Annotated in this window: 205 protein-coding genes, 1 tRNA gene and 6 pseudogenes (1 of these 212 cut by a window edge); 139 read left to right on the forward strand and 73 right to left on the reverse strand. The window is 56.5% G+C overall.

What is annotated here, in order from left to right:
- Positions 1–1,564: SNF2-related protein (locus KZ498_RS17910; protein WP_312620592.1), on the reverse strand; the 1,564-nt coding region annotated here is incomplete at its 3' end.
- 102 nt (positions 1,565–1,666) lie between these two features.
- Between KZ498_RS17910 and KZ498_RS17915 the strand changes: the two genes are divergently transcribed.
- The gene (locus KZ498_RS17915) at positions 1,667–2,233 is read left to right on the forward strand and encodes a hypothetical protein (RefSeq protein ID WP_312620594.1); all 567 of its coding nucleotides are present in this window, start codon (positions 1,667–1,669) and stop codon (positions 2,231–2,233) included.
- Between the two features lie 197 nt (positions 2,234–2,430).
- Here KZ498_RS17915 and KZ498_RS17920 read toward each other — a convergent pair whose 3' ends face one another.
- From KZ498_RS17920 to pglX, 4 genes are all read right to left on the reverse strand, one after another.
- On the reverse strand, positions 2,431–2,973 hold the full coding sequence (locus KZ498_RS17920; RefSeq protein ID WP_312620595.1) for a hypothetical protein: 543 nt from the start codon (positions 2,971–2,973) through the stop codon (positions 2,431–2,433).
- Positions 2,974–3,099: 126 nt separating this feature from the next.
- Positions 3,100–3,288 carry a hypothetical protein gene (locus tag KZ498_RS17925; protein ID WP_312620596.1) on the reverse strand — a complete coding sequence of 63 codons (189 nt, stop codon included), beginning with the start codon at positions 3,286–3,288 and terminating at the stop codon, positions 3,100–3,102.
- A 32-nt stretch (positions 3,289–3,320) separates the two neighbouring features.
- On the reverse strand, positions 3,321–5,486 hold the full coding sequence (pglZ, locus tag KZ498_RS17930; RefSeq protein WP_312620597.1) for a BREX-5 system phosphatase PglZ: 2,166 nt from the start codon (positions 5,484–5,486) through the stop codon (positions 3,321–3,323).
- A gap of 2 nt (positions 5,487–5,488) precedes the next feature.
- Positions 5,489–9,697 (reverse strand): BREX-5 system adenine-specific DNA-methyltransferase PglX, encoded by a 4,209-nt coding sequence (gene pglX / locus KZ498_RS17935; RefSeq protein ID WP_312620598.1) that lies wholly within the window; start codon positions 9,695–9,697, stop codon positions 5,489–5,491.
- Positions 9,698–9,820: 123 nt separating this feature from the next.
- On the opposite strand from pglX, the gene KZ498_RS17940 reads away from it, so the two are divergent.
- Positions 9,821–10,366, forward strand: a complete 546-nt coding sequence (locus KZ498_RS17940) for a TATA-box-binding protein C (RefSeq protein ID WP_312620599.1) — start codon at positions 9,821–9,823, stop codon at positions 10,364–10,366.
- Positions 10,367–10,448: 82 nt separating this feature from the next.
- Here KZ498_RS17940 and KZ498_RS17945 read toward each other — a convergent pair whose 3' ends face one another.
- The 5 genes from KZ498_RS17945 to KZ498_RS17965 all read right to left on the reverse strand — a co-directional run bounded on the left by KZ498_RS17945 (position 10,449) and on the right by KZ498_RS17965 (position 20,278).
- The gene (locus KZ498_RS17945; RefSeq protein ID WP_312620600.1) at positions 10,449–11,171 is read right to left on the reverse strand and encodes a hypothetical protein; all 723 of its coding nucleotides are present in this window, start codon (positions 11,169–11,171) and stop codon (positions 10,449–10,451) included.
- An 86-nt stretch (positions 11,172–11,257) separates the two neighbouring features.
- Entirely contained in the window at positions 11,258–15,082 is a 3,825-nt protein-coding gene (locus KZ498_RS17950; protein ID WP_312620601.1) for a hypothetical protein, read from the reverse strand.
- Positions 15,079–15,699 (reverse strand): BREX protein BrxB domain-containing protein, encoded by a 621-nt coding sequence (locus KZ498_RS17955; protein WP_312620603.1) that lies wholly within the window; start codon positions 15,697–15,699, stop codon positions 15,079–15,081. Before KZ498_RS17955 ends, KZ498_RS17950 begins: the two co-directional genes overlap by 4 nt.
- Positions 15,696–19,442, reverse strand: coding sequence for a hypothetical protein (locus tag KZ498_RS17960; protein ID WP_312620605.1), 3,747 nt, complete (start codon positions 19,440–19,442; stop codon positions 15,696–15,698). The genes KZ498_RS17955 and KZ498_RS17960 overlap by 4 nt, the downstream gene beginning before the upstream one ends.
- Positions 19,442–20,278, reverse strand: coding sequence for a BrxA family protein (locus tag KZ498_RS17965; RefSeq protein WP_312620606.1), 837 nt, complete (start codon positions 20,276–20,278; stop codon positions 19,442–19,444). Before KZ498_RS17965 ends, KZ498_RS17960 begins: the two co-directional genes overlap by 1 nt.
- A gap of 101 nt (positions 20,279–20,379) precedes the next feature.
- On the opposite strand from KZ498_RS17965, the gene KZ498_RS17970 reads away from it, so the two are divergent.
- Positions 20,380–22,515 (forward strand): Piwi domain-containing protein, encoded by a 2,136-nt coding sequence (locus KZ498_RS17970; RefSeq protein WP_312620608.1) that lies wholly within the window; start codon positions 20,380–20,382, stop codon positions 22,513–22,515.
- On the opposite strand, the gene KZ498_RS17975 is transcribed toward KZ498_RS17970, so the two are convergent.
- Positions 22,512–23,588 carry a hypothetical protein gene (locus KZ498_RS17975; protein ID WP_312620610.1) on the reverse strand — a complete coding sequence of 359 codons (1,077 nt, stop codon included), beginning with the start codon at positions 23,586–23,588 and terminating at the stop codon, positions 22,512–22,514. The genes KZ498_RS17970 and KZ498_RS17975 overlap by 4 nt on opposite strands.
- Positions 23,581–24,048, reverse strand: coding sequence for a hypothetical protein (locus KZ498_RS17980; protein ID WP_312620611.1), 468 nt, complete (start codon positions 24,046–24,048; stop codon positions 23,581–23,583). Before KZ498_RS17980 ends, KZ498_RS17975 begins: the two co-directional genes overlap by 8 nt.
- 247 nt (positions 24,049–24,295) lie before the next feature.
- On the opposite strand from KZ498_RS17980, the gene KZ498_RS17985 reads away from it, so the two are divergent.
- The gene (locus tag KZ498_RS17985; protein WP_312620612.1) at positions 24,296–26,881 is read left to right on the forward strand and encodes a PD-(D/E)XK nuclease family protein; all 2,586 of its coding nucleotides are present in this window, start codon (positions 24,296–24,298) and stop codon (positions 26,879–26,881) included.
- Entirely contained in the window at positions 26,878–29,727 is a 2,850-nt protein-coding gene (locus KZ498_RS17990) for an ATP-dependent DNA helicase (RefSeq protein ID WP_312620614.1), read from the forward strand. The genes KZ498_RS17985 and KZ498_RS17990 overlap by 4 nt, the downstream gene beginning before the upstream one ends.
- A gap of 151 nt (positions 29,728–29,878) precedes the next feature.
- Here KZ498_RS17990 and KZ498_RS17995 read toward each other — a convergent pair.
- A pseudogene (locus KZ498_RS17995) lies at positions 29,879–30,517 on the reverse strand (IS6 family transposase).
- A gap of 149 nt (positions 30,518–30,666) precedes the next feature.
- On the opposite strand from KZ498_RS17995, the gene KZ498_RS18000 reads away from it, so the two are divergent.
- The 12 genes from KZ498_RS18000 to KZ498_RS18055 all read left to right on the forward strand — a co-directional run bounded on the left by KZ498_RS18000 (position 30,667) and on the right by KZ498_RS18055 (position 37,048).
- Complete coding sequence (locus KZ498_RS18000; RefSeq protein ID WP_312620616.1) at positions 30,667–31,146, forward strand: hypothetical protein; 480 nt, start codon at positions 30,667–30,669, stop codon at positions 31,144–31,146.
- Between the two features lie 156 nt (positions 31,147–31,302).
- Complete coding sequence (locus KZ498_RS18005) at positions 31,303–31,659, forward strand: hypothetical protein (protein WP_312620618.1); 357 nt, start codon at positions 31,303–31,305, stop codon at positions 31,657–31,659.
- Positions 31,660–31,774: 115 nt separating this feature from the next.
- On the forward strand, positions 31,775–32,311 hold the full coding sequence (locus tag KZ498_RS18010; protein WP_312620620.1) for an SWIM zinc finger family protein: 537 nt from the start codon (positions 31,775–31,777) through the stop codon (positions 32,309–32,311).
- A 22-nt stretch (positions 32,312–32,333) separates the two neighbouring features.
- Positions 32,334–32,585 (forward strand): hypothetical protein, encoded by a 252-nt coding sequence (locus tag KZ498_RS18015; RefSeq protein WP_311173314.1) that lies wholly within the window; start codon positions 32,334–32,336, stop codon positions 32,583–32,585.
- A 60-nt stretch (positions 32,586–32,645) separates the two neighbouring features.
- Positions 32,646–33,110, forward strand: a complete 465-nt coding sequence (locus tag KZ498_RS18020; RefSeq protein WP_123622907.1) for a hypothetical protein — start codon at positions 32,646–32,648, stop codon at positions 33,108–33,110.
- Positions 33,107–33,376: a hypothetical protein gene (locus tag KZ498_RS18025; RefSeq protein WP_311173313.1), complete on the forward strand. Its 270-nt coding sequence runs from the start codon at positions 33,107–33,109 to the stop codon at positions 33,374–33,376. The genes KZ498_RS18020 and KZ498_RS18025 overlap by 4 nt, the downstream gene beginning before the upstream one ends.
- 79 nt (positions 33,377–33,455) lie before the next feature.
- Positions 33,456–33,998, forward strand: coding sequence for a hypothetical protein (locus KZ498_RS18030; protein WP_311173312.1), 543 nt, complete (start codon positions 33,456–33,458; stop codon positions 33,996–33,998).
- 144 nt (positions 33,999–34,142) lie between these two features.
- Positions 34,143–34,532, forward strand: a complete 390-nt coding sequence (locus KZ498_RS18035; protein WP_312620623.1) for a hypothetical protein — start codon at positions 34,143–34,145, stop codon at positions 34,530–34,532.
- Between the two features lie 12 nt (positions 34,533–34,544).
- Positions 34,545–34,931 (forward strand): hypothetical protein, encoded by a 387-nt coding sequence (locus tag KZ498_RS18040; RefSeq protein WP_123622915.1) that lies wholly within the window; start codon positions 34,545–34,547, stop codon positions 34,929–34,931.
- Between the two features lie 70 nt (positions 34,932–35,001).
- On the forward strand, positions 35,002–35,400 hold the full coding sequence (locus tag KZ498_RS18045) for a hypothetical protein (protein ID WP_312620624.1): 399 nt from the start codon (positions 35,002–35,004) through the stop codon (positions 35,398–35,400).
- A 3-nt stretch (positions 35,401–35,403) separates the two neighbouring features.
- Positions 35,404–35,826, forward strand: coding sequence for a GNAT family N-acetyltransferase (locus tag KZ498_RS18050; protein WP_311173310.1), 423 nt, complete (start codon positions 35,404–35,406; stop codon positions 35,824–35,826).
- A 481-nt stretch (positions 35,827–36,307) separates the two neighbouring features.
- The gene (locus KZ498_RS18055) at positions 36,308–37,048 is read left to right on the forward strand and encodes a DNA methyltransferase (RefSeq protein WP_311173309.1); all 741 of its coding nucleotides are present in this window, start codon (positions 36,308–36,310) and stop codon (positions 37,046–37,048) included.
- 7 nt (positions 37,049–37,055) lie between these two features.
- Here KZ498_RS18055 and KZ498_RS18060 read toward each other — a convergent pair whose 3' ends face one another.
- Together KZ498_RS18060 and KZ498_RS18065 are read right to left on the reverse strand one after the other, a co-directional pair.
- Complete coding sequence (locus tag KZ498_RS18060; protein WP_311173308.1) at positions 37,056–38,651, reverse strand: AAA domain-containing protein; 1,596 nt, start codon at positions 38,649–38,651, stop codon at positions 37,056–37,058.
- Positions 38,648–41,470, reverse strand: a complete 2,823-nt coding sequence (locus KZ498_RS18065) for a hypothetical protein (protein ID WP_312620625.1) — start codon at positions 41,468–41,470, stop codon at positions 38,648–38,650. The genes KZ498_RS18060 and KZ498_RS18065 overlap by 4 nt, the downstream gene beginning before the upstream one ends.
- 299 nt (positions 41,471–41,769) lie before the next feature.
- On the opposite strand from KZ498_RS18065, the gene KZ498_RS18070 reads away from it, so the two are divergent.
- The 3 genes from KZ498_RS18070 to KZ498_RS18080 all read left to right on the forward strand — a co-directional run bounded on the left by KZ498_RS18070 (position 41,770) and on the right by KZ498_RS18080 (position 44,274).
- Positions 41,770–42,852, forward strand: a complete 1,083-nt coding sequence (locus KZ498_RS18070) for a hypothetical protein (protein WP_123622927.1) — start codon at positions 41,770–41,772, stop codon at positions 42,850–42,852.
- Between the two features lie 57 nt (positions 42,853–42,909).
- Positions 42,910–43,674, forward strand: a complete 765-nt coding sequence (locus KZ498_RS18075) for a type II CAAX endopeptidase family protein (RefSeq protein WP_312620629.1) — start codon at positions 42,910–42,912, stop codon at positions 43,672–43,674.
- 87 nt (positions 43,675–43,761) lie between these two features.
- Entirely contained in the window at positions 43,762–44,274 is a 513-nt protein-coding gene (locus KZ498_RS18080) for a hypothetical protein (RefSeq protein WP_312620631.1), read from the forward strand.
- Between the two features lie 9 nt (positions 44,275–44,283).
- Here the strand turns inward: KZ498_RS18080 and KZ498_RS18085 are convergent, their stop codons facing one another.
- Positions 44,284–44,658 (reverse strand): hypothetical protein, encoded by a 375-nt coding sequence (locus KZ498_RS18085; RefSeq protein WP_312620633.1) that lies wholly within the window; start codon positions 44,656–44,658, stop codon positions 44,284–44,286.
- 104 nt (positions 44,659–44,762) lie between these two features.
- Between KZ498_RS18085 and KZ498_RS18090 the strand changes: the two genes are divergently transcribed.
- The 9 genes from KZ498_RS18090 (at position 44,763) to KZ498_RS18130 (ending at position 51,699) form a co-directional block, all read left to right on the forward strand.
- Complete coding sequence (locus tag KZ498_RS18090; protein ID WP_123622934.1) at positions 44,763–45,644, forward strand: hypothetical protein; 882 nt, start codon at positions 44,763–44,765, stop codon at positions 45,642–45,644.
- A gap of 5 nt (positions 45,645–45,649) precedes the next feature.
- Positions 45,650–46,003 (forward strand): hypothetical protein, encoded by a 354-nt coding sequence (locus tag KZ498_RS18095; RefSeq protein WP_312620634.1) that lies wholly within the window; start codon positions 45,650–45,652, stop codon positions 46,001–46,003.
- 67 nt (positions 46,004–46,070) lie between these two features.
- Complete coding sequence (locus KZ498_RS18100) at positions 46,071–46,742, forward strand: hypothetical protein (RefSeq protein WP_312620636.1); 672 nt, start codon at positions 46,071–46,073, stop codon at positions 46,740–46,742.
- Between the two features lie 239 nt (positions 46,743–46,981).
- A complete protein-coding gene (locus KZ498_RS18105) occupies positions 46,982–47,464 on the forward strand; it encodes a hypothetical protein (protein ID WP_312620638.1) in 483 nt (160 codons plus the stop codon).
- Positions 47,465–47,570: 106 nt separating this feature from the next.
- Positions 47,571–49,118 (forward strand): rhomboid family intramembrane serine protease, encoded by a 1,548-nt coding sequence (locus KZ498_RS18110; RefSeq protein ID WP_312620639.1) that lies wholly within the window; start codon positions 47,571–47,573, stop codon positions 49,116–49,118.
- The gene (locus KZ498_RS18115) at positions 49,091–49,753 is read left to right on the forward strand and encodes a hypothetical protein (RefSeq protein WP_312620640.1); all 663 of its coding nucleotides are present in this window, start codon (positions 49,091–49,093) and stop codon (positions 49,751–49,753) included. Before KZ498_RS18110 ends, KZ498_RS18115 begins: the two co-directional genes overlap by 28 nt.
- Positions 49,754–49,833: 80 nt before the next feature.
- Positions 49,834–50,433 carry a hypothetical protein gene (locus KZ498_RS18120; RefSeq protein ID WP_312620641.1) on the forward strand — a complete coding sequence of 200 codons (600 nt, stop codon included), beginning with the start codon at positions 49,834–49,836 and terminating at the stop codon, positions 50,431–50,433.
- Positions 50,434–50,439: 6 nt separating this feature from the next.
- Positions 50,440–50,745 (forward strand): hypothetical protein, encoded by a 306-nt coding sequence (locus KZ498_RS18125; protein ID WP_312620642.1) that lies wholly within the window; start codon positions 50,440–50,442, stop codon positions 50,743–50,745.
- Between the two features lie 27 nt (positions 50,746–50,772).
- Positions 50,773–51,699: a hypothetical protein gene (locus KZ498_RS18130; RefSeq protein WP_312620643.1), complete on the forward strand. Its 927-nt coding sequence runs from the start codon at positions 50,773–50,775 to the stop codon at positions 51,697–51,699.
- An 11-nt stretch (positions 51,700–51,710) separates the two neighbouring features.
- On the opposite strand, the gene KZ498_RS18135 is transcribed toward KZ498_RS18130, so the two are convergent.
- Positions 51,711–53,108, reverse strand: coding sequence for an orc1/cdc6 family replication initiation protein (locus KZ498_RS18135; RefSeq protein WP_312620645.1), 1,398 nt, complete (start codon positions 53,106–53,108; stop codon positions 51,711–51,713).
- A gap of 928 nt (positions 53,109–54,036) precedes the next feature.
- Between KZ498_RS18135 and KZ498_RS18140 the strand changes: the two genes are divergently transcribed.
- The 8 genes from KZ498_RS18140 (at position 54,037) to KZ498_RS18175 (ending at position 59,371) form a co-directional block, all read left to right on the forward strand.
- Complete coding sequence (locus tag KZ498_RS18140; protein WP_312620646.1) at positions 54,037–54,924, forward strand: N-6 DNA methylase; 888 nt, start codon at positions 54,037–54,039, stop codon at positions 54,922–54,924.
- A 654-nt stretch (positions 54,925–55,578) separates the two neighbouring features.
- Entirely contained in the window at positions 55,579–56,586 is a 1,008-nt protein-coding gene (locus KZ498_RS18145) for a hypothetical protein (protein ID WP_254841551.1), read from the forward strand.
- A 70-nt stretch (positions 56,587–56,656) separates the two neighbouring features.
- Positions 56,657–57,193, forward strand: coding sequence for a metal-dependent hydrolase (locus tag KZ498_RS18150; protein ID WP_164471887.1), 537 nt, complete (start codon positions 56,657–56,659; stop codon positions 57,191–57,193).
- A gap of 141 nt (positions 57,194–57,334) precedes the next feature.
- Positions 57,335–57,544 (forward strand): hypothetical protein, encoded by a 210-nt coding sequence (locus tag KZ498_RS18155; protein WP_312620648.1) that lies wholly within the window; start codon positions 57,335–57,337, stop codon positions 57,542–57,544.
- 10 nt (positions 57,545–57,554) lie between these two features.
- Positions 57,555–58,046 (forward strand): hypothetical protein, encoded by a 492-nt coding sequence (locus tag KZ498_RS18160; RefSeq protein ID WP_312620649.1) that lies wholly within the window; start codon positions 57,555–57,557, stop codon positions 58,044–58,046.
- A 19-nt stretch (positions 58,047–58,065) separates the two neighbouring features.
- Positions 58,066–58,287 carry a hypothetical protein gene (locus tag KZ498_RS18165; RefSeq protein ID WP_312620650.1) on the forward strand — a complete coding sequence of 74 codons (222 nt, stop codon included), beginning with the start codon at positions 58,066–58,068 and terminating at the stop codon, positions 58,285–58,287.
- A gap of 79 nt (positions 58,288–58,366) precedes the next feature.
- Positions 58,367–58,834, forward strand: a complete 468-nt coding sequence (locus KZ498_RS18170; RefSeq protein ID WP_312620651.1) for a hypothetical protein — start codon at positions 58,367–58,369, stop codon at positions 58,832–58,834.
- A gap of 159 nt (positions 58,835–58,993) precedes the next feature.
- Positions 58,994–59,371 carry a hypothetical protein gene (locus tag KZ498_RS18175; protein ID WP_049987742.1) on the forward strand — a complete coding sequence of 126 codons (378 nt, stop codon included), beginning with the start codon at positions 58,994–58,996 and terminating at the stop codon, positions 59,369–59,371.
- 73 nt (positions 59,372–59,444) lie between these two features.
- On the opposite strand, the gene KZ498_RS18180 is transcribed toward KZ498_RS18175, so the two are convergent.
- The gene (locus KZ498_RS18180; protein ID WP_311173287.1) at positions 59,445–59,612 is read right to left on the reverse strand and encodes a DUF1931 domain-containing protein; all 168 of its coding nucleotides are present in this window, start codon (positions 59,610–59,612) and stop codon (positions 59,445–59,447) included.
- 252 nt (positions 59,613–59,864) lie between these two features.
- Here KZ498_RS18180 and KZ498_RS18185 point away from each other — a divergent pair, with 252 nt between their 5' ends.
- The 7 genes from KZ498_RS18185 (at position 59,865) to KZ498_RS18210 (ending at position 65,669) form a co-directional block, all read left to right on the forward strand.
- Positions 59,865–61,331 (forward strand): hypothetical protein, encoded by a 1,467-nt coding sequence (locus KZ498_RS18185; protein ID WP_312620656.1) that lies wholly within the window; start codon positions 59,865–59,867, stop codon positions 61,329–61,331.
- A gap of 23 nt (positions 61,332–61,354) precedes the next feature.
- Positions 61,355–61,636 (forward strand): hypothetical protein, encoded by a 282-nt coding sequence (locus tag KZ498_RS18190; protein ID WP_311173285.1) that lies wholly within the window; start codon positions 61,355–61,357, stop codon positions 61,634–61,636.
- A gap of 713 nt (positions 61,637–62,349) precedes the next feature.
- Positions 62,350–62,595, forward strand: coding sequence for a HalOD1 output domain-containing protein (locus KZ498_RS24720; protein ID WP_396276144.1), 246 nt, complete (start codon positions 62,350–62,352; stop codon positions 62,593–62,595).
- 262 nt (positions 62,596–62,857) lie between these two features.
- Positions 62,858–63,916, forward strand: a complete 1,059-nt coding sequence (locus tag KZ498_RS18195) for a DUF6610 family protein (protein ID WP_312620659.1) — start codon at positions 62,858–62,860, stop codon at positions 63,914–63,916.
- 138 nt (positions 63,917–64,054) lie between these two features.
- A complete protein-coding gene (locus KZ498_RS18200) occupies positions 64,055–64,330 on the forward strand; it encodes a hypothetical protein (protein WP_311173283.1) in 276 nt (91 codons plus the stop codon).
- A gap of 28 nt (positions 64,331–64,358) precedes the next feature.
- Entirely contained in the window at positions 64,359–64,577 is a 219-nt protein-coding gene (locus tag KZ498_RS18205) for a hypothetical protein (protein ID WP_254841473.1), read from the forward strand.
- 111 nt (positions 64,578–64,688) lie between these two features.
- Entirely contained in the window at positions 64,689–65,669 is a 981-nt protein-coding gene (locus tag KZ498_RS18210) for a hypothetical protein (protein WP_312620664.1), read from the forward strand.
- 20 nt (positions 65,670–65,689) lie between these two features.
- Here KZ498_RS18210 and KZ498_RS18215 read toward each other — a convergent pair whose 3' ends face one another.
- Positions 65,690–66,772, reverse strand: a complete 1,083-nt coding sequence (locus tag KZ498_RS18215) for a transcriptional regulator FilR1 domain-containing protein (protein ID WP_254841475.1) — start codon at positions 66,770–66,772, stop codon at positions 65,690–65,692.
- Positions 66,773–66,934: 162 nt separating this feature from the next.
- On the opposite strand from KZ498_RS18215, the gene KZ498_RS18220 reads away from it, so the two are divergent.
- The 7 genes from KZ498_RS18220 (at position 66,935) to KZ498_RS18250 (ending at position 77,780) form a co-directional block, all read left to right on the forward strand.
- Positions 66,935–68,320, forward strand: a complete 1,386-nt coding sequence (locus tag KZ498_RS18220) for a cytochrome P450 (RefSeq protein ID WP_254841476.1) — start codon at positions 66,935–66,937, stop codon at positions 68,318–68,320.
- Positions 68,321–68,651: 331 nt separating this feature from the next.
- Entirely contained in the window at positions 68,652–69,053 is a 402-nt protein-coding gene (locus tag KZ498_RS18225) for a hypothetical protein (protein ID WP_254841477.1), read from the forward strand.
- A 184-nt stretch (positions 69,054–69,237) separates the two neighbouring features.
- On the forward strand, positions 69,238–70,068 hold the full coding sequence (gene rdfA / locus KZ498_RS18230) for a rod-determining factor RdfA (protein WP_254841478.1): 831 nt from the start codon (positions 69,238–69,240) through the stop codon (positions 70,066–70,068).
- Between the two features lie 2 nt (positions 70,069–70,070).
- The gene (locus tag KZ498_RS18235) at positions 70,071–71,861 is read left to right on the forward strand and encodes an archaea-specific SMC-related protein (RefSeq protein WP_254841479.1); all 1,791 of its coding nucleotides are present in this window, start codon (positions 70,071–70,073) and stop codon (positions 71,859–71,861) included.
- 276 nt (positions 71,862–72,137) lie between these two features.
- Positions 72,138–74,258, forward strand: coding sequence for a hypothetical protein (locus tag KZ498_RS18240; protein ID WP_312620666.1), 2,121 nt, complete (start codon positions 72,138–72,140; stop codon positions 74,256–74,258).
- Positions 74,259–74,642: 384 nt separating this feature from the next.
- On the forward strand, positions 74,643–76,448 hold the full coding sequence (locus tag KZ498_RS18245) for a hypothetical protein (RefSeq protein ID WP_312620667.1): 1,806 nt from the start codon (positions 74,643–74,645) through the stop codon (positions 76,446–76,448).
- Between the two features lie 183 nt (positions 76,449–76,631).
- Positions 76,632–77,780, forward strand: coding sequence for a hypothetical protein (locus KZ498_RS18250; protein ID WP_312620669.1), 1,149 nt, complete (start codon positions 76,632–76,634; stop codon positions 77,778–77,780).
- 116 nt (positions 77,781–77,896) lie between these two features.
- Here the strand turns inward: KZ498_RS18250 and KZ498_RS18255 are convergent, their stop codons facing one another.
- Together KZ498_RS18255 and KZ498_RS18260 are read right to left on the reverse strand one after the other, a co-directional pair.
- Entirely contained in the window at positions 77,897–78,238 is a 342-nt protein-coding gene (locus KZ498_RS18255) for a type II toxin-antitoxin system PemK/MazF family toxin (RefSeq protein WP_081927557.1), read from the reverse strand.
- 3 nt (positions 78,239–78,241) lie between these two features.
- The gene (locus KZ498_RS18260; RefSeq protein WP_049987726.1) at positions 78,242–78,700 is read right to left on the reverse strand and encodes a helix-turn-helix domain-containing protein; all 459 of its coding nucleotides are present in this window, start codon (positions 78,698–78,700) and stop codon (positions 78,242–78,244) included.
- A 139-nt stretch (positions 78,701–78,839) separates the two neighbouring features.
- Here KZ498_RS18260 and KZ498_RS18265 point away from each other — a divergent pair, with 139 nt between their 5' ends.
- The 3 genes from KZ498_RS18265 (at position 78,840) to KZ498_RS18275 (ending at position 83,596) form a co-directional block, all read left to right on the forward strand.
- A complete protein-coding gene (locus KZ498_RS18265; protein WP_311173276.1) occupies positions 78,840–80,117 on the forward strand; it encodes a hypothetical protein in 1,278 nt (425 codons plus the stop codon).
- A 442-nt stretch (positions 80,118–80,559) separates the two neighbouring features.
- A complete protein-coding gene (locus tag KZ498_RS18270) occupies positions 80,560–82,977 on the forward strand; it encodes a hypothetical protein (protein WP_312620670.1) in 2,418 nt (805 codons plus the stop codon).
- A gap of 133 nt (positions 82,978–83,110) precedes the next feature.
- Positions 83,111–83,596: a hypothetical protein gene (locus tag KZ498_RS18275; protein ID WP_049987561.1), complete on the forward strand. Its 486-nt coding sequence runs from the start codon at positions 83,111–83,113 to the stop codon at positions 83,594–83,596.
- A 96-nt stretch (positions 83,597–83,692) separates the two neighbouring features.
- Here KZ498_RS18275 and KZ498_RS18280 read toward each other — a convergent pair whose 3' ends face one another.
- On the reverse strand, positions 83,693–85,021 hold the full coding sequence (locus tag KZ498_RS18280) for a M48 family metalloprotease (protein ID WP_312620671.1): 1,329 nt from the start codon (positions 85,019–85,021) through the stop codon (positions 83,693–83,695).
- A 1,231-nt stretch (positions 85,022–86,252) separates the two neighbouring features.
- Here KZ498_RS18280 and KZ498_RS18285 point away from each other — a divergent pair.
- From KZ498_RS18285 to KZ498_RS18375, 20 genes and pseudogenes are all read left to right on the forward strand, one after another.
- The gene (locus KZ498_RS18285) at positions 86,253–93,371 is read left to right on the forward strand and encodes a hypothetical protein (protein WP_312620673.1); all 7,119 of its coding nucleotides are present in this window, start codon (positions 86,253–86,255) and stop codon (positions 93,369–93,371) included.
- 803 nt (positions 93,372–94,174) lie between these two features.
- Positions 94,175–94,399: a hypothetical protein gene (locus KZ498_RS18290; protein ID WP_312620675.1), complete on the forward strand. Its 225-nt coding sequence runs from the start codon at positions 94,175–94,177 to the stop codon at positions 94,397–94,399.
- 2,112 nt (positions 94,400–96,511) lie between these two features.
- Positions 96,512–97,870 (forward strand): hypothetical protein, encoded by a 1,359-nt coding sequence (locus tag KZ498_RS18295; protein WP_312620677.1) that lies wholly within the window; start codon positions 96,512–96,514, stop codon positions 97,868–97,870.
- 408 nt (positions 97,871–98,278) lie between these two features.
- Complete coding sequence (locus tag KZ498_RS18300; protein WP_312620678.1) at positions 98,279–98,920, forward strand: hypothetical protein; 642 nt, start codon at positions 98,279–98,281, stop codon at positions 98,918–98,920.
- 247 nt (positions 98,921–99,167) lie between these two features.
- Positions 99,168–100,079 (forward strand): annotated as a pseudogene (locus KZ498_RS18305) (replication factor A); the annotation flags it as partial.
- 54 nt (positions 100,080–100,133) lie between these two features.
- A pseudogene (locus KZ498_RS24725) lies at positions 100,134–100,733 on the forward strand (RPA family protein); the annotation flags it as partial.
- 332 nt (positions 100,734–101,065) lie between these two features.
- Positions 101,066–101,440, forward strand: a complete 375-nt coding sequence (locus tag KZ498_RS18310) for a hypothetical protein (protein WP_312620680.1) — start codon at positions 101,066–101,068, stop codon at positions 101,438–101,440.
- Between the two features lie 403 nt (positions 101,441–101,843).
- Positions 101,844–102,575: a DNA polymerase sliding clamp gene (locus KZ498_RS18315; protein ID WP_312620781.1), complete on the forward strand. Its 732-nt coding sequence runs from the start codon at positions 101,844–101,846 to the stop codon at positions 102,573–102,575.
- Between the two features lie 14 nt (positions 102,576–102,589).
- Positions 102,590–102,781: a hypothetical protein gene (locus KZ498_RS18320; RefSeq protein WP_255152957.1), complete on the forward strand. Its 192-nt coding sequence runs from the start codon at positions 102,590–102,592 to the stop codon at positions 102,779–102,781.
- 79 nt (positions 102,782–102,860) lie between these two features.
- Positions 102,861–103,193, forward strand: coding sequence for a hypothetical protein (locus KZ498_RS18325; RefSeq protein ID WP_312620681.1), 333 nt, complete (start codon positions 102,861–102,863; stop codon positions 103,191–103,193).
- 104 nt (positions 103,194–103,297) lie between these two features.
- On the forward strand, positions 103,298–105,916 hold the full coding sequence (locus tag KZ498_RS18330) for a DEAD/DEAH box helicase (RefSeq protein ID WP_312620682.1): 2,619 nt from the start codon (positions 103,298–103,300) through the stop codon (positions 105,914–105,916).
- A 139-nt stretch (positions 105,917–106,055) separates the two neighbouring features.
- A complete protein-coding gene (locus KZ498_RS18335; protein WP_312620683.1) occupies positions 106,056–107,546 on the forward strand; it encodes a hypothetical protein in 1,491 nt (496 codons plus the stop codon).
- A 141-nt stretch (positions 107,547–107,687) separates the two neighbouring features.
- Positions 107,688–108,719, forward strand: coding sequence for a TFIIB-type zinc ribbon-containing protein (locus KZ498_RS18340; RefSeq protein WP_312620685.1), 1,032 nt, complete (start codon positions 107,688–107,690; stop codon positions 108,717–108,719).
- A gap of 102 nt (positions 108,720–108,821) precedes the next feature.
- The gene (locus KZ498_RS18345) at positions 108,822–109,460 is read left to right on the forward strand and encodes a hypothetical protein (protein WP_254841493.1); all 639 of its coding nucleotides are present in this window, start codon (positions 108,822–108,824) and stop codon (positions 109,458–109,460) included.
- A gap of 270 nt (positions 109,461–109,730) precedes the next feature.
- Positions 109,731–110,957, forward strand: coding sequence for a hypothetical protein (locus KZ498_RS18350; RefSeq protein WP_312620687.1), 1,227 nt, complete (start codon positions 109,731–109,733; stop codon positions 110,955–110,957).
- A gap of 97 nt (positions 110,958–111,054) precedes the next feature.
- A complete protein-coding gene (locus tag KZ498_RS18355; protein ID WP_312620689.1) occupies positions 111,055–111,522 on the forward strand; it encodes a hypothetical protein in 468 nt (155 codons plus the stop codon).
- Between the two features lie 107 nt (positions 111,523–111,629).
- Positions 111,630–111,926, forward strand: a complete 297-nt coding sequence (locus KZ498_RS18360) for a hypothetical protein (RefSeq protein WP_312620690.1) — start codon at positions 111,630–111,632, stop codon at positions 111,924–111,926.
- Between the two features lie 167 nt (positions 111,927–112,093).
- On the forward strand, positions 112,094–113,617 hold the full coding sequence (locus KZ498_RS18365; protein ID WP_312620692.1) for a hypothetical protein: 1,524 nt from the start codon (positions 112,094–112,096) through the stop codon (positions 113,615–113,617).
- Between the two features lie 179 nt (positions 113,618–113,796).
- On the forward strand, positions 113,797–114,636 hold the full coding sequence (locus tag KZ498_RS18370; RefSeq protein WP_312620694.1) for a hypothetical protein: 840 nt from the start codon (positions 113,797–113,799) through the stop codon (positions 114,634–114,636).
- A gap of 242 nt (positions 114,637–114,878) precedes the next feature.
- Positions 114,879–116,381, forward strand: a complete 1,503-nt coding sequence (locus KZ498_RS18375; RefSeq protein WP_312620696.1) for an AAA family ATPase — start codon at positions 114,879–114,881, stop codon at positions 116,379–116,381.
- Positions 116,382–116,864: 483 nt separating this feature from the next.
- Here the strand turns inward: KZ498_RS18375 and KZ498_RS18380 are convergent, their stop codons facing one another.
- Positions 116,865–117,071, reverse strand: a complete 207-nt coding sequence (locus tag KZ498_RS18380) for a hypothetical protein (protein ID WP_156105561.1) — start codon at positions 117,069–117,071, stop codon at positions 116,865–116,867.
- A gap of 69 nt (positions 117,072–117,140) precedes the next feature.
- A complete protein-coding gene (locus KZ498_RS18385; protein ID WP_049984715.1) occupies positions 117,141–117,968 on the reverse strand; it encodes an IS5 family transposase in 828 nt (275 codons plus the stop codon).
- 250 nt (positions 117,969–118,218) lie between these two features.
- On the opposite strand from KZ498_RS18385, the gene KZ498_RS18390 reads away from it, so the two are divergent.
- The 3 genes from KZ498_RS18390 to KZ498_RS18400 all read left to right on the forward strand — a co-directional run bounded on the left by KZ498_RS18390 (position 118,219) and on the right by KZ498_RS18400 (position 123,496).
- Positions 118,219–118,782, forward strand: coding sequence for a hypothetical protein (locus tag KZ498_RS18390; protein WP_312620701.1), 564 nt, complete (start codon positions 118,219–118,221; stop codon positions 118,780–118,782).
- Positions 118,783–118,900: 118 nt separating this feature from the next.
- Positions 118,901–120,346, forward strand: coding sequence for a ribonuclease H-like domain-containing protein (locus KZ498_RS18395; protein WP_312620703.1), 1,446 nt, complete (start codon positions 118,901–118,903; stop codon positions 120,344–120,346).
- Between the two features lie 66 nt (positions 120,347–120,412).
- Positions 120,413–123,496, forward strand: coding sequence for a VWA domain-containing protein (locus KZ498_RS18400; protein WP_312620704.1), 3,084 nt, complete (start codon positions 120,413–120,415; stop codon positions 123,494–123,496).
- Positions 123,497–123,584: 88 nt separating this feature from the next.
- Here the strand turns inward: KZ498_RS18400 and KZ498_RS18405 are convergent, their stop codons facing one another.
- The 3 genes from KZ498_RS18405 to KZ498_RS18415 form a co-directional block, all read right to left on the reverse strand.
- The gene (locus KZ498_RS18405) at positions 123,585–127,286 is read right to left on the reverse strand and encodes a hypothetical protein (protein WP_312620705.1); all 3,702 of its coding nucleotides are present in this window, start codon (positions 127,284–127,286) and stop codon (positions 123,585–123,587) included.
- 285 nt (positions 127,287–127,571) lie between these two features.
- Complete coding sequence (locus tag KZ498_RS18410; RefSeq protein ID WP_312620706.1) at positions 127,572–128,558, reverse strand: zinc ribbon domain-containing protein; 987 nt, start codon at positions 128,556–128,558, stop codon at positions 127,572–127,574.
- A 260-nt stretch (positions 128,559–128,818) separates the two neighbouring features.
- The gene (locus KZ498_RS18415; RefSeq protein WP_311173255.1) at positions 128,819–129,286 is read right to left on the reverse strand and encodes a hypothetical protein; all 468 of its coding nucleotides are present in this window, start codon (positions 129,284–129,286) and stop codon (positions 128,819–128,821) included.
- 144 nt (positions 129,287–129,430) lie between these two features.
- On the opposite strand from KZ498_RS18415, the gene KZ498_RS18420 reads away from it, so the two are divergent.
- The 3 genes from KZ498_RS18420 (at position 129,431) to KZ498_RS18430 (ending at position 131,207) form a co-directional block, all read left to right on the forward strand.
- Positions 129,431–130,207: a hypothetical protein gene (locus tag KZ498_RS18420; RefSeq protein ID WP_312620709.1), complete on the forward strand. Its 777-nt coding sequence runs from the start codon at positions 129,431–129,433 to the stop codon at positions 130,205–130,207.
- 257 nt (positions 130,208–130,464) lie between these two features.
- The gene (locus KZ498_RS18425) at positions 130,465–130,836 is read left to right on the forward strand and encodes a hypothetical protein (protein WP_311173253.1); all 372 of its coding nucleotides are present in this window, start codon (positions 130,465–130,467) and stop codon (positions 130,834–130,836) included.
- A gap of 14 nt (positions 130,837–130,850) precedes the next feature.
- A complete protein-coding gene (locus KZ498_RS18430) occupies positions 130,851–131,207 on the forward strand; it encodes a hypothetical protein (RefSeq protein ID WP_311173252.1) in 357 nt (118 codons plus the stop codon).
- Positions 131,208–131,792: 585 nt separating this feature from the next.
- Here the strand turns inward: KZ498_RS18430 and KZ498_RS18435 are convergent.
- Positions 131,793–132,311 carry a winged helix-turn-helix domain-containing protein gene (locus tag KZ498_RS18435; RefSeq protein ID WP_312620712.1) on the reverse strand — a complete coding sequence of 173 codons (519 nt, stop codon included), beginning with the start codon at positions 132,309–132,311 and terminating at the stop codon, positions 131,793–131,795.
- Between the two features lie 138 nt (positions 132,312–132,449).
- On the opposite strand from KZ498_RS18435, the gene KZ498_RS18440 reads away from it, so the two are divergent.
- Positions 132,450–133,259 (forward strand): PD-(D/E)XK nuclease family protein, encoded by an 810-nt coding sequence (locus KZ498_RS18440; RefSeq protein WP_311173250.1) that lies wholly within the window; start codon positions 132,450–132,452, stop codon positions 133,257–133,259.
- A gap of 74 nt (positions 133,260–133,333) precedes the next feature.
- On the opposite strand, the gene KZ498_RS18445 is transcribed toward KZ498_RS18440, so the two are convergent.
- Together KZ498_RS18445 and KZ498_RS18450 are read right to left on the reverse strand one after the other, a co-directional pair.
- Positions 133,334–133,894, reverse strand: coding sequence for a TATA-box-binding protein (locus KZ498_RS18445; RefSeq protein ID WP_049984638.1), 561 nt, complete (start codon positions 133,892–133,894; stop codon positions 133,334–133,336).
- 78 nt (positions 133,895–133,972) lie between these two features.
- Positions 133,973–134,140: a DNA-binding protein gene (locus KZ498_RS18450; RefSeq protein WP_049984639.1), complete on the reverse strand. Its 168-nt coding sequence runs from the start codon at positions 134,138–134,140 to the stop codon at positions 133,973–133,975.
- Positions 134,141–134,269: 129 nt separating this feature from the next.
- Here KZ498_RS18450 and KZ498_RS18455 point away from each other — a divergent pair, with 129 nt between their 5' ends.
- On the forward strand, positions 134,270–134,563 hold the full coding sequence (locus KZ498_RS18455; protein WP_049984640.1) for a PadR family transcriptional regulator: 294 nt from the start codon (positions 134,270–134,272) through the stop codon (positions 134,561–134,563).
- A gap of 66 nt (positions 134,564–134,629) precedes the next feature.
- Positions 134,630–135,532, forward strand: a complete 903-nt coding sequence (locus KZ498_RS18460) for a hypothetical protein (RefSeq protein ID WP_049984641.1) — start codon at positions 134,630–134,632, stop codon at positions 135,530–135,532.
- 195 nt (positions 135,533–135,727) lie between these two features.
- Here the strand turns inward: KZ498_RS18460 and KZ498_RS18465 are convergent, their stop codons facing one another.
- Positions 135,728–136,888, reverse strand: coding sequence for a restriction endonuclease (locus KZ498_RS18465; protein WP_049984642.1), 1,161 nt, complete (start codon positions 136,886–136,888; stop codon positions 135,728–135,730).
- 639 nt (positions 136,889–137,527) lie between these two features.
- Between KZ498_RS18465 and KZ498_RS18470 the strand changes: the two genes are divergently transcribed.
- Together KZ498_RS18470 and KZ498_RS18475 are read left to right on the forward strand one after the other, a co-directional pair.
- Positions 137,528–138,328, forward strand: coding sequence for a ParA family protein (locus tag KZ498_RS18470; protein ID WP_049984643.1), 801 nt, complete (start codon positions 137,528–137,530; stop codon positions 138,326–138,328).
- Positions 138,325–138,906: a hypothetical protein gene (locus KZ498_RS18475; RefSeq protein ID WP_049984644.1), complete on the forward strand. Its 582-nt coding sequence runs from the start codon at positions 138,325–138,327 to the stop codon at positions 138,904–138,906. Before KZ498_RS18470 ends, KZ498_RS18475 begins: the two co-directional genes overlap by 4 nt.
- An 84-nt stretch (positions 138,907–138,990) precedes the next feature.
- On the opposite strand, the gene KZ498_RS18480 is transcribed toward KZ498_RS18475, so the two are convergent.
- The 7 genes and pseudogenes from KZ498_RS18480 to KZ498_RS18510 all read right to left on the reverse strand — a co-directional run bounded on the left by KZ498_RS18480 (position 138,991) and on the right by KZ498_RS18510 (position 143,929).
- Positions 138,991–140,274 (reverse strand): tyrosine-type recombinase/integrase, encoded by a 1,284-nt coding sequence (locus KZ498_RS18480; protein WP_049984645.1) that lies wholly within the window; start codon positions 140,272–140,274, stop codon positions 138,991–138,993.
- A gap of 452 nt (positions 140,275–140,726) precedes the next feature.
- A complete protein-coding gene (locus KZ498_RS18485) occupies positions 140,727–141,365 on the reverse strand; it encodes a transposase (protein ID WP_312620714.1) in 639 nt (212 codons plus the stop codon).
- A 205-nt stretch (positions 141,366–141,570) separates the two neighbouring features.
- Positions 141,571–142,578 (reverse strand): arsenic resistance protein, encoded by a 1,008-nt coding sequence (locus tag KZ498_RS18490; protein WP_049984646.1) that lies wholly within the window; start codon positions 142,576–142,578, stop codon positions 141,571–141,573.
- 231 nt (positions 142,579–142,809) lie between these two features.
- A complete protein-coding gene (locus tag KZ498_RS18495) occupies positions 142,810–143,184 on the reverse strand; it encodes a DoxX family protein (RefSeq protein WP_049984647.1) in 375 nt (124 codons plus the stop codon).
- A gap of 3 nt (positions 143,185–143,187) precedes the next feature.
- Positions 143,188–143,397, reverse strand: coding sequence for a hypothetical protein (locus tag KZ498_RS18500; protein ID WP_156105555.1), 210 nt, complete (start codon positions 143,395–143,397; stop codon positions 143,188–143,190).
- Positions 143,394–143,647: pseudogene (locus tag KZ498_RS18505) on the reverse strand (glutathione S-transferase N-terminal domain-containing protein). Before KZ498_RS18505 ends, KZ498_RS18500 begins: the two are co-directional and overlap by 4 nt.
- A gap of 33 nt (positions 143,648–143,680) precedes the next feature.
- Positions 143,681–143,929: a SelT/SelW/SelH family protein gene (locus tag KZ498_RS18510; protein ID WP_049984649.1), complete on the reverse strand. Its 249-nt coding sequence runs from the start codon at positions 143,927–143,929 to the stop codon at positions 143,681–143,683.
- A 142-nt stretch (positions 143,930–144,071) separates the two neighbouring features.
- Here KZ498_RS18510 and KZ498_RS18515 point away from each other — a divergent pair, with 142 nt between their 5' ends.
- The 5 genes from KZ498_RS18515 (at position 144,072) to KZ498_RS18535 (ending at position 148,407) form a co-directional block, all read left to right on the forward strand.
- Entirely contained in the window at positions 144,072–144,461 is a 390-nt protein-coding gene (locus KZ498_RS18515) for a helix-turn-helix domain-containing protein (protein WP_049984650.1), read from the forward strand.
- 181 nt (positions 144,462–144,642) lie between these two features.
- Entirely contained in the window at positions 144,643–145,320 is a 678-nt protein-coding gene (locus KZ498_RS18520) for a metal-dependent transcriptional regulator (protein WP_049984651.1), read from the forward strand.
- A gap of 128 nt (positions 145,321–145,448) precedes the next feature.
- On the forward strand, positions 145,449–146,708 hold the full coding sequence (locus KZ498_RS18525) for a multicopper oxidase domain-containing protein (protein ID WP_049984652.1): 1,260 nt from the start codon (positions 145,449–145,451) through the stop codon (positions 146,706–146,708).
- A gap of 1 nt (position 146,709) precedes the next feature.
- A complete protein-coding gene (locus KZ498_RS18530) occupies positions 146,710–147,960 on the forward strand; it encodes a ZIP family metal transporter (protein WP_049984653.1) in 1,251 nt (416 codons plus the stop codon).
- A gap of 57 nt (positions 147,961–148,017) precedes the next feature.
- Entirely contained in the window at positions 148,018–148,407 is a 390-nt protein-coding gene (locus KZ498_RS18535) for a plastocyanin/azurin family copper-binding protein (protein ID WP_312620724.1), read from the forward strand.
- 52 nt (positions 148,408–148,459) lie between these two features.
- On the opposite strand, the gene KZ498_RS18540 is transcribed toward KZ498_RS18535, so the two are convergent.
- The 3 genes from KZ498_RS18540 to KZ498_RS18550 form a co-directional block, all read right to left on the reverse strand.
- Positions 148,460–148,972 carry a winged helix-turn-helix transcriptional regulator gene (locus KZ498_RS18540; RefSeq protein ID WP_049984655.1) on the reverse strand — a complete coding sequence of 171 codons (513 nt, stop codon included), beginning with the start codon at positions 148,970–148,972 and terminating at the stop codon, positions 148,460–148,462.
- On the reverse strand, positions 148,969–149,307 hold the full coding sequence (locus tag KZ498_RS18545; RefSeq protein WP_049984656.1) for a hypothetical protein: 339 nt from the start codon (positions 149,305–149,307) through the stop codon (positions 148,969–148,971). The genes KZ498_RS18540 and KZ498_RS18545 overlap by 4 nt, the downstream gene beginning before the upstream one ends.
- A gap of 84 nt (positions 149,308–149,391) precedes the next feature.
- Complete coding sequence (locus KZ498_RS18550) at positions 149,392–150,564, reverse strand: hypothetical protein (RefSeq protein ID WP_312620782.1); 1,173 nt, start codon at positions 150,562–150,564, stop codon at positions 149,392–149,394.
- A gap of 345 nt (positions 150,565–150,909) precedes the next feature.
- Here KZ498_RS18550 and KZ498_RS18555 point away from each other — a divergent pair, with 345 nt between their 5' ends.
- Positions 150,910–152,157: a PQQ-binding-like beta-propeller repeat protein gene (locus tag KZ498_RS18555; RefSeq protein WP_049984658.1), complete on the forward strand. Its 1,248-nt coding sequence runs from the start codon at positions 150,910–150,912 to the stop codon at positions 152,155–152,157.
- 50 nt (positions 152,158–152,207) lie between these two features.
- Here KZ498_RS18555 and KZ498_RS18560 read toward each other — a convergent pair whose 3' ends face one another.
- From KZ498_RS18560 to KZ498_RS24730, 4 genes and pseudogenes are all read right to left on the reverse strand, one after another.
- Positions 152,208–152,684, reverse strand: a complete 477-nt coding sequence (locus tag KZ498_RS18560) for a hypothetical protein (RefSeq protein ID WP_231554183.1) — start codon at positions 152,682–152,684, stop codon at positions 152,208–152,210.
- A 36-nt stretch (positions 152,685–152,720) separates the two neighbouring features.
- A complete protein-coding gene (locus KZ498_RS18565; protein ID WP_312620727.1) occupies positions 152,721–153,053 on the reverse strand; it encodes a hypothetical protein in 333 nt (110 codons plus the stop codon).
- 194 nt (positions 153,054–153,247) lie between these two features.
- On the reverse strand, positions 153,248–153,613 hold the full coding sequence (locus KZ498_RS18570) for a high-potential iron-sulfur protein (protein ID WP_081926964.1): 366 nt from the start codon (positions 153,611–153,613) through the stop codon (positions 153,248–153,250).
- A gap of 172 nt (positions 153,614–153,785) precedes the next feature.
- A pseudogene (locus KZ498_RS24730) lies at positions 153,786–155,005 on the reverse strand (RNA-guided endonuclease InsQ/TnpB family protein).
- Positions 155,006–155,297: 292 nt separating this feature from the next.
- Between KZ498_RS24730 and KZ498_RS18585 the strand changes: the two are divergent.
- The 6 genes from KZ498_RS18585 to KZ498_RS18610 all read left to right on the forward strand — a co-directional run bounded on the left by KZ498_RS18585 (position 155,298) and on the right by KZ498_RS18610 (position 161,436).
- Positions 155,298–156,602 carry a Dyp-type peroxidase domain-containing protein gene (locus tag KZ498_RS18585; protein WP_049984660.1) on the forward strand — a complete coding sequence of 435 codons (1,305 nt, stop codon included), beginning with the start codon at positions 155,298–155,300 and terminating at the stop codon, positions 156,600–156,602.
- The gene (locus KZ498_RS18590) at positions 156,589–157,650 is read left to right on the forward strand and encodes an iron transporter (RefSeq protein ID WP_049984661.1); all 1,062 of its coding nucleotides are present in this window, start codon (positions 156,589–156,591) and stop codon (positions 157,648–157,650) included. The genes KZ498_RS18585 and KZ498_RS18590 overlap by 14 nt, the downstream gene beginning before the upstream one ends.
- Before the next feature lie 15 nt (positions 157,651–157,665).
- On the forward strand, positions 157,666–158,196 hold the full coding sequence (locus KZ498_RS18595) for a COX15/CtaA family protein (protein WP_049984662.1): 531 nt from the start codon (positions 157,666–157,668) through the stop codon (positions 158,194–158,196).
- A 117-nt stretch (positions 158,197–158,313) separates the two neighbouring features.
- On the forward strand, positions 158,314–159,693 hold the full coding sequence (locus KZ498_RS18600) for a hypothetical protein (protein WP_049984663.1): 1,380 nt from the start codon (positions 158,314–158,316) through the stop codon (positions 159,691–159,693).
- Positions 159,690–159,971: a hypothetical protein gene (locus KZ498_RS18605; protein WP_049984664.1), complete on the forward strand. Its 282-nt coding sequence runs from the start codon at positions 159,690–159,692 to the stop codon at positions 159,969–159,971. The genes KZ498_RS18600 and KZ498_RS18605 overlap by 4 nt, the downstream gene beginning before the upstream one ends.
- Positions 159,972–160,368: 397 nt before the next feature.
- The gene (locus tag KZ498_RS18610) at positions 160,369–161,436 is read left to right on the forward strand and encodes an iron transporter (protein WP_049984665.1); all 1,068 of its coding nucleotides are present in this window, start codon (positions 160,369–160,371) and stop codon (positions 161,434–161,436) included.
- Positions 161,437–161,520: 84 nt separating this feature from the next.
- Here the strand turns inward: KZ498_RS18610 and KZ498_RS18615 are convergent, their stop codons facing one another.
- From KZ498_RS18615 to KZ498_RS18625, 3 genes are all read right to left on the reverse strand, one after another.
- Positions 161,521–162,900, reverse strand: a complete 1,380-nt coding sequence (locus KZ498_RS18615; RefSeq protein WP_049984745.1) for a hypothetical protein — start codon at positions 162,898–162,900, stop codon at positions 161,521–161,523.
- A gap of 115 nt (positions 162,901–163,015) precedes the next feature.
- Positions 163,016–163,255, reverse strand: coding sequence for a DNA-binding protein (locus tag KZ498_RS18620; protein ID WP_197052305.1), 240 nt, complete (start codon positions 163,253–163,255; stop codon positions 163,016–163,018).
- Between the two features lie 364 nt (positions 163,256–163,619).
- Positions 163,620–163,880 carry a hypothetical protein gene (locus tag KZ498_RS18625; protein ID WP_049984667.1) on the reverse strand — a complete coding sequence of 87 codons (261 nt, stop codon included), beginning with the start codon at positions 163,878–163,880 and terminating at the stop codon, positions 163,620–163,622.
- Positions 163,881–164,189: 309 nt separating this feature from the next.
- On the opposite strand from KZ498_RS18625, the gene KZ498_RS18630 reads away from it, so the two are divergent.
- The 6 genes from KZ498_RS18630 (at position 164,190) to KZ498_RS18660 (ending at position 169,783) form a co-directional block, all read left to right on the forward strand.
- Positions 164,190–164,594, forward strand: a complete 405-nt coding sequence (locus KZ498_RS18630) for a hypothetical protein (RefSeq protein ID WP_049984668.1) — start codon at positions 164,190–164,192, stop codon at positions 164,592–164,594.
- Between the two features lie 18 nt (positions 164,595–164,612).
- Positions 164,613–164,804, forward strand: coding sequence for a hypothetical protein (locus KZ498_RS18635; protein WP_049984669.1), 192 nt, complete (start codon positions 164,613–164,615; stop codon positions 164,802–164,804).
- Positions 164,801–165,070, forward strand: a complete 270-nt coding sequence (locus tag KZ498_RS18640) for a hypothetical protein (protein WP_049984670.1) — start codon at positions 164,801–164,803, stop codon at positions 165,068–165,070. The genes KZ498_RS18635 and KZ498_RS18640 overlap by 4 nt, the downstream gene beginning before the upstream one ends.
- Positions 165,071–165,243: 173 nt before the next feature.
- Positions 165,244–167,880: a heavy metal translocating P-type ATPase gene (locus tag KZ498_RS18645; RefSeq protein ID WP_049984671.1), complete on the forward strand. Its 2,637-nt coding sequence runs from the start codon at positions 165,244–165,246 to the stop codon at positions 167,878–167,880.
- 202 nt (positions 167,881–168,082) lie between these two features.
- Complete coding sequence (locus KZ498_RS18650; protein ID WP_081926966.1) at positions 168,083–168,673, forward strand: plastocyanin/azurin family copper-binding protein; 591 nt, start codon at positions 168,083–168,085, stop codon at positions 168,671–168,673.
- Between the two features lie 186 nt (positions 168,674–168,859).
- Positions 168,860–169,783 carry a rhomboid family intramembrane serine protease gene (locus KZ498_RS18660; protein WP_049984672.1) on the forward strand — a complete coding sequence of 308 codons (924 nt, stop codon included), beginning with the start codon at positions 168,860–168,862 and terminating at the stop codon, positions 169,781–169,783.
- Between the two features lie 65 nt (positions 169,784–169,848).
- Here the strand turns inward: KZ498_RS18660 and KZ498_RS18665 are convergent, their stop codons facing one another.
- Positions 169,849–170,043 (reverse strand): hypothetical protein, encoded by a 195-nt coding sequence (locus KZ498_RS18665; RefSeq protein WP_049984673.1) that lies wholly within the window; start codon positions 170,041–170,043, stop codon positions 169,849–169,851.
- A gap of 83 nt (positions 170,044–170,126) precedes the next feature.
- Between KZ498_RS18665 and KZ498_RS18670 the strand changes: the two genes are divergently transcribed.
- Positions 170,127–170,525, forward strand: coding sequence for a type IV pilin N-terminal domain-containing protein (locus tag KZ498_RS18670; protein ID WP_081926968.1), 399 nt, complete (start codon positions 170,127–170,129; stop codon positions 170,523–170,525).
- A 393-nt stretch (positions 170,526–170,918) separates the two neighbouring features.
- Here KZ498_RS18670 and KZ498_RS18675 read toward each other — a convergent pair whose 3' ends face one another.
- From KZ498_RS18675 to KZ498_RS18700, 6 genes are all read right to left on the reverse strand, one after another.
- Positions 170,919–171,479: a DUF420 domain-containing protein gene (locus KZ498_RS18675; protein WP_049984675.1), complete on the reverse strand. Its 561-nt coding sequence runs from the start codon at positions 171,477–171,479 to the stop codon at positions 170,919–170,921.
- A gap of 292 nt (positions 171,480–171,771) precedes the next feature.
- A complete protein-coding gene (locus KZ498_RS18680; RefSeq protein ID WP_049984676.1) occupies positions 171,772–172,470 on the reverse strand; it encodes a DUF1405 domain-containing protein in 699 nt (232 codons plus the stop codon).
- Positions 172,471–172,482: 12 nt separating this feature from the next.
- Positions 172,483–172,953 carry a hypothetical protein gene (locus KZ498_RS18685; RefSeq protein WP_081926977.1) on the reverse strand — a complete coding sequence of 157 codons (471 nt, stop codon included), beginning with the start codon at positions 172,951–172,953 and terminating at the stop codon, positions 172,483–172,485.
- 2 nt (positions 172,954–172,955) lie between these two features.
- Complete coding sequence (locus tag KZ498_RS18690) at positions 172,956–173,960, reverse strand: DUF63 family protein (RefSeq protein ID WP_049984677.1); 1,005 nt, start codon at positions 173,958–173,960, stop codon at positions 172,956–172,958.
- A gap of 81 nt (positions 173,961–174,041) precedes the next feature.
- Positions 174,042–175,271, reverse strand: a complete 1,230-nt coding sequence (locus KZ498_RS18695; protein WP_049984678.1) for an RNA-guided endonuclease TnpB family protein — start codon at positions 175,269–175,271, stop codon at positions 174,042–174,044.
- Positions 175,272–175,274: 3 nt separating this feature from the next.
- Positions 175,275–175,421 (reverse strand): DUF2080 family transposase-associated protein, encoded by a 147-nt coding sequence (locus KZ498_RS18700; protein WP_139246813.1) that lies wholly within the window; start codon positions 175,419–175,421, stop codon positions 175,275–175,277.
- 444 nt (positions 175,422–175,865) lie between these two features.
- Here KZ498_RS18700 and KZ498_RS18705 point away from each other — a divergent pair, with 444 nt between their 5' ends.
- Together KZ498_RS18705 and KZ498_RS18710 are read left to right on the forward strand one after the other, a co-directional pair.
- On the forward strand, positions 175,866–176,714 hold the full coding sequence (locus KZ498_RS18705; protein WP_197052306.1) for a cation diffusion facilitator family transporter: 849 nt from the start codon (positions 175,866–175,868) through the stop codon (positions 176,712–176,714).
- 167 nt (positions 176,715–176,881) lie between these two features.
- Entirely contained in the window at positions 176,882–177,706 is an 825-nt protein-coding gene (locus tag KZ498_RS18710) for a M48 family metalloprotease (RefSeq protein WP_049984680.1), read from the forward strand.
- Between the two features lie 400 nt (positions 177,707–178,106).
- On the opposite strand, the gene KZ498_RS24735 is transcribed toward KZ498_RS18710, so the two are convergent.
- Positions 178,107–178,436, reverse strand: a complete 330-nt coding sequence (locus KZ498_RS24735; RefSeq protein ID WP_081926978.1) for a DUF1405 domain-containing protein — start codon at positions 178,434–178,436, stop codon at positions 178,107–178,109.
- Between the two features lie 174 nt (positions 178,437–178,610).
- Between KZ498_RS24735 and KZ498_RS18715 the strand changes: the two genes are divergently transcribed.
- Together KZ498_RS18715 and KZ498_RS24740 are read left to right on the forward strand one after the other, a co-directional pair.
- Positions 178,611–179,279, forward strand: a complete 669-nt coding sequence (locus tag KZ498_RS18715) for a hypothetical protein (protein ID WP_081926979.1) — start codon at positions 178,611–178,613, stop codon at positions 179,277–179,279.
- A 428-nt stretch (positions 179,280–179,707) separates the two neighbouring features.
- On the forward strand, positions 179,708–179,977 hold the full coding sequence (locus KZ498_RS24740) for a hypothetical protein (protein WP_049984683.1): 270 nt from the start codon (positions 179,708–179,710) through the stop codon (positions 179,975–179,977).
- An 80-nt stretch (positions 179,978–180,057) separates the two neighbouring features.
- Here the strand turns inward: KZ498_RS24740 and KZ498_RS18725 are convergent, their stop codons facing one another.
- Complete coding sequence (locus KZ498_RS18725; protein WP_049984684.1) at positions 180,058–180,780, reverse strand: CPBP family intramembrane glutamic endopeptidase; 723 nt, start codon at positions 180,778–180,780, stop codon at positions 180,058–180,060.
- 216 nt (positions 180,781–180,996) lie between these two features.
- Here KZ498_RS18725 and KZ498_RS18730 point away from each other — a divergent pair, with 216 nt between their 5' ends.
- The 4 genes from KZ498_RS18730 to KZ498_RS18745 all read left to right on the forward strand — a co-directional run bounded on the left by KZ498_RS18730 (position 180,997) and on the right by KZ498_RS18745 (position 184,722).
- Positions 180,997–181,629, forward strand: a complete 633-nt coding sequence (locus KZ498_RS18730) for a DUF420 domain-containing protein (RefSeq protein ID WP_049984747.1) — start codon at positions 180,997–180,999, stop codon at positions 181,627–181,629.
- A 132-nt stretch (positions 181,630–181,761) separates the two neighbouring features.
- A complete protein-coding gene (locus KZ498_RS18735) occupies positions 181,762–181,965 on the forward strand; it encodes a hypothetical protein (RefSeq protein WP_049984685.1) in 204 nt (67 codons plus the stop codon).
- Positions 181,966–182,180: 215 nt separating this feature from the next.
- A complete protein-coding gene (locus tag KZ498_RS18740; protein WP_156105557.1) occupies positions 182,181–184,049 on the forward strand; it encodes a flippase activity-associated protein Agl23 in 1,869 nt (622 codons plus the stop codon).
- Positions 184,030–184,722 (forward strand): S26 family signal peptidase, encoded by a 693-nt coding sequence (locus KZ498_RS18745; protein WP_197052308.1) that lies wholly within the window; start codon positions 184,030–184,032, stop codon positions 184,720–184,722. The genes KZ498_RS18740 and KZ498_RS18745 overlap by 20 nt, the downstream gene beginning before the upstream one ends.
- A gap of 122 nt (positions 184,723–184,844) precedes the next feature.
- Here the strand turns inward: KZ498_RS18745 and KZ498_RS18750 are convergent, their stop codons facing one another.
- On the reverse strand, positions 184,845–185,849 hold the full coding sequence (locus KZ498_RS18750; RefSeq protein ID WP_312620749.1) for a PrsW family intramembrane metalloprotease: 1,005 nt from the start codon (positions 185,847–185,849) through the stop codon (positions 184,845–184,847).
- Between the two features lie 705 nt (positions 185,850–186,554).
- Between KZ498_RS18750 and KZ498_RS18755 the strand changes: the two genes are divergently transcribed.
- Positions 186,555–187,604, forward strand: coding sequence for a sodium:calcium antiporter (locus tag KZ498_RS18755; RefSeq protein ID WP_049984687.1), 1,050 nt, complete (start codon positions 186,555–186,557; stop codon positions 187,602–187,604).
- Between the two features lie 613 nt (positions 187,605–188,217).
- Here the strand turns inward: KZ498_RS18755 and KZ498_RS18760 are convergent.
- The gene (locus tag KZ498_RS18760) at positions 188,218–189,453 is read right to left on the reverse strand and encodes an Nramp family divalent metal transporter (RefSeq protein WP_156105567.1); all 1,236 of its coding nucleotides are present in this window, start codon (positions 189,451–189,453) and stop codon (positions 188,218–188,220) included.
- Between the two features lie 140 nt (positions 189,454–189,593).
- Positions 189,594–190,283 (reverse strand): metal-dependent transcriptional regulator, encoded by a 690-nt coding sequence (locus tag KZ498_RS18765; protein ID WP_049984689.1) that lies wholly within the window; start codon positions 190,281–190,283, stop codon positions 189,594–189,596.
- Positions 190,284–190,474: 191 nt separating this feature from the next.
- On the opposite strand from KZ498_RS18765, the gene KZ498_RS18770 reads away from it, so the two are divergent.
- Positions 190,475–191,002 carry a hypothetical protein gene (locus tag KZ498_RS18770; protein WP_156105558.1) on the forward strand — a complete coding sequence of 176 codons (528 nt, stop codon included), beginning with the start codon at positions 190,475–190,477 and terminating at the stop codon, positions 191,000–191,002.
- 530 nt (positions 191,003–191,532) lie between these two features.
- Here KZ498_RS18770 and KZ498_RS18775 read toward each other — a convergent pair.
- The 4 genes from KZ498_RS18775 to KZ498_RS18790 all read right to left on the reverse strand — a co-directional run bounded on the left by KZ498_RS18775 (position 191,533) and on the right by KZ498_RS18790 (position 194,890).
- Positions 191,533–192,858 (reverse strand): arylsulfotransferase family protein, encoded by a 1,326-nt coding sequence (locus KZ498_RS18775; RefSeq protein ID WP_049984691.1) that lies wholly within the window; start codon positions 192,856–192,858, stop codon positions 191,533–191,535.
- Positions 192,855–193,121 carry a hypothetical protein gene (locus tag KZ498_RS18780; RefSeq protein ID WP_081926983.1) on the reverse strand — a complete coding sequence of 89 codons (267 nt, stop codon included), beginning with the start codon at positions 193,119–193,121 and terminating at the stop codon, positions 192,855–192,857. The genes KZ498_RS18775 and KZ498_RS18780 overlap by 4 nt, the downstream gene beginning before the upstream one ends.
- 8 nt (positions 193,122–193,129) lie before the next feature.
- Positions 193,130–193,507 carry a helix-turn-helix domain-containing protein gene (locus tag KZ498_RS18785; RefSeq protein WP_049984693.1) on the reverse strand — a complete coding sequence of 126 codons (378 nt, stop codon included), beginning with the start codon at positions 193,505–193,507 and terminating at the stop codon, positions 193,130–193,132.
- A gap of 408 nt (positions 193,508–193,915) precedes the next feature.
- Positions 193,916–194,890, reverse strand: coding sequence for a transcription initiation factor IIB family protein (locus KZ498_RS18790; RefSeq protein ID WP_049984695.1), 975 nt, complete (start codon positions 194,888–194,890; stop codon positions 193,916–193,918).
- Positions 194,891–195,092: 202 nt separating this feature from the next.
- Here KZ498_RS18790 and KZ498_RS18795 point away from each other — a divergent pair, with 202 nt between their 5' ends.
- The 5 genes from KZ498_RS18795 (at position 195,093) to KZ498_RS18815 (ending at position 199,413) form a co-directional block, all read left to right on the forward strand.
- Complete coding sequence (locus KZ498_RS18795) at positions 195,093–196,886, forward strand: cbb3-type cytochrome c oxidase subunit I (protein WP_049984696.1); 1,794 nt, start codon at positions 195,093–195,095, stop codon at positions 196,884–196,886.
- Positions 196,883–197,605, forward strand: coding sequence for a cytochrome c oxidase subunit II (coxB, locus tag KZ498_RS18800; RefSeq protein ID WP_049984697.1), 723 nt, complete (start codon positions 196,883–196,885; stop codon positions 197,603–197,605). Before KZ498_RS18795 ends, coxB begins: the two co-directional genes overlap by 4 nt.
- A 2-nt stretch (positions 197,606–197,607) precedes the next feature.
- Positions 197,608–198,465 carry a heme-copper oxidase subunit III gene (locus tag KZ498_RS18805; protein ID WP_049984698.1) on the forward strand — a complete coding sequence of 286 codons (858 nt, stop codon included), beginning with the start codon at positions 197,608–197,610 and terminating at the stop codon, positions 198,463–198,465.
- Positions 198,466–198,528: 63 nt separating this feature from the next.
- Complete coding sequence (locus tag KZ498_RS18810; RefSeq protein WP_049984699.1) at positions 198,529–199,089, forward strand: TATA-box-binding protein; 561 nt, start codon at positions 198,529–198,531, stop codon at positions 199,087–199,089.
- A 105-nt stretch (positions 199,090–199,194) separates the two neighbouring features.
- On the forward strand, positions 199,195–199,413 hold the full coding sequence (locus KZ498_RS18815; protein ID WP_049984700.1) for a DUF6684 family protein: 219 nt from the start codon (positions 199,195–199,197) through the stop codon (positions 199,411–199,413).
- A 338-nt stretch (positions 199,414–199,751) separates the two neighbouring features.
- Here the strand turns inward: KZ498_RS18815 and KZ498_RS18820 are convergent, their stop codons facing one another.
- A complete protein-coding gene (locus tag KZ498_RS18820) occupies positions 199,752–199,970 on the reverse strand; it encodes a hypothetical protein (protein ID WP_081926985.1) in 219 nt (72 codons plus the stop codon).
- Between the two features lie 1,635 nt (positions 199,971–201,605).
- Between KZ498_RS18820 and KZ498_RS18825 the strand changes: the two genes are divergently transcribed.
- From KZ498_RS18825 to KZ498_RS18845, 5 genes are all read left to right on the forward strand, one after another.
- Positions 201,606–202,139, forward strand: a complete 534-nt coding sequence (locus tag KZ498_RS18825; protein ID WP_312620760.1) for a DsbA family protein — start codon at positions 201,606–201,608, stop codon at positions 202,137–202,139.
- Entirely contained in the window at positions 202,120–202,563 is a 444-nt protein-coding gene (locus tag KZ498_RS18830) for a disulfide bond formation protein B (RefSeq protein WP_049984702.1), read from the forward strand. The genes KZ498_RS18825 and KZ498_RS18830 overlap by 20 nt, the downstream gene beginning before the upstream one ends.
- 98 nt (positions 202,564–202,661) lie before the next feature.
- Positions 202,662–203,387 (forward strand): CPBP family intramembrane glutamic endopeptidase, encoded by a 726-nt coding sequence (locus KZ498_RS18835; RefSeq protein ID WP_049984703.1) that lies wholly within the window; start codon positions 202,662–202,664, stop codon positions 203,385–203,387.
- Positions 203,388–203,555: 168 nt separating this feature from the next.
- Positions 203,556–204,710: a multicopper oxidase domain-containing protein gene (locus tag KZ498_RS18840; protein ID WP_049984704.1), complete on the forward strand. Its 1,155-nt coding sequence runs from the start codon at positions 203,556–203,558 to the stop codon at positions 204,708–204,710.
- 47 nt (positions 204,711–204,757) lie between these two features.
- Entirely contained in the window at positions 204,758–207,055 is a 2,298-nt protein-coding gene (locus KZ498_RS18845; RefSeq protein ID WP_049984705.1) for a nitric-oxide reductase large subunit, read from the forward strand.
- Here the strand turns inward: KZ498_RS18845 and KZ498_RS18850 are convergent.
- Positions 207,052–207,828, reverse strand: a complete 777-nt coding sequence (locus tag KZ498_RS18850) for a hypothetical protein (RefSeq protein WP_081926986.1) — start codon at positions 207,826–207,828, stop codon at positions 207,052–207,054. The two genes, KZ498_RS18845 and KZ498_RS18850, sit on opposite strands and share 4 nt — an antisense overlap.
- A gap of 103 nt (positions 207,829–207,931) precedes the next feature.
- On the reverse strand, positions 207,932–208,522 hold the full coding sequence (locus KZ498_RS18855) for a plastocyanin/azurin family copper-binding protein (protein WP_049984707.1): 591 nt from the start codon (positions 208,520–208,522) through the stop codon (positions 207,932–207,934).
- Between the two features lie 187 nt (positions 208,523–208,709).
- Here KZ498_RS18855 and KZ498_RS18860 point away from each other — a divergent pair, with 187 nt between their 5' ends.
- The 12 genes and pseudogenes from KZ498_RS18860 to KZ498_RS18915 all read left to right on the forward strand — a co-directional run bounded on the left by KZ498_RS18860 (position 208,710) and on the right by KZ498_RS18915 (position 220,277).
- Entirely contained in the window at positions 208,710–210,134 is a 1,425-nt protein-coding gene (locus tag KZ498_RS18860; RefSeq protein WP_049984708.1) for a cytochrome ubiquinol oxidase subunit I, read from the forward strand.
- A complete protein-coding gene (gene cydB / locus KZ498_RS18865; RefSeq protein WP_312620763.1) occupies positions 210,127–211,131 on the forward strand; it encodes a cytochrome d ubiquinol oxidase subunit II in 1,005 nt (334 codons plus the stop codon). The genes KZ498_RS18860 and cydB overlap by 8 nt, the downstream gene beginning before the upstream one ends.
- Positions 211,132–211,556: 425 nt before the next feature.
- Positions 211,557–213,314, forward strand: a complete 1,758-nt coding sequence (locus KZ498_RS18870) for a Na(+)/H(+) antiporter subunit D (RefSeq protein ID WP_049984709.1) — start codon at positions 211,557–211,559, stop codon at positions 213,312–213,314.
- Positions 213,315–213,434: 120 nt separating this feature from the next.
- Positions 213,435–213,509 (forward strand) — tRNA-Glu (locus KZ498_RS18875).
- Positions 213,510–213,733: 224 nt separating this feature from the next.
- Positions 213,734–214,368: pseudogene (locus KZ498_RS18880) on the forward strand (IS6 family transposase).
- Positions 214,369–214,595: 227 nt separating this feature from the next.
- A complete protein-coding gene (locus tag KZ498_RS18885; RefSeq protein ID WP_197052311.1) occupies positions 214,596–214,823 on the forward strand; it encodes a hypothetical protein in 228 nt (75 codons plus the stop codon).
- Between the two features lie 305 nt (positions 214,824–215,128).
- A complete protein-coding gene (rdfA, locus tag KZ498_RS18890) occupies positions 215,129–215,728 on the forward strand; it encodes a rod-determining factor RdfA (RefSeq protein WP_049984710.1) in 600 nt (199 codons plus the stop codon).
- A 149-nt stretch (positions 215,729–215,877) separates the two neighbouring features.
- Positions 215,878–217,761 (forward strand): archaea-specific SMC-related protein, encoded by a 1,884-nt coding sequence (locus KZ498_RS18895; protein ID WP_396276146.1) that lies wholly within the window; start codon positions 215,878–215,880, stop codon positions 217,759–217,761.
- 85 nt (positions 217,762–217,846) lie between these two features.
- Complete coding sequence (locus KZ498_RS18900) at positions 217,847–218,149, forward strand: hypothetical protein (RefSeq protein ID WP_156105560.1); 303 nt, start codon at positions 217,847–217,849, stop codon at positions 218,147–218,149.
- Between the two features lie 711 nt (positions 218,150–218,860).
- Positions 218,861–219,169, forward strand: a complete 309-nt coding sequence (locus KZ498_RS18905; protein ID WP_049984748.1) for a hypothetical protein — start codon at positions 218,861–218,863, stop codon at positions 219,167–219,169.
- 413 nt (positions 219,170–219,582) lie between these two features.
- On the forward strand, positions 219,583–219,897 hold the full coding sequence (locus tag KZ498_RS18910; protein WP_312620767.1) for a hypothetical protein: 315 nt from the start codon (positions 219,583–219,585) through the stop codon (positions 219,895–219,897).
- Complete coding sequence (locus KZ498_RS18915) at positions 219,849–220,277, forward strand: ZIP family metal transporter (RefSeq protein WP_312620768.1); 429 nt, start codon at positions 219,849–219,851, stop codon at positions 220,275–220,277. The genes KZ498_RS18910 and KZ498_RS18915 overlap by 49 nt, the downstream gene beginning before the upstream one ends.
- Positions 220,278–220,380: 103 nt before the next feature.
- Here the strand turns inward: KZ498_RS18915 and KZ498_RS18920 are convergent, their stop codons facing one another.
- Complete coding sequence (locus tag KZ498_RS18920; protein WP_197052317.1) at positions 220,381–221,454, reverse strand: sodium:calcium antiporter; 1,074 nt, start codon at positions 221,452–221,454, stop codon at positions 220,381–220,383.
- A gap of 392 nt (positions 221,455–221,846) precedes the next feature.
- On the opposite strand from KZ498_RS18920, the gene KZ498_RS18925 reads away from it, so the two are divergent.
- Entirely contained in the window at positions 221,847–222,878 is a 1,032-nt protein-coding gene (locus KZ498_RS18925) for a hypothetical protein (protein WP_197052312.1), read from the forward strand.
- Positions 222,879–223,170: 292 nt separating this feature from the next.
- Here the strand turns inward: KZ498_RS18925 and KZ498_RS18930 are convergent, their stop codons facing one another.
- The gene (locus tag KZ498_RS18930) at positions 223,171–225,705 is read right to left on the reverse strand and encodes a cation-translocating P-type ATPase (protein ID WP_049984714.1); all 2,535 of its coding nucleotides are present in this window, start codon (positions 225,703–225,705) and stop codon (positions 223,171–223,173) included.
- Positions 225,706–226,031: 326 nt separating this feature from the next.
- On the opposite strand from KZ498_RS18930, the gene KZ498_RS18935 reads away from it, so the two are divergent.
- Complete coding sequence (locus tag KZ498_RS18935) at positions 226,032–226,940, forward strand: cation diffusion facilitator family transporter (RefSeq protein ID WP_312620769.1); 909 nt, start codon at positions 226,032–226,034, stop codon at positions 226,938–226,940.
- 98 nt (positions 226,941–227,038) lie between these two features.
- Here KZ498_RS18935 and KZ498_RS18940 read toward each other — a convergent pair whose 3' ends face one another.
- On the reverse strand, positions 227,039–228,295 hold the full coding sequence (locus KZ498_RS18940; RefSeq protein WP_312620770.1) for a transposase: 1,257 nt from the start codon (positions 228,293–228,295) through the stop codon (positions 227,039–227,041).
- 413 nt (positions 228,296–228,708) lie between these two features.
- Entirely contained in the window at positions 228,709–229,110 is a 402-nt protein-coding gene (locus tag KZ498_RS18945) for a CopG family ribbon-helix-helix protein (RefSeq protein WP_312620771.1), read from the reverse strand.
- 101 nt (positions 229,111–229,211) lie between these two features.
- On the opposite strand from KZ498_RS18945, the gene KZ498_RS18950 reads away from it, so the two are divergent.
- On the forward strand, positions 229,212–229,982 hold the full coding sequence (locus KZ498_RS18950; protein WP_312620773.1) for a hypothetical protein: 771 nt from the start codon (positions 229,212–229,214) through the stop codon (positions 229,980–229,982).
- 39 nt (positions 229,983–230,021) lie between these two features.
- On the opposite strand, the gene crcB is transcribed toward KZ498_RS18950, so the two are convergent.
- Both crcB and KZ498_RS18960 read right to left on the reverse strand, forming a co-directional pair.
- The gene (crcB, locus tag KZ498_RS18955) at positions 230,022–230,399 is read right to left on the reverse strand and encodes a fluoride efflux transporter CrcB (RefSeq protein ID WP_312620775.1); all 378 of its coding nucleotides are present in this window, start codon (positions 230,397–230,399) and stop codon (positions 230,022–230,024) included.
- On the reverse strand, positions 230,399–230,686 hold the 3' portion of the coding sequence (locus KZ498_RS18960) for a CrcB family protein (RefSeq protein ID WP_312620776.1). It continues 144 nt past the right edge of the window; the window shows 288 of its 432 coding nt (coding positions 145–432); its start codon lies off the right edge, out of view; it ends in the stop codon at positions 230,399–230,401. The genes crcB and KZ498_RS18960 overlap by 1 nt, the downstream gene beginning before the upstream one ends.

Genomic DNA, 230,686 nt, shown 5'->3' on the forward strand with positions numbered 1-230,686 from the left:
CCTTGTCGACGTCACCGTGGATGACGAGGATCTCGTCGGCCCAGGGTTCGTCTTTCACGAGGTCGAGGAGGTAGTCCAGCGTGTCCCGATACTCGGTGAACAGCAGGAGTTTCTCGTCGGGTTGCTCTTCCAGCAGCTGCTGGATGTAGCGGCGGACCTTCTGGGCCTTCGAGTCGACGGAGATGCCCTCGGCGAGGGAGACGAGGTCGCGGAGCGTTTCGATCTCCTCTTCGAGTTGCGCATCGCTCTCGGTGACGGTCAGCGCGGAGAGTTCCTCCTCGGCTCGTTGTTTGTCCTCTTCGTCGAGATCTTCGCCGTCGAGATACGCGGAGGCTTCTTCAGAGAGACTGGTGGAGGTCGACTGCTCATCGACGAGGTCGCCCAAACGACGACTCAGCGTCGCTTGGATGGCGCCGATGCTGCTGACAAGGCGTTTCTGCATCAGTGCCATCGCGAACCCGACCGCTGGCTCATTCAGCTTCTCGGAGCGGTTGTAGACGTTCTGGACGTAGTCAGTAACGGCCCGATAGAACTGCCGTTCGTCGTGGGTCATCTCCACGGGAACGGTGTTGACCTCACGGTCGGGGAAGATGCGCTCGCCGTCATCGTCGTACAGCGTTTGCTTCCCGCGACGAATCATCACGCGGTCGACGGCCTCTTTCGAGAGATCCTGATCCTCGGCGACGAGGAACGGGTCGATGTACTCGACGAGCGAACGGAACGCCTCTCCCTTGCCGTCGTGTGGCGTCGCGCTGAGCAGCAGCAAGGAGTCGGAGTTACCGGCGACCCGTTCGACCATCTTCGACGTCTCACTGGGCGACTCGCCTCGTTTGGCGGCCTTGTGCACCTCGTCGACCACCACGACGTCCCAGAACGCTTCCTCGAGGGCCGGCTGGAACTCGTCCTGTCGGAGGAAGGCCTGACTGGTGACCATCTGCTGGTGGTCTTGGTCCCAGATGTTGGCCTCCTCGCCGAGTCGCCGGCGTTCACCCTCGACCCACTGTCGGTCGGCCGGCGTGAGGTCGATGTCGAAGAATCGGTCCATGTCCCGAATCCACTTCTTCTGGAGGTGGGCAGGGACGACGAACAGGACACGGTCAGCACGGTTGCGAGCGGTGAGCTCTTTGAGGATGAGCCCCGCTTCGATGGTCTTCCCGAGGCCGACGTCGTCGGCGATGAGCGCACGTTGGCGCAGCTTCTGCATCACCCAGTTGACTGCGGCGAGCTGATACGGTTCGAGACGGACCAGCGAATTCGAAATGCTCAGCAGCTGCCCCTGCTCGTGGGCGATTTGTAGCTGGAGCGCCTGCGAACGCAGATCGAACCACTCGGCCGAGACAGCCTCGTGGTCGGGATGTAGCTGTTCGGCTGACGCCGAGCGCAGTTCCCCAAGCTGATCGCGTTTGGGTTCGACCTCGACGTCGTCGATACAGACGGTCTTCACGCCGGCGTCTTCGACGTAGGCCCGGAGATAGTCGAGATCGCCGACGGAGTAGGTCTTAATGACCTCGGCAGCAGTACCGTTGAGAAAGATCGAGTCACCGGAAGCGAGGTCAATAGACATTAATGCTTAGTCTTGATAGACATAGTTACAAATGCTTCGCGGTCACCGAGTACGGATCCAGTTCCCCTTACTGGAAGTAATTCTATTCCCAACGCTATTCTGATGGTTTCTTTCAATCTAAACGAGGACGAGTTGTCGTCCGCTGGTGTTGCGATTAAGAATATAGTCGCAAAACTTGATCTTGATGAAGAGTTTGACCTATCTTATCTGTCATCAATGATACCCAATTCCAGTTATGAACCCGAACAGTACCCAAGCCTAGTTTTCAGACCGCCCGGGCTTTCAACCGTATTAGTTACTCGAACGGGAAAACTTCTGTTTACTGGCGGGGACTCGATTGAAAGTTTGCGAGATACCTACCGATGCATCTCTGGCGAATTAGAGAATATCGGAGTAGATGATGTCGGGAGGGTAGAAGAGATCGAGATCGTGAATGTTGTTTCAACGTTTGAATTGGATTCGAATGTTGACTTAAACTATTTATCGATCAATCTTGGGCTGGAAAACACGGAGTACGAGCCAGAACAATTCCCTGGCCTCGTTTATAGGATTGAAAACGGGCCCGTAGTGTTGATTTTCTCTTCGGGCAAGGTCGTGGTTACTGGTGCGGAATCTTCATCAGGAATATTAGATGCAGTAAATACGATCCGCGAATTAATTTTGGACTGAAATTCTATTCTTGGGTAATCGTCACGAAGTTCAACACAAACTCTTGTGGGAGGACACCACTGTGTTCTCGACGACATCTTGCAGGGTGCCACAGTCGTCCCACCAGAGCACGACCGGATTCTCGTCGGCCGTCTCACCGACCGTTGTCCCGATGGCGTCTTCAACACACTGTGGAATGGTTTCGTCGCAGACAGGGATTATTGGGCAGATTTGCGTTTTACGGCTTCCAGTAGTTCCTCGCGCGTTTCTGTACCAAGTCGAGCGACCCCGACACGCTGGTAGGTTAGGACATTACAGCCCTTTGACTCTAGCTCTTCAAAATCAAGTCCCTCGAGCGAACTTCGAGCGGCGCCGAGACACCAGATCGACTCCGGCTTGGCTGCTTCGACAAGCTCGGCCCATATCTCCACAACTGTTTGTTGGAAGACATCATTCGATAGAAGAATGATCATCACGTCTGCATCGGCCACGGCATCGAAGAGTTCGGCTCTCACTTGATCGACCATCACATCGTTTCCGACAGAATTCTGCTCGCTTGTATGAACCGCAGACATCGTCTCTTCTCCACTGGCGACGCCATATTCTTCGGATAGAACGTGCAAATGAGTATTTGCCAACTCTGCAAGCTCTTCCTCTAGGCCCGCGACCATGTCGAAGAGCCCTTCGTAGTAGTTCTTGACTAGCTGATCACGATCTTCCCCTGTCGTATTCGATCCTTCTGCGAAGATGTGTGCCTGCATCAAATCACCTAATTGTCGACTGTTTCCGGGACAATTTTAGCTTCGTGGGTGGGGTGATGAGGTTGATCTCGACAACGTATTTTGGGGCTGGCTGATAACCATCGTGCCAGAAGTAATAGGTCATAATTAGCCGACGAGCGGCTGGGTGTCCTTTTCCATCGAGTCCGTAGGGTGGTCGTCGAGACTTTTCTGCGTGAACTGGAGTTCAACGTAATCCTCGATGCACTCGCACATCTCGGTGACAGCGTCTTCAAGATGTTCACGTTCTTCTTCACCGAGTTGGTCCTTCCGTTCTAATAGAGGATCTTCAGACATAGATAGGTTGATATGTAGGTACAACTCGAAATTTACTCTTGTGTTATCGTGACGAAGTTCAGGATGAATTCCTGAGGAAGGACACCACCATGGTAGAAGCGCGCGTCCGGGAGTCCTTGATTGCGGAAGCGCTGAATCGGGTCAGCGAGGGCGCTGATCTTCGTGTCGTCGTCGAGATAACCCAGATGAGCGTTCTCGTCGAGTAGGACGCCAGGCGCGTCCTCGTCGAGATCCGCACCGGCAACCCACCGACGGGTCACTTTCTCGGCTTCGTCTGGCGGGTGGATGTCGTCGATGTCGACGCTCTGTGGGAGTGAGACGAACCCGTGGTCGGCCAGAATGTACGCGCGGTCCCACTCCCCTTGGTCGAGCTTCTCACAGATGATGTCCGAGATTTTCTCGATGCGGTCGCTGAACAGCGCCTCGAAGTCGGTCAGTTCCTCTTCACCGGCCTTGTCGAGGTCGTTCCAGTAGTACGCGACACGGGTGTTACTCCAGCCCGATGCGTCGTCCTCGCTCTGCATGATGTAACTCCAGCCATCGTCCTTCAGCATCTTCTCGCGCTGGTAGTTAGTGATCTCGCGGCCGTTTCGTTCCGGAACGAGTTCCCCGTCGTCGAGTTCGATGTTGAAGCTGAACTTACTGCCGGGCGTGAGCGCTGCCTTCCCAAACTCAGTATCCGAGGGGAGTGTTCCGACCCAAGCAGTCTCGTCGACTTCAAGGCCGGGGAGTTCACGACGGACAGATTCCGCCAGTTCGTGAGCGAGGTCGAAACGCAGCGCGTCGACGATGAACAATGCGACGCTCTGCCCACTCTGGAGATGTTTTTGCTCCTGGTCGAAGAACTGGTGGGCGTAGTTTTCGCCGACGAACGGTGAGCCTGCCTCGATCTGGTCGACGACCAGGTCGCCGAGGTCGCTGAGGTAGTCGAGGTAGCGTGACTCAGTCAGCGACGTGCGCAGGTCGTCGAGACTCGCCGTCGCGGGATGTTCCTCGGGGAGGCCGTGCTCGGGCTCGCCCGAGATGATGAGATTGAACACGGCGTTGTCGATCTGCCAGGTCCCATCGTCGACGTCACCGTAGAGGTCGACGACGTCAGTCGTATCGCCGCGCTCTTCCCACGTTTCGAGTTCGTGCGCGAGTTTGGCGACCTCGACAGCCTGGTTCCAGACGCTCGTCCACGGGACGTCGCCGTAGGTCGTTTCGAGGCGCTGGTAGCGTGTGGCCGCTCGGGTCGTACACGTCTCGTACTCCCCGTCGTGGAACGCTTGCAGCCACTCGTTCCACAGCTCGTGTTCGAGCGAGGCGTCGACCGGACAGTCGGCCAGTTCCCACGGATCGTCGTAGGATCGAAGAATATCGTGCCAGAACTGGGCGTCGGGATCGAGATACACGTGCGCCAGCTCTTCGGCACGTTCTGGGTCGACTTTGCTCAGTAGCGACTGGAGTTCAGGTCGGGAGATCCCGAGTCCCGAACTGGACTCGGGTTGGTATTCGGCGTCGAGGAGCGACTTGTCGAGTCCTTCTTCGACGAGCCATTCGGCGACGGCCCAGCGTCGCGTACGTGTCACGAGTACGTCCTCATCGGTGACGCCGTCGACGGCGGCGACGCCGTTGTCGACTAACAGATCGCGAATCTGTAGCAGTTCGCCGGTCTCGTCGGGAAGGTTCTCGGCGCCGTGTTCGAGAACGAACTGAACCGGGTCCTCGTGGCCATCGAGGACGATCTTTGTCTGGAGGCCCTGGAGCGTTGGGAGGCCACCCTCGCCGTTGAGCTCCTGGAAGAGCGTCTTGGCGACCTGTTCGCGGTCACCTTCGTCGACGTCCTCGTAGGCCGTGCGGATCGAAGCCGCTTGGATGCGGTCGTTCTCGAAGCAGCGTGCGGCGAGCTTACCGATGTGCGCTTCAACGACCCCGCCGGTGTTCTCGACATCCTTGAACCAGTCTACGTCGTCGCTGTGAGCCTGTGGAACGTACCAAACAGTTCGGTTACGGGGCGCGTCGGCACGCAACTCGAGTGGCGTCTGCTCGGCCGCATGGAACTCACAGCCCAGCGAGTTGCTGACTCCTTGGACGATATCGCGGAGGTAGCCACCGTCGTCCCACCAGAGTACGACCGGGTCCTCATCGGCTGCCTCGTCGATGGCAGTCTCGATGGCGTCTTCAGCGCACTGAGGGAGGGTTTTGGTTGCAGGCATGGTTACAGGACGTCATCGTCGACGGTTTTCGGGACAATCTCGGCGTCAGCGAGCGGTTTGATGTTGATTTCGACGCCGTGCTTGTGGTTGGGCTGATAGCCAGCAGTCGTGATCTCTGAGAGCGCGCGGTCAGACCAATCAGACGAGATTTCGGTGGAGAGATCCTCACAGTCCTCAGAAATGGACTCGCCAAGTTCGATGTACTCATCCAGATCACTCGCGAGCTGCGAGATCAGTCGCTGCCGTCGGGAGATGCCAGCGTCGTCAAGCCGGGCCTGATCGGCCTGTTCGAAGTTATTGAAGTAGTACGTCATGTATAGGATACCGTTGCTCGCGAAGTGCGAACTCCCGAGGAGGTCGTCAGTGTAGTAGGCGAACAGGTCATACAGGTGCGCTTCCACGGGTTGCTCTGGGTCCCCCGCGTATGCTTCGAATGCGGCCTCAAGGTCGTCCAGCGCGTCAATCCATTCCTCTCGCTGGTTCTCGACCTTCTCGTAGAAATTGTCGGTGAACAGTTCATCCATATCCACATCCTCCATCGCAGCGAGTTTGTCAACAATTTCGAGACGGTCTTCGGTCCGTCGTCGGAACTTGGAAACACGCTCGGCGGCTGCGTCAGCGGCCTCTTGTTCGTCGGTCGACCACTGACGGGGCTCGGGCTGTGCCAACTCCGCAAGTCGATCTTCGAACACCGCGATCTGCTCAAGCCCACTCTCACATCGGGCGTACTCCTCAGCAGACTCGGCCTGCTCGCTTGCTGAGAGCGAATCGTCGTTTCGGTGTCGATTCGCAGCGTTGCGGCGCTCCCGCAGAAGGTTTTTCCGTGGTTCGAGATAGCGGTTCTGGAGCCGGTCGAACACGCCTCCGTCCAGTTGGTGGTAGTCCACGAGACAGGCAAACCCTTCGCCTTCTGGGTCTGAGACTAATCGTTCAGTGGTGAACCGCCAGAGGATTGGTTTGTGGTCGAACTTCTCTACATGGTAGTCGAAAAGATCCTCCTCAAGCCATGCCCGGAGGTTTGGGTAGGCTTCCTCGGCCGCGCTCTGGTTTCCGAGTATGTTGTCGACTTCCACCAGACGGGCTTCTGCGTGCTCGCCCCACACACGCTCGAACTCGGACTCGATATGGGCAAGCAGCTCGTCCTCTCCCTCAATATCAGACAGAGGGATGATGCCGTCCTCTGCCTTATGGACGCTGTGAAGAGTGAAATGCAACAAAAGGTCTTTGACCATAGTCTCGGGATCTGTATTCCCCGATTTTTTCAACGGCTGACGCGGGTTCTTGTCCCCAGTTCGTAGCTCAATCTCTCGATATAACTCCGAAACTGCTTCAACACCGATTTCTTCAAAGATTTCATCATCAATACGCCCGAAGAGTTCAGACGCATCGGTGCGACGCTTCTGTATTTGATCGGTTGCCGCTGAAGCTACGTCTAGAATTGGCGTCGATTCGTCGACTGAATCATCAGATGTTTTTATGCTGACATCCTTAAGGAGCTGCCGGTAGGGGTGTGTATGCCAGTAAAGCTGTTCTCGCTTGCCCATCGTACTCAGGAGGCGAGGACCGCAATAATATGGAGATGTGATATCATCACTCTTGAGTTCAAGCAGAGCTGCGACTATCCGTTTGGAGCCAGATTGGATTGACTCAACATCATCAAGACCGTCGAGCCATGGTAGTTTCGCGACATTACCAACCTCCCAATGACGTTCCGGTGTCTGACTTAGCATCAGATACGTGACCAGCGAACTGTTCGCATACGCCAAGAGCGGCCAGACATTCTCATCAGGGATGAAAATTTTCCCGGCGTGGCCGAATACGGAACCTTTATTCAAATATCCGAATCGGCGACCTCCCTCTTTCAGGTACGTGTATGTCAACGCCTCATCAAAATAGTACTGCTCGTTTCTCACGTAAGAACCTGAATATCGCTTTACCACTTCGCCAGACCCTCGCCAATCGATGACCAAATCTAAATCGGGAAGAGTCCAGGCATCTTCACCCCCTTTCGCGAATGGACGCCACTGATCGGTAGTCGATTCCCAAAACTTCCGTAGGAACCGTGCGTTGTTCCCCGACGTGAGACCCTCTTTCACAACCCCGACGGAATTTTTGTCGAGTCCAGCATTATCCGCGTCAAATACAGTATTGGACTCGTACAACGATCTGAGGTTCTCCGGAACCCAGTACGAGAGAGGCGACCCCGGGATTATTGAGAACTCGGAAAGGTTCTTGACGAATTTCCGAGCAACACCATCCATCTTTTCCTCTTGAAATGCCGCGAGGAGGAACCCTTCCTCTTTTTCACTGGCATCGAGATCGTGGAGTCTGAAGAACACTCCTCGTTTGTCATCCTTTGTGCGATTCCCAGAGGATCTGTCTGTGCCAGTTACCCGAACAATCGTTCCCGCGGTACGCACCGTGGCGTTATCTAATACATCATTGCCAAACTCAGCAAGGAAGTCAAATCCTCCCTCGTCGCCGATGAAATCTCCTCGGAAATCTTCGAACGATTTCTTGTACATGAACGACCGTTGAACAATCATCCCGACCCGGCCGTTCGGTTTGGCGATACGATTACAGACTTCCAAGAAGTTGATGTAGTATTCCGGAGTGTATTTGTATCGTTGTTCGACGTATGCTTGAACATTGTCCGGCATCCGCCCACTCGATCCGTATGGCGGGTTCATCAGTGCCGTATCGTACTTCTGCGTCAGCACCACCATCAGGTTCAGAAAACTCCGGAGATTTTGCTCACCGAAGGAATCACCCGTCCTATCCTCGACAGCCCGGCGAAGCGCCTTCAGGAACGAATTGAGCGACTGGTGGGCACCCCCGTTGTAGTCACTGAGTTCCGCTTGCGTCTTACTAGAGTCGAACGCCTCTTCCAGCGTCCCACTCACGTCCAGTAGGCTCCCGAGCGCCTCGGTGTGCTGGAACGTCTCGATGACGTCGTCCAGAGCCTCCCGTAGGTCGCTTCCCTCACCAGTGATCTCGTCCAGAACATCGGTAGCCTCCTCGACCTCAGCAACGCGGGCATCCGCGCAGACGATTCCGACGTTCGGCATCTCGAACTGTCCGTCTTCCGCCTCGGCGCGAGTCCTGGCCTTGAGATAGAGATTAAATGCCGAAAGCTGGCAGGAACGGAGGTCGATGTCGACGCCGTAGAGGTTGTGCTCCAGCACCTTTGCGGGGATCTCGGCGCGGTCAAGGTCCGTCTCCTCCCACCAGATACGCTCTAGAATGTCGAACGCATAGAGGAGGAAGTGCCCGCTCCCGCAGGCGGGATCGATGACGCGCAACTCTCGTGGGTGGTCGAAGTCTGGGGCGTGGCCAGACTCTTCGTCCGGAATGAGGTACGTACAGAGTTCTGTAACGCTGGGGGCGTCCTCTGGCGTGACCAGACGGTTTTTACGCTCCTCGGGAGAAAGTGATTCGGGCTCTGGGATGGCCTCCGCTTGATCGGTCGCTTCGAGATAGAGCTTCCCGAGAGAGTTGTCCGCGAGCATACGAACGACCCAGTGGGGCGTATAGAATTGGTTTGCCGGCCCGACGTCCTCCGGCTCGAGAGTATTCTTAGCGTCCAATGCCTCGACGACGGGGCGGTTGTAGTATTCATACACCCAGCCAAGTACGTCGTCGGCCCGCCAAACTTCGTCCTTGACGGAATCCAGCATTTCGCAGAGCTCTTCGAAGGTGTCGTCGTCGGGGTCGATCAGACTGTACGCAGATGAGCGGTTGAAGAGAATCTCAATCTCCTCGGCGAGATCGTCGCAAGCGTTGTGGTAGGCCTCCAGAATCGCTTCGTCCTCCAGCAGGAACTCCTCGTGGACGAGCGTCTCGGCGGCAGGTGTCAGACCGTTGTCCTTGAAGACGGTGACCTCCTCGTCAATGAAATCTCGCACCTCCATGCAGCGCAGCGCGGCGAGGCGATTGACGATCGTATAGCCCACGCCGGTAACGTACTGCTCAAACGCCTCTGGCCAGGATTCGTCGTCTGGGGCTTCGAGTTCGATGGCTTCGACGAGTTGTTGCGTGTCCTCGTCTAGAGCGTCGATGTCCTCAGGTTGCTCATCGAGTCCTTTCTGTGCGAGCTGGAACTCGACGTTATCCTCGACGCGTTCCCGCATCTTGGTGACGACGTCTTCGAGGTGTTCACGTTCTTCCTTATCCAATTGGGCCTTCCGCTGGGAGAGAGAATCGCTTTCCATAGGAGGTAATGTGTATGCTATGTCCGAATCACACGACCACCTTTAATGTTGCTGGGATGGTCGCTTAGTCAGTACCTCATCTTTCCACCAGAGTAATCTTCACCGCATCTGTCTATTCGAGTAATGGATGAACTGGCGGTTGATGTGGTGAATATCGCGGCAGTGGGCGATTTAGGGGTTGAAGTCGACATTGAGCAGCTTGCTAGTGACTCAGAACTGCCCGTTGCCAACTACGATCCCGAATACAACGCTGCATTTCTTCGTTTCGAAGAAGATGGCGAACTCGTAATTCTGTATACGTCTGGGAAATACATCCTCCGCGGTGGTGATGACTTCGACAAGATGCACCAGGTCAACGATCGGTTCTTGTCCTATCTCACAGAGATGGGACTGGACTTCAGCAACCCATCGCTCGAGGTCAAGAACGTGGTCTCGGTTGGGAACCTGGAGAAGGATATTGAACTCAATGCATTGATGATCGCACTAGGGTTAGAAGATACAGAATACGAGCCAGAACAATTCCCTGGCCTGATTTACCGCCCTGATTCTACTCGCTGTGTCTTGTTGATCTTCGCAAGCGGAAAAGTAGTCGTCACAGGTGGACGTACAGCAAATGAAGACGAAGAGGCCTTTCTCCATCTCCAAAGTAAGGTCGATGAACTCTTGTGACGGGTGATTCTGACGGCTGAGGCTTCTGTGAGTGAACAGTCTGGAGGACTTTCACCAAGTTGAGTGTCGATCTATACAGGCTTCACTCACTTTCCAGCTTATAGAAAGCGTACAGGGCCTCGTCCAGCAATTTCGTGGGAGGCATTTCTTTCTCCTGAACTACAGGGCACGGTCTGATCTCTTCCAACATCTGTTTACAGTACCTGAGGAAGATGACATAGTCTTCGGCAGTCTTTCCGAAATCCATACTGTTGCTGTTCAATGAGTACCCAGTCTCTTTCAAGTGGAAGTAGACGCCACGATCCGAGCGCTTAGTCCCCTTTGGGTCATCCTGCTTTCGCCGCCGACGTGTGCGGATATCTTCGTCCCACATGACGAAGAGATCGGGATTCAGCAGACTGAGAATCTTCGATGCACCCGTTTGACCGAAATGGTCCTTCAGGTCCCCCCATACCTGCCGAATGACCTGCCGAGTGTCCCCGTTCTCGGATAGGTCTGCGTCGTCTAAGGATCGGTCCTGAACACTTTCGATAGCTTCGTGATGCCTTTCGAGAATGCGTTTCACCTCTTCGCCATCCATCGCTTTGGTTTCTCGTGCCGCGAAATTCCATGTGTACATCAGGAGCATCAACCCTCCAAAGACGAGATCGTCAGAATGGTACCAATCGGGACGTTTAGACTCTCTTTGTACCGTCTCCAGCGCTTTGTGATAGTAGTAATTGCGCTGCTCTTCGTCCTCGAACAGCTCAATTAGTTCTTGGAATCGATCACAGTCTTCGATACCACCAGGATATGTTGACGTCACAGATGAACCACTGACAGCAGTTAGTTAGGTCGGATAAATCAAACCCCGGCCACTAAGCGAGGGTGGAAGGCTACCCAGTGCTCAGTTCAGTCCTCGAGCAGCACGATACTCCCGTCCTCCAACCCGTCAAGTCGCTCGTTAACACTCTGTATACGCTCCAGCACCTTCTTCGCCTCTGAAAGTAGCTCGTTCACACGTTCTTCACTCGGTCGCTCATCAGCATCAACAGTTGCCGTAACGTCACCGGTCACCTCGGCGTTCGGAAGCTCCTGGCGAAGCTCTTCAGCGACCATCTGAAGTTCGGCCCACGCATCCCCGCCCGTAATCGGGTCTTTTGCACGCTCGATGAGTTGGCACACACGTCGCTTCGAGGGTGGCCGTGAAGCCGCGAGCGTAGTCTCGACGGACTCTGTCGTCGGTGACTCTGGGTGGTCCTCGCGCAGCTCTTCGCCTGCTGCCCGTAGCTGCGACCAGAGAGCCGAACCGTCAGAGTCGTCGAGGAGGTCGCGAACCCGCTCGTACGTCTCGGCCTGTTGGACGACAGCAGAGTCGACGACATCACCTTCAGACAGATCCTCACCGGCCCACACAGCTTCGAGCACGTCCTCCAGGTCGCCAAGCACGACGTCGTCGAACTCATCAGTAGCACCATCGACGATTCCTCGAACGTCGTCCTCGTTCGACCGTAGCCACGCGCTCAGATCGGCACAGATGGCTTCCGGGTCAGAGTCAGCGACGGTCTTACCTGTGATCCGCCGGTACTGCGCCGACGTTTCGTCGGCGCGATGCCCCTTCGTGTCCTCAAGCCGTGACTCGACCGTCGAAACGCTGGGGATAGTCTCACCTTCCGCTGTCGCTCGCATACTGGCAGTGATCGACGCGTTCGGATAGAGCGAGGTCATCGTGTCGAGCTCGTCGCTGAAGCGTTCCCAGAGTGTCGTCCCGTCTTCGCTGACGCCGAAGAGTTCACGAGCGTTCGCGAAGGTCTTCGCCTCCTCGAGTATCGTTTCGAGGTCATCCTCACTTCCAAGGTCGGACGTGGAAAGCTCGTCCCCGCCGAGGGCTGGGTCGACCGTTGCCTCGAAAGCGCTGAGCGGCACATCGAACTCACGGCTGGCGCCTTTCAGCGTCCGCTTGACAGTCGCACTGTTCTCGTTGACCCATTGGCCGAGCTCGCCCAGCCACTCGTCTGGTCCGTCACCCGACGGCTGTTCTTCGAGTACCGTCGTAACGAGCTCTCCCACCGTCTTCGGATCGATAATCTCGACGCCGAAGCGGACCTGGAGTGAGGTCAGTCCCCCTTTGGTCCGCACTTGTCGGCCGATGGCGGCGGGATCAGACACGTACTCCGTATCCTGCTTGAGCGCGACTGACTCGTTGGAGGTCGCAAGTGTGATGAGCAGCGCCGCGATCGACTCCTGTGGCGTCCCGCGGTAGTCCCCGTTGGCAGTCTGAGTCTGCTGGAGGAGTGTCTCGACGTCGACGGATTTCTGTGCCTCGTACGTCTCGATGAACTCGCGACACCAGCCCGTATCTGCAACTTCTGCGGTGGCGGTGTCGACACCAAGCATCGCGGCGTCCGCGTCCGAAAGAGGCCACTCACCGCTCCCGCGGAAGAACCTCGCCATCGCCTTTGCGTCGTCGACCTCGACGAGCGGCCGCGAGAGCGTCTTCCGAGACGATCCGAAGACAGCGTTGACCTGGTCTTCGACGACGCTGTCAAGCACGCTCGAGCGCGCACCACGGTGTTCGTGTACCGTGTACACCGACGCGTCTTCGAGTATCTCCGTCACCGAGGATTCGAGGCGGCGTTTGTCGGCACGGTGTTCGCGTTCGAGTTCCTCGTGAGATTCGGTCTCCTCGTCTAACACCTGCCCCATCCCGATGACGTTCCGAATCCGCTCCAGCATCGTCTCCGGAACGTCGACGGTGATCAGGATGTGTTCGCCACCATCGCGACCGTTGTTCACGTCCTGCCACGTCTCGATCTGCTCCGAGACAGTATCGTGATCATCGGCCAGCACACGAACACGAAGCGCGTCGTACTCGGGTGACGGTGCTCGGTCAACTGGTTCGAGGATGGAGTACTCGTACCGTAGTGGGACGAGGCGCTCGTCGCCGACATCGACCTCGTGGCGGCTGCCGTCACTCCTGAAGAACGCGTCGTTCTCCCGCAGCCGCGTTTCCACCCACGCCGACAGCTGATGCGGCGAGATCTTTGCGGCCTTGTCCTGGGCGCGACTGAGGATGCTCTCCTGTTCCTCGGAGACGAGCGTGTACACCTCGTCGCCTTGGTCGTTCGTCTCGGTGAGGGCCTTCTGCTTGTCGACGAGCGTCTCCAGTCCCGATTCGGTTCGCTCGACGACGTCGTCAACGGATGCCGTGACGTCGTCGACCATCAACCGGCCGAGGTTCTCTGGGGTCGACGGGACAGCGGGCGTCTGGTTCAGAAGGTAGAGTCCTTTCGCGAGGCGGACTTCCCACGCATCCTCGTCACCGTCGAACGTCGGGACGAGCGTGTTGTCGATCATCTCCTGGACCCAGAGCGGGAGGTACGTGGTCTCCTCGACCAACAGGTCGAACAGAACGTCCCACGTCACGAGTGCCCCCTCCGCTTTCGACGCCCATCCGAACTTCGTGAACAGCGACCGAACGAGGACGAGCAGTGCTCGACCCTGAATGTAGTCGCGATCGGTCGACCGTCCCTGTGTGATGAGTTCCTGCATCACCGCCCGCAGGAGCGACAGGTCGTACTCGCGGAACGGATAGGACTCGACTGGGTCCGGATCCGCGCTCGTCACCGACGAATACGTGTCGAGTGAGAGATCGGGCATCGACGCCACCAGTGACTCGACACGTTCGCGTCCCTTGGGGTCCGACTTCTGGAGCCATCGCTTCCGGACGATGATCTCAGTGTCCGCTCCTTCAAGCCGTACCTGTTGATGCGTCCAGTGATCTTCGGGCGGCTCACCGATGAGACTCTCCCGTGTATCCGGGAGGGAGTACTGTCCGGTGGTGACCACGACCGGGTTGGGCCCACGCTGCAGTGCCTCCATTGTGTCCTCAAACTCACGATAGCGATGGCGACTGTCGCCGACGAAGAGCGCCACCTCGTCTAAGCCGAGCAGCAATTCGGTCCGTTTGCTGCCGTCGTTGAGAGCCTCCGTTGCAGTCTCGACCCGTGAAACGAGGTCTTCGGGATCGAATTCTTCTGGATCGACATCCGCTTCTGCGGTCTCGATGGAGGCTTTCACGCCCGAACGACTGTTGAGTTCCGTCCCGGATGTCTCTTCCATCGCCGGCAACGCCTCGTAGAGCCAGCTGCGGAGGGACGCCCGTTCGGCGAGAACGTCGTCGAATGTTTTCCCGTCATGCTCGAACGCTTGAAGGGCCTCCCAGACCCCATCGTACTCCATATCCAGGGTCCAGGCCCACTCGAGCAGCCAGTTCGGGTCGGTCGGATATCCGAGATCCCGACCAATCGCCTCGAAGATGAGGAACGGCAGCGGCGGCTCTTTCGACGCATCGCGGTCAAGCAGGTTGAGGAAAACTGGCTTGAGGCGGTCGGCGTGAGAGTTTGTGATTGACTGCTGGAGTTCGTCGAACCCTGGCCACTGTTCGGCCAGTCGATCACCTAGGTAGGCGAACTCGGATTCGTCGTCGGCGAGGAGGCCGACCAGCTTCAGGAGGTGGGTCTTCCCGGAACCGAACGTCGCGTGGATGTAGAGGAACCGCGCGGCCTCACCGGGATGCGTCTGGATAGCTTCGCCGAGCGTTTCGAGGACCTGCTCGGCACTGTCGGTTTCGTAGAACTCTCTCACGTCGGTCTCGGCTCGTTCGCGAGCGTTGACTTTCTGTACTTCTTCGAGCTGTCGCGTCGGATCGCTGTGGAAGAGGTCGTCGATAGTCATTGGAGATGCACCCCCTGGATCTGGCCGTCAATCTGGTGGGCGGGGTAGTAATGGCGTGATTCACCGCCGAAGAAGCTCAGCTTCCCGCCGACGACGCCCCCCGGGAACGGGATTCCGATGGTGGACTTTACGTTCCGACGGTCAAGCTCGTCCAGCAGTTCCGATGCACGCGTGAACGGATACAGACTGCCGAGATTGAGCAAGAGCACCACATGGCTCTGGGTCTCCAGCTGGGCTTCACTGAGCTCGTGTTCGATCATTTGCTGAACGAGCTCTTCAGCAAGCCGGTCTTGCATCGTTTCCTCGATACGCTCACCTGGCGACGTATCGCCCTCGAGTTCAGCCAGGGGTTCGCCCAGGTCGACGAGGAGTTTGTACACATCGGTCCGTGGCAGGAGTTCGTCAAGCCGGATCGGCTGGACGGTTACGTTGTCTGGAATCTCTGGGGCTTCCTTTCGACCGTCGGACCAGGTCGCGAGCCTATCTGCGACCCGATGCTCGACTGCTGGGTCGACAGCAGCGATGACGAACGGGTTACGAATCCCGTGTTGCCCCTGAGCGAACGTCCGTAGTTTCTCCTTGAATTCACGATACGGCGACGAACTCGTCTGGCTCATCGAATAATCACCCCTTCGTCAGTCTCCTCGATCTCAAGATCTTGCTGTTCCACGAGACGCTCCAACCGCCGATTCAGTTTCTGCCGATCGTCAGGAACGATGCCGATTTGATCGACGTCGTCCGGCGTTCGATCCCCAACGATCGACGACAGTTCATCGAGCCGGCCATCCAGTTCACTCGGGCTGTACTCGATAGTTTCAGCGAGCGGCTCTAACTGCGCCACGTCGTCAGTGATCTCGACGATATCGTCTGAATCAGCATCGGTAGACAACACCGTGATCGCGCTCTCGATGGTTTCGTACCACTGCTGGAGGTGGCGCATCGGAGTGATGTATTCGCCTTCGAAGGCGACGTGGACGCCTGCGGGGAGATCAGTAGCTGGGAGAATCCATGGATGTTCCTCAATACGACTGACTAGTTCACGCAGGCCTCGTTCGTCAACGAACGCGTTCCACGACCTCTCAAGTTCGGGTGCTAGGTCGGGAACTAATGCTCCGGAGAGTGTACTCCACCCATCGGTCGTCCACCACTCCCCATCGAACGATGAGACCGCAGATGAGCGGGAATCGATGGAAGCTTGAGCGTCCTCGTCAATCCAGTCGAACTGGCGGTTTCGAATCGTTAGTACCGCGTCGAGCTGGTGTAGTGTCGAAAGACGCCGGTTCCAGACGTCGGTTACCTCTTCGACCCACTCTTGGGCCTCGTTGGTCTCGTCGATGACACCCTCGATACCGTCATCTTGTGACTTGACGGTTGAGATGCGATTTTCGGTAGTATTGATTCGTTCTGCCAGCTCATCAGCAAACGCATTGAGTAAGCCAGCGACTTCGTCGGTTCGCACGTCGGTGTCGACGACTAGCGTGACGTCTTCGCGAAGTCCGGTCAGCTTCGAGCGAATCTGCTGATTAGCTTCTTGGAGGTGGATGAGACCATCCGCGACCGTTTCAGTCGTCTCCTTGAATCCACCCTCTTCCAGCAGCTTGCTCAAGTTTGTGCGTGGAAGGAGTTTCAACCTCGTCGTCGAGAGGCTGTCGAGGTCAAGGACGGATTCGTCCTCCAGCGTGTTTCCGTCTTCGTCGATTGGCAGTAGTCTTCCCTCCCGACAGAACCCCCAGATGATCGCACAGAGAGCAGGCCGGGCCTCGTCGTAGAATGGCTTCTCCTCGACGATTCCGTCGAGAACGGTGTTCATATTGAGTCCTTCGTCGCGGCCTTTCAGCTGCCGGCCGGTGAGGGACATTACGTTTCGTTGAATCGTCTGTTTACCCTGCCCACCATTCTGGTTCGACGAGGGGACTTGGATTGTTCGTGCCCACGGCGGGAGCGGTGCATCGCTGTCGAGTTCGCGTAGTTCTCGTAGCCGACTTCCGTCGACCTGGAGCATCATCGGGTGGAAGTCGTCGGGATAGGCGATGTCGACAGTGGCTTGGATCGCCTTCGAGAGACCACCGATGTCCGTCCGATCTTTCACGCTATAGGAGCCACTCATCATTGCGCTCGTCAGCTTACTTCGGACGGCGTTGGCACGCTGTTCGAGGTCACGCTCGACGGCTGGTGGGGCGTCACGCGTCGCAATTGCGTCGCGAAGCGCCCACCACTCAATCATTCGTTTGCGAAGATCTTGGAGGCCATCCGTGTCGATCTCCCAGTAGAGCGTGTCCTCGTCAGTTTGCTCTGGTTCTATGTCTGGGCGGACGCCCTGCACATCGACGTCGATGTCTAGCCCACCTTCGGCTTCAATACTGCTCTCGAATGTTGTCCCGTCGAGTCCGAAGTGATACGAAACGGGGTACTCGTCACTGGATTCTCCGTATGGGACTGACTCTGGTAGCGATAGGTCCTGGGTGATGCGATTCCAGAGATGTTCGTCCAAGGTGTCGACGACGTCGTCCCAGTCGGGGTCGGCTTCATTCTCCTCGGTCTCGTCGTAGATGAGGCGTTCTTCCTGTGTCGCGAACCGATAGCGAGGCCCACTTTCGTCTTGCGTCGGTCGAATGAACTTCTGCAGTCGATCCAGTGATTCCTCGACCCGATTGGTCGTGCTAATCCACGATTGGCCGTTCAGGTCGTCCATGACGGCGACCGCGATATTCCCCTCGTTCAGGGGAACGATTTCGTGGACGTGCTGGAGCAGGAGTACGGCCTTCGCAACGTCGAGATCGAACTCTTGAAGCTCACTTTCGTCGTCAGCTACCTCGTCAGCGATGCCGGTCGTCTCTTCGGCGCCCTCGACAACCCGCATATCCTGCGGTAAGATCTCACGGAGTTCAGGCTCGATCAACTCGAAAAAGTCGACCAGCGAGACGATCTGGTCTTCCTTGCCCTCGTCGACCCAGTCGTCCAGCAACCCGTGCATAAGCGCGAGGATGGCACGGGCAGTCCCCGAGAAGATCGATTTGGCCGGGTCGTTCGCCTCCCGACGGAGATTGAACAGGATTTCGAGGAACAGCGGCGCGTGATACGGCAGGAAGGGGTAGAACTCCACGAGTTCCTCATCATCAATCGCATCGAGTGGCGGCTTCGTGTTCTGTTTGATTTCGTTGTACACGAGCGACTCAGCCGGTTTCACGTCGGCGCCGTCAAGGACTCGCCGAACCGCGTCATCGCCCGTCTCCGACTTCTGGAAGAGCCGGCGTTTGGCGATGTCCCCGACGTGCTTGCTCGGGAGCTGATACCGGTGCGGGAACCGGTCTTTGACGATGCTGAAATCGGCCCCGTGGGCCGCGAACTTGGGTTGGACGTCTTCGATTTTTGCCTGCGCCGTCGCGACGAGCTGAATGTCGCCGTCTCCGATGTTGTCGACGTTTTCCGCGAGTGTCTGTAGTTCGGTGAGCCGCTCGAAGTCGGTTCCAATGAAGAGGCTCACCTCGTCGAGCAGGAGGACGAGCTTGACCGGTTGCTCAAGCTCCGCTTCACGTTCCTGGCGCAGCGTTTCCAGTCGACTGACAACCTCCTCTGGGTCAATATCAGAGGGTTGGAGGTCGGTGTAGCCATCGCGTGTCCCCGTGACGCCCTCGAACAGCTTCGGAAGCACAACATCGGATAGCGCACTGTACTCCTGGACGTCGGTCCAGAGGCCGTCAGTTCCCCACTCGTATCGCGGTTGATCCGGTGTCACTCCCTCGACGACAGATGCAGCTCGATCCTCTCGTTCCGGCCAGGCGTCGGTCGTTTGATACCAATCTTCGAAGTATGCGACGTCAAGCTGGGAGGACAATCCAGTCGAGACCCCGTTATTGACGCCCGTGAGAATCGGATTCTGGTGGGCGTGCCGGAGAACGATTTCACTAAAGCTGCGTTGCTTCTGACCCTGATACTTCAGCAGGTTCACTGAGACAGGGATGACGTGATATTCGGAATGAACCGATTCCCACTGGGTTCGGAGCGTATCGAGGTCTGCACTCGCCGACGCATCCGGGACGAGGTTTCTCCAAACCTCGTCGGAGCGGTCTTGGAGCCACTGAGTATCCATCAGCCCATCCAGAACTGTGAGGAGGTGGCTCTTTCCGCTCCCGTAGTAACCGTAGAGCCAGTAGTTCGACCCCGTACGCATATCCTCTGCTTCGCCGAGCAGTCGTTTGACGAAGTCTTCGAGGAACCGCTGGGAGTCAGCCGTAACGTGATATGACTCGATGGCTTGTTTCCGGTGACGTTTCTCGTCTGCAGATTGGTCCTCGCGGTCGATGCGTACCGATTCCTCGAAGTCCTCCGGTAAGTCTTCAAACCATGTTGCGTCGACCATTATTCAGCTCCCCCACTCGTAATCGATGAGTACGGCTCGTCGGTCGGCCGCAGTTGGAGACTTCCATGGAGCTCGACAAACTCCCACGCTTCCGTCTCTGCTGCCCGATTGTAGAGTTCCTCCCAACGGGCGCTCGGCTGGAATAGGTACTGGAGCCCAGTTGGTGATTCGAACCACTCTTTGTCGCCTTCCTCATACGAGTAGCCCATTGCGACGAGGAGTGGCGTATCTCCTAGTGATGGTGGATCACCGACGACCGTTTGCTGATTCTCCAGGACGCCGATTTCGCGCATAACTGACCGCAGTCCTTCGCACCATCTCTCTGTCGTTGAGTCCGCATAGTCGAACGGTGTCTCGTCAGTGTATTCGAACTGGGTCAGAATAGATGTGAGTGTCGCGTTAGAGAAGTCAAGAGGCTCGGGAAAGTCCTCCGCAAGGCGTCGGGCATATTCGTGGACGGCATATCGAACGAGCGCGTCATCGGCGACCAGATAGAGGTAGAGCACTTGGGCTTTGTCTCGCGATGACGAACAGGTATCCAAAACGGCGGGAAGTTCACTTGGATTAGGGAGGGTGGCAGGTGCGTTTTTGAATCGTGATGAGAGAACGCGGTATATTTTCTGGGAACTCCCTTCCGTACTGCGGTTCGCACGTCGTTCCTCAAACCAGATATCCTTGACCTGGTTCCAGTTCCCGTGTTCACGGTACAACCGAGCGATCTCTTCTGCTCGATCAGGTAGGAGGCCGCACATGGTCAAATCCATGTTGACCTCTTCGGGAGAGAATGTGCGGGAAAGAGACGGCGGTCCGTTATCGCCGTCCGGGAGAGTGTTCATACGATGATGGAGTCAACCAACCCACTTTACTATTTGTCATTGAGATACATTCGGGCTACGCGACCGGTATGATTTTGACAATGGGCGGACAGTCTCGAACTATGGCTAGCCATCTGAATGCATTCCCCATCGATGTCTCCCAGATTGACGTCGCTATCTATGAAATCTCTCCCCAACCGACAACACCGGCCTGGAATCGTCTCGACCAATTGGAGGACGACGTAACGTCCAGTACCGGTGGGATCGGTGTCCGGTACCATGTCGGCGACTCTTGGAAGATTGTGGCCTGCGGTGTGACCGATCCTCCGTCACAGGTCACTGACAGCGATAGCCAACTCACCCTTACCGAATCCACGGTTTGGGACCCAGATACGGACGGCGATCCTGACGTGATTGCAGAAGCCCTCGAAACAGGGCTCAAAGACTTTCTCGCTACGCATCGTGGGTACTGGAGTGAAAAATACAACCGGGTATTCCAGTACGCCCCCTACTCGTCTGAAGGCAGTTACAACATGCACCTCGGCTACAAGATATCCGTAGAATACGCGGATGGGTTCCAGCTCTTTCTCGATCCGACATTCAAGTTCCTCTCCCAAAAATCGTTGAAGGACTGGATCGACCAAGTCGGGATCGAGACGGTACAGGAGCAGTTCACCGGCGAGCGGTTCATCATGTTCAGCTCCCGGACGAGCTATGTCACGCTGGAATCAATCTACGAAGACCGGACAGTGATGGACGACACCGTGTACGGCTCGACAATTTACGAGCTCAATACTGAGTCACCGGCACCGCAGGCAGACGACGTCGAAGAGACGGACCCGCTGTGCGGGGTCACGTATTCGAATAATCCGAAGGAGTACACCGTGTCACCGGCCCTACTCTACGGCACCCCCGGGAGCAATGACGTGTTGAACGAGTCTGCGATCATCACGCCGTCTCAGCGGCGAGACGAGATCCGGGCGCTTGCCAGGGACGTATCGTTCATTCAGGTCGGCGGCCAACAGTTCAGTCTTGGAGACACCGAACTGGCCGGGGATATTGAACGGTTCCAATATCCACCCCTCGAATTTGGTGGTGGCCATGTGTTCGACCCACAGTCACTCGGCGACCTGCCGGACAAGTGGGAGTGGGAGAACGAGATGCAGCGGTTGCTGGACGAACACGGTCCAGTCTCACGGGTACGTGGCGAACGTCATATCGCGTTTGCACATCCGGACAGCTATCCGGAAGTTCCTGAGGAGACGTATCGAGATATCCAAGAGCATTTGCAGCAGTATGCGAAGATCACGGCTCCTGGCCCGGTCGGCCCGATCGAATACACGGACCGCCGGATCTGGAATGACTGGGTTGCCCAGCAAGGCGACCAGATCGACGGTCTACTGGCCGCCTTGGCAGAGGAGTCTGACGATCGGTATTATTCGCTGGTCAATGATGTGGACGGGAAACCGGTCCAACACTTCACTCCATCTGCGTTGGACGAACACCGGGATAGCAGCCTGTTCAACGTCGCGATGGGACTTGCGGCCAAGATGGGTGTCAGGCCGTTCGTCCTCGCCGACCCCCTGCACACGGATATCGTGATCGGGTTCGACGTGAACGGGTTAGAGCAGACCTCAATTGGGGCAGTCACCCTTGACGGGGAATCCGGGGATGTGATCACGCAGACGACAAGCGGGTTCAGCGCGGGTCAGAGTACTGCCGCGCCGGAATTCGAGACGAAGTCGGCACTCCGAAGCCAGATCACGGAAGCCGTTCAAGAAAAAGGAACCATATCCTCGGTCGTGATCCATCGGGGTGGGATTCTGAAAAACAGCGAGGAATCAGCGATCCGAGAGTTGATCCCGGAACTCGTCGAAGAGGGCACGCTGCCGGAAGACGTGCGATGGGGTGTGGTTGAGGTGAATGCCGATACGCCGCACCGAATCTTTGACCAGGCGTATGATCTACAGGCACCGACCGGTGCCTATACGACGATCGGTGGCAGGACCGGGATAGTGGTGAATGGAGGGTATCCGTATGTGTGGCAGGGTACGCCGCGCGCCACGAGCTGTACGTTGGCGGCTGCGAATTGTGACTGGGATATCACCGCGTTGACGCAGGACGTATTCCGCTTATCCTTCTTGAATTGGGGGTCGCCGGGTAGTGTGAATATGCGGCCACCAATCTCGACGGATCTGGCGACAGAGCTGGCGAAGATGTTCGAGAAATGTAACGAGATCCGGTATCTTCCGTTCTAGTCTGTATTGAGGAGATCCTGGTTGATGCGGGTACGCTTGGTAACGGTCTCAGATATGTCTGTGTCCGGATGGGTCAATGCTGTGGAGAGCTGCTCGGTATCGGGGGTGAAGAACTGTTTGGCGTCGTCGATTATCGCGTTAAGGAACTGGTCGTTCCACCAGTCTGTGTAGGTCGGGGTGCGCTTGGAAGAGAGCTGGTTTAGGTGGTCCCGGAATGTGGCGGTGTGTTCGTGGGCGAGGCAGTGGAGTTCATCCGGGTAGTCGTCAGCCAGAATGTTCATGACGTGGTGGTAGCGGAGGGCGTCCGGCGGGTGCTGATGTTCTCTATGAATAGAGGGAGTTAGTTTATACGGATTATCGGAGAACAGGCGCCGGGTGAGGCTGACCGCGTATGCGGGGCCGAACATAAGTGTTCCAACGGTGTCGCAGTAGAGTTCTTCGTACCAGTCTCTGAGAGCATCGGCAACGGTTTGTTCGCGATTATCGAATTCGCCAGCGATCCGCCTTCGTTCCTGATTGACGGCATCTGGTAGAGTGTAGCTGTCCCGGTAATCCATGGTGACGTGCCCGATCTCGTGCCCGATCAATGGGGCAAACTCGGTGAACGACGCTGTGGAGACGTTGCGGGGGAGCCAGAGGCCGTATACGGCTGTCGGAACAATTCGGACGAGAGCGGTCTGGTTCCAGTGGATGGGAATGATGTCGAAGTCGATTCCGAGCGGGTGGCAGAGTTCATCGACGACTGTGCGGACGTTGTCGAAGACTGCCGTGCTGTCCGTTACCTGGGTGGTGTGGAGTTCGTAGTAGGAGATGATCTTCTCGATTTTCTGGAGTTTGCTGTGGGCGTCCCAGAGGTCGTTACAGATCTCCTCGTAGAAGTCGTCAGTGTTGTCGGAGAGTTCGGAAAGGGTTTCGATGTCGTACTGGATTTCGTCAAGTAGGTCGTCGAAATCGGCGAGCAACGGGTTGAAGACGTTGTCTGGGGTGGGAACGCCGTCGTCAGCGAGACGGGTGGATATGTAGTCTCGGCGGTGTTCGAGGTCGGTGAATTCCTGGTCGACCGTGTTAGGCAAAGTTTCCTCGCAGTGCCTGTTTGTTCTCTTCGACGGTTTCGTTGGCGACGTCGCGGATGTCCTCTAACTTGTCTTTGAGGATGTCGAATTCAGTGTCCGACAGTGCCTGGGAGGGTTGAGAACTTTCCTGAAGATCTTGGAGATGAGTGTTGATCTGATCGAGGTGGGGGCGGATAGTGTCGTCGGAGTCGAGCCAGGCGTCTTTCACGCCGGAGTAGAGCGGCTGGAGTTCTTCGTCCGTATAGTAGGGATCGTGGGAAATTTCGAGCAGGCGGTCGATAATGTCCTGGGTGTCCTCAAGTTGTTGTTGGAGCCTGTCCCAGCCATAGCGGTCGATGGCGTTGAGCCGGATGATGGAGATGGCTTTGAGGGTTTGGTTGAGACTACGGCTGAGGTCCGTATATGTCTCTTTTTCCCGCTGAACCCTCCAAAGACTCATTAGTAAAATGTTCCCTTCCATTTCACTTATAGCTTGTGAGGGCCCCTAATCCCCTATTTTTCGGGGTTCTACGGTCTAAAACGGGGGTTCGAAGGGCTTTCTTCTCCAGGTGACGGAGAACATTCATTCCGTCTTCTTAGGGAGGGATGAAGGAGGCAGGGAGCAACAGAGCGGAGATATCTTTGATTCGGCTGTACGGTGGACCTCAACGCAAAGCGAAGAGAGATGCTGACAAAGATTTAACCGACATCGCTGACCTTCTACGTGCGTGCCATTTCCCCGCGCCAAATCGCCACTCCAACTCTACGACGAAGTCAAATCGTACGACCGGGTAATCACCCCGGACGGACCGCTTGCGAGTGCTCTCAACCGCCACCTCGATCGTTCGCATCTTGGTCCGTTCGCGATCCCACCACGCCGACTTGCAGTCGGTCGACGCCAAGAATCCGAGGACCGTCTCGCTTTCCTCGGTATGCTTGATCACGAGGACTTCTCCTGGAAGCGCTGTGCATACGCGGTTGGGAATATCCTCCAGTGTTGGGAACACCGGGGGTCACACGACGCCATCTTCGAGTATGACGGCTACGTCGATGACGCCACCGAACGAGCTGTGGAGCGAATCGCGGAACTCGAGACCGCCTCAATGAAGCTCACAAACGAGACCATCGATCCGAATCTCGACGTGGTCGTCGTCGAACCGGCGATGCTCACCCAACTCGAACGAGCGTATCTGCCTGCCGAGTACGACACGGTCGACCTCTTCGCTGATACCGAGTTCGAGCTCCCGCCGTTCCGTATACACGATTCGCCGACGGCGATCGTCGAGACCATCGTCGATTCCGTCGATGACGAGAACGTTGATAACGTCGGGATTGTTCTCGACCAGGAAAGCGAGTACTCACCGCTTATCGAGTCCGCGCTCGAAGCGGCCGATATCCCGTTTTTCGGCGGGCCGGGATTCACAGATCGCAGCGAACATCGGTTGTTCCTCCACCTCCTCCGGACCGCCCACCGGGGGATTGATACCCGAATAAGCGAGATCCGGTCGCTGTTGACGGTCTTCGATTGTGACGTCGTCGACGCTGACACAGACAAGCGACTGCACGAGCTTGACGATGGAGATCTCAAGTGGCTGATCGACTTCTGCCACGATGTCCAAGAGTACACGTTCTCGGACGCCCTTTCAGTGTTTGAACGCCACGCCGACGACACGTTGGATGCCTTCCGGGAGGAACTGGAGACACTCACCATCGCGGACGAATCCATCACGGAAGCGCGCCTTGACGATTTGTCGTTCTATCTCCAGACCTACGAGGTGCCGGTCGATCGAGAGAACGAGGGCGTCTTGCTCGCCGACGCGAAATCGGCGTCGTACGTGGGTCGTGAGGTTGTCTTCTACCTAGGGCTTGACGACCGCTGGACCCACTCGGCACCACGTCGTCCGTGGGTCGACCAGGACGCCCAGTTTACACGGAATCTTAAGAGCTTCCAGCTGCTGTTACAGAGCGGCAGCCAGCAACACTATCTCGTCCAAGATGCGACCGGCGGATCACCCGTGACGCCGTGCCTGTACTTTGAAGAGCTCCTCGAACCGGAGTACGACCGTTTCTCCGATCTACCTTCGACAAGTCATCAGATCGAAACCGCAGCACGAGCTGGTGACGGATTCGAGAACGAACCTGTCGGTGTGACATCCGACCCGGTCGAGACGATCAGCAAGTCGAGTCTCAACACCTACGTGAACTCACCGCGAGACTACTACTTCAGCCGGATCGTCGACGGTCCGGAGAAGGCGTATCTTACCGAAGGCAACCTGCTCCACGACTTCGCGGAGTTCTACGTCAACCATCCGGACGCAGTTGGCGAGGAGACACTCTCGGAGGTCGTCGAACTTATGCTCGAGGACGTCCGTCCGCTGGTTCGCTCCGTCGACGAACGGACCCGGCGCACTGAATATCGTGCGAGCCTCGAAACGATCGTCTCATATCTTGACGCGAACCAGCCGACCGAGGGCGCGTTTCTGACGCCGTCCAGTGGCGGTGATAATGCCGTCGCTGCTCACTTCAATCGGGATGTCGACTCCCCCGTGACTGAACGCCGGTTTACTGACGAAGAACTGGGCATCAACGGAATGATCGATCTCGTTCAGTCGGAGCGAGACCTGCTCGACTACAAGAGCGGTAGCGAGAGCAGCGCCACCTCGATCGTCAAACACGCAGCGATTGACGAGCCGACAGACGAGCCTGACTTTCAGGCTGCACTCTATCTCACCTATTGGCGATCACAACGTCCGGGTGACCAACTCTCGTTCACCTTCTTCTACGTCACCGAACTCGTCGACGACGTGATCGCCGGCGACGCCGACATCGACGACGCGTTGACGTCTGTAACATACTACCCTGAATCGCTCACCGAGCACGTGCAACGTGAGGAGTTCTTCGAGTATCTCCGTGAGGAGGGGGCACAGAAGTGCCAGAAGATCCTCTCGAAGATCGACTATCAGACATACGCCGCGCTCTTCGATGCTGCGCCGCTTGTCGAGACCACCGACAGCGACGAACTCATCGAATCGGAGTTCGGAGAGACGATGATTGACCGGCTCGAAGCCGAGATTGGCGAGTACAAGTACGTGACAACAGGGAGCAAGCAGGTGATGCGAGCAATCGTCGACCGACAGAAGGGTGCATTCTTCAAACGTGATCTCGATGCGTTCGAATCGTTTGTCGACGAGCGACTGACGGAACTCAATCGACGCCGCACTGGCGACGAGGCGTTCCCAATCGAGGGGCTCGCCGGTGAGCCGAACTACCGACGGGTGGACAATCGTGACCTTCTGTTAGAGGGTGAAAAATGAGCGGCGTCGACCCGAACCCGGAGCAACGCGACCTCATCGAGGCGACTGATGGCCTCTATCTCGTCGACGCGGGTGCTGGCACCGGGAAGACGTTCACCGTTACCCGGCGATACGCAAACATTGTCGCCCAAGATGGCGTCGATCCCGAAGACGTGCTGTTGGTGACCTTTACGAACAACGCGGCCGAGGAGATGCGAGAGCGGATTGTGCGTCACAGCGAGTACGGGATGCGGGAACTCGCGAACGCGCCTATCCAAACGTTCCACTCGCTGTCACACGACTTGCTCGACGAATACGGACACGACGCACCGATGTCCCTCGGGATTGATGAGACGATCACTGGCTCGACACGGATTATCGAAGACGAAATCATCGAACAGGCGCTGTTTCGTGAGTTCATCGGCCAGTTCATCGATAATCGCCCGGAGTATGACGAGTTCTTCACGGCACTGTCGGAGACGTCGGAGCTACTCGATCTGATCAAGGAACTGTCCGCAAAGGGTGTGTTCCCCACTGCGGATGGCTGGTACCGGAACAGCGAGTCACACCTCGATGGAGATTTTGAGTCGTTCGAGACACTGTTCACCGACCGGAATGAACCACGGAACGGCGGGAGCAAGCAATCGAAGCTTCGAAAGAAGCTCTATCAGTATGGTGAAGATAAGACGTATCTCCCGAAGGCGCCCGCAAAGTGGGACATCCGCGGCGATGGCAAGCAAGTCCCGGCGGACCTCGCTAAACGTGTCTTCGAGGAGGACCGAACGGCTCTCAAGCGGTTCGTCCACGACGTATATCACGCCTATCTTGAGTTCGCGCTTCGGCGGAACTACCTGAACTTCGGGTTCCTTCAGCTGTTCGCGTTCGTGCTTCTGTGTGAGGATCACGACCTCCGAGAGCAACTGGGGTACGAGTACGTGATGGTCGACGAGTTCCAGGACTCCAGTGAGATCCAGTTTAAACTCACGCTGCTGCTCGCCGGCACGAACAACATCTGTGTGGTCGGCGACTGGAAACAGAGCATCTACAGCTTCCAGTACGCGGACGTCGACAACATCCGCGAGTTCGACGATCGCCTCGAACGATTTACCGCGGAGCTGAATCGGGACGTAGATCGAGTCACGTTCCCGACGACGCCGGTTGACGACAAGCAGCTGACGCGGAATTACCGGTCGACGCAGTCCATCTTGGACTTCTCTACCCACGCGCTGACTGCCCGTGCGACAAAGAACGAATCTCTGGATGCGGAGGCTATCTCCGAGCAGGTTACACCGCTGACTGCCGATACAGATCGAGCTGATAGCTACATCGAGGCGCTCACGAGTGGGGACGAACACGAGGCCATCCTTGCGAAGATCGACGCGATCGTCGACAACGACGCCTACGCCGTCGAAGGAGACGACGGCACGTATCGTGCTCCGGAGTACGGCGACATCGCCGTGTTGACGCGAACCCGTGATTTCGGCCGGGAGCTGCTCGATACGGCGAGTACGTTCGGTCTGCCGATGGCCTACGAGGGTGGGATCGAGGTCTTCCGGACCGACGCCGCGAAGCTGGTGTTAGCGTGGTTGCGTATCCTCGAACGTGACGCTGAACGCGGGTGGGCACTCGTCCTCGAAGAGGCTGGCTACACGATTGACGAGGCGAAGACGATCATCGAGCGTGAGGCGTACCCTGAAGCAATGGTCGCATTCCGAGAGGATCTACAGGATTTGGAGACGTTCGGCGGCGTCGCCCGACGCGTGTTCGAACAGTACGGCCGTTCCGGCCCGACCGCAGACGTCGTCCTCGACACTATTCAGTCGGTCCACGGGACGACGACGTTCACCCGTGGAGAGCTGATCCGATTCATTGAGGAGGCGATTGCTGATGGGAGTACACACGACGTCGACGCCGGGGCTGGGACGAACGCGGTGACTGTCCAAACGATCCACGCGACGAAAGGGCTCGAATACCCGATCGTCATCCTCGCAAATATGAACGCTAACAAATTCCCGTCCTCCGGTGGCAGCGGAAGCGATATTGCCTATACCGACCCGATTGGCCTCCGTCAGCGGAAGGTGTACTCAGAGGACGCACACGACGTCCCACACGTCTACGACAACTGGAAGACAGACGTTCTCAATCGCTGCCTCCCACAGAACTACGACGAGGAGCGTCGGCTCCTCTATGTGGCTGTCACGCGCGCTGAGAGCCACCTCGTCTTGACCGGTGGCGTTGACTCGAATTCGTTTCTCGATGCACTCCCCGTTGATATCGAAGATGTCGAGCCCGACCTATCTGCGTTCGACCCCGAAGACGGCGAGCATTCGACGTACACGGTCGATATTCCAGAGCCTGATGGACCGGCAAGCTACTCACCGCACACCTTCATCGATGACGCAGTCTTCGAAGGGAATACCGGCGGCCGGGGAATGGAGTTCGGGTCAGACGTCCACGAGTTTGCGGAACGGTATGTTCTCGGTGAAGCAGTCGAAACCGGCGATAACCCTGACAAGGAGCACGTGAAGGCGTTAATTGACTCACTCGATGGTGAGACGAGAGCCGAGATCGATGCGTTCCTTCCGCTTACCGTCGACGGCGAGAAGGTAACGATCGGCGGCATCATCGACTTGCTCCACGTGACATCTGACTGTGTTGAGATTATCGACTACAAAACAGACCTTACAACCCACGCTGAGGCCGAATACCAGAAACAACTCAGTATCTACTACCACGTCGTTGCCGATCAATATCCGGAGCGGTCGGTCACTGCGTCGATTTTCTACACCGACGACGGTGACCGAAAGGAGATTGATCCCCTCAGTAAGGTGGATCTTCAAGATCTGGTGTTAACATACAGAATGTGAGCTTTTCCGGCATCTAGAAATTGGAGTAAGTCAGGTGGTACTGGCTGTTCTGTGCCTGTTATAACGTATGAAGCCCGCATATTCTATTCAGCAGGGCCCCTAACATTCGATCTCTATTTGAGAATATTTAGGGTGTGAGAAAGCGGTCGCGTTAACTTTGGCGTGAATTGTGCCGGACGGCGAGAGCTTGGAGCCACGATTCAGCTGTCTTCCGCTCGACATGGCTGAAACTATTTGCAAACGATGAGGTTCGTCGTTCTATTTCTCAGAAGATACGTTCGATAGCGTTCCGATTCCCATGTAAAATCATCTGGAATCGATAGCCCTCTTCGACGAGGACGTTCACCAAGTAATCGGCGTCATCAACGAGAAACTCGACGTTGTCCAGCTGATAGCGACGGTGAAGATCCGACAGAAACCATCGCGTCGTCTGTTTCGTTGTCGTCGAAAAGAGCCTTACGTGGAGGATTTCGTTCGTTTCCGGATCGACCGCGCCGTACAGCCAGTAATCGTCGCCGTTGACGCGGATCACTTTCTCGTCAACCGCAATCTGATCCGCACTTACCGCCGAAATCGGCTGTAGTTCTGCCTTCTGCATCCACTTGTGAATAGCGACGTGGCCACGCTTGACTCCCAACTCATCAAGAAACTGACTGTCATCCCTCATTGACATTCCGGCGAGAAGACACCGGATGCCAACTTGAATCGCCCACTCGGGAGTCCGCTTACGCTCCACAAACGACAAGTCGATCCACTGGATACACACGGTGAGGCGTTCGATTTTGGACATAGAGCACTCGAACATCGAACGCCTCATCCTCTAACTTAACGCGACCACACGTCGGGCAATAGTTTTCTTCACGCGGGCCATCAACTACGACCCAGTAATTACTAACAAGTTTCCAGCACTATACGAAATTGATGACGGACTGGCGATGGATGACTGACACTGGCGCGGTGGGCGAAATGCCCGTCAGAGTCCTTCCAAATCAACAGGCCAAATTCCTTGATCTTGATTTCTTAGAGGCCGTTCAAGAGGACCAAATCAGATATGAACAGGCGGTCGAGACACAAATTGCTCCAGGCGACGTGTGTATCTTTACCGCCAGTATTAGCGATGTCAACACCAAGACGGAGCCAACGATAATCACGGTCGAAGTGCTGGACGTCGGGTTCATCCAGCAAGCGGGAGAGAATCGCACCGAGATTGATGAAATGATGGAGCATCTTGATGAAGCACGTCAGCGACGGCAGGAACAACGGGTCAACGAGACCTGTGCCAATTGTGCTTCTATTGAGAGCGACACCCGATTGTCTGTAGAGCGAAAGCAGGGGGGACGAGATCTACATTACTGCGCGCAGTGTGGTCGGTTGCTCTCTACCGAAGAGTATCAAGAGTGGATAGAGATTCACGATTAGCTCGAATTGAGAAACCAGTTAGTGACAACGGCGACTCATCCGCGGTCAGATTGATCCCGAGACCCTTCTCGGCTTCGAGCACGTAGTCAACATCTTCTTCCAGCATCTCTACCAGCGTTTTTTCGACCCCTCGAGAAGTAGAGGATAGAACAACCGATGACCGACACGGATAGCCCACATTCGTTCGAGCAGCTCCGCGACCAATTCGAAGACGAGTGCGTCCTCACCGCGCTTGATCGAGCAGACCGCTCTTCAGAGGGCGAGACCTTGGAGGTTCTCTTCCTCGATGATGAGTCTGGCCGGATCTACCGCGTCCTCAACGCAACTCGTGGCGCACCTGACTCAGGCTGGTTCGTCATCGCCCTCGCAGGACCGAACCCTCAAGACGGTTTCGAGCGCCAGCGTCGTATCCACGACTCCGACACCCACCGAGTCCTCACCATCCAGGTCAAGGAGAACGACCAAGAAACGGGAGCTCGATCTGCAGAACCTTGCTCCGAAACAACCGAATAGCGATCTCGACTTACAGAACGCCCACAACGGCATCGCAAGCCATCACGTGCATAGATGAGCGATCTGTGAAGTGGGTGTTTTTCACTCCCCTGCCAGCAGGTGGAGGAATCATATCGTGAGTTCACACTCCACCGCAGCGACCGGAGACGCATCCGACTCGTCCCCAACGCTGCCCCAGAGTACTGACCGACGTGACGAACGCGCTCGTAACGAAACGATGGATGTCGCACTCCTCAAGCAGGGCGGCATCTACTCAGTCACTGGCGAGTCCGGGGAGACCTACACTGTCGACCTCATCGACGAAACGTGTACTTGTCCGGATTACCAAGACCGCGATCCAGAGGGCGGCTGTAAGCACGTCCGACGTGTCGCTATCGAAGTTGAAGAAGAGACGGTCCCCCGCCCCGACGGGAAACTCCCGACATCGGCACTCACCACATCAATCCAAGAGGACGACGACAACGACGTCCGTGAGGACGCTGACTACCAGCAGGCAGAAGCCGCCATCATCGACGTCATCCAAGACCGCGAGGAAGAAATCGCCCGGCTTCAGTCAGAGATTGAGGCGCTCGAATTCGTCACCGACACGCTCGAGGCCATCCGCAACCCTGACGAGGACTTTAGTCTCGACGCGATTCGTGACCAGCGATAAATAACTTACAGCTCCACACGCTATGAATTCGTCCACTCACCACGATCGAACAGTAACCATCGACATACAGATTCCCCTTGGTGCAACAGAGGACCTCGACGAATCAATTCCAGCCGACATCTACGCCGACTGGCTTCAAGAACGCCTCAATGAGGGACTTTCCGATCTCTCTGCCACCCCTGACCATCCCGGTGTTCTCGAGGTCGACGTCGACGCCATCACGGTAACCGAAGTCACGAGGCACGAATCGGGCCCCGCTTACCGCCCCAAGTAACTACTATTTCGAGCCCAATTTTTCTTCTCCGTTACAGGCGCGAAGAGGTTTCAATAACAAATGACAGACAGCACTCGAGACGAGGACTCCGTTGCCTCACTCCTCGTCCCTGACGACACCTCACAAGCCGCACTCATCGAACTTTTCGACACGCTGGAACGTGCCGGCTTTGGTATCGCCCTCCGCGATGGCTACGACTCCCAAGACGCCATCGCGTACGACCTCACCAAGACCAGCTCGCTCAACGATATTGTTCCGTCTCCCGGCTCGCCCGAAGACTACGACGCGGCCTATCGAGAGATGCAAACAGGCATCCTCAGTGGCCCAGCCTTTGAAGCCGCTATCGCCGTTCTCGCAGCCCATACGGCAGTCGCAACGCAACACCTCATCGACGGCGAGCGCGCAGATCCAGACATCGACGATCTAGATGAACGCTCACTCGAGTCGGCAATCTCTGAAACCGAGACGCAGATCACTGATGCCCTGTACGAACGGGCCCTAGAGAACGTGGAGGTCGACGTATGACGTCTGAAAAGAACACGCCGGTTCCGATGACCTGCCCGGAGTGCGGCGGCCGGTCGTTCTCTTGGATCATCGAAGAAGTCCAGTTCGGCGACATCCAGAAGTACGAGGACGGTACTTTCGAAGAGGTCGGTATGAAGCGCGGTGAGGTTGTCGGAAGTGACGTTGAAAATGAGGGCGTCTACTGTACGAACTGCGATGAGCGCCGCGATCGCGACGAGCTCGTTCCGGACGACGAGGTGACCGCCATCAACCAAGAGAGCGCGTGATTATCCCTTTCATCCCGTCGCCGGAGTAGTCCTGACTCACCAACACCCCCGGACTTCCGTCGTAACCTGATCTGATACTATGTCCAACGCATCCACCACGCCATCCGACGACACCGATTCGGCCGCACCGTTCGCCACTCTCAGCCGGCTTGCGTACGCCCACGTAACGCACGCCCCACTCCACGAACGCTATATGCCCTCGGGCAACTTCGAGGCTGTCGGCAAGCCCGGCGAATTCGGTCCGGTAGACCCCGAGACTGGGGCTGAATATCGCGCTCTCGGTGGCCTCAATCATCAGTACAACCGCGACTACAAGGTCGGTAGCTCATATCCAAAGACTGTCTTCGTTTACGCCGAGGATGCCTCCGGTGAATCCCTCTCCCATAATGCACTCGAAGCCATCCTTGATGATCGGAATCTCTGGTCGGATGCACTCACAACCGTCCTCCTCCCGAAAGGTATCGAAGAAGACCAAGCAACCTGGTACTCCGCGTTCCAATTCCGTCCCCCGGAGCGCGCACCGAGCCTCCGCCGGGTCAAGCGCCAGCTCGACCGCGTCTTCGACGACGCAGAGATCTATCGCGAAGGCCCGTTCCTCGATGCTCGAATCTGGCACGAGTAGTCGCACCACCTGTTGTTTTTCGCCCCCATCAGAAGTGAGGTGCACAAAATGCGATCGTTCCTTCCACCGTCAGAATTCGATCTCTCGGATCTCCCCGAGAGGCTCGATGTCGAACAGCAACTCAAAAACCGACAGGGAGTCCATATGGCGTTTGCGACGACAGCCCTCACGGTCGACATACTCGGTCGTGATCAAGGCGAACGCCACGATGCCCTGAAGGGACTCATCCAAGCGTGGGACTACATCGCCCGCCAACACGGCGAGGACGTCCACGTCGAGTACACCGGGAAGCCGTGGCAGTCACTCAACATCGACGTCGTCAACCGCACCGACGAGCCCGCAGCAGGAGGCGAGATCAAGCAATACGGTGTGCTCAACACGGAACGAGACGTCCTCCTCAAGCTTGGTCAGTTCGGCCCGACACTCACAACGAACCGTGAGAAGGCGGCCAAGCAGGCACGGGCGGACAGCCACCTCGAACTCGTCGAGGTCAAGAGTATTCCGTTCGATCAAAAGAACCCACTCTCGCACTAACCAAAGGAGAATATGACCTCAGAACCCCAGCGCCAGCTTCCCACCGAAACGTCCGACGCCGTCTCCGCACACATCGCCGCTAGTGAAGAGGCCAGTGACCTCACCTTCCAAGACGCCATCGAGGCGCTCCGAGAAGGGATCGATGGCTACGGGGACCGGGTTCACGCAACGGCCGAAGTCCTCCGTGCCGTCGACGACCTCGGAGTCCCGAACAACATTCTAACCCACCCCCGTGTCGAACAAGGTATCTGGCGATACAGCCACGACGCAGACACCGTCCGCCGCGAGATCGAGATCACCATCGAGCGCGAGGCAGACGACGACGTCACCGTCGACGAGATTGTCGCCGCTTATCGCGTCGCCGCCGCCCGTCTCGACACGCCTATCGACGTGGACTAACCCACCACGTCCTAATCCGCTAGTAGCCCCGCGGGGTGTCAAACCCAGCAGCTCCCTTCTCAAGCCTTCCATGACAGTCATCGTCATCAACATCAAAGAAGAGCGAATCGACTCCGAAGATCAATCTCCCTCAGACGTTCTTGAGTCACTCCTCATCCCCACCAAATCGCCGGACTATGATACTGTCGGTTCCGAATACGTCCAGAAACTCCTCCGACAGCTTCCGTCCGACGCACTCAAAATCCGGCAATCAATTCATGAACCGGACTGGGGATTCGGAGAGCCCTGTCCCGTCTGTGGGACCGAAGCCCTGAGCGCTATGACGGTCAGCGAAGACATTTACAACTCGAGTCACGGCGAGTTCGAGTTCGTCGAGACTGGCGACGCGAACGGTCCCGTCCTCTCGGTTATCTGCCCCGAGTGCCGGACGTACCTCTCGCACGTCCCATACCAAAATCTGACCACTTGACCGATGGCATCCATCGACACCGATCCCGATATTACCGTCGGATACTCACGGCTCTCGCCAAACGCCGTGTGGTGCTTCTTCGACGAGATCGACGATGTCCCGAATCTGACCGCCGCCGAAGAACAGGGAGAGGCGTGGGAGGCCCTTCTCGACGGCGACCGCATCGGAACGGCAGTCGTCGGTACCGTCGGAACGTCGTTCCTGAGTCGAATCATCATCACACCGAACGCGCGACGGATGAGCGTCGCGACCGCAATCTTCGACCGCCTCCAAGACGTGTATTGGTGCCTCCGCTGCCGCGTTCACAAGGATAATCAAGCTGGCATCAGGCTCGTCGAATCCACCGGATTCCACCGGAAACGGAAGGGTCGCTACGGCGAACTTTGGTGGTACGATACACAACTCGACAACGTCGACGACAAGTAACCCCTGGGTGGCTTTCTCCCGTCCCAGGACCGTGCAGACGTATGAATCCAGAACTCGTCCATCCATGTGGGAACATCACGGCCGTACTCCCGCTGCTTGACCCAGCCCAGCAGCGCCGCTATCAAGACGCCCTCAAGCGACGGGCCCGCGGCCACCTTCCACAGCGGTTCGACGCTTGCGCCGGCCGCGACGAGGCTCGCACATACTACGAGGGAAAGCCGACACCCCCATCCGGACGGCTAAGTGTGCCTCACCGTTACGGATGCCGATGAAACCCCCGTTGGGCTGGTACTCCCCACTTCCGCTCGAGACGCGTTTAGGGTACACTCTGAGGCGTTACAGAGGTCCCAGTCACTTATCCAGGGGGGGTGACCATCACCTAGTTGGGGTTACCAACGTCTGTCCCGATTCCGTGTTTGCGCTGGGACCAACGAAGGAGACCACCAACGACTATAACTCGTCGCGATGTTTCGACAAGTAAATGCCGAACAATCTTGAAAATGAGTCAGCGGAAGAGTCATCCGCAGACTCAGAGGATATCGTACTCTCCTCGTATGTTGCGTATAATCGGAAGGTCTTTCCAAAAATAGTTGACCTCCACGTTGAGGACGGGGCAACTATTGCTGACGTGACTTATGGACGCGGGAACTTCTGGACCGACGTGCCGGACGAGAAGTACAAAGTATACAAGACAGATATCGACCCTGAAAAATCACCAGATAGTGAAGAGGGAGTCGATTGCCGTGACCTCCCCTACGAAGATGGTGAAATCGACTGTGTAGTGCTAGACCCTCCCTATGCAGAAGGATTCTTCCGGCGAAATAAAGACCACCTTGCAGGGAATGGCTCACATTCCAATTTCCGATCGAATTACTCTACAGGTGATGTGCATACCGGGGGGTCGAAGTATCACCAAGCAGTCTTAGACCTCTACTTTGAAGCGGGGAAGGAAGCCAAACGAGTACTTAATGATGACGGTGTTTTTGTGGTGAAAGTTGGAGATGAGGTGAGCTCAAACACCCAATACTTGACACACATCCAGATAACAAACTTTTACGAGAGAGAGCTGAGGTTCTACACGAAGGATTTGTTCGTCGTAGAACGTCACAACAAACCCTCTGTTTCCGGAATGCACAATCAAGTTCACGCACGCAAGAACCACTCTTTCTTTATGGTCTATAAAATGGATGGAGAGCCACAGAATATCCTCGAAACAAGTTGAAGACAGTTCAGCGGACCGTGAAGATCTCCATCCCGGTATCGAGGGGCATCGGGCTTACCGGGATCTGGAGTAAGTCGGTCACGTCCCCTCGTAGTGTTGCTTCCCCGTCGCTGGAATTACTCACTTCAGAGAACAACATCTTCCAAAGACGCGCATTGTCGTAGTCGTCAGAGTGCGATGGGATAAACTCAATCAGTCGTTCGCTCACGATAACGATGAGCTTCTTTTTCATTCGGCTCAACGCGACATTGAGTCGGTTCGGACTGAGAATGAACTCCGCTTCTCTTCGGATGTAGTCAGGGTCGCTTACTGTACTCGATAAGATGATCACGTCGCGTTCACTCCCCTGAAATCTATCGACTGTATCAACCACACCTTCGCTAACTTTGCTTCCCAACGAGTCAATCAGACGACCCCGTTGGGCGTTGTGAGGAGTGATTATCCCGATATTTTCCTTTGAACGGTCAATCGGGGTGATTAGGCTATTTACAATACCCGCCTCAAGTGCGTTAGATTGCTGACTCTCGCTGTCTTGATGGACGACAATCGAAATTGGACAATCTGGATTGAGTACTGTGTCGATCGCCTCATTTCCCGTCTTGTTGACCGCAAGAGGGTCCCGGTGGGCTCGAAGATGAGGATCATCCTCGGTGAAGGAACGATATCTCACCTCATCACGTTCGTACACCAGCTTTCGCAAAATGCGAGCTACTTCCTCATCACATCGGTAGGTGATCTCCAGCCGATCTATCGGATACTCTACCGAAGTCGGCACCTCAACCTCGTCGAACTGCTCATCATCGCCAAACTGGTTCTCCCCACTCAGCAGCCGAAATAGGTCCATTACCGAAAGATACGGAACCAACTCTCGAATGGTTCGGCGGTCTTCTCGTTCCCAATCGTGCTTCTGGATGGGCGATAGTTGTCTGTGATCGCCTACGACTAGAGTCCTTGCTCCGTCTTTGGTAGATGACCCTGACATCAAGAAGTCAGTGACGGTCATCATACTGGCTTCATCAACCGCAAATAGGTCGAAGGTGGGTCGTATCGTCTCGTCAAATGCTTTCTTGATTATTCGATTTCCACCGCTCGGAGTTCCAAAAATGACGAAGCTGTCTGACCCTGCCCCCCAGTTGCTCAGTTGTTGTTGCCCCTCTAAGTCCCTTTTCAGGTCCTCAACCTTCGACTTCTCCGTATTGTAGTTGACCCGTTCAACATCAGTTTTAGTGGGGACAGAGTAGCCACGGTCACGCGATAAAGCGCGAATCAGGCGGAGCGAGTCTAGCTCGTCACACCCCTCTTCAGCCATAAGCGTATACTTGAAATCATCAACCTTCTTCAATATCGCGTTAACTGCTCGATGTGAGGGGGCTACAACTAACGCGCGAATGCTTCCTCCATCGTTCATCTGGTCATATGAGGCACGCAGGAGCCCATGGGCAAGCGCCAAGGATTTTCCTGTTCCCGGGGGACCCTGAAGGATAGCAAAGTCATCCTCTTGGCGAGTGATGAATCTTTCTTGGCGGTCGTTTGGATAATCAAGTGAAGAACTACTCTCGACAAAGTCGAGGTATCCACGGTTTGGCTCTCCGTCATTGCTCATACATCATCACCCCGAATGAGGCCGTCCAAGAGGTGATAATAATGGTATCTCGGATTTTGACTGGGGCGATTTGATTGCAGTTCTTCTAGCACGTCGTGGGCGTGTGTTGAGGTCCAGTCGTCGGTCTGTCTATCCAAAATGTACCTATCTCCGGGTTTGAGGTGAACACAGCGGACGCCATAGCTATAGCCCGCATCTGCTTCGTTTTGTACCCACACGTCGTGCCTGTGAACGTACTCAAACGTGTCTGGATTCGTGTTTGGTATGAAATTGCCATCTGTGTTGAATTCACTACAGCGGAGTGTGATGCTGCGGTCACCCGTATTCACGCTCTGGACTTCAACGGGGAGCCCCGACTCGATATCCGCTGGCTTCTTCTTATCATCCTTATGGACTTGTTGAGAGACGTCCCACGTGACAGGATTTGCAACACGATGAGACCCCGAAGATTCGTTTTCAGCCCCCTTCAAACGGCAAGTATACGCAACTTTTGAGGGGTCACTGAATTCATCAGGTTCGTACACAAGTCGTCCTGTTACAACAAGGTCGTCGCCATCTATTTCAGTCTCTTCCACTTCCACGATTGCCGCATGGCCCTTCTGTACACGCTCACGTGGTGCTTTTGCGTATTCTCGATACTTTTCTTGACGGTCAGCGTAGTGCTCTAGGTCGAGATAGTCGTTGAGAGACCGAGCCAAGTCGATGTCTCCCAAATTAAACTCAGGAAGTTCTGGGAGGTCGATTTGTTCTTTGCCGAGGAAGGGATTCTGATGGGACGCAGTACACGACTCCAGATGGTGAAGTGCGTGGGACATTTTTTCTCCCAAGAGACCCACATCTTCCGGTGTGATTCTCTCGTCTTGCTTGTCAGCATCGTGGTATCTGTACTTCTGAATTTCCCACCTATCACGCCCTGAATCTGCCCAGTCTAGGTTTAGCTTCCCTTTTGCGGCCCAGATATACTCCAGAGGGATTTGATTGTCGAAACGTGCTTTGAGCGGGTAGAAATCGTCTGGATTCTGGATATCCGATTTACTGTGTAGTCTACCATTGCTGTCGGCTTCTACTGGCAGTTTGAAATTGAACAGGTTGTACTTGAATGCATCATAGCAGTTGAAGGTCAATCCCCCACCGGACCGTGTCACCTCCCAGTTTGACTTCTTGAATAGACCGTCACAGCCGCAGTCACAATACTGCGAAGTCGCTTGGTCAAGAATCGGTAGAATACCACTTCCGGGATACCGGAGAGCGAATCGATCCTGAAGTTCGTCCTGTACTATACTGACCATCGGTTGGTCGATCGCCTTTCGATACCCTAGGAGGTCCCGAACCGCATCGAACGAGTCCTTGTCATATCGAGGCATCTGACGGAGAATGCCATCTACCAGAGCATCCCGCTCCATCCGGCTGAAGAAATATACATGCAACGCTGACCGTGTATCTCCTTCAGCCACGTGTTCTATGGCCGGGAATAGTTTGGAGAAGAAGTCCTCGAGCAAGTCGCCTTCAACCTCTAGAACCTCTTCTCGCTGGTCGTTATCTGGTAATCGGTCTACTACGGAACTAAATGAAAGTGCTCCAATGGCTGAATTGTTTCTGACAACTCGCCCAGCAAGCATAGCCAAGGAGTCGCGCATGAAGTCCTCCCGTACATAGAGATACACTCTGATGAGTTCGTCGGGATCGTAGTCCATCTTCTCTCGGGCATTTGGTGACGCGCTGGTTGATGGAAGGGTACTGTCACCTGACCCCTGAATCGGCGTGGCGTATAACGGCCCAGTTCGTGCCTGAGAGTCGTTCTGTGCTGCTTGTCTGGTTTGTATCCCACCCAACATAGCCTGTGCCCTCTGAACCATCCGGTCGACTTTCCCGCCAATTGTAGGTTCACTCAAAAGCTGCTTGACGGTATTCTCGTCGCGTGAAGGAAGTTCGTCGTAGACGTAGGGTTTCGGGTCTTCAATTTTCTCTTTCAGACCCGCGAGGTCCTCAATATCCTCGATATCATGTTTGTTGAGGATTCGCTGTTCACCCTCCGTGAGACCGAGTAGCGCCAAGTCCAGATTGTCCAGCGCATATTTGAAACAATCCTCATTATACAGACAGGTGTTGCACTTACCAGTCAGAGAGAAGTTAACTTCGGCCTGTTTGTAAACAGAGTCTATCGTGCCATCCTCACGCAGAAGCCTTCGCACGTCTTCTCTGACGACTTCGGGTTCGGCAATAGTTTGAATTGATTCTGGGTCAGTGAAGTCTAATGAATCGCTTTCCCGATGGACTATGCTGATTCGAACCTCTAACTCCTCTACGAGCGGCTGTAGGATGTCTTCAAAAATTAGTGCGTAGATACCCGCCTGAATCTGGTGATATGGCTGTACATCACTAGAAGCCTTGATTTCGAAGATATGCGCGATTATACCGCTATCGGGCGATTCCCAGAGAGCCAGCATATCCCCGCGTCCCTTGATTCCCCATACGTCGATGTAACCGCGGGCAGGTGGTTGCTCAATAACAACAGGGTTCTGGACAGTCGCCTTGTCAACAAGACTGTCTAATTCTGTACGTACTTCCTGTTTTCCTATGTCTGGTTTATCGCTTACGTCCCAGTCAGAACCATCGTAAAGGCCGACTGAGTCTTGTTTGATATTTTCGGTAATATCATCCTCGAACCGGTTGCCAATTTCACTAAGGAACACGCCCAATTCGTCCTCATTCCCGGTGATTTTGCCGAGACTTTGTTGGAGGTAGCGAGGGCACTGTTCAAACCCAATAAAGAGGCCAATATCCCCCGGACTGAGAACAGGACGTGAAGATCCAGACATCAATAGTCGATTGGTAGCATACCCGGTATGATAATATTACCCCTGTCTATCATATTCACCAATTCCATCTCTCTTGGCAAGCCAATGGACTAGTCATAGAGATGTTCTCGCTCTAAAAGCTCAGAACTCCCAGTTTTCGTCTGTCCAATTACGGAATAGAAATCCTATGAAATGCCCCACGTCAACCAAAGAGATCACGCCTCAGCTTGGACAAAAAGTAGCTCAAGGCATATACGCGGAAGTGTGTCGCACCACCAGAAGTAGATTTCTTCGTCGCCGATAGACAGCGAGCGCCTCTTATGACCGACTCGACCAGAACTCCTCAAGCGCAGCTCACCGAGCTCGACTACAAGGGACACGTCCTCGAACAACCTCATACGGAACGAGTAACGGCTTCCGTAGAGACAGCCGAAGACCTCTACGCGACAGACGAAGGCGACCTTCTCTGGATCGATGGCACCGAATACGCGGTTGTCAAGCGAAACTTCGGGATCTTCCACAGACCGCTCTCAGTCGTCGCCGAAGACGGCACACAAGGGCGGCTCATCGGAGGCACCATCAACCAGCAGTCGTCGATAGCCGGCATCGCATGGATACACGACCTCCCCGGAGACGACGAGTGCGCCCCGCAGCCGAGTGACTTGCTTGCGCGGTTCGACCGGGTCTACCGCCTCGAGGAAGACCGCCTCGACTGTCTCCACGCCTGGACGCCCGATAGCGACCATCGCGTCTGTCCAGCGTGTGAAGAACGCAGTGGCGAACCGATACGTATCGAACAGCAGGCCGGCAAGACTGTCGAACTCCGACAGTGTACGAACACCGACTGCCAACACATCTATCGGTACGTTCGACCCTTCCCGGAACCGGATACCGCAGCCCTCCTCATTTCGACGGGCACAGTGGACTCTCCCGTGCTCGGATCGGGATACACCACGAGTGAAACTGTCGACGAGTATGAACTCTCAGGAGTCTTCCGCTGTACCGAGCAGGACGATTTCAAGTTCCCCGTCGAGACGAACCGTGGTCGCGACGACGGCTTTTACTCAGCCTCTGAAGTCGCCGCGTTCTGCAACCCAAAGCTCGATCACGACGATCCCGACAACCGTTTCGGTACCGTCACCGTCGACACCAACGACCACACTGGGGGAACAGTCATTCGATGGTGCGACGCACCAGGAAGTCAAGCGAAGATGACCGTCGAGTTTCAGGAGCTCGTCGGCGGAACGAGCTCGCCCACGCCGGACTACGACCGCGCTCTCGACTGGAACCTCAACCGAGACGCGTTCACCGCAATTGTCGATCAGACTGGTCCAAGCTATACCGACACGTATCCTGACATTTCCTCTCAACAGAGCGCATCCAACGATTACACAACCGCTTGAATCACCCGACCGTTAATACCAGCGAGCCTGCAACCGATACACACGACGCGAACAGCGATGGCCACAGATAGTACATTCGAGGAGGACATCATCTACCTCTGGCGAACGCTCCGCTCTATCGTCCTCGTACTCGTCTTCATCTTCGGCGCGATCGTTACCAGTCTCATCATCGGCTATGTGGGTATCGTCGTTCTCGATCAGGCCTACCCAATTCCCCAGCAGTCAGAGACGGCACGCTTCCTCGCCTCCGCCGCGTTTAATGAACTCGGATACGCGATCTTTGTCGCTGGTCTCCTCTACTGGAAAACAGACCTCCTCCCCGAAGGCCTTCGCTTCCGTCATCCGACCCATCGCGACGCCCGCTGGATACTCGGCGGCATTCTCGTGATGATTGTCACAGAATACGTACTCACGTCCCTCTTCGCGTTTTTCAACGCTCCAACTGCACAGAACGCGGCTGCGATCGAGGCCACCAAACACGCCTCCCTTTCGATGTTCGGCGGACTCATCGTCGTATCCCTTCTCATCACTGGACCCTGTGAGGAAATCCTGTTTCGCGGCCTCATTCAAGAGTATCTCCGCAGGCACTTCTCTGCCATCGGAGCAATACTTCTCGCCAGCCTCTTTTTTGCGAGTGTACATCTCTTCGCCCTGCAGGGTTCTTTGAGCGGCCTCCGAAACGTCCTCCTCTCACTCTTTGTGCTATCACTCATCCTCAGCTTCGCCTACGAGCGTACCGACTCACTCTTCGTCCCGATCCTCATTCACGGTAGCTATAACGCTATCCTCTTCGCCAGTCTCGGTCTCACTAGCCTCTACTAACGGCCGTCCCGATCTCACCCAAGCCATCCCTCTGCTCACACCTATTCTACCGGTATTTTTTAATATCGGATATACGACGAGTGGGCTATGCGTTTCGCATTAGCAGAAGCGAACTGGGGAGACGACGACGGCACCACGTCGCTCGCAATCGTGACACCAACAGACCTCGATCGGCCCTCAGAGTACGGCCGGGCCGCAACGGGCTATCAAACCGCTGAAATCGGCTACGAATTCGACTCCACATACGATCCAACCGTCGACGACCATCCCGATCCGACTCCCGTCGTCTTCTACCCCAACGAACTCCGCGACATCATTACGGAAGTCCGGAATACGCTCCCCGTTGATCCATTCTCACCCGCGAACTTCGATGTTCTCGTCGACTGGGCTGACGACCAGGAGGGTGGAGAAGGACTTCTCGCGGAGATCGGTACAAACGAAAAGGGAAAATGGTGTAAGCAGCTCAAGATGCTCCGAAACGACGGCGGCCACCCCTATCTCAAAGTCCAGCGCGGCGCCCACCACACCTGGCTCCGCGGATCGCCAACCCTCGGTCGCAAAGAGTTCGAGGGCGTCTTCGGAAACGCCACCGTCATCTAACCACTAGGATCAGTCCCCCTTCGGATTGACAGGCGCGATATACTCGTTCTTCCAAGTATCACCGTCCCGCCATTGCCAATAATAATACCTGTATCCCTGTTTCGGCTCCTTCACCGTGATGTAGGCCCCTGTAGCGGGGACATCATCGTAGTCGTCGGGATCCATCGAGACACCCTGCTCCTCGAGGTCTTCGACGACATCATCGTCGACAGCATCCTCGGGAGCAGTATCTGGAGACGCAGGTGGTTGCTCCCGCTTCCAATCGGCGAGAGCCTGTGCGTAGTCAGCCAAATCCTCCAGGTCCTTGATCGATAATTCGTCTACCGTGTCTCGAACGTGTACCGGAAGGTCAGGTCCAGAAGGTCGCTCAGTGTCGTCCGTCATTAGTTACCCCACAGAGGGGCACATACATAACTATTGTGGGGTAACTCGTGGTGAGCACTCTCCGGTTGGTTTCTCGCCCCCACAGATGGTGGAGGTAACTACGCATGTCTACCCACCAGATCACCCCGACGGACGAGCACCTCCCACCCCTCGAACTTCCCCCAGGCGCGCTCGACGCATCGCACCCTGACTATGAGAACACCACGGGTAGTGACCCACCGGAGATCGAGCCTATCGAGCACCGCATTCGTCTCGACATCATCGAAGCTGGCGGGCTCTTGTCTCACGACACCCACGCCCCCACCCCGCTCGCCCGGCAGTACATCCAGAAAACACTTGTCGATACTTACGAAAGCGAACACCGGTTCTTCCCCTCCTACGACCGCCTCGATGACTTCCTGGACGAGGCTCCTGCCTTCCTCACAGGTGAGCTCGAACCCCATTACCGTGAGCTCGAACAGATTCGTGCCGATCGCCGAAAGTGGTACACGGAGCTCATTCCGAAAAACCTCGACACTATTCAAGGAACAGCCGACTCCCTTCTTCCCCTCCACGCAAACACTTTCCACGGAGTCGTCATCGTCGACGGAAACACCGATCCAATCGGGTATGCCGACGGACACGATCTCGATGTAGACGATGTCATTCGGGAAGCCCAGCTCGATAACCACATCCTGCCCTCCGAATACGGGATCACTCTCCCGGCGCCGCTCCTCGTCGGGGAATTCGCCAGCGGGTCCACTTACGCGTTCCTTCCCTGGTCGGACGCCGTCGTCTGTGGCTGTCCCTATAAGCAGACGAACAAGTGGGCGGTGATGTGCAAACACGAACTGGCGGCTGCATCCTGTCTCGCCACCGCTCACGAAGGAGACGTCGATGCCAAGTACGTTCTCCCGATCGACGTCGGTGTTGACATCCCGCAGCGCGCCCGCCGGTTCGTCAGCCCGACCGTCGCAGCCACTCACACGCCCCGGAAGCAACGGTAATCACGATGACGCCTTCCATCACAGACCCGGGGAGCCACCCCCAGCTGCAGTGGCTCATTCGCGGGTCGCCCGCGATTACGCTCACTGAAGCTCTCCACAACGCGATCCCTGTCGAGGTCCTCGACAACACCGTTGTCGACGCTGACGCCTACTATCACGTCGCGACAGACACCATCATCGTCGTCCAATTCGATACGGTCCAAACCGTCCTCGAACGGGACGGTGCTCCTCTCCGCTGCCCACACGACAACGACCCGGCTTCTTGTCCGTCGTGTGCTACTCAAGGAGACACGACCGATTGCGATTCACTCGATAGCACCGACCACCATCCACACGATCCGTCACCAGCCTGTTCGTGAGTTCCGATGTCCTGCGGACTTCACACGTTCGACGAGAGTCTACCCAAGCACTCTACTCCTCCTGACTATGCAGATTGACACAGCCACCCTCACACAGATCCAGAAGTATCGCGTCACCGCCGACCCGGTCGTCGCGAGTAACCACGCCGCCGGCGCCGCCAACCTCGAGGACGGTATCCACGAGGAACGCCGCGCACTCGTTGAGGACACTCCAACAGGTGAGCGTGTACCCGTCGCAACGTGGGGCGAGCTCGCGGCACTCTGTTCGACGGCCTCCCTCACGCACGCCGCATTCACGAACGCGAAGTTCGTCAGCCTCTACCAGTACGCCTTCCGCCAGTACCTCGACGGGATCGCCGGCAATGACCAGGAAGTGGACGCGATGCTTCCCTCGAACTTCCCGATCCTCCCCGCAGACGACGAAATTCGCGATAGAGCCCGTGACCTCCGCGAAGCGCTCAAGCGCGACCGCGACCGCTGGTTCACCGAGCACGTCAATGAACTCGACATCGAAACCGACGGTGTCCCGACGGCATTCTGGCTCCACGATTCCACGACGACGGCAGCAGAACTTCTCGCCGAGTGGTTCGCGGCCGGTGAGGTCTCCGAACGGCTTCTCCAAAGCCTCCCCAGTCTCCCCGGACAGACACTCGGTGTCGAAGTCGAGACGTCCGAGAGTACGTCCACTGGGACAGCAGGTCCAACCGACCCCGTGCAGGCCGGTCTCGATATGTTCTAATGGGGATTGTAAAAAGAATCCAGAGGTTCATTTGGTACAACTCTAAGGACTGATAGGATAGGTGTGCGATATACACAGTGTTTTAGTAAAAACGCCTCTCGAGAGATTTTAGAGGTGCTCGAGATCTACGTAACGTTCATTCAGGAGAACAGAGATATTGACAACTTGGGCTAGGTGAGATCGAGAACTAAGCACCTTCACCCAGCCAATTTATTGTCATCCCAGTGGCTGAATCTCATATGGCTGACGAAAAATACGGTCGAATGAGTGAGGAGGCACGTTCATCCTTAGACCACCTAATCGAAAATCAGAATCAATTCAGTGATCATTCGATTGAGGTAATTAAAATTAACCTCTTAGTAGGGAGCCTGGTTCTTACAGCAGGTTCGTTCTTAGCAAACAGTGTCGGTATAACTCCAATCCCGACGAAGGCGTACATATCTGGAGGTGTCGCGGTCTTAGCGTGGTTGGGTTCAATTCTGATGGCTGAACTCACCTATTTTGGAATCCGGACGCACATCGGCGTTAGTCACTCGGCTATTGAGTACTTTCCCGATGTAGAAATTGAAGATATAGAAGAAGTATTATTGAGGAGTTATTCAGATATGCTCCAATATAGCGCTGAAGAGAACCGATCCACCGCTAGGCACATTATGCTTTCATTCGCACTCACGACGCTCTCGATAGTTGCGTTCTGTTTGACCGGAATCTTCCTAACCTGATACGTTGGGGCGGATCTCAGTCGAAGCTGAGGGTCAAATTCCGACTCAACGGGTATGAGACATTTTATTTTGTTGCTGTTTGAATTCAAGCACTATGAGTCGTGTGATGACTTTCCTCTCAAATAAGAGGCTGACTCTCTCGTTCATAGTGATCCTCCTCATTACCTATCTACTAGAACTTCTCACCATCCCCCAGTTGGGAATAGAGACGTTCGAGTTCTGGTTTCTCTTTACTCCAGGATTCGATCCCACACCGGCATGGATACTCTCCCTGTTTGCTCACGGAACAGTCCGACACCTGGGCGTGAATATCGTGGGAATTCTGGTGTACGGACTGGTGCTGGAGCGATATGTGGCGCGGAAGACGTATCTTGGTGTCTACGTCTCAACTGGTCTCCTCGCAGGACTCATCCACACGAACCTGACTGACAACATCGGAGCTGGGGCGAGTGGTGCGATTATGGGAATCGTCGGCTTCTATGCCATCGTGTATCTGGCGTTGTACCGGCCGAATGGTTGGAACGATCCATTGGAGAATGTCCGCTATGTCCTTGCCATCCTCGGGCCATTCGTAATTGGTGCACAGTACGTTGTTGACATCTACGTCAACAATGGTGGATATGCCCATGTCGCCGGTGGAATCATAGGAATTCTTCTGGGACTCGTCTACGCGAGATCTCAGGTGGAGAGTTCTTTCTCCAGAACAATCGAGGCAGCCAGAGAGTCTCCGTTCCCAACGGCGCTCTTGGTACTGATCTTGGCCGAGACAGCAGTGATAGTCTACCTCCTGATAGTGACTCCAGAGAACCCAGCAACCTCAACGGCAGTCCAGGCTGGAGCCACAATCATCCTGGTTCTCATCACGATCTGGTACGCAGACCACACGAGACGGAGCGCCGACCTCTTCCGACGTGAACTGGAATTGGAGACCCAACGGAACCATGCCGATACCCTCCAGATTCGTACTGACAAGTGGTTAGAAGAATTCCCATCCGTTCGTGAGACTGATGTCCCGCTATTCGTAGATAGAGATTCGATGCACGCAGTTCCGGAGAGTCTCCGAGGGGATCCGTACTTCGAAGATCTCACAACGAATCACGCCTCATACCTCCAAGATTCTGTAGACCATATAGACAACCTCTACTCTGAATTTCTGGATATTCGCGATGATTTCATAGATACCCTAAGTATCGACGAGTATCCTGATATGAGGCAGGTCGACGTTCTTGAGGAGAACTACGCCAAATGGCTGTTCGAGCGAGTGCTACTGATGGAGCGGACGGGCAAGGACAAAGAGGATCTCAAATCAGCAGTCGGTGACGCCTTCGAAACCAGCGCAGAGGAGGAAGACGACCACTTCCGATTGCTTGGAGATACGGACCAATTTCGGAGGAAACCGATTATGCTCTATCACTACAAGCGGTCCTTTGCGAACAGCCGAAAGGAACCGTACATGTTCCGTATGTACGCCAGAGCTCCGCAGATGCATATTGACGATATTGAGTCGGTACCAGGATACTCTGATGCAGTCGACGCTGCTGAACTGCTTGACGACATCGAAATGGAACTCGGGGAGTCAGAAAAGAAACTGATTGAGTACAATGAAGCTCCTAGGTTCGAGGGTGAGTGCGGTCTGATACTGGACATCGAATAGGTACTGGATTCTTTCACGTCTGGACAGCTCCCGATGCCCCTCGATCAGTCGCCGTCTTCGACCACTTCGACAAGGTAGCTGTCAAAGCCATCGACGACCGCGTACAAGGCTTCCACAACCGTGCTCCGGTCGCGACCGTCGACGCCGTAGAGGACGACCGTTCGGGTAGTGTTGTCCGAGCTATCGACAAAACCGTTGATTGGATGGAAGCTATCTCTCCCGGCGCTTGGAAACACCCTGCTGTCAACGAGGCTGAGTTCGACCCTCTACCCGGTTATGAACTCACGCACTACTACATCGAGAGCAGAGAGGTAATCGTCTACTACCATCGAGAAGGTACTCACGAAGGTCAGCGACCTACGGGGAGCACGACCACAGTCGGTCTCGAAGTGACCACTGAAACATATCCATACCTTGTCGTCAAAGCGTGGCGAGACAGCGGGAACGCTACCGTCGCGCTCGCCCCGTGGGACTATGCACACGAAACTGAGATGGTCGACGTCCGAAATCCACCCGACGGGTGCGGACTCGACATCGCATTGACGATCGCTCGAAACTATGCTGCCGCCGTAATCGGCGATGACACCGATCCGCCTGCCGTCGGACAAGCAAACCTTACAGCGTGGACACAGTAGTTTACCATCCATACACTGTACAACACACCCCTCTTCGAGAATTTCTCACCCTCCACAAAGAGTGGAGGTTCTATCGATAGATGCACCAACTTATCCGCGTACTTGTTCCCGGTACCACTCAAGACGACGCCCTCGCCCGCGCTCACAGTGCCCTCGACAAACTCGTCGGTGTCGGCATCGATACTGCCAGTGTCTACGACTACTACGGGACGTTCGATCAGGCGGACTCGCGTTACAAGCCGCACGTCGCGAACGTCATCAGTGATGGCAGCTCTGAGACTGTCGACGAGACAACGGTCGCTCCAACGTTCCCACTCGACAGCGAAGAGGGACAAGCACTCCTCGATGATGCGCTCGAGGAACAAACGGAGGAGTTCGGAGATACATTGTCAAAATTCCAATCGAAAGTCGACGATCTCTCCGTTGAGGACGTGATGAACAACGTCGACGGAGTACGGTTCCACCTGGGACAGCTCGCCGAATGTCGAGGACCGTCAGTGTACATCTATAACGAATACGGAGGTGGTCTCGTATCACCGAAGGCCGTCGACGAATACGTCGATCGCCTACACAACGCCTCGTCCGGTACTTCTGGCGGCAACGGTGACACCGCAGCGGCCACAAAAGGAGATGAGCAGATGTCCCGGGGATGGCTCGTCCCCGCCGACGTCCATTTCTAGCGCGTTATGCCGAGTGAGTCACAGCTCTTCGAGACGCTTAACGACCCGAATCGGATAGCCTTCCGGGTAGAGCTCCCTGACGGGAAATCAACAGCGTTCGCGACGACTGGACGGACCGACGTTGCAGTCGGCGAGCGGTACTGGAATTCCTACGACGGCGAACTATATCGCGTCACGATCGTCGACGACACGACGGTTGAAGCAGTTCTGGAATTCGGCTGTGGGGATATCCCCGGATCAGTCTCCTTCGACTGTGAGTGGTTTTCTCCGGACGGTGACTCCCTCCACCACATCGCTCCGGAGACCGAGTAACCGCCATCACTCTGTCGACTCTTCAGTATGTCAACACTTTCTTTCCCCGTTCGTGACGGGTCAGAACCAGCACCTCTTGACCATTCCTCGCTGGCCAGCAACAAACCAACCGAGCTCGCATCGACGATCCGCGCCGGCGATCACATCTTCGAGCGAACCGTCATCGACTCTCGAAATCGGTTCCCCATTCCCGAAGTGAAGGCTGTTTACCGACGTCGCGTAATTACTAACGTTGAGCTCACTCAGGAAGGACGTTCATTGGCCGTTCACTTCCAAGAACGGCTCCCTGCCGATGAGTCGATGGTCGCAGCGCTCCATTCGAGTGATCCCGAGTGGCGTACATACCCGCCAGCGGGAATGCCGGATTTCCCACGACTGGACGTCGAACCTGGTGAAAAACCGGACTGGAGAGTATCATATTGGGAACCCGAGTGTATCACACCACCGCCTCTCGAAGATGTCACCGACCTCACAGTCCACCGCGTTAGCGGACGAGGAAGTCGGCGACTCGTCAATCACCTTCTTATCGGTGGTCCGGACGGCCGCATCGACCACCGCCTCGGCGGTGTCGCGAAATGGAAGGCCGGATTCATCGCTACCCAGGATGGGCATCCGTACTCAGTGGCGGTGCTCTCACAGCCGTACACATACAGTTACGACGGGGCTCGTGAAGAGCTGTACGTTACACGGCTTGCGAATCACCCGAATCGCCCACCGAATACGTCGAGTTGGATGCTTGCGCGTCTTCGGGACTGGGTACGTGAGAATAACGACCGAAAACGGCTCGTCGCGATCGCCGGCGTCGACGACAACACTGGAGTCTGCTACCGAGCCGCTGGGTTCGAACTCGATCGGATCAAACCCGTCTCGAGTACTGATTGGGAGAACCGTGAAGGACGTACTGTGCCCCGTCGCGACGAGTGGACGAAACGAAGGTACGTCTCATCAGTATAACATCTAATTTGTCAGGCGAACCGTTTCAGCGAGGATTTAGAGATATCTCCGAATCGAGTATCCTCCATTACGATATCAAGGATAGCCTCAGGATTGTGGAGTAACCGATGAGAGTTGTGGCGGCCACCGCCTTTTCCCATATTCACTTCTTTAGTTTCGATTACCTGGCTGAGTTGCATCTCATCGAGAATATCCCGGAACCGCCGTATCCCGATCGTGTCCATATCTATCGCGTTAGTGATCTGCTGGTACGCATCGTAGAGTTCACCTGTGATGATGTAATCGTCACGCGAGAAAAGTGACTTAGCAGCGATCGAGAGACAAGCTGCTTTCATTTGAGTGGGGGTTCCCTGGAGGAAGTCGCGGAATCGATCCTTTTCAAGTGCGTCTTGGGCTCTTCGCACGTGGTCTTCTTCGACCATGTCAGCTCCCTCACGATCGGCTAGTTCTCCTGCGGTCCTGAATAACCGCATTGCTTTCCGTGCATCTCCGTGTTCCTGGGCTGAGAAAGCCGCGACAAGAGGAATAACCTCATCAGTTAGAACACCATCACGGAATGCGTCATCACGCCCTCGAAGAATCTCTTGAATCTGATTTGCGTTATATGGGTCGAAGTTGAGTTCTTGGGTCTGGAAGGCACTCTTGGTGCGTGGGTTCAGCTCGTCGAAGAAGTTGATTTGATTGCTTATTGCTATAATTCCGATTTGACACGACGTATCATTCGATTCGACGGCCTTCGCGAGACTCATCAGAACGTGGTCGCTCTTGAGAAGGTCGACTTCGTCAAGAATAATGATAGCCGAGTCGTAGTGATCGAGAATCTGCCAGAGCCGTTTGTAGAACTTGTCTTTCGGTAGCCCGGTATCGGGCATTTTTACGATGTCCTCATCCTCGTCATAGATATCCTCGTCGTTCAGCTGTTGTCCGATTGTCGAGATGACTTGGACTTCAGTTGAGGATTTCGAGCAGTCTAGATACGTATGACCTATTCGGATATCATCAACTGCCGCATTGACAGCTCGCCGAGTGACGTATCGGGAGACGAGAGATTTTCCCGTTCCTGTTTTCCCGGTAATTGAGATATGATTTGGGGCACCACCATAGACAGCGTCGTTCAGACAGCTACTGATAGTGGAAATATAATCGTCACGTCCGACAATTCGATCGCCATCAGGTACCCAACCGACACGGACCATCTCCTTATTTTGGAAAACCCCCTTCCGTTGAGAAAAGAGCGGGTCGTCAACCTTGAATTGTTGACCGTCCCCTTCGCTTGATGGCGGTTTTCCATTCTCGTTTGGACTCCCCTCCGGTTCCGATGTTTGGCCTCGAGATCCGTCGTCTTGACCGTCTGAAGACGTAGAATCCCTATCTCGACTTTCATCGGAAGTCGAGGTGCCGTTTGACATAGAGGCACCGACGAAACCCGATTACTTAAAAGTATTCCCACCTCGACTTCCGACGTAAATCTACCACGACGGAAAGTCTACTGGAAGGACTACCTCGATCTTCGAACAATCACAGAACCCAACACACACACACACACCCCTTCGGTTCCGTCGTTACCGATGAACGTGTACCCCCCACGGGAAGGATAGGTACAATCACGGTTTAGAGGATAGAACGCGTCTCTACGGTGTTTCTGGACGTTCCAACCCGTTACCGAGCTTCGTCTCGAACGTTCCAGTCGCTCCGCTTCTTTATTTCTAGTATTTCGTCCCGCGGAGTTGTTCAAGCTGTATTGTAATAAACCTATGGGTGAAATAACTCAACTTTTACATATTCTTATCGTGGGACAGAATCCAGGCGACTCTTGCTATTCTCAGTCTTGTTACCGCTTTTCGCGGCCGCTAACGTCGGAACTGGTGGGGTGTGTCTGGTCATCGTGATCTTGAGCTGCGTTGCCCTTGTCTATCTAACGACGGAACCGAAGGGGTGTGGGTCCGTCATCAAGTAGTGGTAGGATTTCCCCGAGACCAATTCTCGCCTCTAACCTTCGTTTATAGACCTGTTCTGCCCGTGGTATCCTGAAGTATTCATTCTTGACGAGAGTTATGAGGCTTTTCTTCCGTTTTTTTCGTTCCACTCATCCTGCTCTTACTCTCATCTAAAGAGAGTAAATTCGCACGCTAACGTCGGAACTGGTGGGGTGTCCCCACCCGAGATCTGGAGACTTCATACGATTTGTCCCTCGTTTACGACGGAAGTCCAGGGGTGTCCTCATTGCGATAACGCCGGAACCAGTGGGGTGTTTTCCGCCTCGCCTTACGACGGAACTGGTGGGGTGTCCCCCCTCTGGATTTTTCTCTCCCTACGTTGAACTGAGGCGATTCGTCGATGGCTTCCATCACCGACCCGAGTACATACGAACCAATCACCGAGAATCTCGATGAAGTCCACAAGAAAACGGGCTTTCGTACATACGACGTCTTCACGAACTGGCTCAATTTCACCGTCACCGCTCTTAGTCGGAACGACGACGACTACCTTGACCTCGTTCACGATCTCACAGATCGTCTCCACGATGATGACGATCTCATCAGAGATGTTCTCGAGACCTATGAGACTGCACTCGGAGCCCTCGTCAATACAATGGAAAAAACGACCGTTCCGGGATATCCGCACTCGGCGGAACTCCTCGGCGGGATTTACGAACACTACGGAGCTAACAGAGATGCCTTCGGCCAGCACTTCACACCTCAGAATGTCGCCATCGCGAAGGCCCAGATGCTCTTCAGCGCCCCCGAGGGCATTCGTGACGCCACTCAGAAGGACCCTATCACGATCAGCGATCCGGCGTGCGGGAGTGGTCGACTCCCGTTCCACGCTGTCCAGCAGCTCCGTCACATCTCTCCTAACACGCCCACTGTCGTCGTTGGACGCGACATCGACAAGACGTGCGCTCATATGGCCGTCATCAACTTTGCACTCCACGCCATCCCCGCGTATGTCGTCCACGGAAACTCCCTCACCTACGAGACGTGGCACGTTTGGCGAGTAAACCATCCCACGCGAATCCTTACCGACTCAACCGTCAACGGGGCTATCACTGAACTCGACCCTGACAACGCACCCATCATAACGAGCTTTGAGGAGGCCAATGGCTCCGCTCAGGACGACACCAACAACGATAGCGACCTCTCCGAAGGAAACGTTGAGGACGCCGTCACGATCGATGATCCCGATACCATCGAGAACGTCACGCTTGACGCCTTCAGCGAATAACTATCTGTATTCCACACTCCACAATGTCCGTTGTTCTCCAATCCGAGGCGAACCGGCGTCAAGCCCTTCGAGAACTTTTCCAGGCCCTTGAGGACCATACGCCGCCTCCACGAGGTCTCGCACAAACCGAGTCTGGCGTCGTAGCTGCAATCGGGCCCGCACCGATGACCACCCGTGCGTGGTTCCTCGAGCGAAACCCTCATCTCAAGGCCAGCGAAGAAACCACCGAAGCGCAGGTCTACCGAGCGTACTGTTTCGGCCCGACTCACATCCGAAAACCAACTACGGATCCCCGCGATCACGTCCAAGGGAACTTCGTAGACGATCAGCTGGTCACCTGTCAAGTGTTCGTCCTCGACCTTCCTGCTACCCACTTCGAAAATTGCACGAGATTGGACGCCATCCTCCGGATCGCCAGCGAACAATTCTCTCCTATCATCCGTGACGGGCGACGTGTCCTTGAGAAGACGATTGTTGGCTCCGCTCGAGACGTCCACACACTCTATCAGCGCACTCGATATCAACCAGCTTGCGACCCATCGACGAATATGTGAACAACACTGCTACCTCGATAGGAACGACGACTACACGCTCACTCGCGTCGACGACCAGCCCGATCCCGCTGCTCGCTCGTAACATCACGGAGTTCACACGATGCCATCGAATTCCCAATCCCAGCTTGATGCGTTCACGACGACCGAGGAATCGACACCCGATCGCTCAGCAAGTACTCCCGCAGCCGCGTCGACGACTGACAAGTCTGATACGACCCAATCCACGGTGGAAACGCCGCTGGACGACTTCTACGAGGTGGTCCGCGCGTCCTTCGAGGAGACATCCCCCTCGGCGCTCTTGGATGTCGACCAGGTCATGGCACTCACCCCCGACCGTGACGTCTTCAGTACGTCCGATCTTCCCGACGGCCTCGAGGTCACCCCGACTCGTGTCGGCCAGTGGGAACTCGACTATCACGACGACACAACCGTCACCTACCGAGCCTCGGGACGCGTCTTCGACGAACGATGGGGAGAAGGCGGGTCGATCGTCCGTCACCGCGTCTACTTGAACGACTCCGGAGCGAACCGCGACGGGATGTGGCACTATATGACCGAACTCGTGACCGGCTACGGGAACCCCTCACAGGTTCGGAAGGCAGACACCAGCGATAAGGCGCGACTCTCCGGGATACGCGGCCACAGCGTCCAGAACAACGACGGCGACTACGGCGTCTCCGGAGGGACGAACGCACGCTTTGAAGACATCAAGACCGCAGTCGCGACGGTCGTTGCCCAACTCCATACAGAGCCCTCCACAATCCGAACGCACCTCCCCGACACCGACGAACAGGAATGGACGCTCACCAAATACGGCCTCAGAACGGCTACTTACGAGCGGCTGGCACCAAACGAGACAGATTACGACTACTTGCGTCTCACCGCGACGCAGGATCGCGTCTACCTTAAGGGGGCCAAGGAGAATGAGCCATCAGCTCACCACGACCGCGTGCCTGTCCCCATACCTGATTCGATCCCGCCCGCCTGTGCGACTCAGACCGAGCGAGCGACCACCGTTGTTGCCTCCTCACTTTCCCCGCTGCTCATCGAGCCTATCCTCAAACAGCCAGTCGAGGAGGTTCTTGAAGCCATCGCGCTTCCACAGTGAGGATGAGACATTATCACCCCCCGGAATAGTCTTTTTGTCGGACGAAGAAGATGGAGCTACGGCTCCAGAGATGCATCGACGTGGTCATTACGGACTCGCTCTTCTCGTCTTCTCACCGCTAGCGTTTTTCCTTACCGTTAGTCACGCATCTGGAGAAGCCCTCGTAGGAATTCTCATCGTCGCCGGCGTGGCACCGATCCCTGATATCGACCAACGTATCCCCTTCGTCTCGCACCGGGGCATCACGCACACCGTCTGGTTCATTATCGTCGCGTCCACGATCGCTACGGCCGTGACGTGGGCCGCGGCGCTTCAGGGAACACATACAGTAAACGGGACGCTGTCAACAGCAAGCGCTCCATCTCTCGTTCTTCCTGCGCTGGGCGTCGGCTTTCTCGTCGCGCTGGGGCTCACGACGCACCTCCTTGGTGACGTAATCACGCCGATGGGGATCAAACCGTTCGCCCCCGTGGACGACACGGAGTACACGTGGAAGCTTACGACGTCAGCGAACAGCACGGCAAACAACGCCCTCTTCGTCGCTGGACTCGGTGCCACAGGAGCGGCCATCTATATCCCGCAGGTCCTCGCGACGATTGGCGCGTAACCGTGGCTCTAACGCGCTTATCGAGCAGTCTGTCTCTAATAGTTACCCCACGAGAAGGGGAGAACCGCCCCAACGTGGGGTAACTCGGATAGATCATCGAGCGAATTTCTATCTCCCCTCTGTTGATGGAGGAATTCACGTATGGGTAGTCTTTCCCGACACCGCGCAGAGCAACGCTTCCGCAAGGCTCTCGACCAGCGACTTCCAGATACGTCGAATCCGACCGGGACGCGTTCCGCCTACGAAGAAGCCACCGAGGTACTCCTTGGGATCGCCGTCTACACCAACGAACTCAACAAGGCAGCTTGCCACCTCGCGACGGATCCCGACGCGATCGACTTCCCCGACTGACAGCACACATATGTCTGAATCCGACCTGACCGACGACCGATGGATCGACGCTCACAGTGTAACCTGCGCCATCTGTGGTGGGATCGCTGACGAACGCGAAACGAAGAACCTCTATGAAGATGACGACACCCACCTCGAGGGCGAGACACACTGGGATTGCTGGGAAACCCACGAATGCCTCGAGGGTGGCTGGCTGATTCGCGACCCCTCCCCCGACATTGAGGCAGACATCGATCCGCAGTCTGAAACTGTCTCACTTCCCGTCGTCTGCAAAGTCTGCGGGAAGGCCTACCGGATGTGCTACGACTTCGCTGCTCTCTACGATCCAGAAGCCGATACCTTTGAAGAACAGATGCAGATCAACGCGCACATCCAAGCCCTCCACAATACCCTCAACAGCCTGGTCAACAACGGACAGATCGACCCCCAAGAAGCCCAGTACCTTCGGGACAACATCATCGCGGTCAAGGACCGACTCGAACAGCATCGCTCACACGAGTAGTATAAGCCGTAATTCAGTAATGACGATCGAAACCGCACACGACGCTCCCGAGACAGTCATCGCCCCGGCCGAAAAGATCCACGATTTCCTCGCGACTCGATTCGGTCGCGACGACGTCCTCGTTGAGGTTGAGTCATCCGGCGCCGTCCAGACCACAATCCACCAGGACGCCGGCATCGAGTACCCCGGCGAATGGGACACTTTTCAAGATTTCACACCCTCATCAACCGACACCGCCTAACCCTATTGGTCCCCTCGATCACTTCAGCAGTCCCTCGGCTCCTAGCGTCTTTGTTTGCGGCCACGGGCCTGAACCGCTTATGGCAACCCTGCAAGCAACCACCGCATCGAATCATCCGACCGTCGACCCCGATGCGGTCGAGACTATCGAAGCAATCATCGACGATTACGACTTCTACGGGAGTTTCCACTCCCTGACCATCGGCGTCGTCGAACCCGACCAGGAGGACGCCGACCCGTACCTCGAACTCTACGGGTACGTCGCCTTCGAGGTCACAAAGCCAATTTTCGACGAAGACGGGAGTGTCGTCGATCGAACAGAATACTGCACCGAGGAGTTCCTTGAACGTCTCGCTCCCCATCTTGAGGAGCAACTCGTCGTGGAGACCGTCGGATTCGGGAAGTGCCGTTTCCCGCTGCTTGCCGGCCAGTGGGTCGCTTGGCCTGATGGGACTCTTACCTACAATTCGTTCGACCACGCTCCTGAGAACCCGTCCGAGGAGTCGGCTACGGAAACTTCCGACGCACCGTCTGAATCGTCTGCGTAATCCCACACCCAGCTCATCATTATGGAACCACCAGATACAACGTCCGAGAATCAAGATACTGACGAGGACGCAGACCCAGCCGCTGAGCCGACATACATCAGTATACAGCCAGCGTGTCCAGTCTGTCAGAACTCCAAGTTCGAATCTACCGAAGAAGGGGTGCCGAACAATTTCGACACCCACTACGTCCACGTCAGATGTGCGAGATGCAAGACCCAGCTCACCATCGAGTATCGTGCCATCGATGTCTTCTGGCACGGCGGATTCGACGGCCAACATAGCGCCGTTTCGCAGGACCTCCTCAACCCTATCCAAAACGAGTACGTCGACGAAGCATCGTATGGGATTCTTCCAGATAGCGACCTCCTCTCATCCCTCGACTGGCCGCTCACCTGTGACTGCGGCGAGAACCTCACGGGAAACGAGCTCGTCTCCGATCCGACCGTCCTCCCCGATCACGATGTCGACTACGATGATCCCGACTGCGAAACCATTCTCTTTCGATGCGTGAACTGCGACACCATCGTTACTGTGTAGTGTCTCAGAACGGCGGCTACAGAAAGTGCAGATAACAACAGTGAATCAAACGAAATAGGATGACGAAATGGGCTTAGAGATCTCGAGTTTGAACGGTCTTCCTGTCGTTCGCGTCTGCACGACGCGCAGCATCGTCAAGGAGGTCAGCGACTTCCTCGTCAAGCGTGTCGAAGATGTCTGCCGAGACGTTCATTCCATCGAGATGCTCTCGAACCTTCGATTGGACAATCAGGTCTGCCATACGATTTCCCGATTATCAGACTCCGGCTTAATTATTAACGCCTCTATCTCCTGGTTTCTCTCGTCCGAGCGGTTTCGAGGACTCCGTATGCTTGAAACTCAATCAACTCCGTTGAATAACTCATATACCTCACTAACATCAGATACGTCAGATACAATCTCGGCCGAACCGGCCAAGCCCCCGGCGTAACCCATCAGTAGCACTCAACCCCCCTATAGCGCCCGCTTCGCGAACCATCCTCCACTCACCAGTATGCCCACCTCGCTCTCCTACTGGACGATCCAGCCCGACCGCTGGACGTTCAACGCACAGAAGCTTCGTGACTGGGTCGAATCGCACCTCGACGGTCGCGTCCTCAACGCGTGTGCTGGACGGACCCAGCTCACCCATAATGGGCGGATCGTCCGGAACGACATCAATCCCGAGATCGATGCCGATTATCACGTTGACGTCCGCGACCTTCCTCACATCCTCCAGGCTGAATCGTTCGACACGATCGTCCTCGACCCGCCATTCTCGAAACGACAGAGCACGACCACCTACGACCGCGAGGAGGACACACTACCCACGGTCACCGAACTCGCTCGCGTCGTCGACGCCCTCCTGAAACCCCGTGGTCGCGTCATCCGGCTCGGTTATACGACGTCGCTTATGCCGCCTGAAGAGGAGTACACGCTCGAAGAAGTCGCCGTCTGGAATACCCTTGGCCGCCAGCACGACTGGCTCGGTGTCGTCGCTCAGAAACCCACAAACGAGATCACGTCGGCACGACGCCCAGTACACGTGACCGACGCCGCAGTTCCGAACGCAGGAGCCACCGCATCAGGTGGCGCCGCGACCAGCGGAAACGGGAACACGCCCCTCACCCTCGAGTACATCCGCCTCAGCCCTGAGATTATGCCTCAAGCCGGCGTCGCCGACTACCTTGCCACCCACCTCTCCGGACGTGTCCTCAACGTCTCGACGCGTGAACGGTCTCTCCCCCACGACGGCCACCTGGTGCAGATGAGCGTTGACGAATCCGTCGACGCCGCGTACCACTTCGACGAGCGCGAACTCGCAGCCGAATTCGCTGCCGGCATCTTCAACACCGTCCTCGTGGACCTCCCGAGTGAGGCGTTCCAGCAGACCACCGATTACGCTGGCCGCACTACTGGCCGGGATACAGCACTCAAACAGGAACTCCATCCACTCATCGCCGCAGGCGGTGACATCATTCAAGTTGGCCACACCGCGACCTGTATGCCGAAGCGCCTCGACTATCGTCGCTCCCACGTCGCCATCATCGAGCATCCCGACGCTGAGCAAGACTGTCTCATCAGTATCGATACGAAACAGACCACGGGACTCGATGTCCACGCGACCGACCGCTCACCCCAGGATATCCACGTGACCGACTCAGATGCCGAGGCACAGCACTCGTGTATTCGGTGTGGTGAGGGCTGGTATCTCCATCCCTCCTGGTACGTCGACTGTCCTACCTGCGGCGCACGACCCGAGAATTACTGCGTCACCGACGACGGTTCTATCCTTCACCAGTCACATCCCGAGCGCCTTGCCTACCTCGAAGAGCATCACGACCGACACGAATGCGACCCCGGCGTCACTTCCAGAACGCCAGTCACCCGCTCGAATAACCAAGAGAACGGCTCTACGACTACCTCGACAGCACCAACTGAACAGGAAACGCTCGAACAGTTCGCTTCCCAGCCGAACTAACTACTGCTCCCCTTCCCCGCACTATGTCCTCTCGTGCTCACTCCACGACGGATCGCCGCCAGCATCATCAGCGCGCCTCGGCCCACGCCTGTCCCGAATGCGGAGCTGATCCGCTCATCATCATCTTCACTGACCCCGCCCCGAACGAGGACGCGACCTACTGGTTCGACTGTCCACACTGCACCTTCACTTCGGCGCTTCGTGCGATACCAACAACTGACGACGAACCCACTCCTCAGGCCCCGTTAGCACAGGAGAATATCAACGAGTACGTCGCAGCGATCGACGTCGAACCACCGTTCTAACAGCACCCTCCTCGCTCGGTGTGTTTTTCTCACTCTTCGAGCCTGAAAGCCCGTCGAACGGGCTGTGTGATCCATATGACTGAGACAGGTTCCACTACGTCGACCGACGCCCGCAGCGAGACTCCCTACACGTTCACAGGTCCTCATCCCAGCGACGAACCATACTCCGTCAAAGCTATCGAACGCGATGACTGGGAGCCAGGACAGCCCTGCCCTAACTGTGGGACGACTCATCTCCACGAGTTGCATCTGAACGAGGAATGTGCGATACATCACGAGGGGTCGAGCGCGTTTAGCGCCGCCATCGATCGACTGGGTACAGTCGAGTATTGCTGTCCCGACTGCGAGACCGTCCTCTACCGCCATGCCGCATACGCTCTTTGGCTCGCCCTCTCCAACAATTTCGACTATGACGACTCAGAATGAGTTCTACAGGTGGAGCAGGCCGAGTGCCTCGGGGCTTGACCCCGAGGCGGTTCACTGTCGCTGTCTCGTCGATATCGACTTTCCGCCTCGATTTCACTGACGACGTCGAGGCCGCGAACACCGCCCGTCAGGCGATCGTAGCCGCCCCGGAAACAGACGGTGTCTACGCACGCAGCGTAATCAGTGCAATAGATCCCAACAATAGCTGTTAAGCTCGCTTTTCATTCTATTGAATGATTTGCATGAAATTGTATGGGTGTTTTGGGGTTTCGTGATTTCTCTAGGGTATGGAGCGCGAGGTACAACATACGGAATCGGTCGAAACTGCAGTCAAGCGGGTCATTGCAGAGGTAGAGGAATGCCGACCGACCCAACTTGGAACTCTTCAAGACGTAATTGATATAGAGGAACTAGAGGAACTCGTTGACTCGCCGCCACAAGAGTCTGAAGAACACACGCAATCCTTTTCGTTTCGGTACTGTGGACATCCAGTTACAGTTCACAGCGATCGGACAATCGTCATCAAGCGTTAAGAAGGCAATTTAACGAGCTCTAATCTCAATTCCGGGATCACGGCTGAATAAAGAAACCTGAACGCCTACAACTACTAGCCAATCGACGCCACAGAGACGCTGAACAGTCCATCCGAACACGGAAAGTGGCCGACTCTCACTCTCGCTTCCTTACGCTCTTCGCAAGTCTTTCTTCGCGGCAGCTGGCCTGACCCGCTGCACAGCACGGTATCCGTATCGTCCGTCAAGACTCCTCGCAACCAGCTGTTCACACGTCCCGCGTATGGCTTCCAGTTCCCTTCAGACAGCCTCGGCACCGGCCGAGTTACAGCGTCCGTTCGCACCACCGCATGCGACACCCGAACCGGACACCCTCGACGCGGCTCGCCGCCCTGAATATATCGGCTTCCTCTTCAGAGCGCCGTTCGCGACAGACGCCTACAAACTTGGCTTCACCACGGGCATCCGAGAGGACTATCGCCTTCAGATTGATTCCTACCGGAACGTCGACCTCCCGGTGGTTATGCTCGACAACGAGTTCCACGACCCCGATCCCGACCGATACGTTGACCGGTTCCGCGAGTACGAGCCCGATGTAGCCGTCATCGGTGACGCTGACACGCCGCAGGACGCTCGCGAGTACACCCAACTCGCTCGCAACCTCCGCGAAGAGTACCCGTCGACAACGTACATTATCGTCCCGAAGTGCCACGAGGCAATCGAGATCATCGACGACGACCAGGTCCTCGGGTATCCGCTCGGCTACTCGTCCCTCCACGCAGACGACTACAGTGACACTGCGGACTGGCGTGGCCGCCATATTCACCTCCTCGGTGGGAGTCCTTCCGTCCAGTACGAGGCGCTCCAGGACCTCACGCAGCCAACGCTCACAGGTGCGCCGCCGGCGAACATCGTCGGGATGGACTGGAACGGGCCGGCGAAGGTCGCCTACCTCGGAGAGTACTGGAGTCGCGATGGCTGGCAATCCGCTGACCATCTCGGGATTCGCGAGACTGTCCGTCAGAGTCTCCGTGAGATGCGTGCCTTCTGGCAGGAACACGACCTCTGGCCGGAGACGACCCCCTGTGACGTCTACGGAGAAGCGGTTCAGGAGCCTCAGGACCCCGTCTGGGCAGCGAACGGGCGAAACATCTACGAAGACCCGAGTCCCCTCGCTCCTGATGATGCACCGGTCTACGAACCGGAGAATCCCGACTACGATCCACTCGAGGATGCGATCGTTGTCGAGTACGAGAACGGATGGACGCTTGCGTACCGCAACGAGTCGGAACGGCAGCGTATCGAGTACCAGGAGGGACTCACGCCCGTCAACGGTGATTAGTCTCTCTCAAGTTACCCCACAACGAGGCATCCACAACGTTCCTCGTGGGGTAACTACGGAGACCGCTATCACCTCTGAACGGGAATTCACCCAGACACGCGGGTTTCTCGCCACCGCCAAGCAGGTGAAGTGTTTCATATGTCAACAGCTGCCTCTACCGTCGACCCGGACACGATCGCACAAGCCGGTGACTCGCCTGAAACCATCCGCGACAAGGTTCTCTACACGCTTTATTACACCGTCCCGGGAATCGAACTCGAGGATGTCCTCGAACTCCGGGTGCTCATTGACCTGCCGACGAACGAAGATTCACATTCGAGGCAAGCGCAAGCCGTCCTCACAGCCGTCCAGGAGGAAGTAGAGTCGTGGTCTGACCCGCCGGCGATCCACACCTCACCCCCTGCCTATGAGTAAGGCGTCATCCAACGGAGGTGAAGACATCGTGACTGACTCAGACGACAAGATCCTCGAGGAACTCCCACCGGACCGATTTCTTGACACGTCCAACGCATGCCTCATCAAGGCGGGCCTGCACTGTATGCACTCCCGAGAAACAGTCCAGCAGTACCTCGCTTACGAGAACCAGCACGAAAACCGAACTTGGATACAACGCCTCCTCGCGAGACGAGCTCGCGAACTCGCCGACGAACAGTCGGAGTAGTCCCGAACACACCACTGCTTCAAGTGGTCACTCAGAACACAAAAAAGAGTTCCATCAACTCCGTCCCAAAGAACTACTACACAATCGGACATCAAGGGTATACAACTACAAATGTCGGCTGAACCATTCAGCGAGTTCTCTACTCAGGCCGTGAGAATTCTGGAAGACGAATTGACGGATATTGGTGGTACCAAGCTCCAAGTCTCTCCAGAACTCCGATTATCCTACTTCAACCCGTTCCTCTTTGACTCCGGTGAGAAATTCACCAAGCATCCATTCGACGCCATAGTATACCGCGAAGTAAGCTGGGAACCGACTGGGTTAGATCAGATTGACGATCTCGAAAGATGGTTCCTCGAAGGAACCGACTCCGTTGAGATACCGATCGCAGTCGTCGAATTCACCGAAGAACAACCACTCACATCGAGTGCAGCGGTAAATCAGATCGCTCTCGAATCTCTTTCGAAATTTGACGCTCTCTTACCGATAAGAGTACGATACGCACGTTTCGGTAGCTCTTCTCCCACCTTCGAAAAAGACAACAACATCGTCTATTCCAAATTAAACTCAGCGAATTATTCCACAATACAGCACAGCATAGTCGAACCGATCAAGGCTCATATAGCCAGATATTCCGATCAAGAACTGCTTGAAACTTTCAATTTAGAAGAAAAGGTCCGACGATCCGATCCCGAGATATTCTACCACTTCAACGACGTCCTCTGGGCCTACAATCACGACCGAAACAATATACTCGTAATCCTGCTGTCTGTCTACTTCGAGAACTATGTCAAAGACTCGCTAGAGGATTACTTTGAGGAGGCTCAAGACAACCCTGCTGCCTCAAATTTCTATGACGACGACTGGGGATTCGACCGATGTCTCAACGGGTGCAGAAGCTTCGGACTCATCGAAGATGAGGACTACAACACCATCAATAAAATCCGAGACGCAAGAAACGACTACGCCCACGACATCGAATCTTTCGACAGCACCTATAGCACTGACGCAGAAGACGAAGGACTCATCCAAGACGGAATCCAATTATACGAAGAGCTGATTGGCGTCAAGAAATCTATTATAGACGAATAGCCCTAACTCACTCAATACGTCTACATTTCCGCAGGGTCTCGAGCCCGTTTCCGATAGTGATTATAGAGCTCTTCACCCCATTGGACTACCGCTTCATTTGAACTGAGGATCATCGCGATATGTTCTCCCTCCCCAATTTTATTGTACGCCCCAACCGCGATCTGCTCCCTATCGTAGATACCAATGCCGAGCGTCAGTGGTTCGTCGAGACAGAATATCTGAAAGTTGTCGTAGTTTGAGTCGTCCAGAAAGTACTCCATCTCTTCTTCATGGAGTCGCTGGTAGAGCGAGGCGTCGACGATTGCCTCCCCTTTCAGACCAAGTTTGAGCAGTTTATTGTACGCGCTAAAGAGCGTCGGGTTGAAAATCGATGTCAACACGCGGAAGTGGTCAAGCCGTGGATCGCAGAGTTTGAGAGCTGTCGCCAGGACGATTCCCGGAGAGTGGGGTGAGGAGACATACAGCTTTGCGTCAGCGAGGGCTCGAACTGGAATATCCGTTCTAATTGGATTGAGCCGTTGGAACCAAGGTGCTTTATCCAACACCTGCTCGATTGTCTCGGCCAGTTCCTCATACCGTTCTACTGTTTGTTGCCCAGCGGGCGTGAGCCTGTGAACACCGTCGCTCTCTACACTCCATCCTTCCGTCTCAAACATCCGTAACGCTCTCCGAACAGTTGCGCGAGACGGAGACCCGTTGGTTATGTCCACCAATTCGCTCGGGCGGCTGGGTTGCTCTGCAAGCGTTTGTAACAGCGGGATGGTATGTTCTGACCGAGTTAGCTGGGTGAGTGGCTCGCGATCGAGACCATTTGGACACGATTCAAACGCTTCCAGCGTGATTTTCCCACCTGCCGTCAGCTCATATCCACCAGTATCAGCTGTTTTCGTCAACCCCAAATCGGTGAGTTGCACGAGATGTTTCGATACCGTCTGTCGGGTGATCTCTCCCGATTGTGCGATAGTCGAGGCCGTCTTTGCGCCCTCGTCGAGTGAACGCAGTATATCTAAAGAGGTGGACCCAGCAAGATCACTAATGAATTCACGGACGACAATCCGTTCGTCCGTGAGTGGATTTGTGGTCGCACGCTCGGACTGCGTCACTTGTTTTCACCCGTTACTAAAGTGCACACCCAATGCTATGAATATATCGCACAAATCTGATATTGATTCGAGCTTATTGGAATACCCTTCCTTTTCAAAACCCACCCGAAACCCATCTCTCAGCGGTACTTTTTACATATACTGATACAAAGAGCGACTATCGTGAGCTCCCAACTACCACCGGCACCGTCGGGTTATCCGGTCCTAAAAAACGCTGTCCAGTTCGCTCGCGATCCATTCACGTTTGTAGAGAGGGCGACGTCGGAGTGCGGAGACATCTACCGGATGGCTCTCCCGGCAGTCGACGATGTTTTTGTTTTCACTCACCCAGACCATCTTGACCGTGTCCTTGTGTCCGATGTCGAAGTCTTCGGGAAAACCGAGGACTATCAACGCGCGTTCGGGAACGGTCTCCTTTCGGTCGAGGGCCAGAAGTGGCGACAACAGCGTGATATGTTGCAACCGCTCTTCTACCGAGACCACATAAGAGACTACACAGAGCAGATGGTTGCGTGTACCGAACGACGTCTCGAAACGTGGATTGAGGGTGAAACACTAGATATGGAGCCTGAGATGAAGAACCTCACTCTGGAGGTTCTCTTTTCCACGCTGTTCGGTCGTTCGTTGGTCCCTGGCGAGGATCAAGAACTTCGTGATGCCGCTGACGGACTCAACGAATGGTTCACACCATCATCATGGATTCTGCCACCGTGGCTCCCGACACCAGCACGGCATCGATTCAATCAATCCACGAAGCGCCTTCGTCAGGAGGTTCGAAGATTACTCGAAGAAGGAAGCGACCGAACAAGAATCTCAGAAGACGAGACAGGTGGGTCCGAGGGCCAATCGAACTCTAAGCAGGGTGCTCACTCAAATACTCCAGACCTGCTCACACAGCTCCAAAAGGCGCGTAATAGGGCGGATGGATCAGATCTTACAATCGAAGAGATCGAAGATCAATTGATCACTATGGTTTTTGCGGGGCACGAGACGACCGCCGCAGCTCTCGCATTTACTTGGTACGCGCTGGCGACGAACCCAGACCTCCAAGAGCAACTTCATACGGAACTGGTCACAGTTCTCGATGGAGACTCGCCCACTTACGACGACCTCCAAGAGTTGGAGTTCACAGACCGAATAATTACTGAGGCGCTACGGCTCTACCCACCAGTTCATACGATTCCGCGCCGGACGCTCACTGATGTCGAAGTCGGTGGATATCGGATTCCCGAGGACCACGAAATCCACCTATCGATAATCCATATCCATCGAGATGGACGGTTCTATGATGAACCTATGGCGTTACGCCCGGAACGATGGACTGATGAGTTTGAGGAAGAACTCCACGACTTTGCGTACGCCCCCTTTGGTGGTGGACGTCGAACTTGCATCGGTCGGGAGTTCGCTCTCTTAGAAGCAAAAGTAGTCCTAGCAACGATCGGGCAGAAATTCCAATTTGATTGGGAGAACGACGAAGCAATTGAACTCGAACCACGGGTTACAACTCAATCAAAAGAAGGCATCCCATTGCGAATTCGACACCGTTGAGGGTACAATCTTACACCTGATCCGATACACATTCCCTTCGTAATCATCGATTAAAGCTCCGTCTTCTGTACCTGTGTATGTTCATACATTTTGACGGTGTAAACACGGGTGAGTATAACACACAATCCGGTAATATTCAAAAGCGTATCTCATGAACCGGAATTCAATCGTCGATTTCCTACTCTTCCCATCTCTAAAGCAGTCATTACGGATCGATATCCGCCTGCCCGTTCCATCCGAATTAGATAATGTCAGCACACCACTAGTTCAAAACACACCACTCCGGAAGTACCGCCCTGCCAACCGCTCCCTGCAATAGTAGAATGCCCCCATGACGACCATCGTCATCACACTGAAAAACGGAAAGATATCCACCGACGGAGGAATCGATGTTTCATCCAGCCAGTCGACGGCTCCGACCACTGATTCTCACAATATCAATCGTCACCTCGACCTCGACACAGTGGTCGACCTCATCGAACAAATGCCCGAAGATGAGATCTGCGCCCGACAGAGTACCAAATATCCAAACTGGTCCCGAGGTGACCCTTGCCCTATCTGTGAAAACACCGAACTCGCTATTATGGAACTTAGAGAAGCCACCTACACTTCCTCTGACGGCGAGTTCGACTTCAATCACTTTACAGATAACACAGGACCACAGCTCTCGATCGTCTGCAAAGAATGCCGGACACACCTCCTCCACATCCCCTATCACACACTAACTGAATAGGCCGGCAGCAACTCGCTCAGCGTTACGAAGCACAGATATTGAGAACACATCTCCAAAGTACTCACCGCTCAATTAGGCACTCCTTGGACGAGAAACGGATATTTAGCACCAGTCTAACTGAATGTCGGGCGGTCTGAAGAACACTTCGCTTTTATTGATGTGGACATAGAATTCCTCCCCGGAGATGTGCAAAGTCGACGATCTCATCGCAGAGTATGGGTTAACAGCCCCCGGATCTGACTATGACTCTGTAGATGACTACCTCGCGAAACGGTGGACTGGAACTGACGGCCGCACTTCAGAAGGATATAAAAAACTCACAGACTGGTTCAACAAACGTGTTCTCAAGTCGATATATGAAAACTACGGGAGATCAACTGTTAGCATCCATCTGGACCGAGAATACGATGTTATTGTAAACGAAGATAACATCCAACGCGCCGAGCTCGCGGCCGACCTCGAAGGCGACGGGATGGACATCGACGAACTCAAGAAAACTCTCGTCTCTCACGGTACAATCCGAAATCACCTCAAAAACTGTCTCGAAGTCGAAAAAGACACTCAGTCCACAGCCAATTCCACTACTACGACTCGAGAGAAAGCCATCGCGTCGGCGAAACGAATGGCTGCCTCAAAAACAGAAAACATCCTTCCAGAACTTGCCAAAGACGGCGTTGTTCCTTTTGCAGACCAAGCCACCGTCGACGTCGAAATCAGACTACAATGCCCCAAATGCGACACACGGGTCCCCATCGAAGATGCAATCAAGCGAGGATACGTCTGTAACGACCATATGACGGATCCAACTAATACAGACCCACCCAACAACTCAACTCCAGATCCGTCGGAGAATACCGAATCTGACGAAAACGATTCACACCACCAATCAGATACAACGATGAATTCTGTGCCCTCATCACAAACCTCTCTCCTGCTCTCTCTACTGGCGCTCGGAGCCACTTCGTTCTCGTCCCAATCGCCTATGCTAATAGATAGTATGCTCAACACCGCGTAACCATGACCTGGAATCTAGAAATCGAAAATATCGCAGGCATCCATCGAGGGGAGGCTACGATCGAATCCGGTGTGAACGCCGTCCGAGCGAGCAACTGGCAAGGAAAATCGAGCTTCCTCACCGCAATTGAAACAGCCTTCGGGACTGAAACAAGCCTCACTGAAGGCCAAGATCACGGTCACGTTGAGCTCGAAATCGACGACACCACCTACGCTGTCGATCTTGCCCGTACCAACGGCACGATTACACAATCCGGCAATCCATACCTCACCGATGATGTCGATCGTGTCTGTGCTGCCCTCTTTGCGTTCCTCGATGAGACCAATGAGGTCCGGCAAGCCGTCCGTATGGGTGAAAACCTTGAGGACCTCCTCACACGTCCCCTCGATTTCGAGAACGTCGACGAGCAGATTGCCGACCTCAAAGCCGAACAGAAACAGGTCGAGGCCGAACTCGAGCGAGCCCAAAACGCTGCTAACCGCCTCCCGCGCCTCCAAGAGAAGGTCACAACGCTCGAATCCCAACTCGAAGACCTCCAAGAAGAGTGGAACGAGCTCGACAACGAAGCTTCTTCAGATAGTGACGCTCGAGACGAGCTGAGTAACCTCCGCGCCCAGCTCGAGAAGACCAAGACAGACATCAACCGGTACGAATCAACCGCAGATCGCGTCGGGGATGAACTTGAAGCAAAGAAAGAGGAACTTGAGATGTTGGATGTCCCAACACACGAGGAGCTCGAAGACGACCTCGAGGATCTCCAATCTGATCTCCACGAAATCGAACGCGATAAAGAACTCCTCCAGTCGATCTATGAGGTAAATCAGCGCGTTCTCGAAGAAGACCGTCTCTCGCTTCTCACAGACGTCTCTCACGATATGCTCTCTGACCAGCTTGCGTGCTGGATTTGTGGGAACGACACCTCTAGTGAAGAGGTCGAGGCACAGTTAGACAGTATCTCTGACCGTCTTAACTCACTTCGCGACCAAGAGTCGACTCTCCGCAAGAAGGTAAACGAGCTTCAAGAAAAACAACGGACCGTACGGGACGCGGAGCGGAAAGAACGCGACCTTCGCGACCGCATCGGAGAGCTTGAATCCCAGCTTGATGACGCACAGACGAATCTTGAATCGGCCAGAGAACGAAAAGCTTCCCTCGAAGCACAGATTGACGAACTCGAAGGTCTGGTCAGTGAGACGCAAGACCACGCGACTGACCTCCAGAGTGAGATCAAATACATGGAAGCCGAGCTTGAAGACGCTCGTGGCGAACTTGAGACAGTCAAGTCGGAAGCCTCGCAGCGTGATGTCCTCGAAGAGGAACTCGAATCTCTCCGCTCTGAGGTCGAGGACCTCCGAACACGCAAAGAGCGTGTGAAGCGAAATACTCGGGACGCATTCGATTCGGCGCTCTCCGACATTCTCACGAGATTCGACGTTGGGTTCGAGACAGCACGCCTCACCAACAACTTCGACCTCATCGTCGCACGTGGAGGCCGCGAAGCTAGACTTGACGCTCTCAGTGAAGGCGAGCGGGAACTCCTCGGCATCATCGCTGCCCTTGCCGGCCACGAAGCATTCGATGTCGCTGACCGGGTTCCCGTTATGCTACTCGACGGGCATACCGGTCTCGACGATACCAACATCCACCATCTCGTCGATTACCTCTCCGAACGCGTCGATGTCCTCGTCCTCTCCGCCTTCCCCGAGTACGACGCCTTCGAGGGTCACGAAGTCACTCCAACCAACTGGGAGACCATCTCCTACGGAGACGATGTTGAGGAAGTCGTAGGATAGCTCTCGCTGCTCACTATTGATTTTATACCCCCGCGGGGGGTTAATCTCTCAACGACTTTTTGCGAAGACGCGACTTCTGGCTCCCATATACGACTCTGTCCGACCGCCCTGGCGTTCACTCATCACGCCCACGAGTAGCTGCTCTACTGTTTCCCAATCGCGGAAAACACTTTGTCGCCGGACCACATATTCGCAGGTAAGTTCGCCCCCTATGCGGCCAGTAGCACTCGAAGCAACCATCATCCGGGTTACTATCCAGTCCCGGAGTGGTGATGTATGACCTCCCGGTTTGATACCCCCGCGGGGGATCAAGACAACCCTCGCCCATCCGACGAGCCTTCGGTGACTATCACTAGGGCTACACCTCGGCAGTTTTCTAGCCTCTTCGTCGCCTTCCTTCTCCTTTCGAGTGTCTGCTTCTCTACGATTGCGGTAGTCGCGGCCAACGGATCCAACTCCACCGCGCAACCGCCGGTTGACGGGAATGCTCGCGTATTTGTTGCGAGTGACCGCGATACGGAGGCTCTCGGCATCCCGGGTGGCGGTCGTGGTGGCATCCTCCTCCAGTATGTTGTGGAGGCCAATGCGTCGACTGAAAATCTCTCCCGCGCAGTCGATACCTACACGCTTACGACCAATCCAGAGACGCGCGTCCGTATTGATGGGTCACCCCGGACACTGCAGGAGTATCGCCTTGACCAGCTAGCGAGAGTCGAACGAACAAACTCAACCAGTCGATGGCCGGCGAGCGCACCGGACCGGGAGGATAGCCTATTCATCAAAGACGGCTTCATCGCGTATATGGGTGCGACCAGCGCTGCCGAAGTGAACGCCCCGGGAGCGGAAACAAACGGCACTTATCTAATGGGGCCCGACGGGCGTGTCCTTGAGTACGTTGACTACCGCGTCGCCCTCCCAGAACCAAATACGACAACCCGCTATGTCCGCGAAACAAAGGACGTCACCCTCAACATCCCTGCGCCGGAGAACAACTCGTCGGACGACGTACAGACTGTCACCAAGACAGTTGAGTTCGAGACGCTCGACGGTCATACCATCACACGTACCGTCAGCGCCACCGGTCGTGGCCCGCTAACCGTAAATCGCTCTGTGACGGCCATAGTCGGCGGCTATCGCACTAATACCACATACGATCTCGCCTCACAACGGGTTGAGCGTAACCTCAGCATCGGCGATCAGACGTGGTCGAAACACACGACACCAGAAACATCGCCACGAGAGGCCCGGCATATCGACTACGCAAACGCTCCCCCGTCGGATGGCGAGAGGCAACATCTAGAGCTCCAGGCGACGATCAACGTCACCGCGGAAGTCACCACTGATCACTATTTCTACCATCCGCACAACGATACGTGGACGTACACCCATACGGAGGTTAATGCCACCTATGATGAGCTCACCGTTAGCGACGATCGGCCAGTCCACGTTGTCCCACCAGACAGCGTCTCGATTTCCCAGCGCGTAATTGAGGAACCACACGACCGCCGCTCCATCGTCCTCTCTATCGAGGGGCCGGAGTATCTCTCTGAGCGGGCACTCTGGAGTTGGGCCGCCTTCAACGTAGAAGGAGACTCGAATGCCAGTTCCCACCGCCTAACGAACGTCTGGCAGGTCTATGGTGTCCGTCAGTACCGCTGGGGTGAAACAACGTCAAACTGGGACACAGACCCACAACGTACGGAGTTCCCACCAACACTTGCCCTCCGGCTCACTGCTCGACAACCGTCCCCCAGTGTTGAGGCCGTCGGAGAAACGGATGTGTATCGTCACGGACGGGTGACGGATCTCCGCCAGCGCACTGTTCCTGGCGTCTCGAAGCGGGCGACCCTGGCGGAAAATGTGAACCTCACTACAGCGACTGCCAACCAGACCTCGAGAATTGTCATCAGGGACGCCCCCGGTCAGATCACCTCCGTAACGTCGATCTTCGGGGATGAAATACCCGTCTCGACAACAGAGGTCACTTCGATGGAGGATTCGTCGCTTACCTACACAACGATTCCGCCGGAAGAGGGGGAAGAGAACGAGCCGCCGGAACTCCGTCTCCGTCTCACTGGCCCAGACGGAACTCCACTCCCGGATCGGAAACTGATCTTGACCGGGGCGACCGAATCCTCAGTCACTACAAACGACAACGGTGTCGCATACGCTACGTTCGATAGTGCGACGATCACCGCGCGTTTCCCCGGTGACCCATACACAGAGAATCACGACATCTACTACTCGTCCAGCCACACAACCGCGATCTCTCCCGGAAACGGGAGCCTGATTGCCGATCTCTGGACGTTCTTTTTACGGCCATTACAGGCCGCTCTCCTCTCGCTGGCTGTGAGCGTAGGCTTGCTCGTCGGAGTCGGCTGGTATACCATCAAGTAGCCACCCCTCGCAACATTTTCTCAAGACTGACGATACTCACTTCTGCGTCATTCAGCCAACCTTACGAACTTCAGTTGACGATGAGATCGTAGCGCGACTCACTGTCCTCGGTCAGTGGCTATCTCCGATTGGTTCGGGGGTAGAAGTTTTAGGTATTGGACAACATATCTTGACACAGCGATTCACATGGAGCGCTCTCCAACCACCCTTAGTAGGTGGCTCTACCGTGTCGGTTGCCGTCTTCGCCACCGAAAGTCTGGGGACTCAACAGAAACCTCTGCAACGGAACCGTCGACGTCATCCAGCGTCCTCTCGGCCAAAGTTCAAGATCGTCTTTTGGGTGTCGCACCCACAGCTCAACAGACTGTTTCCTCCACTGCGGCGATGGCTGCCCTCCCGATCATTCCACTATTTAATCCTCTTGACCCAGAGGATTGGTTCGAGGGGATCGTCAACACGCTCGCGACCGGCTTGACGAACGTCCTGGGCGAGGTTTTCGTGGGTATGGTCCAGGAGTTTCTCGTCATCGACCCATTATACTACCAGGAAGGGGCGAATGCCACTTTTATACAGAATCTCCAGTACTCGCTGATTCTCTTTCCGACCGTCATCGTCCTCGGGACGATCGCGGCACTCTTTTCGGAAGCCCCAGAGGGCTCCTATTTACGGCAGGGAATCCGTATTGTTAAAGCCCTCTTCGCACTCGCTCTCATCCGTCCATTCCTCCACGTCGCGGTCGTCTTCACGAATAGCGTTACGAAGCTCGTGATGCCCGAGACTTACGCGGTCTCCCTCGCCGGCCCCGCCCTCAACAACGCCATCGGCGATTTGATGGGCTCGGCTATCGCCGCTGTGCTCGTTTACCTCGCCGCCGGTACAATCTCTCTCATCGCTATCGCTCTCGTTGTGATGATCCTCTTCCTCCGCATCTTTATGATCCATCTCGTCTACACCGCTTTCCCGATCCTGCTTGTTATGTGGTACACCGACTGGGGACCACTTCGGTACGCGAACGACGTCGCTATGTTTGTCTTCAAGGTCACAGCGTATCTCCTCCTCGCGGGGCCGCTCGTCGCGCTCGCTCTTCAGACCGGCTGCAGTATGTCTGCCCCGGACATCTGTGTGGCTAACGCGAGCGGGGCTCACGGTCCAGAAGCACTCACTGCCGGAATTGACCCATCGCAGAATAAGCTCGTCCTTTGGAAGCGGTTCCTCGGCTGGCTTTCCGGCCTCGGCCTCGCCGGTTTCGTCGGGATCCAGGCCCTGTCGATGGGTGGGAGTTCCGCCGGTCACCTTCTGGGGTTTAGTGGCCTGAGTGCGTTACGCGGCGGTGGCAGTGGTAGTCCGTCTTCGTCTGGAGGAAGTGGTGGTGGCGGAGGAGGTGGCGGTGGACCGACTCCGCCCGGTGGCGGTGGCGCCGGACAGCATACCCTCCGAAACTTCGGCGGCGGTAGCGGAACCGGCCCAAAGGCGTATGGAGCGACTGGCTCAGCAAAACCCGAATTCCACCCTCGACAGGCAGCTAGTTCGACGAAGACCAATCTAAAACAACGTGTCTCGTCGGCACGGAATACTGCACTGAGTAACGCGCAGCGCGCCTACCGTGGCGTAAAATCACGGAAAGAATGGATGAGTCAGGCTACGTGGGGACAGGGTGCTCGAGCTGGGGCCGGATTAGCAGGCGGTGGCGTGGCGCTCGGCGCTCGTGAGGCGAAAGCGGGTGTGAGCCACGTGAAAAATAATCTCAACGAGCCGATTGCGAATTGGCCCGGCCACGCCTATCGGCGAGTGAAGAACGGCGATTGGAACCCACCGAATGACGATTTGGGGGCAAGTACGGACAGCGAAGTGGCAGCGGATAATGAAGTATTGGCACTACCTGAGGGGAATCCTCCTCTTCCGGAGGGTGAGATATCGACTCTCGAATACGAAGACAGAGCACCGAATCCTAGGGAGGCCCAAGCGGTCGCTGGCGGGTCCGACATCGATCAGGCGAATCCGCATTCGGTCAACGAATCAGTCCAAGCTTGGTACGACCGCGTGAAGGCAAAAGACCAGCAAAAAGTGGAGGCGATGCGCCCTGACCTCGTCAATCGAGATGTCTCTCCGCCCTCTTCCTCACCATCGGAGGAACAAATCCAGGAGTCCGTCGACGACTACGTCGACAGAACTCGCAACACCGGCTCATAACGATTCAACTCAAATTCCTCGTTGATTCCGAATCACTTCCAGAACCACGTTAGAACTAGTTACTGGCTCTTTTGTGCTGTGTTCGCTGAGCGTGCTTCCCGGCTGATATTTTAAATAGCAGAACACGGTAGATTAGTACAGAAACACAAACACATGGGTTCCGAAACCACCACCGCCCGTCGCGTGCTGGCGGCTCTCCCTAGGCACCCACTCTCGATTTCGGATTTCATCAGTCTCCAAGCACCCGATAGTTTCGAGTCCCCTTCAACTTTGGACGGCACCGATATTCACACCCGTGTCGACACCTCCAGCATTCAAAATCTGGGTGGCGTCGTCGCTATCGGTGATGACTGGGTTGACCGTGAGGGCATCGTCGGCTTCCGCTTCGTGGCCGGAGACTCCTGGTTCGGTGTCGGCTTCGAACCAGAGACCGGCTGGACCATCCTCACCGAGGACTCCATCGACGAGAAGTTCTCCCAGGCTATCGATGATCGTATCGCGACTTGGGCGACCACCTTCTACAAGGAGGAAACCGTCCGGCCGTCGTTCTATGATACTTTCGCGGCCGCCTGTGTGTCTCAGCTCCCACCGCGCCCGCTCCAGCACGGTGAACTTGGGGAGATACTCACCCCTGGGGGGATCTACCAGGAGTCCTTCGTCGAGGTGATCCCCATTCCCCTCATTCAGATCGAACACACCGACAAGGTAATCGCCTTTCTGATGAAGGTCACTGCCCCCGATCGGTCCGGTCACGTCGTTGAATACGGCTACCGGATCCACACTGACGGGGTCTGGCGGAAGGCGTGGGCCGACTCTATCTCCGGAGAAGAGGCCGAGGAAGTCGGTCTTCGCGACCGGCCAGTCGCCACTCTCATCGAAGACGCCAATCACGATTACCTCAACGAGATCGACCTGCTCGTGGAGCCACCGGCCGACCACATCCAGATTGAGGTCTACATCGATGTGATGGCACCAGAGCCGGCCCCCGGTGGTATGTGGACTGCGGCATCTGACTGGTTTCCGTCCATCGAGTACGGTGCTCCTATTGTCGGCCTAAATACTGACGAGAATCCCGGTGAATTGACTGTCCTCGGCTACCTCGAGGGAACGAAAACTGGCGTCTATGTCGGCCTCAACCGCCAGAACGACACCTGGAAGAAAATCATTTCCTTCGATGTCCCCGTCGACAAATACCTGAACAGAGAGATCGGCAACACCCTCGACGGCTGGCTTCAGAGCCAGTACGGCGCGCTCGTCGCTCCGTCGCAAAAGCCGCTCATCCAGCTCACCGAGTGGGAGACGAGCGCTCCCGACCTCTTCGCGTCCGATTGACCTATACGAGCGTAACCAACTTCATCGTAGCCGCGGTCGGAAGGGAGCTACTGAGCAGTCGGCGCGTCAGAGATGTGGTGTTATGGGGTGATATCCTGTATCAGAACTAGGCTGTCCTACCCCTTGAGAACCATTGCTGCGAATGCTTTTGCGAGCCGTCTCATAGTGTCTTCACCGAATCTGGCGTGGACATCGCGGATATCGCTATGGTCGACTTGTTTGGTCGCCCACGGTTCTACATAGGAGCGTTTCAATAACTCCCCGACTTCAGGTTCATCTTGTTCAACGGTGACGGCGTAGCGATTCTGTCCGTATTGTTCGCTTCCGGTCATTGCTGCGACCGTATAGAGCTCACCGTGGTCAGGACAGTCTTCGTCGGAGATGATAACGACTGGACGAGATGGCCGCCTCTCGTATGGATCTGAAATAGATACAACGTGTCCGTGTTGATAGCCCATCGATTACTCCTCTACGGCATCCTCTTCAAGCTCTGCGATGATCTCTCCTGCTTCGTCTTCGGCAGTTGGTTCGTGCGTTTCGTCAGTTCCTGACTTTCCGTTCGGGTCAATGCTTGGAACTTTTTCTTCCCATCCTTCTTCAGCGTAGGCGTCATCGGTAGGCGCAGACTCGAAGAGCTGAACGACTGAGTCGAGAGATTCGAGCCGCTGCTTTAGCTTCTCGGCTCGGTCTGGGTCGACGTAGTAGGCACCTTGTGACCGTTCGACGAGCCCCTTCTCGAAGAGCCGCGTCATCGTCTTCGATGCGCTTGATTTACTGATATCGGTCTGGTCTGCGATTTCGCTTGGCGTGAAACCGTACTCACGGTGAGAGAGCAAGAAGCGCAGCGCTTCGTACTCATTCGTCTCTGGTTTCACGGGGAACGGTTCGTCGTTTGTTAGTTCACGGACGTGGATTGGCATCGTTGTCACTACTTGTCACCGAGTGTCATTAAGACTTTCGCAGGACGCGCCGCATTGACGTCGTCTTCTAAGTACCTTCAATCTCTATTGGGGAGAGAATTTTTAGGCATTCACGACACGTATTCACACAAGACGTCCCATGAAACGGTACCCAGTAGCCGGCCAGTTACTCGAGCATCGCCTCTTCTTCGGACTCAGCGTCAGCGATCTCGAAGTCGGCGTAATCCCACTCGCCGCTATCATCCTTGCGTCCGGTATCAACAACGTCTTCGAGCCCTCGTTCAGTGGGCTACTTACTATCGGAAGCGGGATTCTCGGCCTCATTGTCGGCTTGTACGTTCTCTGGCGAACACCTGCCGGTCAGACCCCTCGCGAGTGGCTCATCGGGGCTGCAAAACACAGCGTGGGCCCGGATCGCTATCTCTGGCAACCCGTCGAACGCGGTCTCGTTTCTGGACAGCACCTTGACGACATCTGCACCCTCCATTCTAAGGATTCCGACCCCTCGGACGACAACAGTGATCCGGACCCAGAATCCTCGTCCTCGAGTGCCCCCCAGCAGTCCGCCTCAGATGATAACAGCGGTCAGCAAATCGTCACTGATGGCGGGCAGATGCACTCTCGCGAACGCCCACAGCGCGACCCGAGCCAGTACTACCACCAGCTCACGCAGAAGGAAACAACAACGCAGGCGCAACTAGCTTTCGAGTACGTTCGCGAAGACGGTATTATAGTCACCGAGAGCGACAATGAGGAACCCGCGTACGTCGGCCTTGTTCACATCACCCCGACGAGTTGGCTTTCCCTCGACGATGAAGGACGCCAGTCTACGATCAACGCGTACGCTGATGTTCTCCGTGGAATCTCTTACCCCTTCCAAGTGCTCGCCCTTCCTCGTGAATTTGACCTGACGACACACTTCGAGGAGATCGAACGTGCAGCCTACGAGGCTGAGGATCCGCCAGACATTATGCAGCTTGGTCGGTCGACGTACATCGACTGGCTCAACGAGTCGGTCGGTACCCGGCGAGTCAAAGTCCGTGATTTCTACATCGCCGTTAGGGTTGAGAGCTCGCACGTCCGAGAACAGTCTTATGGCCACTCTACAGACGTTGTTTCGGGATCTCTCTTCCAGCGAATTGTCGGCTGTGTCAATTCTGTCACCTCCTCAGTTCGTTCTCGGATCGGCTCGAATACCGACGACGACGTCATCGAACGACAGTGTATTTCTGAAGTTAGAAGTCGGCAACACGAGTTTGCTGAAGCACTCCCCAGGACCGGTGTTCAGACCGAAGTGATGGACGACCGGGCAGACGTTCTGGACGTCCTCTACCGCTACTACAACCACGCCGACTCACCACTCGACGAGTATTCTCCCAAATCCTACGCGGAAGTTCTCCCACCTCGCCGGCCGTAGTGATTCCCGACCATCCCAACATCTCTACTTCCATCTTCTCGACTGTTCCTGCGGCACTTGAGGTAGGACCACTGCCAGCGTTACCCCACGAGTGAATTATCTCTGTAGTTTGTGGGGTAACTCGCTGCCCTCCCTCAACCCACTTGTCGAAACGCCTTCTTTGCGGAAAGCTATCAACGGGCGAAACCATTTACCGAGGCACTACGTATCCCACGATAGCATGAGTAGCGTCCCAGTAGCCTGGGTACTCGGAATAGCATCTGCTACCGGGCAAGTGCAACAGATCATTCAGACGATCCAGCGAGCGATCCAAGGCGGCCCGAACGCTCCGTCACCATTCATTCTTGTCGGCGTCGCTGTCGGCGTCGCCCTCCTCCTCGGTCTCGGTATTCTTGCGTCACGTCGATTTGTTGGTTCGGCTCAACATCCATCTACAAACGCAATGAAAGGCGCACCTGAGACGGAGGCCAACAGCGGCGTTCTGAATCGTCTTCTCTCTCGGCTTCCCGGTAGTTTTGGAGCTATCCCTGGTGCCGGTACCTCCGCCCGAACAGATCCAGCCAACGTCAACCTCGAGGAAATCGACGACGAAACCTTCGACCGCGCCGTCAGCATCCTCGAACAGGAAGGCCGGGAGACGAGTCGGGCAAACATCCGTGAACAGGTTGCCCGCCTCATCGACTTCGAGGCCGCCGACCCCGACGAATTCCGCCTTGGACTCATCCAAGACGCCGACAGCCAAGCCCAGATCGACCAAGCGAGCGTCGCCCCACCAAGTATCGTCCCCGAAGATCCAACCACTCTCTACCGGAACGGCGAATTCGTCCGTATCCTCACACCCGCAAGTGCTCCCGAGAGTGTCTTCGGTGGCTGGCTTATCAACCTCACCACGACCAATCTTGACGTCCGCGTCAGCTACCATCACTCTCCCCGCGATCCCACGACGATTCGCGGTGCCCTCCAGGATCGTCTCACTGAACTCCAGATCGCCCTCTCTCGGAAGGAGGAAAAGGGCGCGACAGACTATCACGAAGACCTCAACCGCCGGGAAGAACTCGATCGTCTCCTTCGTCGCCTCACCGAAGGGACGACTCGGCTCTACGACATCGGTATTTACATCGAAGTCGCTGGCAGTACCCGTGATGAACTCGAAGAGACCGCTCGGAAGGTCCAGCAACTCGTGGCTGACCGCGACGTCGAACTCGTTCCTCTCGAATTTCGCCAACTTGAATCTCAAGACGCGATCGCACCTGTCGTCTCCGACCCTATCCAGAACACGGACCTTATGGAACACGACGCGGCGGCCACCCTCTTCGGCTTCGTCGAACCCGCCATCGCTCACGAGGACGGTGTCCTCTATGGCTTCGATGAGACCGGAAACCCTGTCATCGTCGACCGATACAGCCTCTCCGGCTTCTCTAAAGTCATCACTGGGAAGATCGGGTCCGGAAAAACGTTCGCCGCGAAACTTTCTCTCTGGCGCCGTCTCCTCATCGACCCTGAATTCACCGCTATCGCATTCGACCCCACCGGTGACGACTTTGTCGACTTCTTCGAGACCCTCGGTGGCGATGTCGTCACCTTCGGCGGCGACGTCACAATCAACCCGCTCGAAATCCACCGCGGTACGGGTGAGGCCGAAGACCCCTATAAGGACAAACTCCGTTCCTTGACGGGGATGGTGCGGACGTTCTACGATCAGAGCGGCGACAGCCTGAGCGCCGAACGTGCTGGCCTCATTCAGCAGGTCTTCCACCTTGCATACCTTATGTACGGTATCACTTCCGAACCCCGCACCCACGAACGCGAAAACCCCACTATGGAAGACGTCCTCGACATCCTCAAGGCCCTTGCTGATGGTGAGGACCCACTTGAATTCGTCAGCTACCAGGGAGACGCCACCGATCTTCACCGTGAGGAACGCGACGAGCTCGATGAACGCGTCGACGAAGTCACCTCCCGACTTCAGTCGAAGGACGACAGCAACCTCAAGTCCGAAGCCAACAGCCTCCTCCGCTCGCTCGAAGCCTTCCAGCCAGGTGGCGTCGCTGCGAACCTCTCTGGGAAGACGACCGTCGACCTCGAGGACGAGCGGCTCATCGTCTTCGATATGAGTGCCTTCCAGGATACCAATCAAGCCCCTCTCCTCCAGCACGTTATGCTTGATTGGAGCTACCAGCGGGCTCGCGAGAACTCCCGCCGGATGGAGGTCATCTTCGAGGAGGTTCACTACCTGCTCAGTCAGAAATCTGCCCGCTCGCTCATCGGCCTGTTCACCCGCCATTCCCGACACTTCAACGCTGGCTTGACGCTCATCTCCCAGACTGCAGAAGAATTCATGCAGGAGACTGACGATGTCCACTCACCACGCGCGATCTACGACCAATGCGACATCAAGCAGCTATTTTATCAGGAATCAATTTCAGACGAGGTGATCGACTACTACGACCTCTCCCCAGCTGATGTCGAGGCCATCCAGAGCTTTGCACGTGGACAGGAATCCGAGTTCAGTGAATGTCTCCTGAGCGTCACTGGAATCGCGCGTCGACACCTCGAAATCCACGCGAGCGAGCTCACGGTTGATCTCCTTACTGAACCTGAGACGGCCGCCGCAACCGCTCAGTTGGTTGAACAGCGCCGCCAGCAGGCTGCCACCGCTCGCAGTGAACAGACTACCACCCAACCCGAGGAGAGCGCTGAGACTGCCGGTGGTTTAGGTGAAGAAGCTGCTGAGAAGGAAACTACTGACTCCAGTACGAAATCCAGCGAAACGAGTGAGCCTCCAACTGACCCCATCACAGACGGAAGTGGGGGGTCACCCTCCTCTGGGGACGTTGCTGACGACACTAACTCCGAATAATACTCTTCCATTCTCTTCTCGCTCCGTCTACCTTGCCTCTCGTCATTTCTCACCTCCCCTGTAGTCCACCAGCACAGTCGGAGAGAGCGGTTTTTCGCCAGTACCCCCCGGTGGAGTTAAGTGTTAGACCAGCATGGTTCAAACTAACCGGGAGACAGATATGACCAGCGTACTCCTCGGTGTCCAGCTCGTAGCCTTTGCCATCGCGGATGCCCTCCCTGGTGGCCTACGCGGGCTTGGACTCCTCACGGCTGCCCGCGCACAGTTCGCGACGATAAAAGCCGACCTGATGGCTCAGGCCGCGCCGATTTGGACTCGGCAGATGAGTGTGATCTTGCAGGCAGACTGTCCAGATGGGACTGAGGTTAGCTCAAATGAAGTCATCCAGTCCATCCACAACATCAACGACTTCATCTTCCTCCTTGGATGGACGCTCGTCCCCGGAGGATTCGTCCTCGGAGGTATCCTCTACTTCTACGGCTGGAACCAGTCTTGGAAAAAGCGGGGCCTCCGGCTGATGGTTGGCGCGGTCGCGATCGCCGGCGTCATCCTCCTTTGGGGCGCTATCGCTAACCTCATCCAGTGGGCGACCGGCGGCACTTGTGCGCCCACCACGTAACGGCGTTGAGTGGATCACTGGCGCTGGCAGACTACCGCCTTGCCGTCCCCACCTTCTCGGCGTCATCAGTAACTACAACCTTTGACCACGCTCTTGCTAACGCGAGCTGTCACACCCCTGTCGCTCTCGGAGCACCGCAATCCTATCCTCGACTGAGGGGTGAACTCGAAGGAACCACTCGATAACAAACGGAGCCCCCCACGGAAGGGACGACGTCCCCGTCTTCTTCGAACTCTCCTTCGCTCGGAGATCGGCAACCGACTGCAATGCGGTTATCGCAGTCTCACTTCCCACCCGTTGTCGTTCGTATTCGTCGGCAGCCAACTCAGCTCGGCGAACCCACCGTACGAGGCCGAACCGGAACCCGAACGCGAGAATGCCCATCACCACACCGAGTGTCTGCATCGATGGCGAAACAACCGCGAGTATCCCACCGACACCACCGAAGAAAATCAATCCGGCCCCAGCAGCGAGGCGAAGATGTCCAAGAACGTGATGCCCGTGCTCGTGGTGGAGGATTGCTCGGAGTGATTCTGGGGAAATACTGTCATCTTCGAGGAGGTTCTCGCCAACGAAGACCCGGCGAAAGGGCCAGACACCCGCCGCCATCGCCGTCGACCGAAGTCCCACCGTGGCAACCCAAATCGACGTTTGGGGGTCAGCATCGATCTCCTCTGGTACGATCACTGCGTATTCTTCAGGTGTGAGCGGCCGCGCCATATTCAGAAACGGCAAGAGCGTGATTGCGAAGAACAGGTAGGTGAACGCGAGCGCCCAGGTCACCGGCATTCTGAGCTCAGATGGAATCGGCAGCGCCGTCCACGGTGCTACAACTAATATAAAGAGTCCACCAACGACCAACGCAACCCGGAGAGCGTGATCGTGGCGCGCCTCCGGCGTCTCAAGATGACTTGTCGTCTCTCTCCAAAACATCGAGATGAACGGCGCACCTGTCACCGCCAAACACCCGAAATAGCTCGCAAGGATGAGCATCGGAAAGAGTCCTTTGACGACGACATTCGGTGAGGGCATCGGGTATTCTGGCGTTAGTCTAACAAAGAACATCCAGACCAGAGTGATGAATCCGCCACTGACGATAGACCCCCCTAAGAACAGCACGAAGAAGTTGTTCAGGTGATCTGGAAGCCAAGAGATCCACCGGAAGCCTTCGGCCACTTCATATTTTTCCGAGATGATTTGATCCGCGTTTTCCGATGGTTTTGTGGACGTCGATGCCTCTTCGCGGTTCAACCTATACTCATCGTAACGGTTTACCACAGCACCGATCTGCCAGCCAAGTCCCACTGCGATAAGCATCGGGACCGTCACCCCGACGAAGAGCAGCGCCGTCGCCGATGTAACCCCAAACACGAATCTGACCAGAACATAACTGAAGCCCGCCACTATGGGGGCAGTAAGAAACACACCCAGCCCCCACCAGACCAACGTATCGACCGGCGAAGGTATCCACGCAAACGACGAACGAGCCTCGGATAGGACTCGTCGCCACCGTGGACAGGGGCTTGAGTCGCCATTCGAGGTCATCTTTTACCGTAGATCATGCTATCTGAACCCAAAAATTGTCCGGGGGCTCCAGTCCCTCGACCCACAACTGGCTATGAAAACGATTGCTTAGGAGACACCGCGCCTCGACTGAGCGAGCAATCAATCGGCCCAAAACTCCCGAATAGTATTTTACGCTGAGCAGATGAAATATCTGTAGAGGCCACTACTGGCTATGCCGACGCTCCCAGCCTTCACTCGAGCTTGGCTCTCGCCGGCCCCGCTCACCGATGACCATACCCAGTCGCCGCCCGATACAAGGACAGATCGCACTTCGCATCCGTCGCGGTCGGTAGAGCCGACCCAGACGTCTCGGTCCCCTCGCTCAGGCCGCCCGAGGAATCGCCATCCCCTCTACGGTGTTCTGTTGACCCTGAGCGTCATCGGTATCCTACTCACGGCAGCCACTGGCCCAGCTCTCGCAGCACACCCCGCTGACTCCACGAGTACCACAGAGAGCCAGAACCTCTCTTCTACTTCGCTGCAATCCACGAATGCAACCTCGCCGTGCCAAATTCAAAACAATAACTCGTACGGATGGACGGAACACTACGCGTGTATCCAAGTTCATCTCTACCAGCAGGATCAGGATCTCTCGATCTTCCCAGAAGACGCAACACAGGCCCGGGAAGCTGCGAAGAACGGAGAGTCGGCTGAAACCATCGAGGATTGGCTCTTCCGATACTATCGTACGGAGCAATACCCCGACTGGTGGATGCCGTCAGAGGAACAGATTGAGCAAACCCCGAAGCTCAAGCTCTATCCACTCACGAACGAAACAGTTCACGAGTACGAGACCGCTCAATCTCTCTCCGTGTTTCCGGAGGACGCACGAGCCGTCCGGTTCGCGGCAACTCATAACGCAACGGTGAACGAACTCCGGATGGCCCTCCTCAACTACTACGCCGTTCAGTGGGATCAGGGCTGGCGGCCGGACTCAGAATCATCCACGACCACCACAGCCAACACATCCGCAGGAGGCGGCTCAAACGGAGGAGAATCGGAGGCTACCGCCGAGTCGAGTTCAAGCCCCGCTTGGTATGCTCCGTACCTTAGTGGGATCGTCGACGCCGCAAATCAATTTCGTGGATGGATGAGTGGAGTGCAGGAGTTCATCGGTGGGCTCCTCATTTGGAGCTTCAAGAATCCCATTATCGCAGGGATTGTCATCTTCACGTCTCTCGTCGTGTTCCTCCTTCTCGGAGTCGCACGGCGGATGCGGCGGACGTGGACGGCGATGCTTGCGGTCTGGTCTCGATTCGTCCGCGCGATCGTCTGGGTGGCCGATACTATTGGCATCGGAACGCTCCGGCGAACACAAATCAAATTCTTCCGATTCCGTCGCACTCTCAACGTCTATGCTCACGCGCTCGCAGCGATAACAGGCTGGGCAATCCGCGAAGGGTTCCACCGTGTCGACCGTACGATCACAGACTACGTCACCGACGAAGACTCCAGCACGTGGTCGTATATCGCACCACCCGCTCACGCAAGCGCCAGTAGCACAGCTGATGCCGCCGTCTCGGAGACAGCGTACGCGAAGAGCAAGCGCCTCCTCGATCCTCTCGATGCACCAGCCGTGTACGAACTCAATGAAGATGAACCACCGCGACCAGGAGACGACCTCTGGTACCGTATTACGGCCTCCGATCAGCCGGCCTCACCGGAGACAATCACCAAACAGATCGAAGGGCTACCCAATCTCACTGACGGGCTAGAAGTCATCATCCGATCGGCACCTCACGACCCCGAGATCGGAGGAGAAGAAAGCGAGCTTCAAACTACTGAAGGCGATGGCAACCGACTCGCAATCGAGGTTCTAATCCACTTCATCGGGGACGGCCAGACGAGCACGCTCGACCGGACGAAGCACAACTGGGTACGACAAGCCTTCGGTGGTCCCGACTACGACGTCACACCCGTCTCGACGACGCTCCAGCGACTCCTCCGCGCCCGGCCGTACCGGCGGTGCAAGCATCTTCTCGGGAATGATGCGACCCCATCAGCGACGTTCCCTTGGAGTAACGCGCAATCATCGGACGCCGCGACAGACGGTGGGCGGACTATCGACGAGGACACGCCCACACCGAGCGAACGCGCAGCTGCAGCCGAGGCGATTCCTCAACGGTACTTCCGAGAGCATCTTGAGGATCAGTTCACTGCGGTTTGCCCGGAAGCGCCCGTGAGCTATCCACTCGGCTCCCGAGGAACCCGACGCTGGGACTTCCTCCAGCGACTCAACGTCTTCGACGAAACCGCTGCCGAAGAAGCCCCTCCGATGGAAGCCGCCCTCGATGCCCTCCTCGAGACCGACGAACCCGCACTACTCCGTGCCCGGATTACATCCGCGGGCGACCTTAGCGATCTCATTCGGCAGAAACTCGACGTCATCGAGGGTGAGGAAAGTACCCAGTTCGACAAACGAACGAACCGCCGTGGGCGTAGCCGTTCGACACCAAGCTCGGGAGAGAATACCACCGAGGAAAACCGGGCCGCTGCTCGAGAACGAGAGAGCAGTCGGGTCCGTGGGGAAGTTGCGAGCGCGGAAGGGACACGGAACGAAGAACTCCAGAACAAGGGTGCGACTCGGAGTTTCAAAGTCACGATGGATGTCTTCACCCAACCCACTCCCTTCTTGAACGACGCCCTCGAAGAGACTGCTGGAGGGTCAGTTGAACCCTCCTCAGAGGCCCACCCCGTCCCCTCCCCCCTCTTCCATTCAGACGAGGATACCACCTCTGCCTCGACAAATACGGCGAGTGACGGGGGCGTCTTCACCGAAGAACAGCCCGATCTCAACGAGATAGACAGTACTGCCGATCTATCTGGTTCCGACACCGACATCGAGACCTTAGCGAGTCGAGGTGACACTCTCCGAGTGACTCCCGAGACGCTCGCTAAAGCCGCAGCCAGCCAGCGGACTACGGCTCGCGACGACGCCTGGCGGCTCGCAAAAACGTGGGCGACTGCTGCTGACGGCGAGTTCAACAAGCTCACTGAACCACCAGAGAACAGCCGCCTCGCAAAGTGGGCACGGCAGTTTGGATGGCGGAGACATACGCTCGGACAGCTCCGTGACTCGTACCGTTTTCACCGCGCTCAGGAGTATGCTGGTAGGGCACCCACATTCGGCCTACACTACTCTCTCCGTCGCCGCTGGCCGATCGTCCTCGCCGCCGCCGACGAACTCCCTTCGTTCACAGCACTCCCGAGTACCAGCGCCGTCTCGGACGACCTCGCAGCCCATATGGAACGCCAACTCTCCCACACAGCCCCACTCTCTGAACTCTCTCCTGCCGAGGACAACGAAATCATCGGTACGGACATTGACGGGGCCACGCTCGGCTATGCGTTCGATCGTCTCCACGCTAGCGACCTCACTCGTCCCGTCAAACATCGCACGGACTATATGGACCGGTCGATCCTCCACCAAGGGCTCCCCGGCTCCGGGAAGTCTGTCGACCAAGCTCACGAGATCGTCGAGCGTCGGAAGGCCACGAACGGCCCCATCATCATCTACGCCGGCCCTGGCGCAAACGTCGGTGAACTCGCTGTGCGCGGTCTCTTGGATGAATTCGGCGAAGACTGGGTGCGCGAGCAAGTCCACTGGTTCGATATGCCCGAGGTCCTCCCCGGACTAACGGTCTTCGACACACGACCCGCCCAACAGGCTGACGACGCCCACGGCAACCCCCAGGCTGCAGAGAGCGTCGCGACCGACGACATCTCTCCCCAGCGCCCTGATATCGCTTCCAAGGACACCAGCTGGGAGACACACGGCTCACAGGTTATGCAGACTGTCAGGAAGATCGCTGAACTTCTGATGGGTGAGAGCGACTTCCAGAACGCCCGCGTGTCCCGTGATGTCCTTCGGGCCCTCGGAACAGCCGGTTTCTCACCGCACACCTACCCGACAGGCGTCGACGGCACGCCTGCGTACAAGCGGAAAGGCGGTGATACCAGCAATAACACGCTCCCAACTGCCGACGACCTCGTGAGCGGCGGAAATCGCTCCAACGATGAAAACGAGGACGATTCAAGATCTCGACAGCCCACCGTGATGCCGTTCCGCTGGGGGTACGACGCCAGCCCGAACGTCTATCCCCTCTGGCAGCTCCAAGAGCAGACCCAGCAGGTCACCGAACTGACGAGGTTGATGGACCCGGACATCCCGCTCAACCCCAAGGAATTACTGCCTGATCCGGGCTCGCACGCAGTCAAGCGGAATATGGAGACGCCGTTCAACAACCAACAGCACACCGCCCAGCAGATCCTCGGCGGTGTCACTAACCGTCTGAACGCGCTTACGACGGACGCCCGGCTCGCACCCCTCTTCAATAACACGACCCGGCGGTTCTCCTTCGCCGACTTCCTTTCTGGCGATCGCCAGAACGACGTCCTCATTTTCGACGTCGAGGATCTCGATCCGGACGCCCAGCGTGACTTTGTCCTCACACACGAGCTTCTGATGCAGTACGAGTTCGAACTCTACAAGTCCTTCCTCAAAGAGGAGGCGACCGCGGACGATTACTACGTCAGCGTCTTCATCGACGAGGCCGGCCGTCTCGTCGAACCGGATGACCTTGCGAAGATGATCGCAGTCGCCCGCAACCACTCTGTCTCCCTCTCACTCGCCGTCCAGACGCCCGACCAGCTCTTCGACGCCGACACCGACAACAGTGTTGGCGACGACCCGACGTACGCCGAGATCATCGGTAATATTCAGACGACCGTCGTGCGTGCCGGTGAAATCACGCGTCAGCAGGCAAAGGCGCTCTGTCCGGCCGACCTCGAGGTCGAGGACTTCATGGATCACGTTCGAGATCTCCCCGTCGACCACCGGCTCGTCCAGTATCCAACACCTTCCGAAGGGACACGGTCCCAGACCATCGAAATAGCCCGTATTCCACTTCCGAACTGGCATCAGGATGCTGAGGAACCCCCCGAAGGCTACGATTCCCGCGAAGATTTCGAGGAGGCCTTCCGGGAGCTTCGCGCCGACGTCATCGACCAGACGAACGAAGAGTACGGAATCCCCGACGACGAGTCAGAATCGGCTGTCCGTAACCGGGCGATCCTCAACATCCCCGAACTCGCCCACCATCTCACAATAGACGACCCACTCCTCCCAGTTGTCCTCGCGTGGGCGACTTGGATAGTCGCTCGTGACCCACCCAACGGTCCCGGTGAAGAAACTCTGCACAGCGTCTCCAACACCGACAGCAAGCTCCCTGACCTCGGAGACCCAGTTGAACCAACTAACGATTCGACGACAGAGGACTCCCCGGCTGAGGAAGTCAGCGCGGTAGATGTCCTGTCGGACGATGCAGGACCCGATGAACACACAGCTGAATCGGTATCTACCAGTCGCGAGAACGATTCTCCAGCCACTACGAGTGAGCAGACAGACACGCTGTTTGACTCAGGTGGGTGGGCTCGCGACCAGTGGGATGAAGCGAAGACCGAGCTCACCCAATCCAATACCGAGCGCCAGACTCCTCCCTCGGCTGCTGAGAGCTCCGGGCCCGCGTCCAGTCTTCATCACGTCCTAAAGGGTAGTATGACGACTGACGAGTGGGAGGAGCTTACCGACCTCCTTGAGAAGGGGAAGTCGCTTTCCCCAGAGGAATGGGCGATTCACACCGACCTCCCGACGTACCGGAAAGACGAGGAGTCCATCCAGGCCCGTGCGCTCAACAGCCGTGTCGCGACTCTCCTTAACCAAGGTATCCTCACCGAGGATGAAGTCGCCCGGATTCAGGAACTCATCGATCTCGCACGGGATACCGGGAACTGGCCACCGACTGCGGTTCGTGATCGTATCGATACGGAGTCTGAAACTGCGCCAGCAGACGAATCAGCTCTCGAACAGCAAAATACCACTGTGAGTAACGAGAGTGTGTCCGCGGCGATCGAACGCCGCCGGACCAGTGAGAGCAATTCTGTTGGGATCGACCCATTCGATGGAGAGGAACCACGACCCGGGACGTACCGCTGGGTGCGCCTTGACGAGATGTACCGCCGGCTTCACCTCGAAGTCGAGAAAGCCCTCGCCACAGAGGACCTCAATGAGGGAGAACGTAATCGTCGCCGCGATGCCCTCCCCTCGCTCAAGGCGTGCGCCGATGAGATCGAGGCGTTAGGCACCATCATGACCCATCGGGGCGTCGCTGGCGACACTCCCATCCCGGAAACAGACGGTATCTTCGAGATCGAACTCGCGAAGCACCGTGACGACGTCCCCGGCGACGAGGGCTACGCCATTCGGTTGACTCCCGAGGGTGCTCGTCTCCTTCTTGAAAACGTCTTTTCGACTGGCTGGGTTGCAACCGCTGGGACCGATACTCACGATACCGGCCTTCGGGACGCTATGACGGCACTCGAAGACGCAGTCCCCTCCCGAGTCAGTGGCCGGATCATCGACCAAGACACCGGGGACATCCCGGATGCCGTCCTCACAGTCTTCGCCAGCGAGCCTACGGAGTGCTTCGCTGACGACATCACCTCATGTACAGTCGAAGAGGAGACCGATCCACGTCGACACCCCACGAAGAAACTCCGTAACCTCAAGAAGGCGCTTAACACTACTACGAAGAGTGGCGAATGTCGCCTCCCCATCTTCGTCGCCGAAACGCCGTGGGACGAAGACGCGGGGGCCCCCGACCTTGGACCTGCCACCGCATTATCGAACATCCTCCGTGATCCGATGAACACTCAGTGGTCGGGTCGCCGGTTCTACTCGCAATCGAACACACCAATCGAATTCGACGGCGGTGCCCGCGACGGCGGTGTCACCGCTGTCGTCCCCCGATCGGACACAGAGAGCGCCGGCGCGTCGATCTGGGTTCGCGACCCGGACCCCGACTCGGACGACTGCCTCCTCGTCGCCCCGACCGCCGACAACATCGGCCATCCCGATGACGAGGATATACACCTCCGTATCGCTCCCGGTGACTTCCAGAACCTCACTCCCTCGAGCATCCCGTACCGGGCTACCTGTCCCCCGGGAAGTGCAAACGAGTCAGCTCGCTATATCGTCAAGACTCCGGGAAGCGAGCAGACGTACAAGTACGAGACGGAAGAGCGGTTCCGTGAGGATTGGGTCCGTGTCAACCAGCCATTCGTACCCGACATCGAATTCCGGCACCCGGACTACCCGGAAACCGCATATGCCACCCTCGTCCGATACGAGCCGCCCCGCGCCGGCGACGACGCACAGGCACGTATCGCCTGGTTCGATCATCGGACCTCGGGCGACGAGGAGATGGGGACGCTTCGGCCCGTCGAGGACCTCATCGAAGCGATTCAGACGGGCGAACTCAAGCCGGCGTCCGCTGACCCCGGAACGGCACCCGAGAGGACTCACGAAGACGAAGTCTCGACCGACGAAGCGCAAGACTCTGAAGTGGATGAGGAAGACACTGGCGCGTCATCATCGACGGACGAGGCACCAGACGAATCCACTCCCGAGCCATCCGACAACAAGGACGAAGAGCTTGACGGTGATGATACTGACACAACGCAGTCCGAGGAGAGAGAGACAGACGATACTTCCGAACCACTCCAGGATGAGGGGAAAGCAGCTACCGCCGCGTTCATTGCGGCTTCCCTCCGTCCTGCACCGAACAACGTCGTGGACGTGGATGTCGCCTTCGACCGTTGTCAGGAATTCGCGAGCACGCACAACCTCGTCCCACCAGAATCAGAGGACAAGTTCGCAGAAACGATCGATCCCCTCTTCGATGCGTTCGACACGGACACCGGTATCGACGGAGACCTCTTCGACATCGATCGTGACGTCATCAGTGCCCTCGAAGAGGGATTCAATATCGTCTCAACGTCAGGTGGAAACGAAGACAGCACTCGAACCGTTATATTGGGTGTGAAGATGGTTGATCCCACAGAAGAAGGCACGTCGTTCTTGACGGAAGCAGCGCCCGAGCAGTCGGCAGGTGGTGCGGCGTTCATTGCGAACCAGCTCACGTCCGACCCTGACGGAGCGCTTCCAAGTTCGGAAACCTATGACGAATACGTCGACACCGTCACCGACTGGGGATTCGAGTCTCTCCCTGACCGAGGTTCGAGTGTGACGTTCAAACGGTTCCTCCAAATCTGGGGTGCGGCGCTGTTCGGCGTCTCGGTCGAACGGAAACGCCGGCGGATCGACGGGTCGCCTACGCGGTGCTATACGCACCTCGAGTGGCGCGAGTAGCCTCTTGATTTTCTCTCTCAGTCTACTGCCTCGATCTCCCGTCTAATACTATGAAATCAAACTGATATTTCCGATAATTTCCCTTCTGACGGTGTCCCTTAATCCTCGATTTTCTAGAACTATTACTGAATAGCATATTTTGGAGAAACCACCGGACGGCACGGTAATATAAAACTGGAACGGTAAATCGGAACGCGAATCTCTGAGGACTCACAAAATCACCATATAGCGTCAGGATGGTAAACTGGAACGCCAATTATTAGCATACACTCCCGCAAAGACCGGATCCTTTTGCAAACTGGAACACCGTGCAGTCTTGCGGTTTTCACCGGAAACCTGGACACATCTACGCACCACCACACACCAGCATCTCGATAAACTGGAACGCCGCGCTGTCTTGCGATTTCGAGCCTATAGTCAACTCCGTGCTCAGAACACCCTTCGAGCGGCTCTCCGTACTCTCGAAACTGGAACGCTACACAGTCTGGCGATTATCCCCGGCTATTGAGAAACTGGAACACCCCCTTTCCCACTAGTATAGAGGGGGCAGATTCGTGTGAAAGGGGGGTACCGAGGTGTTCCGGCGAGCGGGTACCCTGGCAGCGGGTACAGGCTGGCCCCCTGGGCGGTCGTCGAAGACGAGTGTCTGATTCGTATCAGATTGTAGCGGTGTCGGTAGCCGAAGCAGGGAGCGAATAGCCGTTGTGTGTCGCGTGGAGAGCGCGGCCTGTCGTAACGTAGGAGCTGGTGGATGGCGTCGAGGTGTAGCATCGAGCGTGCGTGGCGAACGTACGGCGTTGCGTATGAGCGAGTGGGAGTGGATGGTCGTGTCGCGGAGCTGCCTACACTGGGCCCAGCTGGCTGTCGCGCGCGGACGTCAGGATGCGTATCTCAACCAGGTCAGGAACGTGCCGCGTGTCGCGGCTCTCGCCTCGTGGTTCGTTCTTGACGTGGGGGCCGGGCGAGGTAACGTCGACTTCGCGAGGGGCTGTCGGCAGTACTCGAGGCTGGGGATCGCGCCGTCGTGAGACGCCGTGGGCTGTCGATAGAGCATAGCAGTGTGGCCTCGGCGGCCGAGTGGTCGCTGTCGCCACCGCGTTCCGGTGTGATGGCCGCCGGCTCGCTGCTCTGGCGCGTATGGATGGCCGATCGGTGTGTCTCGAGGAAGGATGCCGCGCGCGTCGGGGTCGCGCGCGCTTTGGATCGAGACCGCCGCGACGAGCAGAGCTCGTCGGACGGTCTCCGTGGGTGAATCAGGACCGCGTCGCAGCGGCGGCTGATTTCCGGGACCTGCTCCACACGCTCTGGCCGCTGACGGCGGGCCGCGATTTCGGGGAATCGCGTAGCTTTCCCCGAAATCGGCCGCCTCACCGGCCAGTCCGTGGGAGCCGATGTCGTCCACTCACCCGCCGAAGTCCGCGGATTGCGCGGTCACGAGACACCGACGCGAACCGGACCCTACCCGCGAGCGCAAACCGCTCGCGGGTCCCTTCCAGTCCGCGACGGCGCCTCGTAACACCGCTCATCGAGCGGATTCGGCGGCATCGGGAGACATCGGGTCGTGCTACGACCAGGTTTCCTCACTCGGTCGCCCCCCTTGCGCTGGCGCGTGCAGTAGCGCGCGCCGCGCACTCACCGGGAGGGGCCGCCGGAGCCACCAGCGATTTCCGCGGACCCTACCCGCCCCCACCGGGGCGGGTCCCTTCCACGGAAATCGGGCGCCTCTGTCGGCCTCCCGGCGAGTCGGGGCGAAGCCGGGCACGGGGCCTGCCGAGCCGAAGGCACGGGAGATCGCGTCGCTCACTCCGTTCGCCTGAGTCACACGTCGCCAGCACGCTGAACCGGACCGGGTCACGATTTCGTGCGGATACCTTCCCGCGCTCGCAAGCTCGCGCGGGCCCCTTCCACACGAAATCGACCGGTTCAGCGCGCGGCGACGCACGACTCACCCCGGCCATATGCGGCCGATTCATCTGCGTTCACCGACCCGCGCCCGGACCTCGATTCCGGCAGACACTACCCGCCTTCGGCGGGTCCCTTCTCCCGGAATCGGCCGTGCGCGGCTGGTTCACGTTGTTCATCGGCCGCATCTGCCGGGTTCGCGACTCCCGTACCTCGGCGGGCAGGGCCCCGCACCGGGCTTCGTTCTGGCGGTACGGGCCACCCGCCAGAAGCCGCCGAGCAAAAATTAATTTCTTTCCTCTTAAGCGTCCACGGGACGGGCGGGGGAAGCCGCCGTGCCGTTGCTGACCTGGCACGATCTCAGCGGACCCTACCCGCGCTCACACGTTCGCGCGGGTCCCTTCCACTGACATCGGCCAGCTCACGACGGCAGCCGGCTCCCCTGCCGGTACCCGACGGCGCTCGCGCTATCACACACGCGCGAGCGCCGTCGTTCCGACAAGCTCGAGGCCCTGACGCGGGCCGCGATTCCGCGGAGATACTTCCCGCGCTTCGCGCGGGCCCCTTCTCCACGGAATCGGCCGCCTCAGTACCTCTCGCCGTGTCGGAAGGAACGCTTAAGAGGAAACCATCCCCCCCACTTGTCGGATATGAACTGCACGTCTTGGGGAGACCACTTGCCGGATGCCTCTGGCGCGTGCATTCCCCTGATCGCGACCGCCTTCGGCAGACACTACCCGCCTTCGGCGGGTCCCTTCTCCCGAACGCGCCCGCGTCAGGGGTGCACCCGCCGGACGCCTTCCAGCTTGTGGCGCTGGGCGCGGGCCTCGATTCCGGCAGACACTACCCGCGGCGCATCCGGTCGGTGCGCCGCGGGTCCCTTCTCCCGAAATCGGCCGCGCCAGCGGCCAAGACGCACAGTCCCTTCCAACTGTTGAGGGGGATTGAAATCATAGAGTCAGGTAGCCCGTGACAGGGCGTCGGGCCGTCGGCAGGCGGCGCCGGGCGGTCGGCGTGCGGAACGTCGGCCGCTCCGGCGCGCCCCGCGGTGGGTTTGTTCGCCCCTCCGCGGGGTGAAGGGTGTACGAATACACCCGTCGGTCGGCGGTCAGAAAACGGGCGCGATGAAGGCGCGCCCGACAGGGGATCACTCCCCGGATACAGCAATGTCTAGTTTCAACTCAGGGCAAAAAAGCCCATCGGCGGTTGGACAGCCTGACAAGTACGACGAACTCGAGATGGATCTGCTCTACAGCAGTCCCCATCTGGAGAACGGCGATAACGTGGTCGGTGTGGACATCGACAAACGGCCCCCGACCCCGAACGACGAACCGGTCGAGGACAGCCAGGGGCAGGAACTTGTCCCCGGAAACTACGCGCGAGAACGCTCGGCGCGGATGGACGCGCAATACCGGGCGGCTGCCTCACAGCACGAAACGTCGGACGAGGACGACCAAGCTGACGAGACGGGGCTCCCCCACAGGCGCGAGATGACCGGCCGCGCAGGTGGCACCTACGCGGATGTTCAGGCAGTGATGCACGGCCAGCAGTTGGGCGACGTCGTCGAGGGCGATGTCGGCGAGTTGGTGCGTGGTGTCTCCACTGGGGTCTACTGGGAGCAGGCACTCGCGGAAATGGACGTCCCCGAGCCTCGACGCGACCTGAAAGCGCCGTTCGCGGAGGTGTCCCCGGAGCACTACACGCTGGCGACTGAAGAGCGAATGCGTGGCGAGTTCGAGGCCGATGAGCGGAACCGCGCGAAGGCGATCGCAGCAGAGGTGGCGGGCATCAACCGGGCGGCGCGGTCGCGGGACGATATGCGGACGCGGCAGCCGATTCGCCACTCCGTCTCAGAGAGCGACGACCCGTGGGAGGGCCCGCCGGCAGAGACGGTCGGCGTCAAGCGGGTCGACCCGGCAGACGACGAACCGGTCACGACGACGTCCGTGAGTGACGCCCCTGACCCGCGGGCGTCACTCGACCAGGAGACGCTCGCTCAGGTGAACAAGGGTGCCGCGCGACTGGCCGAGCACTTCCAAGGCGAAGCAGCGATGTCCAGAGCGACGTTCGGGAAGTGCATCGCCCGGCACATCCAGGACGGGTCGGACGTGATGAACGCGACGATAGCCGTCAAGGAGACACTCGAGCGGATGTTCGAGATCAAGCAGCCCATCGGGTCGATCGATCCCTACGAGCAGTGGGAGACGACGGTCGAGGCGGAAGTGACCACGCTGTGGACGCCGAAGCATCGGTCGCAGTACCAGGTGGGACTGGTGCAAGACGAGGCCGGCGACACGGCGAAGTTCACGGTCTGGTTCGCGGCGGGTGACAAGCCGACGCTCGCGGTGGGCGACCGGATTCGGGCGGAACGGGTGCGTGTCAACGCCTACAAGGGTGATGCGACCCTGGCAGTCGTCGGTGATACGGACCTCACAATCCTCGACCGGGGTGACGGCCCGATGACGCGGCGGAAGCGGCAGTCGGACGATCCGACAATCGCCCCGTGGTCAGTCGATAGCGACCAGCACGCGTGGATCAACCACATCGATATGGACCGGGCGATCGAGGTCACGCTCGGACGGCGGGACGACGAGTAGGCCATCGCTCGGCCTCTTTTTGCGTGTGCTGCGAGCGGCCCTCAAGCAGGCGTCGCAGCTGGCTGGTTAGTGTGTGGCTCCCGGCACCCACTACCCACCGCCCCGCCCACCGCTCCGTGCTCGCGACGCGAGCGTCGCTGCGCGCGCAGCCACAACCTCGACAGCATCGCGTGGCCCGTGGGGGCGTTCGGGGACGCAACCACCCGCGGCGACCGACGTGAGTTTGTCCCTCCCCACAGGGGGTGAGGTGACTTCACAGATGTCCAGCTCAGCATCTCCCCGTGAGCGATCGCGATCGCGTCAAGCACAGCTGTCGGACTTTCATCGGTTACCCCGCGAACCGAGACTTTACGAGCCACCGACGATCGAGGACGACGACTGGTGGCCTGGGAAGGCAGGTGAAGATTGATGACCGAACGGACGCTTCGCATCGAACGGGCGGTCAACGAGCTGATGAACGACCTTCCGGCTGACGTCGCGTCCGAGGACATCGTCGACCAGCATATGCGGCGACTCGTCGCGGACTACGGCCTCTCTATCGATCGTGCACAGACTGCCACTCGGCAGTACCTTACTGCGTCGCGCGAGGGAGTGGCGGAGTACCTCGTCACCCATCTCGCTCGGACGACTGAGACGCCGCCGACCCGTGACGTGGTCATCGAGGATCTCGAGTTCCTCGCCAACTGGAGTGTTCCTCTTGAGGACGCCTCTGCTGTCGTCCGCCGGAAGTACGATCCCGCCGACCCGGCCGACCCTGACCCAGCCGATCCCGACTCTGCCCCCGACTCGGCAACGGGTGTTCCAACGGGTGCAACCGATGCTGAGGTCGCGGCCGCGATCCCCAGCCTTGACGACCACGAGTGGTCGTCCACAGCCGACCCGGCCGACCCTGACCCCGATGACCCAGATATCCTCGACGCCGATGCGCGGGAGACAGGTGACGGCACCGTCGCCCCTATCTACAGACGCAGTTGGTGGACACGAATCGTCGCCCGTTTCGCTTCGACGATTCACACCGCTCGCCGGAGGCTGGCCGAGCATCGACCCTGACCGACCACCGAACGCACCGTACGCAGTTTATCCCCCCGCGGGGGGTGAAGGGGAAATCACGACTATGCAGACGCCGAGCCGAAGCCCGGCGTGCGTGGCGACACCCACCACCTGCGTTCCCGTCGCAACGGCGGTTTATTTCCCCCGAATTGGGTGTAGGGGCGTGAGCAGGAAGGCGCGCAGGGCGTCGACCTGACTCGAGACGTCCCACAAGCCGATTCCAGAATGCGAATCGGAGTGACCAACGATGGCAGTAGCTAATTCCATTCCCGACGAAGCGGCAGAGCTCGCTGACCAATTCCCGGACGAAGTCGACGTAGATGAAGCAGAGATCGCCGAGCGATTCTCGATGCTCGTCGACGAGTACCGCGTCCCGAAGGACGAGGCCGTCCGCACCACGCGGAACTACTTCCTCGACGCGTACGGACTCGAGTACGACGACCTAGACGGTCAGAGCGGTTCCAACGGTCCGGCCGACGAGCGCGAGATCGCGACCGTCGAGGGTCCGAACGAGTGGCTCTCGGTCACGGCGAAGGTCGTCCAGCTCTGGGACAACGACGTCGACTCCATCGCTCAAGTCGGCCTCATCGGTGACGAGACCGGCACCATCAAGGTGACCGTGTGGGGGTCCGCCGACGCACCGACCATCGAGGAAGATGGCGTGTACCGATTCGAGAACGTCGTCTCCGACGAATACCAGGGCCGACTCAGCGTCCAGGTCAACTCCGCGTCCGACATCGTTCCCGTCGACGACGAGGACGCCGCCGACCTCGAAGTCGGCTCGACCGATGTCGAGGCCGCTGGCGCAGTCGTGGCAGTCCAACCCGGAAGCGGCCTCGTCAAGCGATGTCCCGCCGAGGACTGCACGCGCGTTCTCCAGAACGGGCGCTGCTCCGAACACGGCGAGGTCGATGGCGAGTTCGATCTCCGCGTGAAGGCGGTCATCGACGACGGCCAGACGGCCTACGACGTCCTTTTCAACCAGGAAGCTACTGAGAATCTCACTGGCATCACCATCGAGGAGGCCAAGCAGATGGCGATGGACGCTCTCGACACGAGCGTCGTCGCCGACGCCGTCGAGGATGAGATCCTCGGACACTCCTACACGGTCTCCGGGCCGGTCATCGGCAACTACCTCGTAGTCAACGACTGCGAGGAGGGCAACACTCTCTCCGAAGACGCTGTCTCGCCCGGCAGTGCAGCGAACGGTGATCGCGAGGTCGCCAAGCGCGTCTTCGCCGAGGAGTTCAACAACGCAACGAGCACCTTCACCGAATCCGACGAAGACCGTGCGCCCGTGTACTCGCTGCTGCCGTCGGGTGAGAAAGCCAATCGCGTCTTCGTGGTCGGAACGCTGACCGAGACGACGGACGTCGGCAACGACTCCGAGTACTGGCAGGCCCGCATCGTGGGCCCGACCGGGACGTTCTTCGCCTACGCTGGGCAGTACCAGCCCGAGGCCGCCAGCGTCCTACGGAACGCGGAAGCCCCGGCGTACGTCGCAGTGGTCGGCAAGGCGCGCACCTACGAGACCGACGACGGTGACGTCAACGTCTCCATCCGCCCCGAGTCGATCAACATCGTCGACGGTGAGGCTCGGGACGCGTGGGTCGCGGAAACCGCCGAGCAGACGAAGGCACGGCTCGAGGCGTTCGACCCCGACGACCCCACCGAGAACGACGACGAGCGCAACTACGATGCGATGGCGGTCGACCTCTACGACCCTGACCTCGATGCCTACGAGGCGATGGTCAGCAACGCTCTCGACGACCTCGAGGCCGGCGATATCAACGAAGGAGAGGACGACGAGTAGGGCGGCGCACTCCCAGCTGACGGTGTCTCTCCCTCCGTCGTTCGGCTCGTCTCACGCACTCCATATCCACACTTCGGGGGTTTCTCCCCGGCAAGATTTTTCCGCATACGCTCCCGACCCCACCCTGCGCTCGGTCACGATGTAGAAGCGGCTGTCGACGCCGCGAACAACTGGCTCATCGACGAAGCGCAGTCCCTCGCATCTGTCGACGAAAAAGAATCGATCGTGGACTACTCAACCTCCGTCGAGTACCTCTAATCCTCTAGAGCCGTCCGCTCGCGTATCGGACAGGCAGTAGTTTGTTCTCCCCTGCCGAGAGTGAGGGATTTCCTATGACCGACAATCGTGACGGACAGTCTCCGAACCAGCACTCGGATAACTCTGTGCTCGCCGATGAGGAGTACGATCCCCTCGCGGAGTACAAACCGTACGCCGTCACTTCGCCGAGCTCGAATGGCATTGCTCATCACGTGCATACGAGTCGCCGTCCGGACTGGAAGCCTGGGCAGCCGTGCCCACACTGTGGATCGAAACTGATCGTGTCCTCCTTCATCGGGACGGAAATTGCGCGGCATCGTGGCGGCAAAGTCACGCGGCTCGGCGGAGGTGAACGGCTCGGCGCCGTCGAGCATCAGTGCGCGGACTGCGAGACTGTCCTCTACAAGGACGCCGCTTTCGATCTCTGGACGACGCTCCACTTGGACTGACCGTAGAGACTACGATGCCTCCACCAAGGACTCACGGGTCCGTCCAGTACGGCCGTTTTTCGCACTCTACGGGAGATGTAAGCCCGAGTGAGACACCCCACACCAGCCTCAAGAACAGTCTACTCGCGTCTACCGACAACCACGACGACCCCAACGACCACAATCCATCACACCTATGGCAGAATCCACACCCGAATCACCCAATAGTACCGACACCGACCCAGCTGACGAGCCCGACATCGACGTCGAGGCCGATACTGAGGTTGACACCCCTGACACGGAGGCCGAAGCCCCCGACGACGACGGGACGGAAGTCGAGAAAGAAGATGACGCAGAGACCGATAGTGACGGCAGCGATGAGGAGTCGCCGTCCGACTCCCGCCCACCCCAGGCGTTCTCGGCGATCATCGCGGCTGACCGCCTCGACCAGACGATCACCACGCTTAGCGTCATCGTCGACGAGTCCCGTGTCCACCTGAACGATCTCGGCCTTCGCCTCGCCGCTGTCGATCCCGCGAACGTCGCAATGGACGAGACGAACATCACCGAAACCGCCTTCGAGTCTTATCAGGCCGATGGTGGCGTCCTCGGCGTCGACCTCACCAAGCTCGCCGATGTCGTCGGTATGGCTGACAACGACGACCTCATCCAGATGTCGCTCGATCCGGAGACCCGCAAGCTCCTCATCGAGTTCGGCGGTCTCGAGTACACGCTCGCACTCCTCGACCCCGACACGATCCGCCAAGAACCCGATATCCCTGACCTCGACCTCCCAGCACGCGTCGTCCTCGAAGGGCGCGACATCGACCGTGCTGTTCGGGCCGCCGATATGGTCTCAGACCACGTCGAACTCATCGTCGATCCCAACGACGAGGCCTTCCGCGTCCACGCCGAAGGCGATACCGACGATGTCGACCTCGAACTCAGTCGCGACGACCTCATCGACCTCGAGATCGGCGCTGCCGACTCGCTCTTCTCGCTGGACTACCTCAAGGATCTCAACAAGGCGATCCCGAAGGACGCCGAAGTCGAAATTCTCCTCGGCGAGGACTTCCCCGCGAAGTTCAACTACGAGTACGCCGACGGCGCCGCTACTGTCACTCAGATGCTCGCTCCCCGGATTCAAAGTGACTGATGTCTCCAGAATCCATGACGTCCGATTCGACTCCACCACTCGATCCTGAACTCGAAACGAGCGCCGAACAGACTGGCCTCGATGATTCCCAGCTCGTCGAGGGTGAAGCCATCGTCGACCTCAACATCCCCGACGACGTCGCCTACGACGTCGACGATCTCGGCAACGGCCGCCTCGCCATCCAGTACTGGGAAGTCGATCCCTGATCCCCACACTCGTACCGCCCTGCCCCGACTGCACCCCTGAGGTTAAACGTCCGGGCAACGCACTTTTGATTGATTGCCCGTGAAACCCTCTGCTGCTGCCCCCGCTGGTCAGATCCTCGCGTACAGCTGCCCCCGTTGCGAGCACAAGGGGGTCTACTACTACACCGATCTCGCCCTCTACGACAACGACCGCGATCCTGGTGAGGACAGCATCCTCCCTGAGCACGCGCCCGCCGTCCCCGGCAGCGCGATCGACGCCGACGCCGATGCCATCGTTTGTCCGAACGAATCGTGTGGGCTCGTGCAGTTCCGCCATGTTGCGTTCGAACTCCTTCCCTCGACGGCTGTCCGCGCACGTCGCTCGACATCGGCGGACGACGAGACGAGCGCGCTCGTTGAGGCTACTCCGTAGTCGGCCTCGGGAACACCTCACTCCGCTCGTCGAAGCACCGTCATCCACGGCTCTCTGAGGTCTTGCACGATATTTCTCTCCCTCCACTGGAGGTGAAGGAAGTTATGACGAAGGAGTCACCACCGTCAGAGTCGGACGTGTCGCGTGCCGGCTCGAAGAGTCGCTCAAAGACGAACGCCGACGCGGCTGTCTCTCAGTATGTGGAGCTCGAAGCGGGGACACGCGCCTTCGATGAATCGGCCGGCGAACGCCCCTCGATCCGCGATACTGTCGACTGGCTCGCCGAGAACGAGGCTACCGTCGGTGGAAGCCTCGTGAACCACCGCGTGATGACCGGGCAATCCGCGCAGACTACGGATGTCCCCCTGCGCCCGGAGCTCTCCGAGGCGATCCGCGAGAAGGGCATCGATCAAGTCTACGACCATCAGGCGGAAGCGATTCGGCACGCTCGACTTCGTGACCACGTCACCCTTGCGACCCCGACCGGGTCGGGGAAATCACTCCCGTATTCGATCCTCGCCGCCGAGCGCGCCCTCGTCGACGACGGCCGCACTCTCTATATCGCACCGACGCGCGCTCTCATCAACAACCAAGCCGACGATCTCTACGACTTCCTCCAGAACGTCGACCCCCATCTTGACGCAGGCCGCTACACGGGCGGACTCTCTCGACACCAGAAACGCCGCGTCCGCGAGCGGCAACCGCACGTTCTCGCGATGACGCCTGATATGATCAATTACTCTATTCTCCCGTTCGCCCACAAACTCTGGGGCTGGTTCCTCTCCAACTTGGACCTGATCGTCATCGACGAACAGCATCAGTACCGTGGCGTCTTTGGTAGTCACGTCGGCGTCGTCCTTCGACGACTCCGCCGGCTCGCGAAGACCTTCGACGCTGACCCGACGATCGTCGCCTGCTCAGCCACCATCGACAACCCTCGCCAGCACACTGTCCAGCTGACTGGCGTCGACCCAGCCGACGTTCACGTCGTCGACCAGGACACAAGTGCTGGCGGCTCAACGCACTGGCTCTTCTGGCAACCACCCCGCGGCCAGCAGGGGCAAGCTCGATCGACACACCGGACAACTGCACGTCTCGCAGCGGCGCTCGTCGAACGTGGTCTCCAGACTATCGTCTTCACGCGAAGCCGACAAGCGGCCGAACAGTACGCTCAGGTCACCGCTCGCCGCCTCCAGCGTGACGGTTATCCCAGCCTCGCCGACGACGTGGCCGCGTATCAGGCCGCACTCTCGGACGAGCGGCGAGAAGAACTTGAAGCCGGGCTGCACTCCGGCGACATCCGCGTCGTCTGGAGTACGAATGCCCTCGAGGTTGGGATCAACATCGGGAACCTCGACGCTGTCCTCGTCGACGGCTATCCGGGAACACGGATGGAACTCTTCCAGCAAGCCGGCCGTGCCGGCCGGGGGACCGACCCGAGCATTGTCGGCCTCGTCGGCGGCGCCGATCCGCTCGACCAATACGCACTCGACCATCCGGATGATCTCCTTGACGGCAGCGTCGAATCCGTCGAATGCAACCCCAAGAACCCACGTGTCCTTACCGAACATCTCCCGGCAGCCGCCGCCGAAGCCCCCCTCTCCACCGACGACAATACTTGGTTTGGCGATGACCTCCCGAAGTACGTCTCAGCACTCACCGACGCCGGCGTCCTCGACCGCTCGCTCACATCGACAGATATCACGTGGACGTACGTCCCCGACGGGGGACCGCCGCCGAGCCAGCACGTTTCCCTCCGGTCGATCAACTCGCGCTCGCTCCGTATCGTTGTGACACCGGACGACCAGTCCTCCCCGGATATCCCCGCGAGTAACGAGCTCGACGTCCTCGGTGAACTTCCACTCGCCTCCGGTCTTCGTGATGCCCACCCCGGCGCGATCTACTTCCATCAAGGCCAGCGATACCGCGTCATCGACGTCGATCTCAACCCGGAAACCCCGCCGGGAGCATCCGGCTCTGCCTCGCCAATCGCGTGGGTTGAGCCTACAAACGCGACCTACACGACTAGCGCGGTCACAGACCGCACGCTCACGCTCCAAGACGCCGACGAGTCACGCGGCCTTCCCGGCACAGCCGACCCTGAGGTTGCGACTGACGGCGGTGACGCAAGCGCCGACACAGCACCTCCCGCCGTTCAGCTCACCGAGTTGACCGTCAGCGAAACCGTCGTTAGCTACTACACCCACCAGTCCGGGAGTTCGAATGGACCTGTTCCCATCGAGACCGACCTTCCGGAAACCGAACTCTCCTCGGATGGTCTCGTCATCAGCATCCCGCCCACCATTCGGGATGCCTTCACCGAGGAGCATCCCAACGCAGATGACCCTGACGCGCCATCGCCGTCCTTCGAGGGGAGCCTCTACGCCCTCACGAACGCACTGCTGGGAGTCCTTCCAGCAACCGTCCTCTGCGACCGCAGCGATATGCGCGGGCTCGCAATCTCGCGTCTCGACACAACCGGCCACCCTACGATTGTCCTCTACGACGACCATCCTGGTGGTGTCGGCCTCGCTCGTAGCGTCTTCCAGCACCTCGAGGATGCCCTCGAATTCGCACAGACTCGCGTTGCCGACTGCGAATGTGATGAGGGATGCCCGGCCTGTATCCACCACCCTCACGACGCCTCGAGCAACCAGACGCTCGACAAGGTCGGCGCGCGTCTCCTTGCGGATCTCCTCCTCGACGATACGCACGCGGCCTGACCACTGCATCATCTCCCCTTCGCGACACCCTCCCATGGACTAAAGTCAGAGAACTGCATATATTCTGGCGAGTTGACTACTCATGGCGAGCGATCTCCCCGCCCCACCAACCGAGTCAGGCGTCTATCCCGAGGACCGTATGAAGGTCTCACGATGGCTGACCTGGAAGGAAGCCGATGACGGCCGCAAGATTCCCCGCGCACCCTACCACAACTCAAACCAGCCAGATCGGTACGTCTCCGCGCAGGACCCAACCATCTGGACGGACTTCGAGACCGCAGCAGAGTGGGCGGATAAACTCCCTCATCACCAACTTGCGTACGTTATTCCCGACCGCAACGACTTCGAGACCGACCTCGTCGTCATCGACTACGACGACGCCCGCGATCCCGAAACGGGTGAAATCCATCCCCTCGTCCATGATCATCTTGCTGACGCCGATTCCTACGCCGATGTCTCTCCGTCTGGAACAGGTGTTCACATCCTCTGCCGCGGTCAGCTCCCCGAGCGCGTCAAGACCATCTCTGACGACCTCTCCGAACATGAGGCCTTTCCCGAGGCGTCAATCGAGGTCTACGAGTCCGCGCGTTTCATCACGATGACCGGCAGACACATCGCCGGTACACCCACCGAGACGCGCGACTGCCGGACCTTCCTTGATGGGCTCGTCGAGGACTATGCGACCGTCTCCGCAGCGACCCCCGATGAAGTCGCCTTTGAACCGGATACTACTCGCGAGGACATCGAAGACGTCGAGACCACGAGTGACATTCAGGATGTTTTCGACGCCATCCAGCACGTCCGACCGAGAGACATCAGCCTCCGCTCGACTGTCACTGAGGAGCGTGCTGACGGTACGCAGTCACTGGATCCATCCTGGGCGAACTCTTCGTCTGGCACGCGCCTCGCCCAGCTCGATGAAGGCTGGGTGTACCGCGATGGTCTCATCGGCCTCGACGCTCTCCAAGTCGTCGCCCTTGAGGAAGGCATCATTACTGGCGAACGAGATTATCCCTCTGGGGAGGACTTCTGGGAGGCCGTCGACGAGCTTCGTGCTCGCGGCGCGCACATCCCCGAGTACGAGGAGGACAAGTCGGAGGCCGCCCCATCGGCAAGCGACTGGTCGCCTGCTCCTGACTACACCCCTGACCGCGATGCCGACGCCCCGGCGACGGGCAGTTCATCACCGTCCGATCTGGGGTCATCCCACAGTAGCGGTCGGACGCGTGGCCGCGATTCTCCCCGACGCGGCGAGGGCGCAGAATCACTCTACAAGGCAGAAATCGACCGTCTTGAAGCCGAACTCGAAGCTCGAGAGGAGCGGATAGACGAACTCGAAGCCGAACTTGATGAGCGAACAAAGAAACTTCGGCGTATCCACGTCCGTAACTCCCAACTCGAAGACGCCCTCGAGAACGACGCCGAAGTCCAAGTCCGTGCCCTCGATACTGACATGCTCGTCGACATCCTGGATGACCAAACGCTCGTTGCGATCGTTGAGTATGTCGCCGACACCCACGCTGACGACGATGGCAATCTCGAGCTCTCCACAGCCGACGACTCAGGTGGGCGTCTCGACCGTCTCAAGTCCTTCCTTCGCTCGGACTCCTCGTCCTCAACTTCCCGCTGAACACCTGGTGATTTTCACTCGGTATCAGGGGTGTCCTCCCTATCTTAGAGCCGCATCCACCGTCTTACCTCCCGGTTCTTGTTTTTCTTCCCCAGACGTGAGGTGGCGGGAGTCATCACCGATCCCTCTCCGTCCCTCACTATGACCGAGAACGATTCATCCACTCCCGATAGCAACCGGGTTCGGACTCGCAAGATACCCGACTCGGAACGTACGACTGGACCATCCGAGACCACTGACGCCGCCGTCGCTGCTAGGACCGTTACGTGTCCCGAGTGCGACGGAGATCTTCACGTCGACCACGTTCATGGAGAAACCCGGTGTGCTGACTGTGGACTCGTCGTCACGGAGAATGCTATCGACCGCGGCCCCGACTGGCAGGCCTTCTCTGCGGACGAACGGGAACAGAAGTCCCACACAGGGAGTCCACTCACGCCAACCCAGCACGACTTTGGCCTCAGAACCGAGATCGACTGGCGCAACAAGGATGCCCACGGGAACACCATCTCCTCACAACGGCGAGCGCAGCTGACCCGACTTCGCACGTGGCAACAACGGTCCCGGACTGGGAACTCGAAGGAACGCGGCCTCAAGGCGATGCTTTCAGAAATCCAGCGTATGGCCGCTGCTCTCGATCTCCCCGACGATGACCACGACATCGCCGCCGTCATCTGCCGCCGGGCCAGTGATCAGGACCTCCTTCCCGGTCGGAGTTACGAAGGCGTCGCGACTGCCGCCGTCTACGCCGCAATCCGGCAAGCTGGCCTCCCACAGGATCTCGAAGCCCTCACGCAGGTCAGTCGAATCGACGATAAAATCCGTATCAAGCGCACCTACCGATATCTCGTCCGCGAACTCGAGCTCGAAGTCCCGCCGCCCGATCCACGAGACTATCTCTCCCGCCTCTGTTCGGAACTCGATCTCAGTCAAGAGACCAAGCGGTTTACGATGGAACTCCTCAAGGACGTTATGGAGGCAGGCATCCACTCCGGGAAGCATCCCGTCGGGATCGCCGCCGCTGCCCTCTATGTCGCCACGCACCACTCAGATTCTCCTTCCAGTGACTCGTGTACGCAATCCGAACTTGCGGAGGCCGCGAACGTGAGTGTGGTCACGATTCGCAACCGCTACCACGACATCCAGGATACGTGTTTCCCGATGGTCGAAGCCTGACTTCTCGAACGTGGCCGACCACATTTTGACGACCGACAAATTCAACCAGAGGATATCGAATTACGCACCAATCTTTATGAAGTCATATTCTGAATTTCAGCTATGCCGACAGTTGAGGTGTGGTCACTGTGGCTGCACATTGCTGCAGGCATAGCCGCTCTGTTCGCTGGCCTCGGCGCACTCGTGACCAAAAAGGGAGGAATGAGACATCGTCAAGCCGGGAAGGTCTTTCTCGTATCGATGGGCGTTGTTGTTGCCACAGTGTTCGTCCTAGTAGCTATCGACCCTGTGGCGTTCCGTATCATCCTCACCCTCGTTGCGATCTTTAGTGGATACCTTGCGTTCTCAGGATACCGTGTACTCTCTCGAAAACGCCCGACCAGTACTGCCCATATGGTCGACTGGGGAGCTGCTGGGAGCGTCGTTCTTGCGTGTGCGGGACTTGGTCTGTGGGGCATCAACTGGTTTCTTGATGGGAATTCTTTCGGGGTTGTGATGATCGTCTTCGGTGGAATCGGCATTGCGTTCGGAACACTGGATATTCATTCATTCTATGGTGAGAATTCTGGGGAATGGATGGTCAGCCACCTCCAACGGATGATTGGTGCGTTTATTGCTACGGTTAGTGCCGTTTCAGCTGTCAACCTCACGTCCGAACTGGGAATTATAGCGTGGTTGTTGCCTACTCTCCTCGGCGTTCCCCTCATCGCATACTGGTCAAATAAGTACAGTTCTCCCTGAATATGGATGCTTCTGAATCTAATTTCAAGCCGACCACATCGATTTCAAACAATCAAGAAGATGGATCATTTCAAAATATACAGCCGTAGGCTAATCCACACGACTGCCGACGCAATGATTTTCTCCTCTAGGCCACCGCGTTAGGTTGTCCGACGGCAATCACTGAACCGTTGCCCCTGTAGATCCTCGTCGATTCATTTACTGGTTTCTCCTGCGCGATCGGGATAGACGCGCAGATAACATCGTCACCTCCCTTCCTCATATCCCACTATGCCATTCACGAGTCCCCCGACCCCTGCGCTTGAGACGGCCACTTATCCAGCAGACTGTCGTGACCACGACCAGTGGTTGACCTGGAAGCCAACCGACAACGACCGAAAGGTCCCACGAGCGCCCTATGCCTATCCGGACTGGCCCAAGCGGTATGTCGATGCTCAGAACCCCACGGTCTGGACGGACTTCGAGTCCGCCCAAGACTGGGTCGAGAAGCTCTCCGCCGGTTTCGCCCTTGCGTGCGTCATCCGCAACCGTGACGAGTACCCCGACGAAGACCTCGTTGTCGTCGATTACGACGATGCTCGTGATCCGGGAACTGGCGCAATCCATCCTGTCGTTCACGAGCACTTGCAGACTGCAGACTCGTACGCCGACGTCTCCCCCTCTGGAACAGGCGTACACATCCTCTGCCGCGGTCAGCTCCCCGATGACGTCACGACTGTTGCCGACGATCTTCCCACCCACGACACCTTTCCGGACGCCTCTATCGAAGTCTACGACTCCGCCCGCTTCGTCGCGATGTCCGGCCAACATCTCGTCGGGACGCCCACCGAAACGCACCCGGCGCAAGCGTTCATCGACGACGTTGTCGACGCGTTCACGACCCCACAGCCACAGGCGGATACCTCATTTGAGGTCTCAGAGCCGCCCACGGACGCGTTGCCTGAGGCCCCCTCGTCGCCTCCATCTCAACGGTCACCGCCAGCGTCCACGACCAACATCGAAGACGTCTACCGGGCGGTCGAGACTACGCGACCGTCCGAAATCCGCCTCGACTCGCCAATTACGGAAACTCGTAGTGACGGCACGAAATCACGGAACCCCTGTTGGACGAACTCGGACTCGGGGACGCGCCTCGCCGAGATGGACGACGGCTGGATCTATCGGAACGGCCTCATCGTTCTCGATGCCCTCCAGATTGTTGCCCTCGAAGAAGGCATCGTCACAACTACCGGCGAGTATCCCTCTGGAAAGGACTTCTGGGAGGCTGTCGAGGAACTCCGCGCTCGTGGTGCCGACATACCTGAGTACGAAGCCGGCTCCGACCGTAAGGAAGCGTCCGACCAACCCACGCCACCCCCATCCCCGACAGCTGGCCGGTCGCTGCGGGACCTCCACCGCAAACTCAGAGTGAAAACCATCGAGCGAAACCAGCTCAGAGACGAACTCGTCACTCTTCGTCGAGAACTTGCCGCTCGAATCCGTGACGTCCGCTCGTAACCCGGCGTCCTCCCCGTGAGTGATCCCGACGCGAACTCCCCATCACTCGATCGGGTTTCTTTCCGGCCGTTACAGGTGACCCGCGAGGAGACTCACTATGGCCAACACCAGCCCACGTACCTTCACAGCCTTGACCGACCACCCGCTCCCGCTTGACGAAGACGAGGTCGCGGCGTTCGCCGAAGACCATTCCCAGCTCGACCCGGACACCCACGTCGACGCCCTCCACGAGGACTACATCACCTTGCTCGCGGAGACCGCCCAGTGGCGCGTCTTCATCATCGATCTCTACGGTTTTGATGGTCGCGTCTACCTCTGGAACGGCGCTCTCGGCGAAGGTCTCGCCCTCCCCACGAACGAGTGGGCAGCAGGGAACCTCGCCGAAGCCTTCGCACTCTACCGGCAGGCCATCGCCGACAATATCAGTCGTGACGACCTCCCCGTCACGCTCGACGAAGACGCCGAGTGTCCCTATTGCGGAGGCGAACTCTCCTCCTCGACGACGCCATCCGGTTCGATCGACCAACGCTGCACGGGTTGTGGCGAACATCGAAGCATCGGGTGACTCGGCTTACCGTCCTGACTACGAAAACATCGAGCCGCCTGCTGATCGAGACCGGACCTCTCACCCCGGCTTTCTTTCCACCTACGGGAGGTGAGGCGTATTCAAATATGTACTACAGAGTCCGATTCCCCGACGTCGGCGCAGGCGCGACGCGGCTTGCGTGCTTCATCGAAGGCGAGAGCGAAGCCGCGGTTCGCGAGCTGGCAGCCGACCACCCGCACTTCCGAGGCTGGGACGCTTCGAAGGGGAGCGTCCGGAAGACGAACCTCGCGAACCGGAAGTCACTCGAGAACCGAATTATGGATGTCAGCAATCCGAATGCGGCCGTCCTCGAGGACGGCACCGTGCTTTGTCGGTCCCTGGAGCGCGACGAGGTCGTCGAGCACCACCCCGAACGGACGTAGGCGCTCCACGACCGACCGAACCCCCACCGCCCCCCGCACAGCACCGCACGGCGTAGGCGGATTTCTTCCTCCCATCGAGTGGTAGAGGGCGGTGAAAACGCCCATCAGCGCACACTAGGCGGACGACAATCCTCCCACGTCGAACTCAATCTTAGAGGTCATTCACGATGTCAGCTGAAAATCAGCCCAGTTCAGAGCACCGCGATGCGCCACGAAGTGACCGTGATTTCGCGGTCGACGAGAGTATCGATGTCCGATCACTTATTGCGAAGGAACAGACGCTTCCCTTCCTCGGGCTCACTCCCGCGGACGCAACAACCATCGACTATCCGGACGGTATCGAGCCCTCTGGCCGCCGCTTCCTCAACGCGGACGCGAGTGAAGCCCGCTCACTCAAAGCCGTCATCAAGGCGCTTCCGCAGGCCAGCAGCGGCGAACTCCGCGCTGTCAACGAGTTTGTCGATCCAGCGGACGAGACGATCGACCCTGAGGAGATTCGTGACGTCGACGGCCTCAACGCCGATCTTCTCGAAGCCGCAACTGGCCAGTCCGTCGAAGAGCTCGCCGCGAACGCACCAAGTGACCGTCTCCTCGACGTCACCGATCACCAGGATATCATCGACCGCCGTCGTCTCGCTCTCGCGGCACTCGGCTACTCTGTCAAGTTCCGCTGGCAGATCTCGACCTCCAGGTACTCGATCGTCAACCCTGAAGAGGCCTACCTTCCGCTAATGGGAGCGCTCCAAAAGAACGGCGCCGACGAGGCGTTCGGATGGGCGGATATGCGGGACTGGGGCGGCGTCGCGAAGCTCACGGTCATCCTCCCAGACTTCAGCCGTGAACTCGATATGAGCCAGTCGGATGGCTCAACGAAGGCCACTATTCGCGAACACGATGCGCTCGCCGACGTCGACCCCACGATGAGCGACGGTAGTGACGAGGACGATAGAGATGACGAGACGGCGACTGTGACGGTCTACGGTGGTATCCAGACCGGCTACGACTTCCGTGGCTCCCAGACGATGTGGGCGAAGCCCCTCCTCTTCTTTCCGGGATCGGGGACGGTTATGTACGGTGTCGGCCAGCGGTACTCACGGCGACACGTCGGCGATGTCACGAACGCTGCTCACGAACGCGCTCACGACCGCGTCCCCATTATGGAGTGGTGGGGAAACATCTACGACGATCTCGACGCGCGAACGACCACCGTGGACGATGTCCTCGTTCGCGCCCGCTCGGTTGCGATCGATTTCGAGGTACTCCCCTTCGATGTCGACGACTTCTACGTCTATCTCGGTATCCCCAGCACGTACGCCGAGAGCGCGAGTACTCGAGCTACGCGCATCGCGATGCCCGACTTCTGTCCCACACTCTGGAACCTCCAGTTGTCGCTACTCGTCGCCCTCGGTGAATTCGAGGGCTCCCGAGCCTCAGACACCTTCCAGGCTTACAATGAGGTTGCCCGCGACATTCTCTTTTCACCCGGCAAATCCATCCAGCTTGCCGCCCGCGAGCACGACCTGCAGGCCGATGACGACGAACCGAGCATCGCGCCCGACCAGCAGACGCTCAGTGATGCTCTCGGTGAGGCATTCGCTATTCCCGGTGTCGAAGCCGCCTCTGAGCGCGACCTCTCAGATACTGACGCCCAGCGAGTCCAGAACACCATCCAGGAATCCCTCAATCAGTAGCCCGAGATACTCTCTTCCCAATCGAGATTAGCCCAAGTTCTCATGGTTTTCTTACGTAGCATACCTTGGATGAGCTAAGATTGGCGTGACCGATATGGTGTACAAAGGGTGCTGCGAGACCACTCTTTCGGGTTGGGGCCACACAAGATACTTATTATGCCTTTCTCAACTAAAATGATATGCAAATAGAACTCGATGGGGAGTCTTATGCTGTTACCACTGGTGGGTACGAATCTCCAATCCCCTCGAATGCCATTCTAGATTTAGAGGAGGCAAAATACCAATCCCGATCTTGGAAGGGTTCGTTCTCGTCTGATCAAGTTGATCTAGCAGACATATACTCCTCCAATATTTGTCCGGATAGCCCGATGTTCACTATCCAATTCGGCCGGTCATCTGATGTAGATGAGGATCCAACGTACCAGGTTTTTGGAGAAGGAGTGGAATCCTTGACGCATGGGACAGAAAACATTCCAGAAATAGCATCAAAGGTTGAAGAAGTATTCCGAGACAGGGAGAAATTCTCGCTCCATCGTCCATTCATTCGTGCACACTCCAGACTTGCTGATGGTTCTGTCTTGTATACCGGCGTCTATTATTATGGACGTAGTACTGACTCAGTAAAACGATTTGAATTACGAATATTCCATCCAGATGTACCGTTTGGAGTGGACCGATACGACGAGATCTTTGATTCAAGCCCGGTGAAGAAACCTCCTTATCTTGAGGAAGTGAACACAAAACGATATAGAGTGACAGACATTCCAGAACGAGCTACGGAGGTTGTGAGACCTATCATTTCCATTAGTGATTCAAGTGTTGAGACCGTAGCAATTGAAAACCCCATCACCTCAAACAATGTTCCTGAAAATGCCTGGGGGGCGTTCAAATCTCCAAACCAATTGTTTGCAAAATCATATCTGGTAGAGGATGAAGCTCAATCTGCAAAGATATCTGACTTCCGGGCGGTTTCTATAGATGATTTAGAGCCAATCTTTTATGAAGCAGAAATTCAGTAAGCCTTTCTAAGATGCTGTATTCGAGAAAATAGATTACTTGCTGAATTTGACGTTTGGTTTTGTATACCACCTGAATCGGTTCTCTCCTACCTACCTACGCTCGTATGGCGGTGGTATCTGCGACTAGTGAGTGCTCAATTCTCAACTCCACTTCCTTCTACGGCTTCACTGTAGTCCGTTTTTCCCGCACCTCAGTCCGTGAACGCGATTGACCACTTATGTCACAAGCAGCTCCACAGTCCATGAGTACCGACGATCAGCAACGGTTCCTCAGCCACCTCGCTGCCGGCCTCATCAAAGAAACCGGCGGAGATCTCCCAATCGAGACACTTCACCTCCGCGCCAGCGATTATCTCGACCTCGACGGCGACACCGTCACGCAGCTCGCCGAGGAGGGGGCTAGCAACGGGATCTACACGCTTGACCGCGACAGCGACGGCGGTCAGCGCATCACGAGCGTTTCCCCAGAAGGCGACTGCCCGACCGAACTCGCCGCACACGTCGACGCTCTCACTGCCTCTGCCGACAGTATTGATTTCACCATCCTGGACGGTGTCGGCGAGAGCGTCGAGCAGAACCTCATCGACGCGGGGTACACCACGTTCGGGGAACTGCACCGTGCAGACCCTGAGGAACTCACGGACATCCCGACGCTTACGGGGAGTAAAGCTCAACTCATCGTCCAGCAGGCCGGCCAGCACGTCCAAGCCGAGACAAAGATCGCCGAGGACGCCCTCGCTCGCTACCGTGAACGCCTCGGGGACGACACCTCGGGCTCGGCGACCGTCTACTCCATCACTGACGTCGAACAGGATGTCGGCGACCCGCTTGCCATCGTCGACTCCTCGATGCCAGTCGAAGAGGGAACCTTCTACGGGCTCCCTATTCTCGAGGACAACGACCACCCGCATATCGTCCGAAAGCGCGATATGCCCACGCGGGCCGGTGAGGTAATCGCGCCGAAGACGACGACGATGGAGGATGTCCAGCTCGACACGCTTGAAGCGACCGCGATGAAGCTCGCTCGCGGCAACCGCGGTCTCCGACTGGTCGGCCCCCACGGCGCCGGGAAGAACTACCTCCTCAAATATCTCCACTACAAGACGAATCGCGTCCTCGTCAGCGTCGACGCCGATGCCTCGATGCTCGCCCAGGACCTCCTCGGTATCTCTACGGTCAACGAGGACCGCATTGTCGTCTTTCGCGACGGCATTCTCACGAAAGCGATGAAGCACGGCTACACGATCGTCATCAACGAGGTGAATGCCGCGCCGGCGGGCGTGATGATGGCGCTCCAGAAGGTCCTTAATCAGAACGTTCTCACCGTCAAGGAATCCGGCGAGGAGATCATCCCGCACCCGGCCGCTCGGATTGTCGTCACGATGAACCCACCAACGCGCGAATACCGAGGGAGCGAACCGATGAACGCCGCAACTCGTGACCGCTTCCAAACTATCTTCTTCGAATATATGGACCCCCAGGACGAGATCGACTTTCTCGATCAAAAGTACAACACAAGTCGCCAGCGCATCGACCGAGACAGCCTCCGTCGGATGGTCGAGTTCGCAAACGCCACCCGTGACAACGAAACGTGGCCGACGCTCTCCACACGGAAGCTCGAAGACGCCATCGACTGGTACGATATGGGGGCGAGCGTTCGCGGTGCCCTCAAGCACGTCGTGAAGGCGAGCGCCGAAACCCATCAGAATCCCGACGATACCTTCGAGAAACTCGAAGACACGTGACCGACAGGATCATCTCGCAACCCACACCTCACGATGACCTCACCTTTCAACGTCACTGTCGATGTCTGACCCACCACCGTACCTCGTCGAGAACTCTCTAGAGTACTTTTCCGATATCTCTCACGCCCGCTAACTCACCTATTCTGCGGACTTAGAGAGATTAACGAAAGGCTTCGTATTTTCTGGGTGTCGTAATGATTTTCAGAAATTCTGTGACTAACTTAGATCTTGAGCTCGGAACAGCGGTAATACAGTACTGACAGCTAATTCTGAGCATCCCAAAGCGCTACCAAGATTGCAGCAATCCCAATCCCGGCTTTTCCCCATCCCTGAACCCAGGAAACGGTTATCACCGAAAAAACAACCACTACAAGTCCTATCCACGGGAGCCGTCTCCTCGTTTCCTTTGGTCTATTACTCATATGGCTCTGTTGAAATCCTATCAGATAGACACGAACGCGTGCTAAATAGTATCTCAGCGAATTACGACGCTGTCACTTCGTCCCCTCCAAATTCCTCATAGGAATAATACAGAAATGCGACGAGTAGTCCCAGTAGAATTGGAGCCCATGACGGAAGGCTTGGAAGTGGAATGAACATAATGAGAAGAACTGCCACCAGCGCAGCTATCAGTCCTAATCCAATCATATTGATGAGTGTCTTCCACGGTACAAGCGTATCTTCGGTCATTGTTTAGCCATTATCGCCGCTTCATATGAGCCTTCTGCGAGTTGCAGTAGTCACACTCCGATAGTCGCGCTATGATGCGAGGGCCTTGTCGAGGTTGTGAACCAAACAGACGAGAGTAATCTCACGGAACTGCTTCCACCAGCGCCGTGAGCGGACGAATGCGCCATATTTGCGTTTGAGGCGAGAATTTACGGTCTCGTTTTGACTCCGCTGACCGTAGAGGTCGGCGTCAAGTCGAGCGTTCCACGCCCTATGGAGTGATGAAAACTCGCGGTGCTTAATTAGCGGACGAACACCAGTCTCACGGGCTAATGCGCGAATCTTCTGGTCGTCGTATCCCTTGTCGCCGAGGAGAATCGCTACGTCACCAGTATTCCTCTTGAGGAGCGATGGTGCGATTTGCGAGTCGTGTTTTCGTGTCGTTGTCACGTGTACGTCGAGAATCGCGTTCGACCTCGTATCTACGAGAAGCGTTACTTTCAACTGCTGAATCGTCAACTTCGTTCGCTTCGTATAGTGCTTCGAGGCGTGACTACGGTCAAAGCCAGAGGCATCGATACCGACGACACCGTTGGTCGGGAGGAGGGTAACCGAGAGGTTGAGAAGCACACGCCAAACCGCCATATCGAGCCGGTTAAACGCCTTACATAACGTCGAAGGAGACGGGAGTTCCTCAAGGTCAAGGGCGCTCCGAATGCGAGGCATCTCGATAAGTTCGTCAAGGAGCGTCCGGTACGTCGTATTCTTCCGCATCTTGAGACAGAGCAAGACGATGTGCTGGTGGAGTGTGTACCGGCGTTTCGAGAACTTCGACGAGTAGCGGGCAACAGCTCGCCGAGCCAAGTGATACGCCTGCTCAACGAACCGAAGCAACTGCGACTTTGGGAGGGCCTGCATCCGGTCAGACTACCGGGCGAACCTGTAACCCTCCGAGGATTTCAACAGAGCCACTCATATCTCTTCATCAGATCGCCGGTAGTATTTTGACTGCGTGAACATATGCGTTCACATGACTCGATCAGATGATCCCCGCCCTGGAGCAGTTTTAACTCGTCAACAACGCGACTATCTTCGAGGAAACGTTGACAAGTCAGGTGATGCTGACCGCGCGTTCCGGTACAAGATTCGGAAACGACTTCGCGCTGCTATGCACGATCTAGCACTTGTTTATAACCACTTGTCAACGGATGAACTCCGAACGACGTTTGAAGACGATCACAGACCAGATGAGCCGGGAGATGACCCAATACCAGGGTATGCTCCCCGGAATAAATATGGGTTCATCGGGCATGGATATGAAGATGAGCTTGGAATCCCACGTGAAGGAGATCTTGAATCTGGATTCCCTGGTGAGATGAATGTAATTGAAGCTGGGCTTCTACATCTTATCGAATCCAATCCGAGGTATTCAAAAACAAACCCTTCGATGCAACGCTCATTACGCGACTCAGCCGCGTATCTGTGTAGAGTTGCTACCGCCGCGCAGATCAAACCTGACCGGGTTCTTGAAGACGGATATAATGTATTTCTTCGAGATCATGAACGGATGGACTGGATAGCATATGTCAGAAAATACAGCGAAAATGCAGCATACAAAGAAGCGCTAGATATAATCAAATCGCCTGAAAGAACCGATTTGAATAGGATGCACAGGACAGCTATTAACCGACGAGGAAAAACAGTAAACGACCTAGTTGAGCGTTTTGACTAATCATTCGTCAGTCCTGTACTCGAGGTATACTATGGCAAGATGGCCGTGGGTCGCTTAGTAACACCCGATGCACCTAAACAATCGACAGGAGATACTACACCAACCACACTCATACAAAATGCCCCACATAATCGCCGTATCTGACTGGCGCTCCCAACCCATTGACGATCTCTACACCATTCTCGAAACTGTAGAACCAACTCCAGATCTACTACTGTATGCCGGCGATGACCTCTCCCGTTTCAAAAACGCCGATACTGATACAGATCATCTTGCAGAACTTGCTCGCCTCACGAAGCATCAACAATCACTCTATGTCCGAGGTAACGACGACTTTCCCCCGTCAACCGGTCCGCAATTCGATTCGGAATTTACCACCGACCTCCACAGGACACCATACACTCACGAGGATCTCGTGTTCATCGGCCAGGAAGGATCGACCCAGGGTCCTGGACTCATCACTTATTCCGAGGACGAGGTCCAACGACACCTTTCCGAACAACGCACCGCTTGTGAAGATAGAACCCCGATTCTTGTCACTCACACCCCTCCCTTCGGCATTCTCGATATCGGGAAGCGATTCGGGCAACAACATATCGGGTCGAAGGCCGTCAGGAGATTCTTAGACGACATCCAGCCCCCAGTCACCGTCTGCGGTCATTGTCATCAATTCGGAGGCAGGGCCGAAACCCTCGAGTACGGCACGGTGATCAATATTGCGTCACACGACGGAGTAGACGACCCAGGAAGATACGCACTCATCACCATCGACGCCTCGAACGAGTCAATCGAATACGAGTTCTACGACACTCACCATCTGCTAGGGAGCCGGCTGACTGATCTCGTCCAGGTCGGGAGAAACCGAGTGGAACAGTTCAGTGAGTTAGGGATCACTAGCCCAGATGAAATTACCGAAGAACGACGTGCCGAACTCGAAGCCCTCCCTGGAGCCTCGTCATGGCATGTGGACCGGTGGATTGCTCATCGACAGGCTTTCGAAAACGATGAGGTCGTGATTCTAAACAAGTCGGCCTTCGGCGACCTTCACGATACGAACCCTCTCCTCTTGGACATAGAAACGGACCTTCAGCAGGATCGGATCTGGCTGGTCGGCACCTACAGCTACCAGAACGATGCGTACCGACAACTCTTCGATCCGGACGACGAGTCAGCACTCCTTCAGGAGCTGTCTGAGTACCTTGATGATCATGGCTCCGAGCCAATCATCTACTACGGAGGGAACTACTTCGACGAACAGTGTCTAAGTCGAAGATTCGAAGAACACGGCATCACTAAGGGGGTCGACCATCTGGAGCGAGCACACGACCTCGGCATAACTGCACAACAGGAACTCTTCGGGCCCTTCAATCGGCATAAATTGGACGTCGTAGCGAGTGCACTCGGGTTTGAATATCAGGACCCGACCGTCGATGGATTTGTGGTCGGGAGCAAGTACACGCGATATCTCCTCGATGGCGAAGAACCAGACTGGAATCGACTCAAACAGTACAATAACGACGATGTGACTGCACTGAAAACCATCGTCGACCACATCAGGTCCTAGGTTTCTCACGCGCCACGACCCGTAGCCGCGTTCCTCTGACCACCGTTCCCTGAGGTGAATCCAATAATGTCGTCACTCACACCAGCGTCGAGCGGCGCTGAAACAGCGCGATCCGTTCTCCCCGATCGCCCGGCTCAGGCCCGGCGTTCCTCACAACGGACGCGCCGACTCACTGAGTACATCCAGGCTCACACCGGCAAAAACATCGAAGTCGTCCTCACATCACACGTCCAGACTGCGTGCGTTCTCCCGGCAGACGCCGATCGCTTAATCGACGCCGATGCGACCGACTTCGACCAGCAGGCCGCCCAGCAGCTCGTCGATGCCGTCGACGGCGACTACCTCGTTCTCATCTCCACCAATCCGGCAAATCTCGATAACCTCCCGCTCGACGACCAGCTCACGGCCGACCGCGCCCAGCAGTTCGGCCTCTCACTACACGAACTCGGCCACATCCGCTACACGAACATCTCGACGGTCGCCGACCACCTTGACGAGCGCGTCGACGAAGAGTATCAGGAGTTCGTCCACGGCCTCATCAACTACGCCGAGGACGCCGCGATCGAACACCAACTCCGAGCGGCACAAAGTCAGCTCGCCGCCGACCGCCTCGAGCTCGTCAACCGGAGTCTCACTCAGATGGCGAGCGATCTCCCCGACACCGCTACTATCACCTTCACCTACCGGGACGCGATCCAGTCCTACCTCTACGACCACGGCATCTACGACTCTGGGAAGAGTGACGTCCTCCTTGACCCGGACGACCTCCGGATCACCTTCCAGTCCCAGGATGACGCGGCGGCCTTCGCGCAGACACAGGACGCGCTCGATGACCTCCTTGCGACCGTCCTCAGTGAACCAGACTCCGTGAAGCGTGGAGATGCCGTGCTCGACTGCTGGGAACAGACTATCAAGCCGCTCCTCAACCAGATGGACGAGGACAACCACCAGCAGGGTCAAGAAGACGAAAACACCGCCGCAACGGGTGGAAGTAGTCCGAACACGCCCCCGTCGCCCTCTCAGTCCGACTCCTCGACGCCAGACGAGTGCGAACAGGGTGAGTTGATCGAACCGTCCGCTGACCCCGACACGGACGCAGAGGCACCCGATGAGTCGCCGGAGGATGCACCCAGTGGGGACGGCGCCGCAGACGCCGACCCGAGTGACGTCTCGGAGTCGCCAACCGGCGACAGTCCGGAGACGTCCGGAGATACTCCTAACGGCGAGCAGGGTGAGTCGCCCGCTGACCGCGACCCCTCGGAGGCATCGGGTGACGACGCTTCCGCGGAGCCGCCGGCGGACTTCGACCCAGAGAACGTCTCTCTCGAGCAGACTCAGGACGGGCACTCCGCAGACGTCCTCACCTACCCGGACATCGGGACGGCAGACACCGCTGACGAGCTCGCTCCCGACGACGTCGAGTCTACTGATGTCGACGGCGAAGCCGCGTCTGAGTCCGCGTCCGATGTGGAGTCCGATGCCGAGCCTAACCCCCAGGCCGAGTCGATGGACACTTCCCCGGACGAGGGCGAGAGCGACGATCCGTCGGACGAGTCGGGGACGGGTGCTGGCGGTGCAGACTCCGTGGACGGAGAACGTGACAGTGGTGTTGGAGCATCCAGCGGCGACGAACTTGAGTCCACGTCCGACGAGGTCGGAGAGCTGGCGGCCGAAGACAGCGGCATCGAGGAGCAGGGAGACGGAGAGGCCACCGAGGGCGCCGCAGACAGTAGCGGAGCATCCGATGCGTCGAGTGCCCCGTCGAACGGGCAGGCATCGCTTTCGGAATTCCTCGGCGGTGACCACACCGGACGCGACAGCGATGAGGCCGCGAGTACCGACGAGGAGGCGACCCCAGATGGCTCAGATACCTCAGATACGTCCGACACTACCGGTGGAGACACAGATGGCGCAGGAGCGCCCGACGACCGCGCTGACGGCGTTCCATTCGGAGACGATGGAGTGGCCGGAGACGCGGCTGGCGGCCCGGACGGTGGCGACACAGACGCCACGGAGAACGAAAGCACCGGCACGGCAGGTGAGGATGAAGCGGACATCGACTCAGACACGCTCGACGACCCCACCGATGACGGCACTGTGCAAAACGGCGAGATGGACAACACCGGCAAGCTGGCCGAGGAAGCCGCAGCGCCGCTCGCCGAGCCAGCGTACGATGATTCCCTCGACGAACGAGCCGACGCGCTCAGCACGGACCACGACGCCGCTCACGAGGAAGCTGACCGCGCCACTCCTGATCAGGACGCGCTCGAACGCGACCTCGAAGAAACCGTAGCCGCCCTCGAAGATCTCGCGAACGACGGCGACACCGACGAGAGCCCCGACACAACGACCGCACGGCGACGTGGCGGCGCCGGCGCAGGAAAGGGGTGTCTCGACTCGCTCTCGATCCTCCCACAGATCGGTGAGCAGGCACCTCCCGCGAGGTGGCAAGCCGCGACCGCGGGTGCAGACGCCGTCGGTGGCACCCTCCGGATGGCGCTCCGAGAGAGTCGCCGCGACCAGACCCGCAGCGGTGTCACCAGCGGGAGCTTCGACCGGCGCCGCGCTGGCGCCCTCGCCCGCGGCGACGTCGACGCCTTCAGCGTCCGCCAGCAGGGCGACGAGAAACAGTACGACCTCGTCCTCGTCCTCGACCGCTCCAGCTCGATGAGCAATCTCATCGACACTGCCGAAGACGCTGTTGCACGGTTCGCCCTCGCCTGTGAGGACCTCGGCATCAACGTCGCCATTATGGACTTCGTCCACGGGGACGCCCGCCTCATCAAACCATTCAGCGTCGAAACCGATCACGTCCAAGCGAGTCTGATGAGCGGCGAGACGGCTGGCGGGACACCTCTCACTGATGCTCTCGGACTCGCCCGCCGCCTCCTTGACCAGCGCCGCGACTCCCCCCTCGTCATCATCATCACAGATGGTAAACCCGGCTCCGCAGACGACTACCAGCAGGAGCTCCAGCAGACGTACGCGCCTGTTTGCGGACTCACGCTCGCTCTCGACACTCCCCACGGACAAGCTCCGGAGCGAGCGAAGGATGTCGAGCAGTTCTACGACCGCCACCTCTACGTCCACGACACCAACGACCTCGACCGCCGCCTAGACCAGTTCGCCGTGATGTTCGACGGCCTCTAACGATGAGCACCGACACCGCTTCATCCATCGTGGATATCCTTCATCGGGTATCGAGCTGGATTAGCATCACAGAAGACTCCCGGAAAGGTTATAGAAATCGCTCAACCTCACGAATTTCCTGCGATATCCATCGGCGAACGTTTTGGTCCGAAGATTTCGAACGCAACTGCTGTAATTTATCTCGACGACTTCGGAATATGTTATTCCCCCACCTTCCACCTTGTTCTATGGCGTTCAAATCCTCAACAACGTCATCGATATCCCCATAACGAATGAGTATTTCGTGAGCTAAATTCCACCATCCGTCGTGTTCCATTGGAGGTATACAACGTGCTAGTTGTGGACCACGTTCTTCCGGGTTCACATCAACCCAATCCCATAAGACAGATCCAGGAACTAACAGAATAGCAGGATCATCTGAATCTATTCCAGTTCCCGCTAACCAAGCTTCTATTCTAACTCGGCTGGAGTCAGTGTCGAATCCATCCACAACTAGCTCCCAGGCCTTCTCCGGATCTTCTTCCAACAATGGTCGTAAGACGATGTCAAGGATATCTCGGATTCCGGCGATGCTTCCCTTCGTTCCCAATGAACCAATGATTGGACCAGCGATGTCATATCCGTTAGTTATATCTTGTTCAATTGTCATTTCTGCTAATTGTTCCCACTCGATCCAGTGCCCGCCCACGGCCACCTCAGATTTCTTATTGACGAGACTGGGGTGAGTGAGTGCCTGTATAATTAAATCTTCATTGATACTCGGAGCCTCATCCCGCCTATAGAAGTCTTCCGCCAAATTGACCAATATCGCAATTGCTTCACCTGAATCTTTATCGATCAAGTAAGATCCGATCTCTAAGAACATTTCCTCAGATAGTTTTCCACTTCGCGCAATAGTCTCGATCTGGCTGATCTTACGGAGTGGAATATCACCATTTTGGACAGTATCTAAAATCATTTCAGCTGCTTCGTCCGATGGGTCTGCTCTGCGAACTAAGAAGGGGAAGAAGTTGATGAGATGCTGATCATCTATCATTCGATCAAAAACGTTATTGGGGGCTTCCTCGCAGGAATCTACCACTTCGTATAGGTAGCTTCCAAATAGCCTACACGAGGCATCTGGTTCGACCGAATGTAAACCGGATAGGAGGACATCAATAAGTTCGAGATCGTTGTCTCGCTTTGCCAGTTCCCGACCAAGGTCTCCAGCATTTTCAGAAGAGGCTTCGTGCATCCATTCTAACTCATCGGTGATGAGGGCCGGATTTTCCGTGATCTCCTCGGCAAGAGAGGCAATCCTCCTCTCGGTTATTTCTTCACGCTCTTCGGAACGATCTACCAAGTTATAGCCTGCTACGTATCGTTTAAGCTTCGTGTGGAAATCGCGGTTTGTGATCTCTTTTTCGAACTCCTCCCAAGATTCGCGGAGCTCTATCGGATATTCATCTGCGTCATAATGGACAATCCCACTTGTGGCGGAGATCACGTCGTTCGCGTCCACGTCCTTGTGGTCCAGCAAATTACGAAACGTATCCTGAATAATGGGGGTGAGGTCCTCGCTCTCAGCCAGCTTCCGGCAATTGTTCAAGAGAATATCTAGTGCCTTCTCAAAGTGCTTTTCTTGGAACCGTCCGAGGTTCCTTTCTACTAGCTTCCATACTTCTCTAAAATATTCGATTCTCTGTTCATTATTTTTGGGTATCCACAAGTCTGGTGCTGGCTTGGCACCTTGTCGGTGGGGTATTCCACCACCCCTACTGCCTCTAATCGACAATATTTGCTCGGCTGCCTCTAATCCCACCCTGTGTTTTTCGGAGTCCCTCGAAGTTAGCAAATCCTCCAAAAGCTGGTATCGATCCATTGGAGCAACCTCGGTTGGAGCGTATGGGCCATAGTGTGGCGAAAATAAATCCGCGAACAATCCTGTAGAGTTGTTTACATATTTGTCATCATTCTCAGCCTCGGCCAACTTCTTGAGGAGTAGAGCTGCACCAAAGAAATGCGTCTCCCAAACCGCAATTCGACGCAGGCTTTCCAGGATAGGTCTCCGTCCCTCAATATTCTCCAATTCTTCACGCTCCATCGGTCCCAAGAACCTTTCTAGTATCTCTAAAGCTTCTCCCGGAGTCACTTCGGCAAGACCTCGGAAGACTGGCCCAATGTTCGCTTTGAATCCAGAGCTCCCAAACCACTCTGTTCTGAGGAGTGTTATTGTGGACCACTCCACCGCTTGGTCTATGGTGTTGGCATAGGGAATTCTCTCAGCAAAGCTCCACAACAGCCTCGGCGGACAACTCTCATGGAATATTGAATCAAGAATCGAAGCATCCCTTTCAAGCGCAGATCTCATCAGGTAGGTTGCCAATGGAATCGTTCGCAGCGAGAGTACGTCGTCACCGCTTAGCACACCCCGATTCTTTTCATACTGAACAACTTCAGAAATGACCTCATCGGAGTAATCAGATTTCAGATTAAACGCTCGGACAATCCACTCTCGATGGCTCTCGTTATCTGACCAATTAATCCGGTCAAAGAATGCAAAGGGCGTCAAGATCCGCTTTACAGCTCTGAGCTCAGGCGCATCTTGCTCGTCCCCCACCAGTAGACGGTCAAAGATCGTCGAATCAGAGACTTCAACGACGCTCTCTTCCGTATCATCTCTGGTGTACCGCTCCGCTAAAAGCAATGCCATCTCAGGGTACCCGTCCGCAATTGTTGCGAAGCGGTCCACGGTGTGGCTTGGTACCTCTGGATACTCATTTTCTAAAATCTCCCTCAAATCATCCTTTTGCAACCGATCAATCGTCAAAGTAAGATCAGAAGCGACCTTGCTTCGGTCAGTCGAGATTGTGATCAATGCCAATCGATCGTAGGAACCGTACCTATTGTTGAAGGCCCGGTGCTGTTCTCTTGAACAGTTATCGAGGATAATGATTGCTTGCCGACTCTCATCCATCTCCAGGGTCGTCGCTAACTCGCATCCTTCAAAGTCATCTGCGTCTTCGTAGATAACCCGATTCGAAAATTGTTCGTGATTTACAGACTCGTATACTAAGCGGGTTTTCCCCAACCCAGAGGTTCCTCGGACTCTGCAAACTGGGCACTTGTCAATGTCTTCAAACTCATCCGTTCTTTTGAGAAGGGATCTTAGCTTCTCCTTGGCTTCTCTTCGATCATCGGTTTCGACAAAGGTTTCTGGAACTCGATTAGATCTCCGTTCAGACCAAGTCCCAATATCAATACCGCCCCCCTCAATAGAAGTGTATTTGAAAATGAGGCCGGGGAACTGATTGGCAAATTCGACCAATTGGTTGGTGGCGAAAAGCTGTACATTCCCCTTGTCATAGCCCTTCTCACTGAGCTGGTTTTCAATCGCCGAGATGCGTTCATCCCTCTCTTCAGAGGTCAGTTGAGAGAACGTGACGAATACATAATTCCCACCAGAAGACACGACATCCTTCACATATGATTTAATCTGACCATCACTATTCAACAATTCATTTTGACAATCTGACGTTGATGGCTTGCTGCCAGTTTTTATTTGGTATCCGGTTCTTCCCTCCGGAATTAGATTTGTTTTGTCAGCAGTGGTCACTTCTACCTCAAATTCATTTTCTGCCTCAGCGTCAATTCCTCCATCTGACGTGTAGATATTTAGATTCACGTGGGTCTCCGATTGAATTCCCGCATCGGGCGCAGAAGCCCAGATTAGATCACGAAAGAATTTGACTGCTTGCTTCGGTTCAAATGATAAAATATCCTCATCCACCAGCTCGATCCCTTGTCTCATTGTAGATAGAAAACGGAGTTTGAGGTATAACATTACCGCCGCATCATTCTTCTTTTAGACCGATACGTAGTACTTGGGTTTGGCCTCTACATATCAACTCGGTCATCGGTTTACGGAGTGCTGAAATCACCGTAGACCTGATTGTTGGTAGCCAAATGACTCGATCATCTACAAGTCATCGTTATTAGGTTATTTATCGGTAGGGAATCTGATACATCGTATTCTCTCCGAGATATGGGCGACATTGGGCTTGTCGCTCATTTGACCCCGCGGTCAACCATTGACCTACTGAACGGGCGCGGTATTCTCACACGCCCGGTCACTACCTGCCGTCTTCTCATAGTACCCTGAGCACCCCCAGAACTGGCGGTTCTCCCCTTTCGGAGATTGGAGCACCATGGGCCGACCACAATCCGAGCAGACCTTTAGTTCGTCCTGCGTTGCCACCGCGTTCTCAAGTTTCTCACGGAGATTCTGTGGCCACGTCTGTATCCGATACGTCCGCTTCGGTTTCCGCAGCGGCCGCCACGTCGGCTCCTCGCCGGCGTCGGCCACGTTCAGCAGGAGGACTGACTTTATCGCGTCTGAACCAGCTTCACGACTCGCGTTGTCTTCGCGGTCGATCGACGAGTATACCCGCAGGCACTTCTCCCCGTCATCCAGAATCGATTCGTACACCCATTCGTCCGTCCAGCCGTACGTTTTCCACTCAAAATCGACGCTGACACCCTCAAGGAACGTCTCGAACTCGCGACGTGTGATCGGGCGATACGTCTGCGCCGAATCATCCGAGTCGTACTCCTCAACCATCGTGTCCGTACCCACTCCATCGCCCGCCGTTGCCGACCGTTCGGTCGAACCATCGTTTGACGAGCCGTCTATCGTCTCGACTGAGTCTGCGGTGTCTCCTGGTGACTCCGCACCCGGCCACACGACATCGCGGAAGACGCTTGCCTCCGAGTCATAATCAGCGACGATCTGCACGGCACCGACATCTTGGAGCTGCTCGCGAACGCGATCTGGGAGAGATGCATATGCGGACTCAGACACCGGGTAGCTCTTGATCGGGAGCGAAACGACGTCGAAGACAGTCAGTTCACGATGCGAAGCGTCTCCGAAGCGCATCAGATAGCCGGTCTGGCTCGATAGTTGCGTGCGCGATTCGCGTAACGCCTCGGCAATTCCCGGTCGCTGTTCTGAGTCTACCTCCGCAGTCGCGAACAGTGTAATGACATCGTACTCTATCCCTCCCCGCGTGCTGTCCGGTGGCATAACTCATCAGCCTTATTCAGATAGTGCTGTCCCCTTGCTTAACACTCTTACTCTGAACAGAGGGTGGAGTAGAACCATCCCTATGCCACCGAAGTGAGAAATTACGCATTATTCGAGACAAGTCAAGTATGATGAAAAAGCGATCGATCTCAAGAACTACGTACTGAATACAAGTTGCGAATATAACATCTAACCGGTACTGAGATCAGCGGGTCCTGCGGAGATGACGGGCCCCACTACAACCGAGCATCTAATACATTCTATGTATCCTCACCTCCGGCGAGTTCTGTATGTAGTGGTTCGTACTTCTCTCGCCACACCTCGCAGTCGTCATACGCACCAGTCTGCCACGAGATCACTAGAATATCATTGATTCGGTCGTCTGCCTCCATATCTGCTAAAAGATTATCCGATGGTCGAATCACGACTGCTGGACCAGTCTCATACGACGTGGAGTAGTTTTTGTGCTCTGTAATAAGGTACACTTTGTTACCGTCGATCTCAGCCAAGTGGTTTTCTCTTAATGTATCTCCGATGCCTTCCAGTGCCTTGCCTACTGAATCCTGAATGTACTTTTTCGCGTCTATTCCTATAAACCCAGTATCGGATTCACCATTTTCGATTTCTTGTAAAAGCCACTTGACTCCCGCTCTTATGGCCCTGATCTCCGACTCCTCGCCGCGATCCAGGTTGAAAATATACCGGCTTTGTCCTTCTTCAGAGGTCATACAGCGAAAATGTCTCGGCATCTAAATCAACTTTATTACTATCCTGATGCCTGTGTCTATTCTACCGTTATGTTTTGCATCGAAAAGAAACTCGTTCCGGATTGATGGTGGCAGAGGTATTGGACTGTATCACGCTTCCTTGGGTTGGTTGTCTCAGTCTCAGGTTTTTATGCTATTATTCCTATTCAGTCTGGTGGAAATAGGCTTACTGCGACCAGTATCTTCGCATCGCTTATCCTGACGTTCGCTCTCATCGTCGTCTATCAAGGCCTCGGTAGAATCCAGCAGGATCAACTCAATGAAATGAAGAGCCAAAGAGGACTCCAGGAAGATGTTGTAGATATTCAAGAGCAGCAGGCGGAGATAATGGAGCAGCAAGAAGAGTGGATGGAAGCAGGTTACCGCCCTCACGTCACCATCGAACGATGGCAAGCGCGCGACAACGAGATGCCTTTCTATCTACGAAATGTGGGGAATGGTCCGGCAACGAACCTAGTTGCTCGTATTGTGATGTACGCGAATTGGCCACCCGAGGAGCCAATTATCGAGGGGAGCGTGCGGTTGAGCCCAGAGAACCCTAATAACGGAGCCATCAAAACCGGTGTACTTCAATCGGATAGCGAACCACGTCCATTCACCGGCGAACTACTATTCCACGGAGAAATCAAGTCGAACAACATTCTCTCGTCAGATTTCCCTTCGATTGCTGCCAAAATGGTTGAATCAGACTTCAAGACAATTGCGTATTGGGTATTCTTCGAATATCAGATGATCAATGGAGAACACGTTCGAAACAAACTGTGGGAAGCTGAATCAGAACTCAGTGAGGGAATGACGCTTGAGGATCTGATTGACGAATCTTTCAAAAAGAAGATAGATTTCGACTATATACTTCCTTATATTCTAGACCCAGAGGACTGAAGATTATGGTTGAGTCTTGTTGCTATCTCTTACTGGCCATCCATTACGTGTTGACAACCGTCTCGAAGACGCTACTTCTGGCCGTCCTCGATACCGATTGTGAGAATATATGGTCGAGTTTCTCCCCCACAACTGCATTAATGAGTAGGCCAAAACACACCTCTCCTCGGATTTCTCCTCGTCCACACTGAATCGCCCGGTGCGATGAAACTATGTGCACACAGCCCTCGAAGAGGACCCTCTGCTACTGATCGACGATGGTCGGTACTGCGACCAACGTCGCCATCGACTCGAACGATCAGTCCCATCGCGTCGTCATCTGCGAATGGTCTGATCGTCCCCAGGTCGGCGTCGTCCACGAACAGCGCGTTGGCGCAGGCGACAACTGGCAGACAGCGGATCTCGAGGAAGTTCACCCACTCGTCCACCGAAGCACGACTACGCTCTGTACGTGGGTGAAAACACGCTACGACCGAGGGATCGCGATGGCGAGCTACCGGAGCGACACCGAGCATCGGGTCGTTATTCGCCCTATCGAACCCGGCGACGGCTTCGAGGTCGTTCACGAGCGCCGCGGGCCCAGGGAGGACACTTGGACGACCGTCGACGACCACCAAATCACCGCCTAACCACACACAGACAGATGCCACGAGACAGATTCATCGGCGATACCCCAAAGGACGCCCTCGAGGCGTTCATCGACGGGTGGTGTCGCGAGCACGAACGAGACAGCTACAGTTACGCGTACAAGCACAAGCGAATCACCGAGGATCCAGAGGATAAGCCGAACGCCGACGCGAAGTTCCGATTCACGCGAACAGAGACTTTCTACTCGCCGACCTATCGGACGTACAAAGGCTACATCTACGATACACACGACGGTCGGTACGCGGTCGAGCACTGGGACAGTCATGTCGATCGTAACACGCCGCCGCCGAAGCCGCCAGGGAAGACACCGGGTCGCCTTCGCGGGCGGCGACCGCGCGACACGCGATACTGATCGAGGCTGATATCATCGAGTTCGATACCGACGGCCAACGTAAAATCCCCCGCCTCAAGCACGAGATAGTCGTGGCCGAACCCATCGCGTAGCGACCTACGGACTCGGGCGAACGCTGTCAGGGAGACTCGGGACACGGTCGCGAAGCTCAGTGAGGCAGGTTTCGAGGATTGCCATCGGATTCGAATCTGTGAAGGATGCAGACTCACGGTGCGGTGCTGGCCACGCATCGTGGTCAACTTGGAAATGACTTGGGCCGAGCTTTTCGTGGGTTTTGTCCTGATGCCAGCCACATGACCACGGGGTCCCGGGTTCATTATACTGAATGCGGAACTCATCGCGCTTGGAATTGGGGCGCCACTCGAATTCAAGTGTCACGTCGCCAGCGTCCGTGTTCTGGTCAAAAAAGACCGCGCGATCGAGGGTCGCTACGAGACGGACTGGCCGCATCGGACTTGGTTTGGCTTCTACGGTCGTCACGCCAGCTTCCCGTTGAAGTCGATTTGTGACTCGTTTGTGGACCTCGTATCGGTGGAGATGCGTGTCTCCAGAAATCGGTGGATTTCCCATTTTACTGTCACCGAGTCAGTTGGCGGAGGCAATACGACTCTCACGAGTCGCCTCAATCGTATCATAGAGCTGAATCGCCTGCTTAATGAGCATCGCTTGGTGCTCATAGTAGTCCCAATCCTCCGCGTCGTGGCGCCGCTGCTGGCGTTCGGATGCCGGAAGATCATCACCGACGGTCGCCCGAAGTTCGTCAGCGGACTCCACATCGTACTCCTCTTTCCACTCGTCGATATCGTCCCGGATTGCATCTAGTTCAGCCGTGAGTTCGTCTTTTCGATGGTCGTTGACGAGGTCACGGATCTGATCGAAATACTGGGTGACTGGATCTGGATAGTAGCGGGTCTCGCGGCCCCGCTGGATCGTCGCGAGTTTATCCGCTTCGACCAGTTGCGTGAGATACTTTTCAGCCGTGTTTCGGGCAACATCAGCAGCCTCAGCTATCTCTCCCGCATTTTTTGGTTCACGAACCGTCATCGCAACCTCCCGAATCCGGACGACCTTTGCCGTGTGATCCGTGGTTCCAGAGTCGCTCATACACGTATTCGGATCTCCAGCACCATTACTGTTTTGAATCCTAGTTCAAAATATTGAATTAGTCTTGTTTTTCGCCCGCATACCGACGAACGGGCCTCGCATCCATCGCTGCGACGCCGTTCGAAGAGGAGATTCACTATGATCGACTTCGAGTCCGCAATCCAGTCAACACTCATCCAGCTCAACGACGAGCATAGCCACACCGAGCTCGACCCCTACACTTTCCACCCGAGTCAGCTCGCGAAGTGCCCCCGCCAATGCTACAACTCAAAACTCGGTCTTCTCGACCATACCGACGCGCTTGGCACCTTCCACACGGGAACCACTATCCACGAGTTTATGGAAAACGAGGTCATCCCAGACCTCGACGTCGAAACCCAGCGCGAAGTCGCAATCGAGATGGAGGTGGACGGGCTTACGATCATCGGCCATGCCGACCTGTACGAGCCCGGCACCAACACTGCCTACGACTACAAGTCGCGAGCCAACTGGTATCGGTTCAATCCACCCATCGAGCGCCATCTGGATCAGATCTATCTATATATGAAGGCGCTTGGCGCGTCTCAGGGTCAGATTGTGTACCTCGCGAAGTCCGATCTTGAGGTTCGGACGTGGCCACCGGCGAGTGCCGGCATTGATGCCTTCGGTCCCGACCCGGGGCGTGTCCAGGACCTTCTCGAGAAAGGTAAGCACATCGCCGCCACAATTATCGACGAGGGCTACCCGACGAGCAAAGAAGACATTCCCTTCAAGACGTGCGACTGCTGGCTCTGCGAGAAGGAATCCCTTCGCTTCGATCATATCCAAATGGATACCGACTCGACCGTAGCGCGCAACGCACTCGGAGTAGAAGGCGACGATACAACGGACTTCGAAGCGACTGAGGATGACAACAGCGGGGACGCTACAAGTAGTAGTGAAGTCTCCCAATCTCCTGCTGACGTCTGAACACTATCATCTACCGCCTTCATTCTCATCTGTCTCCGGCAAACCGCTTTGATGAATTCTATCGAGAACTCAGATTAGCTCAGTAACCCAAGATCGTTGAGCCGATCTTCGATGTTTACGAGGGCTTTTTCAGCGTCATCGAGTTGTGTTCCACCAGTGATGACGAGTTTCCCACTTCCAAAGAGGAGTGCGACCACGTCCGGGTCATCGAGTCGGTAGACAAGCCCGGGGAACTGTTCAGGTTCGTATTCGACGCTTTCGAGGCCCAGACCGATCGCGATCGCATTCAAATTGAGTGTGTGGTCGAGATCCCCACTCGAGACAATATTCTGAATTTCAATCTTCGGCGATGCTGCGACATCGACCCCCAACTCGCGGAGTTCGTCGAAGACGTGCTTAAGCGCAGTCGTCACGTCATCAACGCTGTTCGCTCCCGTACAGACGACTTTCCCCGAGCGGAAGATGAGTGCTGCGGCTTTTGGATCGTGCATCCGATACACGAGTCCCGGGAAGTTATCGGGGTCGTAGTCGGTCGCTCCTAAATCCCCAGAGAGCGTTTCGAGGTCGAGTTCTTGACCGATATCGGACGAGGCAACGACGTTCTCGACTTGAATTGACTCCGTTGTCATACTCATAGGGATATCTACCAGTCACGAGTGTCTTAAAAACAGGTGGGTGAATTCGAGCGATGGGGGTAGTACTTTCTGACCGAGCTAGAGGTCGCGGGGCTGGACAGTTTTCCGATCGTTTTCCTCGGCACGACGGGCTGCATCTTCGAGCACTTCAGTTACTTCGTCGTCCAGTGCTTCGTAGAAATCCGCCGAGACGTTGTGGTCGTTGAGTGCTTCTTTCACGGCCGATTTGACAATCAGGTCTGCCATACACTCAGGTTGTTCTCTCGTCCTCTGTATAAACATACAGATATCTGACTCGGTTCCTCTAGGAGTGTTCACGGCCACTTTCAGGGCAACAGACGTATTCAATAGCACTACGTATCAAGTAGTAGGACGATGCACGATCTGACTGGATTCCAACGGGACCTCCTGTACGTGATCGCTGGCCTTGATGAGCCCCACGGCCTCGCCATCAAGGAAGAACTCGAAAACTACTACGAGAAAGAGATCCATCACGGCCGACTCTACCCGAACCTCGACACGCTTGTTGAGAAAGGGCTTGTCGAGAAAGGAGAGAAAGATCGGCGAACGAATGTCTATACGCTTACGCGTCGTGGGCGTCGTGAAATCGAGGCTCGACGCGAGTGGGAGTACCAGTATGTCGAACCCGCAGAGTCAGCTCCTGCGTAGATACGCTTAAACAGTCAATCCGACTATCGAACGAAGTTTACTCCTCTCCACTATTATATCATTCAGATGGACGACGACGTGTTCTTCGAACAGCTACAGTCAATCTGTTCAGATGCTGTTGAGTCGTACCGGGCGGAGTACCCGGACGCACCACCCCTAACCGAGTCACTCCAACAGAATTCCGATGGCCCCCTCGCGAGCGAGGCTGACCTCCACGAACGGTTCGATGAACTCACGCGATTTTACGACGATCTTCTCGATGTCGATTCCACACAGTACCGCGAGATGTGGCGCAAGCATCTCGTTTACGACTGTTCGCGTAGGGAGCGTCTCGCACTCCTCACGAGCGATCTGCCGGCCTCATTGACGCTCGTGTTCATCGAAGGGCGATATTCCGCGCGGACGGGCAGAATCGGCGTGAGCCCAGGCCAGCTCCCCGAGACGACGGCGTACACGTATTTAGCGTCGGAGTTGTGCCACGCGTATCAGCACCAGTTTGACTCACCAACTTGGAAGCACCCATACTTGCAGGAAGGTTTCGAGCAGGCTGTGTCAGTCTGTACGCAAGCTCATTTCGCCACTGAGCTACAGTACGACTTCTTGGCTCATCTCGCGGAGAGACAGCATACGAAGACGCTCTTGGAGGGCGTCCTTGCCCACGGAACGCGTCGAGGCGGGATCACACCGGCAGCTGTTCGTGAACTCGGTGTTACCGACGAGGAGCTGGCTGCACTTCGATCTCATCGTTTGTGGCGACCTCTCGGATATCTTCGCCCTCGATACTGGTGGAGCGACGTTGCGTTCCTCCCTGAATACGCTCTCTTCGGCTCATTGCTCCTCGTGAGTGAGACAGCAGACGTTTCGGCTCCCTATGCCCGGGCGTTCCACGGCAACCACCCGTGGACATCAGCTATCGACGAAATCACTGCCTCAACGCCCGGCTGGCTCTGGCGCTTCTATCATCAATAACAACCATCCTGACGGACGAAGGCGAGTCTTCAGCTAGCTTATCGACCTGTTCAAGCTCCTACTCCTCGGGATCAGCGGCCGTCCTCAATAGGTTTCATCGTGGCGTAAGTCCGATGGGGACCATAGCGTGACTGATCGAGAAACCAATTACAGGAGAGCAATTATGCTCGACTCGCTCTGTTACTGTGGATACTGTTATCGGTATGGATTCCACTCGTAGACAGTTTCACCATCATCTGTCTCGGAGGCTTGATAATTGACTGAGTGGTCCCAGCCACCATGTCGCCAGAGCTGATCGAACGTCTTCCGCATCACATCCGGGACATCGACATCTGGATTGTCGATTTGGACGCGATTCAACCGTATCTCGTCCTTGGTGAAAGGTCGCACATTGCTGGGTGGTCGGTTTGATCCACTTGGTCGGGAAAGTGTGTACCCCTCGGCACCCAGTATGCTGACGTACACATAGTAGGGCGGGTAGATGTCTGCTTCGTCAAACGTCCCGAGAGCAGTGTGGACGAAGTTCGCTATGAGTCGATCAATAGACGTCCGGAGTTGGGGGTTGTCGCTGGGATACAGAGCTGTGAAGATACCTTCAGTCCACCCGTCCCGATGGATAGCAGTGTATCGCTCCCTCTCGGTGCCATCATGGAAGCGTCGATTATTTTCGGTGATCTTCACCTTCGGTCGTGTTACAGCGTATGCATCACGTTTTTCGAACTGAGGTGGGTGGGGGAGGTCGCCTGCATACCGGTCGTGATGGTCGTCAACGGCTTCCTGAGGAATGACATGGACGACAACCAAGGCTGGGTCCTCGACAATTGTCCCATCGGGAGCTTGTCGGCGCTTCACACGATCCAGCAAATCCTCATAGAGATCATCTACTTCTGACTCAATGTCTACGAACGGTCGATTGGGGTCGACACGGAGGTGTTCCCGGATCAGATCGTTGTTCTCACGATCGCCCACCAAGCTGTTCCGGATTTTCGAGAAGTCCCAAACCGTCGTGGGAATTCCCCATTCCTCGTGGAGCTCCTCTTCAACCCGATCCCGTTTGGTCGTACTGGGGTCTTGTGTTGTGGCGAAAATGTAGAAGTCAAAGTCACGATCGAAGTTCTCAACAGCTGTTTCGATGTCGTCGTGGGCTTTCCCGACCCAATTGTCCTTCTGCACGGAGCAATGAAGGATCCCGTCTCGGTCACCATCCACGAGGAAGGCGTCGCGACCGCCATCGGGACCGCTTGTCCCCGTTGGATCCACTGTGTATCCTTCCCGCTCCAATAAATCGTGCATCAACCGCTCAAACCGGTCACTGCCTACTGTTTGGAGAGCGACCTCAATTCGGCTGTTCGACATAGTTGTGTATACTCTTTGTTTTAGTTAGTTGTATTGACTTCTTTGAGGATATCGACTTGAACGCTGCTTTCGAGCTGAAGACGCCGTTATATCCTATTTGTGGGGCTATTGCATACACGGTATTCCCCTGCTGTAGCAACTCTTCTCGTTCAGTCGTACGAGGATGCTAACTCGGGATTCACCTATTTGTTCCATCGGTAGAAATTCCCAACCAATTGGAATTTCCAACCCGACCACTATTCACACACTCCATCCTTCCCCCCTCAGATACATCAGATATCGCAGTCACCACAGAGCCGTCACGTTGGGAACATCAGCAATCTCAGATATGGAAGATATATCAGTAAGGGAAGTCGGCCACCATTGAGCTATCTATCTCATTCTCAAATACCTCAGATACATCAGTCATCTCAGTTTCGCTACTTACGGACCAGCTATCAGTTATCTCAGATACCGTAGTGAGATGGCGTGTTTACGAAAATAGTGTTAGATGCGTCAGATATCTCAGATACACCAGATAGGTTCCTCCCAAGAACTTCTCAACCTGTCTCATCCCTCGATCAATCTTCTCAGATACGTCAGATACAGCAGGTACGTCTGACAAACAATTATATCAGACGCCTCAGATACATAGGTCATATGACGCAGATAATCGCCATCTCAAATCAAGCAGGTGGGGTCGGAAAGACCACTACCACCATCAACCTCGGTGGTGCGCTCGCGAACCAAGGCCACGATGTCCTCCTCATCGATGCCGACCCGCAGGGAACCCTCACCGAAGGCACGGGCTTCCGTGACCTCTACGATCAGAAGATCCCATCTCTCCACCAAGTGATGGTCGAACCAACACGCACCGAGGAGATCAATGAGATTATCGAGCATCACGACGAATTCGACGTCATTCCGTCCAATAAAGCAATGGACGGGCTCAAAGATATGCTCGTCACTCAGGTCGCAAACAGCGAAATGCGACTCAAAATTGCCGTCGACGAGCTTGACCACGACTATGACTTCATCCTCATTGACTGCCCGCCTGATCTCAGTCAAATCCTTGATAATGCCCTCCTCACTGCCGAACAAGTCCTCATCCCCGTTGAACCAACCCGACGTTCCATCCGTGCGATCGAGAAGATGAACGAAGAGATCGCCTATCTCTCAAACAGTTTCCCGGGCCAGATCGATACCATCGACATCCTTGGGATTGTCATCAACGCTGTCGAGAGCGTCCAGAACAACGATACCAAGCAGATGATCGAGTTCTTCAATGACGCTCCATACGACGTCTTCCAGGTGCCTGAGCGCGTCGCTATCCGGCGTGCTTGGAACAACGGCGTCTCTATCTTCCTTCACGAGGACGACGCGAAGACCGAGGACGCACGCGAAGCCTACAGCGAGATCGCGAAAATGCTCGAACATCACACTACGGAGGTGGAAGCATGAGCAGCAATGACGGCGACGACGAACTCGAGGAGCGGAAAAGCGACGTTTGGAGTATGGACGAAGTTCGAGGCGGCGGTACAAAGACGAAAGACACAGAAGATACCTCAGATACAGCCGACGAAGAATCGGCATCCATCACGTCCAATACTGCAGAAGACTCAGACGCCCCAGATACATCAGACGCATCAGATACCTCAGAAATGGAAGATACCTCTGATGACGAATCCTCGTCCACCACGTCCGATGTCGAAGATGCTGAAGATACGGCAGATACCTCAGATATACCAGACACGGCAGATGAGATCGACGACACCGCTATGCAAGCCGAGGGGGAGACTGTCCGGAAGATGGCCCTTGACGCAGACGCGAAGGGTCTTGTTGTTCGCGACCTTCACAACGTGAACGTCTATCTCTACGAAAGCGTCTATCAGGAGATGCGTGTGAAGTACAAGGAGCTCGATACCGAGTATTTCGCCGCACATGGCGAAGATCTCTCGAAGAACAAGGACTTCTTCAACGCCGTCTTTCGGGCCGGACTCCAGAGCCCTCAGCTGAAAGAAGAGCTTGAGATTGACTGACTGCTCCCGTCGGATCTATTCACAAAAATCGAGAGAAGGAGCTCGTATTCCTCTGTTTCAGGTCTTAGCGTATCCGAACCCTACTCACTGGACAGCGGTTTCTTTTGTGAATAAGCCCTCAAGATCCTCTCGCATCTCCTCGCGGCGATGTCGGCGCTTCTCCGCTTCTGAGAGATAGTTATCCAACACGACCTCCGCTGACTTCGACCCCTGCTCCTCAGCGACATCTGCAAACCGCTCGGCCAAACGACGTACCGCCTCTCCGTACGCCGTGTACCAATATCGTCGCCCCATCTTCGGCGTCGGGACCTCCCCATCGACAGTCACTCCAGCGCGTTCTGCGAGGTTCTTGAATCGACGTCGAACCGTCGACGTCGACAGGTGCCCGCTCTCCGCCGACGAAGACGGGAACACAGCGCCCATCCAGTCGTCGCCGGCCTCCTCAACGACGGTGTCGATCCGTGCGGTTGCATCTTCAACACCCGTGAGGAGTGCGACCGTCCCGGGTCCGTTCTTCCGCTCACTCCCGAATTCGATGTACGGTCCGGCCTCCGTGTCGTCTTCTGGTGGATCGAGAACCAGCTGGTCAACGCGTAGCGACGCAACCTCGCTCGGTCGAAGCCCCCACCCGCAGACCCCGATCACGATGAGGCAGTCGACCGGATCGGTGGCTGACTGATAGAGTGTTCGTATCTGATCAGCCTCAAGAGCTTGGTTGTCCCACTCAGGCGTCGAATCCCATCCAAAGCGACGTTCCAGCTGGTCGGTTGGGTTGTGACGTGCACCCTTGAACGTGACTTGATGGGTGTAAAACTGCCGAACTTCCTGGACGTACTTCCGTCGCGACGCGTGCGTTGTCAGCGTATCCTCGCGGCGACGCAGGACGTCGAACGTATCCGCGACGCGATCCATCTCGTCGGCCCGCGAAGCGTCGTCGTGAAGCGGTCCAAGCAGATCATCGGTGCCATTGACGTCCTTGTACGTCCGGACGTACAGACGGAGCGCAGAGCGGCGTGTGGCGACCGTCGACTCCGCCCGTCCCTGCCGATCGCGCAGCTCGACGAGATAGTCCTCGAGGGCTGCACGCGTCTCGTCGTCGTCGACGAAGTCAAACGGTCGCTCCTCCGGCTTGGACTCAACCGGAACGTCGATCTTCTCGTAGAAGTCACCCGGTGAGAGGTCGAATCGCCGCGAGAGATGTTTGATGAACCCCGGAAAGTGCGATTCGAGCCACGAATAGGTGGGGGTTTCGTGCTCAGGAGCGAGTCCCTCGGCACGCATCTGCGGCGTAATCTCGTTCTGGTAGAAGGCCTCGGCGTCCTCGAGGTCCATCGTGCTGTAGCGTGGAGTGTCGGTCGTCTTGGTCATAGTGTTCGTGTAGTCGTCGCGGTCAGTGAGAGACTCGAGTGTGAGCGCGAGTGAAATCGCCAGCAGGAGCGGACGTGCTCCGTGCAGTAGCGATTCTAAGTCTGGTGGTTTCGGTGGATAGAGCGTTTCGTTCGATTTACTTATAGGTTGTCCTCTACTGTTTTCCACGTGAGAAAACGGTAACCGGACAAAAATTTCCAAAATAATACACGGCAAGAATAAATCGTATGTCGCTATATCTAAACCTAGACTGGGAATTGCCCAGAGTTTCGGAGGATGGGTCAGTTTTGGGTCGAATCTCCGCCGGTTCGAGGTCTATCTCCCAACGAAGCGCTCGGTTCCTGTCCACTCAGGACGAGATAATCGAGCGAGCATGCGATATCCCGCGGATTTTTGCGCTCCTACAGAGCGTCGCCACTCCCAAGCGGCGAACCTAGTGGGGAATGGGTCGCTCAGTCAGGCGGTATCAATGCCGAGGCGATGATCTCGGCACATTCACCCGCGGTTAGCACGGGTGCGTAGTCCATTTCGCCATTGACACCAGCTTTCAGCAGGAAGTCGGTCAGCCGCCAGATGTTGTAGAGCAACACCGCGAACACGAAGTAGAACAAGCGAACGCAGTAGTCCTTCGAGGAGGTCTTCGCGAGGAAATCGTGCTTGATAGATTTGTACTCGTTCTCGATCTGCCACCGGCGACTGTAGCGCCGACAGAACGTCTCGGCCTCGTCTGGCCCGACTCGGAGATTCGTCGCGAAGACGGTCGTTCCCTCGCCGTTCGTCGACGGAACGTACAAAAACCGCATCGGGTGTGACCCTGCCTCCACATGGACGGACGCCGATTCAACAGCGACCTTCTGGTCGTCTTCACCCATCCGCTCAATCACCTCGCGTTCGGAACTGGTCATTCGTTTTGGGATGAGGTAGTTCATATTCAGGTTCGAGAGCGTCTGAAACCCCCGCATGGAATCGAACTCGCGGTCACAGAGCACTGTCTCGACCTTCTCCTCGGGTAGTAACTCAGCACGCATCTTGTCGACGCGCGCTGCCTCACCAACTGCTCGTTCCGTCAGTTCGTTATCCCCAGTCAACATAACGACGCGCTCAACGCCGAGCTAGTGGAACCGCTTGACTGTCTGCTTTGCCTACGCTCGACCTTCGTCTGCGACCGCGACGACGCCCAACCGATGCCGAGCAGTTCGACGTCCTCAAGTACCCCGTGACGGTTGGTTTCGCTGACGTAACACACGAACTCCGTGAACCCCACCCTGCGATCTGGATCGCGACTTCGAGCGCAGTTCAGTCACTTTGCCCCACATCGAGATCGTGTACCTGGTCGGGGGGATCGGGGACTAACCACGCTGGGACGACTCGCGTGAGGACGACCATTCCCGTCAGTTCAACGAGCGTCTGGGTGACGACGACCGCCGGTGCAAGCGCGTAACCCGACGGGAGCGCTAGCGCTAGCGGGAGGATAACCAGCGAGTTCCGCGTGACGGAGGTGAACACGAGCGCCCGACTCTCACCGGGGTCCATTCTCAGGAGTCCAGCCACCACCCGTCCGAGGAGTGGCATGATGGCGAGGAACGCGACGTACACGGGAACAACCGACGCTATCTGTCCGGTCGAATCCTGTACCCGCGGCAGTTGGGAGGCGATGACGACGAACAGCGTCGCCCCCATCATCGGCACCGGCAACCAGCCCATCGTGTCCTGCCACTGTGCGCCACGCTCGGAGCGCTCCGCCCAGTATTCAGTCGCCCACGCGAGCGTCAGCGGCAGCGCGATGATGACGACGAACGCTTCGATAAACGGTCCGGCCTCGATGAACTCGGCCATCTGCTGGCCCATAAACAGCCAGAGGTACAGCGGGAGCAACAGCAGCTGGATGAGCATCAGCGCCGGCGTGGCGGCCGTGATCTGCTCGGCGTTACCGCCCGAGAGTTCGGTGAACGTGATGACGTAGTCGATACACGGCGTCAACAACACCATAAACGCTCCCACGAGAATCACCGGCTGCTGCGGAAGGAATCGCATGAGCCCGAACACGACGACCGGCACGACCACGAAATTCATCCCGAGCGCAGCCGCCATGAACCGGCCATTCCGGAACGCCCGTCGAATCCGGACGAACGGGATCTCGAGGAACGTGACGTACAACAGCACCGCGAGCACGGGGTTGATGAGCGGCTCCAGCACCGAGCTCGTGCTTGGAAGTCCGAGGCCGACACCAATTGCGAGGATGACTCCAACCGCGTAGATACCGACTTGATTGTGCTGTACCCACTGTTTCGAGAGTCGTGTCATGAATTGAATCGAATCGTTAGCGAATCGTGATTCCCAGAGCGATCACTACCCCGAGGACAACCAAGGTCGGTGCGGCGACGGATGGATCGCTCGCCGCTGGCCGACCAGTCGGGATATCGAGCAGCGGCGCTCGGCTGAAGGGCAAAGAGGAGGCCAGCACCGATAAAGACGTACCCGAGCCCACTCATTCACGGATATATCAGGATGACAGGCGTAAGTCCTCATCGATACCTACCCCACAACCGCCAGCATACGAGCGTTGGTTCCGATAACAAGGGTGCTCGCAAGCAGGACGCCGATGTTCTGCCAGGAGGGGCCTGCGGTGGCTATCGCGACACTCATAATCGGGATAGCGAGGACGGCGCCAAGCCACGGGACTCGATCGAAGAACAGCGACAGCGCAGCCCCAATTTCGAAACCCCCGATTACGAGCACCAATAATTCAGGAGCCGGAAGCCCGAGCCTCGTAAAGAAGGCGACCGACTGGCCATAGGTGATGAACTTGCTGACACCAGGTCCGAACAGAAGCGCAGCGGCACCGATTCGAAGCGCCGGCCGGCCATATGTGCGGAGCCACGTTGCCGGAGGTTCTCTCGCCGTCGCCATTCGTTAGTGCCGTGGCCGATTATGCTCGTCGAGTGCGCTGCGGATCTCCGCAAGCGTCCGGTTCGAGGTATGCTCGTCGATCCACGCCCGATGGGCCTCATCTCGGCGGGCTTTCTCTTTGAGATGCTCTGCGACCTTGGCTCTCGCGAACTGTGCGTTTGCGCCCTCCGAGGAGTTACAGACCGGACAGTCTTCTTCGACGGCGTCAGTCAAACGTAGTGCTCCTCTAGGTAGGCGACGATGTCATCGGATTCGTACATCGTCACTCCGCGCTGGTGGTCGACGAGGAACGGGATCTGGTCTTCCCCACTAAGCGTACGCAGCTGATCATAGGTCTGTTCGTTGAGCGTCTCGCCGGCGGCAGAGCGGGGTTGTGGACGACACACGAGACACCCACGTCGGTCAGTGTCTCGCGGACTTTGGCCGAGTACTGACATCCCTCTGCCTGGTAGAGTTCTAACATGGATAGTGTGAGGTTGCGGCTTCGCAGGGACGCTCAGGCGTGGGCGTGAGCGCGATCGTGAACCGCCTCAGTGATTGCTTCGAGGTCGATCCCGCCGTCGTGCTCGTTTTTGTCCCAGATGAGGTCGTCGTCCGCGTATACTTTGAATACGCCGCCGTGGGCGGGCTGGAGCCGGACGCCGTCGAGATCCTGCCCGAACTCTTCGAGCAACGTTTCCTGCGTCTCAACGGCGTATTCGAGCAGACCACACGGCACACAGTATTCGATATTGACTTCCGTCATTGCAGATCACCCGAGGAGTGCCGGGAGTATAATTATCATGTACCTGTTAGGATATGAGGTTTCGTCGGCGAAACCGTAGTTTCGTTTTTATACGACGTATCGTTGAGGAACTACTATCCGTGTGGCTGTCTAACAGAGCAGTATGAGCGATTCGGCCGAAGTTCCGGAAGACGACTGTCTGGCGGTTTGGTGTGCGGGCGACGACTGGTGTGCGGTTACATGCGCGATTGACGTGATCGGAAATAAGTGGCACACGGTCATCATCCACCGCCTGCTGCAACACGACGCACTCCGGTTCAACGAACTCAGTGACGAAGTTGGTGCGATCACGAACAAGATGCTCTCGGAAAGTCTTGACGACCTCGAAGAGAAGGAGTTGGTCGACCGCGAGATCGTGAGTGAGAAGCCCGTCGCTGTCGAATACTCGCTGACCGATCGGGGAGAGTCGCTGCAACCAGTGATTGACTCACTCGAAAAGTGGGGGAAAACGTATCTCCGTCCTGCCGAGAGCGAAGCGGACGCTGCCTGCTAGACCGGGCGTTAGTGGGTGGTAATACACCCAGAAGGTCCGGGAGAAAATCGCCCCTGCAGCAGTGTGCGTTGATCACTACGATAACTGCATTCTAAGAAATTAGGAGCGCACCACAGCTGGCGATATCGAGAATATATCACACGGGAAATTATATATTTAGCCTCGTCTAATTCTCTCCACGATGCTGAGCGCCATCATGGAGGACTATCTCAAAGCGATCTATTACCTCCAGGACGAAACGGATGAACGGGTGCGGACCTCGACGCTCGCTGAGCATATGGACGTAGAACAACCGTCAGTCACCAGTATGGTGAAAAAATTGGCCGAGCGCGATTTTATCCATTACAAACCTTACAAGGGCGTTGTACTCACAGACACTGGAATTCCTGTCGTGCTCGAAATTATCCGCCATCATCGGCTCTTAGAACGATACCTGACGGAGCGCCTCGAGTACGATTGGGCCGAGGTACACGACGAAGCAGATCGCCTCGAACACCATATTAGCAATCAATTCGCCGACAGAATTGCAGCGCAGTTAGGGAATCCCGCAGTTGACCCACATGGCGACCCGATTCCCACAGCGGATCTGGACGTTTCACCGCCACAATCCGGTGAAACTCTCGCTGATCAGCAGGTCGGCGACAAGGTTCGAATCGAACGGGTGCCAGACAATGACCCAGATCTACTCCGGTACCTGTCTGAACACGGGATTACCCCAAAAACTGTAGTCGAGATTGTTGAGACCACCTCATTTGGGATGGTGACGCTTGATCCCGATGGCACCGACGAACGAGTTGCACTCCCAGAGGAAGTGGCCCGATCCATAATCGCTCAAACGCTCACTGGAGCTTCAAACTAAACTGATGAGTCTCCAGTAGCGAGATCATTAGTTTAGACACAATCTAAGTTTAGATGCGTCTAATTTATGTATTGGGTGGTACAATGGGCGTGTATGGGTAAACGAAGGCTTGACCAGCGGAGGAGATCATGCCATCAATAGATTACGACAGTGCAGCAGACGTCACGAAACGGCTCGAGGAGCGACTGGTCGAATCACTCACTGGTGAAACGAGTGTCAGTCGCCGCACGGTCCTCGGCGGGCTCGGTGTTGCCGGGAGTGCAGCCGTCGGACTCGGGAGTTCTCGGGCAAGTGCCTCGTCCGACCACGACGATGAGGATGAACACGGTAACTTCGGTGCGGTGGGCGAATACCGGGATTTGGATTTCGATCCCCACGAGTTCCTCACCGCATTCAATACTGGAGACAGCGGGCAGGATAACGTTCCCCAACAGGTCTACGAAGAGAATGGCCGGACCGTGCGGGAGTTCGAGTTCACCGCCGTCGACACGACGATAGCAATCGCGCCGGGCGTCGAGTTCCAGGCGTGGGCGTACAACGGCCAGGTACCGGGGCCGACGATCCGCGCCGTCGAAGGCGATCTGATCCGCGTGAAGTTCACGAATCTGGGACGACACGCACACACGATCCATCCACACCTGAAGAATCTCAACCCGCGAATGGATGGGATTCCTCAGAACGGGCCTGGCGTCCTCGATACGGGCGAGTCATTCACCTACGAGTGGATCGCCCAACCCGCTGGCACGCACTTCTATCACTGCCACTCACTCCCGTTGAAAGAGCACATCCACCGCGGACTCTACGGCACAATCATCGTCGATCCGGATCCCGAGCGCGTCAGGGAGAATCCACGCGAGTACGTCAACTACCCGGGCCCGATTACCGACGACTTCCGAGAGCAGCTCGTCGAAGAGGCGAAGAGCCGGAATCACGAGTACGCCGAAAACGACGCCGTCAACGAGATGGTGATGGTGATGAACTCATTCGATACCAACTTCGACGGCGGTAACGAGGTCTACGCGGCAAACACACGAGCGTTCGGATATGGAGTCGGTGACACCGACGGCAACGGCAACTGGACGGCGGGCGAGACGAAACGCCCCATCCAGATCAACAAGAACCAACGCCAGCGCGTGTACCTCTCCAATGCAACGGAATTCGACCTCATCAACTCGTTCCACACGCATTCGCAGTTCTTCGACTACTACGACCACGGGACAACGCTGACGCCGACGAATAAGACCGTGGACACGATCATGCAATGCCAGGCGCAGCGCGGCATCATCGAGATCGACTACTCCGATCATGAGCCGGGCCTGTACATGTTCCACGCCCACCAGTCCGAGTTCGCCGAACTCGGCTGGATGAGCTTCTTCGAGGTGGTCTAACATGGCGGATAAGACACGAGACACGACGACGGACGGTGGTGTAACGGCTGACGAAGAGATCACACAACCGCTCGGACTTCCGAAATGGGTCAGTGCGTTACTCCCAATCGTGTTGCTCGTACTCGTCTTGGGCGTGTTTGCGTTCACGTCACCGCTCGCCGGTGTTCAGAGCGGCGAACCACTTCCCGACGTCACGGTCACACACACGACGCTTCCGAGCGACGAAACGGTCGTTCTGCACGTCACGAACAACGGGCCCGAATCCGTGACGATATCACAGGTCCTCGTCGACGAAGCCTACTGGAATTTCCGGGTCGAAGGAGCCGGTGGCGACCAAACGCTCGCGCCAATGGAAAGCGCACAGATTGTGATCCCGTATCACTGGAATCCGGGATGGGATCTCGAAGTCGCGCTCGTGCTCTCGGATGGAGCGACATTCCATAATACGATCGTCGCTCCGAGTCAGTCACCCGGGTTTAGCCTCAGTCTGCTCGGGACGCTTGCAGTAATCGGGCTGTTCGTCGGCGTGATCCCGGTCGCACTAGGGATGCTCTGGTTCCCCTACATCAAGACGATGAGCGATCGCTGGCTGCACGCCGTGCTCTTGTTTGCGGCCGGCGTACTGGGCTTCTTGGCGTTCGACGCCGGGTTCGAAGCGTTCGAACTCGCCGAACGAGTTCCGGGCGCCTACGAGGGCAATCTCCTGGTCGTCTTTGGGATCTTCGGTGCACTCCTGCTCGTCCAGGCGATCAGTGCGTGGCGTGAGGGCCGTGTCGCCGCTGGCGATAGTCGGGCGAGTAGCGGTCTCTGGATCGCGTATCTGGTCGCGGTCGGGATCGGCCTGCACAACCTCGCGGAGGGACTTGCTATCGGGAGTTCGTTCGCACTCGGGCGTGTGTCGCTCGGCGCATTCCTCGTGATCGGGTTCATGCTCCACAACGTGACGGAAGGCCCGGCTGTCGTCGCGCCGGTGGCCCGCGGAGAGCGGCCGTCGCTCGGACACTTCGCCGCACTCGGCGTCATCGCCGGCGCACCGGTCATCCTCGGTGGCTGGATCGGTAGTCTTGCCTACTCGCCGACGATCGGTGCCTTCTTCCTCGCGATCGGGGTCGGCGCAATCCTGCAGGTCGATTGGGAGATCGCCCGAATGGTTCGTGATGCCGGAGGTCGCGTGGCTAGCGCCACGAACCTACTCGCATTCCTGCTCGGCCTCGCCATCATGTACGTGACTGACCTCTTCGTGGCTCTCTAATAGGTAACATCCATTTCTGTAATAATGTCACCCAGGTTCTGCAATCGACGAACAGTATTGCGGCTCACCACTGCGACCTTCGCGACTCTCAGCACTTCCGGGTGTCTAAACGGGCAGTCATCGTCGATCCAGACAGTCACGATGCCCGGCGACCTCACGTTCGAACCGAAGACTGCGACGATCGAAACGGGGGAGACGGTAAAGTGGACGAACGAGAGCGACATCGAGCACACGGTCACAGCGTATGAAGACGAGATTCCAGACGAGGCCACGTACTTCGCAAGCGGTGGGTTCGAGTCAGAACGCGCAGCGAGGAACCGTGTCACCGAGGGGCTCATCGCCCCGGGCGAGGACTACGAGCACACGTTCGATCAACCCGGAACGTACGGTTACTTTTGTATCCCACATGAGAGTTCGGGGATGGTCGGGACAGTTCGTGTGAAATAATCGAACAACCGATTTCTTTTTTCTACGGGAGACAGACGAGACCTCTTTACAGTCACTCTGGGAGTAGGTTATCAACGAGACGGGTGAATCGGTCGAGCATCCGACCAGACAGCGACGGGGTGACTTCCTCAAGCAGACGAATGGTTTCCGTCGGCGTGGTCACGACCAACGTCACGTGATTGTGTTTATCCCGTTGTTTCTTGACGAGGTTCTGCTCTACTAGATGATTGAGATGCCATTCGAGGGTGCTCCGAGCGATCTCAAGTTCGTCTGCGACGGGATCTGGTTTGGAAGGTCCGTGCTCAAGCAGGTAGAACAGAATGTCTCGGGCCGTTTCTCGACGAAGGACGGCGATTGCCCTCCGTTCACACGGATCGTATTCTTGTGTATAATAATGCGTCCGTCCGTAGAGGTTTTCTTCGACGATCTGCCCTTGGTTCCGGAGTTTCTTGAGGTGGTACTGGACTTGTCCTGGTGCGAGATCAAGCGCCCGGGTGACCGCGTTGAAGTGCTCTCCTGGGTGCGTAGCAATATACTCGTGAATCCGGTCGCGCTGGTGCGTCATGGGTTGAAATCGGTCTCCTGGGAGGCGGTTCGGGAGTGATGAACTGCAGCAATAACGAGTGCGACGAGGACGACATCGAGGCCGTGTTCAAGGAAGTGATGCTCTGCTGGCGAGAACAGGCCTGTGATGGTGAGTCCTGCAACCGTAGATCGTCCGAGGAGTGCAGCCAAAGCAGCAACGATCAATAGATACGGCCGGGATTGACGCTGGACGAACGCGCCGATCGCAAGTCCCAGAAGCACCGCTGTGCCCGCAGCCGCGACGGTGATCACCGCGAGCAACGGAAGGGACTGCGAACCGGTGAACTCGCTATGGAGCAGTACGGATCCCGCCATTGCGTCCAGATCGGACCTACAGTCACCTGAGTACGTCGGTTCGAAGAGACGACTGCTGTGGGAGAGTCCTCGTCATAAGAGACCTCATCCTGAGACCACTGGTTGGGAGATGATCCAGAGCGAGAGGACTGTGTACCCGACCATCAGTACCACCAGCGGCAGGTGTCCACGCCGGGCAGCAGCAGGGGAGTCGTACCGCCGGACTGCGACGTAGTGAGCAGCGACGACTGCGATGACGTGGCCGACGACGATGAGGACGACTTGCGAGCCCCAGAAGAGGGGGAGAGACAGCCATCCAAGCGGGCTAACTGATTCGACGCCGGGACTAACCCACCGGACCGAGATGATGATGAGCTGGCCGAGATTCCGGATCACGTAGGGGTAGTTGTGCGCCACTTCGTACGCGGCGGCGATCGGGAGGACGGTCGGGGCGAACCAACGTGCCGCTGCAATCCAGTCACGCCCCGTCTTCGCCCCAAGTCGTTCGACGACCCAACTTCCGATCCCGAAGGTGACGACGAAGCCAGCGAGTCCGACCGCATACAGGAGCACGCTCGATCCGGAACCGGTTCCGAGCGCATCGCGCACGCCGAAGAGCACGGTCTGAAAGAGGCGCGTGTTGGTGAACCCGTCAAAACTCACCGTATAGACCGTCGCGATGGCGAAGACGATAAGCGGAAAGCTGCCGACGGGATCGAGACAGCCACGCCACGGCGGACGGAGCGCGACCGTGTACCCGCCATCGTCGGTGCTAGACACATCGATCGGTGCGACACGACCAAAGAGCCGGTAGAACACCTCCAGTGGATCAGCATGCCGGAACCACGCCGTCCCGTAGAGGGTGGCGCCACCGACCATCACCAGTGCGTACACGGCGAGTATCACGGTTGTCAGACGTGGTGACCGGGGGATGACGGTCAGGTTCTCGATGATTCCGATCAGAACGAGGAAGCCGACGATAGCAGGCCATCCTCCGAGAACAGACGGGTAAGTCCCGAGCACGGCGATAGTACGGCCTTCCAGCCAGACGAGACCACGATAGATAGTCCGCCATGGAGAGAGCGTCCGCCAGGGGTTTCCGAGGAGGATTGCGAGAAGGGCGACGCCCCGGAACCAAACGGGCCAGGTAAAGACCGTCGCGAAGTTCTCCGCAGCGACCTGACGGCCGACGAATCCGAGCACGAGCGCCATGGCGACGCCGACAAGGAAAAGTCCCTGAATCCCGTACCGGAGCGGTTGAGCAATCGGGGATGGCACTGCCAAGACCTGCCGTCGACGCTCCGTTGGCGTTGTGGATCGTTCTGTGACGGCCAACCAGAGAGCGGTCAGCGCGACAGTCGCACCGGCACCAGCAAACAGCAATGACAGTGGGAGCGGCGAGTCAAAACGAGACCCAGCGACTTCGTGGGCACCGGCAACCCCGGAACCAAGAACGAGGACGAAGAGCATGAGAGCGGTCTGTGAAACCCACGAAATATAGCGACGGACTCCCATCACGTAGAAATAAACAATTGCTGCTGAAAAGCCACTGTGGTTCACGTCTCGAATCCCCGTGAGACCTGCTATGGCTTTTTGCGCCCGCAGTCGAACATCTCCACAGATATGCGCCCTCGGACGCTGGCAGTGTTGGGTCTCATTGTCCTCGTTGCCGGGGGACTCGCAATCGCTGCATTCACTGGGAGCCAACAGTTCGACGTGGAGATGACGACCATGTGGGTGAGTGATACGGGTCGTGATACGGGCGGCAATCACCATGCACCGGCAGCGGGTCGAATCCAGGGGACTGGGATGGTCTATGCCCCTATCAGTGGTCGTGCGAATACGCGGAACTGCGCGCTCGTCGCGCTCAACGGAACGACGGGGAACAAACGCTGGTCGTACCCGATTCCGGCGGCCAACTGCACGATCCACTCGGTAGCCAGTCCGACGCTCGCCGATTTCGACAGCGACGGCACGAAAGAAGTGATCGCGGCGACGACCGAACAGACCGTCACGGCGTATCATCCACGTACCGGCGACATCGAGTTCCGACACAACCTGACGTCGTACGGCTATACGAAGCCGATCGTCGCCGATTTCGTCGGCGACAGGACACCCGAGATCATCGTTGTCGACGTCAAGGGGACGGTATTTGTCCTTGAGCCGAACGGGACAGCCGTCTGGTCGAAGCAGCTCTCTTCGTACACATGGGGGCAACCAGCCGTCGCTGATTTCGACGGAGACGGGGAGTCTGAATTGACAGTCGCCACTGGGGGGACTGGTAAGCTCTACGTCTTTGAACAGAACGGCTCATTGGCGTGGGAACAGCCCCAGTCGTACGAGGGGTCGATCACCTGGATGACGACAGGGAATGCAGACGCTGACGATGCTGTGGAAATCGTGGTCGCAACTGCATCTACTGGCCGTGTTTCGATGGTCGACGGCGCCTCGGGGGAGCGAGAATGGAGCCGTGACTTCGGGAGCTATGCCGCCGTCCACGCATTCGGTGACGGCGATGGTGATGGTGAGCCAGAGATCTATGCGGTCGCAAAGGACGGCAAACTCAGAAGTCTCGATGCTGCGACCGGTGAGACGGAGTGGACGACGACACTTACCACGAGCGATGTTCAGATGACGCCGCCTCCGTCGCTGGGAGATGTCAACGGCGATGGTGATCCGGAACTGGTGGCCGTCACGAACGACGGCATCGTTTCGGTCGTCGACCCCGAATCGGGGGCCATATTGGACACGTACAAGCGCGAGACAGCGATCTACACCCATCCACGCCTGGCAGATATCGATGGAGATGGTGACCTCGAAGCGTTCGTCATGTATGCCGACGGGCGAGTTGTTGCACTCACGTTCAGCTGATGCTGTCGTGTCGACGGAGGGTGGGATAGTTCTAGGTGTCCGGTGCGTGATTACGGGTAATTCGATGGAGGCTCGTGAGAGAGGTTACTCCTGGGTGCTGCTCCGCCTGCAATATACCCCTCCACGGCGAAGAGAGCCATCGACAGGAGAATAAGCGGCACCATCAGAATGTTTCCAGTGTATAGCCACGAAAGCTGACGTATCCCAATGGGATAGGTAGCGAGGAGGTAGTTGATTCCCCACAGTGCACTGTAATCGGCACGCGGAATGACGTAACTCATACCGAGCCAGAGGGTGACCCCGAACAGCAACCCGCCGATGAGTCCGGTCAGGAGTCCATGCACGGCACGCGTTTGCCATCCTCCGCTCGTGAACCGGCCAGCAACGAGCCCGCCGACTAGTCCAGTAGTGAGGGTGAAGACGACCCCAACCCACATGATCGCCCCCGGGAGCGAGACGAAATTAGCCACCAGTATCGCCAGAACCTCGACCAGAACTCCCAGAGCGATCGCATCTCGACGTATCATTGTCAGTCAGGTCTTCGTGCAAGGTGGGTGAGGATGTTATATCTCATCACCCATAACCGTCCAGAGTCGTGCCAATCGAGCATCTGGGGACTGTGCGGACTGATCTGAGTTGTAACCCGTTTCGCGATGGTCACGAGTATTCATGTGGCGTGTCGGTGGTGTTCGAGCGTTGTAGACAGCAGCCAACAGAAACACAGCCATGAGTCCATCAAGCGCGTGTTCGACGAGGTGGTGCTGGCTGATCGGGATTACTTTCCCGAGAGCGAGGCTTCCAAGCACGGCCTTTGCGACGAGCGTTCCGAGGGCCAGCACGACGAGGAGGTAGGAATGGGATTGCCGTCGAACGAAGGCGAAGAGTCCGAGACTCACCAGGACGGCTGAGGCAACCCCGCTCAAAACGAGTACCGGGAACAACGCAGTATCGATGGGCTGGAGGTTGGCTCCGACGTGGAGAGGGGTGGTGCTACAACTCGCGACACACGAATGGGAGAGCGGGGTGGATATAGGCAACTCCATGCCAGCACGCGTCTCAGGCCCAGCCAAGTCGACGCCACTTCCATCGATCATGCGGATGTCTCCTTATAGGGCGCGTAGATCGCACACCACGCATCCGGTTCGATATATCCCTCGACGACACTGCAGGCACCAAGCCCGTCACCGTTCCGATCCGGAATATAGTATCGACAGGTCGCACACGTTTGCTTGCGCTCGCCGACTGCAGAGGAGTAGTTCGCACCGCCCTTCGAAGTGAGCGTCCCAGGATCACGTTTCGTTCCGCCTTGACTGGTCGCTGTTCGATACGCGGCTGGAACGGACCCCTGGAGTTCCTTCGGGCCAGCTGCGCCGATACACCCAGCAACACCGACGAGTGACAAACTCCCGACCTGACGGAGTATCGACCGACGTGACGTCCGCCGAGTCTCACCCATTATGATAGTAATATGCGTGCCGTCCAAAACGAATTCTGGTCCGATTCTCGAACCAGGGCTACGTACTCGCTACGGGTATTGCTCCTCTTGGAATGATCCGAGACGAAGCTTGCGTTACAACGAGTCAACTGCCTCGGGGTCAAGCCCCGAGGCTTGTCAGAGGACTCCCGCTCTAACTGCGTAGTGCAGTAGGTCGGAATCGACCGTTCGCGTTCAACGTCCCTGACTTCAGAGCCAGTTGACTTGTGGCTCGTCCAGCACCAGACTTGAGCCAGTGCTGGACAAGACGCCACCCGATATTCCGGGCGGCATTATAATCACTGTGCAACCGCTTTCCCCACTTCAGACACTCAAACTCATCACCGTCACGGTTGTCTTCGTGCGTGAATCCACACTCACCGTGACTACACCGTTGACTCGTGTATGCCGGATTCACGTCATTTACGTCGATGCCGTATTCTTCGGCTTTGTATTCGACGTGACGTTGCAGTTCCTTGAACGCCCACTGCTGGAACTTCGAGGCGTTCGAGATGCGTTTGCGGATGTGTTTCAGGTTCTCGAACGCAATCGCGGTGCAGTCGTTCTCCACGGCTTCCCGAACGATTGCTTTGGAGATGCGGTGAAGATAGTCGGCGCTCCACCGAGCGAACCGTGACCCGATGCTGTTGATGGTGAGGTGTGCCGAGCGAGTGCCTGTCTGTTGTAGGTTGCCGCGCCGACGTTCGTATTCGTCGCGGCGGTGGTTGAGGTAATCTGCATTGCCGATGAACGCTCCCGTACTGGTGACGGCCACGTATCCGCCCACGTTCAAGTCCACACCGAGAACCACTCCGTTCTCGGTTTCTTCGTCGCAAGAAGGTTCAACGTCTTTCTTCACGGCGACGTGAAGGTAGTACGTGCCATCGCGTTTGTGAAGCGTTGCTTCGGCTTTCTCCAACTCGTCCGTCCAGTAGTCCTCGAACGATGTGCCGTCTTCGTTGACTGGCGTGACGTATTCGGCGGTCACGCGCTTGTCTGTGGTAGCAAGGGATACGTGGTCGTCGTTGTATGTGATGGTGCGACCGTTGTACACGACGACCGAGCCTTTGAACTCGGGTTGCTGGCACGTTCACCATCGAACTTACGGTCTTTGCAATTCGAGAGTGCGGTAGCCGCGAGGTTCCTCGCGCTTTGAACGAGGCTAGATTGCAGGGAGAGTTCGTCACGAACGTCGGAATACGTCTCGTTGTGGAGCGTGTTCTTCGTGTCCGTGATGTTGTAGGGGTTGTCATCCCATCCGTGGTCTGCGACGTGTTGCGCCGCTTGTCGGAACTGCTCAAACGTCTCGTCAAGGACTTCATCGCCCTCGTCGGAAACATCGAGTTTGACTTGAATGTTCCGAACAACCTCCATACTTCATTAGCATAGTCAAATATACTTAAAACTACATATTAGATTCGGGAGTCGGCCTTGCTATCGAACGTGGTTTGTGTATTGGGTTGTCGGCTTCCTCCCCGAGGTCAAGCCTCGGGGTATCCGCCTTGAATTTTCGATGAATTGCGATCATGTGGAACGCTGATCTGTAGGTGGAGGTTCGTATGACCATACTATTGCATCTGCTCATTTGGTAGTTGGTCTTCGACAGAGTCTGTGTTCGAGAATCGGACCAGAACCCCTATCCAAGACACATTCAAACCATGTCGTGATGACCGATGGAAGAGGCATTCCGCGTCGGGCCTTTCTCAAATCAGCGGTGGCGATCGGAGGCACAGCGGCCTTCAGTGCCTGTCTGGGCCGTGAGGAGGTCGATGTCCCGACTGGACCATCCGACTTGTCGTCGTATCCTCGCCGACAACACGCCTGGAAAAGCGTCCTTCCAACCGACGACGCCGGAAACACAATCGCCCCCCGGCACCGCGTTCTCCTCTTTTTAGACTACCTGAACGACGGTGTTCCCGTAGGCAGCGACCAAGAAGCGATGGAGACTGCACTCCAGGGGATCGAACACGCGTATGAGCGGAGCGGCAAGGGACTCGTGCTCACCGTGAGCTACTCTCCAGCGTACTTCGACCGGTTTGACGAAGACCTGCCCGAGAGTGTCGCCCTCCCCGCACCGAAAGCGCTTGCTCCCTTCGAGGATCCCGAGCTAGACACACCCGACGCCGTCGTTCACCTTGCAAGCAATACGGCACAGGTCGTACTCGGCGCCGAAGAATCGCTCAAGGGGAACAAATCGACGCTCAACGGTGTCGAACAACCAGACACTGCCCTAACGGACGTCTTCGAGATCGTCGATCGGCGGACGGGCTTCGTCGGGGACGGCCTCCCCGCAGAGAATGCAGGCGATGCTGAGGGTGTCCCCGCCGACAAGGTCCCGGAGGACGCACCGCTGTTCATGGGATTCAAATCCGGGTTCAAAAAGAACCAGGCGAGCGAGGATCGCGTCACGATCCAGTCGGGACCGTTCGCGGGCGGGACGACCCAGCACATCTCCAAGCTCCAGCTCAACCTCAATCAGTGGTACAATCAGGACGACCGCTGGCAGCGCGAGGCGAAGATGTTCTGTCCGTACCACGCCGAAAACGATGTTATTGAAGGCACTGGAGACAATCTCGGAACGAGCAGCAAGATCGACGATTGCAAGCCAGTAGACGAGACGGCCCGCGAGATGGGCGTCGTCGGCCATTCGCAGAAATCCGCAGCCGCCCGGGAGAACGACACCCCGATCATTCTCCGTCGGGACTTCAATTCGACAGACGGTGGGCAAGCTGGCCTCCATTTCCTCGCACTCCAGCGCGGTATCGGTGACTTCGAAAAGACACGGAAGGCGATGAACGGGACCGATGTCTCCAAACAGTCAGCCGTCGGCCAGCGCAACAACAACGGCATCCTACAGTACATCCGGACGGAACGTCGCGGCAACTACCTCGTGCCCCCGCGGTCTTTACGCGCGCTTCCGCCTGCACAACCAGCGACCAACGCACAGGAGGTGACGGATGCGTCGTCGTGACGTGCTCCGGGTTGCCGGAAGCACCTCGATCGTCGGACTCGCTGGTTGTACCAACTTATTCGAGACACGCTCAGCTTCTGAACCACCCCTCGCCGAGAACCGACCGGATGCGGTCTACTTTCCGACCCACGTTGAGGGGATGAAGATGCCCGGGATGAACGAACAGGGTGGGTACAAGTGTGCGCTCACGTACTCGTTTCCGCATCGGTTCTGGCTGATGAAGCCGAGTGGAATAACGAAAGTCGACATCCAGTCGGCGGATTCCGTTCATATGATGCCGATTGTCTGGGACGCACAGACGAGGATTATCCCGCCTGACATCAATCCGCAACTCACGATCACGCAGGATGGCGAGTCGGTCGATCAGTTCGCGCCGTGGCCGATGCTCTCCCAGCCGATGGGCTTTCACTTCGGCGACAACGCTCAACTCAATGGGAACGGCACGTATACCGTCGACGTTAGCATCGGGGGCCCATCGACACGACGTACGGGGTCGCTGGCCGAGAATCAGGGGGACGCCTCGTTCACGTTCGAGTTCGAATTCAACCAATCGACACTCGACGAGATCTCGGTTACGGACCTCTCCGAAGACAAACAAGGTACGAAGGGTGCAGTCGACGTGATGGACATGGAGATGTTGCCGAGTTCGCAGGTGCCGAAACCGGACGCGCTTCCCGGTGACGTCCGGGGGACGGCAACGAGTGGAGATGCGAAATTCGTGGTCACGGTGCTCGAGGACGCATCGAGATTTGGCGGCACCCAAGACCAGGTCTATCTCGCAGTCTCGCCACGTACGCCCTATAACCGGATTATGCTCCCGATGATGTCGCTCTCGGGCACGCTCACGCGGGGTGGATCCTCAGTCTTCGACGGGATTCTGCAGGCGACGATAGACCCCGAGTTGCGCTATCACTACGGAGCGACGGTCTCGGACGTCCAGTCGGGGGACGAGTTGACGATTACTGTCGATTCGCCACCACAGACGGCTCGCCACGAGGGATACGAGACAGCGTTCGTCGATATGCCCTCGATGACCCTAACACTATAACATCGGAGAGACACCATGCCTGACACTCAACGCACGGTATCAACGGGTAAGCAGATTCTGTCCAAGCAGCCGTCAACTCGTCTTGGATACAGACATTTAGCCGCGGTGACGCTGGTCGGAACATACGTGGTGATGCTTCTCGGTGCGTACACGAGTGCAATCGGTGCGGGGCTCTCATGTCCGGACTGGCCGACGTGTTACGGAACCTGGGTCCCGTTTCTCCAGCCCGATATCGTTGCCAATTCTCCGTATTCAGCCCTTCAGATCTTCGCTGAATGGGCGCATCGAGGGCTCGCGATGATCGTCGGCTTTCTGATCCTCGGGACGGCGATTGCCGCATGGCGTACCCACCGTGACTCCCCGCTCGTGGTGTGGTCGGCGACGCTCGCTATAGTACTCCTCCCGATACAGGTCCTCCTTGGCGGGCTGACTGTGACCCGAGATCTCCAACCGTTCATTGTGACGACGCATCTCGGGGTCGCAACCTTGATCCTACTCGGTCTTACGATAACAACGGTCGTGGCGTGGATACGGGCTCAAAACTGACTACACTACGATGGGCCGCGGAGAGCCCGTTCCCCATACGTTGACTTCGAATCCACGAACCATCGAAATCGCGCAGGCTTTTATAGTGTCCCTCCAATACTCGCCCGATTTGAGCTAATGTGGGCGAAAAGGAGGGTTCTGACCATCATCCTTTCAACGCTTGGAGTTGCAAGTCTCGCCCAACCCACGGCTGCCCACGTCGGCGGGCTCAGCGGGACAACGACGTCTGCATCCGTCCCGACATGGCTGACGATTCTCACCGGTGGTGTGATTGTCGGTGCCTCGTTTATGTTCACGAGTCTGATGACCGACCATACCGCGATTCGTGCCATCAACGAGTGGCGTATAGTCGTTCCGACGCCCAACGCCGTTCGTACAGCCATTCGCTATGCAGTCCAAGGAACCAGTATCGGCGTGTTGCTGGTAATTCTCGTGACCGGGTTCACAGGGCCACAAACACCAACCTCGAACTTCGCGATTCTCGTCGTCTGGGCGGGGTGGTGGGCCGGGTATACAATGACCGTGTACCTGTTCGGAAACACGTGGCCGCTGTTCAATCCGTGGCGTGCGATCGCGGAGCTCCTCCCCAGCAGTCGACATCGGACGTATCCCGAGTGGCTGGGAGCGTGGCCGAGCGTCGCTGCACTCCTTGCCCTCGTCTGGCTCGAGGTCATCAATCCTGTCGCACAAGATTCACAACTGCTCGCGCTCTTGATTATCGGCTATTCGGTATTCACACTTGGAGGAGCTTGGCTGTACGGAACGGAGACGTGGTTCGGAAACGTCGATCCAATATCGAGAGTGTTCCGGTGCTACGGACTGTTGGCCCCGTTCCAGCGAACCGAGTCGGGGTTCGAATTCAAATTGCCCAGCGCCGCTCTGGCAGAGCGTCAGGTTTCCGAACGCGTCGACGAAACCGCGTTCATTATCGCGCTCCTCTGGGTGACCACCTATGATGGATTCGTTTCGACACCACTCTGGACAGACGTTGCACGCCCAATTGTTGGTGTTGGCATCCCGCCATTACTCCTGTACTCCCTGACGATCATTGCTGGGTTCGGGTTCTTCTACATTTACCGATTCGCAGCTCATCAAGTCCGCCAGACAGGCCGAACATACGTCACTCCAGAGTTCATCGAGGGATGGTTCGCACCGTCGCTGCTTCCAATCGCGGCCGGTTACCACATTGCTCATTTCCTCGGCTACTTCCTCACGCTCACACCGGCACTTCTGACGATCCTCAGCCAACCGTTCTCCCCGCCAGTGAACGTTCAGGTCTTGGTACTTCCCGGCTGGTTCCCGATCCTTCAACTCCTATTCGTTCTCCTCGGCCATCTAGTCGCCGTCTGGGTCGCCCACGCGCTGGCCTTCGAACTGTTCCCCGGTAAACTCAAACCCATCCGGAGCCAGTATCCGTTCATCATCGTAATGATTTTCTACACGATGACGAGCATGTGGGTTGTCACCCAACCGTTCACCCCCCCACCATACGTATGACTTCCGGTGTCCTCACCCCAGAGACTGCAGTACTCGATGATGAACCGCCAGAAGCCCGGTGTCAGTACTGTCATCGCCCGTTCGATACTGGCCGTTCGTGTGCGCTCCATATCGGTGAGGTTCACTCGAATGAGTGGACCGAAGACGAGCAACTCGCGTACGAAGACGCAGTGGCGGCTGAGGAGGACGAACTCTGGATGTACCACATGAAAATCGTCGTTGGTCTTGGCGTGACGTATGCGATAATTGTGCTCATCTATATGATTGTCCTCGGATAGCGATCTACTACCGTCGGCTCTGAAAGTCATGCTACACTCGATCGCGCATCGTTGTGCGATTCGACGCGCACACAGTTTCAAAGCAACTATAGAAGTCAGAACGACAATTCTGAGAGTCCACAGAACGCTACTCGAGACGCGGCTTTCGAAAGGAACACTCATTTGGCGCTCCCATCTAAGCTCTGGATATGGAGGATAAGAATCTCATGCTGGTAGCACTGCTTGGAATCGTTTCATTATTGGTTCTGATCGGCTTTGTTATCCGATTAACGTAGGGTCTATCTTGTGTTGAAGGGTCGAAGAACCGCTGTTCAGTCAATCACCCGAAGGGGGCAGTGACTGGGTGATTCGAGCACTGAACCAGAATTCCTACCTCCGTTGGAAAGAAGAACATCATATGAAGCGACGCGCCCTCATTACGCGAGGGGCAGGACTTGCTGGTGGGGTTGCTCTCACTGGGTGTCTGAGTCGTCTCGGCTTCGAGACGCAATCCGCATGGCGGGACCCCCCTCTCGTTCAGGACCGTCCTGATGCAGTCTATTATCCGGCAATCGTCGAAGGGATGGGAATGTACGGGGTGACGAAAGCTGGCGACGTCGGATTTGCACTGATGCACTCGTTCCCGCATCGGTTCTGGAACTTAACGGGGACGAACAAGACGAAGGTCGTCGTTCGATCCAGCGATTCTCTCCATCTCATGGCGAGTGTCTGGGACGTGAAGACGAACACCATCCTGCCGGTTGATATCTCCGCGGAGATCAGCAACGCCGACGGGCAGGTGACCAGCACCAATTTGTGGCCGATGATCTCGCCGAACATGGGATTTCACTACGGAGACAACGTCGGGCTGCCCGGTGAGGGACAATACGATGTCACCCTCCGTGTCGGACCGCTTCAGACCAATCGCACAGAGCCACTCGAAGGCCGGTTCACGGAGGCACAATCGGCGACGATGAGCTTCACCTTCGATACGAGTGAAACGTACAATCTCGAGTACCGACGGTTAGGAGAGAAAGCGGGGACCCGAGGAACCGTCGACCTGATGGAGATGGAGATGATGCCTGAACCCCTGGCCCCGTCGAAAGACGACCTTCCCGGTCGGCTGATCGGTGACGGCTCCTCTGGTGATGCAACTTTCTTCATCACCGTTGTTGAGGGAGAAACCCGCTTTAGTGAGGATGATCGCCCGTACATGATCGTCTCGCCGAGAACACCGTACAATCGTGTCGTTCTCCCACGGATGACGCTCTCAGTGACCGTAAGACGCGGAGAGAAAACGGTTTTCGAAGGACCGCTTCGGGCTTCGCTCGATCCGGAGATCAGCTGTTATTACGGGACGTCCATCCCCGAGATCGAGTCCGGCGATAGAGTTACCATCACTGTCCAGACGCCACCCCAGCTCGCACGACACGACGGATACGAGACTGCCTTTATCGATATGCCACCGATCGAGTTCACTGTGTGATAGATTGGATCTGCCCGAACGTTTGAACTCGTCCATCTCGGTTGGGTAACAGCGAATACACTCGAGGGTATATTCCAGCGGCAGTCAGGACAGGTATGGTGGGATCGCGCCGGGGAGGGAGATGATCCAGAGGCTGATTACCGTATATCCGATCATCACCGCGATGAACGGATACTGACTCCGAATCGCGACGAGTCGGCTGGAGAAGAGATCATACGCGACCGCGTGCGCCGCCCAGATTGCGAGGAGATGCCCGATGAGTACTGACGCGATACCTAACCCCTCAAACCATGACGGTGGAGACAGAACCAGGGGGTTCGCTGGTGGGGACAGTGGTGAGGTGAGGGCCATCGTCAGTGCCGGGCTGAGGGAAACAAACAGCCCGGCGTAGTGAGCGAAGTGATATCCTGCTGCAATTGCCAGGAGTGGTGGAGCAAACTGAAACGCGATCGTCCGAGCGGTGATATAGGTGCCAGTCCCGCGTCGTGAGAGGCGGCCCGCATACCAGTATGCTCCTAGGAAGACGGCATACCCGCAGACGAACAGTATCGTGTACACGAGGACTGCGCGAACCTCCACGTTCGCGACCATGGCGGGGATAAAGCTGACGAGCGTCTCGACGGTCGTTACACCGGCACTCGTGGTGATGAAGCCGCTGTACGTTAGTTCCCAGATCAGCGCGATAATGAACGCGACGTCAGAGACATCGGTAACCACGTCCGAACTCCGAAGGTCACTTCCCGGTAGCTTCACCTGGATCTCGTCGTTCTCTCGTTGGAGGGGTGCAACAGCACCGTACAGCCGGAAGAGGACAGAGAGCGGATCTGCGTTATCAAACCACGATTCTGGGCCGAACAGGAGAGCGCCGGTAATCGTTATCGTCGAATAGATCAGGATTACCATCACGAGGACAGTCGGAACAGTACTGATGGGGAAAATAACCTCGACCCAGACGAGCACCAATAGCCCTCCAACGGCTGGCCAGCGTTGCAACGAATCTGGATACTCGCGGTAGCCGGAGGGAAGAATGGCAGCGATGGTCCGCCATGGATTGAGTACTGGCCAGACGTTCCCAACAAAATAGGTCACGATCGGGAGGCCGGCGCGAACCCCGGCGAACGTGAGCAAGATTGTGAGGCTCGCCGTTGGGAGCTGGGGTCCAGCAAACCCGAGAAATACCGACAGCACGAGAGCAGCGACTCCAAGACCGTGGCCGATCCAAACAAGAGGATCCCACCACCGTTCAATCGACGGAAGTGTCCGCGACCAGCTGTGTAGATAGCGGATGAACGCGCGATCGGTAACGAAACTCGCGAGGAGTGCGGATGCCCCAATTGTGGCACCTCCCGTCGCAAGATAGAGCCACTGCGGGACTGCCAGTGTGTCTCGTGATTGCTTCGAGAGCGTAAGTCCGTTCCCTGCCGCGACGGTATCCACGACGAACATCAACAGCGCGACCCACATGAGAAACTGCACGCCGACTCTGAATCGAGGTACCGATAGAACAGTTCTCAGTATGGTCGATAGAGACCATCCCTTCGACTCCTTCTTAGCACAGCCAGTTACGTCCATATCTGGATCACGCGAAGATGGCATAGAGGATTAATAATCCGAAGTATAACAGAACCAATACTGCGAGTGCTTTCAAGCGGAGCGTTCGGAGGTCCGCCTCCTCTTCGGTTACTGCGGACTCAAACGCCTCTTGCTCTGAATCGTCAAGCTGGCTAGGATGTTCTATCCCCTTGTGGAGCACGAGACGCTCGCTGGTTGGAAACGGATGCCCGCAATGCTCACAAGTGCCAGCGGGTGTTTCTTCCATCGGTATCGTAGTCCGTATTTGCGACATCACGATCTATCGCTGTTACGAAGAACTAACGAACTCGGCTATGAAACCGTTCTGGTTCGCCGTTCGAACGTCTCCTCTTGAATATCGAGCTACGTGGCGCCACCAATAGACGGAGATCGTCGGTTACAACAGATCTGCTATCAAGGAACGTAGTTGTCCAAGCACTCCCTTTGACGGCGGGGATGTGGCCTTTCTTTCAGAATGGTTGTGCTCGACCGAGGGCTGACTCTCCTCCTCGTGGTCTTCTTCGTAGGCGTCACAGTAAATGCACATAGGGAAGAGGAAGCAGTGTACCTGTATAAAACCACTTGCTGGAAATGCAGGATACACCGGAAAATCAGACTGCAGATTGGTCAAACCGGGAGAGAGCGAGTACGATACCAAGAATCATTGTAAGCCCGATTGTTGCGGCTAAGGCTCCATAAAGTGCCATACTCGCCGGTGTCGGATGAAAGATAACAACATCGAAAACGGAGATGTGCTGAATCTTTGGGCTCGTCCCGATAATTAACCCGAGTCCAGTGCCGACGGCGATCCCGATAAGTATGATGATCCCGAAGACGTGCTTCCCGCCATATGTACGTACCGTATCGTCCATACAGGTTAGTCGTGGACGATGGCGTAAGAACACTGCTGTTCGACTGGAGTTATTAACCTGAAGAGTTCGAAATAGTTTCTTCTGGCAAAACAGGATGGCTTGATAGCAGTCGATTTATTATGTTCGTAGCCGTAGCTCCATTAATGGCTGATCGATTTGAGAGTCACCACGCCAATATTCGATTGTCAGATGCCTGCCACCGATTGCCTAAAGGTGATGGTCTCTTGAGACGGCTAATAGCATGTCAAGGTGGACGTAATCAGGAGGTAGGACACAGGCAAACAAACGAGTTCCCGTTACTACCTAACGATGAGTGACGAGTCCGACACCAATTCAACCTACACGGGGGCAAGCCCGTGGCCGCTGTTCGTTGCACTCGGCTTAGCACTCTCTGAGGTTGGCGTCGTCCTCGGGCTGCGTCCAGTATCTGTCGCGGGCCTACTACTGTTCGTCGGATCGGTTGCCGGCATTCTGACGGAAGCAGGGTACGTCTCCCGACCTGCACGGGCAGCTGGTGTGCAAGGAGTCGCATTAGTCGGTATTGGGATTACGTTGGTCCTTCAGAATCAAACCGGGACTACGGTTCGTGGACAGTCGATCGCCATTGCAGGCCTCCTCAGCCTCCTCAGCGCACTCCTCTGGGTGGGGTTCATCCGGACACGTACTCGAGATTCGATGGCGACAACCGAGTCGACAGACACGACATCCGATTAACTCCACTACCTGATACAAATGGAATTTAACACGACAACGACCGCGATCGTGTTCATCATCCTGCTCGCCGTTCTTGTCGGCGGCACGGCGATGAGTCCGATGAGTACAAGTACCGTTGCGATGGTGAGTGTCGGCCTACTCATCTTCGGGGTCCTGTCGCTCGCCCTCGGCGTCAAACACGGCGAATACCGGGCAAGCCACCACCGATGAGACTTCCCAAGAAAGCACAGTTCGGGCTCACAGTTGTCGCAGCGATCCTCATTCCAGGGCTCGCCGATTACGCCTTGGCTTCAGCAGGCTACAAGACGCTTGCTGGGCTCGTCTGGACTGGAGGGTATGGCTTCGGTGTTGTCGCCATCTGGTACCTCTGGATTCGTCCGCTCGACCTCACCGGTCCCACGGGGATTCAGCTCACCGAGGACGAGGACGCAGATCAGGACAGCAATCCACCAGAGGGGAACGCTCCTTCGTCGTAACCCATGTGAATAGGTGACCCAGTACCGACTGGACCCCAAGACCCCATACTGGGATCTTGCCGCAGCCAAGCCGGGAATTAATAATACAGGACGAAAAATTTGTTAAAGATACTTATCCAGACGCGGTTTTATAGCAGCCAGTTTAATAATATTCCAGTACCTAGCTGCCAGTAATGACATCGTCCGACCGGGATTCACACGATTCAGGGGATGAATCCCACGACCACGGACACGACCATGATCATGACCACGAACACGACCACCACAACAATGGACAGGAAGCCGACCGCGTAACCGCGACCTCGTCGAATCAGGACGACGTCGCCCAGTTCTCGGTGCCCGAGATGGATTGCCCGTCCTGTGCGGGAAAGGTCGAAAATAGCGTCCGAAAACTCGACGGCATCAATACTGTTGACCCACAGGTGACGACCGGGACACTCTCTGTCTCATACGAGGGGAGTCGAACGTCGCCAGATGAGATTGGCGAGCGCATCGAAAAAGCTGGCTACACGGTCGAAAACCAGGGCGAGACGACCGCGACGTTCACAGTCCCTGAAATGGACTGTCCTTCCTGTGCGGGGAAAATCGAGAACGCCCTCGATGGTCTCTCGGGCCTCTCGAGCTACGACACCCAACCAACTACTGGAAAGGTGACCGTCACGTACGACGCAACGTCGCTCTCGCCACCAGACATCGTCGATGCCATCGAGGGCGCTGGCTACGAGGTGACCAATTCGACGGCAACTGACGCAGATACCGAGGACAGTCCCACCGACGAACGTGAGAGCGTCTGGACCAGTTCGCGGGCGATCAAAACGTGGATCAGCGGTGGGTTCGTCGCACTCGGCCTCCTCTTCGAGTTCTTCCTCACCGGCCAGAATATCCTCGTGGCCGAGATCGTCGGCCGCGAATTACTTGTCGCCGACCTCCTCTTCCTGATTGCCGTTGGGGTCGCTGGCCAGGTCATCTTCCGCAACGGCTACTACTCTGCGCTAAACCGTAACCTCGACATCGACCTGTTGATGAGCATCGCCATCAGCGGTGCCATCATCGCCAGTCTCGTCTTCGGCGAGTCACTCTACTTCGAGGCCGCCACGCTCGCGTTCCTGTTTAGTATTGCTGAACTCCTCGAACGCTATTCGATGGACCGCGCACGCAACTCCCTTAGAGAGTTGATGGATCTATCGCCGGACGAGGCGACAGTGAAACGGAACGGTGAAGAGGTGACGGTTCCCGTCGACGACGTGGCTATCGGCGATATCGTTGTCGTGCGCCCTGGTGAGAAGATCCCGATGGACGGCGAGGTTCTCGACGGGGAGAGTGCGGTCAACCAGGCCCCCATCACGGGCGAGAGCGTTCCCGTGGACAAGACGCCGGGCGACGAGGTGTACGCCGGCACAATCAACGAACAGGGATATCTCGAGGTGGAGGTCACCTCGGAGGCAAGCGACAATACGCTCTCGCGCATCGTCCAGTTGGTCGAAGACGCCCAGGCTAACAAAACCGAGCGCGAGCAGTTCGTCGAGCGCTTCTCGTCGTACTACACCCCGGTCGTCGTCGGCTTCGCAATCCTCGTCGCGGTTATCCCGCCCCTCGTGTGGGGTGCGTCGTGGACGACGTTCATCGTCTACGGCCTCACGTTGCTCGTACTCGCATGTCCGTGCGCGTTCGTCATCTCGACACCCGTCTCAGTCGTCTCGGGCATCACCAGCGCCGCGAAGAACGGCGTCCTCATCAAGGGCGGCAACCATCTCGAAGCGATGGGTGCCGTCGAAGCCATCGCGATGGATAAGACCGGCACGATCACCAAGGGCGAACTCACCGTCACCGACGTCGTTCCGTTGAACGGCAACAGCGAGGAAGACGTCCTCCAGTGTGCCCGTGGCCTCGAATCGCGGTCGGAACACCCCATCGGCGAGGCGATCGTCGGATTTGCTGAGGAGAGCGACGTCAGGGCGCCGATAGTTGACGACTTCGAGAGCATTACCGGGAAGGGCGTTGAGGCCGATCTCGACGGAAAGAAACACTACGCGGGTAAGCCCGGGCTCTTCGAGGAACTGGGCTTTGACCTTGATCACGTCCACGCGACGACCGACGGCGGCGTCGTCACGACGAAGAGTCAACAGCTGTGCGAGCGCAACGACTGCATTGATCTCTTGGAGGAGACGGTCCCCGAACTCCAGTCCCAGGGGAAGACCGTCGTTCTCGTCGGGACCGAGGACGAGATTGAGGGCGTCATCGCCGTGGCTGACGAGATTCGGCCCGCAGCGACGCAGGCGATCCAGCAGCTCCACGACTTGGGCGTTGAGCACATCATCATGCTCACGGGTGACAACGAACGGACTGCCCGAGCAATCGCCGACGAGGTCGGCGTCGACGAGTTCCGCGCGGAACTCCTGCCCGATGAGAAGGTCGAGGCGATCAAGGAACTCGACGAACAATATGACGGGGTCGCGATGATCGGCGACGGGGTTAATGATGCACCCGCGCTCGCGACGGCGACCGTGGGCGTCGCGATGGGCGCAGCTGGCACGGATACCGCCCTCGAAACGGCAGACATCGCGCTCATGAGCGACGACCTCTCGAAGCTGCCGTACCTCTACGAACTCTCTCACGACGCAAACAGCGTGATTCGGCAGAACATCTGGACGAGTCTCGGCGCCAAGGGTCTACTTGCACTGGGCGTTCCCTTTGGCCTCGTTCCAATTTGGGCAGCTGTCCTCATCGGTGACGCCGGGATGACAGTCGGCGTCACTGGAAATGCAATGCGCCTCTCCAGGATCAAGCCGGAGTCGTTACTGACCGAGTAATCCCACTAATGGCTGGGTTTAGGCATAGTACACCTACTGACTTCCCGTCAAGTAGCCATGCGGCAGTCCAGTCGAGGTATTGCAAGGTAGTGAATCGTCTCGGGGTCAAGCCCCGGGACATCCGCCTTGATCCAGGTGTAAACCATCGTTATTCGATAACCGTACCAGAACACCCAACCCGTTCGCTTGCTAATTTTCCAGTATGACCGTAGGCGATAGCTCTGTCTCCCGACGGGCATTTCTTCGGTCAGCCACGGCCGTGACAACGGCGACGGGCGCTACCGGAATCGCAGCTGCTCAAGAGGGACAGTCCAAAACAGTCGAGATGAACGACGATCTCAAATTCGTCCCTGCGGATCTGACGATTGCCCCCGGAACGACTGTGGTCTGGGAGAACGTCGGATCTATTGCTCACTCGGTCACTGCGTATGAAGACAACATCCCGGAGGGAGCATCGTACTTCGCGTCGGGTGGATTCGACGCGGAGCAAGCTGCTCGGTCTGCGTATCCTGATGGCAGCATCGAGGGGGGCGGAACCTACGAGTATACATTCGACACCGAAGGGACGTTCGATTACTTCTGCATCCCACACGAGTCCGCCGGAATGACGGGTACAGTTTCTGTTCAGCAAGGCGGTGGAGCTGAAGGAGGTGGTGGCGGAGAATCAGTTCCTCAAGTTCCTAATAGTGCAAAGACACTCGGCGTTGCCACGACTGGCGCGATGGTACTGACCCTTGGTCTCGCCTACTTTTTCATGAAATACGGTGGTGATTATGGCGAATTCGAAGAATAGCACTTTGCTCGATCATTATGACTGGCCAGTTGGAGACAACTACCACGTGCCGTTCAACTTCCTGGATAATCTCCTCAACAGAGACAGGTGGTTCCAACAGGCTGAAAGGACCCGACTCCACTCCCTGCAGTTGGCCAAGCCTCCGGACGCAATCGTCTCCACACTCAACCCCGCTTCGACGTAACGATGGCTGAGTGTGACGAGTGTGGCGCGGACGAGAACCTACCGTACCAGTGTCGTCGGTGTGGCAACACGTTCTGTGCCGCCCATCGCCTCCCGGAGAGTCACAATTGCCCCGGACTGAATGACTGGGCTAACCCCGATGGCGTTTTCGATTCTGGGTTTGATGACTCGATCCAGAATCGAGGTCGTGCCGAGGAGGGTGTGCTCAAGCGGGTAAAGTCTACTGTTGGACGACAAACGTCCACCCATAGTGTGGTCAATTTCTTCCCGGGAGGTCTGACCAATGTCTTCCTTGTGCTGATGTGGGTGACGTTTGCGATGCAGTTCGTCATTTTTCCCGTTCTCTTCGGAATCTCTCCCGGATCATCTCTGTGGCGGTCAGTGTTCGTCCTCTCGACACAGCATCCACTGTATGTCTGGACGTGGCTCACAGCTATCTTCGCCCACGGTGGCTTCACACACATCGCCGTCAATAGTATCGCACTGTACTTCTTCGGACCAGTCGTCGAGCGTCGCCTCGGGGCAATGCGCTTCACAGTGCTATTTCTCGCCACGGGCGTGCTCGCTGGGCTCGCACAGGTTGGGGCGACACTGCTCCTGAATCCTGGAGTACAGTCGGGAGTTGTCGGCGCGTCGGGAGCCATCATGGCTGTCATGGGGGTACTCACCGTTCTCCGACCCAAGCTCACGGTATATCTGTACTTCGTACTCCCAATCCCGCTCTGGATGCTTACCATCGGGTTCGCCGTTTTTTCGACCGTCGCCGGCTTTTCCTCGATAGGTCCTGGGGGTGTAGCGAACTGGGCCCACCTCGTGGGGATCGGTATCGGCCTTGCGTACGGAGCGGTTGTCAAGAAAGGACAAAACGTCCCCGAATCGATTCACGTTGGTCGCGGTCCGGGCCGCTCAGGCCGGCGCCGCTTCTGAAAGAACGCACAGACGAGTCACCATCCATTATCATCATCCGCCTCGAGAAATCCCGCCACGTTTGTTCAGCTTGAAAGACGAGCACCCACAAGAAGTGCAGCACCAATGAATACGATCGCGAAAATAGCGCTTTCGAGTGGGCCGATCACTTCGAAGACGTCATTTGCGACGGTCCAGATAGCATCAGCGTACAGAACAATGAGGAGGCCGAGCGTAAGCATCACCATCGCAAGCCCTGAACCATGCACGTCAAGGTCCATCCCGTTTCCGAACTTACGAGCCACTGATCAAAAGTCTGCGGCAGCATTATGAAGATACAGGTTACCTACAGGGATGATATCTGATGATTGACTTCGATGATGGAGACCAATTATTGAACATCATCGGAGTTATCCTACTAGTATTCATCATTCTCTCCGTGGCGGTTCTCATCCTCGCAGCTATGTCCGCTCAGGAACGATCCGCTGAGCAACCAGAGACAGACTGGGACCTGCAACAAATTAATGAGAGCTATGTCAGGATCATACATGCTGGTGGCGAACCTGTTCAGACAGGGAAACTCAGCGTGACCGTTGATGGAACCCCTCGTCATCCCCAGTGGACCTCGATCACTCTTACAGAAGGCGCATACGGAGTCGTCCGAGTGGGGGACGGTGTCACGGTAACGCTCTTGTGGCAACACTCAGAATCAGAGCGGGACGTATTGCAACGGTGGCAGCTCTCCAGAACGACAACTCAGTGATTTCCCACGCACCTGATCGGCATTTCCACCTATCGAATAGATTTTAGGTCCGCTCTTCTAGGGTAGGTTGTAGATTCGTTCATAGGCTGTGATAGGCGGATAGCTTGGGCTTGACCCCAAGCAGGAAGCCGATAGGCTTAGTTGACTTCGGTTCCGTATCAGGGGCACGTCCTCCAAGGCCACACGTGTCTGGATGATTGGGCTACCAGTCAACTGGCCCCGAAGTCGGGGACGGCGAGTCCGAGTGGGAACAGAGTGGTTCCGCCCGTCAGAGGGGGAGTCCACCGACAAGCCCCGTCCATTGTGGTCGGGGCAGCTGACAACGTCGTCCTGTTCAGTATAACGCGAATGGCGGTCGGCAGATGGAACGGTGGAAGATCAAGTCGGGGAAACTCAGTAGACGACGTAGAGCAGCAGATAGACGACGATACCGAGTGTGAACGAGACGAGCCACAGCGACGTGGCGATTCGTCCTATCGTCGGATGACGCGTCTGTGGAATCTCTTGGATTGGCCGCGTCATCGCAAGAAGGAGCACGTAGTAAAGCAATGGAACGCAGATGATGGCGAGCGTGATGTGAATTGCGAGGAGCGGTAAGTAGGCGAACTGGCGGATGGCTGCCGGACCCGTGAACGGAGTCGGCCCTTGCAGTGCCACCTTGTACAAATAGAGCGTGAGAAACACCGCAAATAAGACCACACTCGTGAGCATCGCCGCTCGATGACGGGCGATCCGACCGCCACGAATCCAATACCATCCGGCTCCAATAGTGAGTATAGCGAGTCCACTGATGATCGCGTTGACGAACGGAATTACGCTGAGCACCCACGCTGGGGCTCGTGGAAGAAGGCTCTTCGGGATCGCTCCAAGGGCGGCGCCAAATACGAGCGCCAGTGAAATGATGGACAGGAGTCCAGCGACTTCCGGGACGCGGTCTTTCACACGATACTCCATATTTGGACTGTCTCAGTTCAAGCACTTGAAATCGGCGAGTGATGTTGCAGATGGATTAAGGTACGACTGGGAAGAGCCCGCGTCCACGGCATTTACTCGGGACAGTCGTGTTCGTCTCGTCAATCGCCCTCCTGTGGTGGCGTCCCACCGTGTGACTCATATCAGCTTTACATATTGTATTGACTGTCGGCCCCGACGGGCCTCCACCCATAGAGGCAGCCAGCAATCGTGGATGCCCCGGTCGCCAGCACACTTCCTCTCCAGCGAAGTACCGTTCGTCGTGAGTACCCCTTTATTGTTGTATTCCATGTGTATGGGAATCATCCGTTGGTTCGAGCTTTTTCACCCGCGTCGCCAGCGCGAGGAACGTCGCGGCGAGCGTCAGCGTCACTGCCGCGGCCGCCGCGAGGTCATGGGCTCGCACCGAGTGGTCGAGTGCCCCGTTGACGAGTTCGACCCGCAGGAACGTGTGATGGAACTCCCCAACGAGCGGCGCGAAGTAGTCCACGACATCGTTAACTCCGTACCAGACGGTGGCGACTGCGACCGCACTGACTGGGAACTCGGCGTAGCGATAGATCAGGAACGACTGCAAACTCATCGCGAGATGGCTGACAATGAGAAACCAGTAGAGCCAGGGTTCAATGCCGCCCGGCCCGTTGAGAAACAGCTGGACGAACGGCGTCCAAAGCCCGAGTTTGATGTTGCCGAAGAAGGCGAGCATGTGGAGCCACTCGACATCGTAGTCCAGCTTCCACGCGGCGAGACTAAGCGCGATCAACAGCGTTGCGCCGGGGCTATCTGGGACGAACGGCCACATAACGAACGGCGTCTGGGTGAACTGGAAGCGGTAGTACCAGAACCCGAACGCAGTCCCGGCGAGATTGATCGCGACGACGAGCCACGCATACCGAAGTGCGAAGTCCTCGAGACGCCGGGGAAGCGGCGCGAGGTACGAGGGGAGATCGTCCCGAGAGATGGTGGTTGCCATTAGCCACCCGGCTCACATTCTCGACTCGCTATCGGAGCGGTTCATCATGATGATTCCGCTGATCAACATCAGGACCGCGAGCGCGACCATCCCGAGGTCCCAGCCCATCCCGGCAGTCATCGACGAGCCCATACCACCGCTCATACTTCCACTCATACTGCTGTCCATCCCCGTTCCCATACCGCCTCCCATCCCCCAGTTCATGCTCCCAGTAACGCCGACGATGGCCTGGTTGAGCAACATCACCAGCGAGTAGCCGATCATCAGCGCCCCACTCGCGTTTCCGAGTCGGCTGGCGTAGGGCGTCAGCAGGACGACGCCGTGAACGACTACGACAACGCCGAGGACCGCCATGAGAAGCCCGCTGTTCGAACTCATCATCCCGCTGCCGGTGGTCGCAGAGAACAGCGAATACACTCCCGAGACGAGGGCGATTGCCGCGCCGTACTGTCGTGTCGTATCGTTCGTGTTCATCGTATCCATTATCAGACTCCAAGCATCATTCGGAGTGATCCGCGAACGCCCATCGGCAGCCCGATTGCCCCGATGAAGAACGTCATGAGCCACCACCAGGTCCGGTTCATTTCAGGCTTCGCGTCCGCGAGGTACCACACGATACCACCGGTGACGAGGAATTTGAGAACGAACGTCGATCCAGGAAATCCGGTCGCTTGATAGATGAGGTTGGTCAGAAACATCTTCGGCGAATACCCGAGGAAGGTAACGCCAATGAGGTTTTGTGCTGCGTCCCACAGTTGGCCGAAGACGGCGAGCAGGAGCATCGGATGACGGAGGTGGGCGACATCAACGAATCTCACGCCCCAGTAGTACAAAGCGGTCACACCGAGCGCAATCCCCGTCGTCGCAACCGGGACCCAGAGTCGAAGCGGAGCGGCTGTTGTCGCCCCGTACAGGAATGCCCAGCCGACAGCGCCTACCGCCCAGATTGCTCCAACTACACCGACGGTCCCCGGAATCGAAAGGAATCCCCGGTTACGAGCCAATGCTCCGACGCCGAGTGCAAGGATCGTAATGGCGGTGACGACGAGATAAATCGTAGGCGTGATGAACAAGACAGCATAGTCGCCGAGCAGCCCGATGTCCTCCAGCGCTCGCATCGCTCCGCCGGCGATAATTATCGGTGCGAATCCGTAGGCTAGTCGAGCGTCGAATGTGACGTTCAGGTACCGTAGATATGCACGCAATCCCGGGAAACTATACCCGACTGCGGCGAGATACGTCGCTGTGTTCACAATATTGTAGCCGGTAACTGCGCGAACGCCGTCGTGGACTACGGGACGGCCAGCAGCATCTGCGACGACCGGCCCCCAGAGATATTGCCAAATAAAGCGGTCGTAGACGAGAGCCGGAAACACAAGCATGGAGATCGCACCAAGGACAATTGGAGCCAGAAGATAAAGCAACCACCATTCCTTGCTTCCTGTCTCAGGGAGAGCTTCTACTGTCTGCTTCGAGAAATAAGAACTCATTTCGAACGTCTATACGTTATCTTTGCCTCACCGACTAAAGTGTCTGGGTACTATTCCGCTGGAGTAGTGAACTACCCCACCCTACTCGCTCACCGCTGACGCGGTTCGCTCTTTGAGGGTGGGGCTTCCTGTTTCCACGACGTGCTTTGCAGATACGGACGTATCCACAGGGAGCGCAGTCTCCACAGGCGTTGATTCGGAGTGAACCACTCCTACTTCTTCAAGACCGCGAGAAAGAATATTCCACGCCGCGTTCGCGTCCCTGTCTGCCTCAAACCCACAGGCTGGACAGGAGTGTTCGCGCACCCACAGCGGCTTCTCCGTTGAGACACCGCAGGACGCGCACTCCTTGGTCGTCCCTCTTGGATTCACCGCGACAAAGTGCGTTCCTTCGCGCTCACACTTGTATTCGAGCATCCGCAAGAACATCCCCCACGCCGCACCCGCTCGGTTCCGCGAGTTGCCCGGTAGTTCGACCAAACCTTTCGCGTCCAAGTCTTCAACCGCTACAAAGTCGTACTGGCGGGCGTAGTGGTTCGACAACTTGTGAAGGAAGTCCCGACGCTTGTGCTTCAGGTCGGCGTGTCGTTCGGCCACAACTCGGCGCTGTTTCTCCCAATTCGCAGAGCCGTGTTCCTTCCGCGAGAGGTCACGTTGTGCGCGTTCGAGTCGCTCACGTTCCTCGCTGAAGTCGGGACTCTCGATGGCGTACCCGTCGGTGTCGTGAGCGTACTTGAGGATTCCCACGTCGATGCCAACGACCCGCTCGGGATTCTGCGGCTTCTCTGGTGTAGCCTCGTCCACGTCGATGCCGAACGTGGCATACCACTCGCCCGTGGGTTCGCGTTTGACCGCGACCTGTTTGATGGTCGCGTTCTCGGGGATGTCTCGGTGGAGGTGAATCGGAATCTCGCCGATCTTGCTCAACCACAACGTGGGCCGACCACTCGTATTCTTGAGTTCGAAGCCGGACTGGTTGTAGGTGAGCGACCGATACTCCCGAGGTGGTTTCCACTTGAGCATTCCCACGGCGCGTCCATGCTCCTTCTGTGCTTTAAGTGTGGAGAGGTTGTCGTAGACGCGCTTGACGACCATCTGGAGAACTTTCGAGTGGACATCGCCGAGGTCGTCCCACCACGATTTGAGGTCAGGGAGTCGCCCCTGCACTTCGTAGCGGGCGGGGATGTCGTCTGCCTCGTTGAGCAGGTGGAGGACGTGGTTGTAGAGTTGCCTACAAGTATCGACGTGGTACAGAAGCTCTTCTTCGAGGGTTTCTGGCGGGTTGAGTCGATACTTGTAGTTGTAGTGCATGGGCTATTCGTCTGGGTCGGGATCGGAGACGCGGACGACTTTCACGTCGGCTCCGCGCCAGCGTTTGGGAACGATGACGTGGGCGCTGTTCCCTGACGGTTTTGCCGTCCCGTCGAGGACTTCCTCACCTTCGATTTCAAACCTATCCACACTGATGTATAGACTATGGATAGACATAAAGGTAGCGGTGGGCCTGTGAGCCGAGCGGTGAACGTGTTTGAGGACTGTGCGGCGCTGTATCCCCTCCCTACTGCGCTACTCGGTCGCTTCGCTCCCTGCGTTGCTCCTTGAGGAAGGGGACTTAGCGCCTAATTCCAGTTAACTCCCGCTCGCTCACAAAACACTTGTTGTGACGTAGGGTTGTCCAATATATCTGGTATAATCCAGGTATCCAGTCTTTCTGGTCTGTCACCCAGAGCATCATCGTTTCTCTATGTGTGGGACACGGGACTACGCCCTCGTACGATCGAATCTCCGGCCCGTACTCTTAACCTAGTTAATGCAGAACGCGTAGATGGGTGATTTTGCTTGGGAACTACTCAGAGCCACAATAGCGGACACGGTCATGGTAATGGCGAACGGAGCATCCGGAAATTGGCTGGCGTCGCCCTAATCAATATTGTCGGCTTTGTGATCGAACTCGCTGGTGGTCTCCTCTTTGGTTCCGTGGCACTGGTCGGCGACGCCTTCCATATGCTGTTCGACGCGCTTGCGTACGTTCTTGCCTTCGGTGCCGCCTACGTCTCGCGACGTGCTGAACCGGGTGAATACTGGTCGTACGGGCTGGACCGGGTTGAGCCGTTTACTGCGTTTCTGAACGGCATCCTCCTCGTCCCGATGGTCGGCTACCTCGTCTGGGAGTCCTATCAGCGATTCCTCAACCCAGTCGAGATAGATCCGTTAATGACTGCGGGACTCGCCACAGGCGGACTGCTCGTGAACTTTGCATCTGTGTACTACTTACAGGGAGGCGAAATGAACCTCAACGAGAAGGGGGCGTACTATCATCTCATCGGGGATACCGGCGCGTCTGTCGCCGTCATCGTTTCGATGCTCGTCGTTGAGTTCACGGGATCGACACTCGCTGACCCGATCACTGCGGTGTTGATCGCGGTCATCATTATCTGGTCGGCCGTGAAACTGCTCAGAGAGAGTGGAGAGATTTTCTTCCAGCGAAGCCCGGTCTCGGTCGACGAAATCGAAAACCGACTGCGGGAGGTTGACGGCGTGGTCTCGATCGCCGATGTCCACGTCTGGCAGCTATCGAGTACGATTCGCGTCGCGTCCATGCATCTCCAAGATAACGTCCAATCTCTCGAAGAACGAGAGAAGCTCAAGAAGCGCGTCGTCGACGTACTCCACGAGGAATTCGGCGTCGACCACGCGACGGTCGATATGTCCGCTGAAACGAGCGAGTTATCCCAGGTTCCAGACCATAGCTGATAATAGTACCTATCACGCACGTATTCAGTAGGTTTCAGGCAGCATCCGTCAAACAGCGATCAAGTACTACTGCAGTGACGCTCGGCATCTACAGCGAGGACTCTTGAGCGTATCGTACCAGCCCCCAATACCGCCGGAGCTTAATGTCTCCGAGGCAATAGTCGATCATGCGCCACCTCGGTTTGAAAGCTCGGATGGCCGTCGTCGGTTCCGTCCTGTTCGCCTTCTACGCCGTCGCCGCGGTCGTGGTGATGGGCGTGTTCGGCTGGCCGCTCTGGCTTGTTCTCCTCGGGAGTATTGGTTTCGTCGGCGTCCAGTATAAACTCGGCAAATGGATGGCGCTCCGGAGTGTCGGTGCTGAGGAGCTCCCTGAAGACCGCTATTCGGATATTCATCGACGAGTCGAATCGCTTGCCGATGATATGGGCATCGAGAAACCTCGGCTCATGATCGCCCGGATGGGTGTTCCGAACGCCTTCGCCATCGGTCGGAAGGGAGCCGGGACGGTCGTCGTCTCCGAAGAACTACTGCAACGCCTCGAACCGGATGAGGTTGAGGGCGTCCTCGCACACGAACTCGCCCACATCCGAAACCGCGACGTCGTGATGATGGTGCTCGGCCAAGGTGTCGCCTCTATCGTCGCGATCGTTGCTCAGTGGGCCGTCCTCCTGTCGGGAGACAACGACCTCGCGGACTTCTTCCTTGCAATCGTTGTTGGGCAGATCACGCAGATGCTCGTGATGCTGTTCGTGTTCGCCATCTCGAGGTACCGCGAGTACGTCGCCGACAGCGACGCCGCATCAGAAATTGGGAGCGGCGAACCGCTTGCGACGGCACTTGAAAAGATCAGCCGGGGCACCGAACGGGCGCGTGAGTCGGAGGTTGATGCTCAGGTGAACGCCTTGTGTATCTTCGGCGAGGAACGCGGCCTCGCCCGCCTGTTCGCGACGCATCCACCAGTCGAAAAACGCATCGAGCGCCTTCGCAGGTAGATGGCCGCCTTACGGACGCTCCTAGCAGCCGTCCTCGGAATCGGCATAGGAATCCTGTTGCTCGCATATCCAGAGACCGTAATCCGCGTTCAGACCGCAGGTCGCATTCCCTCAGATCGAAGTGGTGAGTACGGTACCGAGGCCCCGGTCTCGGATCGCTGGCGGCGGGTGGCACAGCTCGTCGGGGGCGCCTCACTTGGCCTCGGACTCTACTTTGGCGCAATCGCAGTTATGTGACGGGAGAAAACGTCTCAAGAAACGGATGAGGCAGAGTTGACGCCGACGTGGGGTGAGAGGGGGTCGGGAGTGAGTGGGGGGTGGGCTACGGGACAGGTGGCCTCTGACAGCGGCGATGCCTATCAGGGTATCACCCCACAATAGCGTCTTGGAGTAGGGGAACTTATGGTTTTCTCATAAAAAACCGATACCAGACGAACAGCGCCAGCTGACCACGACGACACCGGCCGGAAAGGCTACATAACGGTAGACCACGAACGCCCGAAAAATAATCGCCAGATGACTGTTGACCAGAACGACGTACAACGACATGTCGATTCCGGCTGAGACCGTTGAGCACGAGTTGGACGTACGGCGTCCAGAGGCCGAGTTTGATATTGCCGTAGAAGGCGAACATATGGAGACATTCCTGTTCGTCCCCGAGCTTCCTAGTGGCGAGACGGAGCGCCATGAACAAGGTGGTAGCCAGACTATCGGGGATGACCGGCCACATGACGAGTGGTGTCTGTGCGAACCGGAAGCGATAGTACCAGAACCCAAACGTGGTGCCCGCGAGTTAGTTCGCTACGATGATTCACGCATACCGGAGTTATCTTCTACCGGGCTCCAGCAGACTAAAGCAGAGACGCGTGGATTTATTGAACCAGACCGCAGAATTCAACCCAGGATGGGCGGAGTCGCACTCGATACCTACGTTCGACGTCTCAGGCCGAACCGACTGACAGTTCTTAGTGCGATTGCTGTCCTCCAACTAGAGATACTGCTGGTTCTCGGTTACGTCATGATCCGTGATGTACGCATCACAGAGCCACTCATCCTTGTCTATCCGTTTCTCTGGATCAATGTCAGTCTGTGGGTGCTCCTCACGACAACGACTGACTCGTCATCACGTGGGTACCGCCACCTCGCCACAGTAGTTGGGATCGGGTATTTCCTCATCTTGGCCTATTTTGGCGGACTCCTCGGGTTCGGTACTGGCGCGAGGGTGATTCCGCTCCAAATTGACTGGACGCTCCCGCCGGGATATAGCCCAGTCCTGCTTTATCAAGGCTCGCTCCTCAGGCTCGTTCTCGAACCGTACAAACTTATCGGGTATCTCACCCTCACCTACCTCGTCTACACAACCGTTCTTGATACCGCTGGCAGTGCAGTCTCAGGTGTTGTCGGCCTCTTCTCGTGCGTGAGTTGTTCGTGGCCCATCCTTGCAACGGCCGCAACGAGTCTATTTGGGAGTTCCTCCGCTGTGGCTGCCTTCGCACTTGACCAGACGTACGGGCTTTCGACCCTCGCGTTCCTCTCCGCTATCGCTCTCCTCTACTGGCGACCATTACGTTGACAATGTCTTCGCCTGAAGGCGGGTGTATTCGCGTCCCAACTTTCATAATCACAGTTCGATTGATCCATTGGTAATCAATAGCATCGAGAGTTCAGTCAAATGGAAATCCGGGAACGGGCTAGAGTCCGTAATATTGTCATATAATGTCAATTAGCATTTATTTAAGTGTAGTGGGGATTCTCAGATTATAGGAAAACGAACCATCATTATATTGACTTCAAGCCGATTTAGCTAAACAACAATGGCTGAAGGTATCTTCTCAGGCACCAAACACACGCTCGGCTCCCCAGTGTCTGCTCGAAGTCGGTGGCTGGAGTTCGATGAAATGAGTCTCAAAGCCATCGTCTACAACCTTAGTCGGGGTGTCCGGTCCCCGTGTGATCAACCGTCATATGTCGAAATTACAGAATTGGCTACAACCAGCTAATATGACTAGTATATTATCACTTGTTCCGCTGCAGGTGATCGATAGCTTCCTACTGAATTATAATATCGGTCAAGTGATCCTCTTCTTCTTTCTTCTCGCACTCATGGCCGGGATTTTCCGTAGATCTGGAAAAATCACCGCGATCATTGTGATGCTTTTTGGACTCATCTTTCTCTTGACTCCCTCAAGCCTCGCGCCAATTCACTACCAGTATCTCGGCATCGCTCTACTCGTCACTGGCCCAATTATGTACACATCCACGAACCGGTGAACGGTTTTTGGCGAAGTGTTGGCACAACTCGCCTAGAATCGCTCTACCATACATATGCATCGCATCGGCCGAAACGCTACTTACGTGACTCGAACGTAGAGAGCGGAGAATAAAACGGCATTATAGACACCGTGTATCACGGCCGGAATCACGAGGTTTTCCGCGTATTCGTAGGTGGCACCGAGAACGAGCGCAAGAACGAACACGACAGCCATATAGGTGAGTTGGCCGTCGCCACTGAGAGCTGTCGCGTGGCTCACAGCGAAGATCGCACTCGCAATGACGATTGCACTCACCGGTCGAAAGGTTCGTCGGAGCGTTCCCTGGATGAGCCCCCGGAATAGGAGCTCTTCGCCAGGACCAATGAGCAGAAGAGAGAAGGGCACCAGCAATAGGAGCACGTCTGGGTTTTGACCACCAATTTGTGCCACTTGATTTTCTGCGACGGGAACGCCGAGTGCTGAGATAACGAGATTCATCGCCCCATAGAGGACAAAAAACACGAGGAGCCCGCCGACAGTCCAGCCAGCGTCTCGGAGGGTCGGACGCCGGAGTGCGAGGAAGTTGAGGCCGAGCCCACTCAGTTTGAGATAGCCAATGGCTAAAAGACCAAACGTGACGCCCTGTAACATCACCGTCGAAATGACGAGCTGAACCGCTGGCGCATTCATCACATCAACACCTGCGAAAATGAGCACCTGGGCCGTGAGAAAAACGACGAGTGCTCCAACAACGAACCCGCTGACGGCTAATGCAACGGCCGTAAGCAAGCTGCGGCCTCGATGCCGTAGTCCCGTCTCCATACTTCTAGTTTCTGGATTGGCGTCGCTTGTACCTTCCTGTCTGCCGATCCGAGTCCCGATTGTTGCTGGTGTACGCAGGCGTACGGTAAAGTCGTGGAACACGATACATATTCGGACTGGCTGTGTTGTCGGAGGGGGACTACCATCGATCTGGACGGCGGTATGGCTCTCCCGCGAATCGAAATACCGTTTGGCCTGGACCTGAAAGGGGGTGACATGGCAATCTCGGAGGATGTCCGCCGCTACACACGCGCTCATCCACGCCACGTCACCGCAGTCGTGAGCGTGATCGGGTATGTTGTCGTCATTGGAGCATTCGCAGGGATGGTGCCGGTACCTGAGATCGGGGCAGCAACTGTCCAACTGTTCTCGGATCTGATCGCGGTCATCAATACCACCGCCTTAGTCTTGTTAGTTGCTGGCTGGCGGTTCATCAAACGTGGCGAGATTCAGAAACACCGAGCGGCGATGCTCACGGCCTTCGGCCTCATTATGCTCTTTCTCGTTCTGTACGTCTGGAAAGTGGGTGGCGGGTTCGAAAAAGCGTTCGTCGGCCCGACGCTCGTCACGTACGTGTACTGGGCACTGCTCGCTGTCCATATCCTTCTGTCAGTCGTCTCGGTACCGGTCGTCCTCCATGCGGTTATACTCGGGCTTACGCACTCTCCCGCGGAGCTTCGTGATACCGTTCACCCTCGTGTCGGTCGAGTTGCAGTCGCTGCTTGGACGCTGAGCCTGTTCCTCGGCGTCGTGACGTACATCCTGCTCAACCATATCTACGACTGGGAACGCGTTCGGCTCAGTACCGCCGTCATTCTAGTGTTCGGACCGGTCGTCTGGCGGCGGTAAATCTTCTAAAGTAGTACTAAGTAGCGATGTCTCCATCTATCACCTGCATCGGTTCATCAGTAGGTCAGATAGTAATCGAACTGGCTGCTATAATTCGGTTGAATTATACCCCACGAGACGAACCCTCAGCGTATGAACAAGGGACTTGGCAACGCAATAGTGGTGGCAATGCTACTCTTGCTGTTTATAATGTACATCCTGTATGTATTGACCCCAGATCCAGCAGGATCGCCGACGGTGAGCTTGATTATTAATGGCTCCCTTGGGGCTATCATCATCCTCACCATCGCTCTCGTTGGGATAGTGATGAGAGACGCTGAATTCGGCACACACTAGTCAACCACCAAGCAGCACGACGAGGGTGAATCAGTAGCAGATTTTCGACCGCGAGCAGGAATAAAAGATCAATTTCACGACAAGCCCGGGGTCACCAAACCAAAGCTGTAGGTCAAACGAGACCAAACAGAATCGATCCCAATAGTCTGGCGAACCGCCTCGGGGTACAAGCCACGAGACACTCGCCTTGATTATCTGTAGAATCACGGCCCTCAATGGAAATCAGGATTTTTATGCGCAGATCTGACTCGATATTCTATGTGCCCTCTGAGAAAGCTCCCACTCTAAATTTACGATGGATGCGCACGATTCGCCTTCAGCGTGCGATCGTCGTCATCACTGTTATCGCACTCGTTGCTCGCCTCCTCTTCCTCGGTCAGCGGATCGCCCACTTCGACGAAGGGCGCGTCGGCTACTGGACCCTCCAGTATATGCAGACCGGGTCATTTCACTATCATTATATCACACACGGGCCGTTCATCCAATTGCTGAACACCTACGTATTTACTCTACTCGGAGCGACTGATCTGACGTCTCGGCTCATCGTGGCTATTGTTGGTGGGTTACTCCCCGGGACTGCCCTCTTATTTCGTGAGCATCTCAACGCGGGTGAACTAATAGCCCTGGCGCTCTTCCTCGCCTTCAACCCTGTCCTTTTGTATTACTCCCGCTTCTTGCGCAGTACCATCTTAGTTGCCGGGTTCATGTTCGCCGCGTTCGGCTGTGTCGTCCGAGCCTATGATACCCGACGGATACGATACGTCTATGCAGCGGTCGTGTTGACAGCGCTGGGCTTCACGGCAAAGGAGAATGCTGCGGTCTATCTTCTCACGTGGCTCGGCGCGACGGCCCTAATTGTTGACGATTCACTCTTTCGACCGGGAACGGGTACTTCTGGATTGACACGTCTTCAGTCAACCTGGCACCAGTTGGTTCAGCGGTGGTCGGTCTATCGGAGATCTCTCCCTCGATATATTGGCCATTCAACCCTGATAGTCGGATTATTTCTCGGCATCATCCTGTTTTTCTATGCGCCGCGGACGGCCGATCCCAGCGGAGTGGGACTGTGGCAGGCACTTACGAATCCGGACCGTTTCCCTGCGCTTGTTGATGCAACAGTGACGGATATCGAGGCGGGGTATTCGTACTGGTTCGGCGGTGTCTCGCAAGAAGATGACCTTGTCGCGGTCTTCCTCGACTTCTTCGGGCGATTCGTCGAGGTCCTTTTCACGTACGCTGGACCGCTCGTCCTGTTCGCAGTCGGAGGATTCGTCCTCGAACGGTATGGCACTCGGTCTGTGCGATACCTGGTGATGTTCGCGTCCTACTGGGGATTTGTCAGTATCCTTGGCTATCCGCTCGGGACCGACATCTTCGGGGCATGGATTACCGTCAATGCACTCGTCCCACTGGCCATCCCGGCGGCTGTCGGCCTCGCGTGGCTCTACCGCCAAGCCACCGATGCCTGGAATCGTGACGACCGGCTGAATGCAAGCGTGGTCGTGATCCTTTTGTTGCTCGTCGGAGGCCAGGTCGCCGTGACGACCGTGAACAGTGTGTACCGCCATCCAACAGCTGACCACAACGAACTCGTCCAGTACGCCCAGCCAGCCGATGATTTTCGAACCGCACTGCAGCCGCTGGATGCCCGTTCGCCGTCGGATCCTGACGTCGATGTCGTGTTCTACGGCGAGGAACTACTCGCAGAGAATCCTCCACAGCGGGGTATCCGGCCGCTCTGTGCTGACATCTCTTCGACGCTCCCACTCCAATGGTATCTAACGCGGGCCAACGCGACTGCCACCTGCGCCGAAAACGAGACAGAGTTTGAACGCGTGGTTTCAGACACTCGTCCGGTAGTGATCATCGCCCGAGCGAAACACCAAGGCACACTTGCGGACGACCTCGACGGCTACGTGGCACGAACGTACCGTCTTCGCACCTCGAATGCAGAGGTCGTTATGTTCATCGACACTCGCCAGTCCGAACAGAGCAGCCGAACGAGCAGCTCTCGAGAACCGTACCGCTGGGACCCCCGACGTTCACCATCGAATTGGGTACTCGATGACGGGGCAGTCACCTGACAATACGCAACCTGAAACGATGACCAGGAAAGATTCCCCGCCAGATGGATACGCCATCCGAGAGTGGATTCGCTGGCTCAGGCAAACAAACCACCCGGTCGTCCAGATCGTTCGCGACCTGGTGAGTAGTGCGCTCGTCGTGCTTCTTATCGGAGTCGTTTTGTTTGCGATTAGTGGCGTCTGGCCGCCGATGGTTGCTGTCGAAAGTGGCAGTATGGAACCGCATATGTCTCGTGGCGACCTCGTGTTCGTCGTCGAGGAATCACGGTTCGCACCCACAGCGGCTAGAGATCCCACAGGTGTCGTGACCTATCGGATTGGCAAGCGAGTTGGCTATCGAAAATTCGGCAGCTATGGAGATGTCATCGTGTATCGACCAAATTACGCTGGAGGTACACCTATCATTCATCGTGCTCGCTTCTGGGTGAACGAGAGCGAGAACTGGTACGACAAAGCCGATCCCGCATATCTCGATGGTGAGAACTGTCGTGAAATACCAAACTGCCCAGCTCCTCAGGCGGGATTCATTACTAAAGGGGATGCAAATAACAAGTACGATCAAGTGATGGGACTCAGTGGTCCTGTTCGGCCCGTATGGATAGAAGGGAAAGCGGAACTCCGGATTCCGTGGATCGGGTACATTCGGTTACTATTCGGTGTGCTCGTAGTATAGAACGCGCTTTGTACCACCGAACTACGGTGGTACGATTGGATTGAGGGACCGGGAGATTGGAGCGGGCAGGCCGCAATCACAGAACTGGCGGGAATCGCTCTGCTCCACACCGATTTCTGTCTCTATAGTTGTCGATCTCCCGTTTGTGTAGTAGCACCGACCGTCTCATACACCGCCTGATACCGGACAATTTTCCTGTAGAGCAGATAGCTAAAGAGGGCCACGTACCCGATTATGAACGCGAGTGTCGCAAGAGCAGGAGGAAGGCTCAGGCCCGCCACGAGCGCGTTCGGGACGACCGTCGAGAGTGAATTGTACGTCCCGTGGATGAGCGCAGCGATAAGTAACCCCTTGACGATTATTGGTCCTGCGTCTTCAGGATTGAACTTTGCCAAGCCCAAGTAATACCCTGCAAAGGCGGAATAAATAACGTGCCCGGGCCCCGCTAACGCACGGACAGCGGCCGTCCCCGCAACGATTCCGAGGACTGGTATTTCGCCCCCGGCGCTTCCCTGAAGCGCTGTCTGGAGTCCACGGCTGACGTAGAGCGCATTCTCGATAGTGGCAAACCCGAGGCCAGCGAACGCACCGTAGACAGCCCCGTCGATAACCGAATCGAACGAGTTGCTATTAAATGCATACAGTCGAACGGCGAGCAGTTTGACAAATTCTTCGATCGGCGCAACGACGAGGTAGAAGTACAGGGACAGTCCCACGATCGGAATCCAGACAAAGAGCGGTTGCGTGAGACTGTTGATGACGGCAGCAAAGTTCGCGAACAGCAATCCGAGCAAAAACGTCGCGAGTAACAGCCAGAGTGGCTCGCTAGTCGTGGGATCCGCGTACCAAACATATGCTGCGAGTCCGAACGCGGGGGCGACAGAGAAGAACACGAGAACGGTAACGATCGGTCGGTCCAGTAGAAGTCCGAGGCCACCGAGAGCGACCAGCGTTAGTAACAGAAGTATGCTGAGAAGAATGACTACCGCGCGACTCACGAAACGGAGGCCGTTGTACACGCTGACAGCGACGCGATCGAGAAGCGTCCGTTCGTACCAGTTCGCGATCTCGTATAACTCGCGATCGTTGTCAGCAGCCTCAGATATTGGCTCCCTATCCTTACCCATACGACCTCTTGTATTGGTTCCACCAAAAATCCTCACGCAGAGAGCCAGTCGCTCTGATCAAACAGGATTGGTCTTTTGATCACCCGCTTCTATTCGTAAACCCGGAAAGAGTACGTGACCGCCGCCATCGGAGTGACGAGCCATGTCTGCTACGCTTCTTCGTGTCCCTGTTATCACATTTTTCAACTTCGTCCCGCCTTGTAGATGCAATTGAACAAACATATGGAATATCTCTCTAATCCTACCGGAGACACGGAATTACGCCCTCGACTCGTTCGTGAGTGCAGTGGTAGTAACCTGGATTTCGATGGTCTCACCACCATAAATCGACGACTCGGGGCCGAAACACGGGTGACGGTATCTCGAGCTGGTGACTCACCAACGCAAATATGATACATTCCTACAGCCAAGACACTGGAGTTCGTCCGGCCCTGTTCCGGAGCGACCACATCGGCCGTTGTACACCGGACCGGCAGAAGGAGCCATTCGATCCCACCGTCGTCCGCTTAGCGTACATGAAGTTCCTCCTGGCGTGCGTCTGTAACTCGACGACCGCGTACGTAGACATCCCGTTCCCCATGTTCGGAACAGTGCCAGTGAGCGTCGTCCACTCGACGTCTTCAGACACTTTGATGCGAGGCTTGACGTTGGTATAGTGCCAATCACCGAAAGCCCTGATAGGGAGGATGGCGAAAAAAGAAACGTATGGCTGTCTGGCTCTGGATTCTGGTACTTATTGGAGCAGTGTGGCTGGCGGATTGGGGGGCGGATCACCTCGCTGACCCGCTCCGAAAGATTCGCCGACAGTGGGGGATCACCGGCACTGGTGGGGCGGCTCTCCTCGCCATCGTCACAGCGAGTCCAGAAGTCGCAATCAACACGACGAGTGCCCTTCGCGGCGTTGGTGGGATCGGTCTCGGGAACATGCTCGGCTCGAACATTGTCTCCTTCCCACTGATCTTTACCATTGCGTATCTGGCGTCGCGGCGCGAACTGACGGGCAATGGCGGGACGACGCAACGGGAGAGCGACGGGGAGTCACCGATCGACGGGGCAGAGTCACACTCAGCGCATATACAGCAACGCTTACTCCGTTTAGATCGACGAAGTGTGACGGTGTTGGTGCTCCCGTATCTCGGAATCCTCGGCCTTCTCGCACTGCTGACGATTCCGGAACAGTGGCAGGGACTGCAGCCGATCGATGGCGTCATCATGCTCGTTGCGTATGGTCTGTATCTCACGCAGGCAGTGTATCGAGGTCGTGAGGAGGGAGAATCGGTAGAGTGGTCGACGAAAGAGCTGGGTCTCGCGGTCGCTGGCGTCGGTGCGTTGGCAGTCGGCGCGTATTTCACGGTTCGCGCGACGGAGAATCTGATTGCGGCGTTCGGCATCTCCGAAGTGATCGGTGGCCTGTTCATCACAGCGACAATGAGCACGGCACCGGAAGTCTTCAAGACGTGGCGAGTCGTGAAGAGCGGCCAGGTCACGGCTGGCACGGCGAGTGTTGTCGCAGACAACGCTGTGACAGTGACGATCGGCTTCTTCCCGCTGGCGCTCGTGACCCTGCCGATTCAAAATATGTTGCTGTTCTCGGTCAACCTAGCGTTCGTCGCACTTATGCCAGCGGCGCTGGCGCTGCTCATACACTTCGGCTCTGACGACCACGGACTCAAGCGCTGGCAGGTGGGGGTCCTCGACTCTCTCTATCTGCTATACCTCATCGTTATGGCGTTCGGCATCCTCCAACTCCTCTGAGTACCCCGTGAGTGTGGGGCACTTCCGCGAGTATTGCATTGAGAACCCGAAATTTGGCTCGATAAGCCAACGTGATATCCCGCACCACAAATAAAGAAGGTATAATTTCAAGAGAGCATTCATTGTGACTGAGAATCCTTATAGTCGTTTCCGTTCGCAGGTCTCCAATAATGCCGCTTATTGATATACACACGCGTATATGCTAAGGTAGTTAATATGAAACACCGGTTCCCAAAGGGGTTGTTACAATAGCTCTAATGTAACATGGCTTCAGCTCCTGATGAGCGCCAATCTTTGCCGTGCTGTTACAACAGTGCTGCTGTAACACCTGTCTCAGAAAACACCAAATTTCAACGTACAGGAAAGTTGTGCTGGTGCTTGCGGTCAACTGCCTCATTGGCGTCGTCCCAGAATTTTTGACGTAAGCACGACGATACCACGGACTTAATCGCATCCAGTCAGGATCAGAGTTATCTTGCTCTCTCAACCCAGAGGGCGCCTATATAGAATGCCCAACTGTAAAGTTCATGAGATCAATATCATGTTCTCTATGTGCTCTTCAATTTGAATCAGCTACTGTGTAATGCTATCTCAGGTCAGGAACACAATCGAGTCATCCAGGCGTCCCAGTACCGGATAGTGTCGAGTACAGGAGCCACACGTTCAAAACAACGATGAGGCCGATAATAACCGCGAGCCCATAGGTCGTCCTCGTCTTATTCGTGAAACTCCCCATAATGTCCTCTTGGTAGGTGAACCAGAGCAAGGGGATGAGGACGAACGGGAGTTCGAAGCTCAGCGCAACTTGGGAGGCCACGAGGACACTCGTCGGATCGAAGCCCGCTATCACGATGGCGAGGCTCGGGACGAGCGTCACGGAGCGACGAATCCAGACGTTCACGTTGAGGTCCAGAAATCCATCCATGACGGTCTGCCCGGCCATAGTTGCGACCAGTGATGATGACAGTCCGGCCGCGATGAGCGCGATGCCGAAGGCGAAACTCGCATTCGTGCCAAAGACTCCTTGGAGTGTGACATACGCCTCGGTGAGTGTTTCAATACCTGTCCCTTGAAGCGATGCAGCGGCAACGATAAGCATAGCAGCATTCACGAACATCGCGCTGAACAGTGCAAGCGTCGTGTCGATGCTTTCCAGTCGGAAGTGGCGCCGATGAACAGCTTCCGTATCCCCGTTAGCTTCGATTTGCTGTTGTCGACGATCCTGGACAAGTGTCGGATGCAGATACACGCTGTGAGGCATGACCGTCGCACCGAGAATCCCGATCGCAATAAACAGCGCACTCGAGTTCGGGATCGACGGTGCTAGCCCCGTAGCAATTTCCCCGGCGGTCGGTTGCGCAAGTGCCATCTGGAAGACGAATGCAAGCGAGATCACCCCGACAAGCGCCATGATCGTGAACTCGATCCACCGAAAGCCACGTCGATAGGCCGTACGAATGCCGAGCAAGGCGAACGAACTTATTCCGGCGAGGCCCGCCCCTGCTGCTAGCGGGAGTTGGAAAACTAAGCTAAACCCGATCGCAGCACCGATGATTTCGGCCATATCGGTGGCGATCATCGCAAGTTCGGCGGCGGCCCAGAGCGGCCAGACCAGAGGTTTGGGCAACCGTTCCCGACAGAGTTGCGCGACGCCTTTCCCCGTTGCGATCCCAAGTTTCGCAGCGATGATTTGAATCCCAATAGCCATCAGGCTCGCAAGGACGATCACCCAGAGCAGGGCTGTCCCAAACTTCGCGCCGCCGGAGATATTCGTCGCCCAGTTCCCAGGATCCATATACGCGACACTAATGAGGAATCCCGGCCCGAGATAGTACAGGAGTTTTCGCAGTGACGGGCGACCTGTTGGACCCGTCTCACCATCTGAGTTTGGAGTCACAATCTCTCTGAAAGGAAGCTAGATGTGGTTAATAAAATACCCATCGAACCAAATTTTAGATTTAGTCTAATCTAATCCACTTGGGACATCGGTCACGGAACCGACGTTGACGCTTCGCCGGTTTGATTGGCCCAAATAGAACGAGCAACGCTAGTCGGCAGGGAGACGATCGTCTCGTAGGAGTGAGGTTGAATACTGATCATTCCGATGGGGGTGACCTCTTTGATGGTAACGCGCGTTCCGGGTTTGATTCCATGTGCCTCGAGATACCGGAGAATTTCAGGATCCTGATTCCGAACTCGCTGGATAATGACTGTTTCGTCCACGCTGAAGTCGATAAGTGCTGTCCCGGAAGGGTCTTCAACAGGATCCAAGTCGGCACTCGGAATCGGATCACCATGTGGATCGACTCGAGGCTCGTCAAGCCTGGTAGCGAGCCGGTCGATAAATGTCTCGCTCACGTGGTGTTCCAGCCGGTCGGCTTCGTCGTGAACTTCGCTCCAGTCGTAGCCGAGTTCTTCGGTGAGATATGCTTCGAGTAAACGGTGATGGCGAATCACTTCCAGCGCGACGGATTCACCCGTCGGGGTGAGCTCGACGCCCTGGTAGGGTTCGTGGTTGACCAGGTTCTTCTCGGCCAGTTTCTTCAGCATGCTAGTCACAGTCGGTGGCTTGACGTCCAGCTGCGTAGCGATGTCCGATGTTTTGACGTTCCCATCGGCTTCCGCGTGGAGGACATAGATCGCTTTGAGATAGTCTTCCATGACAGCACTCAACATCATCGATGAGTAAATTAGAAACGCCTAATTCTTATATTTGTCTGCCGAGAATCCATCCCGACTACGGTACTCACATAGACCATCTAGGTCACTCCCGAGGTGCTTGACCTGTTCTCGCGTGTAGAGGTCAATACTGGGTGTGCTCCCAGTCGTCGCACCAAAAACTGGTAATGCAGCGGCGCTGAATGACATCTATGGAGCTTGGTGACCACGTATTTGATACTCAGGACGATGACCCGGATGTTGCCATCGTTGTACGCGTCCCTGAGGAGGAAACCATCGCAGACTGGACGTATGAAAGGAATGGGAAGGAGATATCGACAACGGACGAGAATCCTGACTACTCGGCGGACGCCCAACTAGTGAATGTCACCTTTGTTAGGGATCTGAAGAATGAGTGGCCAGAATGGAAGGACGTTGCACCGGCTGAATTCTGGGATGGGGTATGCGACCGCAGCATACCTGTGTATGGATTTCCTGAAGGGCGGTTGGGGTACGTCAAGCCGCCGGCAACGCTGGAAGAGGCGATAAAACAGATTCAAGGAAATGTTGATGTAGTGGAATGGCGACTTTCCGAACAGTATCTCCATATAGAGAATATGAATGAAACGTATGCAATCAGACCGGATGGAAGTGTTTCCGGCAATGGGATCTACGCCGATTATCTTGAAGAGTTGGTCGCAAATCCGAACGGGGAACCAACATACAAGTATCAGACATGACCCCTCAGCCGGTACCTGGGAGTCGAAAAGCGTTGGCTCCATAATTGAGTGGGGAAATGGTAGTCTGCGAACATTTCCGGATCCTCATTGAGAATGACTCGGACGAAACCTACTTGGAAGGCATTTCAAATTTCAAATGAAGATCGTACCGTATTCCATAGCTAATAAAAAAAACTCTCCCCAGGTAGACGCTTTTGGAACAACTACCCGTCGCGATCAGAATACGCTCAGGGTGAGTGTCTTTTCGAAGAACGATTATCGTCTCAATCTGCCCCGGTCTATTCGGAAAATATTTATTGCTGACAGAGTCCAACCAATTGGATGGACCACCGGCCTGTACCATGTACCCATGATTCGCGATCGGCCCATCCAGACGGTGGTCCACACTTAGTCCTACGTATCCCCTAGCTTCGTCTGTCCTCGGGTATCCGTTAGATATTACTGATGTCCTCGTGATCATCATCCTGATACCTTCGTTACTGTTTGAGATACACATCGATTTGAGGGTGAGAGCTATGTTCTCAGTACAGTTACCGTCTCCAGAACCGGTCCACGACACCTGTAAGAACGAAAAGCATCGACACGATTGTCAGTCCAAGCTGTGGCTCGCGGAACCAGAATGGTGTCGAAGGAATAACTGCTCGGAGACCGACAAGCATCAGCGAAAGAACTGACACATCATCAGATGGTGTATTGATTGATCCTGAATCTGTAGCATACTGAGGTGCTCCCACAGACTCACCGACTGGGAGTCGATCTGCTTCATACGGAATTCGCTCCGTTTGGACACTCCAGACGACAGCCCCCGATTCGTTCACTTCGACGATGCGCCGATTCAGCGTGTCCGTGATCAACGTATTCCCGTTCGGGAGACGATCGGCGTCTCGAGGCCAGTTGAACGGAATACCACCCGCCCTTTCGAGAGTCCACGCCGGTGTCCAACTGCCGTTCGCAGTCTGGTGGAGTTCGACCACGCGGTCGTTCTCGCTGTCGGCGACAAGGACAGCGTCCTCTCCGAGCCACTGGGGATTGTGCTGGTGATTGAGCACCGTGGGATCACCGCACCGCACCTCACCGTCGTTGTCGTAATCGGCTAGCTGCCCGGATTTACGGCAATTTGCATCGTTCGAATTCGTCGTATCTTTATTGATGACATCGACGACCCCCTTACCACGCTCAACAATCACGAGCTGGTTGGCGTTGCGGACTGAGACGAGATACCGACCCTCGTCGATGACATCGACGTCATTGATGTGCAGCCAGTCAGTTGTCGTCGGGTCTTGAGGAGCATCGTAGAATGAACTCGCGTTCCACTGCCACGTAACTTCGCCATCTTTGACGGTGAAGATACGCTCGTACTCCATATCGGTGACCAAGTATTCTCCCGATTCGAGTCGTTCGACATCGTGAACTTCACTGTTCTTTTTCGTCCTCACGGGGAAGCTATACTCGGAAAGCACGCGAGGTTCGGGCTGCGGATTGATGACCCGGAATCCAGTTCGCGTACACGGTGATTCGTATGGACCACACGAAGCGTATCCACCATCCATGAACCCAGCTAGGACCGTTCCATTCTCGGTTTTCGTCACGTCGAAGTAGCTGTCGGCGCTTGACTCGCGCCATGTGACGTTCGTACCGTTGAGGAGATAGACGCTGCCATATTCGTGCCACCCGGGACCCCCGCCTTGCGACCCGACTATTGTCAGCCGTTCCTGGTTTGCGTCTGAGGCTGTTCCGATTGCTGGAGCGAGGGCAGCACTAACAACGAGAGTAGTGACAAAAAGAGAGAGACCCGCAACCACAAGCAAAGTGCCTCTCGACGGTAGTCTCGAACTGAGATCGTGTGTCACCGTCATTTCTGAATATAGAGAGAGTACATTATGATCGCCAGCCCAATCGCTACAAGGAGACTATTAATGAGAACACCTATTTGAAGTTCGACCCCGAGTAGCTGGTGAGCAATACCCGCAAGGAGTGCACCAAACGTGATGATTCCAAAACCAGCAGCAAGTGCACGGAGCGAAGGCTCTCCAGTTCGTCGATGAGCCTTGTAGGCGATGAATGTAATCCCACCACCGAGGGCAAGAATCACGGTCTTGATGACGAGAATCGCAAGCATCGTTTGACTCACAGCTCGTCACCCATCTTTGACCAGATATTCGCAAGGCGTTCATCAGCACTCCGCTTGGGCCGGCTAATCTCGACATCGATCTGATCGTCGTCGTCCATCGATATGGTCACGTCAGTAAAATCACGTTGGTACCGCGTGATTCGTCCTCCCTCTGGGTGGATCTCGATACGTTCCCGGACGAGGGAAGCTGTACTGAGGAGATCTAGTTTCCGATACACCGTCGATTTCGGGATATCACACCGTTCGATGAGTTCCTTGGCGGTCATTGGTTCAGCGGTTTCTCTGAGGATGGTCTGACACTCGGGGTCATCCAGCGCATCGAGGACAGCCTGTAGTGGCGAGGGGTCCTCATTAGTTGCTGGATCGTCGCCCATGGTCAGGTTTTGAAACGGCTGTGGAATAGGTCGACTGATTCGGAGTCGGTCGGAGGTGAGTCCGCCATCCGCTATCTTGCTCGAAATTCTGTGGGATCATACAGTACACGAAGGTTCGTGGGTTCAAATCGCGGTGGAGTACGACCATTGAACTGCCGCTCATGTTTCATCAAACAGTTTCCTCCACGGCCGCTCCCGTGAAAGCTCGCTCTCGTCGTTGAGCTGTGCGCTACCCTCCTCTGTCAGGCGATAGCGCCCTCCGCCAATCGGAGAGATGAATCCGTCGTCGTGAAGCCGAGCACAGGCCTGATCGACAGTAATTGGGTGATCTTCAATTCGAGTGGCAATTTCCATGACGTGAAGTGGGCCATCTGCCTCCAGCGCTCGGAGAACGGCTCGGTCCATAACTTAGACACCCGACTGTCCATCCTGGACGTCAAGAAGTTCCTGATAACGGTTCCTGATAGTGACTTTACTGACGTGGGCTGCGTCGCTTACCATTGCTTGGGTGAGGCCTTCGTTCGTGAGATGTGTGGCGGCATACAGGGCTGACGCTGCGAGGCCCGCAGGACTCTTCCCGCTGTGAATACCGTGAGATTTTGCAGTCTCAAGAAGGTCGCGTGCGACCCGCTCAGCTTCGTCGCTCACCTCAAGCGTCGACGCAAATTGGGGAACGTATGCTACCGGATCGGTCGGTTCGATTTCCAGCCCGAGTTCCCGCGACAGGTACCGGTAAGCGCGCTGAACCGGGAGTTTCTCGACGCGGCTTACTGTCGTGAATTCGACCAACGTCCGTGGTGTCCCATACTGTCGAGCGGCAGCGTACAGACAGGCAGTCGCCATACCTTCGATGGACCGGCCAATGAGGAGTTCTTCCTCAACTGCTCGGCGGTAGAGCACACCAGCGATCTCACGACATGACTGCGGAAGGCCGAGCGCGCTAGCCATACGATCGATCTCGCCGAGTGCCTGTTTGAGATTCCGTTCCTGGGCGTTTTTCGTCCGAAAGCGTTCGTCCCAAGTCCGGAGCCGCTGGAGCTGTGCTCGCTGATTGGACGGGACTGGGTTTCCGCGGGCGTCTTTATCTTGCCACCCGATCGTCGTACTGAGCCCTCTATCGTGCATGAGGTTGGTGGTCGGTGCCCCGACTCGACTCCGCTCGGTTGTTTCATCGTCATCGTAAGCGCGCCATTCGGGTCCACGGTCGAGAGCGTCTTCGTCGAGAACGATGCCGCAGTCCTCACAGGACACCTCTCCGTGTTCTTCGTCGGGGACGATCCGACCATTGCATTCTGGACAGATCTCGCGGAACGACTCGCCCGATTCTCGCTGCACTGACTCGCGAGCATCTCGTTCGTCTGGTCTGATAGATATCTCGTTCATAGGTCCTGCTTGCCGGGACTTCACATCCTCGGCCGAGTGGTTCTCTCTAGCAAACTCCGGTTCGGAATCAGTGTAAATGAAGGGCGGATTCCCATCGTTTGGGAATCCACCAAACAGGTTCACTACACCGCTTTGAACGGCAACTAGGTCGAAGCCGACGGGGTCCAATCAACCCTGCGAATTAACACACTCTCGAACACCCATGATATCCGGACTCACGCCACTTGCGGTTACCTCTGTCACGACTTCAGTTGCACTGACCGTCTCGATGGGACTCGTTCTCATAGCGGTCATAGCCTGGTTGGCTCGGCTCGAAGATGTCCGCTCGTATGTGCCAACGAGCGACATTGGGGGTGGTGCCGGGCATACAGAGTACGGCCACGAGGAGAAGCCAGGTGGAATTACTCGATGGCTGACCACCGTAGATCACAAGGATATCGGCGTACTGTATGGGGTCTATTCCGTGATCACGCTCGCTTGGGGAGGTCTGTCGGTGCTGATAATGCGGACCGAACTGCTTGATCCGCCAGCGACGTTGATCCAGTCGACCACATACAACGCGTTGTTGACCAGTCATGGCATTACCCTGCTGTTCCTGTTCGGAACCCCCATCCTCGCCGCATTTGCAAATTATTTCGTCCCCCTACTTATCGGAGCGGATGACATGGCGTTCCCCCGTATCAACTCCATCGCATTCTGGTTGCTCCCGCCAGGAGCCTTACTCATCTGGGCCGGCTTCTTCATTCCTGGAATTGCCCCGTCGCAGACCAGTTGGACGATGTATACGCCGCTCTCGATCCAGCAGCCAAGCCCTGCTGTTGACCTGATGCTGCTGGGGCTCCACCTCACGGGAGTTTCTGCGACGATGGGGGCGATCAACTTCATTGCGACCATCTTCACTGAACGCGCAGAGGAGGTTAGCTGGGCGAATCTCGACATCTTCTCCTGGACGGTACTGACGCAGTCGGGGCTCATCCTGTTCTCCTTCCCGCTGCTCGGAAGTGCACTCGTTATGCTCCTCTTGGACAGGAATTTCGGGACCACGTTTTTCACAGTCGAAGGAGGGAGTCCCATCCTCTGGCAGAATCTGTTCTGGTTCTTCGGCCATCCAGAGGTGTACATTCTCGTTCTTCCCCCGATGGGTCTCATCAGTATTATTCTTCCAAAGTTCTCGGGGCGGAAGCTGTTCGGCTTCAAGTTCGTTGTCTACTCAACCCTCGCCATCGGCGTCCTCTCATTCGGCGTCTGGGCCCACCACATGTTCGCAACCGGGATGGATCCCCGACTGCGTGCCAGCTTCATGGCGGTCACGCTCGCCATTGCTGTCCCAAGTGCAGTCAAGACGTTCAATTGGATCACGACCATGTGGAACGGTCGGTTGCGGTTGACAGCGCCGATGCTCTTCTGTATCGGATTCGTGAGCCTCTTCATCATCGGCGGTGTCACCGGCGTCTTCCTTGCGTCAATCCCGGTCGACCTCGTTCTCCATGACACCTACTACGTCGTCGGCCACTTCCATTTCATCCTGATGGCCATCCTCGCCGCCGTCTTCGCTGGCATCTACTACTGGTTCCCGCTCTATACCGGAAAGTGGTACCAGCCCAAACTTGCGAAAATCCATTTCTGGCTCTTTATGATCGGGTCAAACCTCACGTTTCTTGCAATGATTTTACTCGGGTACAACGGAATGCCCCGGCGGTATGCGACATATAACGTCGATATCGGGCCGGTCGCCCTGTTCACGGATCTCCATCAAATTGCGACGGTCGGAGCGTACTTAATTGGGTTCAGCGGACTCGTCTTCCTCTGGAATATTGTACAGTCGTGGCTCGAGGGGCCACGGGTCGAAGAGAGCGATCCATGGGATCTGGCACAGGACGGCTTGCTGACGAAGGAGTGGGAATGGTTTGATCCCCAGCAAGAGATGACACTCGCTGATGGGGGAAGCGAAGCAAGACCACCCCAGAGTGACGACGATACGGAGGAAACAACATGACTCGCCACAGACAGCTGCTCCTCGGAGTCGTCTTCGCCGCAATCGGTGTGAGCATCGTTGCATTGCCGGCCGCAGCAGCAGGCGCAGATTCGGCGACGGAAGCGCTTATTCAGTCACTGAATCTCAAACTCCTCTACGTCGCAGTCCCCATTACTATCCTCGTTGAGGGAATCCTCATTTACACCGTCTGGCGCTTCCGGAACAACGACGAGCCAGCACCAACACAAGAGAACCGACGACTCGAAATTACTTGGACCGTCGCGACCGCGATCATCCTGCTCTTCGTCGGGGTTGCCTCATATCAGGTCCTCGCTCTACCCGCCGTCACCGCGACGCCGCAAGTAACAGAAGAAGGCCAGACGAATGCAACCGAGGTGACCGTTGTCGGGCAGCAGTTCCTGTGGACGTTCAAGTATCCTGAGGCAAACGTCACGTCACGAGGGACGCTCGTCCTCCCCGCAAATCGGACCGTCTCGCTAAATATAACGTCTACAGATGTCATACACGCAGTTCACATCCCAGAACTGGGCCTTAAACAGGACGCGGTCCCTGGGCAATACAACCGCCTCCAGACGACGCCCACTTCCCAGGGAACGTATCAGCTCTACTGTGCGGAATTCTGTGGTACAGGTCATTCCCAGATGACTGCAACAGTAAAAGTCGTGAGTTACGACGAATATCAGCAGTGGCTCGAAGACCAACAGGAATCTCAACAGTAACAATGTCTACCACAGAAGACGACTCCACAGACGGACACAGCCACCACCTTCCAGCAGTCGAAGACTGGCCGCAGGGATTCGGTGAAGCCAGCTGGTGGCCCTTCGTCACTGCGCTCGGGGCGGCTGGACTCTACGTGGGTGCAGGTCTCTTCCTACTTGGACAGGGTGACGACGCGCTCGTCGGTGCGAACGTGGGACCCGCCACCATTATCGCTGGGGTGGTTCTTTTCCTCGTCGGACTGTACGGCTGGATCTATCACGGCTTCGTCAAGCACTACTGGTCGCGGGACGCAGAGGATTCGACAGGGAAGCTCCGGTGGGGAATGCTCCTCTTCCTGGGGACAGAAGTCGCCACCTTCGGAGCTGGCTTCGTCTATTATTTCTTCATCAGAGTCGGCCCATGGCCGCCCGGTGAGCTACCGGACCTACTCTCGTCGCTCGTACTCGCCAATACAGCGATACTCATTCTCAGTAGTGTCACGCTCCATTTCGCCCACAGTGCGCTCCGCAATGGGAATCGTCGTCGGTTTGCCGGCCTGCTCGGGACGACCGTCCTCCTCGGTGTGGTGTTCCTCGCTGGACAGGTGTTAGAGTACTACGAGTTCATCGTCGGTGAGGGATTCACCCTCTCGAGTGGTATCTACTTCAGTGCCTTTTTCGGATTAACTGGTCTCCACGGGTTGCACGTCACCCTCGGCGTAATTCTCCTGGCGCTTCTCTCCGTCCGGACACTCTACGGGCACTACTCACCAGAGCGCCATACCTCCGTGAGTACAGTCACCATGTACTGGCACTTCGTGGACGCCGTCTGGATCTTCCTCGTCGCCACGCTCTACGTTGGTGCCGCATTCACCCTATAATGATCGAGATGAGTGTTCAAGAACTTCATTCGAGTGGTCGATCGAAACTACCTGACTAACCCTATGCCATCTCCAAAAGAAACCCTCGAAATCGAAAACGTGGTCGCATCAACTGGGATCGAGCAGGAACTTGACCTAGATCAGCTCGGCGACGATCTTGCCGGCACAGATTATGATCCAGACAAGTTTCCAGGGTTGATCTACCGTATTCAGAGCCCCAAAGCAGCGGTTCTCATCTTCCGTTCCGGGAAAATGGTTTGTACTGGTGCTGCGAGTGTTGACGAGGCACATCAAGCCATTCACACTCTCTTCGACGAACTTCGATCGCTAGGGATTCCTGTCACAACCGAGGCAGACATCGTCATTCAGAATATGGTAGCGAGCGGTGAGCTTGGCCAGCGCCTGAATCTCATCGCTATTGCGGTTGGCCTCGGTCTCGAAGACGTCGAATACGAACCCGAGCAGTTTCCAGGACTCGTGTATCGGCTCCCAAATGCGACTGTCGTAGGGTTGTTGTTCGGAAGTGGCAAGTTGGTCATTACCGGATGTAAGTCGTTTGAGGACGCAACGAAGGCTATTGAAACCATTCACGATCACCTACAGAACCTTGACCTCCTGGACTAAGAATTCGGCCACGGGATACGCAAGTATCAATTCGGCTCGGCCACCCGGACTGGGAACACCGAGCTATGAAAAACCACATTACAACCTGCGTGTTACAGTCAACCAATGACCGACACCATCTGGTCGAAAGACACCCTGCTCGACATCACAGTCAACGTCGTCCCGCTCTTGATTTTGGGCTTTTTCCTCCTGTTCTTCATACTCGTCGCTCCGTGGGGGGTTACCCTCTCATTAGTTTCCGCGATGCAGATTTTACTGATCGTCGTCCCATTCATCGCGCTCGTGATATTGACCTATGAGGCTGCCATTCATATTGAGAGATAACGTAGATCCGCTGATTTTGGTATGGATCTAAAAGAATGGTTTGAACGACACTGGTTACTCGCCTTGTTTGGAGTCGATTTTCTCTTATTTCTCGTGGCAGTCTTTCTGTGGAAACTAGGAACAAGACCGATTGCAGGATTGGTGTTCGTGTTCGTGCTAATCCCGCCACTAGCGGTTTTCGCAGTTCTTCTCGAACCGGGCTGAACGATTCGGTTACTCGTTTACCAGTAGTATGCCAAGAGTACGGGTCATGTCATAACAAGAACAAGACCAGCCACAAACATCAGAGCAGCAATTATGCCGAGAATAAGCATCAAAAGCTCTTTCTCAGACATTGCTCAGTCAGTCCGGTCGCGTGCGAATCCCGTTCGAAACGCGATCCATCCAAGCACGGTAATAAATAGAATGGGGGGGAGAATCATGAATCCCCAGAGTGGATCGACACCCCACCCGAGAAGGAGGATGATGTCTGCAATTCCGAGCGCGAGAAATGGTGACACCGCAAGAGTCGCCCGACGGCGGCTTATTTGTCGGGACGCAGTTTCGGAAGAGCCCATACCTACTGTTGGCTAGACTTCTGTAAAAAGCGCTCGATTCACGTACAGAGCAAGGCGAGTACCCACAGACACCCAGCCGTAGCATCTGTATGGAGACCGGTAATAACTCGATCAGCGTAGAGTTCACATTTGACGGACGGAGATTTTCGCTAGATTAAGGGCCTGTGTTGCGCAATGGTTTCACATGAACTATATCGTGTATCTGCTCGTGAGTCTCACACTCGTCGGAGCGTGGCTTCTCGGCATTACATTCACCGATGGAGGGGTCGGGGCAGTTATCGCCACGATTGGTACGATGGGACCGTTAATCGCTCTCTTGATCTACTATCAAGGGTCAACTGAACCAGCATAGTGGGCAGAGATCTCCCAGATGACGGGCACATTCAAGGGCTTTGATTTCGAGAAATGTACCCACAGGCAGTGAAGTACCGCGGGGACAAGCCCCGCGGCTTCACCGTTTTGACCGCACGCCCAAAACCGAGTCGTGCTGTCGCAGGCGAATTTAATTCCCCTCGACCTCCCCGTGTTGGGTCGGTTGGAATTAACACCCGAACGCCCGATGCGTCCGTGAGGGTCGGCGGCTTCACCCCGCCCGACAACACCCGTCTCACCTGCCGTAGCAGGGTTTTGAGAGGTGTCGCATTTCCTCGCAACTGCCGGCAGTTGCTTCGGATTAAGGTCTTTAACCCACGTCGCAACTGTATTCACACTTCGGTGGATTGCGACAAAGAGCTTACGGCCTTCACTCTCCGGGTCAAACCCCGAGGCACTCGGCCTGCTCAGCCTGTAGACCTGTTGTTAGACGAGATGAGACAGTGAAGAGATGACGGAGACAGAGAATCTTTCGAGCGGGGAGCGCCGCTATCAGTAATCACTAAGCCCAATTTATTCCTCAGTGATGGAACAGATCACGAAGTCGAGATTATCGGCACAAAACGAACACCGGCGAACACGCCTACAGTGGACAAGGATGCAACTGGTCGGCAGCACCGTCCCCTATTGTTTTGGACCTCGACCAGCCTCGATTATGCTCTCCCACCGACCGACCGCTTTCGTCTCAGATCTTCGTTGCTAACCCAATCCATATTCACAGAAAGGCACCACAGATGACGACAATCCAGCCGACTATCGAGCACAGGACAATAAACGTATGAGTCCCTCAACCCCAACTATCGACTGAGAATGACTACACACACCTGTCCGGTCTGTGCCGATCAGTTCGAGACAGCCGGAGCCACTCGCGATCATGCGTGGAACACCCACAACGCGTGCCACTACTGTGGTGAGCAACTGGAGGGAGAAACTGACGAGCGGTTGTATAGACATTGGCTCGCCGCGCATCCCGATACACTCTCACGTGTCGACTACAAGCGAGCAGACGCAGCCGTCGATTCACTCACATTCACCGAGCGTCTCTCGGAGGGCGGAGTTAGTGCTGCTGTTGGAGGGCTCACTCGCCGACAGTTGCTCCTCGCCGGCGGTGGGACTGCCACTGCCACCCTCGTAGTTAGCGGAACCGTTCTTACTAACAACAAGGGTACCGAATCCAACGGGAGCACCAATTCTACTGGTGGAGCGGGCGCCGTCGCAACCGCACCGATTCCCGATTCGCCGACCGAATTCCGCTATGCAGTAATGGGATCCGCTGACGCCGAGGTCACAGTCACCTACTTCGGGAGTTGGAAATGTCCGTATTGCGCCCAGTTCAGCACCGGCATGCTCTCGCAGTTGGTGACGGATTACGTCGAACCGGGAACAATCGCGCTCGAGTTCCGCAATCTCGCCTACATCGGAGGAGAGCCGTTTTTAGGTCCGGATGCGCCAGCAGCCGGGCAGTCCGGGTTAGCCGTCTGGAACGCTGAGCCAGCCTCGTATTGGTCGTTTCACGAATACGTATTCCAGAATCAGCCTCCCGAACGTGAGCAATGGGCAACTGCGGATCAGTTAGTAGAATTTGCCCAGTCGGCAGGAATGTCAAAGACAGAAGTGGTCCGGACGGCAATTCAGGAAAACCAGTACGAGGACGCACTTCGGGCGACAGGCAAGGCAGCGAGCGACAGTGGCGTCAATTCCACGCCGACCCTCCTCATCGACGGAACGACAATCAACCCGCTCGGGAACGAAGACCGGACCAGACGGCTGATCGAAGATGCTGCCGGACAGAGTTGAGTTAACGACCACCGATGGTCGGTTCTGGCTCGCAAGCGGGACAGTAGTTGCGACGGTCGCGACCACTGGGAGCCTCTGGTTCAGTCTCGGCCTCGGGCTCGTTCCCTGTACCCTCTGTTGGTACCAACGGATTCTCATGTACCCGCTCGTCATCGTCTTAGGCGTTGCCGCAGTCGAGAATCACGACACGATTTGGCGGACAGTCACGCCACTATCCGTGGTCGGCGGGGTGATCGCTGCATATCACTCCGTCCTCCAAGCGACGACGACCTCGTGTACCTTCGCAGGCCCCTGTGCAGTCGTCCAGTGGCGGCTTCCCGTGCTCGGACTCACGATTCCGAATCTCTCACTCATCGCGTTCGTGCTCGTGACGATTACAGTCCTCGCTGGATCAGACGTGATCGAACCAGAACGTCAGCTATGAACGAAGTCACTATCGCGGGATGTCTTGGAATGAATAGCGCCGGAATCGACCTATCGAAGCCCGCTTGTAGTGGGAGTTCCAACATTCCAGTATAATCAATGCCTTCGACATCTCGGCTCGGATCTGTCGCCACGGCAATTGGCCTCACATATGGATCGTACCTTGTTGGATCGGTCGTGATCCTCACCATCGTGACAGGTGTCGGACTGCTTGGCGTCGACCTTTCGTCGCGTCCTGGCCTCCGGCTGTTCCTGGTCACGGTCTTCTTGCAGGGGGTGACGTTCGGGGGAATCACCCTCCTCTATCTCAAACGCTATCATCTCGGACTCGGATTCATCCCCATCAATATTCCTGATAAACGTGATAGTGCAGTGATTATCGGCGGAAGTATTGCGCTCCTAGGTCTGCTCTTTGTGGTTTCGTCGGTGATTTCAGCCCTCGGTCTAAGCTCAGCACAGAATCAGATCGTCGAGGTCGGGCAAGAGAACCCGGGCGTGTTCCTGCTTCTCGTCCCGCTTCAGTTTCTGTTGGTTGGACCCGGAGAAGAGCTGTTGTACCGGGGGCTCATCCAGGGAAGACTCCGCGAAACACTCCATCCAGTCCGCGCCATCGTTCTCGCCAGTGCATTATTCGCTTCGATCCACCTCTTCTCGTTGACCGGTGAGGGAAAATTGGTATATATTGGAACGGCATTTGTTCTGGCACTCGTGCTCGGGACTGCGTACGAATATACGGAGAATCTCGCAGTTCCTGCAGTTATGCATGCAACATATAATGCGATCCAATTTGCGAGCGCGTACCTTACCTCGACGGGCGGGATTTGATATTTCTCCAGATTCGGCGCGTGACTTCAGACTAGCATTGGACACTCAAACTTAGAGAAGCTCCCGCTATGCCTATCCAGCTTGTGCCGAACATATCCAAGCGCTATCCCGTGAACTGGGAATCTACAATCGCCCTATGTTTAGGCCAACCAAAATGCCGAGTGTATCATGACTACACGTTTCGGCGCACCCGGAACCGGACTGTCACGGCGTGAGTTTCTCGCGGCAACTGGCGCGACCAGTATCGCTTCGTTAGCAGGCTGTTCTGCGGGCGGAGCCAACGAGCCAGCAGCAACGAGCGATACGCCCACGCAGACACAAACTGACTCGCCTGATCTCCCCTACACCAGCCCTCCAACAGTCGTCAACGTCGACGAGCAGGGTGGCGAAGTGACGATGCGGACTCAGCAGGCCCGCCACGCCGTCCACCCGCTCGATACAATGGGTGGGCCCGTCGAATTCCCCCGCGTCTGGGCGTTCCAGGCCGACGACAACGACCCCAGCGTCCCCGGCCCAATTCTCAGAACGACCGAGGGGAACGCGATGGAGGTGACACTCGACAACACAGATGGCCGACGTCCCCACACGATTCACTTCCACGGGGTTCGCAAGACGTGGGAGAACGATGGCGTCCCGACGACGACTGGAATCCAGGTCCCACCGGGTGAGACACACACCTACGAGATCCCAGCCAACGTCCCTGGAACGCATTTCTACCATTGTCACTTCCAGACCCACCGGCATATCGACATGGGTATGTACGGGATCTACCGAGTTGATCCCGAAGGCTACGAACCAGCGGACCGCGAATACTTCATGACCGTCAAAGACTGGGATTCGCGGGTTCCGCGGAAGTGGGCCGGTGAGGCGGACTTCACCTACAATTCGGCCAGTCGCAATCCAGACGTGTTTACCGTCAACGGGAAGAGCGCACCCCGAACACTGCACCCCGAAGAAGGGTCACCGATCATCGTCGACGAGGGCGACTCAGTTCGCATCCACCTCGTCAACGGCGGGTACATGTCGCACCCGATGCATATCCATAACCACCGCTTCCAGCGTGTCGAAAAGGACGGCGGGACGATTCCGGAGGCTGCCCGACACGACATGGACGTCACGAACGTTGCTCCCGCTGAACGACACACGATCGAGTTTACTGCCGATGCAGACCCCGGCATCTACTTGATGCACTGCCACAAGGTCAACCACGTCATGAACGGCACGTTCTATCCCGGCGGGATGCTTACTGGTGTGGTCTATCGATCCGTCATGGATACGGACATCTTTAACCAGCTTATGGAGTATGCCGGCTACAGCCAGTAGGTGAACGGGTTCTACAATCAGTAGGTCGAAATCAAATAAGAGAGACTATGCAAGTCGAACGCAAGACCCTCGCGAAGTTCCTCGTCGGGGTGTTCGTGTTCAACCTCGTGGTTATGGGAGGTGGTGCCTGGTACTCGTATCAAAACACGCCACCGATTCCGGATCGAGGGGTCGGTCCAGACGGGTCAACGATCGTTTCGAACGAACAGATACAGACTGGAAAAGCAGTCTTCCAGTCTGACGGCTTAATGAATCAGGGAACCATCCTCGGCAACGGCGCCTACTTTGGAGTTGACTACACCGCCGATACGTTGGATCTAAAGCGACAGTATATGGCGACGTACTACGCCCGAGAGCGCTTCGACGCCGAGTATGACGCCCTCTCTGCGAGCCAGCAAGCGGTCGTCGATCAACGAGTAAAGACAGATCTCCAAGACACGACTGACCGGAGCACGATCCGCCACTCGGCCGCCGAGGCATACGCACACCGACAGGTCCGAGAGACGTACGTGGAGCGCTACCACGAGGGCGAGGCCGAGCGTGGCGTTCCGCAGGGAATGATCGCCACCGACGATCAGGCACGCCGCTTCGCTGACTTTGCACTCTGGACAGCCTGGATCGCCAGTACGGACCGTCCGGGTACAGAGACGAGTTATACGAATAACTGGCCGTACGCTCCGGGGACCGGAAACGTCCCGACCGGAGGGACGATGATCTGGAGCGTCATCAGTATGGTATTACTAGTCGGTGCCGCAGGAATCGGCGTTTGGGCCTACAAGTCCGTTGAACTCCCGGAGCCGGATATCGACAGCGTCACGATTCCCGATCCAGACGAGATCGCACTGTTGCCTAGTCAACGTGCCGCGACGAGATTCATCCCCATCGCGGCCGCTCTCTTCACTGCTCAGGTACTTCTGGGTGCGCTCTTGGCTCATTACTACGTTGAACGGGCTGGCTTCTTCGGGCTCTTCGAGAATCTCGGCATGAACATTCTCCAGATCCTCCCGTTCTACCTCGCCCGCACCTATCACATCGACCTCGGGATTCTCTGGATCGCGACGTTGTGGATCGGTTCGGGGCTGTTTCTGCCTCCACTTCTCACCGGCTACGAGCCGTCGAATCAGGCCAAGTATACCCACGTCCTGCTCGGGACGTTGGTAATCGTCATTCTCGGAGGTTTCGCCGGTATCTGGCTTGGTGCCAACGGATATATCGACGGCGACTTGTGGTGGATTCTCGGCAACGAAGGACTCGAATATCTCGAAGTCGGACGACTCTGGCAGGCGGGCCTCCTCGTCGGCTTCGGGCTGTGGGCCGTCCTCGTCGCTCGGGGGTTCAAACCACTGCTCGACCGTGAACCACAGTATGGTCTGGCCCATATGATACTGTACGCGGGCGGCTCGATCGGCGTTCTCTTTCTGGCGGGAATGCTGTATACGCCGAAGACGAATATCGTGATGACGGAGTTCTGGCGATGGTGGGTTGTCCACATGTGGGTGGAGGGTGCCTTCGAGTTCTTCATCGTCGCCATCGTCGGACTCACGCTTGTCTCGATGGGCTTGTTGCGCAAGCGGTCGGCAGAAAAGGCAGTCATTTTCGAGGCGCTGTTCGTGATGGGTACGGGTGTCATCGGCGTTGCCCACCACTACTGGTGGGTTGGCCAACCTGACGTCTGGCTGCCGGTCGGTACGATCTTCTCAACGCTTGAACTCATCCCCCTCGTACTCATCCTCTTTGAAGCCCTCAACGAATATCGCGTCCTCGCAACGAGTGACGAGACGTTCCCCTATACGCTCCCGTTCATGTTCATTATCGCGTCAGGAGCGTGGAACTTCGTCGGTGGAGGCGTTCTCGGGTTCTTCATCAATCTGCCGCTCATCAACTACTACGAGCACGGTACCTACCTGACGGTCGGCCATGCACATGCGGCGATGTTCGGGGCGTTCGGCTTTCTCGCACTCGGGATGGCGACCTATATGTTGCGAATCGCCACCGCTCCTGGCCAGTGGGTCGAGCGACGGCTCCGGTGGGCATTCTGGCTCTGGAACGCTGGCCTGGCGGTGATGGTATTTGTCTCCGTTCTCCCGGTCGGCTTCCTCCAACTCGAGGTCGCCTTCACTCAGGGATATGACGCCGCCCGGAGCCTCGCGTTCTACAATCGCGAAGTCATCCAACTGCTGTTCTGGGCGCGGTTCCCCGGCGATACGCTTCTCATTCTCGGGACGCTCGTGTTCGCATACGATATGATCCGGAAGCGGTTCGCGCTCCGCGCCGTCATGACACCGGATGAGGCGCCCGCATCACAGAGTATCTCGGAACGCGTCCTTGCGGAAGACGATGACTAACCCAACATACGAAGGATGTGTCCCTCACGCCCACGAATGATTTCCATCACTTCGACAAAGGTAGCTAATATTGGATGGTCAACGTCCAAGGGTTCGTATAGATATGAGCAGAGTGTAGTGTAGTCACGCTCACCTGACGACCGCTCGGACCGCCGGACATGGATCTGCTCTTGTCGTCGTTGAAGCCATTCCTCACATTTCCGTGTCAGCGATTGGAGTGTTTCTTGGCGGCTGGTTAATTGGGTGACCGAAAGGTCCCGTAAGTCTTCGTCGTCGATTTCGACAACCGTATTTCGGATCGTCTGGATTGTGGATTGGGCATCTTTGAACATCGCAGATTCCGTTTCAAGTGTTTCTATAAACACCCGGCGGCGGTCAATACACTGCTGAGCGGCACCAAGGAGTCGCTGTTTGATGACTTGTGAAAACGACATCGCTTCCGAAATCAGGAGCAGGACATCAGCCCCAAATTCGGCACTAATGCTCGTCTCGAACGAATCACCGTAAACATCGTCGTAGTGATCGACTGCCATCACGGTCTCCCGATAATACGGCTCGATCACGTCACGGACAGACGGCTGCGCGGATGAGAACCTCTGATGCGCCCCACCAGATATCTGTTCGATCTGTGGCGGGTCTGTTTTGAGACTTTGAGTACGCTTGCGAAACCGCCGAAAGGCCTGGCACTCACGTTCAACCTCGCGTCGCTCTCGCCGAACGCTTTCAAGGGCAGCGTCCAGATACGTCGGCCAACAGGGTTCTTCGGTGGTCATGGCCAGTATAGCGGCACATATATTGTGTCTGCAGTACAGTCAATTTCGGCCATAAGCTTCGTGGACGGGGCGTGTGACGTTGACTGCGCCCGCGACGACTCGTCTACCCGGAGAACGAGCTGTAGGAGACGCTACCTTGATCGACGATGGTCTGGCTTTCGGGAACGTCTCCGTCCGGCGGCATACTCCCCTCGGCGGGACCGCCGGGTTCGCCGACGACGATCCGACCAACCATCCCCAGGGTCTTGTGTGGAATACAGAAGTAATCGTACGTGCCCGTGGTCTCAAACGTGTGTTCGTAGGTCGCGCCCTGTTCGCTAAGAATTTCGCTATTGAACGTTTCTGCTCCCTCGGGAATCCGATTTACCGAGGCTGAACTCGTTCCTTCTTTATATGCGGTTGCCGAGTGGCTCCCACTCTGAATTTCGAATGTCACAGTTTCCCCGGATTCAATGAACAGACCGATCGGATCGAAATAATACTCGCTCCCTTCAGTGACCATCATAACCGTATTCGAGGCCCCTGAGCCCTCAGTTGTTTCCTCTCCCGAACCGCCAGTCGTCTCCTCTGTGTCGGTTGTGTTCGGTTCACCGCCACCACTATCTCCGTTTCCTGAACTACTACATCCCGCGAGACTGGTCACGCCACCTGTTGCGAGAATTCCGGCTGACTTGAGGACTTGTCGACGCTCCATACCCACTTATCAAACCCCCCGGTATAAGGGTCGAGGGCGGATTCCCAATACATAGGACACCGCCTTCATTTGACGTACCAAAGTCGCAAAGTCGGAGTGATGGCATTCTATCCGACAGGGGTCCATTTTTTATCCGATCTGCGAATCATCGTTCAGACCAATAACGACATCTGTCGAGGTGAGACCGGTGGTTGATCCCGTTCTTGCGAGCCGTCTCCAGTTTGCACTCACTACGATCGTCCACATCATCTTCCCAGTGATGAGTATGGGTCTCGCCCCGTTTCTCATCTATTTCACATGGAAGGAGATCCGCACCAAACAACCAGTATACGAACAGCTCCGTCGGTTCTGGACCCGCATCTTTGCGGTCAGCTTCGTCGTTGGAACGGTGACCGGACTCGTCCTCGAGTTCGAATTCGGAACGAACTTCGCCACGTTCTCGACAACAGCTGGGGAGCTGTTCGGGGGACCACTCGCCCTCGAAGGGATGATGGCGTTCATGCTCGAAGCGACGTTCCTCGGGATCTTCGTCTTCGGACGAGACCGGGTGTCTGACCGGCTGTACTTCCTGTCGAGTATCGCTGTCGGGCTCGGCACGTGGCTCTCGGCCGTCTGGATCCTCATCGCGAACTCCTGGATGCAGACGCCGCGTGGGTTCGAAATCGTCGTGGAGAACGGCCAGCGAATTGTGAAGCTTACCGACCCGCTCGCAGCCTATCTCAATCCGAGGTTCCCCTATATGTTCATCCATATGCAGAACGCGGCCGTCGAGTCGGTCGCGCTCTTCATGGCCGGCGTTGCCGCCTACTACGTGTTCCGCCATCACGTCTGGGGCTACCCGATTGAACACATCGATGTTTGGGAGAAGACGCTCAAAATCACGCTCGTCGTCCTGCTCATCACGGCGCCACTGCAAGTGATTCAGGGTGATGAGTATGCCCGCCACGTCTCCGAAACCCAACCACAGAAATTCGCCGCGATGGAAGCCGTTTGGGAAACTGACTCCTACGTCCCCGAGTATATCGTCGCGTTCCCCACGGACGTTAATGACCTGCTGAACCCCCGTACAAAAGATCTCTTTGGCATCGGCATCCCGGGTGGCGCATCCTGGCTCGCGAGCGGTGGAAACCCACAGGCTACGATACGCGGCCTCGAATCCTTCTCGACGAAAGCCCCACCTGTCGCGATCGTCTTCTGGGCGTTCCGGATTATGGTGGCGCTCGGCTTCTGGTTCATTCTGCTGGCCGTTTGGGGTGCCTATCGATGGTGGCGTGGGGAACTCTTCGAGGATGACCTGTTGCATAAGGCGTTGATGGCGTCGTCTCTCCTGGGATTCGTCGCCGTGGAGGTCGGCTGGATCGTCACCGAGGTCGGGCGACAACCGTGGGTCATTCAGGGAGTGATGAAGACGAGTGCCAGCGTCTCTCCAAACCTCACAGGCGCAAAAGCTACGTTCACACTCCTCGGATTCGTTACCGGGTACATCCTGTTACTGGGCCTCTACACCTACGTCGTCGGTCGTATTATCCGGGCAGGGCCGCCATCGAAGGACGAACTCACGCAGAGTGATGGTGCCCGCGTCCCAGAGTCAGAGGTGACGTCCGGTGACTAGCGTCGGATCGCTGGCCACGAAGCCACTGTTCGGACTGCCGCTCGCCGAGCTCTGGTTCGCGCTGCTGTTTTTCATCTTCGGGATGTTTCTCTTTCTCGACGGCTTCGACTTCGGCGTGGGCGTCCTGTTTGCGACCCGTGACGACGACCACGAGAAAGAACAGCTGTTAGCGGCTGTCGGGCCGTTCTGGGACGGGAACGAGGTCTGGCTCGTCGTCTTCGGTGGGGCGTTGTTCGCGGCGTTTCCGTCCGTTTACGCGAATCTCTTCAGCCGGTACTATCTGTTGATGTTCGCGATTCTAGCCGCACTCGGTCTCCGGGGGCTCGCCCCTGAAATGTACGAAGAGCGCGAAGATGACCGTTGGCGGACCCTCTGGGGCCACTCGTTCGTCATCGGGAGTACCGTGACGCCGTTTCTGCTGGGGCTGTTCGTGATGAACTGGCTGATCGGGGCGACTGGCCTCATCACCCCCGTAGGGGTCTTAGGCGGTGTCACAGTCCTTGCTCTCACGATCGTCGACGGGGCGGCGTTCCTCGGACTGAAAACCCGCGGCAGGCTGCGAGATGAGATGCGGAAGTACGGTGTCCGAGCCGCCGTGGGTTATCTTGGTGGAGCGGTCATCACTCTGGGGGCGATATATGTGACCGAACCAGGGCTGCGCTCCTCGTTCCGGTCACCCCTCATCGTCGCACTTGTGATGCTCACTGCTACCCTGACGGGAATCTACGTCGTCGCGCTCCGTAGACGTCGGTATTACGCCGCGTTCGTGGCGACAGCCGCACTCGTCTTCGGACTCGTAGGGCTCGTCGCAACCCTTCTGTTCCCCTTCGTCGATCGGACCGCAGGACTCACTATCCGAGAGGCGATCATCTCCACGCTTCCGCTCAATCTTATGTCGATAATGGCGAGCGTGCTGCTCCCAATCGTGCTCGTGTACTTTGTCGTGCTCTATTCCGCGTTCAGCGGACCAATCGATATGGAGGAAACATACCAATGAAACGATTTCAGATCCAACGAACGACCAGTGTATGGAGGAACAACATAGTGTCCAGGGGCTACAATACTTGGACTGCGTTCAACCGAGACCAAGTGCGATGACTGCAACGCGTTCCTCTCCCGAACCGCAACTATTGTCTCGGATCATCGTAACATGGATTGAACTCACAATCGTCGGCCTCACAGGTGGAATCCTTGGGACAGCAGTTGGTGGGCCGCTCAGTCTAATCGCCTATCTCGTCACGACGCTTGTTTCGGTCGGGGTTCTTTTTTACAACGTAAATGAATTGATTGAACGCCACGTTATATACAAGTGAAAAATAAGACAATGTTGAGCTTGGCCAATTCCTGTTCCGCGAAGATGCACACCATCGCCTCCAGTGGAGTAAACGAGTCGCTACCAGCTAATCGAGACTGTTCTATCTAATGATATTATCACTAATACCACCGTTCGTGCCTGTATTGCTTGTTGCGATTCTTTCGCCATTATTCTCCCGTCGGACTAGTCATGCTCTCGGTCTGGTCGCGACTGCTGTCGTTGTACCGTACGTATGGCTCCTCCCAGAGGGTGCACTTATATCTGGAAGTTTATTCGGCTTTTCGACCATTTTCCTGTACGTCGACTCATTCACTCGATTGATGGGCGGTATCTTCGCATTCATTGGCTCAATCGGCATTATCTATTCATATGCGAGTGATGCCGATACCGTTCAGACAGCATTTGCCCTCAGTTACGTTGGAACTAGCATTGGGGCCGTGTTCGCAGGTGATTGGTTGACGCTTGTTTTCTTTGTGGAGTTAATGTCGGTCGGAAGTACGCTACTTGTCTGGTATTACGGCGGCCGGGCGGTTCGAGCGGGCTTCCGGTATGCACTCTGGCATGGAATTGGTGGGAGCCTGTTATTGGCAGCGATCGCTTGGCAATACGCAACTGTTAATTCGTTTTTGTTTACTGCGGCTGATGGCATCGTCGGTACTGTCCCTCAAGTGCTGGCTGTCGTGGGTGTCGGCACTATGGTCGGATTTATTGGCCTCCACACGTGGCTCCCTGACACATATCCTAAGCCCCACATCGCTGCGAGCGTTTTTCTCTGTGTTTATACGACGAAAACGGGAGTCTATGTGATGTATCGAATTTTTCCGGACGGACAGCTCGCAGTTGCCTATATGGGTGGCGGAATGGCCGTCTTCGGGGCATTTATGGCTCTGATGCAGAGTGATATGCGACGGCTTCTCTCCTATCATATTCAATCACAGGTCGGGTACATGATAGCAGGGGTTGGAATTGGAACAACACTCGCCACCGCTGGTGCATTCGGTCACGTCTTCAATCACATCCTCTACAAGAGCCTCTTGTTTATGACCGTCGGCGTCGTAATTTATCGAACTGGCGAAGAAAGTCTGAAACGCGTCGGCGGGCTCGCGAGAAAGTTACCAGTAACGACGGTAGCCTTTTCTATCGCGGCACTTTCAATCGCAGGATTCCCAGGCTTTAACGGGTTCGTCAGCAAAGGGATGGTTCTATCAGCCGCCGAGTACGAGGAGATGGAGACTCTCTGGTGGTTATTGATACTGGGCGGCGTAGGAACGTTCCTATCGTTTATCAAACTGGGCTATTATGTGTTTTTCCACGGCGACTACGACGGGGAGATCTACGACGCAACCCGAGGACAGAAAGTTGCGATGGCGATTGTAGCAGGCCTGTGTGTGATCTTCGGAGTGTACCCCAGTGGATTGTTCAGTATCATCCCCTTTGGGTCAGAGATTCATTATGAAACATTCACCTTGGGTCATATCAGTGAGGGTCTTGAGCTTGCGATAGCAGGTATTCTTGGATTTGCTATCTTACGTCGGCCACTCAAGCGAATTGGCCGCATTCCAGATTTCGACGATATTTACAATCCCGCCGTTTTCTTTGGGACCAAAGCAATAGTACATGGAGTCACCAACTCATTTGCTCGCATCGATCAATTTATGGTGCGTCTCACCACAGGGACTCGATGGCTCCTTACTAATCCCGAGTTAGGAGTCAGACGTATCACAGCCTTTGTGAAACAATCAGACACTGCTAAGCCTCTGGACAAAGATGTAACACCAGGTACTTTTAGAGCAGGTATTGGCCAATCAATTGCCACTATTGTATTAGTCCTTGCACTTATGTTGTTTGTATTGCTATTCAGTTAACGTTGGATAAGGTATTACGATTCTCAATGCGTGCATAGATGAGCTTGGCACCCATAGCGGCGAACAGCTTCTGGAGTTACAGTCGACAGTATTATCAATTCCACGGATGAGCTTCCAAGTGCTCCGTTGGTGTAGCTCGGCCAATCATCTCGGCATCTCACGCCGAGGACCGAGGTTCAAATCCTCGACGGAGCATCTACGTTTCTACCTACAATCGCCTCTGATCAGACAAACCACGAATACGATGCCGGTGTCTCCGAATCCCAGTCGTCATTCACAACATGGGGCACGTCTCTGGCGAAACTCCAGACGGGTAGTCCGGTGGTCGTACTATCTGCGGCTATCCCTTGTCAGTCTCCCCTCCTCGGCAGTGTTCAGATAAGGATGAAGGCCGAGGCGGTTCGATTTGATAGTACTCTATGCCAGAAATCGACCGCGTCGACGGAGATACTAACTGGATCGACTTGGGATTTGTGGAGCGAGAAGTGACACCGAAGCCGCTGATGAAGCTCAGTATCCAGCTTCACTCCGCTAAATCGTCAATTTCGGATACTGTATCTATTTTAGAGGATTCCGATATCGAACTGGTGCGCTCGACCATCCACAACTGGGTGCAGAAAGCCAATTTACAGCCAATCGATGGGAAGAAGCTGGATCACGTCGCGATCGACGAATCCGTGATCCAACTCAACGATCAGCGCTTCTGGCTGTACGCCGCCGTCAATTCCGATACCAACAAATTCCTCCACGTGCGACTGTTTCCAGCCCGAAGAATGGCGTTGACCGAACAGTTTCTCGCGGAACTGCGTGCGAAACACACTCTCGACGACGCCGTGTTTCTCGTCGACGGAGCGCCGTGGCTTCACGCCGCACTCGACCGCCACGGCCTCCGCTTCGAGCACGAAACACACGGCGACCGCAATCCGGTTGAACGTGTCTTCAAAGAACTAAAACGGCGAACCAACCAGTTAGAAATTATTTTCGCCACGTCTCCGCATCCGCTGGGGAATCTTGGCTTCAAACCCACACCTTCGTGCGGAATCAGCTAATCTGAACAATGCCCCCCTCCTCACATCACCAGACATGAGCAAGGCCAGTAATCCGCTTACTCGCTGGAAATCCAGATTAGAACGAAGTACCGTCACGGAACTCGCTACTATCACTAGCCCAACCACTGTCATCCTCGTACTGGGGGTTGTATTGTTCTCATTCCCACTGAGACTGCTCGGTTGGCTCTCGTGTGGTCTGCTCGGATTCCTTGCTGCAGTGGCCTCGGGTCGAATGTCGAACATCAACTACGGCCTCGTTGACTGGCCTCGCCCTGCGACAACAGTCGACGTAGCGGTCAATGGAATCGCATACAATAGTGTGCTAGTGCTTGGAATCGGTCTCGCTCAGGTGGTGTGGATTGCCTCGGATAATATACTGCTCGGCGTTGCAATCGGGGCAATACTGCCGTCTTGGTTTCTCAAACATATTCACCTTCTCGTGTTTTTGGGTGAGGAGTGACGCTCTCTGAGCATCCCGTTATCGAGAGATACGCGCCGCCGAACTGCTTGGCATTGTACGCCCGTAGATAAGAGACAGAATCGCCTGACTGTCCGAGAATCATAGGCCGCTCCGAGCACAACTCAAGTACGTCGACGATTCCAATGAAGATCAGCTTGCTCTCGCCTGACTCCTAATTCTGCCACGACACCTCAACCGGCGGGTTGTGCGTCTATGGGTGGAGGCGAACGTTAGAATCACCTCGGGCAAGTTACGAAAACCGATGAAAATATCCACCTTCCGCTCGTCAAATCCGTTACGCGGCTATGTGCAAGGTTGAGCGGATCATCGAGAAACACGATCTCCCTGATTTAAACGAGGAGCTTCGCCGCCGGCATCGCGGTGGTGCCAGCCTTCGTGACCTTGAGAAATTCATCAATAAACGGGTTCTCGAACGGTCCTTGCTCAAATCGGAAGTGGCTCTTATCGGAGATACTGAAAGTATCTATCAAATCCTCCAGGGAGACGACATCGGGTCCGGACGTCGGGCAGAGATTCGTTCACAGCTCGATCAGGCTGGTCCTCCCGTAAGTAACGTTGAAGATGACTTCGTATCTCATCAGACCGTAAAACGCCACCTGCAGAATTGCTTGGATGTGGACACAAAACGACGGGCTCAGATCACGCTTGACGACGCCGAGGATACTGTCGCGTGGGCGCAGTCACGCAATCTTTCGGTGATCGAAAACACACTCAACAGGCTTCATAATGCGGGACTTATCGATGCCAGTAACGTCGACGTCACCCAGTCGATTAGGGTCACGTGCGAAAAGACCGGGAAAACGTTCCATCTCAGAGAATTTCTCAAGCAGGGAGGTTGTGATCGCGACGGATCAACGAATGACACCAACGCAAACAGTAGCTGACACACATAATCGAAGCTACCAACTGAGGCAGGTATTCGTATTCTGATCTCGATTCACGACTAGTACCCCGTTGCGACTAAGTAACCAACCCTGGATAATTGACTTACTCAGAACCTATGCCGCAACACACGAACCCGAAGCCTGCAACGATGGTCGTCCAAAATATCGGTGGAATCGACACGTGTGAAATCGAATTTAACCCAGGTGTTACGGTATGTACCGGGCAGAACGCAACGAATCGCACCTCGCTATTGACTGCAATTGCCGGTGCGCTTGGCGGTTCAGCTGCCACGCTGAAAAGCGATACCGACGAAGGGCACGTCCGACTGGAGTTCGACGGTGAAACCTACACGCGCCACTACCAGCGAGGATCGGACGGCTCGGTTATCACTGAGGGTGAGCCATATACCGATGATTCAGAGCTCGTCGATCTGTTCGCATGTCTTCTCGAGGATAATCCAGCACGACGAGCTGTTGAGCGGGGAGACGATCTCCGTGATGTCCTTATGCGTCCAGTCGATACCGTGTCCATTCAGGAACGCATTCGAGAGTTTGAACGTGAGCGTGCGCAAATCACTGCCCGACTCGAAGAAATCGAACGCAAACGCAACCACTTACCTGAGTTGGAAACACGACGGACGACTCTCGAAAATGAACTTGAAGCCACCACAGAGGAACTGAACTCTCTTCGCGAGCGAGTAGCCGACCACGACATCGACGCCGACGAAGCGGGCGCCGCCGAGGATCTCCTGAGCGAGCTGGAGTCGCGTCGCCAGACACTCCGACAGACGCGTGACGAGATCGAAACACAGCAATCGACCCTGGAGGCCCTCCACGACGAACGCGAGGAGGTCTCTGACGAACTCGACGACTTGAAAGACCAGGACACGGACTGGGAGGACCTTGAGCGAGAACTCAATCAACTCCAGGACCGTGAGCGCGAGCTTCAGGATTCAATCAACGACCTTTCTGCAATCGTCGAGTTCAACGATGAGCTTCTCAACTCATCCGATGAGCTTGTCGATAAGAATCTCGACGAACAGACCGTCACCGACGAACTCGACCCGATGTCGGCCACGATCAAATGCTGGACCTGCGGGAATCACGTAGAACGTCGAGCTATCGATAGCCAGCTGGAGGAACTCCGAACCGTCATTGAGGAGAAGCGGACCGAGCGACAGGAAGTACAGGATGAAATCGCTGAGCTTCGTGAGCAACTCAACCGGCTCCAGTCAACTGAACGCCGACGACGTGAATGCGAAGAGCGACTTGACGAGATCGAACGGCAGAGACAGCGTCGAGAACAGCGAATCAACGACCTCGAGAAGAAAGCTACTGATCTCCGAGAGACGATTCGTGATCTAGAGGAGGAGGTCAAAGAGACCGAGGAGTTCCGCGAGAATGAGTTGGTAGAGCAGTATGAGCGGCTCTCCGAGCTTGAATACGAACGGGGACAGATCGAACAGGAACTAAACGACGTCGAAGACGAAATCCGGGGCATGGAGTCACTGGCAGATGAGCGAGAACAGCTCGAAGCGCAGAAAGCGCAGCTCCAGGAGGAACTCGAATCGCTACGGACGCGCATAGAGGACCTCGAACGTGACGCGGTCGAGTCGTTTAATGAACATATGGCCGAGGTGCTGTCCTTGTTGGAGTATCAAAACATCGAGCGGGTTTGGATCGAGCGGAAAGTACCGAATGATGAACCTGAGGGAGTATTCGAGCTCCACGTGGTGCGGTCGACTGAGAACGGGACGATGTACGAAGATACGGTCGACCATTTAAGTGAAAGCGAACGCGAAGTAATCGGGCTGGTGGTCGCACTCGCGGGCTATCTCGTCCACGAAGTGTATGAAACGGTCCCCGTGATGCTGCTGGACTCCTTAGAAGCTATCGACGCTGATCGTATCGCTCGACTCATCGAGTACATCGCTGAGTTCGCATCCTATCTCGTCGTTGCATTGCTTGAAGAGGACGCCCAGGGCCTCAACAACACGTATACCCGACTATCGTCGGATACCATCAGCTCGTAGCAGATTATAGCGAGTGGAACAGAATGAGGAATTTCGGCCGCCTATCTCCACCACAGATATGTACCGACAGATCAACCCTCTACTTATGAGTCCAACCCAGTTAACCACGATCGCCTTGGTAGTCTCCGGGATCGTAGGAGTAGTGGCAGTAGGATTATCTCTAATGGCGTATATCCGACTTCGACATACGAGTTACCGCCGGATGCTACACCCCCTTATTGTCGTCACAATTGTTTTTACGGTTGCACACGGTCTTGTGTTTCTATTGCCGACCCATCCGCTCGTCGTAGACGTTCTTGAATCGCTTACTGTTACAGGTCTCGCTGTTGGGGTGTTCCGTCTCATTCAGCTCCATCCGCGGATGAAGAATCCTGTGGGTGATGAGTGACGATGATTCTAGGGCTTATAGAACTTTATAAAGGCATCCTCGGGGTTGGAGTGATTGCAGGAATCGCCTTTCTACTCTACTCGAATGATTTCGTCGTAATTCACCGCCGCTTCTTAGGGCTCGTTGCTATCGGAACTGGCACAACTATTGTCAGCAGACTACTCTTTATAGTTTATTGGCCGAAAGGTAGCCATTGGTCAACAGCCATCCTATTTGCTCACCTCGTGTTCATACTCTTCATAGTGGCCGGACTCTATTCGCTTGTTACCGACTATCCGGTGCAAAATGAAGAACGACGTGGGAGGCTTTTCTATCGATGATCATTTTGAGATTTTCTCCTAGAAACCGTGAGTAAACGGTCCTGTCGGTACGTCAAGCGGGGCAATAACAGGAGATCGTCCATTGCTCAAAATTCCACGATGACTCCAAATCATTTGTGGACCGTCCCAAGGTATAGTCTAGTGGCATCAGATCAAATCACGTGTTAAACTCTATAGTGGATTCCCAGAATGTAGGAATTCCCCAAACACGTTCATCGTGAAGAACTGAATACCGATACTGAGTGGCCCATGGTCAGTGATACTCATGAACAAATAAAAGAATGCCACAGTCGACCTGATAATGAAGCGGTAATAAATATGTTTGTCAAAGATGTAGTGATGGATTCATCTTCGTATTTCCAGGCTCTAAGTGAGATACCAGGTGGTTTGTGTGATTGACCGAGTGGAAAAAGAGATCGATATGCTCACCCGTCATTTTCAGATTCTCCAGCTTGTCATCCAACACGAACCGATTGGGATTGTGAAGTTATCTCAGCATACTGGATATCCTCATCACAAAGTTCGATATTCCCTTCGTGTACTCGAGGAGGAGTCAATCATCGAACCGTCTCAGGAGGGCGCAGTGACGACCGATAAAACACATAAATTCGTCAACGCCCATGTAGATGTTATTGATGAGATTATCGAGAAGTTGGAAGCAATGGAGTTGGATGACACGGCAGAACTGAAGGAAGGCTGAGAAAAATCCAAGCTATGAGCCATTTGTCGCCAGCCTAGGCAGGTTGTACGTCCCGTGAGTTAAGAACGGAATAGTCAGATTGGTCGTAGATTCGTAGATCCCGTCAAGCTCTAGTGGACGAGATCAATGATTTACCCAATTCTGGGTAGACTGTTTTCCGAGACAAGAGTAGTGAAAGAACATATAGTTTGAAGGAATATATCTAAGGTTTTGCCTATCTAATACAAATGATCAGCCGATTCATTGTCTGGGAGATGCCCCTCACGGAGTGAGGGCAATTTTTCGCTCTACGGGACTGGATACTACTTGCATCTCCTCAACAGCAGGAGTAAGGCCTTTCCAAGTCTAAACCGAAGTAGAGATGGGTCGATAGCGTGGCCACCAGCTATCTGACAGCACTCCTATTGAGTTCGATGCCGGCCATTGGGAACATCTCCGGTGGGCTCGTCGCCGAACGGTTCGAGATCTCCGGCGATACACTCAGCTTAGCACTCCACGTTGCGGCGGGCATTATCCTCGCTGTCGTCGGTATCGAGTTGCTTCCGACGACGCTCGAAGCTGACCCGCCGTGGTTCGTGCTCGTCGTTTTCCTCGCGGGAGGATTCTTCTCGATCGGTCTCGACAGTCTCACAGACTTCATCGCCGCTCGAACCGGCGGGGGACGTACAGAGTCAGGTGCTTGGGTATTTTCGCCGGCGTCGCCGTCGATCTCTTTAGCGACGGCGTGATGATCGGAGCCGGGTCGACGATTTCGCTAGGTCTTGGACTCCTCCTCGCACTCGGTCAGGTTCCTGCCGACATTCCCGAGGGCTTCGCCACGATTGCCACCTTCAAATCGAAGGGCGTTCCGCGCCGAACACGACTCCTGTTGTCCCTCTCGTTCGCACTTCCAATCTTTCTCGGTGTCACGGTCGGATACTGGCTCGTCCGTGGTCAACCTGCGATCGTCAAGTTCGGGCTGCTCGCCTTTACAGCCGGAATCCTGCTCACGGTTGCCGTCGAGGAGATCATTCCCGAAGCACACAAGGAAGGTGAGGCCCGGCTGGCTGCCGTCGCACTCGTGGGAGGATTCGCCCTGTTTACGTTCATCTCTATCTATTTGGGGTAGTTTCGACCTTCACTTTCTTCAGACATTTACGAAATTCTATTTCAGAGATGCGTTTTCCCGCTCTACTTGTCTTCGATACTCCCCATACATGAAAGGTACCCATTCAGAGTATGTTGAGTACACTGAAGGCCATTACACCAACATACACAACGTAGAGACCGTCGAACAGCAGGACTTGCAATCGCGTGAACCCGTGTTCAGCCGCTCCCCAGTGGGTCAGTCCCGCGTACACGGCCGGCATCAGCGCCACGAATAGCAGATTCACCCAATAGAGTTGAAAATCCTCGATCGGAACCGTGACGAGTGCGAGCGGCACGAACGCTACGGTCATCGTGACAGCGTTGTCACCGATAACGCTCGTCGTTCCGGCGGTGACCTGACCGCTTCTGACGACGCTCCACGTCGCGAACATCTCGGGGATCGCTGTTACGATCGCCGTCACGAATAACCCGCCCACGAGCCTCGAAATCCCGAGGGCAGCCACGATGTTCTCCGTCGAGAGAACGATACCGTACGCTCCCGACGCAAGGACGACCAGCCCGGCACCGGCAAGGCCGAGTTCTTTCTTGGCCCACTGCACGTCCTCCGACTCGGAGCGACCCCTGAAGAACGCCTGGCCCAGATATGCGAGGTAGGCTGCCCCCATAATCCACCCATCGATGGGCTGGAGTCCCCGCCCGGATTCCGGCAGCGTGAGGACGGCGACCAGACCAAGGATGCCGAGATACGGCAGTATCAGGACGGTAACGGCCTCCTTCTGAATCCGAAGGAGATTCTCCTGGCGGTGGCGACCGTGCGTCGCTGTTTGGCCGCCAGACGACGTGCTCCCCTGCCCACCGTCGCGACGCGTATCTTGCCCCTCCGTTCCGCCGCCGAGGTCTCGCTTCCGCGAGGCGACGTAGGCGATTGTCACGATGAGTGGAATGGAGACGATGTTCGACCCGAGCATCATTCCCAGCCCGATGTCGGAGACACCGCGATAGGCACTCGTGACGTTGATGCCGATTTCGGAGCCGGCGGCAGCGATCCCGACGAGGGCACCACCTGCGACCGCGGTCAATCCCAACTGTCGGCGGAGCTTCTTAATTGGATGCGAAAGTTGTTCGGCACCCCAGTGAGCAGCGAAGACCCCGACGACCAGAATGACCGCCCACAGCCACGGACTCAGCTGGACCATACCTGTCGAACGGAGATACGTGCCGGGGATCCATAGTAGGTGGGTCGGACTAGTGGTAGAACGTGACGACGGTATAGCATCCGGTGGCGTATGTTTCTCATGGGGCTCCACAGAAGTGGCACACCGTCGTCTATGGGGTGACGCATATCTCTCCGAGTGGCTCTCTCGAATCAGTCAGGTAGAAGTGGCTCCCTGTCCAAGACCGAATAATGTCACCGGAAGAGCCTCAACCACGGGAGGGTTCCTCCCGTGGACAGACCCCTCAAATCGGAGGGTCTGTTCGGCCACTCTCTATACTTCTCGCAGCGATTGTTACGCTCACTCAGATTCCCGTCGCATCCGCCCACGGTACAACCGGAAGCGGTGGACTCTCGCAAGGACACGGACTCATCTTGGCACTGGTCGGTGCCGCCATCCTCGGCGGGTTTATCCTTCTCAAACGGACAGATCGTATCACGCCGACAACCGCTCTGTACGGCGTATTCGTCGGGATAGCTATCACTGCGCTTGGAGCCGTTCTCTTCGAGGGGCTCTCCCCGGATCCGACGTACACTGCGAGTTCGATGCCGTTCCCCCGAGCGTGGTATCAGCCACTGGCCCTGCTGAGTGGCTTGGGCATCATGGTCGCGAGCTTCGTCATTGGGTGGCTGCGCTGGCCATCCCGCCCACGGTACACGTTCCTCGGCATCCTCATGGGATTGTGGATCTCGTACCCCTACCTTCTCCCAGAATTGGCAAGGGATACACATCCACTTGGGTACGCTATCGTCCTCGGCACGCCAATTCTGATCGGCTATGTCATCTGGAAGGACGCAGGGGGTGTCATTCGCGCAGTCATGCGTGATCCAGTTGCACGTCGCTTCGGCATCGGCGTCAGTGTCGTATTAGCGCTCTTTTTTGTTACCGTGACGGGCTACCTCTCGTTTTTCCCCGAAGAAGGCTTCCCCGAGGAGGTGACGGTCGTCGTTCTGCCCGCAATCTATCAGCTGGTATCGTGGCCCACCCTCGAAATCGCGATTCCGCATCTCCCGTTCGTACACATCCCGTTCTTCCTGGCCCTGTCACCTGGCCAGGTCATCGTCGTCGGGATGCTGAGCGCTCTCATCGGGTTGAACGCCGCTCTCATCGCCCGTCACTGGCGCGTCGAGGAACGAGCCGGTATGACCGAAGGGACCGCCGGGAGTGCTGCAATCGTCGGGACGTGTACCTGTGGGTGCTGCGGGCCACTCGTCGCGAAGATCGCGGTGCTCGCTGCCGGGCCATCGATTGCTGCCCCGCTCTACTGGGTATTCGTCGATTCGGCCTCGCCGCTCAGTGCGGTATTCATCGTCGGGAGCCTGCTTCTGTTTACTGGCAGTCTGCTCTACTCGGTCCAAGCAGCCCGACAGCCCGATCGATCGGCTGCCATTATCCCGGCCGACTGAAATGCCGGATCTGCCGTGAGAACGCGGTTTGAACGAACGTCTCAAGATGGGAAGGGAAGAGTCGACAGTACGTGTTTTTGGGACTAGTAGCCGTACTGATCGTTGTCGGAACCCTCGGAACCGGCTTCCTCCCGTTGACGCCGTTCTGCCAAGTCGTCTCTGGAGGCATCATCGTCGCGGGCTTTGCGGTCGGGCACACGGGCCTCCGTGCCTTCGAATTTCTCGAATAAACCACGAAGGCCGTCTTCATCCGGCCACAGCAGGTATCTGCCGCTTCGCGGGGTTAGAGCCGCTACTCGTTAAGCAGGGCTCGAAACGAATTCGCCGCGAGAAGACCGCCAGTCACCACGACCGCTCCCATCGCGAACACTGGATTCAGCAACCCCGTCGCCGCAAGAGGGATCGTGATCCCATTATAGAGCAGCGCTAGCCCGTTGTTCTGTTTGACACGCCGACGTGCTGCATCTGCGAGGTCGAACGTCGTCTCGACCGCCGCAAGGTCGTCATCGACGATAGAAATATCCGCGGCATCGGACGCGAGCGCGGTCCCGCCGCCGAGCGAGATACCCAGATCGGCCGTCGCAAGGGCCGGAGCATCGTTCGTTCCATCACCGACCATCGCGACCTGTCCACGGGACTGTAGCCGCCGAATCGTCGCAGTCTTGCCCGCCGGCGGAACCCCTGCAAACACGTGGTCGACTACGGGATGAGTAGCGAGGAAGTCAGTGGCGGCCTCGTCATCGCCAGTCAGGACGACGGTCTCCATATCACGGGCACTCAACTGCGTGAGTGTGCCGTCCCAGCCCGCTCGTGGCTCGTCGCCCACGACGATGACACCCTCCGCACGACCATCACGACCGACGATAATCGGAAGCTGCCCGACGTCACGGGCCGCTGTCGCCCGAGTTTCGAGGGCATCGCTCACCGACCACTCTAGATCCGCAAAGAGATCGAGATTGCCCGCGAGAACTCGCGTGTCGTCAACAACCCCTTCGACGCCGGTCGCGTGGCTCGTGAACTCGGAGATGTTACGTGCTCGCTCGCGGTCGTCTTCATTCGCGACCCCACCATCGGCTCTGGGACCCTCGCCAGCTTGCCCCTCTTGAGCGAATGCGGTCACGACCGCGTCCGCCGCCGGATGCGATGCTCGCTGCTCCAGGTCTGCGACGGCGGCCAACAGATCTGCCGGTGCATCCGCCTCAAGAACCTCCATCCGACCGGTCGTGATGGTGCCTGTCTTGTCGAAGACGACGACGTCGACGTTCCGAAGGCGCTCGAAGACGGTTTCGTCGAACACGACGATGCCGCGGGTCACTGCTTCCTCGATACTCGTTGCGACGGAAAGCGGCGTTGCGAGTCCGAGTGCCCATGGACACCCGACCAAGAGCACTGACAACGCCGTCAGGACGGCGAGCGGGACGCCAGCCCCCACTACGAGTGACCAGCCGCCGGCGAGAACAGCCCCACCCACGACGACTGGAATGACGAACGACGCCAACCGGTCGGCCTGTCGCTGGACGCCGTGATCCCCACTCTGGAGATTCCAGACCGACGTGATGAGGCGGTCGATACTGCTGGATGCACTGTCACTCACCGTGAGGACAGCGGCGCCGTTCGTGACGACCGCGCCGCCGACGAGGTCGTCGCCCGCTCGCTTCAGCACCGGGAGCGATTCGCCCGTCACGACCGCCTCGTCGACCGTACACTCGCCCTCGGCAAGGACTCCATCGACCGGGATACGTTCGCCCTCACGGACGAGCACGCTCTCTCCTGGTTCGAGGTCATTCACGTCGACCGTCGTCGTGGTCCCATCGGCGTCATATCGTCGGGCGTCAGTAACCCGCGAGATGGTGAGGTCCGTCAGGCGGTCCATCGCCCGCTGTTTGCTCAGTGATTCGTAGAAGATCGCAGCGACCACACTCGCGGCAACCACGATCGTCAGGTCGTAGAAGACGTCGATCCGACCGAGGAGAAACGCGATCGTGCTGTATACGTAGGCACTCACGACGAGGAGTGCGACGAGCAGGTCCGTGTTCGGCTGTTGCATCTTCAGACTGACATACGCACCCTGTAAGAGCGGAAGGCCGGTGAACACCAGGACCACACCCGTCAGGACGAGAAAGAGCGGCAGGATCAACAGGCCATCTCCACCGCCGAGCCCAGACGCACTCGCGTACATGTCCAGCGTCCCATCGCCGAAGAACGACGAGAGCTGCGCTGGATAGAGGAGCACCGCGTACGGCAGGAGCATGAACGTCCCGAAAATAACGCCCGCAGCGTAGCGAAACCCGAGCACCTCGTCGATGTCTCGGCCACCCGTCTCGTCTTGCCGCCGCGACTGGCCGACGACAGTCATCGGACCATCACTGCCACCGTCACGACGCGTTGCCGTATAGCCCAGCGGACTAAGCGCGTCACAGAGAGCGTCCGCCGAGATGCTCGTGGGATCGTACTCGAGGCGAATCGTCTCGGTTACGTAGCTCGCTGTAGCGTCAGTGACTCCCGTACAGTCTTCGGCAATCGACTCCAGATAGGTTTCACACGTCGCACAGTGCATCCCCTCTACTTGGAGAAATACCCGTGACTCGGCCCGCTCTCCGTGGGTGTCTGTTTCGGATTCACCAGCGTCATCGTCAGCGCCGGGCGCGCCCGTGGGTTCGTGTGTCGTCTCCGGGCGACTGGAATGCTCCTCGTCACCGAGGACGCGCTGGACGTCCCGACACCCGGTAGAACAGTAGACGCCGCCGTCTTCATCCGCGACTCGGTCATTGGGGACAGCGCCACCACAGAGCGCGCACGTGGCAGGTGATGAATAAGATGGAGACATAGCTGATCACCACCGGTGAGAAGAGGTACAGCCTCGACCGCGGAACGTGGATACCGACATCAGTCGAACGGCCATTACTGGGGGTACAGATGCATCGATATTAATGCTGTTCGGAGAGAGCGGTGCAGTCGCTCGAGGTCCTAGTGGGCTCGGGTTAGGATAACGTTGGGTCAACTATCTATTGCATAGGTAGGTACAGTTATATAATGAGTCTCTTGGTTACCCGTTGACTCTCAACGCACCGTGAAAAGTTTAGATTGAATCAAAAACTCGATTATTCGCGCCTAATGAGGCCTCTTATGTGGATGTAGCAGTATCGCTATATTATGGCGGATTCACGTGTAGCCTTTCTCAAAGTCTCTTGGGCAAATGTTCTGTTAAATGCTCTCAAAATTGGTGTCGAGGGGGCACTCGGGATCCTCACAGGAAGTCTCGCCCTTACTGCCGACGCAGCGCACTCCGTTGCAGACCTCCTTGCAAGCGGTGTCGTCTTGATCTGGGGCCGGTCCGTCTATGAGGATGCAGACCAGTCACACCCCCACGGACACAACCGATTCGAACCCCTCTCCGCGCTCTTCGTCGGTGGCATGCTCGTTCTCCTCGGACTCAAACTGCTGTACGATGCGGGTCACTCAATTCTAACTGGAGTGACCGCTGAGTACAGTATTTGGCTTATTATCGGGCTCCTGTTTGCACTCGGTGATATGTACGTCTGTTACTGGTATACCCAATACAAGAATCAGGAACTCCAGCTCCCGAGCCTCCGCGCGCTTGCTGCGGACAGTCTTAACGATCTCTATACGACTGGTGCGGCTCTGGTGGGTGTCCTCGGTATGGCAGTTGGTTACCCAGTTTTTGACCCGATTGCAGGCGGCATCGTGAGTCTACTCGTTATCCACCAAGGCGTAGATATCTCGCGAGAGAATATTCAGTATCTCGCCGATAGCGCTCCTCCGGAATCAGAACAGGAAGAGATCAAGGAGCGCATCCGGGAACACTCTGCTGTTCGTGGTATTCACGATTTTGTCGCGTACTACTCTGGGCACATGATCGAAGTCGAGTTTCACGCCGAAGTCGATCAAGAACTATCGGTGGTCGAAGCACATGACGTTGAATCAGAACTCCGCCGGCGCGTCCGTGAAATCGAGCCAGTCGCTGATGTCCACGTCCACCTGGATCCGGCAGGGCTCGGAGAGTGGAAAGACGCGGATGAATCAACCACCTCTCCCGCATGAACGACCCTCGATACGGCAAACTGCAGGCTCTCTCCCTGAACTAAAACACTTGACATCCTCCTCCGGCTAAAGCCGGAGGAATCCCGAGCGTTGGGATATTAGGGTTTGCAGACTCCCTGTTCTCTCGTGTTGAACGACCCGCTCTCGCGGTCGAACAGGAAGACTCCGGGCTGTGCCAACCAGCCGTTACTCATATCCCCGGTTGGGGGACTCTGAGTTATCTTTCGTCGGATATTCACCGCACCATTCACGTCTGCGTTCATCGTCGTCTCACACGACGAACAGACGTACAGACCACGCTCCACACGGTTGCTATCCCGAATCTGCCCGCAACACGAACACGTCTTACTCGTGTTCTCCTCATCTACACGGTCAACAAGGATTCCGTGTTCATCGGCCTTGTATTCAAGTAGATTCGTGAAGCGGTCGAACTCCCAGCCGTGCAACTTCTTGTTCCCCGACGCACCCCAATTCCGCGAGTCACCGTTCTCATCCTCGCGGATGTCACTGAGATCGCCAACCGCGATTTTCGCCACACCTTCTTCGACACACCGCTCAACGATGTGCTTCGAGAGGGTATGGAGGAAGTGGTCTTTGCGTCGGGAGAGTTTCTGCCGAGCCTTCAACGCACGCTTCGACGGCCCGTTCTCGCCTTCGGTCTGGTACTCCTCGAGAGTGAAGTAGTGCTTGTCCTCTTTCAGCACGTTCCCCGGATACAACTCACTCGCGCCGTCTTCGTAGTCGATGGCGAGATAGTTGCTGATTCCGAGGTCGATACCCGCTGTCTTGTCACCGGGTGCGTCTTCGACGGGAATCTCTTTCTTACAGACGAGGTGGAGTTCCCACTCGTCGCCGTTCCAGACGCCACGCACTTGCTGGATGTTCTCAACTTCCACGTCGGGGCGAGTTTCGTACTCCACGAGGATGAAGTCAGACCGACTCTCTTTCAGATTGAAGCCTTCCGAGAGGCGAAGTTGGCCGTGTTTGTCGTCGTGCTTGATGGCCCGTTTCTTCCACGTCACGGTAGAGCGTGGGTGGTCGTCGCCACGTTTCCGGTATCCCGGTGGGTTGTTGCCGTTGTCGGAGTTGTACCAGCCGGTGAACGCCTCAGCAAGTTCTTCGAGAACTCGCTGACTTGACTGAGAATGCAGGTCACTGTAGCGTTCGTGGTCTTTCAACTCCGACTTCAGTTCGGCTTCGTCGGGTATCTCACCGTCGTCGTCCCACCGTTGTTGGATGTAGTAGCGTCCGACGTTCCACAGTTTGGATGCTGAGAACCCGCATTGGTCGAGATCGTCACGAACCTGCTGGTGGTTCGTGATACGGGCGACGTAGGTGCGGGTTGTTTCCAACATCGAACTGTCCTCATAACACGTTATGAGAGATTTCTTATTAAAACCACCGACCGGGTGTGGAATATCCGGCTGGAATGTCGTCGGTGGATTGTCGGTCAGAATGTCGGATTTATCCCGCGCCTAAAGGCGCGGGTATTCTCCTTGTTCTTTATAACCCGGTCCCCGATCCAGTAGAGTCTCCATCGCGCCGAATCTCTGTAGCGCCGGTGATGCATCGCCTCGTGTGTCATACGCATCTATTGACTCTCCGTCTCCTCATCACCAAGGACGAGATAGACATCCCGGTTGCCCATACAGCAGAAGACAACATTGTCTTCGCCTTACGCGGTCGTCGGAGACAGTCCATCGCAACGTACGCATATGAGAGACACGTATCCATAGGAGTGCTGATTGGAGCAGACGACTCAGTCGCTCTATTCCGTGGAGAGTTCCGGTTGGAGGAACATGACGTTCACGCGGCCGACGGCGTCGAAATCTCGGAGTCGGTACACTAACTCCCGGATTCGAGCTGCGGGTCCCTGACAGAAAACCGTCTCAAGACACCACTCCCCGTGGTGCATATGTTGTGTGGTGCCGATGACGTCCTCGAATTCATGCTGGACGGTATGGAGTTCGCCGATGACGAGTGTGTGCTCGTAATCGAATGCCAGTGCTGCGACTGCGGGGCCTTCTAATCCTTCGAGCTCTGTGTGGCGCTCGATGTATTCGTGAATCGCCTCGCGGACGGCACGGGAGCGTGATTCTAATCCTTCGTCTTGCCACGTCGTATCGAACGATTCGAGAACCTCTTGCGGAATGTTCAAACTCGTTCTCATATCTAAGCCATAGACGGCGCTCCTCAAGAGTGTCATTATTACGAACTCCCGAATCGGGTCATAACAACCCCTATGAGTCATCCAGTACCCCTATCGAGTAGATGGCAAACGGAATTCTCGGGCTTGCACTCGGGGCCAGTGCCCTCGGTCTCACTCACGGGCTCGCCCCAGGCCACGGATGGGCGATAGCAGCGAGTTACGCGCTCGACAAACAGAACAAATGGTTCTATGCCGCCGCATCGAGCCTCATTCTCGGAATCGGACATCTCATCAGTAGCATCGCAATGGTAATCGTCTACTTCTGGGCGATCTCGTACTTCGATCTCACCCAGATCGGCTGGATGAACTACGTCGCGGGTGGACTCCTTATCCTCCTCGGAATCTGGCAGTACTTTAATGGCCACGAACACACTGCCCCGAACCACGATGAGAATCATCACGACCACGAACACGATCATTCGCACAATTATGATCACGCGCACGACCACGAGGAACACGCAGGCTGGTTCACCCGCATTCGACGCGCACTCCCGTTCGTCGGCGGTTCCAACCACTCTCACGCACACGAGAACGCAGATGAAGCGGCGGATCAGGGTCTCTACGGAATGGTGGCCCTCGCGTTCGCCCTCGGCTTTACTCACAACGAGGAGTTCGACATCATCGCCATCTGTACGGGGTCATCCTATTGTCTAGAGCTCATGCTTCTCTACTCGGTCGCCGTCATCGTTTCGCTCGTCGGGGTGACGCTCCTCCTCGTGGCTGGCTACGAGCGCTACGAAGATAGGCTCGAAGAGTACGCTGAACACCTGCCCGCATTCACGGCAGCGATCCTCATCGTGATGGGCATCGGGTTCATCCTCGGTATCTTTTGACCACAATCGAGGCAGAATTTCAGAATCCATCATATTTCATTACCATCTCGGGTAGGCGGCAATCACGTGGACAAGCAGCCACGCTAGGCCAAGCGCGACCAATGCACCGAGAAGATTCCCGACCGCGTTCGTGATCGCCCACGACCGTTCGCCCGTCTCCCAGAGCCGGACCGTCTCGAACGAGAACGAGGAAAACGTCGTGAACGAGCCACACGCACCCACTCCGACGAACAGGACCACAGTATTGGTGACGTCGAGAAACGTGACGATGCCGAGGACGAAACTCCCGACGACGTTCACGGTGAACGTCCCAAGCGGAAACGCGTCGGCGTCGACGTACTCGCTCACGAGATGGCGACAGAGCGCACCGATTGCACCGCCGGTACCGACGAGGTGCGCCGGGTCGAGTTGCACCATTACGTGTCACCCCCATCGACGGCTCGGGCAAGTTCCCGGCCCAGGAGGACGCCGAGAAATCCGAGTCCATAGGTCGCGAACACGTTCAGCAGCATCCAGTTCAGTGACCCCGTCTGGACTGTTTGAACGGCAAAGGTACTGTAGGTCGTAAACGACGAGAGAAAGCCCGTTCCGACGACGACCTGGGTCTGCTCGGCGAGGACGCCGGCATAGATTGCCTCGTACAGGATGAATCCCAACACGAAACTCCCGAGAACATTCACTACCAGCGTTGCCTGAAGTCCGGA

This window comes from Haloarcula sp. 1CSR25-25 (genome assembly GCF_032027985.1).
Classification (GTDB): domain Archaea; phylum Halobacteriota; class Halobacteria; order Halobacteriales; family Haloarculaceae; genus Haloarcula.

Coding starts and splice junctions, on each gene's coding strand:
- KZ498_RS18715 (WP_081926979.1), top strand. CDS start 178,611: ATGGGCGGAGTCGCACTCGATACCTACGTTCGACGTCTCAGGCCGAAC.
- KZ498_RS18150 (WP_164471887.1), top strand. CDS start 56,657: ATGCATCGACGTGGTCATTACGGACTCGCTCTTCTCGTCTTCTCACCG.
- KZ498_RS24740 (WP_049984683.1), top strand. CDS start 179,708: ATGACTAGTATATTATCACTTGTTCCGCTGCAGGTGATCGATAGCTTC.
- KZ498_RS18595 (WP_049984662.1), top strand. CDS start 157,666: ATGCCTGACACTCAACGCACGGTATCAACGGGTAAGCAGATTCTGTCC.
- KZ498_RS17950 (WP_312620601.1), bottom strand. CDS start 15,082: ATGACTATCGACGACCTCTTCCACAGCGATCCGACGCGACAGCTCGAA.
- KZ498_RS18340 (WP_312620685.1), top strand. CDS start 107,688: ATGACCGAGAACGATTCATCCACTCCCGATAGCAACCGGGTTCGGACT.
- KZ498_RS18165 (WP_312620650.1), top strand. CDS start 58,066: ATGACGATCGAAACCGCACACGACGCTCCCGAGACAGTCATCGCCCCG.
- KZ498_RS18290 (WP_312620675.1), top strand. CDS start 94,175: ATGAGCGAGTGGGAGTGGATGGTCGTGTCGCGGAGCTGCCTACACTGG.
- KZ498_RS18555 (WP_049984658.1), top strand. CDS start 150,910: ATGCGCCCTCGGACGCTGGCAGTGTTGGGTCTCATTGTCCTCGTTGCC.
- KZ498_RS18630 (WP_049984668.1), top strand. CDS start 164,190: ATGAGTGACGAGTCCGACACCAATTCAACCTACACGGGGGCAAGCCCG.
- KZ498_RS18415 (WP_311173255.1), bottom strand. CDS start 129,286: ATGACCTCTGAAGAAGGACAAAGCCGGTATATTTTCAACCTGGATCGC.
- KZ498_RS18400 (WP_312620704.1), top strand. CDS start 120,413: ATGTCGTCACTCACACCAGCGTCGAGCGGCGCTGAAACAGCGCGATCC.
- KZ498_RS18275 (WP_049987561.1), top strand. CDS start 83,111: ATGGTTCAAACTAACCGGGAGACAGATATGACCAGCGTACTCCTCGGT.
- KZ498_RS18940 (WP_312620770.1), bottom strand. CDS start 228,295: ATGTTGGAAACAACCCGCACCTACGTCGCCCGTATCACGAACCACCAG.
- KZ498_RS18435 (WP_312620712.1), bottom strand. CDS start 132,311: ATGAGCGACTCTGGAACCACGGATCACACGGCAAAGGTCGTCCGGATT.
- KZ498_RS18750 (WP_312620749.1), bottom strand. CDS start 185,849: ATGGGTAAGGATAGGGAGCCAATATCTGAGGCTGCTGACAACGATCGC.
- KZ498_RS18440 (WP_311173250.1), top strand. CDS start 132,450: ATGATCGACTTCGAGTCCGCAATCCAGTCAACACTCATCCAGCTCAAC.
- KZ498_RS18480 (WP_049984645.1), bottom strand. CDS start 140,274: ATGACCAAGACGACCGACACTCCACGCTACAGCACGATGGACCTCGAG.
- KZ498_RS18845 (WP_049984705.1), top strand. CDS start 204,758: ATGCAAGTCGAACGCAAGACCCTCGCGAAGTTCCTCGTCGGGGTGTTC.
- KZ498_RS18135 (WP_312620645.1), bottom strand. CDS start 53,108: ATGTCAAACGGCACCTCGACTTCCGATGAAAGTCGAGATAGGGATTCT.
- KZ498_RS18590 (WP_049984661.1), top strand. CDS start 156,589: ATGCGTCGTCGTGACGTGCTCCGGGTTGCCGGAAGCACCTCGATCGTC.
- KZ498_RS18935 (WP_312620769.1), top strand. CDS start 226,032: ATGGCGGATTCACGTGTAGCCTTTCTCAAAGTCTCTTGGGCAAATGTT.
- KZ498_RS18695 (WP_049984678.1), bottom strand. CDS start 175,271: ATGCACTACAACTACAAGTATCGACTCAACCCGCCAGAAACCCTCGAA.
- KZ498_RS18035 (WP_312620623.1), top strand. CDS start 34,143: ATGGCGTTTGCGACGACAGCCCTCACGGTCGACATACTCGGTCGTGAT.
- KZ498_RS18895 (WP_396276146.1), top strand. CDS start 215,878: ATGGTCGTCCAAAATATCGGTGGAATCGACACGTGTGAAATCGAATTT.
- KZ498_RS18730 (WP_049984747.1), top strand. CDS start 180,997: ATGGCAATCTCGGAGGATGTCCGCCGCTACACACGCGCTCATCCACGC.
- KZ498_RS18690 (WP_049984677.1), bottom strand. CDS start 173,960: ATGAGTTCTTATTTCTCGAAGCAGACAGTAGAAGCTCTCCCTGAGACA.
- KZ498_RS17990 (WP_312620614.1), top strand. CDS start 26,878: ATGAGCGGCGTCGACCCGAACCCGGAGCAACGCGACCTCATCGAGGCG.
- KZ498_RS18210 (WP_312620664.1), top strand. CDS start 64,689: ATGTCGGCTGAACCATTCAGCGAGTTCTCTACTCAGGCCGTGAGAATT.
- KZ498_RS18525 (WP_049984652.1), top strand. CDS start 145,449: ATGCCATCAATAGATTACGACAGTGCAGCAGACGTCACGAAACGGCTC.
- KZ498_RS18130 (WP_312620643.1), top strand. CDS start 50,773: ATGTCAACACTTTCTTTCCCCGTTCGTGACGGGTCAGAACCAGCACCT.
- KZ498_RS18355 (WP_312620689.1), top strand. CDS start 111,055: ATGGCCAACACCAGCCCACGTACCTTCACAGCCTTGACCGACCACCCG.
- KZ498_RS18470 (WP_049984643.1), top strand. CDS start 137,528: ATGACGCAGATAATCGCCATCTCAAATCAAGCAGGTGGGGTCGGAAAG.
- KZ498_RS17940 (WP_312620599.1), top strand. CDS start 9,821: ATGGATGAACTGGCGGTTGATGTGGTGAATATCGCGGCAGTGGGCGAT.
- KZ498_RS18370 (WP_312620694.1), top strand. CDS start 113,797: ATGCAAATAGAACTCGATGGGGAGTCTTATGCTGTTACCACTGGTGGG.
- KZ498_RS18260 (WP_049987726.1), bottom strand. CDS start 78,700: ATGCCAATCCACGTCCGTGAACTAACAAACGACGAACCGTTCCCCGTG.
- KZ498_RS18155 (WP_312620648.1), top strand. CDS start 57,335: ATGGGTAGTCTTTCCCGACACCGCGCAGAGCAACGCTTCCGCAAGGCT.
- KZ498_RS18080 (WP_312620631.1), top strand. CDS start 43,762: ATGCGTTTCGCATTAGCAGAAGCGAACTGGGGAGACGACGACGGCACC.
- KZ498_RS18365 (WP_312620692.1), top strand. CDS start 112,094: ATGTCAGCTGAAAATCAGCCCAGTTCAGAGCACCGCGATGCGCCACGA.
- KZ498_RS18455 (WP_049984640.1), top strand. CDS start 134,270: ATGCACGATCTGACTGGATTCCAACGGGACCTCCTGTACGTGATCGCT.
- KZ498_RS18385 (WP_049984715.1), bottom strand. CDS start 117,968: ATGCAGGCCCTCCCAAAGTCGCAGTTGCTTCGGTTCGTTGAGCAGGCG.
- rdfA (WP_049984710.1), top strand. CDS start 215,129: ATGTGCAAGGTTGAGCGGATCATCGAGAAACACGATCTCCCTGATTTA.
- KZ498_RS18140 (WP_312620646.1), top strand. CDS start 54,037: ATGGCTTCCATCACCGACCCGAGTACATACGAACCAATCACCGAGAAT.
- KZ498_RS18515 (WP_049984650.1), top strand. CDS start 144,072: ATGAGCGATTCGGCCGAAGTTCCGGAAGACGACTGTCTGGCGGTTTGG.
- KZ498_RS18410 (WP_312620706.1), bottom strand. CDS start 128,558: ATGCCACCGGACAGCACGCGGGGAGGGATAGAGTACGATGTCATTACA.
- KZ498_RS18835 (WP_049984703.1), top strand. CDS start 202,662: ATGCCTTCGACATCTCGGCTCGGATCTGTCGCCACGGCAATTGGCCTC.
- KZ498_RS18050 (WP_311173310.1), top strand. CDS start 35,404: ATGGCATCCATCGACACCGATCCCGATATTACCGTCGGATACTCACGG.
- KZ498_RS17920 (WP_312620595.1), bottom strand. CDS start 2,973: ATGCAGGCACACATCTTCGCAGAAGGATCGAATACGACAGGGGAAGAT.
- KZ498_RS24720 (WP_396276144.1), top strand. CDS start 62,350: ATGGAGCGCGAGGTACAACATACGGAATCGGTCGAAACTGCAGTCAAG.
- KZ498_RS18145 (WP_254841551.1), top strand. CDS start 55,579: ATGCCATCGAATTCCCAATCCCAGCTTGATGCGTTCACGACGACCGAG.
- KZ498_RS18000 (WP_312620616.1), top strand. CDS start 30,667: ATGACTGACACTGGCGCGGTGGGCGAAATGCCCGTCAGAGTCCTTCCA.
- KZ498_RS18395 (WP_312620703.1), top strand. CDS start 118,901: ATGCCCCACATAATCGCCGTATCTGACTGGCGCTCCCAACCCATTGAC.
- KZ498_RS18650 (WP_081926966.1), top strand. CDS start 168,083: ATGACCGTAGGCGATAGCTCTGTCTCCCGACGGGCATTTCTTCGGTCA.
- KZ498_RS18745 (WP_197052308.1), top strand. CDS start 184,030: ATGACGGGGCAGTCACCTGACAATACGCAACCTGAAACGATGACCAGG.
- KZ498_RS18780 (WP_081926983.1), bottom strand. CDS start 193,121: ATGCTTGCGATTCTCGTCATCAAGACCGTGATTCTTGCCCTCGGTGGT.
- KZ498_RS18025 (WP_311173313.1), top strand. CDS start 33,107: ATGACGTCTGAAAAGAACACGCCGGTTCCGATGACCTGCCCGGAGTGC.
- KZ498_RS18240 (WP_312620666.1), top strand. CDS start 72,138: ATGACCTCCCGGTTTGATACCCCCGCGGGGGATCAAGACAACCCTCGC.
- KZ498_RS18805 (WP_049984698.1), top strand. CDS start 197,608: ATGTCTACCACAGAAGACGACTCCACAGACGGACACAGCCACCACCTT.
- crcB (WP_312620775.1), bottom strand. CDS start 230,399: ATGGTGCAACTCGACCCGGCGCACCTCGTCGGTACCGGCGGTGCAATC.
- KZ498_RS24735 (WP_081926978.1), bottom strand. CDS start 178,436: ATGTGGCCGGTCATCCCCGATAGTCTGGCTACCACCTTGTTCATGGCG.
- KZ498_RS18645 (WP_049984671.1), top strand. CDS start 165,244: ATGACATCGTCCGACCGGGATTCACACGATTCAGGGGATGAATCCCAC.
- KZ498_RS18830 (WP_049984702.1), top strand. CDS start 202,120: ATGCTGCCGGACAGAGTTGAGTTAACGACCACCGATGGTCGGTTCTGG.
- KZ498_RS18755 (WP_049984687.1), top strand. CDS start 186,555: ATGGCTGTCTGGCTCTGGATTCTGGTACTTATTGGAGCAGTGTGGCTG.
- KZ498_RS18530 (WP_049984653.1), top strand. CDS start 146,710: ATGGCGGATAAGACACGAGACACGACGACGGACGGTGGTGTAACGGCT.
- KZ498_RS18870 (WP_049984709.1), top strand. CDS start 211,557: ATGATATTATCACTAATACCACCGTTCGTGCCTGTATTGCTTGTTGCG.
- KZ498_RS18060 (WP_311173308.1), bottom strand. CDS start 38,651: ATGAGCAATGACGGAGAGCCAAACCGTGGATACCTCGACTTTGTCGAG.
- KZ498_RS18825 (WP_312620760.1), top strand. CDS start 201,606: ATGGGATCCGCTGACGCCGAGGTCACAGTCACCTACTTCGGGAGTTGG.
- KZ498_RS18445 (WP_049984638.1), bottom strand. CDS start 133,894: ATGAGTATGACAACGGAGTCAATTCAAGTCGAGAACGTCGTTGCCTCG.
- KZ498_RS18070 (WP_123622927.1), top strand. CDS start 41,770: ATGACCGACTCGACCAGAACTCCTCAAGCGCAGCTCACCGAGCTCGAC.
- KZ498_RS18640 (WP_049984670.1), top strand. CDS start 164,801: ATGAGACTTCCCAAGAAAGCACAGTTCGGGCTCACAGTTGTCGCAGCG.
- KZ498_RS18045 (WP_312620624.1), top strand. CDS start 35,002: ATGACAGTCATCGTCATCAACATCAAAGAAGAGCGAATCGACTCCGAA.
- KZ498_RS18635 (WP_049984669.1), top strand. CDS start 164,613: ATGGAATTTAACACGACAACGACCGCGATCGTGTTCATCATCCTGCTC.
- KZ498_RS18425 (WP_311173253.1), top strand. CDS start 130,465: ATGGTCGGTACTGCGACCAACGTCGCCATCGACTCGAACGATCAGTCC.
- KZ498_RS18840 (WP_049984704.1), top strand. CDS start 203,556: ATGACTACACGTTTCGGCGCACCCGGAACCGGACTGTCACGGCGTGAG.
- KZ498_RS18945 (WP_312620771.1), bottom strand. CDS start 229,110: ATGAGAACGAGTTTGAACATTCCGCAAGAGGTTCTCGAATCGTTCGAT.
- KZ498_RS18040 (WP_123622915.1), top strand. CDS start 34,545: ATGACCTCAGAACCCCAGCGCCAGCTTCCCACCGAAACGTCCGACGCC.
- KZ498_RS18785 (WP_049984693.1), bottom strand. CDS start 193,507: ATGGGCGACGATCCAGCAACTAATGAGGACCCCTCGCCACTACAGGCT.
- KZ498_RS18520 (WP_049984651.1), top strand. CDS start 144,643: ATGCTGAGCGCCATCATGGAGGACTATCTCAAAGCGATCTATTACCTC.
- coxB (WP_049984697.1), top strand. CDS start 196,883: ATGACTCGCCACAGACAGCTGCTCCTCGGAGTCGTCTTCGCCGCAATC.
- KZ498_RS18285 (WP_312620673.1), top strand. CDS start 86,253: ATGAGTGGAGTGCAGGAGTTCATCGGTGGGCTCCTCATTTGGAGCTTC.
- KZ498_RS18735 (WP_049984685.1), top strand. CDS start 181,762: ATGAACAAGGGACTTGGCAACGCAATAGTGGTGGCAATGCTACTCTTG.
- KZ498_RS18030 (WP_311173312.1), top strand. CDS start 33,456: ATGTCCAACGCATCCACCACGCCATCCGACGACACCGATTCGGCCGCA.
- KZ498_RS18460 (WP_049984641.1), top strand. CDS start 134,630: ATGGACGACGACGTGTTCTTCGAACAGCTACAGTCAATCTGTTCAGAT.
- KZ498_RS18190 (WP_311173285.1), top strand. CDS start 61,355: ATGTCCTCTCGTGCTCACTCCACGACGGATCGCCGCCAGCATCATCAG.
- KZ498_RS18485 (WP_312620714.1), bottom strand. CDS start 141,365: ATGTTGACTGGGGATAACGAACTGACGGAACGAGCAGTTGGTGAGGCA.
- KZ498_RS18920 (WP_197052317.1), bottom strand. CDS start 221,454: ATGGTCCAGCTGAGTCCGTGGCTGTGGGCGGTCATTCTGGTCGTCGGG.
- KZ498_RS18490 (WP_049984646.1), bottom strand. CDS start 142,578: ATGACACGACTCTCGAAACAGTGGGTACAGCACAATCAAGTCGGTATC.
- KZ498_RS18740 (WP_156105557.1), top strand. CDS start 182,181: ATGGAAATCAGGATTTTTATGCGCAGATCTGACTCGATATTCTATGTG.
- KZ498_RS18300 (WP_312620678.1), top strand. CDS start 98,279: ATGACCGAACGGACGCTTCGCATCGAACGGGCGGTCAACGAGCTGATG.
- KZ498_RS18245 (WP_312620667.1), top strand. CDS start 74,643: ATGGCTGCCCTCCCGATCATTCCACTATTTAATCCTCTTGACCCAGAG.
- KZ498_RS18090 (WP_123622934.1), top strand. CDS start 44,763: ATGTCTACCCACCAGATCACCCCGACGGACGAGCACCTCCCACCCCTC.
- KZ498_RS18450 (WP_049984639.1), bottom strand. CDS start 134,140: ATGGCAGACCTGATTGTCAAATCGGCCGTGAAAGAAGCACTCAACGAC.
- KZ498_RS18270 (WP_312620670.1), top strand. CDS start 80,560: ATGAAAGGCGCACCTGAGACGGAGGCCAACAGCGGCGTTCTGAATCGT.
- pglZ (WP_312620597.1), bottom strand. CDS start 5,486: ATGCCTGCAACCAAAACCCTCCCTCAGTGCGCTGAAGACGCCATCGAG.
- KZ498_RS18675 (WP_049984675.1), bottom strand. CDS start 171,479: ATGGAGTATCGTGTGAAAGACCGCGTCCCGGAAGTCGCTGGACTCCTG.
- KZ498_RS18540 (WP_049984655.1), bottom strand. CDS start 148,972: ATGACGCACCAGCGCGACCGGATTCACGAGTATATTGCTACGCACCCA.
- KZ498_RS17965 (WP_312620606.1), bottom strand. CDS start 20,278: ATGAACACTCTCCCGGACGGCGATAACGGACCGCCGTCTCTTTCCCGC.
- KZ498_RS18185 (WP_312620656.1), top strand. CDS start 59,865: ATGCCCACCTCGCTCTCCTACTGGACGATCCAGCCCGACCGCTGGACG.
- KZ498_RS18930 (WP_049984714.1), bottom strand. CDS start 225,705: ATGTCTCCATCTTATTCATCACCTGCCACGTGCGCGCTCTGTGGTGGC.
- KZ498_RS18015 (WP_311173314.1), top strand. CDS start 32,334: ATGAATTCGTCCACTCACCACGATCGAACAGTAACCATCGACATACAG.
- KZ498_RS18570 (WP_081926964.1), bottom strand. CDS start 153,613: ATGGGTGAGACTCGGCGGACGTCACGTCGGTCGATACTCCGTCAGGTC.
- KZ498_RS18610 (WP_049984665.1), top strand. CDS start 160,369: ATGAAGCGACGCGCCCTCATTACGCGAGGGGCAGGACTTGCTGGTGGG.
- KZ498_RS18725 (WP_049984684.1), bottom strand. CDS start 180,780: ATGGAGACGGGACTACGGCATCGAGGCCGCAGCTTGCTTACGGCCGTT.
- KZ498_RS18820 (WP_081926985.1), bottom strand. CDS start 199,970: ATGGGCTCTTCCGAAACTGCGTCCCGACAAATAAGCCGCCGTCGGGCG.
- KZ498_RS18605 (WP_049984664.1), top strand. CDS start 159,690: ATGACTTCCGGTGTCCTCACCCCAGAGACTGCAGTACTCGATGATGAA.
- KZ498_RS17925 (WP_312620596.1), bottom strand. CDS start 3,288: ATGTCTGAAGATCCTCTATTAGAACGGAAGGACCAACTCGGTGAAGAA.
- KZ498_RS18265 (WP_311173276.1), top strand. CDS start 78,840: ATGAAACGGTACCCAGTAGCCGGCCAGTTACTCGAGCATCGCCTCTTC.
- KZ498_RS18120 (WP_312620641.1), top strand. CDS start 49,834: ATGCACCAACTTATCCGCGTACTTGTTCCCGGTACCACTCAAGACGAC.
- KZ498_RS18625 (WP_049984667.1), bottom strand. CDS start 163,880: ATGGACGATACGGTACGTACATATGGCGGGAAGCACGTCTTCGGGATC.
- KZ498_RS18600 (WP_049984663.1), top strand. CDS start 158,314: ATGTGGGCGAAAAGGAGGGTTCTGACCATCATCCTTTCAACGCTTGGA.
- KZ498_RS18815 (WP_049984700.1), top strand. CDS start 199,195: ATGACCGACACCATCTGGTCGAAAGACACCCTGCTCGACATCACAGTC.
- KZ498_RS18850 (WP_081926986.1), bottom strand. CDS start 207,828: ATGACCACCGAAGAACCCTGTTGGCCGACGTATCTGGACGCTGCCCTT.
- KZ498_RS17970 (WP_312620608.1), top strand. CDS start 20,380: ATGGCTAGCCATCTGAATGCATTCCCCATCGATGTCTCCCAGATTGAC.
- pglX (WP_312620598.1), bottom strand. CDS start 9,697: ATGGAAAGCGATTCTCTCTCCCAGCGGAAGGCCCAATTGGATAAGGAA.
- KZ498_RS18225 (WP_254841477.1), top strand. CDS start 68,652: ATGACGACCATCGTCATCACACTGAAAAACGGAAAGATATCCACCGAC.
- KZ498_RS18665 (WP_049984673.1), bottom strand. CDS start 170,043: ATGGACCTTGACGTGCATGGTTCAGGGCTTGCGATGGTGATGCTTACG.
- KZ498_RS18495 (WP_049984647.1), bottom strand. CDS start 143,184: ATGGCGACGGCGAGAGAACCTCCGGCAACGTGGCTCCGCACATATGGC.
- KZ498_RS18235 (WP_254841479.1), top strand. CDS start 70,071: ATGACCTGGAATCTAGAAATCGAAAATATCGCAGGCATCCATCGAGGG.
- KZ498_RS17915 (WP_312620594.1), top strand. CDS start 1,667: ATGGTTTCTTTCAATCTAAACGAGGACGAGTTGTCGTCCGCTGGTGTT.
- KZ498_RS18110 (WP_312620639.1), top strand. CDS start 47,571: ATGACTTTCCTCTCAAATAAGAGGCTGACTCTCTCGTTCATAGTGATC.
- KZ498_RS18075 (WP_312620629.1), top strand. CDS start 42,910: ATGGCCACAGATAGTACATTCGAGGAGGACATCATCTACCTCTGGCGA.
- KZ498_RS18545 (WP_049984656.1), bottom strand. CDS start 149,307: ATGGCGGGATCCGTACTGCTCCATAGCGAGTTCACCGGTTCGCAGTCC.
- KZ498_RS18510 (WP_049984649.1), bottom strand. CDS start 143,929: ATGACGGAAGTCAATATCGAATACTGTGTGCCGTGTGGTCTGCTCGAA.
- KZ498_RS18475 (WP_049984644.1), top strand. CDS start 138,325: ATGAGCAGCAATGACGGCGACGACGAACTCGAGGAGCGGAAAAGCGAC.
- KZ498_RS18330 (WP_312620682.1), top strand. CDS start 103,298: ATGACGAAGGAGTCACCACCGTCAGAGTCGGACGTGTCGCGTGCCGGC.
- KZ498_RS18160 (WP_312620649.1), top strand. CDS start 57,555: ATGTCTGAATCCGACCTGACCGACGACCGATGGATCGACGCTCACAGT.
- KZ498_RS17980 (WP_312620611.1), bottom strand. CDS start 24,048: ATGGAAGGGAACATTTTACTAATGAGTCTTTGGAGGGTTCAGCGGGAA.
- KZ498_RS18195 (WP_312620659.1), top strand. CDS start 62,858: ATGGCTTCCAGTTCCCTTCAGACAGCCTCGGCACCGGCCGAGTTACAG.
- KZ498_RS18680 (WP_049984676.1), bottom strand. CDS start 172,470: ATGGCAACCACCATCTCTCGGGACGATCTCCCCTCGTACCTCGCGCCG.
- KZ498_RS18200 (WP_311173283.1), top strand. CDS start 64,055: ATGTCAACAGCTGCCTCTACCGTCGACCCGGACACGATCGCACAAGCC.
- KZ498_RS18055 (WP_311173309.1), top strand. CDS start 36,308: ATGCCGAACAATCTTGAAAATGAGTCAGCGGAAGAGTCATCCGCAGAC.
- KZ498_RS18900 (WP_156105560.1), top strand. CDS start 217,847: ATGAGTCCAACCCAGTTAACCACGATCGCCTTGGTAGTCTCCGGGATC.
- KZ498_RS18095 (WP_312620634.1), top strand. CDS start 45,650: ATGACGCCTTCCATCACAGACCCGGGGAGCCACCCCCAGCTGCAGTGG.
- rdfA (WP_254841478.1), top strand. CDS start 69,238: ATGTGCAAAGTCGACGATCTCATCGCAGAGTATGGGTTAACAGCCCCC.
- KZ498_RS18375 (WP_312620696.1), top strand. CDS start 114,879: ATGAGTACCGACGATCAGCAACGGTTCCTCAGCCACCTCGCTGCCGGC.
- KZ498_RS18950 (WP_312620773.1), top strand. CDS start 229,212: ATGGCAAACGGAATTCTCGGGCTTGCACTCGGGGCCAGTGCCCTCGGT.
- KZ498_RS18885 (WP_197052311.1), top strand. CDS start 214,596: ATGTCGAACATCAACTACGGCCTCGTTGACTGGCCTCGCCCTGCGACA.
- KZ498_RS18005 (WP_312620618.1), top strand. CDS start 31,303: ATGACCGACACGGATAGCCCACATTCGTTCGAGCAGCTCCGCGACCAA.
- KZ498_RS18685 (WP_081926977.1), bottom strand. CDS start 172,953: ATGGATACGATGAACACGAACGATACGACACGACAGTACGGCGCGGCA.
- KZ498_RS18310 (WP_312620680.1), top strand. CDS start 101,066: ATGACCGACAATCGTGACGGACAGTCTCCGAACCAGCACTCGGATAAC.
- KZ498_RS18255 (WP_081927557.1), bottom strand. CDS start 78,238: ATGGGCTATCAACACGGACACGTTGTATCTATTTCAGATCCATACGAG.
- KZ498_RS18670 (WP_081926968.1), top strand. CDS start 170,127: ATGATTGACTTCGATGATGGAGACCAATTATTGAACATCATCGGAGTT.
- KZ498_RS18615 (WP_049984745.1), bottom strand. CDS start 162,900: ATGTGGGTCGCGCTGTTGATGTTCGTCGTGGATACCGTCGCGGCAGGG.
- KZ498_RS18170 (WP_312620651.1), top strand. CDS start 58,367: ATGGCAACCCTGCAAGCAACCACCGCATCGAATCATCCGACCGTCGAC.
- KZ498_RS18710 (WP_049984680.1), top strand. CDS start 176,882: ATGCGCCACCTCGGTTTGAAAGCTCGGATGGCCGTCGTCGGTTCCGTC.
- KZ498_RS18105 (WP_312620638.1), top strand. CDS start 46,982: ATGGCTGACGAAAAATACGGTCGAATGAGTGAGGAGGCACGTTCATCC.
- KZ498_RS18360 (WP_312620690.1), top strand. CDS start 111,630: ATGTACTACAGAGTCCGATTCCCCGACGTCGGCGCAGGCGCGACGCGG.
- KZ498_RS18405 (WP_312620705.1), bottom strand. CDS start 127,286: ATGAGACAAGGGATCGAGCTGGTGGATGAGGATATTTTATCATTTGAA.
- KZ498_RS18465 (WP_049984642.1), bottom strand. CDS start 136,888: ATGTCGAACAGCCGAATTGAGGTCGCTCTCCAAACAGTAGGCAGTGAC.
- KZ498_RS18085 (WP_312620633.1), bottom strand. CDS start 44,658: ATGACGGACGACACTGAGCGACCTTCTGGACCTGACCTTCCGGTACAC.
- KZ498_RS18295 (WP_312620677.1), top strand. CDS start 96,512: ATGGATCTGCTCTACAGCAGTCCCCATCTGGAGAACGGCGATAACGTG.
- KZ498_RS18585 (WP_049984660.1), top strand. CDS start 155,298: ATGACCGATGGAAGAGGCATTCCGCGTCGGGCCTTTCTCAAATCAGCG.
- KZ498_RS18020 (WP_123622907.1), top strand. CDS start 32,646: ATGACAGACAGCACTCGAGACGAGGACTCCGTTGCCTCACTCCTCGTC.
- KZ498_RS18765 (WP_049984689.1), bottom strand. CDS start 190,283: ATGATGTTGAGTGCTGTCATGGAAGACTATCTCAAAGCGATCTATGTC.
- KZ498_RS18795 (WP_049984696.1), top strand. CDS start 195,093: ATGATATCCGGACTCACGCCACTTGCGGTTACCTCTGTCACGACTTCA.
- KZ498_RS18790 (WP_049984695.1), bottom strand. CDS start 194,890: ATGAACGAGATATCTATCAGACCAGACGAACGAGATGCTCGCGAGTCA.
- KZ498_RS17960 (WP_312620605.1), bottom strand. CDS start 19,442: ATGGTCGACGCAACATGGTTTGAAGACTTACCGGAGGACTTCGAGGAA.
- KZ498_RS18345 (WP_254841493.1), top strand. CDS start 108,822: ATGCCGACAGTTGAGGTGTGGTCACTGTGGCTGCACATTGCTGCAGGC.
- KZ498_RS18065 (WP_312620625.1), bottom strand. CDS start 41,470: ATGTCTGGATCTTCACGTCCTGTTCTCAGTCCGGGGGATATTGGCCTC.
- KZ498_RS18775 (WP_049984691.1), bottom strand. CDS start 192,858: ATGACGGTGACACACGATCTCAGTTCGAGACTACCGTCGAGAGGCACT.
- KZ498_RS18320 (WP_255152957.1), top strand. CDS start 102,590: ATGACGTCCGATTCGACTCCACCACTCGATCCTGAACTCGAAACGAGC.
- KZ498_RS17955 (WP_312620603.1), bottom strand. CDS start 15,699: ATGAGCCAGACGAGTTCGTCGCCGTATCGTGAATTCAAGGAGAAACTA.
- KZ498_RS18770 (WP_156105558.1), top strand. CDS start 190,475: ATGGAGCTTGGTGACCACGTATTTGATACTCAGGACGATGACCCGGAT.
- KZ498_RS18335 (WP_312620683.1), top strand. CDS start 106,056: ATGAAGGTCTCACGATGGCTGACCTGGAAGGAAGCCGATGACGGCCGC.
- KZ498_RS18855 (WP_049984707.1), bottom strand. CDS start 208,522: ATGGAGCGTCGACAAGTCCTCAAGTCAGCCGGAATTCTCGCAACAGGT.
- KZ498_RS18810 (WP_049984699.1), top strand. CDS start 198,529: ATGCCATCTCCAAAAGAAACCCTCGAAATCGAAAACGTGGTCGCATCA.
- KZ498_RS18180 (WP_311173287.1), bottom strand. CDS start 59,612: ATGGCAGACCTGATTGTCCAATCGAAGGTTCGAGAGCATCTCGATGGA.
- KZ498_RS18100 (WP_312620636.1), top strand. CDS start 46,071: ATGCAGATTGACACAGCCACCCTCACACAGATCCAGAAGTATCGCGTC.
- KZ498_RS18620 (WP_197052305.1), bottom strand. CDS start 163,255: ATGGAAGAAACACCCGCTGGCACTTGTGAGCATTGCGGGCATCCGTTT.
- KZ498_RS18430 (WP_311173252.1), top strand. CDS start 130,851: ATGCCACGAGACAGATTCATCGGCGATACCCCAAAGGACGCCCTCGAG.
- KZ498_RS18125 (WP_312620642.1), top strand. CDS start 50,440: ATGCCGAGTGAGTCACAGCTCTTCGAGACGCTTAACGACCCGAATCGG.
- KZ498_RS18660 (WP_049984672.1), top strand. CDS start 168,860: ATGGCTGAGTGTGACGAGTGTGGCGCGGACGAGAACCTACCGTACCAG.
- KZ498_RS18910 (WP_312620767.1), top strand. CDS start 219,583: ATGCCGGCCATTGGGAACATCTCCGGTGGGCTCGTCGCCGAACGGTTC.
- KZ498_RS18350 (WP_312620687.1), top strand. CDS start 109,731: ATGCCATTCACGAGTCCCCCGACCCCTGCGCTTGAGACGGCCACTTAT.
- KZ498_RS18390 (WP_312620701.1), top strand. CDS start 118,219: ATGCACGATCTAGCACTTGTTTATAACCACTTGTCAACGGATGAACTC.
- KZ498_RS18380 (WP_156105561.1), bottom strand. CDS start 117,071: ATGACCGAAGATACGCTTGTACCGTGGAAGACACTCATCAATATGATT.
- KZ498_RS18560 (WP_231554183.1), bottom strand. CDS start 152,684: ATGATACGTCGAGATGCGATCGCTCTGGGAGTTCTGGTCGAGGTTCTG.